At 64.8% G+C, this 229,831-nt stretch carries 203 protein-coding genes, 2 pseudogenes and 1 riboswitch (1 of these 206 cut by a window edge); of the genes and pseudogenes, 113 read left to right on the plus strand and 92 right to left on the minus strand.

Features of this window, described 5'->3' with window-relative positions:
* Positions 1–239: 239 nt before the first annotated feature.
* From GGD67_RS14875 to hpaH, 6 genes are all read right to left on the minus strand, one after another.
* Positions 240–1,868, minus strand: coding sequence for a thiamine pyrophosphate-dependent enzyme (locus GGD67_RS14875; protein WP_179733903.1), 1,629 nt, complete (start codon positions 1,866–1,868; stop codon positions 240–242).
* Positions 1,869–1,887: 19 nt separating this feature from the next.
* Positions 1,888–2,757 (minus strand): fumarylacetoacetate hydrolase family protein, encoded by an 870-nt coding sequence (locus GGD67_RS14880; RefSeq protein ID WP_179733905.1) that lies wholly within the window; start codon positions 2,755–2,757, stop codon positions 1,888–1,890.
* The gene (hpaD, locus tag GGD67_RS14885; RefSeq protein ID WP_179733907.1) at positions 2,757–3,740 is read right to left on the minus strand and encodes a 3,4-dihydroxyphenylacetate 2,3-dioxygenase; all 984 of its coding nucleotides are present in this window, start codon (positions 3,738–3,740) and stop codon (positions 2,757–2,759) included. The genes GGD67_RS14880 and hpaD overlap by 1 nt, the downstream gene beginning before the upstream one ends.
* Positions 3,741–3,863: 123 nt before the next feature.
* A complete protein-coding gene (gene hpaE, locus GGD67_RS14890; RefSeq protein WP_179733909.1) occupies positions 3,864–5,402 on the minus strand; it encodes a 5-carboxymethyl-2-hydroxymuconate semialdehyde dehydrogenase in 1,539 nt (512 codons plus the stop codon).
* Positions 5,395–5,793, minus strand: a complete 399-nt coding sequence (locus tag GGD67_RS14895; protein WP_018315664.1) for a 5-carboxymethyl-2-hydroxymuconate Delta-isomerase — start codon at positions 5,791–5,793, stop codon at positions 5,395–5,397. The genes hpaE and GGD67_RS14895 overlap by 8 nt, the downstream gene beginning before the upstream one ends.
* Positions 5,794–5,824: 31 nt before the next feature.
* Positions 5,825–6,631, minus strand: a complete 807-nt coding sequence (hpaH, locus tag GGD67_RS14900; protein ID WP_179733912.1) for a 2-oxo-hept-4-ene-1,7-dioate hydratase — start codon at positions 6,629–6,631, stop codon at positions 5,825–5,827.
* Between the two features lie 111 nt (positions 6,632–6,742).
* Between hpaH and hpaR the strand changes: the two genes are divergently transcribed.
* The 15 genes from hpaR to GGD67_RS14975 all read left to right on the plus strand — a co-directional run bounded on the left by hpaR (position 6,743) and on the right by GGD67_RS14975 (position 26,914).
* Complete coding sequence (hpaR, locus tag GGD67_RS14905; RefSeq protein ID WP_018315666.1) at positions 6,743–7,261, plus strand: homoprotocatechuate degradation operon regulator HpaR; 519 nt, start codon at positions 6,743–6,745, stop codon at positions 7,259–7,261.
* A gap of 387 nt (positions 7,262–7,648) precedes the next feature.
* Positions 7,649–8,425: an HpcH/HpaI aldolase family protein gene (locus GGD67_RS14910; RefSeq protein ID WP_008549964.1), complete on the plus strand. Its 777-nt coding sequence runs from the start codon at positions 7,649–7,651 to the stop codon at positions 8,423–8,425.
* A 95-nt stretch (positions 8,426–8,520) separates the two neighbouring features.
* Complete coding sequence (locus tag GGD67_RS14915) at positions 8,521–10,044, plus strand: UxaA family hydrolase (protein ID WP_179733914.1); 1,524 nt, start codon at positions 8,521–8,523, stop codon at positions 10,042–10,044.
* 230 nt (positions 10,045–10,274) lie between these two features.
* On the plus strand, positions 10,275–10,793 hold the full coding sequence (locus GGD67_RS14920) for a PAS domain-containing protein (protein ID WP_049814751.1): 519 nt from the start codon (positions 10,275–10,277) through the stop codon (positions 10,791–10,793).
* On the plus strand, positions 10,771–12,075 hold the full coding sequence (locus GGD67_RS14925; RefSeq protein ID WP_179733916.1) for a methyl-accepting chemotaxis protein: 1,305 nt from the start codon (positions 10,771–10,773) through the stop codon (positions 12,073–12,075). Before GGD67_RS14920 ends, GGD67_RS14925 begins: the two co-directional genes overlap by 23 nt.
* 351 nt (positions 12,076–12,426) lie before the next feature.
* Positions 12,427–15,696, plus strand: coding sequence for a DUF2126 domain-containing protein (locus GGD67_RS14930; protein ID WP_179733917.1), 3,270 nt, complete (start codon positions 12,427–12,429; stop codon positions 15,694–15,696).
* A gap of 27 nt (positions 15,697–15,723) precedes the next feature.
* Positions 15,724–18,246, plus strand: coding sequence for a circularly permuted type 2 ATP-grasp protein (locus GGD67_RS14935; protein ID WP_179733919.1), 2,523 nt, complete (start codon positions 15,724–15,726; stop codon positions 18,244–18,246).
* Positions 18,243–19,121 (plus strand): transglutaminase N-terminal domain-containing protein, encoded by an 879-nt coding sequence (locus tag GGD67_RS14940; protein WP_018315672.1) that lies wholly within the window; start codon positions 18,243–18,245, stop codon positions 19,119–19,121. The genes GGD67_RS14935 and GGD67_RS14940 overlap by 4 nt, the downstream gene beginning before the upstream one ends.
* 213 nt (positions 19,122–19,334) lie before the next feature.
* Positions 19,335–20,162 (plus strand): hypothetical protein, encoded by an 828-nt coding sequence (locus GGD67_RS14945; protein ID WP_018315673.1) that lies wholly within the window; start codon positions 19,335–19,337, stop codon positions 20,160–20,162.
* A 114-nt stretch (positions 20,163–20,276) separates the two neighbouring features.
* A complete protein-coding gene (locus tag GGD67_RS14950) occupies positions 20,277–21,167 on the plus strand; it encodes an alpha/beta fold hydrolase (protein WP_179733921.1) in 891 nt (296 codons plus the stop codon).
* 136 nt (positions 21,168–21,303) lie between these two features.
* Positions 21,304–21,930 (plus strand): GTP cyclohydrolase I FolE, encoded by a 627-nt coding sequence (gene folE / locus GGD67_RS14955; protein WP_018315675.1) that lies wholly within the window; start codon positions 21,304–21,306, stop codon positions 21,928–21,930.
* A 27-nt stretch (positions 21,931–21,957) separates the two neighbouring features.
* Complete coding sequence (locus GGD67_RS14960; protein ID WP_179733923.1) at positions 21,958–23,481, plus strand: FAD-dependent oxidoreductase; 1,524 nt, start codon at positions 21,958–21,960, stop codon at positions 23,479–23,481.
* Between the two features lie 128 nt (positions 23,482–23,609).
* Positions 23,610–24,185: an HdeD family acid-resistance protein gene (locus GGD67_RS14965; RefSeq protein ID WP_026201537.1), complete on the plus strand. Its 576-nt coding sequence runs from the start codon at positions 23,610–23,612 to the stop codon at positions 24,183–24,185.
* Positions 24,186–24,301: 116 nt separating this feature from the next.
* The gene (locus GGD67_RS14970; protein ID WP_179733925.1) at positions 24,302–25,513 is read left to right on the plus strand and encodes an ABC transporter substrate-binding protein; all 1,212 of its coding nucleotides are present in this window, start codon (positions 24,302–24,304) and stop codon (positions 25,511–25,513) included.
* 186 nt (positions 25,514–25,699) lie between these two features.
* Complete coding sequence (locus tag GGD67_RS14975; RefSeq protein WP_179733927.1) at positions 25,700–26,914, plus strand: acyl-CoA dehydrogenase family protein; 1,215 nt, start codon at positions 25,700–25,702, stop codon at positions 26,912–26,914.
* 65 nt (positions 26,915–26,979) lie between these two features.
* On the opposite strand, the gene GGD67_RS14980 is transcribed toward GGD67_RS14975, so the two are convergent.
* Positions 26,980–27,888: a LysR family transcriptional regulator gene (locus GGD67_RS14980; RefSeq protein WP_179733929.1), complete on the minus strand. Its 909-nt coding sequence runs from the start codon at positions 27,886–27,888 to the stop codon at positions 26,980–26,982.
* Between the two features lie 221 nt (positions 27,889–28,109).
* On the opposite strand from GGD67_RS14980, the gene GGD67_RS14985 reads away from it, so the two are divergent.
* Together GGD67_RS14985 and GGD67_RS14990 are read left to right on the plus strand one after the other, a co-directional pair.
* Entirely contained in the window at positions 28,110–29,126 is a 1,017-nt protein-coding gene (locus GGD67_RS14985) for a zinc-dependent alcohol dehydrogenase family protein (RefSeq protein WP_179733931.1), read from the plus strand.
* Between the two features lie 81 nt (positions 29,127–29,207).
* Positions 29,208–29,972 (plus strand): SDR family NAD(P)-dependent oxidoreductase, encoded by a 765-nt coding sequence (locus tag GGD67_RS14990; RefSeq protein ID WP_179733933.1) that lies wholly within the window; start codon positions 29,208–29,210, stop codon positions 29,970–29,972.
* Between the two features lie 25 nt (positions 29,973–29,997).
* On the opposite strand, the gene GGD67_RS14995 is transcribed toward GGD67_RS14990, so the two are convergent.
* Positions 29,998–31,338, minus strand: a complete 1,341-nt coding sequence (locus GGD67_RS14995) for an epoxide hydrolase family protein (protein WP_179733935.1) — start codon at positions 31,336–31,338, stop codon at positions 29,998–30,000.
* 531 nt (positions 31,339–31,869) lie between these two features.
* Here GGD67_RS14995 and GGD67_RS15000 point away from each other — a divergent pair.
* Positions 31,870–32,295 carry a hypothetical protein gene (locus GGD67_RS15000; protein WP_246784465.1) on the plus strand — a complete coding sequence of 142 codons (426 nt, stop codon included), beginning with the start codon at positions 31,870–31,872 and terminating at the stop codon, positions 32,293–32,295.
* A 242-nt stretch (positions 32,296–32,537) separates the two neighbouring features.
* Here GGD67_RS15000 and GGD67_RS15005 read toward each other — a convergent pair whose 3' ends face one another.
* Positions 32,538–34,277, minus strand: coding sequence for a methyl-accepting chemotaxis protein (locus GGD67_RS15005; protein ID WP_179733937.1), 1,740 nt, complete (start codon positions 34,275–34,277; stop codon positions 32,538–32,540).
* A gap of 222 nt (positions 34,278–34,499) precedes the next feature.
* Here GGD67_RS15005 and GGD67_RS15010 point away from each other — a divergent pair, with 222 nt between their 5' ends.
* The 7 genes from GGD67_RS15010 (at position 34,500) to GGD67_RS15040 (ending at position 43,298) form a co-directional block, all read left to right on the plus strand.
* Positions 34,500–35,882, plus strand: a complete 1,383-nt coding sequence (locus tag GGD67_RS15010) for an ethanolamine ammonia-lyase subunit EutB (RefSeq protein WP_179733939.1) — start codon at positions 34,500–34,502, stop codon at positions 35,880–35,882.
* Positions 35,883–36,030: 148 nt separating this feature from the next.
* Positions 36,031–37,617: a B12-binding domain-containing radical SAM protein gene (locus GGD67_RS15015; RefSeq protein ID WP_179733941.1), complete on the plus strand. Its 1,587-nt coding sequence runs from the start codon at positions 36,031–36,033 to the stop codon at positions 37,615–37,617.
* Positions 37,618–37,623: 6 nt separating this feature from the next.
* Positions 37,624–38,409: an ethanolamine ammonia-lyase subunit EutC gene (gene eutC / locus GGD67_RS15020; protein WP_179733944.1), complete on the plus strand. Its 786-nt coding sequence runs from the start codon at positions 37,624–37,626 to the stop codon at positions 38,407–38,409.
* Between the two features lie 208 nt (positions 38,410–38,617).
* Positions 38,618–40,984, plus strand: coding sequence for an RND family transporter (locus GGD67_RS15025; protein ID WP_179733946.1), 2,367 nt, complete (start codon positions 38,618–38,620; stop codon positions 40,982–40,984).
* 75 nt (positions 40,985–41,059) lie between these two features.
* A complete protein-coding gene (locus GGD67_RS15030; protein WP_283814128.1) occupies positions 41,060–41,842 on the plus strand; it encodes a class I SAM-dependent methyltransferase in 783 nt (260 codons plus the stop codon).
* 68 nt (positions 41,843–41,910) lie between these two features.
* Positions 41,911–42,072, plus strand: coding sequence for a hypothetical protein (locus GGD67_RS15035; RefSeq protein WP_157644186.1), 162 nt, complete (start codon positions 41,911–41,913; stop codon positions 42,070–42,072).
* An 11-nt stretch (positions 42,073–42,083) separates the two neighbouring features.
* Positions 42,084–43,298, plus strand: a complete 1,215-nt coding sequence (locus GGD67_RS15040; protein ID WP_179733950.1) for an MFS transporter — start codon at positions 42,084–42,086, stop codon at positions 43,296–43,298.
* On the opposite strand, the gene GGD67_RS15045 is transcribed toward GGD67_RS15040, so the two are convergent.
* Entirely contained in the window at positions 43,264–44,097 is an 834-nt protein-coding gene (locus tag GGD67_RS15045; RefSeq protein WP_018315691.1) for a hypothetical protein, read from the minus strand. The genes GGD67_RS15040 and GGD67_RS15045 overlap by 35 nt on opposite strands.
* A gap of 92 nt (positions 44,098–44,189) precedes the next feature.
* Positions 44,190–44,687 (minus strand): hypothetical protein, encoded by a 498-nt coding sequence (locus GGD67_RS15050; protein WP_018315692.1) that lies wholly within the window; start codon positions 44,685–44,687, stop codon positions 44,190–44,192.
* A 460-nt stretch (positions 44,688–45,147) separates the two neighbouring features.
* Here GGD67_RS15050 and GGD67_RS15055 point away from each other — a divergent pair, with 460 nt between their 5' ends.
* The 9 genes from GGD67_RS15055 to GGD67_RS15095 all read left to right on the plus strand — a co-directional run bounded on the left by GGD67_RS15055 (position 45,148) and on the right by GGD67_RS15095 (position 53,118).
* Positions 45,148–45,381 (plus strand): hypothetical protein, encoded by a 234-nt coding sequence (locus GGD67_RS15055; protein WP_018315694.1) that lies wholly within the window; start codon positions 45,148–45,150, stop codon positions 45,379–45,381.
* 193 nt (positions 45,382–45,574) lie between these two features.
* Positions 45,575–46,459, plus strand: a complete 885-nt coding sequence (gene hpnC / locus GGD67_RS15060) for a squalene synthase HpnC (protein ID WP_179733952.1) — start codon at positions 45,575–45,577, stop codon at positions 46,457–46,459.
* On the plus strand, positions 46,449–47,288 hold the full coding sequence (hpnD, locus tag GGD67_RS15065) for a presqualene diphosphate synthase HpnD (protein ID WP_179733954.1): 840 nt from the start codon (positions 46,449–46,451) through the stop codon (positions 47,286–47,288). The genes hpnC and hpnD overlap by 11 nt, the downstream gene beginning before the upstream one ends.
* The gene (gene hpnE, locus GGD67_RS15070) at positions 47,288–48,544 is read left to right on the plus strand and encodes a hydroxysqualene dehydroxylase HpnE (protein ID WP_179733956.1); all 1,257 of its coding nucleotides are present in this window, start codon (positions 47,288–47,290) and stop codon (positions 48,542–48,544) included. Before hpnD ends, hpnE begins: the two co-directional genes overlap by 1 nt.
* Before the next feature lie 64 nt (positions 48,545–48,608).
* Entirely contained in the window at positions 48,609–50,606 is a 1,998-nt protein-coding gene (gene shc, locus GGD67_RS15075) for a squalene--hopene cyclase (protein ID WP_179733958.1), read from the plus strand.
* Positions 50,603–51,352, plus strand: coding sequence for a phosphorylase (locus GGD67_RS15080; protein ID WP_179733960.1), 750 nt, complete (start codon positions 50,603–50,605; stop codon positions 51,350–51,352). Before shc ends, GGD67_RS15080 begins: the two co-directional genes overlap by 4 nt.
* Before the next feature lie 188 nt (positions 51,353–51,540).
* Positions 51,541–51,816, plus strand: a complete 276-nt coding sequence (locus tag GGD67_RS15085; protein WP_179733962.1) for an AbrB/MazE/SpoVT family DNA-binding domain-containing protein — start codon at positions 51,541–51,543, stop codon at positions 51,814–51,816.
* Entirely contained in the window at positions 51,803–52,195 is a 393-nt protein-coding gene (locus tag GGD67_RS15090; RefSeq protein WP_179733964.1) for a type II toxin-antitoxin system VapC family toxin, read from the plus strand. The genes GGD67_RS15085 and GGD67_RS15090 overlap by 14 nt, the downstream gene beginning before the upstream one ends.
* 74 nt (positions 52,196–52,269) lie before the next feature.
* A complete protein-coding gene (locus GGD67_RS15095; RefSeq protein WP_179733966.1) occupies positions 52,270–53,118 on the plus strand; it encodes a hypothetical protein in 849 nt (282 codons plus the stop codon).
* 144 nt (positions 53,119–53,262) lie between these two features.
* Here the strand turns inward: GGD67_RS15095 and GGD67_RS15100 are convergent.
* The 4 genes and pseudogenes from GGD67_RS15100 to ispH all read right to left on the minus strand — a co-directional run bounded on the left by GGD67_RS15100 (position 53,263) and on the right by ispH (position 58,443).
* Positions 53,263–53,797, minus strand: a pseudogene (locus GGD67_RS15100) (REP-associated tyrosine transposase).
* A gap of 65 nt (positions 53,798–53,862) precedes the next feature.
* Positions 53,863–54,528 (minus strand): hypothetical protein, encoded by a 666-nt coding sequence (locus tag GGD67_RS15105; RefSeq protein WP_179733968.1) that lies wholly within the window; start codon positions 54,526–54,528, stop codon positions 53,863–53,865.
* Positions 54,529–56,319: 1,791 nt separating this feature from the next.
* The gene (gene hpnH, locus GGD67_RS15110; protein ID WP_018315701.1) at positions 56,320–57,480 is read right to left on the minus strand and encodes an adenosyl-hopene transferase HpnH; all 1,161 of its coding nucleotides are present in this window, start codon (positions 57,478–57,480) and stop codon (positions 56,320–56,322) included.
* A gap of 36 nt (positions 57,481–57,516) precedes the next feature.
* Entirely contained in the window at positions 57,517–58,443 is a 927-nt protein-coding gene (ispH, locus tag GGD67_RS15115) for a 4-hydroxy-3-methylbut-2-enyl diphosphate reductase (RefSeq protein WP_018315702.1), read from the minus strand.
* 462 nt (positions 58,444–58,905) lie between these two features.
* On the opposite strand from ispH, the gene GGD67_RS15120 reads away from it, so the two are divergent.
* The gene (locus tag GGD67_RS15120; RefSeq protein ID WP_179733970.1) at positions 58,906–61,494 is read left to right on the plus strand and encodes an MMPL family transporter; all 2,589 of its coding nucleotides are present in this window, start codon (positions 58,906–58,908) and stop codon (positions 61,492–61,494) included.
* Here the strand turns inward: GGD67_RS15120 and GGD67_RS15125 are convergent.
* Positions 61,462–62,097: a DUF2147 domain-containing protein gene (locus GGD67_RS15125; RefSeq protein ID WP_179733972.1), complete on the minus strand. Its 636-nt coding sequence runs from the start codon at positions 62,095–62,097 to the stop codon at positions 61,462–61,464. The genes GGD67_RS15120 and GGD67_RS15125 overlap by 33 nt on opposite strands.
* Positions 62,098–62,238: 141 nt before the next feature.
* Between GGD67_RS15125 and hpnO the strand changes: the two genes are divergently transcribed.
* Entirely contained in the window at positions 62,239–63,630 is a 1,392-nt protein-coding gene (gene hpnO / locus GGD67_RS15130) for an aminobacteriohopanetriol synthase HpnO (RefSeq protein ID WP_179733974.1), read from the plus strand.
* 123 nt (positions 63,631–63,753) lie between these two features.
* On the opposite strand, the gene GGD67_RS15135 is transcribed toward hpnO, so the two are convergent.
* The 6 genes from GGD67_RS15135 to GGD67_RS15160 form a co-directional block, all read right to left on the minus strand.
* The gene (locus GGD67_RS15135; protein ID WP_179733976.1) at positions 63,754–64,521 is read right to left on the minus strand and encodes an anti-sigma factor; all 768 of its coding nucleotides are present in this window, start codon (positions 64,519–64,521) and stop codon (positions 63,754–63,756) included.
* Positions 64,518–65,069, minus strand: coding sequence for a sigma-70 family RNA polymerase sigma factor (locus GGD67_RS15140; RefSeq protein WP_179733978.1), 552 nt, complete (start codon positions 65,067–65,069; stop codon positions 64,518–64,520). Before GGD67_RS15140 ends, GGD67_RS15135 begins: the two co-directional genes overlap by 4 nt.
* Before the next feature lie 103 nt (positions 65,070–65,172).
* A complete protein-coding gene (locus GGD67_RS15145) occupies positions 65,173–65,508 on the minus strand; it encodes a cupredoxin family copper-binding protein (protein WP_018315708.1) in 336 nt (111 codons plus the stop codon).
* A gap of 14 nt (positions 65,509–65,522) precedes the next feature.
* The gene (locus tag GGD67_RS15150; protein ID WP_179733980.1) at positions 65,523–66,467 is read right to left on the minus strand and encodes a metallophosphoesterase; all 945 of its coding nucleotides are present in this window, start codon (positions 66,465–66,467) and stop codon (positions 65,523–65,525) included.
* A 240-nt stretch (positions 66,468–66,707) separates the two neighbouring features.
* Positions 66,708–67,589 carry an alpha/beta fold hydrolase gene (locus GGD67_RS15155; protein ID WP_179733982.1) on the minus strand — a complete coding sequence of 294 codons (882 nt, stop codon included), beginning with the start codon at positions 67,587–67,589 and terminating at the stop codon, positions 66,708–66,710.
* An 11-nt stretch (positions 67,590–67,600) separates the two neighbouring features.
* On the minus strand, positions 67,601–69,220 hold the full coding sequence (locus GGD67_RS15160; RefSeq protein ID WP_179733984.1) for a GMC family oxidoreductase: 1,620 nt from the start codon (positions 69,218–69,220) through the stop codon (positions 67,601–67,603).
* Positions 69,221–69,419: 199 nt separating this feature from the next.
* Here GGD67_RS15160 and GGD67_RS15165 point away from each other — a divergent pair, with 199 nt between their 5' ends.
* Positions 69,420–70,592: a M20 aminoacylase family protein gene (locus GGD67_RS15165; RefSeq protein WP_179733986.1), complete on the plus strand. Its 1,173-nt coding sequence runs from the start codon at positions 69,420–69,422 to the stop codon at positions 70,590–70,592.
* A 73-nt stretch (positions 70,593–70,665) separates the two neighbouring features.
* Here the strand turns inward: GGD67_RS15165 and GGD67_RS15170 are convergent, their stop codons facing one another.
* From GGD67_RS15170 to GGD67_RS15180, 3 genes are all read right to left on the minus strand, one after another.
* Positions 70,666–72,294, minus strand: coding sequence for an inorganic phosphate transporter (locus tag GGD67_RS15170; RefSeq protein ID WP_179733988.1), 1,629 nt, complete (start codon positions 72,292–72,294; stop codon positions 70,666–70,668).
* A gap of 98 nt (positions 72,295–72,392) precedes the next feature.
* Entirely contained in the window at positions 72,393–73,835 is a 1,443-nt protein-coding gene (locus GGD67_RS15175) for a UdgX family uracil-DNA binding protein (protein WP_179733990.1), read from the minus strand.
* Positions 73,835–75,070, minus strand: a complete 1,236-nt coding sequence (locus tag GGD67_RS15180; RefSeq protein ID WP_179733992.1) for a putative DNA modification/repair radical SAM protein — start codon at positions 75,068–75,070, stop codon at positions 73,835–73,837. The genes GGD67_RS15175 and GGD67_RS15180 overlap by 1 nt, the downstream gene beginning before the upstream one ends.
* A 163-nt stretch (positions 75,071–75,233) precedes the next feature.
* On the opposite strand from GGD67_RS15180, the gene GGD67_RS15185 reads away from it, so the two are divergent.
* The 3 genes from GGD67_RS15185 to GGD67_RS15195 are packed head-to-tail and all read left to right on the plus strand — an operon-like array spanning position 75,234 to position 80,885.
* Positions 75,234–76,022, plus strand: coding sequence for an ImuA family protein (locus GGD67_RS15185; protein WP_179733994.1), 789 nt, complete (start codon positions 75,234–75,236; stop codon positions 76,020–76,022).
* The gene (locus GGD67_RS15190; RefSeq protein WP_018315717.1) at positions 75,919–77,514 is read left to right on the plus strand and encodes a DNA polymerase Y family protein; all 1,596 of its coding nucleotides are present in this window, start codon (positions 75,919–75,921) and stop codon (positions 77,512–77,514) included. The genes GGD67_RS15185 and GGD67_RS15190 overlap by 104 nt, the downstream gene beginning before the upstream one ends.
* Complete coding sequence (locus GGD67_RS15195; protein ID WP_179733996.1) at positions 77,511–80,885, plus strand: error-prone DNA polymerase; 3,375 nt, start codon at positions 77,511–77,513, stop codon at positions 80,883–80,885. The genes GGD67_RS15190 and GGD67_RS15195 overlap by 4 nt, the downstream gene beginning before the upstream one ends.
* A gap of 329 nt (positions 80,886–81,214) precedes the next feature.
* On the opposite strand, the gene GGD67_RS15200 is transcribed toward GGD67_RS15195, so the two are convergent.
* Together GGD67_RS15200 and GGD67_RS15205 are read right to left on the minus strand one after the other, a co-directional pair.
* Positions 81,215–81,985 carry an SDR family NAD(P)-dependent oxidoreductase gene (locus GGD67_RS15200; protein ID WP_179733998.1) on the minus strand — a complete coding sequence of 257 codons (771 nt, stop codon included), beginning with the start codon at positions 81,983–81,985 and terminating at the stop codon, positions 81,215–81,217.
* Positions 81,986–82,227: 242 nt separating this feature from the next.
* Entirely contained in the window at positions 82,228–82,515 is a 288-nt protein-coding gene (locus GGD67_RS15205; RefSeq protein WP_028146977.1) for a hypothetical protein, read from the minus strand.
* Positions 82,516–82,568: 53 nt separating this feature from the next.
* On the opposite strand from GGD67_RS15205, the gene GGD67_RS15210 reads away from it, so the two are divergent.
* From GGD67_RS15210 to GGD67_RS15220, 3 genes are all read left to right on the plus strand, one after another.
* Positions 82,569–83,969, plus strand: a complete 1,401-nt coding sequence (locus GGD67_RS15210) for a CoA transferase (RefSeq protein ID WP_179734000.1) — start codon at positions 82,569–82,571, stop codon at positions 83,967–83,969.
* Between the two features lie 145 nt (positions 83,970–84,114).
* Positions 84,115–85,359: an efflux RND transporter periplasmic adaptor subunit gene (locus GGD67_RS15215; RefSeq protein WP_018315722.1), complete on the plus strand. Its 1,245-nt coding sequence runs from the start codon at positions 84,115–84,117 to the stop codon at positions 85,357–85,359.
* A gap of 38 nt (positions 85,360–85,397) precedes the next feature.
* Positions 85,398–88,514, plus strand: coding sequence for an efflux RND transporter permease subunit (locus tag GGD67_RS15220; protein WP_179734002.1), 3,117 nt, complete (start codon positions 85,398–85,400; stop codon positions 88,512–88,514).
* A 3-nt stretch (positions 88,515–88,517) separates the two neighbouring features.
* Here GGD67_RS15220 and GGD67_RS15225 read toward each other — a convergent pair whose 3' ends face one another.
* The 5 genes from GGD67_RS15225 to GGD67_RS15245 form a co-directional block, all read right to left on the minus strand.
* Entirely contained in the window at positions 88,518–89,480 is a 963-nt protein-coding gene (locus GGD67_RS15225; protein ID WP_179734004.1) for an amidohydrolase family protein, read from the minus strand.
* A 51-nt stretch (positions 89,481–89,531) separates the two neighbouring features.
* A complete protein-coding gene (locus GGD67_RS15230; protein WP_179734006.1) occupies positions 89,532–90,089 on the minus strand; it encodes an AAA family ATPase in 558 nt (185 codons plus the stop codon).
* A gap of 24 nt (positions 90,090–90,113) precedes the next feature.
* Positions 90,114–91,544 carry a TolC family outer membrane protein gene (locus GGD67_RS15235; RefSeq protein WP_179734008.1) on the minus strand — a complete coding sequence of 477 codons (1,431 nt, stop codon included), beginning with the start codon at positions 91,542–91,544 and terminating at the stop codon, positions 90,114–90,116.
* Between the two features lie 188 nt (positions 91,545–91,732).
* Complete coding sequence (locus GGD67_RS15240; RefSeq protein WP_018315727.1) at positions 91,733–92,512, minus strand: enoyl-CoA hydratase; 780 nt, start codon at positions 92,510–92,512, stop codon at positions 91,733–91,735.
* Positions 92,513–92,646: 134 nt separating this feature from the next.
* Positions 92,647–93,327: a hypothetical protein gene (locus tag GGD67_RS15245; protein WP_179734010.1), complete on the minus strand. Its 681-nt coding sequence runs from the start codon at positions 93,325–93,327 to the stop codon at positions 92,647–92,649.
* Between the two features lie 291 nt (positions 93,328–93,618).
* Between GGD67_RS15245 and GGD67_RS15250 the strand changes: the two genes are divergently transcribed.
* The gene (locus tag GGD67_RS15250) at positions 93,619–94,164 is read left to right on the plus strand and encodes a sigma-70 family RNA polymerase sigma factor (protein WP_092256690.1); all 546 of its coding nucleotides are present in this window, start codon (positions 93,619–93,621) and stop codon (positions 94,162–94,164) included.
* Positions 94,165–94,166: 2 nt separating this feature from the next.
* Positions 94,167–94,805 (plus strand): NrsF family protein, encoded by a 639-nt coding sequence (locus tag GGD67_RS15255; RefSeq protein WP_179734012.1) that lies wholly within the window; start codon positions 94,167–94,169, stop codon positions 94,803–94,805.
* Between the two features lie 10 nt (positions 94,806–94,815).
* Here GGD67_RS15255 and GGD67_RS15260 read toward each other — a convergent pair whose 3' ends face one another.
* Both GGD67_RS15260 and GGD67_RS15265 read right to left on the minus strand, forming a co-directional pair.
* Positions 94,816–95,919, minus strand: a complete 1,104-nt coding sequence (locus GGD67_RS15260) for a DUF2336 domain-containing protein (protein WP_179734014.1) — start codon at positions 95,917–95,919, stop codon at positions 94,816–94,818.
* Positions 95,920–95,982: 63 nt separating this feature from the next.
* Positions 95,983–97,140 carry a GGDEF domain-containing protein gene (locus GGD67_RS15265; protein WP_018315732.1) on the minus strand — a complete coding sequence of 386 codons (1,158 nt, stop codon included), beginning with the start codon at positions 97,138–97,140 and terminating at the stop codon, positions 95,983–95,985.
* A 440-nt stretch (positions 97,141–97,580) separates the two neighbouring features.
* Here GGD67_RS15265 and GGD67_RS15270 point away from each other — a divergent pair, with 440 nt between their 5' ends.
* The 4 genes from GGD67_RS15270 to GGD67_RS15285 all read left to right on the plus strand — a co-directional run bounded on the left by GGD67_RS15270 (position 97,581) and on the right by GGD67_RS15285 (position 101,858).
* Positions 97,581–98,150, plus strand: coding sequence for a sigma-70 family RNA polymerase sigma factor (locus tag GGD67_RS15270; RefSeq protein WP_018315733.1), 570 nt, complete (start codon positions 97,581–97,583; stop codon positions 98,148–98,150).
* Positions 98,147–98,842, plus strand: a complete 696-nt coding sequence (locus GGD67_RS15275; RefSeq protein ID WP_018315734.1) for a hypothetical protein — start codon at positions 98,147–98,149, stop codon at positions 98,840–98,842. Before GGD67_RS15270 ends, GGD67_RS15275 begins: the two co-directional genes overlap by 4 nt.
* Positions 98,843–98,858: 16 nt before the next feature.
* The gene (locus GGD67_RS15280; protein WP_179734016.1) at positions 98,859–100,574 is read left to right on the plus strand and encodes a S8 family serine peptidase; all 1,716 of its coding nucleotides are present in this window, start codon (positions 98,859–98,861) and stop codon (positions 100,572–100,574) included.
* Positions 100,575–101,111: 537 nt separating this feature from the next.
* Entirely contained in the window at positions 101,112–101,858 is a 747-nt protein-coding gene (locus GGD67_RS15285; RefSeq protein WP_179734438.1) for a TIGR03809 family protein, read from the plus strand.
* Between the two features lie 131 nt (positions 101,859–101,989).
* Here GGD67_RS15285 and GGD67_RS15290 read toward each other — a convergent pair.
* The 7 genes and pseudogenes from GGD67_RS15290 to GGD67_RS15320 form a co-directional block, all read right to left on the minus strand.
* A pseudogene (locus GGD67_RS15290) lies at positions 101,990–102,276 on the minus strand (GIY-YIG nuclease family protein).
* 212 nt (positions 102,277–102,488) lie between these two features.
* Positions 102,489–103,859, minus strand: coding sequence for a TIGR03808 family TAT-translocated repetitive protein (locus tag GGD67_RS15295; protein WP_179734017.1), 1,371 nt, complete (start codon positions 103,857–103,859; stop codon positions 102,489–102,491).
* Between the two features lie 201 nt (positions 103,860–104,060).
* Positions 104,061–104,717, minus strand: coding sequence for a pyroglutamyl-peptidase I (locus GGD67_RS15300; RefSeq protein ID WP_179734019.1), 657 nt, complete (start codon positions 104,715–104,717; stop codon positions 104,061–104,063).
* Complete coding sequence (meaB, locus tag GGD67_RS15305; RefSeq protein ID WP_018315740.1) at positions 104,714–105,703, minus strand: methylmalonyl Co-A mutase-associated GTPase MeaB; 990 nt, start codon at positions 105,701–105,703, stop codon at positions 104,714–104,716. The genes GGD67_RS15300 and meaB overlap by 4 nt, the downstream gene beginning before the upstream one ends.
* A gap of 52 nt (positions 105,704–105,755) precedes the next feature.
* On the minus strand, positions 105,756–107,267 hold the full coding sequence (locus tag GGD67_RS15310) for a tripartite tricarboxylate transporter permease (protein ID WP_018315741.1): 1,512 nt from the start codon (positions 107,265–107,267) through the stop codon (positions 105,756–105,758).
* A 4-nt stretch (positions 107,268–107,271) separates the two neighbouring features.
* Positions 107,272–107,763, minus strand: a complete 492-nt coding sequence (locus GGD67_RS15315) for a tripartite tricarboxylate transporter TctB family protein (RefSeq protein ID WP_018315742.1) — start codon at positions 107,761–107,763, stop codon at positions 107,272–107,274.
* Positions 107,764–107,991: 228 nt separating this feature from the next.
* Positions 107,992–108,984 carry a tripartite tricarboxylate transporter substrate binding protein gene (locus tag GGD67_RS15320; RefSeq protein ID WP_179734021.1) on the minus strand — a complete coding sequence of 331 codons (993 nt, stop codon included), beginning with the start codon at positions 108,982–108,984 and terminating at the stop codon, positions 107,992–107,994.
* A 104-nt stretch (positions 108,985–109,088) separates the two neighbouring features.
* On the opposite strand from GGD67_RS15320, the gene GGD67_RS15325 reads away from it, so the two are divergent.
* Positions 109,089–109,667, plus strand: coding sequence for an SRPBCC family protein (locus GGD67_RS15325; protein WP_246784466.1), 579 nt, complete (start codon positions 109,089–109,091; stop codon positions 109,665–109,667).
* Positions 109,668–109,674: 7 nt separating this feature from the next.
* On the opposite strand, the gene GGD67_RS15330 is transcribed toward GGD67_RS15325, so the two are convergent.
* The 9 genes from GGD67_RS15330 to GGD67_RS15370 form a co-directional block, all read right to left on the minus strand.
* Entirely contained in the window at positions 109,675–110,463 is a 789-nt protein-coding gene (locus tag GGD67_RS15330; protein ID WP_179734023.1) for an RsiV family protein, read from the minus strand.
* A 38-nt stretch (positions 110,464–110,501) separates the two neighbouring features.
* On the minus strand, positions 110,502–112,658 hold the full coding sequence (gene scpA, locus GGD67_RS15335; protein ID WP_179734025.1) for a methylmalonyl-CoA mutase: 2,157 nt from the start codon (positions 112,656–112,658) through the stop codon (positions 110,502–110,504).
* A gap of 16 nt (positions 112,659–112,674) precedes the next feature.
* Positions 112,675–113,139, minus strand: a complete 465-nt coding sequence (locus tag GGD67_RS15340) for a GFA family protein (protein WP_092256652.1) — start codon at positions 113,137–113,139, stop codon at positions 112,675–112,677.
* Positions 113,136–115,007 (minus strand): methylmalonyl-CoA mutase family protein, encoded by a 1,872-nt coding sequence (locus tag GGD67_RS15345; RefSeq protein WP_179734027.1) that lies wholly within the window; start codon positions 115,005–115,007, stop codon positions 113,136–113,138. The genes GGD67_RS15340 and GGD67_RS15345 overlap by 4 nt, the downstream gene beginning before the upstream one ends.
* An 81-nt stretch (positions 115,008–115,088) precedes the next feature.
* Positions 115,089–115,580, minus strand: a complete 492-nt coding sequence (gene folK / locus GGD67_RS15350; RefSeq protein WP_018315749.1) for a 2-amino-4-hydroxy-6-hydroxymethyldihydropteridine diphosphokinase — start codon at positions 115,578–115,580, stop codon at positions 115,089–115,091.
* Positions 115,580–115,948 (minus strand): dihydroneopterin aldolase, encoded by a 369-nt coding sequence (folB, locus tag GGD67_RS15355; RefSeq protein WP_179734029.1) that lies wholly within the window; start codon positions 115,946–115,948, stop codon positions 115,580–115,582. Before folB ends, folK begins: the two co-directional genes overlap by 1 nt.
* On the minus strand, positions 115,945–116,805 hold the full coding sequence (gene folP, locus GGD67_RS15360; protein ID WP_018315751.1) for a dihydropteroate synthase: 861 nt from the start codon (positions 116,803–116,805) through the stop codon (positions 115,945–115,947). Before folP ends, folB begins: the two co-directional genes overlap by 4 nt.
* A 230-nt stretch (positions 116,806–117,035) precedes the next feature.
* The gene (locus GGD67_RS15365; protein WP_018315752.1) at positions 117,036–117,443 is read right to left on the minus strand and encodes a DUF4332 domain-containing protein; all 408 of its coding nucleotides are present in this window, start codon (positions 117,441–117,443) and stop codon (positions 117,036–117,038) included.
* Positions 117,444–117,469: 26 nt separating this feature from the next.
* Positions 117,470–117,835 (minus strand): DUF2267 domain-containing protein, encoded by a 366-nt coding sequence (locus tag GGD67_RS15370; RefSeq protein ID WP_179734030.1) that lies wholly within the window; start codon positions 117,833–117,835, stop codon positions 117,470–117,472.
* A gap of 348 nt (positions 117,836–118,183) precedes the next feature.
* Here GGD67_RS15370 and GGD67_RS15375 point away from each other — a divergent pair, with 348 nt between their 5' ends.
* The 3 genes from GGD67_RS15375 to GGD67_RS15385 all read left to right on the plus strand — a co-directional run bounded on the left by GGD67_RS15375 (position 118,184) and on the right by GGD67_RS15385 (position 122,801).
* Positions 118,184–119,806 (plus strand): helicase HerA-like domain-containing protein, encoded by a 1,623-nt coding sequence (locus tag GGD67_RS15375; RefSeq protein ID WP_179734032.1) that lies wholly within the window; start codon positions 118,184–118,186, stop codon positions 119,804–119,806.
* 246 nt (positions 119,807–120,052) lie between these two features.
* Complete coding sequence (locus tag GGD67_RS15380; RefSeq protein WP_179734034.1) at positions 120,053–121,381, plus strand: glycosyltransferase family 87 protein; 1,329 nt, start codon at positions 120,053–120,055, stop codon at positions 121,379–121,381.
* A 25-nt stretch (positions 121,382–121,406) separates the two neighbouring features.
* Positions 121,407–122,801 carry a M20/M25/M40 family metallo-hydrolase gene (locus GGD67_RS15385; RefSeq protein ID WP_179734036.1) on the plus strand — a complete coding sequence of 465 codons (1,395 nt, stop codon included), beginning with the start codon at positions 121,407–121,409 and terminating at the stop codon, positions 122,799–122,801.
* Between the two features lie 221 nt (positions 122,802–123,022).
* Here the strand turns inward: GGD67_RS15385 and GGD67_RS15390 are convergent, their stop codons facing one another.
* On the minus strand, positions 123,023–123,802 hold the full coding sequence (locus tag GGD67_RS15390) for a class II aldolase/adducin family protein (RefSeq protein WP_092256635.1): 780 nt from the start codon (positions 123,800–123,802) through the stop codon (positions 123,023–123,025).
* Positions 123,803–123,983: 181 nt separating this feature from the next.
* Positions 123,984–125,633, minus strand: a complete 1,650-nt coding sequence (locus tag GGD67_RS15395) for a glycosyltransferase family 39 protein (RefSeq protein ID WP_179734038.1) — start codon at positions 125,631–125,633, stop codon at positions 123,984–123,986.
* Positions 125,634–125,945: 312 nt separating this feature from the next.
* Here GGD67_RS15395 and GGD67_RS15400 point away from each other — a divergent pair, with 312 nt between their 5' ends.
* Positions 125,946–126,848, plus strand: a complete 903-nt coding sequence (locus GGD67_RS15400; protein WP_179734040.1) for a DUF308 domain-containing protein — start codon at positions 125,946–125,948, stop codon at positions 126,846–126,848.
* A 133-nt stretch (positions 126,849–126,981) separates the two neighbouring features.
* Positions 126,982–127,401 carry a MucR family transcriptional regulator gene (locus GGD67_RS15405; RefSeq protein WP_018315761.1) on the plus strand — a complete coding sequence of 140 codons (420 nt, stop codon included), beginning with the start codon at positions 126,982–126,984 and terminating at the stop codon, positions 127,399–127,401.
* Between the two features lie 154 nt (positions 127,402–127,555).
* On the opposite strand, the gene GGD67_RS15410 is transcribed toward GGD67_RS15405, so the two are convergent.
* Both GGD67_RS15410 and GGD67_RS15415 read right to left on the minus strand, forming a co-directional pair.
* The gene (locus GGD67_RS15410; protein WP_092256626.1) at positions 127,556–127,984 is read right to left on the minus strand and encodes a SufE family protein; all 429 of its coding nucleotides are present in this window, start codon (positions 127,982–127,984) and stop codon (positions 127,556–127,558) included.
* Between the two features lie 67 nt (positions 127,985–128,051).
* Complete coding sequence (locus GGD67_RS15415; protein WP_179734042.1) at positions 128,052–128,495, minus strand: DUF5330 domain-containing protein; 444 nt, start codon at positions 128,493–128,495, stop codon at positions 128,052–128,054.
* Positions 128,496–128,905: 410 nt separating this feature from the next.
* Between GGD67_RS15415 and GGD67_RS15420 the strand changes: the two genes are divergently transcribed.
* The 4 genes from GGD67_RS15420 (at position 128,906) to GGD67_RS15435 (ending at position 132,236) form a co-directional block, all read left to right on the plus strand.
* On the plus strand, positions 128,906–130,771 hold the full coding sequence (locus GGD67_RS15420) for an ATP-binding protein (RefSeq protein ID WP_179734043.1): 1,866 nt from the start codon (positions 128,906–128,908) through the stop codon (positions 130,769–130,771).
* A complete protein-coding gene (locus GGD67_RS15425) occupies positions 130,764–131,474 on the plus strand; it encodes a peptidoglycan-binding domain-containing protein (protein ID WP_018315766.1) in 711 nt (236 codons plus the stop codon). Before GGD67_RS15420 ends, GGD67_RS15425 begins: the two co-directional genes overlap by 8 nt.
* A 154-nt stretch (positions 131,475–131,628) precedes the next feature.
* Positions 131,629–131,838 (plus strand): hypothetical protein, encoded by a 210-nt coding sequence (locus GGD67_RS15430; RefSeq protein WP_026201548.1) that lies wholly within the window; start codon positions 131,629–131,631, stop codon positions 131,836–131,838.
* 53 nt (positions 131,839–131,891) lie between these two features.
* Positions 131,892–132,236: a DUF1491 family protein gene (locus GGD67_RS15435; protein ID WP_018315768.1), complete on the plus strand. Its 345-nt coding sequence runs from the start codon at positions 131,892–131,894 to the stop codon at positions 132,234–132,236.
* Between the two features lie 142 nt (positions 132,237–132,378).
* Here the strand turns inward: GGD67_RS15435 and GGD67_RS15440 are convergent, their stop codons facing one another.
* A complete protein-coding gene (locus tag GGD67_RS15440; protein WP_179734045.1) occupies positions 132,379–133,353 on the minus strand; it encodes a DUF2336 domain-containing protein in 975 nt (324 codons plus the stop codon).
* 253 nt (positions 133,354–133,606) lie between these two features.
* Here GGD67_RS15440 and GGD67_RS15445 point away from each other — a divergent pair, with 253 nt between their 5' ends.
* On the plus strand, positions 133,607–133,795 hold the full coding sequence (locus GGD67_RS15445; RefSeq protein WP_179734048.1) for a hypothetical protein: 189 nt from the start codon (positions 133,607–133,609) through the stop codon (positions 133,793–133,795).
* 15 nt (positions 133,796–133,810) lie between these two features.
* Positions 133,811–134,572, plus strand: coding sequence for a hypothetical protein (locus GGD67_RS15450; RefSeq protein WP_179734049.1), 762 nt, complete (start codon positions 133,811–133,813; stop codon positions 134,570–134,572).
* Here the strand turns inward: GGD67_RS15450 and GGD67_RS15455 are convergent.
* Positions 134,556–135,428: a LysR family transcriptional regulator gene (locus GGD67_RS15455; protein ID WP_179734051.1), complete on the minus strand. Its 873-nt coding sequence runs from the start codon at positions 135,426–135,428 to the stop codon at positions 134,556–134,558. The genes GGD67_RS15450 and GGD67_RS15455 overlap by 17 nt on opposite strands.
* Before the next feature lie 97 nt (positions 135,429–135,525).
* Between GGD67_RS15455 and GGD67_RS15460 the strand changes: the two genes are divergently transcribed.
* Entirely contained in the window at positions 135,526–136,353 is an 828-nt protein-coding gene (locus tag GGD67_RS15460; RefSeq protein WP_179734053.1) for an MBL fold metallo-hydrolase, read from the plus strand.
* Positions 136,354–136,368: 15 nt separating this feature from the next.
* On the opposite strand, the gene GGD67_RS15465 is transcribed toward GGD67_RS15460, so the two are convergent.
* The 3 genes from GGD67_RS15465 to GGD67_RS15475 all read right to left on the minus strand — a co-directional run bounded on the left by GGD67_RS15465 (position 136,369) and on the right by GGD67_RS15475 (position 138,614).
* Complete coding sequence (locus GGD67_RS15465) at positions 136,369–136,947, minus strand: amino acid synthesis family protein (RefSeq protein ID WP_179734055.1); 579 nt, start codon at positions 136,945–136,947, stop codon at positions 136,369–136,371.
* An 8-nt stretch (positions 136,948–136,955) separates the two neighbouring features.
* Positions 136,956–137,819 carry a fumarylacetoacetate hydrolase family protein gene (locus GGD67_RS15470; RefSeq protein WP_179734056.1) on the minus strand — a complete coding sequence of 288 codons (864 nt, stop codon included), beginning with the start codon at positions 137,817–137,819 and terminating at the stop codon, positions 136,956–136,958.
* 93 nt (positions 137,820–137,912) lie between these two features.
* Positions 137,913–138,614: a GntR family transcriptional regulator gene (locus tag GGD67_RS15475; RefSeq protein ID WP_179734058.1), complete on the minus strand. Its 702-nt coding sequence runs from the start codon at positions 138,612–138,614 to the stop codon at positions 137,913–137,915.
* A 112-nt stretch (positions 138,615–138,726) separates the two neighbouring features.
* Here GGD67_RS15475 and GGD67_RS15480 point away from each other — a divergent pair, with 112 nt between their 5' ends.
* The 7 genes from GGD67_RS15480 (at position 138,727) to GGD67_RS15510 (ending at position 147,368) form a co-directional block, all read left to right on the plus strand.
* Positions 138,727–139,719 (plus strand): zinc-dependent alcohol dehydrogenase family protein, encoded by a 993-nt coding sequence (locus GGD67_RS15480; protein WP_179734061.1) that lies wholly within the window; start codon positions 138,727–138,729, stop codon positions 139,717–139,719.
* A 16-nt stretch (positions 139,720–139,735) separates the two neighbouring features.
* Positions 139,736–140,641: a VOC family protein gene (locus GGD67_RS15485; RefSeq protein WP_179734063.1), complete on the plus strand. Its 906-nt coding sequence runs from the start codon at positions 139,736–139,738 to the stop codon at positions 140,639–140,641.
* Positions 140,642–140,713: 72 nt separating this feature from the next.
* Positions 140,714–141,691, plus strand: coding sequence for a tripartite tricarboxylate transporter substrate binding protein (locus tag GGD67_RS15490; RefSeq protein WP_179734065.1), 978 nt, complete (start codon positions 140,714–140,716; stop codon positions 141,689–141,691).
* A gap of 131 nt (positions 141,692–141,822) precedes the next feature.
* A complete protein-coding gene (locus GGD67_RS15495; RefSeq protein WP_179734067.1) occupies positions 141,823–142,188 on the plus strand; it encodes a hypothetical protein in 366 nt (121 codons plus the stop codon).
* Between the two features lie 101 nt (positions 142,189–142,289).
* Entirely contained in the window at positions 142,290–142,682 is a 393-nt protein-coding gene (locus tag GGD67_RS15500; protein ID WP_179734069.1) for a FixH family protein, read from the plus strand.
* A 79-nt stretch (positions 142,683–142,761) separates the two neighbouring features.
* On the plus strand, positions 142,762–144,183 hold the full coding sequence (locus GGD67_RS15505) for an efflux RND transporter periplasmic adaptor subunit (RefSeq protein WP_179734071.1): 1,422 nt from the start codon (positions 142,762–142,764) through the stop codon (positions 144,181–144,183).
* Positions 144,180–147,368 carry an efflux RND transporter permease subunit gene (locus GGD67_RS15510; RefSeq protein WP_179734074.1) on the plus strand — a complete coding sequence of 1,063 codons (3,189 nt, stop codon included), beginning with the start codon at positions 144,180–144,182 and terminating at the stop codon, positions 147,366–147,368. Before GGD67_RS15505 ends, GGD67_RS15510 begins: the two co-directional genes overlap by 4 nt.
* Positions 147,369–147,404: 36 nt before the next feature.
* Here GGD67_RS15510 and GGD67_RS15515 read toward each other — a convergent pair whose 3' ends face one another.
* Positions 147,405–148,475 (minus strand): Cj0069 family protein, encoded by a 1,071-nt coding sequence (locus GGD67_RS15515; RefSeq protein WP_179734075.1) that lies wholly within the window; start codon positions 148,473–148,475, stop codon positions 147,405–147,407.
* A 419-nt stretch (positions 148,476–148,894) separates the two neighbouring features.
* Here GGD67_RS15515 and GGD67_RS15520 point away from each other — a divergent pair, with 419 nt between their 5' ends.
* On the plus strand, positions 148,895–149,128 hold the full coding sequence (locus tag GGD67_RS15520; RefSeq protein WP_179734077.1) for a hypothetical protein: 234 nt from the start codon (positions 148,895–148,897) through the stop codon (positions 149,126–149,128).
* A gap of 46 nt (positions 149,129–149,174) precedes the next feature.
* Entirely contained in the window at positions 149,175–150,062 is an 888-nt protein-coding gene (locus GGD67_RS15525; protein WP_179734079.1) for a DUF1259 domain-containing protein, read from the plus strand.
* A gap of 33 nt (positions 150,063–150,095) precedes the next feature.
* Here GGD67_RS15525 and GGD67_RS15530 read toward each other — a convergent pair whose 3' ends face one another.
* Positions 150,096–150,503, minus strand: coding sequence for a GFA family protein (locus tag GGD67_RS15530; RefSeq protein ID WP_179734081.1), 408 nt, complete (start codon positions 150,501–150,503; stop codon positions 150,096–150,098).
* A 276-nt stretch (positions 150,504–150,779) separates the two neighbouring features.
* Here GGD67_RS15530 and GGD67_RS15535 point away from each other — a divergent pair, with 276 nt between their 5' ends.
* The gene (locus tag GGD67_RS15535) at positions 150,780–151,205 is read left to right on the plus strand and encodes a hypothetical protein (protein ID WP_018315792.1); all 426 of its coding nucleotides are present in this window, start codon (positions 150,780–150,782) and stop codon (positions 151,203–151,205) included.
* Positions 151,206–151,350: 145 nt separating this feature from the next.
* On the opposite strand, the gene GGD67_RS15540 is transcribed toward GGD67_RS15535, so the two are convergent.
* Positions 151,351–151,980: a Crp/Fnr family transcriptional regulator gene (locus tag GGD67_RS15540; protein ID WP_246783424.1), complete on the minus strand. Its 630-nt coding sequence runs from the start codon at positions 151,978–151,980 to the stop codon at positions 151,351–151,353.
* A gap of 893 nt (positions 151,981–152,873) precedes the next feature.
* Between GGD67_RS15540 and GGD67_RS39365 the strand changes: the two genes are divergently transcribed.
* Positions 152,874–153,341: a phasin family protein gene (locus tag GGD67_RS39365; RefSeq protein WP_143109050.1), complete on the plus strand. Its 468-nt coding sequence runs from the start codon at positions 152,874–152,876 to the stop codon at positions 153,339–153,341.
* Positions 153,342–153,550: 209 nt separating this feature from the next.
* A complete protein-coding gene (locus GGD67_RS15550; RefSeq protein WP_092256539.1) occupies positions 153,551–153,766 on the plus strand; it encodes a hypothetical protein in 216 nt (71 codons plus the stop codon).
* Between the two features lie 207 nt (positions 153,767–153,973).
* Here the strand turns inward: GGD67_RS15550 and GGD67_RS15555 are convergent, their stop codons facing one another.
* The gene (locus GGD67_RS15555) at positions 153,974–155,152 is read right to left on the minus strand and encodes a LysR family transcriptional regulator (protein WP_312009981.1); all 1,179 of its coding nucleotides are present in this window, start codon (positions 155,150–155,152) and stop codon (positions 153,974–153,976) included.
* A 62-nt stretch (positions 155,153–155,214) separates the two neighbouring features.
* Here GGD67_RS15555 and purU point away from each other — a divergent pair, with 62 nt between their 5' ends.
* The 7 genes from purU to GGD67_RS15590 all read left to right on the plus strand — a co-directional run bounded on the left by purU (position 155,215) and on the right by GGD67_RS15590 (position 164,011).
* Positions 155,215–156,087, plus strand: coding sequence for a formyltetrahydrofolate deformylase (purU, locus tag GGD67_RS15560; RefSeq protein WP_179734084.1), 873 nt, complete (start codon positions 155,215–155,217; stop codon positions 156,085–156,087).
* 16 nt (positions 156,088–156,103) lie between these two features.
* Complete coding sequence (locus tag GGD67_RS15565; RefSeq protein WP_244550654.1) at positions 156,104–157,384, plus strand: aminomethyl transferase family protein; 1,281 nt, start codon at positions 156,104–156,106, stop codon at positions 157,382–157,384.
* A gap of 7 nt (positions 157,385–157,391) precedes the next feature.
* Complete coding sequence (locus tag GGD67_RS15570) at positions 157,392–158,300, plus strand: bifunctional 5,10-methylenetetrahydrofolate dehydrogenase/5,10-methenyltetrahydrofolate cyclohydrolase (RefSeq protein WP_092256533.1); 909 nt, start codon at positions 157,392–157,394, stop codon at positions 158,298–158,300.
* A 101-nt stretch (positions 158,301–158,401) separates the two neighbouring features.
* Positions 158,402–159,772, plus strand: a complete 1,371-nt coding sequence (locus GGD67_RS15575) for an MFS transporter (protein ID WP_179734086.1) — start codon at positions 158,402–158,404, stop codon at positions 159,770–159,772.
* Between the two features lie 487 nt (positions 159,773–160,259).
* A complete protein-coding gene (locus GGD67_RS15580) occupies positions 160,260–161,765 on the plus strand; it encodes a CHASE3 domain-containing protein (RefSeq protein ID WP_179734088.1) in 1,506 nt (501 codons plus the stop codon).
* Positions 161,766–162,380: 615 nt separating this feature from the next.
* Positions 162,381–162,893, plus strand: a complete 513-nt coding sequence (locus tag GGD67_RS15585) for a phasin family protein (RefSeq protein WP_092256526.1) — start codon at positions 162,381–162,383, stop codon at positions 162,891–162,893.
* A gap of 158 nt (positions 162,894–163,051) precedes the next feature.
* Positions 163,052–164,011, plus strand: a complete 960-nt coding sequence (locus GGD67_RS15590; RefSeq protein ID WP_179734089.1) for an alpha/beta fold hydrolase — start codon at positions 163,052–163,054, stop codon at positions 164,009–164,011.
* Positions 164,012–164,211: 200 nt separating this feature from the next.
* On the opposite strand, the gene GGD67_RS15595 is transcribed toward GGD67_RS15590, so the two are convergent.
* Genes GGD67_RS15595 through GGD67_RS15605 form a run of 3 tightly spaced genes read right to left on the minus strand, consistent with a single transcriptional unit; the run spans position 164,212 to position 167,669 of the window.
* Entirely contained in the window at positions 164,212–164,796 is a 585-nt protein-coding gene (locus tag GGD67_RS15595; protein WP_018315807.1) for a DUF1254 domain-containing protein, read from the minus strand.
* Entirely contained in the window at positions 164,793–165,371 is a 579-nt protein-coding gene (locus tag GGD67_RS15600) for a DUF1214 domain-containing protein (RefSeq protein ID WP_018315808.1), read from the minus strand. Before GGD67_RS15600 ends, GGD67_RS15595 begins: the two co-directional genes overlap by 4 nt.
* 9 nt (positions 165,372–165,380) lie before the next feature.
* Entirely contained in the window at positions 165,381–167,669 is a 2,289-nt protein-coding gene (locus GGD67_RS15605; RefSeq protein WP_018315809.1) for a transglycosylase domain-containing protein, read from the minus strand.
* Positions 167,670–167,962: 293 nt separating this feature from the next.
* On the opposite strand from GGD67_RS15605, the gene GGD67_RS15610 reads away from it, so the two are divergent.
* A complete protein-coding gene (locus GGD67_RS15610; protein WP_018315810.1) occupies positions 167,963–168,478 on the plus strand; it encodes a YcgN family cysteine cluster protein in 516 nt (171 codons plus the stop codon).
* 163 nt (positions 168,479–168,641) lie between these two features.
* Positions 168,642–170,225: an MDR family MFS transporter gene (locus GGD67_RS15615; protein WP_026201554.1), complete on the plus strand. Its 1,584-nt coding sequence runs from the start codon at positions 168,642–168,644 to the stop codon at positions 170,223–170,225.
* Between the two features lie 105 nt (positions 170,226–170,330).
* Here the strand turns inward: GGD67_RS15615 and GGD67_RS15620 are convergent, their stop codons facing one another.
* The 3 genes from GGD67_RS15620 to GGD67_RS15630 all read right to left on the minus strand — a co-directional run bounded on the left by GGD67_RS15620 (position 170,331) and on the right by GGD67_RS15630 (position 177,382).
* Complete coding sequence (locus tag GGD67_RS15620; RefSeq protein ID WP_179734091.1) at positions 170,331–172,031, minus strand: alpha/beta-hydrolase family protein; 1,701 nt, start codon at positions 172,029–172,031, stop codon at positions 170,331–170,333.
* A gap of 27 nt (positions 172,032–172,058) precedes the next feature.
* Positions 172,059–175,619, minus strand: a complete 3,561-nt coding sequence (locus GGD67_RS15625) for a GAF domain-containing protein (protein ID WP_179734093.1) — start codon at positions 175,617–175,619, stop codon at positions 172,059–172,061.
* An 86-nt stretch (positions 175,620–175,705) separates the two neighbouring features.
* Positions 175,706–177,382 carry a thiamine pyrophosphate-requiring protein gene (locus GGD67_RS15630; RefSeq protein WP_312009982.1) on the minus strand — a complete coding sequence of 559 codons (1,677 nt, stop codon included), beginning with the start codon at positions 177,380–177,382 and terminating at the stop codon, positions 175,706–175,708.
* 480 nt (positions 177,383–177,862) lie between these two features.
* On the opposite strand from GGD67_RS15630, the gene GGD67_RS15635 reads away from it, so the two are divergent.
* Positions 177,863–178,534 (plus strand): type 1 glutamine amidotransferase domain-containing protein, encoded by a 672-nt coding sequence (locus tag GGD67_RS15635; protein ID WP_179734097.1) that lies wholly within the window; start codon positions 177,863–177,865, stop codon positions 178,532–178,534.
* Between the two features lie 620 nt (positions 178,535–179,154).
* Here GGD67_RS15635 and GGD67_RS15640 read toward each other — a convergent pair.
* From GGD67_RS15640 to GGD67_RS15670, 7 genes are all read right to left on the minus strand, one after another.
* Positions 179,155–181,908, minus strand: coding sequence for a calcium-binding protein (locus tag GGD67_RS15640; protein WP_179734099.1), 2,754 nt, complete (start codon positions 181,906–181,908; stop codon positions 179,155–179,157).
* 1,114 nt (positions 181,909–183,022) lie between these two features.
* A complete protein-coding gene (locus tag GGD67_RS15645) occupies positions 183,023–184,618 on the minus strand; it encodes an MBL fold metallo-hydrolase (protein WP_179734101.1) in 1,596 nt (531 codons plus the stop codon).
* Positions 184,615–185,535, minus strand: coding sequence for a ribose-phosphate pyrophosphokinase (locus GGD67_RS15650; protein ID WP_179734102.1), 921 nt, complete (start codon positions 185,533–185,535; stop codon positions 184,615–184,617). Before GGD67_RS15650 ends, GGD67_RS15645 begins: the two co-directional genes overlap by 4 nt.
* Complete coding sequence (locus GGD67_RS15655) at positions 185,532–187,073, minus strand: thymidine phosphorylase family protein (RefSeq protein WP_179734104.1); 1,542 nt, start codon at positions 187,071–187,073, stop codon at positions 185,532–185,534. The genes GGD67_RS15650 and GGD67_RS15655 overlap by 4 nt, the downstream gene beginning before the upstream one ends.
* A gap of 215 nt (positions 187,074–187,288) precedes the next feature.
* Positions 187,289–187,453, minus strand: coding sequence for a Flp family type IVb pilin (locus GGD67_RS15660; RefSeq protein WP_018315817.1), 165 nt, complete (start codon positions 187,451–187,453; stop codon positions 187,289–187,291).
* Between the two features lie 289 nt (positions 187,454–187,742).
* Complete coding sequence (locus GGD67_RS15665; protein WP_018315818.1) at positions 187,743–187,979, minus strand: hypothetical protein; 237 nt, start codon at positions 187,977–187,979, stop codon at positions 187,743–187,745.
* A gap of 60 nt (positions 187,980–188,039) precedes the next feature.
* Positions 188,040–189,023: a Ku protein gene (locus tag GGD67_RS15670; RefSeq protein ID WP_179734106.1), complete on the minus strand. Its 984-nt coding sequence runs from the start codon at positions 189,021–189,023 to the stop codon at positions 188,040–188,042.
* Between the two features lie 236 nt (positions 189,024–189,259).
* Here GGD67_RS15670 and GGD67_RS15675 point away from each other — a divergent pair, with 236 nt between their 5' ends.
* The 12 genes from GGD67_RS15675 (at position 189,260) to GGD67_RS15730 (ending at position 202,180) form a co-directional block, all read left to right on the plus strand.
* Positions 189,260–189,415 carry a hypothetical protein gene (locus tag GGD67_RS15675; RefSeq protein WP_018315820.1) on the plus strand — a complete coding sequence of 52 codons (156 nt, stop codon included), beginning with the start codon at positions 189,260–189,262 and terminating at the stop codon, positions 189,413–189,415.
* Positions 189,416–189,638: 223 nt separating this feature from the next.
* On the plus strand, positions 189,639–190,304 hold the full coding sequence (locus tag GGD67_RS15680) for a response regulator transcription factor (protein WP_018315821.1): 666 nt from the start codon (positions 189,639–189,641) through the stop codon (positions 190,302–190,304).
* 94 nt (positions 190,305–190,398) lie between these two features.
* The gene (locus tag GGD67_RS15685; RefSeq protein WP_018315822.1) at positions 190,399–191,775 is read left to right on the plus strand and encodes a sensor histidine kinase; all 1,377 of its coding nucleotides are present in this window, start codon (positions 190,399–190,401) and stop codon (positions 191,773–191,775) included.
* Positions 191,776–191,935: 160 nt separating this feature from the next.
* Complete coding sequence (locus GGD67_RS15690) at positions 191,936–193,336, plus strand: hypothetical protein (RefSeq protein WP_179734108.1); 1,401 nt, start codon at positions 191,936–191,938, stop codon at positions 193,334–193,336.
* 100 nt (positions 193,337–193,436) lie between these two features.
* Positions 193,437–193,706, plus strand: a complete 270-nt coding sequence (locus GGD67_RS15695; RefSeq protein ID WP_028143006.1) for a hypothetical protein — start codon at positions 193,437–193,439, stop codon at positions 193,704–193,706.
* A gap of 131 nt (positions 193,707–193,837) precedes the next feature.
* Complete coding sequence (gene ccmI / locus GGD67_RS15700; RefSeq protein ID WP_179734109.1) at positions 193,838–194,947, plus strand: c-type cytochrome biogenesis protein CcmI; 1,110 nt, start codon at positions 193,838–193,840, stop codon at positions 194,945–194,947.
* A 37-nt stretch (positions 194,948–194,984) separates the two neighbouring features.
* Entirely contained in the window at positions 194,985–195,512 is a 528-nt protein-coding gene (gene ccmE, locus GGD67_RS15705; protein ID WP_179734444.1) for a cytochrome c maturation protein CcmE, read from the plus strand.
* On the plus strand, positions 195,509–197,491 hold the full coding sequence (locus GGD67_RS15710) for a heme lyase CcmF/NrfE family subunit (protein WP_179734111.1): 1,983 nt from the start codon (positions 195,509–195,511) through the stop codon (positions 197,489–197,491). Before ccmE ends, GGD67_RS15710 begins: the two co-directional genes overlap by 4 nt.
* Positions 197,492–197,495: 4 nt before the next feature.
* Positions 197,496–197,978, plus strand: a complete 483-nt coding sequence (locus GGD67_RS15715; protein WP_018315828.1) for a cytochrome c-type biogenesis protein — start codon at positions 197,496–197,498, stop codon at positions 197,976–197,978.
* A gap of 104 nt (positions 197,979–198,082) precedes the next feature.
* Complete coding sequence (locus GGD67_RS15720) at positions 198,083–199,426, plus strand: methyl-accepting chemotaxis protein (protein WP_179734113.1); 1,344 nt, start codon at positions 198,083–198,085, stop codon at positions 199,424–199,426.
* A 221-nt stretch (positions 199,427–199,647) separates the two neighbouring features.
* Positions 199,648–201,225 (plus strand): Do family serine endopeptidase, encoded by a 1,578-nt coding sequence (locus GGD67_RS15725; protein WP_092256476.1) that lies wholly within the window; start codon positions 199,648–199,650, stop codon positions 201,223–201,225.
* 274 nt (positions 201,226–201,499) lie between these two features.
* Entirely contained in the window at positions 201,500–202,180 is a 681-nt protein-coding gene (locus tag GGD67_RS15730) for a response regulator transcription factor (RefSeq protein WP_038947105.1), read from the plus strand.
* A 96-nt stretch (positions 202,181–202,276) separates the two neighbouring features.
* On the opposite strand, the gene GGD67_RS40165 is transcribed toward GGD67_RS15730, so the two are convergent.
* Entirely contained in the window at positions 202,277–202,513 is a 237-nt protein-coding gene (locus tag GGD67_RS40165) for a helix-turn-helix domain-containing protein (RefSeq protein ID WP_179734115.1), read from the minus strand.
* A gap of 893 nt (positions 202,514–203,406) precedes the next feature.
* Between GGD67_RS40165 and GGD67_RS15740 the strand changes: the two genes are divergently transcribed.
* Together GGD67_RS15740 and GGD67_RS15745 are read left to right on the plus strand one after the other, a co-directional pair.
* Positions 203,407–204,228 (plus strand): helix-turn-helix domain-containing protein, encoded by an 822-nt coding sequence (locus tag GGD67_RS15740; protein WP_018316648.1) that lies wholly within the window; start codon positions 203,407–203,409, stop codon positions 204,226–204,228.
* A gap of 40 nt (positions 204,229–204,268) precedes the next feature.
* Positions 204,269–205,093, plus strand: a complete 825-nt coding sequence (locus GGD67_RS15745) for a helix-turn-helix domain-containing protein (protein ID WP_179734116.1) — start codon at positions 204,269–204,271, stop codon at positions 205,091–205,093.
* Here the strand turns inward: GGD67_RS15745 and GGD67_RS15750 are convergent.
* A complete protein-coding gene (locus GGD67_RS15750) occupies positions 205,081–205,881 on the minus strand; it encodes a thioesterase family protein (protein WP_026201707.1) in 801 nt (266 codons plus the stop codon). The two genes, GGD67_RS15745 and GGD67_RS15750, sit on opposite strands and share 13 nt — an antisense overlap.
* 170 nt (positions 205,882–206,051) lie before the next feature.
* Between GGD67_RS15750 and GGD67_RS15755 the strand changes: the two genes are divergently transcribed.
* A complete protein-coding gene (locus tag GGD67_RS15755) occupies positions 206,052–206,717 on the plus strand; it encodes a DsbA family oxidoreductase (RefSeq protein WP_020508626.1) in 666 nt (221 codons plus the stop codon).
* Between the two features lie 7 nt (positions 206,718–206,724).
* Here the strand turns inward: GGD67_RS15755 and GGD67_RS15760 are convergent, their stop codons facing one another.
* The 3 genes from GGD67_RS15760 to GGD67_RS15770 all read right to left on the minus strand — a co-directional run bounded on the left by GGD67_RS15760 (position 206,725) and on the right by GGD67_RS15770 (position 209,816).
* On the minus strand, positions 206,725–207,888 hold the full coding sequence (locus GGD67_RS15760) for a GNAT family N-acetyltransferase (RefSeq protein WP_018316644.1): 1,164 nt from the start codon (positions 207,886–207,888) through the stop codon (positions 206,725–206,727).
* Positions 207,889–208,039: 151 nt separating this feature from the next.
* Positions 208,040–209,467: a cytochrome c oxidase accessory protein CcoG gene (gene ccoG, locus GGD67_RS15765; protein ID WP_179734118.1), complete on the minus strand. Its 1,428-nt coding sequence runs from the start codon at positions 209,465–209,467 to the stop codon at positions 208,040–208,042.
* 31 nt (positions 209,468–209,498) lie between these two features.
* Positions 209,499–209,816: a helix-turn-helix transcriptional regulator gene (locus GGD67_RS15770; RefSeq protein ID WP_018316642.1), complete on the minus strand. Its 318-nt coding sequence runs from the start codon at positions 209,814–209,816 to the stop codon at positions 209,499–209,501.
* 94 nt (positions 209,817–209,910) lie between these two features.
* Here GGD67_RS15770 and GGD67_RS15775 point away from each other — a divergent pair, with 94 nt between their 5' ends.
* From GGD67_RS15775 to GGD67_RS15785, 3 genes are read left to right on the plus strand one after another with little or no spacing between them, the layout of a single operon-like run.
* A complete protein-coding gene (locus tag GGD67_RS15775) occupies positions 209,911–210,339 on the plus strand; it encodes a YeeE/YedE family protein (protein ID WP_092258967.1) in 429 nt (142 codons plus the stop codon).
* 5 nt (positions 210,340–210,344) lie between these two features.
* Positions 210,345–210,812 (plus strand): DUF6691 family protein, encoded by a 468-nt coding sequence (locus tag GGD67_RS15780; RefSeq protein WP_092258970.1) that lies wholly within the window; start codon positions 210,345–210,347, stop codon positions 210,810–210,812.
* A 23-nt stretch (positions 210,813–210,835) separates the two neighbouring features.
* Entirely contained in the window at positions 210,836–211,192 is a 357-nt protein-coding gene (locus GGD67_RS15785) for a carboxymuconolactone decarboxylase family protein (RefSeq protein ID WP_092258973.1), read from the plus strand.
* A 76-nt stretch (positions 211,193–211,268) separates the two neighbouring features.
* Here GGD67_RS15785 and GGD67_RS15790 read toward each other — a convergent pair whose 3' ends face one another.
* The gene (locus tag GGD67_RS15790) at positions 211,269–211,595 is read right to left on the minus strand and encodes a hypothetical protein (protein WP_018316638.1); all 327 of its coding nucleotides are present in this window, start codon (positions 211,593–211,595) and stop codon (positions 211,269–211,271) included.
* A gap of 113 nt (positions 211,596–211,708) precedes the next feature.
* Positions 211,709–212,113 (minus strand): hypothetical protein, encoded by a 405-nt coding sequence (locus GGD67_RS15795; protein ID WP_179734120.1) that lies wholly within the window; start codon positions 212,111–212,113, stop codon positions 211,709–211,711.
* A gap of 164 nt (positions 212,114–212,277) precedes the next feature.
* Between GGD67_RS15795 and GGD67_RS15800 the strand changes: the two genes are divergently transcribed.
* Complete coding sequence (locus tag GGD67_RS15800; protein WP_018316637.1) at positions 212,278–212,502, plus strand: hypothetical protein; 225 nt, start codon at positions 212,278–212,280, stop codon at positions 212,500–212,502.
* 13 nt (positions 212,503–212,515) lie between these two features.
* Positions 212,516–214,552, plus strand: a complete 2,037-nt coding sequence (locus GGD67_RS15805) for a pyrroloquinoline quinone-dependent dehydrogenase (RefSeq protein WP_246784420.1) — start codon at positions 212,516–212,518, stop codon at positions 214,550–214,552.
* Between the two features lie 44 nt (positions 214,553–214,596).
* Here GGD67_RS15805 and GGD67_RS15810 read toward each other — a convergent pair whose 3' ends face one another.
* Positions 214,597–214,839 carry a PilZ domain-containing protein gene (locus GGD67_RS15810; RefSeq protein WP_177237215.1) on the minus strand — a complete coding sequence of 81 codons (243 nt, stop codon included), beginning with the start codon at positions 214,837–214,839 and terminating at the stop codon, positions 214,597–214,599.
* Positions 214,840–215,021: 182 nt separating this feature from the next.
* Here GGD67_RS15810 and GGD67_RS15815 point away from each other — a divergent pair, with 182 nt between their 5' ends.
* Positions 215,022–215,315, plus strand: coding sequence for an HdeA family protein (locus tag GGD67_RS15815; protein WP_026201704.1), 294 nt, complete (start codon positions 215,022–215,024; stop codon positions 215,313–215,315).
* A gap of 137 nt (positions 215,316–215,452) precedes the next feature.
* Here GGD67_RS15815 and GGD67_RS15820 read toward each other — a convergent pair whose 3' ends face one another.
* Complete coding sequence (locus tag GGD67_RS15820) at positions 215,453–215,917, minus strand: PaaI family thioesterase (RefSeq protein WP_018316633.1); 465 nt, start codon at positions 215,915–215,917, stop codon at positions 215,453–215,455.
* Between the two features lie 375 nt (positions 215,918–216,292).
* Here GGD67_RS15820 and GGD67_RS15825 point away from each other — a divergent pair, with 375 nt between their 5' ends.
* Positions 216,293–216,589, plus strand: a complete 297-nt coding sequence (locus tag GGD67_RS15825; protein WP_179734122.1) for a hypothetical protein — start codon at positions 216,293–216,295, stop codon at positions 216,587–216,589.
* A gap of 104 nt (positions 216,590–216,693) precedes the next feature.
* The gene (locus tag GGD67_RS15830; RefSeq protein ID WP_018316630.1) at positions 216,694–216,948 is read left to right on the plus strand and encodes a hypothetical protein; all 255 of its coding nucleotides are present in this window, start codon (positions 216,694–216,696) and stop codon (positions 216,946–216,948) included.
* A gap of 9 nt (positions 216,949–216,957) precedes the next feature.
* On the opposite strand, the gene GGD67_RS15835 is transcribed toward GGD67_RS15830, so the two are convergent.
* Positions 216,958–217,191, minus strand: a complete 234-nt coding sequence (locus tag GGD67_RS15835) for a DUF6894 family protein (RefSeq protein WP_018316629.1) — start codon at positions 217,189–217,191, stop codon at positions 216,958–216,960.
* Positions 217,192–217,344: 153 nt separating this feature from the next.
* A complete protein-coding gene (locus tag GGD67_RS15840; RefSeq protein ID WP_026201702.1) occupies positions 217,345–217,542 on the minus strand; it encodes a hypothetical protein in 198 nt (65 codons plus the stop codon).
* A gap of 357 nt (positions 217,543–217,899) precedes the next feature.
* Here GGD67_RS15840 and GGD67_RS15845 point away from each other — a divergent pair, with 357 nt between their 5' ends.
* Positions 217,900–218,157 (plus strand): DUF2798 domain-containing protein, encoded by a 258-nt coding sequence (locus GGD67_RS15845; RefSeq protein ID WP_179734448.1) that lies wholly within the window; start codon positions 217,900–217,902, stop codon positions 218,155–218,157.
* A 656-nt stretch (positions 218,158–218,813) separates the two neighbouring features.
* Here the strand turns inward: GGD67_RS15845 and GGD67_RS15850 are convergent.
* Together GGD67_RS15850 and GGD67_RS15855 are read right to left on the minus strand one after the other, a co-directional pair.
* Entirely contained in the window at positions 218,814–218,981 is a 168-nt protein-coding gene (locus tag GGD67_RS15850) for a hypothetical protein (protein ID WP_018316626.1), read from the minus strand.
* Positions 218,982–219,137: 156 nt separating this feature from the next.
* The gene (locus GGD67_RS15855; protein WP_179734123.1) at positions 219,138–219,338 is read right to left on the minus strand and encodes a hypothetical protein; all 201 of its coding nucleotides are present in this window, start codon (positions 219,336–219,338) and stop codon (positions 219,138–219,140) included.
* Positions 219,339–220,308: 970 nt separating this feature from the next.
* Here GGD67_RS15855 and recA point away from each other — a divergent pair.
* The 4 genes from recA to GGD67_RS15875 all read left to right on the plus strand — a co-directional run bounded on the left by recA (position 220,309) and on the right by GGD67_RS15875 (position 224,529).
* Entirely contained in the window at positions 220,309–221,397 is a 1,089-nt protein-coding gene (gene recA / locus GGD67_RS15860) for a recombinase RecA (protein ID WP_018316624.1), read from the plus strand.
* Between the two features lie 107 nt (positions 221,398–221,504).
* A complete protein-coding gene (locus GGD67_RS15865) occupies positions 221,505–222,491 on the plus strand; it encodes a hypothetical protein (RefSeq protein ID WP_179734124.1) in 987 nt (328 codons plus the stop codon).
* 9 nt (positions 222,492–222,500) lie between these two features.
* Positions 222,501–223,499: a hypothetical protein gene (locus tag GGD67_RS15870; protein ID WP_179734125.1), complete on the plus strand. Its 999-nt coding sequence runs from the start codon at positions 222,501–222,503 to the stop codon at positions 223,497–223,499.
* A gap of 55 nt (positions 223,500–223,554) precedes the next feature.
* Positions 223,555–224,529, plus strand: a complete 975-nt coding sequence (locus tag GGD67_RS15875) for a hypothetical protein (protein WP_312009972.1) — start codon at positions 223,555–223,557, stop codon at positions 224,527–224,529.
* Between the two features lie 136 nt (positions 224,530–224,665).
* On the opposite strand, the gene gcvP is transcribed toward GGD67_RS15875, so the two are convergent.
* The 3 genes from gcvP to gcvT are packed head-to-tail and all read right to left on the minus strand — an operon-like array spanning position 224,666 to position 229,078.
* Positions 224,666–227,533: an aminomethyl-transferring glycine dehydrogenase gene (gene gcvP, locus GGD67_RS15880; protein ID WP_179734126.1), complete on the minus strand. Its 2,868-nt coding sequence runs from the start codon at positions 227,531–227,533 to the stop codon at positions 224,666–224,668.
* Between the two features lie 17 nt (positions 227,534–227,550).
* A complete protein-coding gene (gcvH, locus tag GGD67_RS15885) occupies positions 227,551–227,919 on the minus strand; it encodes a glycine cleavage system protein GcvH (protein WP_018316619.1) in 369 nt (122 codons plus the stop codon).
* A 10-nt stretch (positions 227,920–227,929) separates the two neighbouring features.
* A complete protein-coding gene (gene gcvT, locus GGD67_RS15890) occupies positions 227,930–229,078 on the minus strand; it encodes a glycine cleavage system aminomethyltransferase GcvT (protein ID WP_179734127.1) in 1,149 nt (382 codons plus the stop codon).
* Positions 229,079–229,222: 144 nt separating this feature from the next.
* Positions 229,223–229,313, minus strand: a riboswitch (glycine riboswitch).
* A 233-nt stretch (positions 229,314–229,546) separates the two neighbouring features.
* Here gcvT and alaS point away from each other — a divergent pair.
* Positions 229,547–229,831, plus strand: the 5' end (the start) of a protein-coding gene (gene alaS, locus GGD67_RS15895) for an alanine--tRNA ligase (RefSeq protein WP_026201699.1). 2,397 nt of this gene lie beyond the right edge of the window; the window shows 285 of its 2,682 coding nt (coding positions 1–285); its start codon is at positions 229,547–229,549; the stop codon falls past the right edge of the window.

The following is a 229,831-nucleotide window of genomic DNA, read 5'->3' on the forward strand; positions in this document are numbered from 1 at the left end:
CTAGAGACCTCGCTGGCAATTGCCGTGACCGCGCCCCTCTCTCCTCATGTCCTCAGCCTCCAAGACCGATAACGCAACAGGCCCCTTGTGGGAGAAGGTGCCTTCCCGAAGGGAAGGCGGATGAGGGGTCTTTATCCGCCAAGACAGACCCCTCATCCGTCTCGCTGCCGCTTCGCGTCAGCGATCCACCTTCTCCCACAAGGGAAGAAGGGAAGAACCCTGGAACGACGATGCTCCGACTAAGGCTTCGGCGGGTGAATGAACGCCCAGGGGCTGACCTCCGAATCGCGCGTCACTTCCACCGAAATCAGATACGGCCCGCTATGCGCGAGCGCCTTTTCCAGCACGGCCTTGAACTGATCCGGCGCCGTGACACGCGCAGCCGCAACGCCAAAGGACTCCGCGAGCTTGACGAAATCCGGATTGACGAGGTCGGACGCCACTACGCGGCCGTCGAAACGTTCGCGCTGGTCGCGGCGGACGTTGCCATAGGCGTTGTTGTTGAACACCAGCGTCACCACGCCGATGTTGAACTGCACGGCGGTGGAAAGCTCCTGCACGCCGAACATGAAGCCGCCGTCGCCGGTGATCGCCACCACCGGCTTGTCGGGGTTGGCGACCTTGGCACCTAGCGCGGTCGGGAAGCCCGAGCCGAGCGTGCCCTGATAGCCTGACGTGATGAAGGTGCGCGGCTGGTAAATCGGAAAGCCGTACCAGGAGGCAAAGCCGACCTGCGACAGTTCATCGGTGACGATCGCGTTCGCCGGCAGCACCTCGCGCAGAATGTTGAGATACGCCATCTGCGGCTGGATGCGCTGGATCTCGGCTTGCGCGGCCGCGGTCGCCTCGCGGATGTCCTCCCGCCGGCCACGGGTCCGCGTAAAGCCGGCTTTCTTCACGGCCGCGACGAGATCCGCCGTTCCGGCCTTGGCATCGGCGACGATGGCGGCATCGACGACGACCCGGCGCATCTCGGTCGGGTCGATGTCGATCCGAACCGATTTCAGCCCCTTCGGCTGATAGGGCCAGCGGAAGCCGGATGCCGGCAGCTCTGCGCGGGTGCCGATTGCGATCATCACATCGGTTGTCGGCCACAGCTTGTAGGCCGCGGCCATTGTGAGGCCCAGCTCATGCGCATTGGAGACGATGCCGCGGCCGCTGCGGAAGGCGACCACAGGCGCATCGATCATCTCGGCGAGCTCGAGGATCTCCTCGCCTGCCTCGATCGCGCCGCTGCCGACAAAAATCATCGGTGCCTTGCTGGCCTTGATCAACGCGGCGGCCTGCTTGGCGAGATCCGGATCGGGCTGCGGTGCGGGCAGCGGCTCCAGCACCCGGGAAGCGGCGGTGTCCGCGCGCTGGGTGAAGACGTCCCAGGGCATCTCGACCGAGGCCGGGCCACGCCGTCCCGACATCATCTCCTGGAAGGCGCGCGCGACGACCGTCGGCGCATTGCCGGGATATTCGATCCGGTCGGCCCATTTCACATAGGTGCGCAAGGTCGCGAGCTGGTCCGGCATCTCGTGCAGATGGCCGCGGCCCTTGCCCAAAAACTGCGTCGGCACCTGGCCGGTGACGCACAGCACCGGCTCGTTGCAGCCGAACGCGGTGAGCAGCGCCGCACTGGCATTGAGCACGCCGGGGCCGGGCACCACGCTGAACACGCCGGGCTTGCCGCTGGAGCGCGCATAGCCGAACGCCATGTAGCCGCAGGCCTGCTCGTGCCGCGCGCCGATCACCTTGAGCTGGGCCTGATGGAAGGCGTCGAACAGGCCGTAGACCTGCGCGCCCGGCAGGCCGAACACGGTGTCGACGCCATGGGCGACCAGGCCGCTTACGATCGCTTCGCCGCCGGTGAGGGTGGTCATTGCATCATTCCAATCTTGTTCAGGCTTCGTCGACGACGCCATTTCGCAAGCTGCCGATGCCTTCGGCCGCGACTTCGATGACGTCGCCGGGCTTCAGGTACCGCGGGGGATCGAACCGGGCACCAGCGCCGGTCGGCGTGCCCGTGACGATGATATCGCCGGGGACGAGCGTTGCGAAGGTGGAGATATAGTTGATGAGATAGCGGAAGGAGAACATCAGCCGGCTGGTGCGATCGTCCTGCCTGAGCTCGCCGTTGACATGCGTGGTGAGCCTGACATCGGCGATCTGCGATTCCTGGACGTAGGGCACGAGCCATGGGCCGAGGCTGCCGCTGGAATCAAAGTTCTTGCCTTGGGTGACGTTGAACTTGGCGTGGCGCAGCCAGTCGCGCACCGAGCCTTCGTTGCACAGCGTCAGCGCGGCGATGTGATCGAGCGCGCTGCTTTCCGGGATATGGCGGCCTTGCTTGCCGATCACCAGCACGATCTCGCCCTCATAGTCGAGCTGTGCGGACGCACGCGGGCGCACCAACGGCGTGTCGTGGCCGACGAAGGAGCGGGGCGAGCGCATGAACATGCTCGGATATTTCGGCGCGTCCTGGCCGTCCTTGTATTCGGCGTTACGGTCGGGATAGTTGACGCCGATGCAGATGATCTTCTCCGGCGCGGGCACTGGCGGCAGCCAGGTGATATCGGCGATCGGTTGATCCGGCGTGCGGCCGGCGGCTTCCTCGGCAAGGCTCACGAGCTTGCCGGCCGCGATCACCTCGCGCAGCGTCGGATAGTGTTTTGCGTAGCGCGCGGAGAGGTCGACGATGCCGTCCTCGAGGACGGCACCGTAGCTGACATCACCCTTGACGGAATAGGTGGCGAGGCGAGGGAGTTTCATCAGTCCGCCACCAGCACGTCCGCGACAAACTTCGGCTCACGCACGGCCTGCCCGCTGAATGGCGAGCCCTGCTCGAACCAGGAGCGCGGCGCGGGTGCGCCCCACAGCGTCTGGCGGCGCGGATCGCGCAGCGACCAGCGCAGCGGCTCGTGGTCGTGATCCCCGGTGAAATAGTCGCTGGTGTAGAGCTCGAGCCGGTGTCCGTCGGGATCGCGCACATAGAGGAAGAATGCGTTGGAGATGCCGTGCCGTCCGGGGCCGCGCTCGATGTTCTTCACAAAGCCTTGGGACGCCATGACGTCGCAGAGATGGATGATGTTCATCGCCGTCGGCGTCCAGTAGGCGAAATGGTGCAGGCGAGGGCCCTTGCCGTTGGTGATGGCGAAGTCGTGGACATTGCCCTTGCGATGCATCCAGGCCGCGGCGATGCGGCCGTTCGGTCCATCCTCCTCGGCATATTCAGTGAGGCGGAAGCCGAGCCGGGCGTAGAACTCCACGGTGTCCTGCACCTCGGCGGCGAAGACGTTGAAATGGTCGAGCCGCTGCGGGTGGCAGCCCCGGTAGAGATCATAGCGGCGCAGCAGATGCGGCCGGCGATCCATCGACGCATAGAGCTCGATCTGGAAGCCGAAGGGATCGGTGAACTGCAGGGTCCGGCCCTGGAGCGGCTGGTCGACGAAAGCGTAGGCAAGCCCGTTCTCGGAAAGGAAAGCAGCGGCCTTGTCGAGATCCCCGTCGTTGCCGACCTTGAAACCGAGCCGCGCGCACGCCGGGACTGCAGCCTTCCGCAGCACTAAAGAGTGGTGCTGATGCTCTTCCGCGGCGCGCAAGTACACGACCTTGTCGTCGGCGTCCTCGACATGCAGGCCGACGATGGTCTCGTAGAACTCGCGGCTCAGCTTCAAATCGGTGACGTCAAGCACGACGTGGCTGGAGCGGATGATGTTGAACGGCGGCTCGAAGATATGTTGCGGTACGGGCATTTGCGTTTCCCCTCGGCTCGGTCGTCATTCCGGGCGGCTCGAAGAGCCGAACTATGGTGCGCAATTGCGCACCTGAGAATCTCGAGGTTCCGGATTCGCTTCGCGCTCCGGAACGACGAAGCGTTAAATTCCCAGTTTCTGAATCTTGTGCGTGCCCCGCGCCAGCGAGACATGCTTGGTTTCCATGTAGAAATCGAACGAGTAATCGCCGCCGTCGCGGCCGATGCCGGAGGCTTTCATGCCGCCGAACGGCGTCGGCAAATGGCGGACATTTTCCGAGTTGAGCCAGATCATGCCGGCCTCCAGCGCATCTGCCACGCGCAGAGCGCGGCCAACGTCGTTGGTCCAGACATAGCCGGTCAGGCCATAGCGGATGTCGTTGGCGATCTCGACGGCTTCGGCTTCGTCCTTGAAGGGCAGCACCGTGAGGAACGGGCCGAACACCTCCTCCTGCGCCACGCGCATCTTGCCGTGTGCGCCGGTGACCAAGGTAGGCTCGACATAATGTCCGCCGCCCGGGCCGTCATGGGCCTTGCCGCCGACGGCGATCACAGCGCCGTCCTGGCGCGCGACGTCGAAATAGGAGCACACTTTTGCCAGATGCCGTTCGTGGATCAGCGGGCCGATCTCGGTGGCGGGATCGAGGGGATGGCCGACCTTCAGCGCCTTCACGCGCGCGGTGAGCTTCTCCGTGAACTTGTCGGCAATGCCGGCCTGAACCAGGAGGCGGCTCGATGACGTGCAGCGTTCGCCGTTGAGCGAGTAGATCATGAACACGACGGCATCGAGCGCGCGGTCGAGATCGGCATCGTCGAACACGATCACGGGGTTCTTGCCGCCGAGCTCGAAATGCACGCGCTTCAGCGTCGGCGCGCCCTGCACCATGATCGCCGAGCCCGTCGCGCTCTCGCCGACGAAGCCGATCGCCTTGATCGCGGGATGCTCGGTCAGCGCCTTGCCGGCCTCCTCACCGAAGCCGTGGACTGTGTTGAGCACGCCGTCGGGAACGCCGGCCTGCTTGACGAGCTTGCTGAGCATGTCCGCAGTGACCGGCGACCATTCGGCCGGCTTGTGCACGACTGTGCAGCCGGCAGCGAGGGCAGGGGCGATCTTCCAGGTCGAGAGCATGAACGGCGTATTCCACGGCGTGATCACACCGACCGGGCCGATCGGCACGCGCGTCGAGATATTCCAGTGCTCGTCGCTCGGCGTGTTGAGGCCGTCGCGCGCCTCGGCGCATTTGTCGGCGAAGAAGCGGAAATTCTCGGCGGCGCGGATCGCGGCCTTGGCCATGAAGCGATAGGCCTGGCCGGTGTCGATGCATTCGAGCACCGCGATGTCGTCGGCGTTGTCCTCGATCGCGTCGGCCACGCGATGCAGCAGCTTCTTCCGCATCGCCGGGCCCATGTCGCGCCAGGACTTGAAGGCAAGCGAAGCGGCCGTTGCGGCGCGGTCGATGTCCTCGGCAGTCCCGCGCGCGACGCTTGCGAGCGTTGTGCCGTCGACCGGTGACTTCGTCTCGAACGTCTCGCCGGAAATCGAGGCAACGGTCTTGCCGTCGATCATGTGACCGATGCCGTCGGCACGCAGCTTCTTCAGCAGCGGTGCGACGCGGTCGCGGTTGGCCTGGAATACATCGGCTTTCGGGCTGGGCTTATCCATGGGCGGCTTCCACTTTCAGGGCGTCGTGGATGTTGTTGCGCTTCCAGCTGGTGTCCTTGTCGTTGATCTGCATGTCGAACGACAAAGCGAATTTGCTGGCAGCGAAGACCGGATCGAGATGGCGGGAGAGCGCCTGGAAGACGTGCTCACCGGCTTTCTGGCGCGTGGGAAGGTCGCGGCCTTCGCCGATGCGCAGCACCATGTCGAGAAAGCCATAGTCTTGCCTGTCATCGGCGATCGCATAGTGCTCGCACCTGATGGCGCGGACGCGGATGCCGCCGAGCGGGAAGATGCCGGTCTCGACCGCCGCTTTGCGCACGATCTCGCACACCGCCGCGATATCGAGGCGGCCATCGAGATTGGCCGAATATTCAATCGTGAAATGCGGCATCGCGGTTTCACTCCCTGTATTCTTATGCGCCTTAAGCGAAGTAGCAGCTGACCGATCCGTAGGCGCCATAATCGGCTTGAATTGTGTCGCCCTTGCGGGTCTCGATCGGGCGGATGAAGGAGCCGGCAAGCACGACCTGTCCAGGCTCCAGCGCAAGGCCGAGCGGCGCGATCTTGTTGGCGAGCCAGGCGACGGCGGTCGCCGGATGATTGAGCACGCCGGCGGCAAGGCCGGTCTCTTCGAGCTGGCCGTTTCGAAAGCACAGCGAGCCGATCCAGCGCAGGTCTGCGTCGAGCGGGCGGATCGGCCGTCCGCCGAGCACGATGCCGGCATTCGCCGCATTGTCGGCGACGGTGTCGAAAATCTTTCGCGTCGCTTTGGTCTGGGGATCGACGCGCTCGATCCGCGTATCCAGAATTTCCAGTGCCGGCACCACGAAATCGGTGGCGTTGAGGACGTCGAACAGCGTGCAGTCCGGCCCTGCGAGCCGCTTGCTCATGACGAAGGCGAGCTCGGCCTCGACGCGCGTCGCGATGAAGCGCTCGGTCGGAATGATCCCGCCATCGGCGAAGAACATGTCGTCGAGCAGCACGCCGGAATCGGGCTCATTGATATTAAGGGCGCTCTGCATCGCCTTCGAGGTCAGGCCGATCTTGTGGCCCTTGACGATGCGGCCCTCGGCGATCTTGACGTCGACCCAGGCCTTCTGAATCGCGTAGGCATCGGTGATGGTGATGCCGGGGAAATCCTGCGACAGCTGCCGGATCTGCACGCGGGTCTTCTCCGCCTGATGCAGACGCCGTGCGCAAGCTTGGATATCGTCGTTGGAAAGCGCCATTTGGGATCTTACAAACTGGGGTGCCGGGAGATACTTAACATGTTAAGTGAATGCGTCAAACACAATTTCGGCTTGCTGCACTGCAAACGTTTTGCGGTTTGAAAGGGCATCATGGTGAAGAGACCGGCTGATCCAGCCAACGGAAGCGCGCCTGCCGCACGGCAGGTGCCGATGCGCGATTTCTCCCGCTCTCTGCCGATGTCGCTGTTGCGGGCCCGCGAAGCGGTGATGCGGCAGTTTCGTCCCTCGCTACGCGAGCACGGCTTGACCGAGCAGCAATGGCGTATCCTGCGTGCACTGGCGGCGATCGAAACGGTCGAGGTCACGGAACTCGCGCGCACGGCGTTCCTGCTCGGTCCGAGCCTGTCGCGCATCCTGCGCGATCTCGAGGCGCGCAATCTGATCGAACGAAAGACGGCGAAGGCGGACCAGCGCCGCAGCATGGTCTCGATCTCGAAAGAGGGCGTGAAGCTGATGGCCTCGGTGGCGCCGACGTCGGAAGCGATCTATGCCGAGATCACGCGACGGTTCGGCGCACGCAAGCTCGCCGAATTGCAGGAGATGCTCGGCGCGCTCGAACAGAGTCTTGCAGAGCTTGGCGCAAGCGAGGAGGCAAGTGCCGAGGAGTGAGCACGTGATGGCCGGAACCTGGGCGTCGGCGATGGTTTGACGTCGATTCGAAGGTGGGCGACGCTGGCCGTGTCGATGCCAGGGGCTAAACTGCCCATGCACGCCGCCGAGCCGATGCGGGGGATCGGGGGGCGCCGATTCCGGGCGATCCGGGGCGGAAAATCGTGACAGAGCGGCCCGATCCCTTGCCGGATGACACCCCAGGCGGCAATAGTGGGCGCCGCCCGCGAGGTCAGTGTCAGCGAAGTCGGTATCCAGCGCGCGAGCGCATAGGCGTTGCGTCATTGCGAGCGTAGCGCGGCGCTCCGGTTCGCGCTAACAGCGGGTCGTGCTGTCGCGGCGCTCGTCATGGTGACGAAGGTTCAAACAACAAAGAAGGAAGGCAACGTGGCGAACAAGGTCAAGGAAATCTGGAAGTCGGGCAAGGCCGTGGTCAACGCGTGGCTCGCTATACCCTCAGGCTTCTCGGCCGAGATGATCGCGCAATGCGGCTTCGACAGCGTCACCGTCGACATGCAGCATGGCGTGCAGGACTATCTGTCGATGGTGCAGTGCTTCCAGGCCATGGACAAGCACCCCGTGACCCCGATGGTCCGCGTGCCCTGGAACGAGCCCGGCATCATCGGCAAGGTGCTCGACGGCGGCGCCTATGGCGTGATCTGCCCGATGGTCAACACGCCGCAGGAAGCCAGGAACCTCGTCTCCTATTCCAAATATCCGCCGCAGGGCGTGCGCTCCAACGGCCCGATCCGCGCCGGCATGTACGGCACCGCGGGCTCGTATCAGAAGACCGCGAATGCCGACACCATCCTGCTGCCGATGATGGAGACCAAGACCGCGGTCGAGAACATGGAAGCGATCCTCGACGTCGAAGGCATCGACGGCGTCTATATCGGACCGTCCGACCTCGGCTTCTCCTACGGCCTTGAGCCCAAGCTCGACCGCAGCGAGCCCGAGATCCTGGCGATCTACGAGAAGATCATCAAGGAATGCGGCAAGCGCGGCCTCAACCCGGGCATCCATTGCAGCGGCGCCGAAGGCGCAGCGCGCGCCATCAACATGGGCTTCAAGCTGGTGACGCTGTCGAACGAGGTCGGCCTGATGACGACCTACGCCAAGATGCAGGTCAATGCCACCCGCAAGGATTCGGGCGGGAAGGCCTGAGACCTCGCGAATGGCGAATGGGGGGTAGCGAATAGTGCTGCTCCCCTTTTTCCATTCGCCACTCGCTACTCACTATTCGCTCAAGGAGACCTGCCATGACCATCAGCCCCGTCATCCGCCTGCATCCCGATGATGGCGTGCTGATCGCGCGCGCCAGCCTGCCGCCCGGCACTGTTGTTGCTGACGGCGTGACCACGGTCGAGCGCATTCCCTCCGGCCACAAGGTCGCGATCAAGCCGATCGCTGTGGGCGAGCCTGTCATCCGCTACGGCCAGATCATCGGCTTTGCGACCATTCCGATCTCGCCGGGCCAGCACGTGCACGTGCAGAATATCGGCATGGGCGACTTCTCAAAAGACTATGCCTATTGCGCCGACGTCAAGCCAACGCCGAATTTCGACCTGCCGGCGACCTTCGAGGGCATCCGCCGTCCGGACGGCCGCGTCGCCACGCGCAACTATATCGGCATCCTCACCTCGGTGAATTGCAGTGCCCATGTCGCAAGCCTCGTCGCCGACGTCTTCAAGAAGAATCCCTTCACCGGCGACAATCCGCTGGCCGATTTCCCCAATGTCGACGGTGTGGTCGCGCTGACCCACAAGACCGGCTGCGGCATGACGCAGAACGAGCCCTTGGCGCTGCTCCGCCGCACGCTCGGCGGCTATGCGCGCCACGTCAATTTCTCCCACGTCATCGTGCTCGGCCTCGGTTGCGAGGTGAACCAGATTGGCGGCCTGATGGAGGAGCAGAAGCTCGCGGGACGCCTGCGCGCGATGGACATCCAGGAGGTCGGCGGCACCCGCAAGACCGTGGAGGCGGGCATCGCCTTCGTGCGCGAAGCGCTGGCTGACGCCAACAAGGTCAAGCGCGAGACGGTGCCGGCGAGCGAGCTCACCGTCGCCCTGCAATGCGGCGGCTCCGACGGCTATTCCGGCGTGTCGGCCAATCCCGCGCTCGGTGCGGCCAGCGATCTCATCGTGCGCCATGGCGGCACCGTGATCCTGTCGGAGACGCCGGAGACCTACGGCGCCGAGCATCTCTTGACGCGCCGCGCCGTCAGCCGCGAGGTCGGCGAGAAGCTGGTCGACCTGATGCGCTGGTGGGACGAGTACACCGAGCGCGAAGGCGCCGAGATGAACGCCAATCCGAGCCCCGGCAACAAGGCCGGCGGCCTCACCACCATTCTTGAAAAATCGCTCGGCGCGATGGCCAAGGCCGGCACCACCAACCTCGTCGAGGTGCTGCGTTACGCCGAGCCCATCACCAAGAAGGGTTTTGTCTTCATGGACACGCCCGGCTACGACCCTGTTGCGGCAACCGGGCAGGTCGCGGGCGGTGCCAATCTCGTCTGCTTCACCACGGGACGCGGCAGCGTGTTCGGCTGCAAGCCGGCGCCCTCGATCAAGCTCGCCACCAACACGCCCATGTACAAGCGCATGGAAGAGGACATGGACGTCAATTGCGGCACCATCCTCGAAGGCGAGGAGAGCGTGGAGCAATGCGGCCAGCGCATCTTCGAGCTCATTCTGAAGACCGCCTCCGGCCAGCCGACCAAGAGCGAGAGCTTCGATTTTGGCGGCGCCGAGTTCGCGCCCTGGGTGCTCGGCGCGACGATGTAATCGCGCGTCGCGCAGCATAGATGCAATTGCGTGTCATTGGGGGTAACGCGCGGGCGATGGGCAGCGCGTGTGGTCGCGCGAAATGCACCGATCGTTCGCTACGTAATGATACGGAGGCACGCTCCTCTCGCCGGGGATCTGCGGCTTACACCTGATTAACAATGTTGTCCTAGACAGGCGGATGATGCGTTCCACAGCGTGGTGGGGCCGGCCTTTTGAGGATCGAACCGATGCAAGCGATACGTCCTACTGGGGTGGAAAATCTCCTCGGTGAGGAGGAGCTGATTGTATCGAAGACCGATCTCAAAGGCCGCATCACCTACGCCAATGACGTCTTTCTCCGCATGGCGAAATACCCCTGGAAGCAGCTGATGGGCGCGCCCCACAGCCTGATCCGCCATCCCGATATGCCACGCTGCGTCTTCAAGCTGCTGTGGGATACGCTCCAGGCCAAGCAGGAAATCTTCGCCTACGTCGTCAATCTCGCGGGAGATGGCAGCCATTATTGGGTGTTCGCCCATGTCACCCCGACGCTCGACGATCACGGCAACATCATCGGCTATCACTCCAATCGACGCAGGCCCGATCCGGCGCCGGTCGAGCGCATCAAGCCGATCTACAAAGCGCTCTGCGCGGAAGAGGCGCGCCACGCCAATGCCAAGGACGGCATGCGTGCGAGCTTCGAAATGATGGTCGGTCTGCTCAAGCAAAACGGTGTCGGCTACGATGAATTTGTGCTCTCTCTCTAAGGCGCAGGGAGCGACCGCAGTCGCGTGCCTTCTCGCCAGCATCGCGTTCGTCGCCTCGCTGCTCGGCTGGACCGGAATCGTCAGCGCAGCGCCGCTCGGGGCGGCGATCCTGCTGCTCGGCTACGCCGTCTGGTGTCAGCACCGCACGGCGGTGGCAGTCGATGAGGTCGCCGATGTCTGCCGCAAGGCGGCGCGCGGCGATCTCGAAGCGCGGATCCTGAGCGAGCGGCAGGCCGGGCGGATCGGCGCCATCCAGAAGTCGGTCAACGACATGCTCGACATCACTGATGCCTTCGTGCGCGAGGCTTCGGCATCGATGGACTATGCCAGCCGCGGCAAGTATTTCCGCAAGATCCTCGCGCGCGGATTGCCCGGCTCGTTCCGCCGCTCGGCAACCGTCATCAATGCCGGCACCGACGGCCTCGGCCGCCGCGTGGTCGAGATCGCCGGCCTTGCAAAGCAGTTCGGCACGCATCTCGACGAAGTTGCGGGCAGCCTGATGAGCGCCGCGACCGACCTCGAAGCCGATGCCGGCCAGATGGCGGCAGCGGCGGAGACGACGAACCGCCAGACCTCCGGCATGCGCAGTGCGTCCGATCAGGCCTCGAGCAACGTTGCGACGGTGGCGAGCGCCGCGGAACAGCTCGCATCCTCGATCGCAGAGATCAGCCGCCAGGTGGCCGGCTCGACCACGAGCACCGGCCGCGCCGTCGACGAAGCCAATCGTGCCGGCAGCGAGATTCGTAGCCTCGCGGATGCGGCGCTGCGGATCGGCGATGTCGTCAAGCTGATCAGCGAAATTGCCGAGCAGACTAACCTGCTGGCGCTCAACGCCACGATCGAGGCGGCGCGAGCAGGCGAGGCCGGCCGCGGCTTCGCCGTCGTGGCCTCCGAGGTCAAGAGCCTCGCCAACCAGACCGCCAAGGCGACCGAGGAGATCAGCACCAAGGTCGGCGAGATGCAGCAATCGACCACCAATTCGGTCGCGGCCGTCGAGGCGATCGCGCAGACCATCGCGGAGATCGACGGCATCACCGCCAGCATCGCCGCCTCGATCGAGCAGCAGGGCTCCGCGACCCGCGAGATCGCCCGCAACGTCCAGGAAGCATCAGTCGGCACCTCGCAGGTGTCCTCCAACGTGTCAGGCATCAGCGAAGCCGCTGCCGACACCGGCCGCGTCGCGAGCCGCGTCAACAGCGCCTCCGAACGCGTCCACGGCGAAGTCGAGACGCTCAGGCGCGAAGTGACGCAGTTCCTGCAGCGGCTGACGTCGGCGGCGTGAGGTAGGGTGGGCAAAGGCGCACTTGCGCCGTGCCCACGCAACAGAAGCCGTGGGCACGGCGCGCAAGAGCGCCCCTTTGCCCACCCTACGATACTGTCTTACCCTCTCCCCTTGTGGGAGAGGGTGGCTTCGCTGAAAGCGAAGCCGGGTGAGGGGTCTCTATCCTCACGAGCGGTTTTGCGGGTTGAGAGAGACCCCTCATCCGGCGCTTCGCGCCACCTTCTCCCACAAGGGGAGAAGGAAGAAGCAACGGCCTCGCACCTTACCTAGGCACTCGCTGCCCGTTGTTAGTGCTTGATCGCGTCCACCTCAGGTGTTCTGCTCAAAAAAGCTGCTGGAGCATCGCACCCCGTGTCGATCTACGTCGCATTACACCACGTCACGCACTACAAATACGATCGCCCGATCGATGTCGGCCCGCAGACCATCCGCCTGCGGCCGGCGCCGCATACGCGCACGCCGATCATGAGCTATTCGCTCAAGGTCACGCCATCCAACCATTTCGTGAACTGGCAGCAGGATCCGCAGGGCAACTGGCTCGCCCGCTACGTCTTCCCGGAGAAGACGACCGAATTGAAGATCGAGGTCGACTTCACGGCGCAGATGACCGTGGTCAACCCGTTCGACTTCTTCGTCGAACCCTATGCCGACAGTTTTCCGTTCGACTATCCGAACGGCCTGAAGACCGAACTGGCGCCTTATCTGGAGACCATCAAGCCCGATCGCCTGTTTGCGAAATATCTCGATACGATCCCGCAGGACGCTCCGAACACCGTCAACTTCCTGGTTGAGCTCAATCGCGAGCTTCAGAAGAAGATCCGCTACATCATCCGCATGGAGCCCGGCGTGCAGACGCCGGAGGAGACGCTCGCCTCGGGTGCCGGGTCGTGCCGCGACTCCGCCTGGCTCCTGATCCAGACCTTCCGGCATCTCGGGCTCGCCGCGCGCTTCGTCTCCGGCTATCTCATCCAGATTCGCCCCGACGTCGATCCGATCGAGGGTCCGCCGGAAGTGGAGAACGACTTCACCGATCTGCACGCCTGGGCCGAGGTTTATCTGCCCGGCGCCGGCTGGATCGGTTTCGACGCGACCTCCGGCATGCTCGCGGGCGAGGGCCACATCCCGGTCGCCGCCACGCCGCATTATCGCTCGGCTGCGCCGATTTCCGGCAGCGCCGGCTTTGCCGAGGTCGAGTTCGCCTTCGATATGAGCGTCCGCCGCATCCGCGAGGCGCCGCGCATCACCAAGCCGTTCTCCGACGAATCCTGGGCGCGGCTCAACGATCTCGGCGAGCAGGTCGACGGCGATCTCGCCGCGCAGGATGTGCGGCTCACCATGGGCGGCGAGCCCACCTTCGTCTCGGTCGACGATCTCGCAGCTGCGGAGTGGAATACGGAGGCCGTCGGCCCGACCAAGCGCGCGCTGGGCGACGATTTGATCCGCCGCCTGCGCACGCGCTTCGCGTCCGGCGGCCTGCTGCATTATGGCCAGGGCAAATGGTATCCGGGCGAGAGCCTGCCGCGCTGGGCGTTTGGTCTGTACTGGCGCAAGGACGGGGTGCCGATCTGGAAGAATGCCGACCTCATCGCCAGGATCGGGAATCCGCGGCGCGCCGAGACGAAGGATGCCGAGGCCTTCATGGAGGGCACGGTGGCGCGGCTCGGGCTCGATCCCGGCTACATCATCCCGGCTTACGAGGACACCGCCTACTGGCTCCAGAAGGAAGCCGAGCTCCCCGTCAACGTCGATCCCTCCGACTCCAAATTGTCCGATCCGGAAGCGCGCGCGCGGATGGCGCGGGTGTTCGACGAGGGCCTCAACACGCCGCGCGGCTTCGTGCTGCCGGTGCAGCGCTGGAACGCGCCGCCGCGCTGGCGCAGCGAGCGTTGGGCTCTCCGGCGCAATCACCTGTTCCTGATGCCCGGCGATTCCCCGCTCGGCCTGCGCTTGCCGATCGGCTCGCTGGGCCACGTCCCGCCGAACCAATATCCGTACATCGTCGAGCAGGACCCGATGGAGCCGCGGGGCAAGCTCCCGGTGTTCACGCTTGCGGCGCGCTCGCAGTCGCCGCCGCGGATCGCGCCGGAGCAGCTCAACACGTCGGTCCCGGTCCGCACCGCGATGTCGGTCGAGATCCGCGATGGCGTTCTCTGCGCCTTCATGCCGCCGGTCGAGCGCATCGAAGACTATCTCGAGCTGATCGCGGCGCTCGAAGCCACGGCCGAGGAGATGCAGCTCCCCGTCCATGTCGAGGGCTATCCGCCGCCGTTCGATCCGCGCATCGAGGTCATCAAGGTGACGCCGGATCCCGGTGTCATCGAGATCAACATCCAGCCGGCGAAGAGCTGGCGCGAGGCGGTCGACATCACCGCCGGCCTCTATGAGGACGCCGGGAAAGTTCGCCTCGGCGCCAACCGCTTCCTGGTCGACGGCCGCCACACCGGCACCGGAGGCGGCAACCACGTCGTTGTCGGCGGCTCCTCGCCGCAGGACTCGCCGTTCCTGCGCCGGCCCGACCTGCTCAAGAGTCTGGTCTTGTACTGGCAGCGGCATCCGTCGCTGTCCTATTTCTTCTCCGGCCTGTTCATCGGCCCGACCAGCCAGGCGCCGCGCATCGACGAGGCCCGCCACGACAGCATCTACGAGCTCGAGATCGCGCTCTCGCACGTGCCGCCGCCGGGCTACCAGACGCCGCTGTGGCTGGTCGACCGGCTGTTCCGGCATCTGCTGGTCGACATCACCGGCAACACCCACCGCGCCGAGATCTGCATCGACAAGCTCTATTCCCCGGAGGGCTCGACCGGCCGGCTCGGCCTCGTCGAATTCCGCGCGCTCGAAATGCCGCCCGATCCGCGCATGTCGCTGGCGCAGCAGCTCTTGATCCGCGCGTTGATCGCAAAGTTCTGGCGCGAGCCGCAGGCCGGCAAGTTCGTGCGCTGGGGCACGGCGCTGCACGACCGCTTCATGCTGCCGCATTTCATCTGGGAGGATTTTCTCGACGTTCTCACTGAGCTGAAGCAATCAGGCTATCCGTTCGAGCCGGAATGGTATCTGGCCCAGCTCGAATTCCGCTTCCCCGCTTTCGGCCGCGTCCATCATGGCGGCGTGACGCTGGAGCTACGCCAGGCGCTGGAGCCCTGGCACGTGCTGGGCGAGGAGGGCTCGGCCGGCGGCACCGTGCGCTATGTCGATTCATCGGTCGAGCGGCTTCAGGTCAAGGCGGAGGGTTTTGTCGAGGGCCGCCACATCGTCACCTGCAACGGCCGCCGCCTGCCGATGACCGCGACCGGCCGCTCGGCCGAGGCCGTGGCCGGCGTCCGCTTCAAGGCCTGGCAGCCGGCCTCCGGCCTGCACCCGACCATCCCGGTCCATGCGCCCCTGACCTTTGATCTCATTGATACCTGGAATGGCCGCTCCCTCGGTGGCTGCGTCTACCACGTCGCCCATCCCGGCGGCCGCAGCTACGACACCAAGCCGGTCAACACCTATGAGGCCGAGGCGCGGCGGCTGGCGCGCTTCCAGGACCACGGCCATACGCCGGGGCCGGTCCAGCCACCCCCCGAGGAACGCACAAATGAGTTTCCGCTGACCCTCGACTTGCGGACCCCGCTCCTGCAATGAGTATGATGGTGGGGCAGGGAGAGGCGCATGAGCGAGGGCGCAGCCGAGCAGGACAAGGCGGGTAAGGCGCAAGGCCAGCGTGAAGGCCAGCGTCGCCTTGCCCAATGGGTCCGCGACTATCGCCGCCTGCCCGGGATTCCCGACGAGTTCCTGGGGCCCGACGGCGCCCCGCGCGCGGTCTGGAGCCGATTCTTCGATGCCTTCGGCGCGCTCGCGCCCGACGAGATCGAGCGTCGCTTCGGCATGGCCGACCGCCATCTGCGCGAGGCCGGCGTCACCTACCGTGCGCCCGGCGACAGCGCCGACCGGCCGTGGTCGATCAGCCATCTGCCGCTCCTGATCGACGAGGCCGACTGGCAGCAGCTTTGCGCCGGCATCACCCAGCGCGCCGAGCTGCTCGAGCTGGTGCTGCGCGACATCTATGGCGAAGGCCGCCTCGTTGCGGAAGGCGCGCTGCCGGCGGCCGCGATCGCCGGTAGTCCCGAATATCTGCGTCCCGTCTGCGGCGTGCCGCCGCCGGGCGGGCGCTACCTTTCGATCTATGCTGCCGATGTCGGCCGCGGCCCCGACGGCCGCTGGTGGGTGCTCGGCGACCGCACCCAGGCGCCGTCGGGCGCGGGCTACGCGCTGGAGAATCGCCTCGTGCTCTCGCGCGCCTTCTCCGACCTCTACAAGTCGATGAACGTGCCGCGCGTCGCGCCATTCTTCGAGGCGTTCCGCGACAGCCTGCGCGCGCGGGCCGATCGCGACGAGCCGCGTATCGGCGTGCTCACCCCCGGCAGCTTCAGCGAGACCTATTTCGAGCATGCGACGCTGGCGCGCTATCTCGGCTTCCTGCTGGTCGAGGGCGACGATCTCGCCGTCAGCGACAACCGCATCCACATCCGCACGGTGGCCGGGCTGAAGCGGCTCGACGTGCTGCTCCGCCGGGTCGATTCCAACTCGCTCGATCCGCTCGAGCTCGATGCCTCCTCGCATCTCGGTGTGCCCGGCCTGATCGACGTGCTGCGCAAGGACGGCGTCGTCGTCGCCAACATGCCGGGCTCGGGCGTGCTGGAGGCGCGGGCGCTGCTCGGCTTCCTGCCAGCGCTGAGCCGCCGCCTGCTCGGCGAAGAGCTGAAGATGCCGCACATCGCGACCTGGTGGTGCGGCCAGCGCAGCGCGCGCGAGGAGGTGCTGGCGCGGCTCGACGAGGTCGCGATCGAAGGTGCCTATCGGCGCGGCGTGCCCGGTTTCGACAGCGCGGGGCCGGTGCTCGCGAGCGAGCTGGATGCGAGCGACCGCCAGCGCCTGATCGACGCCATCGCCGCGCGCGGCATGGATTATGTCGGCCAGGAGGTGGTGCGGCTGTCGACCATGCCGGTGTGGGAGCAGGGCCAGATCACGCCGCGTCCCTTCGTGCTGCGCGTGTTCGCAGCCGCCACGCCCGACGGCTGGGCCATCATGCCCGGCGGTTTCTGCCGGATCGCCGAGCAGCCGGATGCGCGCGCGGTGTCGATGGGCGACGGTGCGCGCGCCGCCGACGTCTGGGTGGTCTCCGACAAGCAGGTCTCGACCGCGACGCTGCTGCCGGCGACCGACAAGGTCCGCATCCGCCGCATCGCCGGCGTGCTGCCGAGCCGCGCCGCCGACAATCTGTTCTGGCTCGGCCGCTATCTCGAACGCGCCGAGGCGACGCTGCGGCTGGTGCGCGCGCTTGGCTCGCCGAGCGGGCCCAACAAGGGCACCGCGGCCTCGCTGCAGTCGGGCGAACGCATCCAGCGCCTGCTGGTGGCCTGGGGCGCGATCTCGCAGACTTCGCGCGCTGCGCCCGGGCGGATCACCGCCGAAGCGTTGCAGAGCGCGGAACGTTTCGGCTCGGCGCTGTCGCTGGTGCGCGCGGCGCAGCGCACGGCGACCTCCTTGCGCGAGCGGCTGTCGCCCGATGCCTGGCAGGTCATCACCGAGATGGCCGAGCGCCTGGCCTACCAGGTCGAGGGCGACGACAGCGTGCTGAGCGCGGCCGAGCTAACCTTGCAGGAGCTCGCCAGCCTCGCAGGGTTGGCGCAGGAGAACATGAACCGCGCCGCCGGCTGGCGCTTTCTCGACATCGGCCGCCGCACCGAGCGTGCCATCAACACCACGCGCTTCACCCGCCAGTTCGCCTATGACGAGGCCGGCGACGAGGATCTCGACATCCTGCTGACGCTGGTGGATTGCCAGATCACCTATCGCTCGCGCTATCTGCTGGCGCCGATCCTGGCGCCGGTGCGCGACCTTGCCGTGCTCGACGGCTACAATCCGCGTTCGGTGGCGTTCCAGGTGACGACGCTGAACGAGCACATCGGCGCGCTGCCCAGCCTGAAGGAGCACGGCCTGATCGAGAAGCCGCAGCGCCTTGCGGTGGCGATGCAGGCGATGCTGGCGACCGCGGAGGCCGAGAAGCTCGAGGTCAAGACACTGTTCGCGCTGGAGCAGGACCTGCTCAGCCTCGCCGATGCGATCGGTCAGCACTACTTCCCGCACGGCCCCAATGCCGCCCGGCCGGAAAAGCTGACGGGGCTGGCGTGATCTACGACATCCGTCACGTCACCACCTACGAGTATGAGAATCCGGTCAGCTTCGCCCGCTGCACGCTGCGTCTGGAGCCGAGGAGCGGTGGCGGCCAGGAGCTGATCTCGCACAAGGTCGAGATCCGCCCGCGCCCCGCCGAGCGCAACGTCCGGCGCGACTTCTTTGGCACGCTGACCGAAAGCATCGTGATCGAAGCGGCGCATCGCAATTTGCGGATCGACTCGCGCTCGCGTGTCTCCGTGTCACGTAAGCCGCCGGCGCGCGATGCCGACAGTCCGAGCTGGGAGAGCATCCGCGACATCGCCTTCGAGGCGACCAGCCTCGGGCCATCCTCGCCGGTCGGTTATGTCTTCGCCAGCCCGCTGGTGCCGGTGCTGCGTCCGGTCAGCGCCTATGCGGGGATGAGCTTTGCGCCGGGCGCGGGCATCCTCGAGGGTGCGGTCGATCTCATGCATCGCATTCGCACCGAGTTTCGCTACGACCCCAAGGCGACGGTGATCTCGACGCCGCTGAACGAGGTCTTCGACAAGCGACACGGCGTCTGCCAGGATTTTGCCCATGTGATGATCGCAGGGCTGCGCGGGCTCGGTCTGCCGGCGGCCTATGTCAGCGGCTACTTGCGCACCATTCCGCCGCCGGGGCAGGCCCGCCTGCAAGGCGCCGATGCCACCCATGCCTGGGTGTCGCTGTGGTGCGGGGCGGAGCTTGGCTGGGTCGATTTCGACCCGACCAACGATCTCTTGATTGCCAACGACCATATCGTGCTTGCGGTCGGACGCGACTTTTCCGACGTCTCGCCGGTCGACGGCATCATCGTCGGCTCACCCAAGCAGAAGCTCGGCGTCGCCGTGGACGTGGTGATGGTGGAATAAACGCGCCTCGTCGGCCGGGCTCGCCACGCGGGCGTGCCGCGCCTTCACCGCAACCGCGATCTTGCATAGCACAACGGTAACATATTTCCGTAATCGCGTTCCCGGGGTTTGGTCACTCGGCCCAAGATGGTCTATGCTGGGTCGTTGCGTCGAGGACAAGAACGAGACTTCGGGAGCTGACATGGGACACCACCGGCACGCGGGGCTGCATCCATGATGACGTTGCCGAGACTGGCGGCTGAATCCCTGGAGAAGCTGCTGGGTACGTTTATGCGGCGTCGGTACGGCGAGACCGCTGCAAGCATGGTCGAGAGCGCAACCCGCACCGCGATGGAATGCATCGGTAACAGCGATGCACTTTACCACAATATCGAACATACGATGCTGGTGACGCTGGCGGGCCATTCGATCCTCAGTGGCCGAAATCTCCATACTCACCTGACGGCCGAGGACTACGTCCATGTCCTGATCGCCTGCCTCGCCCACGATATCGGCTATGTTCGCGGCCTGTTTGAGGAGGATGACATCGACGGCTTCGTCATCGATGCCGCCGACACCAAGATCTCGTTGCCGCGCGGTGCGTCGGACGCCAGCTTGATGATGTATCATGTCGACCGCTCGAAGCTCTATGTCTTGCGGCGGCTGCAGCACATTCCCGGTCTCGATCCTGAACGCATCGCCCGCGCTATCGAGGGAACGCGCTTTCCGGCCCAGGAAGGCCATGAGTATGACGTCGATGCCTCGATCCTGCGCGCCGCCGATTTCATCGGCCAGCTCGGCGATCCCAATTATCTGCGCAAGGCCAACGCGCTCTACTACGAATTCGAGGAGGTCGGCATCAATCGCCAGCTCGGCTACGATTCACCGGCCGACATCGTGAACCGCTATCCACAATTCTATTGGAACAGCGTCGCACCGCACATCCAGACCGAGATCGGTTACCTCAACAAGACCGAGATCGGCCGGCAATGGATCGCCAATCTCTACAGCAACGTCTTCCGCGCCGAGCGCGACATCTCGCTGTCCGGGCCGCAGCGGTAGACCTGTTGTAGCCCGGATGGAGCGCAGCGACATCCTGCATTCGCGCATGCTGGCGTTCCCGGATTGCGCTGCGCTCCATCCGGGCTACGAAATCCCCAACGCCGTGAAACAACCATGCAACAAAAAACGATCACCACGGACGTCCTCGACATCGCCTATCGCGAATACGGCGCACCTGACGGCTGGCCCTGCATCCTGGGCCACGGCTTTCCCTACGACGTGAACGCCTATGCCGAGACCGCGCCGATCATTGCCGAGGCCGGCGCGCGGGTGCTGGTGCCCTGGCTGCGCGGCTACGGGCCGACGCGGTTTCGCTCCCCGGACACGCCGCGCTCCGGCGAGCAGGCGGCGCTCGGTGCCGATCTTCTGGCCTTCATGAACGCGCTTCATATCGAGCGTGCCGTCGTCGGCGGCTATGACTGGGGCGGGCGCGCGGCCTGCGTGGTCTCGGCGCTCTATCCGGAGCGCGTGATCGCCCTTGTCTCCGGCAATTCCTACAACATCCAGAACATCGCCCGTTCCATGGAGCCGGCCTCGCCGCCGGAGGAAGCCGCGCTCTGGTATCAATATCTCTTTCACAACGAGCGCGGCCGCCGCGCCCTGGAGCGCAACCGGCGTGGCTTTGCCCGCCAGCTCTGGGCGATGTGGTCGCCGAAATGGGCGTTCGACGACACGACGTTCGAGCAGAGCGCGGTGTCGTTCGACAATCCTGACTTCGTCGACGTCGTGATCCACTCCTACCGCCACCGCTACGCGCTGGTCGCGGGCGATCCTGCTTATGCCGCGATCGAGGCGAAGCTCGCAGACCAGCCGCCGATCCGCGTCCCGACGATTGCGATCGACGGCGACAGCGACGGCGTCAATCCCGGCACCGCGCATCACGCCAGCAAGTTCGAGCGTCCATTCGAGCGGCGCGTCTTCACCGATGCCGGCCATAATCTGCCGCAGGAGCGGCCGGCCGAATGGGCGCAGGCGGTGGTCGAGGTCCGGAAAGCGGCCTCATAAAGCTCGTTTCTCGTCCGGCCGGCTGGCTTGTCTGCCGTCCCTCCGATTTTTCCTGATCCTGGGAACCTTTTGCGATTGCAGCCGTCCAAGCTGAGGAGCCGCTTCTATATGCGGCTCGTTGCAGGGGAGGATCTCGATGAAGTCACAAGTGCGCAAGCTGGAACGTGTCGCGGTGGCGCAGGCGCCGGTCGAACGGCCTGACAGGCTCGAGGTCGAGCAGGCGATCCGCACCATGATCCGCTGGGCCGGCGACGATCCCGCGCGCGATGGTCTGCGTGAGACGCCGGACCGGGTCGCACGTGCCTTTGAGGAGTATTTTTCCGGCTATGCGCAGGACCCGACGGAAATCCTGCAAAAGACCTTCGAGGAGATCGAAGGCTATGACGAGATGATCGTCCTGCGCGGCGTTCGCTTCGAGAGCCATTGCGAGCACCACATGGCGCCGATCGTCGGCCGCGCCTGGGTCGCCTATATCCCGCAGGGCCGTGTCGTCGGCATCAGCAAGCTTGCGCGCGTGGTGGACATCTACGCCAAGCGCCTCCAGATCCAGGAGAAGATGACCGCGCAGATCGCCAATACCATCAACGACGTGCTCAAGCCTGAAGGCGTCGGCGTCATCATCAAGGCGACGCATCACTGCATGACCACGCGCGGCGCGCACAAGCCCGGGACCGATCTCGTCACCAGCCGCATGCTGGGCGTGTTCCGCGACAATGCGCTGACGCGCCAGGAACTGTTGGGGCTCGCCAATTCGGACGATTGACCCGCGGCTGCTCAAGGAGACGGCGCCATGACCGAGAACAACAAGCCGAGCGGACCCGACCTGAGCAAGGGCGTGTCGCTGACCGCGTTCAGGGATGGCAAACTGCTCGGTCATGTCGGCGAGGAAGACATCCTGCTGGTGCAGGCCGGCAGCGAGATTTTTTCGATCGAGCCGGCCTGCAGCCATTACCACGGGCCGCTCGCCGAGGGCCTGGTGGTGGGCGACACCATCCGCTGTCCCTGGCATCATGCCTGCTTCTCCTTGCGCACCGGCGAAGCCACCCGCGCGCCGGCGCTGAACGCGCTGGCGGTGTGGGACGTCGCGCGCGATCGGGACAACGTCATCGTTCGGCGCAAGCGCGAGGCGCCGAAGCCGTCGATCGCTCATCGCAACGCGCCGACGCCCGAGAAATTCGTCATCGTCGGCGGCGGTGCAGCCGGCTTCGCGGCCGCCGAGACGCTCCGGCGCGAGGGCTTTGCCGGCGCCATCACCATGCTCAGCGATGACGACGCGATGCCGGTCGACCGGCCCAACCTCTCCAAGGATTATCTCGCGGGCAGCGCACCGGAGGATTGGCTGCCGCTGCGGGGCGAGGACTATTATCAGGACGCGGGCATCGATCTCAGGCTCAACACCGGCGTCTCCGCCATCGATGCGAAGACGCGCAACGTTACGCTCGGCAATGGCGACAAGCTGCCCTTCGACCGGCTGCTGCTCGCGACCGGCGCCGAGCCGGTCAAACTGCAGATCCCGGGCGCCGACCAGCCGCATGTCCACACCTTGCGCTCCGTCGCCGACAGCCGCGCCATCATCAAGGCAGCGGGGAGTGCCAGGCGCGCTCTGGTCATCGGCGCCAGTTTCATCGGCCTCGAAGTCGCGGCGTCCCTGCGGGCGCGCAAGATCGAGGTGCACGTCGTCGCGCCGGAAGAGCGGCCGATGCAGAAGGTGCTCGGCTCGGAGATGGGCGACTTCGTCCGGTCGCTCCATGAAGAGAACGGCGTGATCTTTCACCTCAAGGACACGGTCGAAAAGCTCGACGGCACCCGCGCCACGCTAAAGAGCGGAGCTGTCATCGAAGCCGACCTCGTCGTGGTCGGCATCGGCGTCAAGCCGCGCCTTGCGCTGGCCGAGCATGCCGGCCTTGCGGCGGATCGCGGTGTCAGCGTGAGCGAATATCTCGAAACCAGTGTCGCCGGCATTTTCGCGGCCGGCGACATCGCGCGCTGGCCCGATCCGCATTCCCGGCAAACCATCCGCGTCGAACATTGGGTCGTTGCCGAACGCCAGGGCCAGACCGCGGCGCGCAACATGCTCGGCAAGCGCGAGCGCTTCGACGCGGTGCCGTTCTTCTGGTCGCAACACTATGACGTGCCGATCAACTATGTCGGCCACGCCGAGAGCTTTGACGAGATCGCGATCGACGGCAGCATCGGAGGCAAGGACTGCCTGTTGACGTACCGCAAGGACGGCCGCGTGCTGGCCGTTGCGTCGATCTACCGCGATCTCGACAACCTCAAGGCCGAGCTCGAGATGGAGCGGTCCCGCGGCTGATGCGCCGCAGTCGATCTTGATTTGCGTCAATGTTACTGCCGGTACGGGTGCTCTGCTGGCTGTCGTCCCGGCACAGTGCGTGCTATTCTGGCGCGTGCCCCCGGGCTACGCAAGCAGGAGTGGCCGTCATGACCAGTGCTTCGGACACGTCACATCACCCAAGTCTCGGCTCCGGCATCGCGGCGCTGCATGCCAAATGGGGCTGGATCGTCGCGCTCGGCGTCGTCTATCTCATCGCCGGGTTCATTGCACTCGGCAGCATGGTGATGGCGACGGTGGCGAGCGTCATCGTGGTCGGCGCCATGATGATCGTCGCGGGCGTCACCGAGATCATCGGCGCGTTCCAGATGAAGAGCTGGGGCAAGTTCCTGATCTGGGCCTTGCTCGGCGTGCTCTACGTGATCGCGGGCTTCCTGACCTTCGAGAATCCGCTGTTCGCGGCGGTCCTGCTGACGTTGTTTCTCGGCGCCTCGCTGATCGCCTCGGGCGCCGTCAGGCTGTTTCTCGCCTTCAGCATGAAGCGCGAGAGCCCGTGGGTCTGGGTGGCGCTGTCGGCCGTCATCACGCTGCTGCTTGGCCTGCTGATCGTCGCACGCTGGCCGGTGAACAGCGTCTACATCCTCGGTCTGTTCCTCGGCATCGATCTGATCATGGCGGGAGCAGGCTGGATCAGCCTGGGCTTCAGCCTGAAGCGGCGCGGCTAAGCCATCAGCAACTCGACGCAAGACCATCTTGCGGAACTCCGCTGATCTGACGCGCTGGCAAAAAGCAGCACGCCGCGCGGCCGCCTCGCGCGGACGATGAGCACTGGGGAGAAACCATGAAAGCCGCCTTGGCCCTGGCCGCAGCGCTCGCTGCCGCCTGCCTGTCCACATCCGTCTCCGCGCAAAAATCCTACGGTCCCGGCGTCAGCGACACCGAGATCAAGATCGGCAACACCATGCCCTATAGCGGGCCGGCTTCGCCCCTCAGCATCACGGGCAGGGTCATCGCGGCCTATTTCGACGAGGTCAACGAGAAGGGCGGGGTTGCCGGCCGCAAGCTCAATTTGATCTCGCTGGACGACGCGTTCTCGCCGCCCAAGACCATGGAGGCGGCGCGGCGGCTGGTCGAAGGTGACGGCGTCGCCTTCATCTTCGCCACCATGGGCACGGCGCCAAGCTCGGCGATCGCAAAATATCTCAACAGCAACAAGGTACCGCAGCTGTTCCTGATCAGCTCGGCCTCGAAGTGGAACGATCCGGCCAACATGCCCTGGTCGATGGCGCTGCCCTGGGCGCCGAACTACACCAGCGAGGCTGCGATCGACGTCGCCTATGCCCGCGCCAAGAACCCGAATGCGCGCTTCGCCGTGCTCTATCAGAACGACGATGCCGGCAAGGAATACTTGCGCGGCGTCAAGGAGGCGCTCGGCGCTGACGCCGACAAGGCGATCGCGATGGCCTCGAGCTTCGAGGTCGCCGACCCCACCGTCCATTCCCAGGTGCTGACCCTGGCGAATACCAAGGCCGACGTCTTCATGATCTATTCGGTGACGCCGCGCGCCTGCGCGCAGGCGATCCGCAAGGCCCACGAGGTCGGCTGGCAGCCGACGCGCTTCCTCGCTAGCGGCTGCGCCAACAAGGCGACGGTGATGGTGCCGGCCGGACTCGAGGCCGGCAAAGGCGTGCTCTCGCTCGGCGCGCTCAAGCCGTTCGTCGAAGCGCCGAAGAACGACCCGGCGATGACGGCCTATATCGATTTCATGAAGAAGCGCCTGCCCAATGCCGACGTCAACAACGTCGCCGGCCTCTACGGCTACACCGTCGCCGAGGCGCTGGTGGTGCTGCTGAAGCAGTGCAAGGACAATCTGACGCGCGAGAACATCATGGCGCAGGCGGCGAACCTGAAGAGCGTGCCGCTGTCGCTGCTGATGCCCGGCATCACGCTGAACACCACCCCGCAGGATTTCCGCCCGATCAAGGATGGCTATATGCTGCAGTTCGACGGCAACGACTGGGTGGTCGCGAGCGAACTCTTGAAGGGGACGTGAGGGCAGGGCTCTCTCCGCGATCTCGGAATCGTAGGGTGGGCAAAGGCGCACTTGCGCCGTGCCCACGACCTGCTCAATACGGAAACAGGAACGTGGGCAGGCTTCCGCCTTCGCTCTTCGAGCTACGGCGGATGCTTTGCCCACCCTACGGGACCGACGCGAGCGTCGGCGAGCGGAGGATTGAAAATGAACTTCCAACACTCCACCCGTTCGCTGGAGCTGCAGGACCGCATCCGGCAGTTCATGCGGACACATGTCGAGCCGGTCGAGGAGCTCTATTACGAGCAGGTCAAGCCGGAGGCCGCGCGCTACAAGACGCCGGCCGTGCTGCAGGAGCTGAAGCGGCTGGCGCGGGAGCAGGGGCTCTGGAACCTGTTTCTCTCCGGCGAGCACGGCCCCGGCCTCTCCAATCTCGACTATGCTCCGGTGAAGGAGATCATGGGCCGCATCCTCTGGGCGCCCGAAATCTTCAACTGCTCGGCGCCCGATGTCGGCAACATGGAGGTGCTCGCGAATTACGGCACGCCTGCACAGCAGGAGCGCTGGCTGAAGCCGCTGCTGGAGGGGCGCATCCGCTCGGGCTTCTCGATGACCGAGCCGCAGGTCGCCTCCAGCGACGCCACCAACATCCAGTGCGCCATCAAGCGCGACGGGGATGACTACGTCATCAACGGCCGCAAATGGTTCACATCGGGTGCGATGAACGAGGATTGCGAGATCCTGATCGTGATGGGCAAGACCGCGCCCGACGATCCCGACCGCCACCGCCAGCAATCCATGATCCTGGTGCCCAGGAACACGCCGGGCGTGCGCATCGTCCGCGATATGCTCACCTATGGCTATGACGACGCCCCTAGCGGTCATCCCGAGATCGTCTACGAGAACGTCCGCGTGCCCGTGGAGAACATCCTGCTCGGCGAGGGCCGCGGCTTCGAGATCGCGCAGGGGCGGCTCGGCCCCGGCCGCATCCACCATTGCATGCGGCTGATCGGCTGCGCCCAGCGTGCGCTCGAATTGATGTGCCAGCGATCAGTCTCCCGCGTGGCCTTCGGCAGGCCGATCGCCGAGCAGGGCTCGGTGCGGGAGGACATCGCAAACTCGTTCTGCGAGATCGCGCAGGCGCGGCTCCTGACGCTGCAAGCTGCCGACAAGATGGACCGCGAAGGCAACAAGGCCGCGCGCGACCTGATCGCCGCGGCCAAGATCGTGGTGCCCAGCATGGCCGCCCGCGTCATCGACCGCGCCATCCAGATCCACGGCGCCGCCGGCGTCTCGCAGGATACGTTCCTGGCGCGTGCCTATGTCTACGCCCGCTTCATCCGCATCGGCGACGGCCCGGACCAGGTGCATCTGGCCGCTGTCGGCAAGGAGCTGATCAAGCGCGGCGGGGTGATGGGATAGAGCACCAGCGCTTGATTCGTTGATGTGCGGCTTAGCGCTATTTTCAAGTGCGGCGGCGCGGCAAACTAGCCGCGTCTTCCTCGCGCTTCGTGATGGCGAAGTGCGTCGACGATCACCTTGAATGCAGCCGAGTTCTGCCGCGAGGTCGGATAATAGATATAGTAGCCGTCGAATTTCGGCGACCAGTCGTCGAGCACGATGACGAGCTCACCGGAACGGACGTGCCGTGTCACCATGTCCTCGGGGACATAGGCGATGCCGAAACCTTTGATGGCGGCGTCGATCATCGCCCGGGAATCGTTGAAGGTCAGTTGTCCCTCGACGCGTACCCGCAGGTCGGGACCGTTCCTGGCGAACTCCCACACGTAATGGCCGCCGGCGGCCGCGCGCCGCTTGATGCAGACGTGCTTGAGGAGGTCTTGCGGATGTCTTGGTTTCGGATGCTCCTTCAGATAGGCAGGCGAGGCGACCGCGACGAGCCGCCAGTCCGGACCGATGCGTACTGCGATCATGTCCTTCTCGACGCTTTCGCCGAGGCGGATGCCCGCATCGAAACCGTCTTCGACGATGTTGCGGAAGGCGGTGTCGAGGCTGAACTCGACCTTGAGGTCGGGGTATTTTTCCAAGACGGGCGACAGCTTCGGCCAGACGACCGTGTCCAGCGCATGGTCCGAGAGCGTGATCCGGATCGTGCCCGACGGCTTGTCACGCAGCGACATCAGCGCGGCGATATCGCGCTCGATCTCTTCGATGCGCGGCGCAACTGATTTTTGAAGGCGCTCGCCCGCCTCGGTCAGGCCGACGCTTCGGGTCGTGCGCGTGAGCAGCCGCAGCCCCATCTGCGATTCCAGGCGCTTGATCGTATGGCTGAGCGTCGATTGCACCACGCCCAGTTTCGCGGCGGCCTTCGTGAAGCTGCGCTCGCGGGCGACGGCCACGAAAGCCAGCAAATCGTTGAAATCCTGGCTCGCCATGGCCGCCACTATTCATGGCCCGTATCGATTAATGCAAGCAAATTATATCGGCTAATCGGCCGCCGCCCGGGACCCTAGATGTTGTCGTAAACGCGCGGGCTGGGGCTTCGTACCCCGCAGCCGCGTGGATCGCGGTCTTCGCGCTGTTGCTTGGTGTCTCGACGCGATGCGCCGCTTGTGTGTCGGCGGAGTCCGGCTTTGTGACTCGAAGGAAGAAAGCAATGAAAGCGACAATCCTCTACGGACCCGGCGATGTCCGTTACGAAACCGTCGACGATCCCAAAATCGTCCACCCGACCGACGCCATCATCAAGCTGTCGGCGACGTGCATCTGCGGCTCCGATCTCTGGCCATATCGCGGCCTGCAGCCGAACGACGGCCCTGCGCATATGGGTCACGAATATTGCGGCGTGGTCGTCGAGATCGGCAGTGCGGTGCGGACCGTCAGGCCCGGCCAGTTCGTCGTCGGCTCGTTCTGCCTGTCGGACAATACTTGCCCGCATTGCAAGTTCGGCTTTCAATCGTCGTGCGAAAAGCGCGAGTTCATGTCGGGCGCGCAGGCGCCTTACGCCCGCGTCCCCCTTGCGGATGGCACGCTCGTCGCGACCAGGGAAGTGCCGGGCAGCGATCTCATCCCGCATCTGCTCGCGACCTCCGACGTGCTCGGAACCGGCTGGTACGCGGCCGACGCTGCGAATGTGAAGCAGGGCTCCGTGGTCGCGGTGGTCGGTGACGGCGCGGTCGGCCTCATGGGCGTGCTTGCGGCGAAAGAGATGGGCGCCTCGCGCATCATCGCCATGAGCCGCCACAAGACGCGGCAGGATCTGGCCAAAGCGTTCGGCGCGACCGATATCGTCGTCGAGCGCGGCGCAGAAGGCATCGCACGCGTCAAGGACCTGACCCGGGGCGTCGGCGCCGATTCGGTGCTCGAATGCGTTGGTACGCAGGAAGCGATGTCGCAAGCCCTCGAATGCGCGCGTCCCGGCGGCAGCATCGGCTATGTCGGTGTTCCCCATGGTGTGACTTTCGACGGCCAGGCCCTGTTCTTCGGCCAGCGGCGCATGATGGGCGGTCCTGCCCCGGTGCGGCGGTTCTTGCCCGATCTCATGGACCGCGTCCTCAATGGACGCATACAGCCGGGCAGGGTGTTCGATCTCACGCTGCCGATCGATCAGGTCGCCGAAGGCTACAAGGCGATGGACCAGCGCCGCGCGATCAAGACGCTGCTGACGGTGTGACCGCGGAGCAGGGTGCTGTCTGTCGGGAGCGGCTTTTGCAGGCTCCGATCGGCAGCCCGACGAGTCCAAAAGGAGATCGACATGAACATTTCATTCGAAGGCAAGGTCGCCTTGGTGACCGGCGCAGCTTCCGGTCTCGGCCTCGCGGCCGCGAAAGCTTTTGCGGAGTCGGGGGCGTCTGTCGCACTAGCCGACTGGAACGAGAATGCGGCGCGCGCTGCCGCCGACGAACTCAATGCTCGAGGTCACAAGGCGATCGGCATTCGTTGCAATGTGGCCGATGATGCCGAGGTCGAAGCCATGGTCTCAAGGACGGTCGAGACTTTCGGTCGGCTCGATACCGCCTACAACAACGCCGGCGTCCAGAATGTGCTCGCGGAGACAGCCGACACCACTCGCGAGGATTATGAACGTGTCATGGGGATCAATCTGCAGGGCGTATGGAGCTGCATGAAGTTCGAATTGCAGCAGATGCGCAAGCAGGGCAGCGGCGCCATCGTCAATTGCTCGTCTCTCGGCGGCCTTGTCGGTGGTGCGGAACGCGGGATCTATCACGCCGCCAAGCATGGTATCCTTGGGTTCACCAAGAGCGCGGCGCTCGAATATGGAACGCGTGGTATCCGCGTCAATGCCATTTGCCCGGGATTGATATGGACCCCGATGGTGGACCGGATGGTGGCCGACGGGCAAGGCGATGCGCTCAAGGCCATGGAAAAGAGCATTCCAATGGGGCGGGTCGGACGCCCCGAGGAAATCGCGAATGCGGTTCTGTGGCTATGCAGCGATGCTGCGAGCTATGTGACTGGCCAGTCCATCTCGGTGGACGGCGGCTTCGTCATGCGTTGATCCACATGTCGAGCCGCCGAGTGCGTCAGATTGCGGGCCGAAGCGGTTTGAACGCGGCGCGTAGCTCCGCGGAAAAAAGCTCGGGCTGCTCCCAGGCCGCAAAATGACCGCCTTTGTCGACCTCATGGAAGTAGGTGAGGTTGCGATAGGCGCGCCGGGCCCACGTCTCCGGGGCTTGATAGCTCTCGCCGGGAAAGACGGTGATGGCCACCGGGAGCGAGATCTCCGCGGTCTTCTCGGGGGCGGCGAGAGCGGGACTGCGCCCGCTGTACTCCCAGTAAAGTCGCGCCGATGAAACCGCGCTGTTTGTCAGCCAGTAGAGCGTGATGTCGTCCAGTACCTCGTCGCGGGACTTCTCGGGGTCGGTGCCATCGTAATTCCAATGCGAGAAGCCTGGATGACCGAGCATCCAGGCCGCCAGTCCCACGGGAGAATCCGTCAAGCCGTAGCCGATCGTCTGCGGCCTTGTTCCCATCATCACCGCATACGATCGGTTGCCCATCCTGGCCGCCGCGCTGAATGCGTCAAACGCCGTGCGTTCCTTCTCGGACAGTCCCGCCGGGGCAGACCCGCCGGCGGCGAGGATCGCGGCGATTTCGGGCGGCACGATCGCCGGCAAATTGATGTGAATGCCGAGCAGGCCTGCCGGCGCCAGCCGCGCCATCGCGCTGGAGACGGGCGAACCCCAGTCGCCGCCCTGGGCGACGTAATGGGTGTAACCAAGTCGCTTCATGAGTTCTGCCCAGATGCGCGCGGTGTGCTCAGGACCCCAGCCGGTATCGAGCGGCTTGCCTGAGAATCCGTAGCCAGGCATCGAGGGGATCACCACGTCGAACGCGTCTTCAGGCCGCCCGCCATGGGCCGTTGGATCCGTGAGCGGATTGATCACCTTGAGCTGCTCGAAAACCGATCCCGGCCAGCCGTGGGTGATGATGACAGGGAGCGCATTGGGGTGCCTGGAGCGCACGTGAATGAAATGAATGTCGATCCCGTCGATAGCGGTGATGAATTGCGGAAGCCCGTTCATCCTGGCTTCGATCTTCCGCCAGTCGTACGCCGTCCCCCAATAGTGCATCAGCGGCTGGAGCTTCGCCAAGGGGATCCCCTGCGACTGATCGGAAACCGTCTTGCGGTCAGGCCATCGTGTCGCCAGCACACGACGTCGAAGCTCGACGAGATCGGCCTCGGGGACATCGATCCGGAAGGGGCGAATTGCGCTCGCGCCGGCAGCCGATGCTTGGTGCGCGGGAAACACGCTCGCGGAAATCGCTGCTGCAATTCCAAGCACGGCGGTGCTCAGAAGCGCGCGCCGATCTCTGTTAATGATGATCCCGGAATCGGATGACGAATTGGATGATACCGGCATGGGATGGCCTCCTGGCTTCGGGCGATCGGTGCCTGCGGGGCAGGACAGTCCTTCGTCTGTCCCTGCAACATGGCCTGGAAGCTCGCCAATGGCTCGTTAGGCGTTGTTAAATGCTGTGAGCTGTCGCGAACGCTCGGCGTAGCGAAGCGAGACAAGTGCAGCATGGCTGTCCATGTCCGCTCACAAGGGCAGGGCGGACCGGGATAACGGCGGCACCCGGCGGTAGCGGCGCTGGGAACCATCCCAGTCGTATTACGTTTCTGTTAGTTGTGGAGGCCCCTCATGAGTAACGAGTGGAATAGCCACCGCACCTCAGTCGTCCTTTTCGCTGCTGCGGTGATCGTCGCAATACTCGCGGCGTTCGTCACGACGCTCGATCGGGTCGACACAAGGACGGCGAGCAACGAGACGCCGCCTGGTACGATGGGCCTCGCAAGGCCGCATCCGCCACTGGACCGAGCACCAGGCCAGCCGATACTCGGCAACAATGAATTGCCGCATAGCGCGCCTGCCCGATGATCGAATTGTCCCTTGGACGGGCAGCTCGCGCGGCGGAGACGCACCATGGACCGCTCGCTATTTCTCGCCAGGCTGATGGGGCCAACATTTGTCGCGATCGCGCTCGGCATACTGATCAACCTCGGCATGTACCAAAGCATGATCGTGGAGGCGCTCCACACGGGCATCCTGTTCTATCTGTCCGGCTTGCTGTCGTTGCTTGCGGGCCTCGCGATCATCAATCTGCACAATAGATGGCAGGCGGACTGGCGCTCGATCATCACGGTAATGGGCTGGCTGATGACCCTCGGCGGCATCATGCGTATCGTCTTGCCGCAGGTCGCGGTGGCGATCGGTTCGACCGTCTACAGCGGCCGGGCCGCTACCGTCGTGGTAGCGCTGATAACTGGCGCCATAGGTGCTTTCCTCAGCTTCAATGGTTACGTCCGGCGCGCCTGAGCGCGCGGCGAACGGGACGCCCCCGGGTGGGGCGACTAGGATCCCGAGCAGACCGCCATCGCCATGATGACATCATGCCGGTGTCTCGCCCGACGAGTCAAATTTATTTCGTAAAATCAGAATGATTTCGCGCAGGCAGCTAAGCCATTGATTCAGCTGCCCCCGGCTACTGTGCATGGGGTTGTTTTTCAGTTTTTTGTCGGAGCGGCCCCACCGAAGGCGCTGCAGCGGTGGACGCGCCGTTATCCCGCCTTGGCGATGCGGCCGTCCGCCGACCCCGCGCGCAGGTTCTGGAAGAACGTCTCAACCTCGCGCGACAGCGTCTCTGCGGTCTCGGTCAGGCTGCCCGCCGCCGTCAACACCGAGGATGCGGCGGTATCGGTCTCGCCGATGGCGTCTCGCAGCGAGGTGATGTTGGCGACCAGCGTCTCGTTGCCCTGCGCGGCGCTTTGCGCGTTGGACGAGATCTCGCGCGTGGCGGCGTCCTGCTGGCCGATGGCGCCGGCGATTGCGGAGGTGACCTCGTTGATCTCGCGTACCGCGCCGCCGATCTCGCGCACGGCGTCGACCGCGTTGCGGGTCGAGGCCTGGATCATCGCGACGTTCTCGCTGATCTCGGCGGTGGCCTTGGCGGTCTGGCCGGCGAGCGCTTTCACTTCATGAGCGACCACGGCAAAGCCGCGGCCGGCGTCGCCTGCGCGGGCGGCCTCGATGGTCGCGTTGAGCGCCAGCAGATTGGTCTGCTCGGCGATCGCCTGAATCAGATTGAGCACGCCGTCGATGCGCTGCGTGGCCGCGGCGAGGCTCTCGATCTCGGAGATCGACTTCTCGGTGCGCTGGCCGGTCTGCTCGACCGCGCCGGCGCTCTGCCGCACCTGGCGGCCGATCTCCACGACCGAGGCCGACAGCTCCTCGGCCGCGCCCGCCACCGCCGTGACGTTGTGCGAGGCCTGCTCGGTGGCGTTGGCCGCCGTGCCGGCGCGGCTAGAGGCATCCGCGGTGACGCGCGTGATGGTCTGCGCGGTCTCGCGCATGACCGAGGCGTTGTCGCTGAGGCCGCGCATGATGGCGCCGATGGCGCCGCGGAACTCCTCGACGGATTGTTCGATGTGGCGGGCGCGCTCCTCGCGCGCGGCAGCGCCCTGCGAGACCTGCGAGGCGAGGTTGCGGTTGCGGCCCATGGCCTCCTGGAAGACCTGGATCGCGCGCGCCAGCGCGCCGATCTCGTCGGCGCGGTCGGAGTGCGGCACCACGACGTCCTCAGTCCCGTCGGCGACCTGCTTAATGGTCGCGGTGATCGCGGCGAGCGGCCGGGCGACCGAGCGGGCGATGATGACGATGCCAATCACGACCAGGGCCAGCGCCACGCCGCCGAGGCAGGTCAGCACGAAGGACAATTCGCGATTGGTCTCGGTCTGCTGCGCGATCTGCTTGGCGCGCTCGGCATAGACCTTGGACAGCGCCTCGAGATCCTTGTTCAGCGCCGAACGCACGGTCCGGTTGGCGTCGTTGTCGCCCCATTCGCGGCCGGCCGCCGCATTGATCTCGACGCCGCGGCGCACCAGCTCCTTGCGAAACTCGACGAACTGCTCGATGCGCTTCTTGAAGGTGGCGAACTGCTCGGCATCGTCGGCTTTGACGATGGTCTCCCAGCGCTTCACGACATCGAGGATCTGGGCGTTGAACTTGAGCAGGCCCTCGCCATATTTCTTCACCACGGCGGGCTCGGTCGACATGTAGACGCCGCGCGATTCCATCACGACCGCATAGACCAGTGAGTTGACGCGCTCGACGTTCAGCGCGGCGGCGTTCGCCGTCTCGATCGCGCTGGTCAGGTCGGCGCCGCGGCGGCTGTTGTAGTCGGACAGCATCGCGATCGCCGCCGTCAGCAGCGCGAACAGCGCGAAGATCGCATAAAGCTTGTTGGCAAGCGTGAAACGGCCGGCCAGCTTGGCGGCATTCCCAGATTCGTCTGATGTCATGGTTTTCGGAGGCCCGGAATGGCCTGCAGCGGCCGGTGAACGGGATCGTGTAGAATTGATGCAAAACTATGCAGAACGAAAATGGATGCGGCGTTAACACGGCCGTTGGCTGCCTCCGTCCTTGGTCGTAGGAAAGGTAAGTTATTTCAGCGTCTTGATCCGAAGGTAGAGTTTCAGGATAGTCTCAGGTCGGCCACCGGCCGACGCACCCCGGAGCGACCCTTGGTCTACCGCCATACCATCGACGCCACGACCCACACCTTCGCGGACCTGCGCGACCTCCTTGCCAGGGCGACGCCGCCGCGCTCCGGCGACCGGCTGGCGGGGATCGCCGCCGATACCGCCGAGCAGATGATCGCGGCGCGGATGGCGCTCGCCGACGTTCCGCTCGGCCAATTCCTGCAGGAAGCCGTCATCCCCTACGAGGCCGACGAGGTCACCCGCCTCGTCATCGACAGCCATGACGCGAAGGCCTTCGCGCCGGTGGCGTCCCTGACGGTCGGCGGCTTCCGCGACTGGCTGCTGTCGGATGCGGCGACGCCGGATGTCCTGCGCAAGCTGGCGGGCGGCATCACGCCGGAGATGGCAGCTGCAGTGTCGAAGCTGATGCGCAATCAGGATCTGATTCTGGCGGCGCGGAAATGCGAGGTCACCACCGCCTTCCGCAACACCATCGGCCTGAAAGGGCGGATGAGCACGCGGCTGCAGCCCAACCATCCCTTTGACGATGCCAGGGGCATCACCGCCTCGATCCTCGACGGCATCCTGCTGGGCGCCGGGGATGCCTGCATCGGAATTAATCCCGCGAGCGACGATCCGGCCGTCATCGCGCAATTGCTGCGGCTGCTCGACGAGATCATCACGCGGCTGAAGATCCCGACGCAGGCTTGCGTGCTGACCCATGTCACGACGACGCTGGCGCTGATCGGGCAGGGCGTGCCGGTCGACCTCGTCTTCCAGTCGGTCGCCGGCACCGAGGCCGCCAACCGCAGTTTCGGCGTCGACCTTGCGCTTCTGAAGGAGGCGCAGCAGGCCGGGTTGTCGCAGGGGCGCGGCACGGTCGGGCAGAACGTGATGTATTTCGAGACCGGCCAGGGCTCGGCGCTGTCGGCGGGCGCCCATCACGGCGTCGACCAGCAGACCTGCGAGGCGCGCGCCTATGCGGTCGCCCGCGCCTTTGCGCCGCTGCTGGTCAACAGCGTGGTCGGCTTCATCGGCCCGGAATATCTCTATGACGGCAAGGAAATCATCCGGGCCGGACTGGAGGATCATTTCTGCGGCAAATTGCTCGGCCTGCCGCTCGGGATCGACATCTGCTACACCAACCATGCCGAGGCGGACCAGGACGACATGGACAATCTGCTGACGCTGCTCGCCGCCGCCGGCGTCACCTTCATCATGGGCGTGCCCGGCGCCGACGACGTCATGTTGAACTACCAGTCGACGTCTTTTCACGACGCGCTCTATGTCCGTGACCTCTTCGGTCTGCGCCGCGCGCCGGAATTCGACGACTGGCTGGCGCAGGCAGGGATTACGGGCGCCGATTTCCGTCTTGCCGGCGATGCAGGCCTGCTGCCCGATTTTGCCTCGCGGCTGATCGCCTGAGGCTGGAAGCTCCCTAAGGCCTTCAGGAAACCATTGGTCCCTCTCCGAATTATGCTTGTGCCACAATATTGAGAAATTCCGGCGGCAGCGTTACGCTATGTGTCTGGCTGGCAATTTCCGCACCATCAGTCGTGGCGGGGGAGCTTAGATGCGAGCTGAAAGTAACGGAACGTCCCGGCGGATTCTCTGTGTGTTTCCGCGCTACACCTCGTCGTTCGGGACATTCGAGCATTCCTATCCCCTGACCGATGGTGTCCGTGCCTTCATGCCGCCGCAGGGGTTGTTGCTGATCTCGGCCTATCTGCCGCAGGATTGGCAGGTCAAATTCGTCGACGAGAACCTGCGTCGCGCGAGCAGGGAAGAGTTCGAGTGGGCGGAAGCGGTCTTCGTCAGCGGCATGCACATCCAGCGCCAGCAGATGAACGACATCTGCCGCCGCGCTCATGAATTCAATCTGCCGGTCGCGCTCGGCGGTCCCTCCGTCAGCGCCTGTCCCGACTATTATCCGTCCTTCGACTATCTCCATGTCGGTGAGCTCGGCGATGCCACCAACCAGCTGATCGAGATCCTGTCGCGCGACGCCTCGCGTCCCGAGGCCCAGGTGGTGCTGACCACCAAAGACCGCGTGCCGATGACGGAGTTTCCGATCCCGGCCTACGAGCTTGCCGACGTGAAGAAATACTTCCTCGGCAGCATCCAGTATTCCAGCGGCTGTCCCTATCAGTGCGAGTTCTGCGATATCCCTGGTCTCTATGGCCGCAACCCGCGCCTCAAGTCGCCGGAGCAGATCATCGCCGAGCTCGACCGCCTGCGCGAATGCGGCATGACCGACACGGTCTATTTCGTCGACGACAATTTCATTGGCAATCGCAAGGCGGCGATGGACCTGCTGCCGCATCTGATCGAATGGCAGAAGCGGACCGGCTACGTGGTGCGGCTCGCCTGCGAGGCGACGCTCAACATCGCCAAGCGGCCCGAAATCCTCGAGAAGATGCGCGAGGCCTATTTCATCACCATCTTCTGCGGCATCGAGACGCCCGATCCCGACGCGCTGAAGGCGATGCAGAAGGACCACAACATGATGGTCCCGATTCTGGAGGGCGTGCGCACCATCAACTCCTACGGCATGGAGGTCGTCTCCGGCATCATCATGGGGCTCGACACCGACAAGCCGAATACGTCCGAGGCGCTGCTCGGCTTCGTCGAGGAGTCCCGGATTCCGCTGCTGACGATCAACCTGCTTCAGGCGCTGCCGAAGACGCCGCTGTGGGACCGGCTGGAGCGCGAGGGGCGCCTGATCGAGGACGACGGCCGCGATTCCAACGTCGACTTCCTGCTGCCCTATGATGACGTCGTCGCGTCCTGGAAGCACGCCATGGCGGTCGCATATGCGCCCGAGAAGGTCTACGCGCGCTTCCAGTATCAATGCGACCACGTTTATGTTCACCGCCTCAAGGTGCCGACCCCGGACGAGATGAAGACCTGGGCCAACATCAGGCGTGGCCTCGTCATGCTGCGCAACATCTTCTGGAAGGTCGGCGTGCTCGGCGACTACAAGCGCGTGTTCTGGAAGTTCGCGCTGGGGCGCATCAAGCGCGGCGACGTCGAGGGCCTGATCGGATGCACCCTGATCGCGCACCACCTCATCACCTTTGCGCGCGCGGCCTCCAGCGGCAGGCAGAACGCCTCGAACTATTCGATCCGGCTGCGCGAGGCCGCCGTTCCCGCCGAATGATGCGACATGTCTGATCCGGCCCTGCCGCGCCGTCCGACCCTCGATCTGCGGGCGTTCACGCCCGCGCGCGTGGCACTCGGCCGCAGCGGCGCGAGCGTGCCGACCAAGGCGCTGCTCGATTTCACGCTCGATCATGCCCGCGCCCGCGATGCCGTGCATGCCGCCTTCGATGCGCCGCGTCTGGCCGCCGATCTCGGCGCGCTGGGCCTTGCCGTCACGGAGGTGAAGAGCCAGGCGGTCGACCGCAAAGACTATCTGCGGAGGCCGGATCTGGGACGACGACTCGACCCCGGCTCGGCCGAGGTCTTGGCACGAGCGGCCTCGGCGCCGTGCCGGCTTGCGCTCGTGATCGGCGACGGCCTGTCCGCGGCGGCGGTCCACGCCCATGCGGTGGGGCTGGTGGGGCGCCTGCTGCCGCTGCTCGCGGAAGGGGACGACGTCGCGGTCGGCCATGTCGTCGTCGCCTCAGGCGCGCGCGTCGCGCTCGGCGACGAGATCGGCGCCATTCTCGGCGCGCGCATGGCCCTTATGCTGATCGGCGAGCGGCCGGGCCTGTCCGCGCCCGATAGCCTCGGCGCCTATCTGACCTTTGCGCCGAAGCCCGGCCGCACCGACGCCGAGCGAAATTGCGTGTCCAATATCCACCACGCTGGGTTGAGCTACGACGAGGCCGCCTTCAAGATCGCCTGGCTGGTTCGCGAGGGGCTGGCCCGGCAGGTCACCGGCGTGGCGCTGAAGGACGAGAGCGCCGACCGCGCGCCGCGTCGAATTGGCACATCTTCGCCGGGATGACCTGTGGTCAGGCCCCGAAATCGCCGCATCTTGATCGATTTGCCCACACTTCGCCTGCTTGCGAGAAGGGTGATTGACCTGCTAAACCCCGGGCGGCGATTTTCCGCGCATTTTCAAAGGGCAAGCCTCCCATTGCTATGGCGTTTTCAAGCCGTTCGCGGGGCGCAATAAGCTCTCAGACCGAGCCGATTTAGGAACTGGATAAGGCATGCTCGAAAAGCACAGCGAGAATGAGGTTCATGTCGACAAGGTCGAGCAGGGACCTACGTCCTCGATCGCCTTCGGGCTGGAGCGCATCGGGCTGATCGCCGTCCGGGCGCCGATCGTCTCCTGCATCGTCCTGCTCGTCCTGATCGTCGGCGCCGTGTTCGGCATCCACCGGATCAAGATCGACGATTCGCTGTCGCAGCTGTTTCGCTCCGACAGTCGCGAATTCCACCAATATGAAGAGGTGACCAAGAAGTTCCCGGCCGAGGAATTCGACGTCCTCGTCGTGGTCGAGGGCAAGAACCTGCTGGCCCGGAACAATCTGGAGAAGCTGCGCGACTTCATCACCGACCTGCAGCTGGTCGAAGGCACGCGCGGGCTGGTCTCGCTGTTCTCGGCACGCCAGGCGCCGGCGCCGGGCAAGCTGCCGGCGGCGCTGTTCCCGGCCGAGCTGCCCGAAGGCGCCGACTACGACAAGTTCATCGAGACCGTCAAAAACAACGAGATCATCCGCGGCAAGCTGTTGTCGGAAGACGGCACGCTGGCGCTCGTCGTGCTGTCGCTCGATCCGGAGGTGGTGGCGTCCAGCAAGCTGACCAAGACCGTCGGCGACATCCGCGCGCTGATGAAGGAGGATCTCAGCGATACCGGTCTCAACGTGCAGCTCTCCGGCGTGCCGGTGATGCAGCTCGAGATCCGCAACGCCGTCGAGCGCGACGGGCTGACCTACAACATCCTCGGCATCCTCGCCGGCTGCATCATCGCCATCATCTTCTTCCGCAAGATCTCGTTCATGGTCGCCGCGGCGTTCCCGCCGATGATCGCGATCCTCTTGGCGCTCGGCGCGCTCGGCTGGGCCAATTTCAATCTCAACATGTTCCTGAACGTGATGACGCCGCTCATCATGGTCATCAGCTTCTCGGACTCGATGCAGCTCACCTTCGCCGCGCGCGACCGGCTGATCGCGGGCCAGGACAAGTTCACCGCGTTCAAGAACGCGGTGCTGGTGGTGGGCCCGGCTTGCGTGCTGACGCACGGCACCGCCGGCATTTCCTTCATCGCGCTGCAGTTCTCCAACTCCGACCTGATCCGCAAGTTCGGCGAGGCGGGCCTCGCCGCCACCATCATCGCGCTGGTTGCGGTGCTTTCGCTGGTGCCGGTGTTCGGCGTGCTGCTCGTGCGCAACGAGAAGACGTTCGCGGTCAAATTCCAGAGCGCAGATGCCGGCGTCCAGGCGCTGCGCAATTTCTGCTACTGGATCGCGGTGCGGATGGTGGGCCGGCCCGGCCTGTTCAGCCTGATCGCAGTGCTGTTCGTCGGCGGCCTCGGCGTCATCTACGCCAATCTGGAGCCGCGTTACCGGCTTGCCGACCAGGTGCCCGACAAGCGTCAGGCGGTCGCTGCCAGCAACCGGCTCGATGCCAAGCTCACCGGCGCCAACCCGGTCAATGTGCTGATCCAGTTCCCCAAGGGTGAATCGCTCTATTCGCCGGAGACTCTGCAGACCATCGCGGACGTGCATGCGACCGTGGAGAAGGCGGCCGGTGTCGGCAATGTCTGGTCGGTCGAGACCCTGCGCCGCTGGCTTGCGGAAAAGGCCGGCAGCGCCGACGTCGCCACGCTGAAGGAATATGTCAGCGTCATTCCCGAGCATCTGGTGCGGCGCTTCATCGATGCCGAGCAGGACGCGGTGGTGGTCGCCGGCCGCGTGCCGGACAAGGATTCCAGCCAGCTTCTGCCGATCGTCGACAAGCTCGATGCCGAGCTCGACGCCGTCCGCAAGAAGCACCCGGGCTACGAGGTCGCGGTGACCGGCCTTGCCGCGATCGCCGCGCGCAACTCGGCCAGCATGATCGAGAAGCTGAACCGCGGGCTCACCGTCGAATTCGCGCTGGTCGCGATCTTCATCGGCCTCGCGTTCCGCTCCTGGGTGGTGATGTTCGCCTGCATCCTGCCGGGCATCTTCCCGGTGGTGATGTCGGGAACGGTGCTGTGGGCGATGGGCGAGGGCCTGCAATTCGCCAGCGTCGTCGCGCTTACGGTCTCGTTCGGTCTCGGCCTCAGCGCCACCATCCACTTCCTCAACCGCCTCCGGCTCGAGAGCAAGCCGGGTGTCGGCTCCGCGCTCGCGGTGGAGCGGGCGACCGTACTGGTCGGGCCGGCGCTGATCTTGACCACGGTGGTGCTGGCCTGCGGCCTCGTCGTCACCGTGTTCTCCGATCTGCCGTCGCTCCGGCTGTTCGGCTGGCTCAGCGCCTTCTCGATGGTGATGGCGCTGGTCGCCGACCTCTTCATCCTGCGGCCGACGGCGATGTGGCTGATCAATCTGCACGCCAGGCTGCAGGGGACCGACAAGCCGGCGATCTGAGCGGCTTCATCCATCGGACATGGAATCGGCGCAGCCTGGACAACTGCGCCGGTGTTCCGGCCGAGGATGCGGCCAATGCGGTACGACAGTTCAATCGTGCAGTTTCAGCAGAAGCGAGGCGGCGATTCCGCTGCGTTCTTCATCCCGTTCCTGACGCCGGACATGATCCTGCTCGACGCCGGTTGCGGGCCCGGGACCATCACGGCGGCGCTCGCGGGCTTTGTCGGAAAGGCGGTCGGAGTCGATATCGCGCCGAAGGCGATTGCGGCCGCCAACGAGCTCGCGGTCAAGGCGGGTTCGACCAATCTGGCCTTTGTCGAAGCCGACATGACTGCGCTTCCGTTCGAGGATGGATCGTTCGACGCCGTGTTCTTTCACGCGGTGCTCTACCATCAGAGCCGGTCGACACTGATGCGGACGCTGGCGGAAACGCGGCGGGTGCTGAAGCCGGGTGGCTTCGTCGCAACGCGCGATGCCGATGCCGGCGGCAACATTCTTCACCCCGAAATCGACGGCGTGCACCTCGCGCTGGACCTCTGGCAACGCTGGTACGAGCACGTTGAGCCGGGGGCGCTCTTCTTCGGCCGTCGGCAGAGTTCGATTCTTCGCGCCCACGGCTTCACGCCGGTCTGGGCCGGCGCCAGCTATGTCAACCACAGTGCCGATGCCGTCAGCCGCAGCGAAGCTGTTGCCGATGCGCGGCGGAGCCTGCTTAGCCTGGGGCCGCAACTCGTCCGCAAGGGGCTCGCGACGGATGACGAAATTCAGGCGGCGCTAGCCGGCTGGGACGCGTGGGGAGAGGACCCAGACTCGATCTATTTCAGGTGCCGATGCGAATGCGTCGCCAGGCCGATTTGATCCTGGACTGATCGCGTCGATCGCGGCCGGCAGAAGCTGACGTCCGGCCAGTGCAACCGCAAAGTCTGATGGAACACGCAGACTTTCCCAGTGCTGATGAACTTTTGCGGCTCCATCTTGTTCAACTGCAAGCTGCGGGGAGCTGGTCCGCATCGCTGCCGATGCAGCAGGTGGACGTGCGAACCAACAACGCGCTGAGGAACCATATCGATGGCGCGCTTCAGCTCTGAGGATGGGCGACATGCGCGCTGAGCCGGCCCATGAGGCTGTGTCTGGAGGTGGCGTCGACAGCGTCGATGCGCCGGATTGGGCGAAGGTCGCCCTCGTGACCGCAACGGTGGGCGTGTTCGCGGTCGCGGTCGGCCTGTCGTCGCCGCTGCTCGCTCTCGTTCTCAAGAGCGAGCAATTCAGCGGCCTTTTGATCGGCACCAATGCCGCGATGATGCCGATCGGGCTTTTGAGCTCCGCGCTTTGCGTGCCGCGTCTCGTGCAGGGAGCGGGTGCCTACAAGGCTGCCGTTGGGCTTGCCCTGATCGCGGCCGCAGCACTCGCTCTGATGATGGTCTTTCGCACGCTATGGATCTGGTTTCCGGCCCGGTTTGTGCTTGGTCTCGCCATCGGCGGCTTCTACATCGTCAACAAGGCGTGGTTGAACGAGATCGCCGTGCCGGTCTATCGCGGCCGCGTCATGGGACTCTATGCGGGCGTGCTGGCCGCCGGTTTCTCGCTTGGGCCCTTCGCGCTTGCGCTTACGGGCTCCTCGGGGTGGCGGCCATTCGCGGTCGGCATATTGGCCCTGCTCGCCGCTGCGCTGATCACGGCCATCTTCGCGACGCGGCTACCCAGCTTCTCCGTCAAGGAGCGCACGCCGATCACGAGCTTCATTCCGTGCGCGCCCGTGCTTCTCGCGGCGGTCGCGACTTTTGCCCTGTTCGATCATGCCACGCTGAGCTTTCTGCCGGCTTTCGGGATGAGGAACGGTTATTCCGAGCAGGCGATGGCGATTGGCCTCGCCGTGCTCAATGGCGGCAACGTGTTTCTGCAAATTCCGATCGGCTGGCTTGCGGACCGGTGTCCGCGACGGCTCGTGCTCCTGGGGTGTGCAGCCGCGACCGCAGCCGGCGCTGTCCTGCTCGCCATTGCCGTCCAGCAGGGACTGCTCATGCTGTTCATACTGCTGTTCGTCTGGGGCGCGTGCGCATACGGCGTCACCACCGTCGCGCTTGCCGAACTGGGCGATCGTTTCGGCGGGCCGACCCTGCTGGCGGGCAGCGCAGCCTTTACGCTCGCCAGCGGCATCGGCGGAATGTTGGGCGGCCCGCTCACCGGCGCTGCCGTCGACACTGCCGGCGACAGCGGCCTGATCCTGGTCCTGGCGGGCGCCTACGGACTGCTCGGGCTGCTGGTCGCTGTTGTCCCGCTCACGCGTCGATCCGAACGATCCCGTACGGATTGAACTTGAAATCGCTCTCGGCGTAGTCCTGCTCGTGCGACAGCATGAGCTTGCGATCGCGCAGCGTTGCATCGATCCCGCGCTCGGCCATGGCGTTGGCGATCTCCTCCATCAGCATCACCGCGGACCATTCGTTGCCGCGCGATTTCGCGACATAGACCTCCGGCAGGCCGACGAGGTGATAGCCGACGCTCTCAAAGTAGCGATCGCCGGCGAGCGGGCGCTTGGCGAAGGCGAGGCGACAGGCCTTGGCGACGGCGGGCGTCATGCGAAGGCCTTGGTCCGTCTTCGCGCCGTTGCGCGCCTGATCGGCGAGGCTGCGCCAGCGCGCGACGCCGTGTGCGACGCCGGCGCTTTCGCCCTTTGCGGCAACCGCGCCCGCGTCGAACATCTCGTCCACGATCTGCAGCGCTGCGGCCGAACCGGCAGCGGTCTTCTCCTGATCCATCCGCGGGCTCAGCACGTAGAGCACCGCCTTGTGATTGGCGACCGCCGCCTCGTCCGCCGCGGACCATGCCTTCGGAAAGACGCGGTCCCAGCACACCCCGAACGACCGCTCCATGTGCGGATCGGGTTTTGCCTGCGAATAGCTGCGGTCGATCTCGAAGCCGAAATCGGCGATGGTTTTGGCCACCGCCTTCGGCGGTCGCAGCAGGCTGTCGTTCCTGCCGAGGAAGCAGAGCACGTGACGCGGCTTCACGGACGAAGGCTGCATGTTCGCTCCCTGCTGATCATTGGCGAAGGCGCGAGAGGCCACGAAGAGCCCGGCGGCCTTGAGCAGATGCCTGCGTATCGGGTCCATCTCGGCAAGTCCGTTCCGGGTGAGTTCATGTCAGCAAAAAGCCCCCGGCTCGCGAGAACCGGGGGCCATGATTCCATTGAAGCCGGACGAAATCAGCTCCTCGTCATGGTGATGTTGACGCCGCGGATCTCGCCCTTGGAAGAGATCTGCACCGTCTGCTTGGTGCCGTTGGTGCGCAGTGACAGGTTGGCGGCGAAGCCGTTGGCCTCGACGAACACGTCGATCTGGCCGCCGCCGGCGGTGCCCTGGAGGTTGCCGAAGATGTTGCGGCTGGACTCGCTCCAATTTCCGGAGATGCGCTCGCCCTGGCTCGTCACGTCGCTGGTGAGGTCGAACTTGTAGCTGTCGGAGGCGCAGTGCAGAGCCTGCTTCAAATTGAGGCCGCTGCCGGCGACCTTGTAGTCGGCCTTGCAGCGAATGCGCTCGGTGGAGCCGTCGGACAGCGACACCGTGCCGGTGCCGGTCCACGCGCCGTCGAAACCGGCAAAGGGGCCGGACGACTGAGCGTGGCCTGCCGAAACCGAGAAGAGCAGCGCCGCTCCGATGCCGGCCGCCTTGATTGCCAGTCCAGATCGCCCAAAGAATTTCATTTCAAATATCCCGTTTTGGAACGACGCCCGCTTACGCGCGATAACGTCTCGCCACATCGAAAGTTTAGTGCTCCGAGCCAGTGTCAGGTTCAAAGCCCGGCCGCCAGAGATGGCGGTTCACGACGCCTCTCGCCAGTCCTGGACCGGTCGATTTGCCCTGTTTCTGCGTGTTTCCGGCGGGAAAGGCGGGGCGGACAGATGCAGCTCTGCAACAGGTATGCAGTAAAACGCAGTGCTTCCGAATTATGACGTAGTATCAATCTCTTACATCTGCCAATGAAGGCGCAGGGAAGACCTGATTTGGTGGGCGTGGCGCCAATTTGGCCGCATTTGCCAGTGCTTGTGCCTTCTCTGAGGCCGCACCTCCCGCGGCGACATGCCATCAGAACAATCCGTTCCGGTCGTCCGCCCTGTGCAGTCCGGGTCCGGTGCGATTCTGCCGTCAGAATGAAGGAATACAATGCGTAAGCTTCTCGTCGCTCTCACCCTGCTGTCGGCTTCTGTTTCGACGGCGGCGTTCGCCCAGCAGGGCCGTGGCACGGACGCCGAGCAGAAGGCCTGCACGCGCGACGTGCAGAAGTTCTGCCGTCCGGTCATCGACCAGGGCGATTTCACCATCCTGGCCTGCCTTAAGGAGAACCGGGCCAAGATCTCGCAGGCCTGCGACCAGGTCCTGAAGACCCACAACCAGTAAGCTCGGCCACTGGCCTACAAAAAGGCGGCCTCCGGGCCGCCTTTTCGGGCCCGATCCGCAAGGGGCAGCCATCGAGAGACAGGATTGGTTTTGCGGCCGTATTCCCCTATATGGGGGCCGCGGCGGATCGCCGGCATGAGCCCGCGCGAGCGAAGAAGCCCTTCCTGTCCAAACGATTGTAAACCAGCCCTCGATGACCTCTGCGAGCGAATTGCGATCCGGTAAGGGTGACCGCGACGAGAATTTTCCCGTCGCGTCCTGGATCATTCATCCGCGTCATCGCGCCCTGATCCTGGCGTATTACAATTTCGTCCGCACCGCCGACGACATCGCCGACCACGCGACCCTGCCGCCCGACCAGAAGCTCGCTTATCTCGACCTGCTCGAGGCGGAGCTGCTCGGCAAGGGCGAGACCCAGGCTGAGGCCGTCATCCTGCGCCGTGCCCTGGCCGAGCGCGGCATGGCGCCGCGCCATGCGCTCGACGTGCTCATCGCGTTCCGCATGGACGTGACCAAGCTGCGTTACGAGAATTGGGACGAGGTCATCCACTATTGCCGTTACTCGGCGATGCCGGTCGGCCGCTTCATGCTCGATGTCCACGGCGAGAGCACCTCGACCTGGGCCGCATCGGATGCGCTCTGCGCAGGCTTGCAGATCAACAATCACCTTCAGGATTGCGGCAAGGATTTCCGCGAGCTCAACCGCGTCTATCTGCCGCGCGATGCGCTGGCAGCACACGGTGCCTCCGTGGAGCAACTCGGGCTTTCGCAGTCGCCGCCGGCGATGCTGGCCTGCCTGCAGGCGCTTGCGTCGCGCAACGAAGCGCTGCTCGACGAGGGCAGGTCGCTGGCTGCGGAGATCCGGGATTTCCGCCTCGGCGTCGACGTCGCGGTGATCCAGGCCTATGCCGATCGCATCGTGCGCCTCTTGAAGGTGCGCGATCCCCTGCGCGAGCGGGTGCACCTGAACAAGTTCGAGCTGCTCATCTTCAGCCTTGCCGGAATGATCGGCGAGGCCGGCCGCCGCGCAATCGGACGCAAGGCCATTTCCAGACCGGGGACTGCACATGACGCTTGAGGCGACCTCGCCCGGCGCCAATTATGGCTCGACCGCATCCGGCAGCTCGTTCTACGCCGCGATGCGCATCCTGCCGCATGACCAGCGCGAAGCGATGTTCCAGATCTACAGCTTCTGCCGCCAGGTCGACGACATCGCCGATTCCGACGGTCCGCGCGCGGAGCGGCTCGCCGCGCTTCAGGAATGGCGCAACGACATCGACGCGCTCTATCAGGGCAATCCGCCGCCGCGGCTGAAGGACTATGTCGGCTCGGTGAAGACCTTCGGCCTCAAGCGCGAGGATTTCCTCGCCATCGTCGACGGCATGGAGATGGACGTGCCGCAGGACATCCGCGCGCCCGACATGGCGACGCTGGATCTGTATTGCGATCGCGTCGCCAGCGCGGTGGGACGGCTGTCGGTGCGGGTGTTCGGCCTGCCCGAGGAAGACGGCATCCAGCTCGCCTATCATCTGGGCCGCGCGCTCCAGCTCACCAATATCCTGCGCGACATCGACGAAGACGCTGACCTTGGCCGACTCTATCTGCCGCGCGAGGCGCTGCTGCATGCCGGCATCACCTCCGACGATCCGAACCGCGTGATCGCCGAGCGCGCGCTGCCGAAGGTCTGCCTGCCGCTGACGCAGCGTGCGAAGGCGCATTTCGAGAAGTCGGACGAGATCATGAACCGCAACAAGCGCCGCACGGTGCGCGCGCCGCGGATCATGTCGAAATACTATCATTCCATTCTGGATCTCCTGATTGCGCGCGGCTTCAACGCGCCGCGCCAGCCGGTGCGTGTGTCGAAGGTCACACGTATCCTGATCCTGCTCCGCTACGCTTTCATCTGATGCAAAAGACAGCACATATCATCGGCGCCGGGATTTCCGGCCTTTCCGCCGCCGTGCGGCTCGCCAATGCCGGCTTCAAGGTCGCCGTGCACGAGGCGACGCAGCAGGCCGGCGGCCGTTGCCGTTCCTATTTCGACGGCGCCACCAATCTCACCATCGACAACGGCAATCATCTGCTGCTGTCGGGCAATAGCCACGCGCGCGCCTATGCAAGTTCGATCGGCACCGAGGCGGGCCTCGTCGGTCCTGAAACCGCGCAGTTTCCCTTCGTCGACGTCAAGACCGGGCAGCGCTGGCAGATCGATCTCGGCAATGGTCGTCTGCCGACCTGGGTGCTCGACGAAGGCCGCCGCGTGCCCGACACGGGCCTCACCGATTATCTGAAGCTGGCGCCGCTGATCTGGGCGTCGGAAGACACGTTGGTCGGCAAATCCATTCCTTGTGAAGGCGTGCTCTATCAGCGTCTGGTGCAGCCGCTGCTGCTCGCGGCGCTCAACGTCGATCCGCCCGAGGGCTCGGCCGGGCTTGCCGGCGCCATCGTGCGCGAGACGCTGCTTGCCGGCGGACAGGCCTGCCGTCCCCTGATCGCTCGCGATGGTCTCAGCGCCGTGCTGATCGAGCCGGCCGTGAAGTTCCTGCAGGACCGTGGCCATACCGTGCAGCTGGGCCATGAGCTGCGGTCCTTCACCAGCACTGACGGCAAGGCCAGCGCGCTGAATTTCGGCGGCGAGGATGTCGTTCAGATCGAGGAGGGGGACGTCGTCGTGATGGCGGTGCCGCCGCGCGCTGCTGCGAGCCTGCTGCCGGGCGTGAAGACCCCGACCGAATTCCGCGCCATCGTGAACGCGCATTTCCGGATCACACCGCCGCCGGGTTCGGCGCCGATCCTGGGCGTGATCGGCGGCGTCGTGGAATGGCTGTTCGCGTTCCCGAACCGGCTGTCCGTCACCATCAGCAACGGTGACCGGCTGGTCGACATGCCGCGCGAGGAACTCGCGCAGGCGATCTGGAACGACGTGTGCAAGGCCGGCGGGGTATCCGGCGAATTGCCCCCCTGGCAGATCGTGCGCGAGCGTCGTGCCACATTTGCGGCGACGCCGGCGCAGAATGCCCTGCGTCCGGGGCCGGTCACTGCGCTGAAAAACCTGTTCCTCGCGGGGGATTGGACTGCTACGGGATTGCCTGCAACCATCGAGGGATCGGTTCGATCCGGTGATCGCGCCGCCGATCTGGTTCTCGCCGCCAAAGGATCCTGAAAGGCGGCCCTGACGGGCAGACGTCCCGGCCAATTTCAATCGACTATCGGAGCAATCGAGCGAGATGGATTCCGTGAACGCGACCAGCCGCGAAGCCCTTCAACCAGGGACCTTGCAACCAGGGATCTTGCAATCGGGCATCCTGGAATCGAGCATTGCATCGGCGACACAGGGCGTCCTCGACTTCCAGCAGGCGGACGGCCACTGGGTGTTCGAGCTCGAGGCCGACTGCACGATTCCGGCCGAATACGTCCTGTTGCGCCACTATCTGGCAGAGCCGGTCGATGCCGTGCTCGAAGCCAAGATCGCCAATTATCTGCGCCGCGTGCAGGGCGCCCATGGCGGCTGGCCGCTGGTGCATGACGGCGAGTTCGACATGAGCGCCAGCGTGAAGGCTTACTTCGCGCTGAAGATGATCGGCGATCCCGTCGACGCCCCGCACATGGTGCGCGCGCGCGAGGCCATTCACGCCCGCGGCGGCGCGATTCATAGCAACGTCTTCACCCGTTTCCTGCTGGCGATGTTCGGCGTCGTCACCTGGCGCGCGGTGCCGGTGCTGCCGATCGAGATCGTGCTGCTGCCATTCTGGTCGCCATTCCACCTCAACAAGATCTCATACTGGGCGCGCACCACGATGGTGCCGTTGATGGTGCTCGCAGCGCTGAAGCCGCTCGCCAAGAATCCGAAGGGCGTCGGCATCGACGAATTATTCCTGCAGGATCCGCGCTCGATCGGCATGACCGCGAAGGCGCCGCACCAAAGCATGGCCTGGTTCGTGCTGTTTCGCTCGCTCGACGCCGTCTTGCGCGTGATCGAGCCGATGTTTCCGAAGGCCTTGCGCAAGCGCGCCATCGATGCGGCGCTCGCCTTCACCGAGGAGCGGCTCAACGGCGAGGACGGCATGGGCGCGATCTACCCGCCCATGGCCAACATCGTCATGATGTACGACGCGCTCGGCAAGGACGAGAACTTCCCGCCGCGCGCGATCACACGCCGGGGCATCGACAAGCTGCTCGTGATCAAAGACGACGAAGCCTATTGCCAGCCCTGCGTTTCGCCGGTGTGGGACACGACGCTGACGGCGCATGCGCTGCTGGAAGCCGGCGGCGACAAGGCGGTGCCGGCAGCCAAGCAGGGCCTCGACTGGCTGATCCCGAAGCAGGAGCTAGAGCTGAAGGGCGACTGGGCCGTGAAGCGGCCCGACGTGCGTCCGGGCGGCTGGGCCTTTCAATACAACAACGCTCATTACCCCGATCTCGACGACACCGCCGTGGTGGTGATGTCGATGGACCGCATGCGCCGGGAGCACGGTGCGACCGGCTACGACGCCGCGATCGATCGCGGCCGGGAGTGGATCGAGGGCATGCAGAGCGACGATGGCGGCTGGGCCGCCTTCGACGTCAACAATCTCGAATACTATCTCAACAACATCCCGTTCTCGGACCATGGCGCGCTGCTCGACCCGCCGACCGAGGACGTCACGGCGCGCTGCATCTCGATGCTGGCCCAGCTCGGCGAGACCGAGAAGACCAGCAAGCACGTGGCCGACGGGGTCGCCTATTTGCGGAAGACCCAGCACCCTGAGGGCTCCTGGTACGGCCGCTGGGGCATGAATTTCATCTATGGAACCTGGTCGGTGCTCTGCGCCCTCAACATGGCCGGGGTCGACCACGGGGATCCCATGATTCGCAAGGCCGCGGATTGGCTGGCCTCGATCCAGAACAAGGACGGCGGCTGGGGCGAGGACGCCGTCAGCTACCGCCTCGACTACCGGGGATGGGAGGCCGCCCCCTCGACCGCCTCGCAAACGGCATGGGCCTTGCTTGCCCTGATGGCGGCAGGCGAGGTTGATCACCCGGCCGTCGCCCGCGGGGTGGAGTACCTGATTGCAACACAGAACAAAAAAGGACTGTGGGACGAGCAACGGTACACCGCCACAGGCTTTCCGCGTGTATTCTATCTGCGATATCATGGTTACCCGAAGTTCTTCCCGCTGTGGGCGTTGGCGCGGTATCGGAACTTGCGGAACACCAACAGCAGGGTGGTAGGGGTCGGAATGTGACTTTGGGGACGGGGGACTATCTTACCGCGGGTAATGCCATCGACCCGCGGCCGATACTGATCGTGACCGGACTGGTTCAGGAGGCCCGCATCGCAGCCGGGCCCGGAATGGCGGTTATTTGTTCGTCCAGCAGCCCGACCCAGTTGCGGGCGCTGCTGACGGTGGTGGATCCGGAGACGATTCGCGGCGTGATCTCGTTCGGCGTGGCCGGCGGGCTCGACCCGAGCTTGCGCTCCGGCGACGTCGTGCTGGCGACCGAGGTGCTCGACGGCGACACCCGTTGGGCCGCAGGGCTCTCGCTCGGCGACGAATTGATCGACCGCCTGACCTCGGGCCGTCGCCGCGTGGTGCGTGGCAGCCTCGCCGGTGCCGAGGAAGTGGTCACCAAGCGCGCCTGCAAGGCGGCGCTGCACTCGGAGACGGGCGCTTCGGCCGTCGACATGGAAAGCCACATCGCGGCCGCCTACGCCGCCGAGGCCGGGCTGCCCTTTGCCGCGGTCCGCGTCATCAGTGACCCCGCCCACCGCGCGCTGCCGGCGCTCGCCCGTGCCGCGATCAAGCCGAACGGCCAGATCGACCTCGCGGCCGTCCTGCGCGGCATCGTGCGCAATCCGGCAACGCTGCATGCGCTGGTCTCGACCGGCATCGACTTCAACCGCGCTTTGCGCTCGCTGCGCGGCTGCCGCGACTATCTGATCGGCACGGAGCTCATCGAGAGCGAGGTAATGGTGTCGAAGGCGGCCTGAGCAGTTTCTGCGAGCACGCAAGAGGATAAGGGCCCGGTCGTGTGACTGGGCCTTTCTTTTTGAATTGCGTGATCGTCGTCACGGGCGGCGGGATCCATCGACCTGGCCTCCGCACCACCATCTGACGGCTTGAATGTGAGCCCATCTGCGATTATCTTACATTTGTCTTACTTTGAAAAGGTCGGGCAATGGCCGTCACGGACAAGCTCACGACTATCGTTTCCACCAAGGGCCAGGTCATTCTGCCCAACTCCATTCGCCGACGGCGGGAGTGGAAGGCGGGAACGCGGCTCACCGTCGAGGAGACTTCGGAGGGCGTCCTGCTGAAGCCGGCGCCGGCCTTTGCGGCGACGCGGCCGGAAGAGGTGTTCGGGGTCCTGGCTTACCGCGACAAGCCGAAGACGCTCGAAGAGATGGACGAAAGCGTGCTTGCTGAAGCCAGGCGGCGGCATGATCGCGATTGATACCAACTTGATCGTCCGCTACCTGACCGGAGATCACGCCACCCAATCCGCACGTGCCCGCGCCTTGATCGACGGCGAGAGGGTCTTCGCCGCGGCTACGGTGCTACTCGAAGTCGAGTGGGTGCTGCGAAGCGCGTACGGCTTTCAGGCCGCGGACGTCGTGCATGCGCTTCGTGCCTTCGCAGGACTTCCGACCGTTACCGTCGAGGACGGCGCGACGGTTGCGACGGCACTCGACCTTGCCGAGAGAGGAATGGATTTCGCCGATGCGCTGCATCTGACGAGATCCGGGCATTGCGAGGCCTTCGTCACTTTCGATCGCAAGCTCGTCAAGGCGGCGAAACAGGTGGGTTATGAGGGGGTACGCGAAGCCGAGTAGTGTGGCCCGAAGCCGACGGAGGGTGGATAACGATGATTGAGTAAACTCGCGCCCCGCAATTCCCGAGGAATAAAATGACAGTTGGATTGGCGCGCCGCTTTGGCGATCGAATACTGATCATTGCCGACACGATGATTTCATCGAGGTCGGCCGCGAAGAAAGACATTATCCCGGGCCGGGTCAAGGCGGTGGTACTGGCGGAGCACGTTTCGGCAGCCTACGCGGGTTCAGTCGATCATGCATTGCCAGCGTTACAGCGGGTGGCTCAAATCGCGCGTAGCAATGCCCGGATCGAGGATATAATCGAGCCGTTGAGGTCAACGAACGCTGAGACTGCGCACGATGAAGAATTAGTAACGGAGTTCCTGATTGCATCGCATCGCGATGGAATTGCGATGATGAAGGTGTGGCGAGGCGGCGAGATCACGAGGAGCGATAGTCTCTTATGGATAGGAGAGCCGTCAGTCGCGGATGCTCTAGTGAGTCTTGAATCTGCTGCGCCTATCCCAGTAGGCTGGCCAGATGAGGTTCGGCTCAATTGGGTCGCGGCGCAATTCCTCGGTGATCCTACTCGGTTCGTTGACGAGCACGTCGGTGGATTTTTCGTCACTCTGTTGGCTTCGCCAGTCGGGCATACTTATCAGGACATGGCCGGAGCAACCTTGTGCAACGATCTCCGTCTCAGTGGCGCGACTGCTGATGATAGTGGGGGACTGAGCGTCTATCACTATCAGGTTCTGCATGGTTTCTGGCGAGGCGCTGCCGTGTTGGCGGTCTATTTGCCTCAGCCCAAGCTGGGCTTCTTGTATCGCCCTCTTAGCATGGATCGGCCCGCTGACGTCATTGGCAATACTTCTCCAGAAGAGCTCCTTGGTCTCATCAGGAATGAAGCAACAACCATGGGGGCAACGATACGAAATTAGGGCGTAGGATGGGTTGAGCCCTTGCGAAACCCATCTCTTCCCGATCGCCGCTCTCCGTAATCGCGGTCATCATCTGATTGATCGCCCGCCAAATCGGCTGGAGGTTTGATGGGGAGGGCGTAAGCTAAACCCATCGCTTTCCGATCACCGTTCTCCATAATCGCGGCCATCATCTGACTGATCGCCCGCCCAATCGGCTGGATAGGTGCCGAGCTCCACGTGACGATGAAACGAGGACGGCGCCCAGTCGCGGACCCGGTCGACGAGCCTGTGTTTGACCGGATTGATATGAACATAATCGACGTGCCGAACGAAATCGATTTCGTCGCGAGTGGTTATGCTCCCAATATCTGCGTTGCCAGATGCCCCGTTCGCCTTTGGTCGAACGGCTCTGGGATATCCTCTCGTTTCGCGGCAGACGGCGCGAAAACGCGGACTTGATCAATTGCCAGCGCATCGCAAAATCGGCGTCGCCTCCGGGCAACGTCCACACGGTTTGAAGGTGATCTGGCAACACCACGATGGCATCGATCGTAAAGGGATGGCGCCGATGCGTCTCACGAAACGCGGAGCGCAACAGTCCGACATGATCCGTCAGAAACGATAGCTTCCGTTCCGCCAGATTGACGGTGAAGAAGAAGCATCCCCCCGGAACGAAGTTGCGGCGGTACGCGGTCATGGCGCGACGTTACCACGAAACAAGTGCGATGGGTTTCGCGAAGAGCTCGACCCATCCTACGGGCTCTACCCATCCGGGCTGTGCGCGTCAGCCTTGGCCAGGCACAGATCGCGAAGTTTCGGGGCTTCTCGGGAAAGACTTTGGCGATCGCGAAGACCGCGATTTCGTCCCTCGTATAGAACGCAAACGCTAAGGAGCGTTGCAATACTGACGTTCGACGCACGAATGCCAAATGAATAATTCAACCCGCTGACCAGGCAATCATTGAATCTCTCGGATAAAAGAATCACCGTGAAGATGACATTGCCTTTGGCGTCCGTTCGAGTATGTGAGAGGCACCTTGCGTCATCAGTAATTCGCCCCTTGAGATCATCAATGACATGCTCCGGGATTCCCATAGTCGTGAAAGCGGCTCTGTCATTCTTCAAACGAAGAAACACGTTCGTGTCATGAAACACCGCGATTGAAGAGCTCGTCAGGCTCCGATCGACCTTCTTTCCAGCGGCGCGCGAGATGTCACCGAGAACCTGTTGAACGAGGTAGAGACTGTTCGGCGAAAGGTTGCCAACATCAAAGAAGTTGAAGGCTGGCTCGCCTGTCGACATCGCGACTTCCATCCCGTTGGATTCGTCTCTCTGCCAGATGAAATGTTGGAAGCTCTGGTCCTCCTGAGCCACGGAAGGCGATACACCGCACGCAAGCAATGAGAACGAGATCAGCGCGACGGCCATTGCTCGCACGGCGACATCCCGACCAGCTTGAGCTAGTCGTCCCCTTACCGAGCAAATCGGGATATGTCCTGTTCCCTGCACATGGACGACGGGAAGGGGGAGAGCATTCGATCGGGCGGTAACGACCGCTCCAATTGGCCCCGGCAAGATTGCGAAAAATGCTCTTGCTGCGCTTCGAAAACGCGACGCTGGCAAGCGCCTCTCAGCAAATTCATGGTTGGCTAACATCGGCAAACTCTTGGCTCGTAGGATGGGTAGAGCGAAGCGAAACCCATCGATTGCGGAGGGTGCAACGATGGGTTTCGCGAAGAGCTCATGGATCCCAAGCCCTAGCCGCCTGTTTCTCAGTTGTGAAGTCAGGGCTGAAGCCGCGTGCGAAGGCAGCTTGAAGCGATGCCCAAGTTCCGGTGGTCTCCCGCTGGGGGCGTAAAATGACGGCGTCACCGTGCCGCGCCACCTCGATCTCATCGCACGGCAAATGAAACTGCGTCGGCAATCGGACGAACTGAGAGCTGCCGAACTTGAAGATCCTGGTGATGTGGGGCAGGTCAGCCTCCTGTAGACGCTGACGCGAATATACAGCTTCAGGTCGAAGCACGCGAGATCGTTCATCGTGCATTCCTCCCTCCTTCCGTAGGATTGAAGGCGGGGACAATGAGACGACCGCTGTCTTCGACCGATGGGGAGCGATGCGGCAAGCTGCAAAACGACCCGTCGGGCAAAACACCCGTAATCCGTCAACCCCCTCCCGCAAAAATATTCCACTTTCCAGAATTTCGGATTTATGGCATAGAGCGCTTATCCCGGCCCTCCCAGAGGGGCGCTTCGCGATCGTCACGAGATGCGGGTCGGGGTGCGGTGGACGCGGCAGCGCCGGCGCGGAAGGCGGGGACAGGGACGGGCGACCGTTGAGTCATGCGCATCGCGGGACGAACGGCGCGGTCACAGCGGTTTTGGTCGTCGTCCGGGGGCGAGCACACGCTAGCTCTCGGCGATCAGGTCAAACCGTCCGCGGACGGAGAAGTCGTGTGGTCCTGACGCCCGCAGGCTGGCGTCAAGCCTAGCGGTGATGCGGCGGCCCGACCGGGCACGCGCATCGGTCATCCGCAAGGCGACGGGGGCAACAGTGCATCGCTCCCCGAGGAGAGCACGAAGGACACCGTTAAAACCATCCGCGCAGGGAAGGCCGGGCGACCGGCAACGCCTGTAGTCCACCCCGTGTGCGTTTTTCCATGCACGCGGACCGCGGGTGCCGCCGGCGCCCGGCCTTCCCTGCGCCCTCTGGTCTTTCACAGGGCGAAACGAACAGCAAAGCTCGGGCGAAAGAAGCCGCGAGAATGTTGACGCGTGTCTGCGAGCAAGAGCGCATGGCAAAAGCAAGCTGGTGCCGCCCTCTCCGTCATTGCGAGCGCAGCGACTTGTCCGCCGAAGCCTTTGGCGAAGGCGGAAGCAATCCAGAATCTTTCCGCGGAAGGATTCTGGATTGCTTCGTCGCAAGGGCTCCTCGCGATGACGGCGTGGAGAGAGCGGGCAACACATTCGCGACTCGTGCCCCGGACGCAGCGCAGCGTCCCCCCGGCGATGCGAAGCATCGTCCGGTTCGACGATGCGCTGCAGAGCCGGGGCCCATGCATCGACACGGCACGCCGCTGCTGGATCCCGGCTCTGCGCAGCAGCGCAAAGAGCGCTGCAGCGCGTCCGGGACACGGGCCGCTCGTCTGACGGCGCACAAGACAAAGGCCCGGTCGCGTTGGCGATCGGGCCTTTCTCGGTTGTAGATATGATTGGCGCTTACGCCGCCGTCGAAGCCTTCTGCGCGGCCTTTGCCTGCGCGGCCTCGGCCTCGTCCTTGCGGATCTCCGACAGGCGCTTCTGCACTTCCGCCGAGAAAATGTACTGCGCCGGGCGCTGCTTGCTCATGTCGATCTCCGGCGCCATGGGACCAGAGGTCCTGATGCCGCGCAGCGACACCCACATCGCCTTCAGCGGGTTGTTGAGGGCTGCGGTCGCCGCGGTCGGCTCGTAGCCGCAATGGGCCATACAGTCGGCGCACTTCTCGTACTTGCCGGTGCCGTAGGTCTCCCAGTCGGTGGTGTCCATCAGCTCCTTGAAGGTCTTGGCGTAGCCTTCACCGAGCAGGTAGCAGGGCTTCTGCCAGCCGAAGATATTGCGCGCGGGCATGCCCCAGGGGGTGCACTCGTATTCCTGGTTACCGGCGAGGAAGTCCAGGAACAGGCCGGAATGCATGAAATTCCACTTCTTGCCCTTGCCCATCGCAAAGACGTCGCGGAACAGCTTCTTGGTCTTGGTGCGGTTGAGGAAGTGCTCCTGGTCCGGCGCGCGCTCATAGGCGTAGCCGGGCGACATCGAGACGCCGACACCGAGCTCGACGGTGAGGTCGAGGAACTTCGCGATCTCCTCGGCCGGATGGCCGTCGAAGATGGTGGCGTTGACGTTGACGGTGAAGCCGCGCGCCTTGGCCGCCTTGATTGCGGAGACGGCGCGATCGAACACGCCCTTCTGCGACACCGCCTTGTCGTGATGGTCCTTCAGGCCGTCGAGATGCACGGAGAAGAACAGATACGGGGAGGGCTCGAACAGATCGAGCTTCTTCTCGAGCAGCAGCGCGTTGGTGCAGAGCGAGACGAACTTCTTGCGCTCAACGAGGCCGCGCACGATCTCGCCGATCTCCTTGTGGATCAGCGGCTCGCCGCCGGGAATGGCGACCATCGGCGCGCCGCACTCGTCGGCCGCGTCCCAGCACTCCTGCGCGGTCATGCGGCGGTTGAGGATCGCATCCGGATAATCGATCTTGCCGCAGCCGACGCAGGCGAGGTTGCAGCGAAACAGCGGCTCCAGCATCAGCACGAGCGGATAGCGCTTGCGGCCAAGCAGTTTCTGCTTGAGCAAATAGCCGCCGATACGCATTTCCTTGAAGAAGGGGATGGCCATTACAAGTTTCTTTCTGGGCTTTTCAATTCGGGTGGGTCAGCTCGCAGCCAGTTGGGCCGGAAGCCGGAATTCGATGTTTTCCTCGCGGCCCGGCAACACCTGGACCTTGACCGGTCCGATTCGCCGCATCGCTTCGATCACGTCATCCACGAGTACCTCGGGCGCCGAAGCGCCGGCCGTGATGCCGACGGTCCTGGCATTTTTCAACCACTCCGGATTGAGCTCGCTGCCGTCGGCAATCAAATAACTCGCAACGCCGGCTTCGGTGCCGATTTCGCGAAGCCGGTTCGAATTCGAGCTATTGGCAGCGCCCACCACCAAGATCACGTCGACCAGCTTGCTCAAGTCCCTTACCGCAGATTGGCGGTTCTGTGTCGCATAGCAGATATCCCGGATATCCGGACCTTGAATATCTGTAAAGCGGGTCTGAAGGGCCGCGATGATATCCTTGGTGTCGTCGACCGACAGGGTGGTCTGGGTGATATAGGCCACTGGCGTATCCGCCGGCAGCGTCAGGGCCGTAACCTCTTGAACGCTTTGGACAAGCAGCACGGGGGCGGGAACCTGGCCCATCGTGCCCTCGACCTCGGGGTGGCCGGCATGGCCGATCAGGATCAGCGTGCGGCCCTTGGTGATGTAGCGCTTCCCCTGATTGTGAACTTTCGTGACCAGCGGGCAGGTGGCATTGAGCACGGGAAGGTCGCGCGCGGCGGCCTCTTCCTCGACGCTGCGGGCGACGCCGTGAGCGCTGAAGACCGTCACCGCTTTCGGCGGCACCTCGGACAACTCCTCGACGAAGATGGCGCCTTTGTTTTTCAGGCTCTCGACGACGTATTTGTTGTGCACGATCTCATGGCGCACGTAGACGGGCGGGCCGTACTTCTCCAGCGCCCGTTCCACGATCTCGATCGCACGCACCACGCCCGCGCAGAAGCCGCGCGGTTGCGCCAGATAAACTTCCATTGGTCGCCCATCACGCAAATTGCACCAATCCGCTTCGTAAGTCCCGGCGGCACCTCGATACTGACCAATGCGTTGCAATATCCGCACCATTGGTCCGCGCACGCGGTAGCCACCCACCCCCGTCGGGGCTCCGGCGCATGGAGGCGCAATACTTTGTGTCAAAAAATCGGCGGTAAGGAAAGCTCGAATGGACCTGGGTTCCCTGCCGAGCCGATTTTACGGTATTATAGTAGAGACGTGGGTGTATGCAAGCCAGCGGCATCAGTGACCAGCCCTTCGTCACGTTCCCGCCTCAACTCCCCGGCTATACCGACCGCCCCGCATGATTTTGCCACGGTCTGCCGCCGTTTACCTCGAACCTTCTGGCGGCGAGAGCCTCTCAAAACAGCAATAGGTTTCGCCCGGGAACTCCGATAAACAGCGGGCGTTTCCGGCAAGCTGTTAACCGCAGAAAGAAAAGAAGTGCTGCAAAGCGTAGTCGTTGCCATCGTCAGGGCCTGCACCCGGTTTGCCTCCCTCGTCGTCGTTCTCGGGCTCCTGCTGTCGGTGGGAGCGGGCTATTACGCTGCGCGCCACTTCGCCATCAACACCGACATCAATTCGCTGATTTCCCAGAACCTCGACTGGCGCAAGCGTGACCAGCAGTTCGACAAGGCGTTCGATCAAAACGAAACGATCCTGGCTGTGATCGAGGCCCGGACCCCGGAGATGACGAGCGCCGCGGCGGACGCGCTCTATGCCAGGCTGAAGGACGACAAGACCAACTTCCAGTCCCTGCAGCAGCTCGGCAGCGGCGAGTTCTTCGAAAAGAACGGACTGTTGTTCCTGCCGACCGAAGAGGTCGGCAAGATCACCAGCCAATTCGAATCTGCAGCGCCCCTGATCGAGATCATGGCTGGCGATCCCTCGATCCGCGGCCTGACCGGCGCGCTGGAGACGGGACTCGCCGGCGTCAAGCGCGGGCAGGTCAAGCTCGATAACACCGAGCGTCCTTTCAACCTGATCGCGCAGACGGTCGAGACCGTGCTCAACAAGGGCAATGCGAGCTTCTCCTGGCGCGAGCTCGTCAGTGACGAGCCGCTGAAGGATTCGGACAAGCGCGCCTTCATCGAGTTCAAGCCGATCCTCGACTACAACGCGCTGGAGCCCGGCAAGGATGCCACCGACGCGATCCGCAAGGCCGCAGTGGATCTGGATTTTGCGACCAAATACCAGGCGCGGGTGCGGCTGACCGGTCCGGTCCCGATCGCCAACGAGGAATATGCGACCGTCCAGGAAGGCGCCGTCGTCAACGGCGTCGGCACGGTCCTCGTCGTGTTGCTGATCCTGTGGCTGGCGCTGCATTCGTCGAAGATCATCTTCGCGGTGTTCGTCAATCTCTTCGTCGGCCTCGCGCTGACGACCGCGGCCGGCCTGATGATGGTCGGATCGTTCAATCTGCTGTCGATCGCATTCGCGGTGCTTTTCGTCGGCCTCGGCGTCGATTTCGGCATCCAGTACAGCGTCCGCTACCGCTCCGAGCGCTACAAGCACAACGATCTCACGGGCGCGCTGGTGCTGGCGGCGAAGCGCTCGGCGGTGCCGCTGTCGCTCGCGGCGATGGCGACCGCGGCCGGCTTCCTTTGCTTCATGCCGACCGACTACAAGGGCATCGCGGAGCTGGGCCAGATCGCCGGCGTCGGCATGCTGGTGGCGTTCCTTTCCTCGATCACCGTTCTGCCGGCCATGCTGAAGCTGCTGAATCCACCCGGCGAGAAGGAGCCAGTCGGTTACGCCTTCCTGGCGCCGCTCGATCACTTTCTGGAGAAGCACCGCGTGCTGGTCGTGGGCGGCACGCTGATGCTGGCGCTCGCCGGCCTGCCGCTACTCTATTTCATGAAGTTCGACTTCAACCCGATGAACCTGCGCAACCCGAGGGCGGAATCGATCGCGACCTTCCTCGACCTGCGCAAGGATCCCAACACCGGCGCCAATGCCATCAACGTGATGACCACGTCCGAGGAGCAGGCAAAGCAGGTCGAGGCGAAGCTCGAAAAGGTGCCCGAGGTGCTGCGGGTGATGTCGCTCAACAGCTTCGTGCCGGAGGATCAGCCGCCGAAGCTGAAGCTGCTCGCGCAGGGCGCCAAGGTGCTGAACCCCGCACTCAACCCTGATCAGATCGATGCGGCGCCGACTGACAAGGAAAACGTCGAGGCGCTGAAATCCTCGATCGACAATCTGCGCCGGACCGCGGGCGATGCGAAGGGGCCGGGCTCGATCGCCTCGCGCCGTCTGGCAGACGCGCTCGAAAAGCTCGCCAACGGCGACGAGGCCACGCGCAACAGGGCGCAGGACGTGTTCGTCACGCCGATGAAGATCGTGTTCGACCAGCTCAGGAACGCGATGCAGGCCGGGCCCGTCACCCTGAGCTCACTGCCGCCCGATCTCGTCAGCGCCTGGAAGAGCAAGGACGGCATCATCCGCGTCGAAGCGCTGCCCAAGGGCGATCCCAACGACAACGACACGTTGCGCAGATTTGCGGCGGCGGTGCTCGTTGCCGAGCCGACCGCGATCGGCGGGCCGGTCTCGATCCTGAAATCCGGCGACACCGTGGTGCGGGCGTTCATCCACGCCGGCATTTACGCGCTGCTGGTGATCGGCCTCTTGCTGTGGATCACGTTGCGGCGGTTCGTCGACGTGCTGATGACGCTGGTGCCGCTGCTGGTTGCCGGCGCGGTGACGCTCGAGATCTGCGTGTTGATCGGCCTGCCGCTCAACTTCGCCAACATCGTCGCGTTCCCGCTGCTGCTCGGCGTCGGCGTCGCCTTCAAGATCTACTATGTCGTGGCCTGGCGCTCGGGCAGGACAAACCTGCTCCAGACCAGCCTGACGCGTGCGATCTTTTTCAGCGCGCTGACGACGGCGACCGCGTTCGGCAGCCTGTGGCTGTCGAGCCATCCCGGCACGTCCAGCATGGGCAAGCTGCTGGCACTCTCGCTGGTGACGACGCTCGCTGCCGTGCTGCTGTTCCAGCCGGCCCTAATGGGCAAACCCCGCAATCTCAGGGAGTAGGCAGATGTCGCCGACCGGGTCGGCGGCACCTTTCTGACCCGGCTTTGCGGGGGCGGTGGTGCTCTTTTGGGCCGCCGCCGGCGCAGGCGCCGCTGTCGCGCCCATCGTGCCCTGAGCCTTCGGCGCCGCGCCGGTGGACTTGGGCGCGCCCTTGGCCATGGCATTGGCGGTGCTCAAGGGGATCGGCGGGCCGACCCGGGTCCAGGTCTCGCCGCCGCAGAGGAAGCCCATCACGCAGCCCTTGATTTCGAGCTGGTCGGCGCCGGCCGGCGTGATGGTGGCGCTATAGAGCTGGCCGTCCTTGGCGTTGTAGACCTGCCCTTCCCATTGATCGGCGCCGGGCTTCTTCTTCATGTCGATCAGCGTTGCCATGCCCAGCGTCGGCCTGGTCTTTTTCGAGGCATCCGGATTGTTCTCGTCGCGGCCGCCGGGCTGCTTTTCCCAGGAAACCGCGCCCCACATGCTGCCATTGCATTGGGCGACGCGAATGTTGGCGACGCCGTCGGCAACCCGCCAGTCGCCGGTGGGATCCGCGGCGAGCGCCGGGGTCAGGCAGGTGTAACCGCCAACCAGTATTAGTCCGGTGTAAAGGGCTAAACGCATGATAGTTCCTTGGCAGTGCAACATGGGCTAAAGCTGTGCTTGCGAAGATGGTCCGAAAAAGGGCAAAAGGCCGCACAGACCGTTTTCAGTAACGGTCCCTTTTCAGTTGACGAGACGGCCCTCAACCGAAGTATGTAACGGATGCACAGCCCAAATCCAGACATGTCTGAGCTTTTCGCGGACCGTCAGGCCCAGCGCAGCACCCTGCATAATCGGTATCTGAACGAGCAGTTCGTTCGGGTTCTCAAGACCATCGGCTACGATGTCGGCTTCCAGAAGGGGCAGGGGCAGTATCTCTACGATCGCGACGGCGCGCGCTATCTCGACCTGCTGTCCGGCTTTGGCGTGTTTGCGATCGGGCGCAATCATCCGGTCATGCGCGACGCGCTTAAGAGCGTGCTCGATGCCGACCTGCCCAACCTCGTCCAGTTCGACGTCTCCGTGCTTGCCGGTGTGCTCGCCGAGCGGCTGCTGAAATATGTCCCCTATCTGGACAAGGCGTTCTTCGCCAATTCCGGCGCCGAATGCGTCGAAGCCGCGATCAAGTTCGCGCGCGGCGCCACCGGCCGCCCCGGCATCGTCTACTGCGCCCACGGCTATCATGGCCTGACCTATGGCGCGCTGTCGCTGACGGGTGATTCGAACTTCCGCACCGGCTTCGAGCCGCTGCTGCCGGGCTGCACCTCGATCCCGTTCAACGATCTGGCCGCGCTGGAAAAGGCGCTGGCCTCGCGCGAGGTCGCGGCGTTCGTGGTCGAGCCGATCCAGGGCAAGGGCGTCAACATGCCCACCGACGAGTTCCTGCCGGGCGCTGCCGCGCTCTGCATGAAGTACGGCACGCTGTTCGTCGCCGACGAAATCCAGACCGGCATGGGCCGCACCGGCCGCTTCCTCGCGGTCGAGCATTGGAACGTCGAGCCCGACATGGTGCTGCTGTCGAAGTCGCTATCTGGCGGCCACGTGCCGGTCGGCGCGGTGCTGACGCGCAAGGCCATCTTCGACAAGATCTTCAACCAGATGGACCGCGCTGTGGTGCACGGCTCCACCTTCTCCAAGAACGACCTCGCGATGGCCGCAGGCATCGCCACGCTGGACGTGATGGAGTCCGAGAAGCTGATCGAGTCCGCCGCCAAGCGCGGCGCCGAGCTGCGCCTCGCGCTGACGCGCATGGTGCCCGGCTACGAGCTGATGAAGGAAGTGCGCGGCAAGGGCCTGATGATCGGTGTCGAGTTCGGCCCGCCGAAATCGCTGCGGCTGCGCGCCTCCTGGAACGTGCTGGAGACAGCCAACAAGGGCCTGTTCTGCCAGCTCATCACCGTGCCGCTGTTCAAGGATCACAAGATCCTCACGCAAGTGGCCGGTCACGGCAGCCACACCATCAAGCTGCTGCCGCCGCTCACCATCACCGAGGAAGATTGCAGCTGGATCGAAAAGGCGTTCGACGACGTCATCGCCGGCAGCCATAAGGTCCCCGGCGCGATCTGGTCGCTCGGCAAGACGCTGGTGGACAACGCGGTGAGAAGGTCGGCCTGAATTCGGCCGAGCTATCCCGGCAATCGTCATTGCGAGCGAAGCGAAGCAATCCAAACTATCTCGGCGGAGACAGCCTGGATTGCTTCGTCGCTGCGCTCCTCGCAATGACGTTGTGCGTTAGTTCTACCCCGCCACATTCGCCTTCATTGCTGTCTCGAACTTGTCGACGAACTCGGCCAGCTCGTCGGCGCCGATATCGCTGACGGCCCAGAAATTCAGGCCGCGCTCGCCCCAGCGGCGGCAGTTGAAGCCCTGCGTGGTCTGGGTCTTCGGCGGCCGATGTTCGGTGCTCGCGGTCTGCGCCACGAACAAATTGATGACGTGCTGGCGACGCTTGTAGACGACGGCGCCGATGGCGCGTGCGTCGATATAGTCGAGCCGGCCGCCGACCAGGGTAAAACCCTGCGCGGTAAGATCGATCACGGGCGGGGCGACATCGAGCTTGCCGTTGAACCACGGCTTGACCGTGTGCTGGTCGGTCGAGATCACGTCGGTGAGGTGGCCAGCCTGCAGCGAGCGCAGATGCGCGGAGACGACCTCCGAGAGGATGCGCTGCTGGTCGTCCTGGCGCAGCACGATGGCGACGATTCCGGTTGCGGCGAGCGCGGAGACCGCCGAGCCCATCGCAAAGCCACGCAGCACGGAGCGGCGCGTTGGCTGCTGGCGCTGCGGTTGCGGCAGCGAGGCCTCGATCCGCGTGCGCAGGCTTGCCGGCGCGGTGTAGCGCAGACTGGTATTGGCGAGCTCGCGCTGCATCTCGCGCTGTGCGGCAAGCTCCGCCGCGCAGTCCGGGCAGCTGGCGATATGGGCTTCGACCTCGCGCGCGTGGCCGGCATCGAGCTCGTTGTCGAGCAGCGCGTGAAGCAGGATCCTTGCTTCGTCGCAGGTCATTTCGCTTGTTCCTCCTCCGCCGTCCAGGCCGCGCGCAGCAGGGTACGGGCGCGAGCGAGGCGGGACATCACAGTGCCGATGGGCGCGCCGATGGTCTCGGCGATTTCACGATAGGACAGGTTGTTGATCTCGCGCAGCACGAAGGCTTCCCTGAACGGTTCGGCGAGCGCGTCGATCAGCCTGCGGATGGCGCCAGCATCGCGGCTGCGCAGCACTTCGGTCTCGGGACTTGCCTCGCTCTCCTGCCATATCGGCGTCTGCTCGTTGGCGCCGGGCGTGTCCTCGATCGCGCTGGGCCGATGCGCGCGCCGCGCATATTCGGCGTTGCAGACATTGCGCAGGATCGCGAACAGCCATGGCTTCATCGCCGGCCCGCGATAGCTGTCGAAGTGCTTCAGCGCGCGCAGATAGCACTCCTGCACCGCATCTTCCGCGTCGGAGGCGTCGCGCAGCAGATAGCGCGCGAGCGTGTAGACGTCGTCGAGATAGGGCAGCGCCGCCTCGCGGAAGCGTTGCGCCTTGTCCAGATCGTCGCTTGTCGGTGGCATCGCCGCTCGCTTTGCCGTTTCGCCTGATGTCGCCGAAGACGCAGGAGCCCGGCCGGCGTGGGACCACCGGCCGGGCAAGACGTTGATGCCTTGGTTGGAGACGTTACTCAACCTTGATCATCCCCGTCATGTGCGGGTGGAGCGAACAAAAATACTTGTAATCGCCCGCGTTGGTGAAGGTGAAAGAGAACTTGTCGTCAGTGTCCAGGGTCTTGGACCTGAACTTGCCGGCCGACACCACGGTGTGGGGGATGTCGTCCCGGTTGGTCCAGGTCACGGTGGTGCCGGCCTTGATCTTGAGCTCGGCCGGCTGGAAGACGAAATTGTCGATATGGATCTCCATGTCGTCGGCACGAGCGCTTGTTGCGGGCAGCAGGATGGCCGCGGCCAGAGCGAGGCCGAGATCGACGCCGAAGGCGCGGCGGTTGAGGGTCTTCATTGTCAGCTTCCACCTTAGCCCTGGAGCGGCGTGTCGATGATCGCGAGCCGCTGCTCGTTCTGCTTGAAGTTGATGCTGGCAACGCCGAGCATGCCGCGGAGCCTGGCGTCCTCGACCTTCATCGGTCCGGGCGAGGCGGCGGCTCCCGGCGCCGGCTGCGGGAAGGCGGTGGAGCGCGCGGTGTGGAAGGTGACGTTACCCTCGACCTTCTGCATCACCTGGTGAATGTGTCCGTTCAGCACGGTGACCGAGCCAAAACCCTTCACCTGTTCCAGCGCGCGGCCGCCGTCCTCGGTGCCCCAGCCCCATTCCGGATAGACGGTCCAGAGGGGGATGTGGGCGAACAGCACGATCGGCGTCGATTTCGACTTGCCGCGCAGATCGTCCTGGAGCCAGGCAAGTTGCTCGGCGCCGAGATTGCCGAGGCCGCCGGCCTTGAGGTCGACGACGTTGACGAGGCCGATGAAGTGCACGCCGCCGGCATCGAAGGAATACCAGCCCTGGCCTTTGGTGCCGCGGCCATAGCGCTCGCGATACAACTTCACCTCCTCGTCGAGGAAGTCATGCTCGCCGGGCACGTAGTGCACGTCGAGCTTGGTCTGCGAGATGATGCGCTCGGCGTTGTCGAACTCGGCGGCTTTCGACAGATGGGTGATGTCGCCGGTGTGGATCATGAAAGACGGCTTGGCCGGCATCGCGTTGATCTTGTTGACGGCCTCCTCCAGCGTGCCGAGCGCGTTAGGATTGGCCGGCTTGTCGAAGCCGACATGGCTGTCGCTGATCTGGAGGAAGCTCATGCCAGGCGCGGCTTCGGTCGCAGCCTGTGCGGAATCGATGATGCCGAGCGAGCGCGGCACACCGCCGGTGACGGTCCAGAGCACCCCGGTGCCGGCCCAGGTCATGCATTCCAGCACCTTGCGGCGGCTGACGCCGTCGCCGCCGTGATCATGTCCGCTCATCGCATCTCTCCACGTCGCCCGGAATTGGGCTTTCAGAGGAGGTGATCGGGGGAGGGGGAGGCTTATTCGCGGGAGGTGATGACGATTTCGTGAGGGGAAGTCTCGTGTCCCGGGCGCAACGCAGCACCTCTTGGTGATGCGTTGCAGAGCCGGGACCCAGAAGGCGGCGCGGCACGCGGTGAGATGGGCCCCGGCTCGGCAGCGCATCACTGCGTGCTGCGCTGCGTCCGGGGCACGAGACTATTTTGCGAACTCTCTCACGGCCTCGGCCGCACGCTCCGGCACTTCTTGCGCCACGCAATGCCCGGCGTTCTCGAACACCAGCGTGCTGACGCGCGGAATCAGCGACACCGCGCGTCGCGCCATCTCCCAGTAGATCGGACCGGACTTCGCCGCGGTCGTGACGCGCACCGGGCAGTCGATTTCGGTGAGCGAGGCAAACGGATTACCGCGGGCATCGCCGACATAGACCTGCTCCATCGCCTCGTAGATCGGACGCAGGATTGCGGCCTCGATCTCCGGCGTGCAACAGAGCCGCACCCGGCCATCGTCGAGCGGCACGAAGCCGTGGCGCACATAGGCCCGCAGCGAGGTCTCGGTCCAATCCGCAAACGCCGGCGCGGTGCGATAGCGTTCGAAGACGGCCTCAGCACTGTCGAATTCGGCGCGCCGGCGCAGCGTGCCCTGGACTCGCGACAGGGATTCCTCGCCCAACCATCCGGCGCGCGCCGCGCGCGGGTCCATGATGGTCGGCTCCATCACGAACAGGCGTGTGAAGCGTCCGGGCAAGAGTTTTGCCGCCAGCAGAAGGTCGGTCGCGCCGGCGCTGTGGCCGATGCCGTAGACGTCGCGCAGCTCAAGTGCATCGATCACCCGGCAGACATCCTCGGCATAGTCCAGGAAGTGATAGGCGCCGGGCTTGTGGCTGGCGCCATGGCCGCGGCGGTCGAGCGCATAGACCGTATAGGTCGATGCTAGCTCGCGCGCGACTTCGTCCCAGACGTCGGCGACGAAACCGGTGCCATGCACGAGCAGAGCAGGCGGCTTGCCGCTTTCACCCCATTGCAGCATGGCGATCGCTGCGTCGGCGGGGCCGATTGAAAAGCGGTGAGGATTGATCATGCGACAGGATGCTACTTCGCATCCTCCAAAATCATCGTCGCGCCCTTCTCGGCGATCATCGCCGTCGGCGTATTCGTGTTGCCGGAGGTGATGGTCGGCATGATCGAAGCATCGACAATGCGCAGGCCTGCGAGCCCGTAGAATCGCAGGCGTTCGTCGACCACCGCCATGGGATCGCTCACCGCGCCCATCTTCGCAGTGCCGACGGGATGGAAGATGGTGGTGCCGATATCGCCGGCAGCCTTTGCGAGCGATGCATCGTCGTCGCCGACGGAGGGGCCGGGCAGATATTCGCTCGGGCGATATCGTGCCAGCGCTTTCTGCTGCATCAGGCGGCGCGTGGTGCGGATGGCGTCGGCGCCGACCTGGCGGTCGTCGTCGGTCGACAGATAATTCGGCGCGATGATCGGCTTCTCGTCAAGGCTCGCCGAACGCAGCCGCACGGTGCCGCGCGAGGTCGGCTGCAGATTGCAGGCACTGACCGTGATGGCGGGGAAACGGTGCAGGGGATCGCCGAACTTGTCGAGCGACAGCGGTTGCACGTGGAACTGGATGTTGGCGCGGGCGCGCGTCGCGTCGGAGCGCGTGAAGATGCCGAGTTGCGACGGCGCCATGGTCAGGGGACCGCGGCGGCGGAAGGCGTAGTCGAGGCCCATCAATCCGCGGCGAAACAGATTGTAATAGGTCTCGTTCAGCGTGCGCACGCCCTCGACCTTGTAGATCGCACGCTGCTGCAGGTGATCCTGCAGATTGCGGCCGACGCCGGGCTTGTCCATGACAATGTCGATGCCGAGCGGCGACAGCCAGTCGGCGGGGCCGATGCCGGAGCGATGCAGCACCTGCACCGAGCCGATCGAGCCGGCCGACAGGACCACCTCGCGTTTCGCTCGCGCTTCGATCAGCTCTCCGTTCTGGATGAAGCGCACGCCGACGGCGTGGCCCTGCTCGATGATCAGGCGGTCGACCAGCACGTGCTTCTCGAGCCGCAAATTGGGGCGCCTCAAGGCGGGCTTGAGGAAGCCGCGCGCCGAGGACCAGCGCCGGCCGCGCTTCTGGTTGACGTGGAAGTAGCTCGTGCCTTCGTTGTCGCCGGTGTTGAAATCCGGGATGCGCTTGATGCCCATCTCCTCGGCGGCATCGCCGACGGCATCGAGAACGTCCCAGGACAGCCGCGGCGCCTCGATGCGCCAGCCGCCGCCGGCGCCGTGATGCTCGCTGGCGCCGAGGAAGTGGTCTTCGAGCTTCTTGAACAGCGGCAGCACGTCGTCATAACCCCAGCCGGTCATGCCGAGCTGTCGCCAGTGGTCATAGTCCGCGGCCTGGCCGCGCATCGAGATCATGGCATTGATCGCCGAGCAGCCGCCGATGACCTTGCCGCGGGGATAGGCGAGCGAACGGCCGTTCAGGCCAGGCTCGGCCTCGGTCTTGAACATCCAGTCCGAGCGCGGATTGCCGATCGCGAAGAGATAGCCGACCGGGATGTGGAACCAGATCCAGTTGTCGTCGCCGCCGGCTTCGAGGACGAGGACGCGATTGCCGGGATCGGCCGACAGCCGGTTGGCGACGATGCAGCCCGCCGTACCGGCCCCGACGACAATGTAATCAAATTCACCCTCGAGCCGTCTCGGCATTCTGCTTCCACCCAACCGGCGTCATGGCCGGGCTTGTCCCGGCATCCACGCACTTTCTGTTCTAATAGTCAGACGTGGACGGCCGGGACAAGCCCGGCCATGACGAGAGGACAGGGTTACCCTCGGCCCGCGGCAGTTGGGTGGACTGGCGCTTGCATGGTAGACAATCCTGCATTTTCAACAAAGCTTGAGACCCTCCATGCCCATCGTGAACCGCGTCGCCGACCTTCAACCCGATATTCAGGCCTGGCGCCGGGACATCCACGAGCATCCCGAGCTGCTGTACGATGTTCATCGCACTGCAGCATTCGTCGCGGACCGGTTGCGCGAGTTCGGTTGCGACGAGGTCGTCACCGGGCTCGGCCAGACCGGCGTGGTCGGCGTGATCAAGGGCAACAAGCCGGCTGGCGAGGGGCTCAAGACCATCGGCCTGCGCGCCGACATGGATGCGCTGCCGGTCGAGGAGCAGACCAACCTGCCTTACGCCTCCAAGACCCCGGGCAAGATGCACGCCTGCGGCCATGACGGCCACACCGCGATGCTGCTCGGGGCCGCCCGCTACCTCGCCGAAACCCGCAATTTCGCCGGCGATGCGGTCGTGATCTTCCAGCCCGCCGAGGAGGGCGGCGCCGGTGGCGCGGCCATGGTCAAGGACGGCCTGATGGAGCGCTTCGGCATCGAGCAGGTCTACGGCATGCACAATTGCCCCGGTATTCCGATCGGCTCGTTCGCGATCCGGCCGGGCCCGATCATGGCGGCGACCGACGAGGTCGATATCATGATCGAGGGCCTCGGCGGTCATGCCGCGCGTCCGCACAAATGCATCGATTCCGTCCTGGTCGGCGCGCAGGTGATCACCGCGCTGCAGTCGATCGTCGCGCGCAGCGTCGATCCGCTGGAATCGGCGGTGATCTCGATCTGCGAATTCCACGCCGGCAACGCCCGCAACGTCATTCCGCAGACCGCGACGCTGAAGGGCACCATCCGCACGCTCTCGCCCGAGGTGCGCAAGCTGGTCGAGAAGCGCGTGCATGAGGTGGTGGCGGGCGTCGCGCAGATCACCGGCGCGAAGATCGACCTGCGCTACCAGCGCAACTATCCCGTCGTGAACAATCACGCCGCGGAGACCGAGGTGGCGCGGCGCATTGCAAAGCAGGTTGCCGGCGATGCCAACGTGCACGAGATGCCGCCGCTGATGGGCGGCGAGGATTTCGCCTATATGCTGGAAGCACGCCCCGGCGCCTTCATCTTCTGCGGCAACGGCGACAGCGCCGGCCTGCATCACCCCGCCTACAATTTCAACGACGAGGCGATCGTGTTCGGCACGTCCTACTGGGTCAAGCTGGTCGAGGAATCGCTCGCGGCGTCGTAACGCCGAGCTTCAAGCGCAAATGAAAAGGGCCCGTGCATCGCACGGGCCCTTTGTCTTTGAGGAGCGTGATTGCTCAGAAGATCCGCGAGAAGATCACGTAGAGCGTGGCCGACAGCATGATCGCGCAGGGCAGCGTCAACACCCAGGCCATCAGCAGATTGCGGATGGTCGCCATTTGCAGGCCCGAGCCGTTCGCGGCCATGGTGCCGGCGACGCCGGACGACAGCACGTGGGTGGTGGAGACCGGCAGGCCGAACACGTCGGCGGCGCCGATCGTAGCGGCGGCCACCAGCTCGGCCGAGGCGCCTTGCGCGTAGGTCAGATGGCTCTTGCCGATCTTCTCGCCGACCGTGATGACGATGCGCTTCCAGCCGATCATGGTGCCGAGGCCGAGAGCGATGGCGACGGCGACCTTCACCCAGGTCGGGATGAACTTCGTGGCGCTGTCGAGCCCGCCCTTGTAGGCGTTCAAGGTCGCGACCTCTTCCTTGTTGAGGTCGTTTTCCTTGTCCTTCATCAGGAAGCGGATCGCTTCCGAGGTCAGGTACATGTCGTTACGGGTGTTGCCGACCACTTCCGCCGGCACCTTGTTGAGCGAGCCGTATTTCGCGACCTGGTCGCCGACATCCTTCACCAGCACCGACAGCGAGGGGTAGGTGCCTTCGCTGATGTGGTGCGAGGTGATGTACTGCGTCACCGCAGGACGGGGATCGCCGATGATCGAGTGACCGGCACCCTTGGCCGCGATCACCTTGGAAGCAGCATCCGAGACCTTCTGGAACTGGGCGACCTGGGATTCCGGCAGCGCGCGGTTGAGCGCGTAGGCGGTCGGCACGGTGCCGATCAGGATCAGCATGATCAGGCCCATGCCCTTCTGACCGTCGTTCGAGCCGTGCGCGAAGCTGACGCCGGTGCAGGTCGCGATCAAGAGGCCGCGGATCCAGAGCGGCGGCGCCTTGTTGCCCTCGGGCGCGGCATACAGGGCCGGATTGCGCACGACGAACTTGAGCAGCAGCAGCAGCGTCGCGGCGCAGATGAAGCCGAACAGCGGCGACAGCAGCAGCGCGTAGCCGATCTCGGTCGCCTTGGTCCAGTCCACGCCCGAGGTGCCGTCGCGGCCGCGCATGACGGCGTTGGCGACGCCGACGCCGATGATCGAGCCGATCAGCGTGTGCGACGAGGAGGCGGGCAGGCCGAAGAACCAGGTGCCGAGATTCCACAGGATCGCGGCGATCAGCAACGCGAACACCATCGCGAAGCCGGCGCTGGAGCCGACCTGCAGGATCAGCTCGACCGGCAGCAGCGAGACGATGCCGAAGGCGACCGCGCCGGAGGACATGAGCACGCCGAGGAAGTTGAAGAAGCCCGACCACATCACCGCGACTTCGGCCGGCAGCGAATGGGTGTAGATCACGGTCGCCACCGCATTGGCGGTGTCGTGGAAGCCGTTGACGAATTCGAAGCCGAGCGCGATCAGCAGCGCGACGAACAACAGGATGTAGGGCAGGTAGCTCGTCACGCGCGCGCCGGTCGCGTTGACGTCGACATAGATGCTGTAGGCGACGAACAGCAGGCCCGCGGCGAGGATGCCGAAGAACAGGATCATCGTCAGCGGATTGAAGCCCTTGTCGAGATTTGGCCGCGAGGCCGGCTGGATCGGCGCGGGATCGGCTACCGCGCGGTCGAATGCTACATCGGTCATGTCTGGACGCCCCTTAACTTTGAAGTAAGGGTATTGTCCGCGATGGATTTGAAGGCTGGATGACAAGCGGCGGTTGAAAACCGTTTTCCTGCCAGTATTTAGGCGGCCCGCGCGGCTCTCTTCTGCAAGCCGGCAGCGATCTTCAAATCGTCGACAAAGCGCTGATATTCCCGCACCTTGGCTTCCGGATCGGGCAGCCGCAGCAGATAGGACGGGTGCACCGTCACCAGCGCTTTGCGTCCGTCGGGAAGGTCGATGAGCCGGCCGCGGGTCTTGCCGATGGGGGTGATCTTGCCGAACACGCTTTGCGCGGCGGTGGCACCCATCGCCACGATTAGATCAGGCTGAATTGCCAAGACTTCCCGCTCATACCATTGCCGGCAGGCCCGGATCTCCGGCGTATTCGGCTTCTGATGCAGGCGGATCTTTCCGCGCGGCACGAATTTGAAGTGCTTCACCGCATTGGTGACATAGACCTTCTTGCGATCGACACCGGCCTCCTCCAGCGCACGGTCGAGCATCTGGCCGGCCGGACCGACGAACGGATGGCCGGCGAGATCTTCCTTGTCGCCGGGCTGCTCGCCGACCAGCATGATGTTTGCCGACTTAGGGCCTTCGCCGAACACGGTCTGGGTCGCGTCCTTGTAGAGATGGCAGGCGCGGCAATGCGCGGCTTCCTCGCGGAGCGCTTCGAGATCGTTGGCAGCTGGCTTGCGTTTCATCGGAGCCTCCGGCCGCTTCTGAGGCTTGTGCGGCTCGGTTGCGGCATTGGCGATCATGGCGCCGGTCATGCGTTCGGCGTCCTCGATCAAGGGCTTAATGATCGAAGCCTCGGGCAGGTTCCTCCAATATTTCTTCGGCATCTCGGCCTGCATCGCCTTCACCTTGAGCCGGGCTGGATTGAAGATGCTGGCGTAATAGCGTCGCCAGGTTTCCTCCAGCCGGTCTTCGCCCGGCGCTTCGCTCTTGCTGACGCCCGGCGTGAACGCGAGCGCGTGGCCGTCCCAATGTGCGCAGAGGTCCGGCGTTAGGATCGACCAGGGCATGTCGGCAAAGCGTTTTGCGAAGAATGGGGCTGCAAGCTCGACGATGTGATGCTCCGGCTCGAACCAGGCGACGTAATGCGCTGCGCGCTCGCGTCCGACCTCGCGGAAGCGGACGAAGGCGTGCATCTTGTGCTCGTCGCGATGGACCGCTCGCGCCATCGCCGTGACTTGCGCGACGTCAGGGTCGGTCGCGACCTCGATGAGGTCGTGGTTGTCCTTCAGCCGAAACAGTAGGCGATAGAGGATCGCAAAGCGCTTGATATCGCGGTGCAGGATTGCAGCCTGGGCGAGTTCGACAAATTTTGCGGAGACATTGAAGGTGCCGTCGTTCACCTCGAGGATCGGAGACGGCGCTTGCGGCGCGAACAAATCGGCTTCGCCGCCCCGCACGGTCCAGGTGACATCGGTGGGCTGCACATGATGAAGCACGAGGCTGCGCGCGGCTTTGCGCCAGCCGTCGAAATCGGTTTCGTTGTCGAGGGTGATGTACTGCATCAGAAGCCAAATCCCAATTGAGTTGCTTTCGGCTTGAAGCGCTCGATCAGCCCGGCGGCATCGAGACGATGCGGCGAGGGGCGGTGATCGCTGAGGACGATGAATGGCAGGGCCTTGTGCTTGGGCACGTGCAGCCGCGCGAGATCGGAGAGACGGATCGTGGTGGTGCGCCGCGTCGTAATGATGCGCTCGACCGTTTTGGTGCCGAAGCCCGGCACGCGCAGCAGCTCCTCGCGGCTGGCGCGGTTGACGTCGAGCGGGAAGCGGTCGCGATGGCGCAGCGCCCAGGCGAGTTTTGGATCGATGTCGAGCGGCAGCATCGCGCTGTCGTCGACGATCTCCGCAACGTCGAAACCGTAGAACCGCATCAGCCAGTCGGCCTGGTAGAGCCGGTGCTCGCGCAGCAGCGGCGGCTGCACCAGAGGCAAGGCGCGGCTGGCGTCGGGGATCGGGCTGAAGGCGGAGTAGTAGACGCGCCGCAGGCGGTAGGCGCCGTAGAGATTGGCGCTGGTGTGGAGAATGGTGTGGTCGGAGGCAGCATCAGCGCCGACGATCATCTGCGTGCTTTGGCCCGCCGGCGCGAAGCGCTGCGGCTTCGCCCTGGTCTTCGCACTGCGGCCTTCCTCGGCCTCGTCGAGCTTCAGCCGCAGCCGGCCCATGGTACGGCGGATCGCGCGCACGTCCTTCTCCGGCGCGAATTGCTGCAGGCTCGTCTCCTCGGGCATCTCGATGTTGATGGAGAGACGATCGGCATATTTGCCGGCTTCCGCGATCAGCGCATCGTCGGCCTCGGGAATGGTCTTGAGATGAATATAGCCGCGGAAGTGATGCTCCTCGCGCAGCTTTCGCGCGACGCTCACCACCTGCTCCATAGTGTAGTCGGGGCTGCGGATGATGCCGGAGGAGAGAAACAGGCCCTCGATGTAGTTGCGACGGTAGAAGTCGAGCGTGAGCTTGACCAATTCGTCGACGGTGAAGCGGGCGCGCGGCACGTTCGAGGAGGCGCGGTTGACGCAATAGAGGCAATCGTAATTGCAGGCGTTGGTCAGCAGCACCTTGAGCAGCGAGATGCAGCGTCCATCCGGCGCGTAGGAATGGCAGATGCCCATGCCGGGCGCGGTCGAACCCATGCCCTTGCCGTCGCTGGAATCCCGCTTCTCGGTGCCGCTGGAGGCGCAGGACGCGTCGTATTTGGCGGCGTCAGCCAGGATTTCCAGCTTGCGTTGTACGTCCATCTTGGAATCCCTTTGATTCAGCTCATGAATCCGCTTGCGCGCCAATTCGATTGACTCTCTACGCGCCGTTAGCTTTATATTAGAACATATCATGAACAAATGAGCCAGCCGCTGGTTCTCTTTTTGAGAGCCATCGGCAATCACCTCTGAAGGAGCGGCGAGCATGAGCGGCGCACGTCAAAGCGCGCTTGCGACCTTGCGCGGCCAGATCGAGCGTATCGAGACGGCGACGGTCGTGCATCCGCACGATCGCATCGCACTCGGTCATAGCGAAGCCGACAACGCGCTGAAGGGCGGGCTCGCGCGCGCGGCGATCCACGAGGTGTTTTGTGAGGGACGGCAGGGGACGGCCGCGACCGGCTTCGTCATGGGGCTTGCCGGGCGCGTCTCGGCGCAGCGGCCGTTGCTGTGGGTACGGCAGGATTTCTTGGAGATAGAGGCAGGCGCGCTGTCGATGAGCGGGCTCGCCGAGCTCGGCCTCGATCCGCGCCGCGTGGTGATGGTGCGCGCCGCCGATGTCGAGAGCGCGCTGCGTACCTCGGCCGATGCGCTCGCTTGCGATGCGCTCGGCGCCGTCGTGCTCGAGTTCTGGGGCGAGACCAGGCAGTTCGATCTCGTGGCGAGCCGCAAGCTGACGCTGGCCGCGCAAGGCTCCGGCGTCACCGGCCTGATGCTGCGGATGGCGGCGCAGCCGCTGCCTTCGACCGCGGAGACACGGTGGATGCTGCGCGCGGCGCATTCGCCGCCGGGATCGGTGTGGGACGCATGGGGCGCGCCGCGCTTCGATGCCGAACTCTTGCGTAATCGTCATGGCCCCTGCGGCCGGTGGATCATGGAATGGAATTGTGATGAGTGCCAGTTCAGTGAACCGTCGACGTATTCTCAGCCTGTGGCTGCCGCGCCTGCCCATCGACCGGATCCAGCGTTTCTTCAACAGCGCCGGGCTGGGTAAAACCAATAATGAGCCGAGCATCGTCGTCATCAAGGACAACAATGCGCTGGTGATCCATGCGCTGGACGAGGCTGCCGAGCGCCTCGGCCTGTACATCGGTCAGCCGCTGGCCAATGCGCGGGCGATGTGCCCGGACCTGAAAGTGTTCGATGCCGATGTCGCGGCCGATGCGAAGACGCTTAGCGACATCGCCGATTGGTGCGACCGCTTCACGCCGCTGGTCGCGCTCGACCCGCCGCATGGGCTGTTCCTCGACATCACCGGCTGTGCGCATCTGTTCGGCGGCGAGGCTGCGTTGCTGCAAGCGCTGGTTCGGGCGCTCGGCCGACAAGGCTTTGCCGTCAGCGCGGCAATCGCCGGCACCTCGGTCTGCGCGCGCACGCTGACGCGGCAGGCCACGGGCACCATCGTTGCCGATGGCGAAGAGGCGAGGGCGATCAGCCGGTTTCCGGTGTCCGCGCTCGGTGCGGACGAAGCCATCACCACCGGTCTGCGCCGCGCCGGCCTCAAGACCATCGGTGATGTCGCCGCGCGCTCGCCGAGCGAGATTACGGCGCGGTTCGGGGCGCGGTTCTCCACGCTGCTCGCGCATGCGCTGGGGCAGGGCGATGCGCCGATCAACCCGCGCAAACCGCTGCCTGATTACATCGTGGAGAAGCGTTTCGCCGAGCCGATCGCGACCGACACCATGATCGCAATGACGCTGTCGCGGCTCGCCGATACGCTGATCGCGTCGATGGAGAAGCAGGGCAAGGGCGCGCGCCGGCTGGAAGCCGCGTTCTTCCGCACCGACGGCGTGGTGCGCGCGATCATGGTCGAGACCGGACGTCCGGTGACGCGAAGCGCGGTGATCGACCGGCTGTTTCGCGAGCGCCTCGACGCGCTCGCCGATCCGCTGGATCCCGGTTTCGGCTTCGACATGGTTCGGCTGTCGGCGAGCCGGACCGAGATCGTGGTGCAGGAGCAGCGCGATCTCGACGCCCATGTCCACGACAATGACGAGCTTGCCGCGCTGATCGACCGCATCGCCGCGCGCATCGGCGGAAAGCGCGTCGTCGTGCACCTGCCTGAGGATACCCATATCCCCGAATGCGCTGTGATGGCCGCGCCGGCGCAGCATCATCTCGCCGCCGCCATGCAGGCCGAATGGCCGGCACGGACCGAAAGCGAGCCGCCGCTGCGTCCCTTAAGGCTGTTCGACAAGCCGGAGCCGATCAAGGTGCCGTTCGCGGCCGTGCCGGATGGTCCGCCGCATCAGTTCACCTGGCGCCGCGCGCTGCATGCCGTGGTGCGGGTGGAAGGACCCGAGCGTATCGCGATGGAATGGTGGCGGCAGGACGGCAAGCAGCTGACGCGGGATTACTTTCGCATCGAGGACGCCGAGGGCCTGCGCTTCTGGATTTTTCGCGACGGACTTTACGAGGGGGAGGTGTTCGACGGCGACGGTGAGCCTGCTTCTCCCGGCTGGTATGTGCACGGTCTTTTCGCATGAATACGCCAGCCTATGCCGAGATCGGCATCACCACGAACTTCTCCTTTCTGCGCGGCGGCTCGGATCCGCGTGCCTATGTGCATCAGGCGAGCAAGCTCGGCATTCCCGCGATCGGAATCGCCGACCACAACACGCTCGCCGGCGTGGTGCGGGCCTGGAATGAGCTCGACAATGACAAGGTGTTGCACAAGCCGAAACTGCTGATCGGTGCGCGCATCGTCTTCATCGACGGCACGCCCGACATTTTTGTCTACCCGCGCGACCGCGCCGCCTATGGCCGGCTGTGCCAGCTCCTGACCAAAGGCAAGCGCGGCGACGACATCACGCGGATCGAGAAGGGCGAGTGCCGTCTCACCTTCGCCGATCTCCTGGAATTTTCGGAAGGCCAGCTCCTGGTCCTGACGTTGCCGTATCGCTTCGAGCCGGCGCAGGCGCTGGATGTGCTTGCAAAGCTAAAGGCGAGCCGCGCCGAAGGCGTGTGGCTGGCCGCGAGCTTGATCTATCGCGGCGACGACCGGCGCCGCCTGGCACGGCTCGATGACCTCGCCGCCGAAGCAAAAGTGCCGCTGCTCGCGACCAACGAGGTGCTTTATCACGATCCCGGTCGCCGTCCGCTTCAGGACGTGCTGACCTGCATCCGGGAAAAGACCACGATCGAGGCAGTCGGACGGAAGCTGGAAGCCAATGCCGAGCGGTTTCTGAAGACGCCCAGGGAGATGGCGCGGCTGTTCCGCGATATCCCCGAGGCGATCGCGGAGACCATGCGTTTTGCGGGGAAGATCGACTTCTCGCTCGACCAGCTCAAATACCAGTATCCGGACGAGCCGGTGCCGCCGGGCAAGACCGCGCAAGGGCATCTGGAGGATTTGACCTGGGCGGGCGTCGATAAATATTTTGGAGGTAAGATCGACGACAAGCTGCGCGCGACGTTGAACAAAGAGCTCGCGCTGATCGCCGAGCTGAAATACGCACATTATTTCCTCACCGTGCACGACATCGTGCACTACGCGCGCAGCCAGAACATTCTGTGCCAAGGTCGGGGATCGGCGGCGAATTCGGCGGTGTGCTACGTGCTTGGCATCACCTCGGTCGATCCGACCAAGGTCGATTTGCTGTTCGAGCGCTTCATCTCCAAGGAGCGGCTGGAGCCGCCCGACATCGACGTCGATTTCGAGCATTCGCGGCGCGAGGAGGTGATGCAATATGTCTATCGCCGCTACGGCCGCCATCGTGCCGCGATCATCGCAACGGTCATCCACTATCGCCCGCGCAGCGCCATCCGCGACGTCGGCAAGGCGCTGGGCCTGACCGAGGACGTCACTGCCGCGCTCGCCGACACCGTCTGGGGCAGCTGGGGCAAGGGTCTCAACGACATGCAGGTCAGGCAGGCCGGGCTCGATCCACAAAATCCCATGATCAACCTTGCTGTCGAGCTTGCGACCGAGCTGATCGAATTCCCCCGCCATCTGTCCCAGCACGTCGGCGGCTATGTGCTGACCCAGGACCGGCTCGACACCTATGTCCCGATCGGCAACGCGGCGATGGACGACCGCACCTTCATCGAATGGGACAAGGACGACGTCGACGCGCTCAACATGATGAAGGTCGACGTGCTCGCGCTGGGCATGCTGACCTGCATCCGGAAATGTTTTGATCTGATCGCAGACCACAAAGGCGAGCGTTTTGTGCTGGCGAGCGTTCCACAGGACGACCCCAAGGTTTACGACATGCTGTGTGACGGGGAATCGCTCGGCGTGTTCCAGGTCGAGAGCCGCGCCCAGATGAACATGCTGCCGCGCCTGAAGCCGCGGACCTTCTACGATCTCGTCATCGAAGTTGCCATCGTGCGCCCGGGTCCGATCCAGGGCGACATGGTACATCCGTATTTGCGGCGGCGGAACGGGCTTGAGAAAGTGACCTATCCCTCGCCATCGCCCGAGCATGGCCCCGCGGACGAGCTCTACAAGGTGCTGCACAAGACGAAGGGTGTGCCTCTGTTCCAGGAGCAGGCCATGCGCATCGCGATCGAGGCGGCAAAATTCACGTCCGAGGAAGCCAACGGCCTGCGCCGCTCGATGGCGACCTTCCGCAATGTCGGCACCATTGGCCAATACGAGGAGAAGCTGATCGGCAATATGGTCGCGCGCGGCTACGATGCCAACTTTGCCAGAAGCTGCTTTGACCAGATCAAGGGCTTTGGCTCCTACGGCTTCCCGGAGAGCCACGCCGCGAGCTTCGCCCAGCTGGTCTACATCTCGTCATGGCTGAAATATCATCACCCCGACGCCTTCTGCTGTGGCCTCCTGAACTCGCAGCCGATGGGCTTTTATGCGCCGGCACAGATCGTCAGCGATGCCCGCAAGAACGGCGTCGAGGTGCGCGATATCGACGTGTCCTATAGTTTTGCGCAGAACACGCTGGAGAATACTGACGGCAGGTATTGTGCCGTCCGCCTTGGCTTTCGCCAGATCGACGGCTTCCATTGGCTCGATCCCGATGAGGAGGTCCTCAAGAAGGAGCAGGCGAAGCGGCAAGGCAAAGTCTACGTCACTCAGGAGGACTGGGCCGACCGCATCATCGCCGCCCGCAACCGCCGCCCCTTCACCTCGCTGGAGGATTTCGCCCGCGACACCGGCCTACCCAAGCGCGCGCTGATCCTGCTGGCCGATGCCGACGCGTTTCGCTCGCTCGGGCTCGACCGTCGCGAGGCGCTGTGGCAGGTGCGGCGGCTGCCCGACGACGTGCCGCTGCCGCTGTTCGAGGCGGCGACCGCGCGCGAGCAGCCGGACGAGCACGCGCAACCGCTGCCGGTGATGCCGCGTTCCGAGCAGGTGGTCGCGGACTACCAGACCATCCGGCTATCGCTGAAGGGGCACCCGATGGAATTCTTGCGCGAGATGTTTTCGCGCGAGCGCGTCGTCGCCTGCAAGGATGTCAGCCACGAGAACGAGCGCCGGCGCGTCCGCTGCGCCGGCGTGGTGCTGGTGCGGCAACGGCCGGGCAGCGCCAGCGGCGTCGTGTTCATGACGCTGGAGGACGAAACCGGCATCGCCAATGTCGTGGTGTGGCCCAAGATCATGGAGCAGTACCGGAAAGAGGTGATGGGCGCGCGCCTCATCCTGGTCGAAGGCTATATCCAGAGCAGCCCCGAGAAGGTGACGCATCTCATCGCCCAGCGCATGATCGATCGCTCGCACGATCTGGTCGGCCTCGCCAACGACGCCCTGAGCCGCAAGCATCCGGTGCCGGCAGGTGCCACCGTGGTCGAGCCGCTTAACGAAGACTCTCGCGCCCTCGCGGACATGCCGGCGCAGAAAATCCGCCACCCCCGCAACGTCCGCATCCTGCCGCCATCGCGGGATTTTCATTGAGGGGTGGCGCGGAGTGCTGCCACGTACGGCTGCCGTAGGGTGGGCAAAGGCGCGCCTAAGCGCCGTGCCCACCTCCTTATTGCGGCTCGTCGCGAAGACGTGGGCACGCTTCCGCCTTCGCTCTTCGAGCTACGGCGGACAACTCGCTTTGCCCAGCCTACGAGTTTCACGCTCGCAATGACGAATCTGTTGAAGTAGCGTGCCCCACGCTCAGCCGTCATACCCCGCGAAAGCGGGGTATCCAGTACGCCGCGGCTTCTCGGCTCTAGCCGCGCCGTCTCAGGAATACTGGATCGCCCGATCAAGTCGGGCGATGACAGTGCGCCCTTCTAGAAATTCACCCGGTTCGAGATCGCGCCGTCCACGACGAGATTCGACCCCGTCGTGAACCCCGACACCGGGCTTGCCAGAAACACCGCGGCGCTCGCGATTTCCTGCGGCGTTGCCATCCGGCCGGTCGGATTGCGCTTCATCGCGTCGTTGTAACGCTCGGGCATGTTCTTCTCGACCACCTCCCAGACGCCGCCCTTGAAATAGACGGTGCCGGGCGACACCACATTCACGCGAATCTTCTTCTTCGCATATTGCCGCGCCAGTCCCTTGGCCATGTGGATCAGCGCCGCCTTGATCGGGCCGTAGGAGCTGGCCGTGTCCGCCTGCGCCGCCGAGATCGAGGAGATGATGACGAAGGCGGCGTCGCCGCTCTTCTCGCCGCTCGTTTCGAGGAACGGCCGCGCGGCATCGAAGGCATGCACGGCGCCGAGCAGGTCGAGCTGGAAATTCTGCTGCCAGGATGCTGCATCGTGGCCCTGCGCCATCGCGCCGGCATTGGAGAACAGCATGTCGATGCCGCCGAGCTCTTTTGCGGCACCTTCGATCCAGGATTTCAGCGCCGCGCCGTCGGTCACGTCGACCGGGCCGCCGGTGGCGTTGACGCCCTTCGCCTTCAGCTCGGCAACGGTGGTCGCGACCTGATCGGCATTGCGCGCGCACACCGCGACATTGGTGCCTTCCCCGGCGAGCGTCTCCGCAATCGCCCGCCCGATGCCGCGCGTGCCACCGAGCACGATGGCGTTCTTGCCTTTGAGACCGAGATCCATTGTTGGGTTTCCTTTTTGTTGGTCGTGGAGAGTGTAGTCGCGTGCGCGGCATCGCCGCAAATCCCATTGTTCGACCGTCACCCTGAGGTGCCGGAGCGTAGCGGAGGCCTCGAAGAGCGACAGCCCGGCTGCCACCTCGGCCGTGCATCCTTCGAGGCTCGACTTGCGACGCGATGCATCGCAAGCCTCGCACCTCAGGATGACGGGATTAGCATTGGAGGACATGCCACCACTTTACGTCCTCACTCCGGCGCAGCGCCGACCGGCGGGCCGCCGGGCGGGCGGTGCAGGAAGGTCAGCGAGGCGTAGGCGCCGGCCCAGGAGCCGATCGCCGCGAAAGCGACATAGAACGCGTTTTCGGTGTAGCTGATCACGGCGTAGGAGGAGAGCATGTACCAGACCGCGCTCCAGTTCGCAGCTGACATGCGCTTGCGCGCGATTACAGCCGAGGTGAACATCACATAGACCGCGTCTGTGGCCGCCGTTGCGATGAACACGGCACCTGCGGTGAGAGGATCGATGGCGGCCATTGCATGTCCTTATATGCTAATAGGATGTTGAAAGCTAAAGGGAGAGAAGGGTCATGCAAAGCCCCGCCGACATTCTCAGGGATATCTGGACCTCCGCCGGCGGCGATGCGTCCGCGCTCGAACGTGTGCGCTTGACCGGAGAGGAGCCGCAGATTCCATCCTCCTTTCGTGTTGCTGTTGCCGGCCAAACCACGATTGCTGCGGCGGGCCTTGCAGCGGCCGAGATATGGAGACAACGCAGCGGCGAAACCCAAAACGTCTCCGTCGACATGCGCCACGCCGTCGCCGAATGTCGCTCCGAGCGCTATCTGCGCCTCGACGACAAGCCGCCACCGCCGGCCTGGGACGCGATCGCCGGCGTCTACAGGACCGGCGATGGCCGCTTCGTCCGCTGCCACACCAATTTCCCGCATCACCGCGACGCCGTCTGCAAGGTGCTCGGCTGCGAGGCGGAGCGCGACAAGGTGCAGGCCGCGCTGATGCAATGGAAGGGCGAGGATTTCGAGACTGCGGCTTACGCCGCGGGCGGCGTGGTCGCTCTGATGCGGAGCTACGACGAATGGTCGGCTCTGCCGCAGGCGCGCGCGCTCGCCGGGTTGCCGCTGCTCTCGATCGAGAAGATCGGCGAGGCCCCGCCAAAGCCGTGGCCAAAAGGCGATCGTCCGCTTGCGGGCCTGCGCGTGCTCGATCTCTCCCGCGTCATCGCGGGGCCCGTCGCCGGCCGCACGCTCGCTGCGCATGGTGCGGACGTTCTGCTGGTGTCAGGGCCGGAGCTGCTCTCCATTCCCTGGCTCACCATCGACACCGGCCGCGGCAAGCTCACCACGTTCGTCGAGTTGAAGGGCGAGACGGGCAGGGCGCAAATGCGCGAACTGTTGCGGAACGCTGACATCTTCTCGCAGGGCTATCGCCCGCGCGCGCTCGCCGCCCTCGGCTTCGCTCCCGAGGATGCAGCGCAGATCAATCCCGGCATCGTCTATGTGACGCTGTCGGCCTATGGCCACGCCAGCCCCTGGGCCGAGCGGCGCGGCTTCGATTCCCTCGTGCAGACCACGACCGGATTCAATCATGCCGAGGGACGTGCTGCCGGTCTCGATGGTCCCAAGGAATTGCCGGCACAGATGCTCGATCACGCCACCGGCTATCTGATGGCGTTCGGTGCGATGATGGCCAAGGCGCGTCAGGCGCGCGAAGGCGGCAGCTGGCACGTGCGGGTGTCGCTGGCGCAGACCGGGCGCTGGCTTTGGGATCTCGGCCGGCTCGATGGCGGACTGAACACCCCGGATCTTACGGGCGAAGCCGTACATACTGCGTTCATCGAGAACATGCCATCTGGCTTCGGCATGTTGAAGGCGGTGCGCCATGCGGCGATGCTGTCGAAGACGCCGGCGCAATGGAGCCGCCCGGCAATGCCGCTCGGCAGTCATCCGGCACAGTGGCCGGCGCGAAGCTGACGTGAAGCTGACATGTCGCGAAATTTTAACGCAAACCGAAAGGCGCGCAGCGTTTTTTAGGTTGTTTGGAATTGCAATTCGGCACTATTAGCGCAACCGATAAGGCAGGCATCTGCCGAGATCGTCGCAGACACGACCGGGCTCCATGGTAGTTGAAAATACCAAGCGATTGCAGGTGTTTACAAAACAACGGGTGGTCACATCCGTAGTTTTACTAGCTCTTGCCGGCGTTGGGGCCTACGGCTTTCGCTACGTCGGCGCCAAAGAAAAGAAGCACTCCGAGATCTCCAGCCAGTCGCGCAAGAATGCGCAGAATTTCACGCCGACGCCGTCGGAATGGGCGACGCTGACGATCGAGCCGGTCAAGGCCAAGGCCTTCCGCGCCGAATATGTCACCGAAGGCAAGGTCGCCGTCGACGAGGACCGCTCGACACCGGTGTTCTCGCCCTATGCCGGCCGCGTCACCAAGCTGCTGGCCAAGCCGGGTGAGATGCTGAAGCAGGGCCAACCGCTGTTCACGATCGAGGCCGCCGACACCGTGCAGGCCCAGAACGATTTTATCGCGGCGATGACCTCGCAGAACAAGGCGAAGTCGGCGCTCGAGCTCTCCGACATCCAGTTCAAGCGCGCCAAGGACCTCTATGAGGGCCATGCCATTCCGCTGAAGGATTATCAGCAGGCCGAAGCGACCCAGGTTCAGGCGCGCAACGACATGCGCTCGTCGGAGACTGCGCTGGAAGCCGCGCGCAACAAGCTGCGCATCCTCGGCTTCACCGACGAGACCATCAAGGCGTTCCAGGACAAGGGCGTGATCAATCGGGAAGTCACGATCTATTCGCCGATCGCCGGCACGGTCGTGCAGCGCAAGATCGGCCCGGGCCAGTACGTCAATTCCGGCGCCAGCGATCCGGTCTTCGTGGTCGGCGATCTCTCCACGGTCTGGCTCACCGCCTTCGTGCGCGAGAGCGATGCGGCCGCGATCTGCATCGGGCAGGACATCACGGTCAACGTGATGGCGCTGCCGGGCCGCCCCCTGACCGCCAAGATCAATTACGTCGCTGCCGCGATCGACCCCAACACCCGCCGCCTGCAGGTTCGCGCCACCATCGACAACAAGGACGGGCTGCTCAAGCCCGAGATGTTCGCCAACGTCACGATCTATTCGGCCGGCGATCGCGCAGCGCCCGCGGTGCCGAAGCAGGCGTTGATCTACGAGGCCGACAAGGTCCGCATCTGGGTCGCGCGCGAGGACAAGTCGGTCGAGCTGCGCCAGATCAAGATCGGCCTCATCAACGGCAACCTCGTCGAGGTCACCAGCAACCTGAAACCTGGCGAGCAGATCGTCACCAAGGGCAGCCTGTTCATCGACCGCGCGGCGTCCGGCAGCTGATCGACGACCCAAAAAATTGCAGACAAACTGAAGCTTGAATGGATCGTCTCGTCGCCCTTGCCGTCAACCGGCGCTTCCTGATGGTCGGGATGTTCGTCGCCGTGCTGATCGGCGGCGTCATCGCCTTCAACCAGCTCAACATCGAGGCCTATCCCGATCCGACCCCGCCGATGGTCGACATCGTGACGCAGAGCCCGGGGCTGTCGGCGGAGGAGATCGAGCGCTATATCACGATCCCGATCGAGACCCAGGTCGCAGGCCTGAAGAACATCACGACCATCCGCACCATCTCGCTCTATGGTCTCTCCGACGTCAAAATCCAATTCTCCTTCGCCTATACTTACGAAGAGGCGTTGCAGCAGGTGCTGAACCGCCTGGCGCAGCTGGCGCCGCTGCCGGGCAACGTGCAGCCGCAGATCTCGCCGCTCAGCCCGATCGGCGAGATCTTCCGCTACCGTCTCGTGGGTCCGCCGAACTACAGCGTGCTCGATCTCAAGACCATCCAGGACTGGATCCTGCAGCGCCGCTTCCGCGCCGTGCCGGGGGTCATCGACGTCACGGGGTGGGGCGGCAAGAGCAAGACCTATGAGCTCCAGGTCGACTTCAACAAGCTGGTCGCCAACGGTCTGACGCTGCCGCAATTGCTCCAGGCGGTCGGCAATTCCAACGTCAATGTCGGCGGCAACACCGTGAATATCGGCCAGCAATCGGCCGTGGTGCGCGGCGTCGGCCTGATCCGCTCGATCGACGATCTCGCCAATACCATGGTGGCGCAGACCGGCGGCAATCCGGTGCTGGTCAAGGACGTCGCCACCGTCACCGTCGGTCAGAAGCCGCGCCTCGGCATTGCCGGACTCGACGAGTCCGACGACATCGTGCAGGGCATCGTCCTGATGCGCCGCGGCGAGCAGAGCTCGCCGACCATCAAGCGGGTCCATCAGCTCGTTCAGCAGATCAACAATTCCAGCATCCTGCCGCCCGGCGTGCGCATCGAGCGCATCTACGACCGCGGCGATCTGATCGAGCTCACCACCCACACCGTGCTGCACAATATGGTGGTCGGCATTCTCTTGATCGTGCTGCTGCAGTGGATGTTCCTCGGCGATCTGCGCAGCGCGCTGATCGTCGGCGCCACCATTCCGTTCGCGCTGTTCTTCGCCGTCATCATCCTGGTGCTGCGCGGGGAATCGGCCAATTTGCTCTCGGTCGGCGCGATCGATTTCGGCCTGATCGTCGATGCCACCGTCATCATGGTGGAGGCGATCTTCCGCCGTCTGACCCAGACGACGCCGATGTCCGAGACCGAGCATATGTCCCATGAGACGCTGTTCGGCATGAAGAGCCACGCCATCCTCAGCGCGGCCGCCGACGTCTCGCGCTCGATCTTCTTCGCCGCGGCGATCATCATCGCGGCCTTCCTGCCGCTGTTCACGCTGTCCGGTGTCGAGGGCAACATCTTCGGGCCGATGGCCCGCACCTACGCCTATGCGCTGGCCGGCGGGCTGCTTGCGACCTTCACCGTCACGCCGGCGCTGTCCGCGATCATCCTGCCCGCGCATGTCGAGGAAACCGAGACCAGGGTGATGCGGATCCTGCACCGGTTGTACTCGCCGTTGCTGCGATGGGCGGTCGCCAACCGCAACATCGTGCTCGGCGGTGCGGTCGGCCTCGTGCTGATGACGGTGGCGCTCAGCCGGCTGCTCGGCCTCGAATTCCTGCCGAAGCTGGAAGAGGGCAATCTCTGGATTCGCGCCACGCTGCCGCCGACCATCTCGCTGCAGGAAGGCAACAGCTACGTCAACGAGATGCGCAAGGTGATCCGCGCCCGGCCCGAGGTCGAGTCCGTCGTGTCGCAGCACGGCCGTCCCGACGACGGCACGGACGCCGCCGGCTTCTTCAATGCCGAGTTCTTCGCGCCGCTCAAGCCGATCAGCCAGTGGCCCGGCACCCGCGACAAGGAAGAGCTGACCGCGCAATTGCTCAAGCAGCTCGACGATCGCTTCCCGGGCGTCGAGTTCAACTTCTCGCAATATCTCCAGGACAACGTCTCCGAGGCCGTGTCCGGCGTGAAGGGCGAGAACTCGATCAAGCTGTTCGGCAGCGACCTTCAGGCGCTCACCGACACCGCCAACAAGATCAAGTCGGTGCTGGCCACGGTGCAGGGCGTCACCGACCTTGCGGTGTTCACCTCGCTCGGGCAGCCGACCGTCCAGATCGACATCGACCGCGCCAAGGCCGCGCGCTACGGCCTTGCGCCGGGCGACATCAACGCCACGATCAAGGTCGCGATCGGCGGCGACACGGCGGGCGATCTCTACGAGTCCGGCTCCGATCGTCACTTCCCGATCATCGTCCGCCTCGCGCCGGAATACCGCCGCAGTGCCGAGGCGATCCAGAATTTGCGGATCGGCGCACCCGGGCCGAACGGCACCGTCACGCAGATTCCCCTGAGCGAGGTCGCCACCATCAGCCTCGTCTCGGGCGCGGCCTACATCTATCGCGAGCAGCAGGAACGCTATCTGCCGATCAAGTTCTCGGTGCGCGAGCGCGACCTCGGCAGTGCGATCCGCGAGGCGCAGCAGAAGATTGCCGAGCAGGTGCAGCTGCCGCCGGGCTCGCACATGGATTGGGTCGGCGAGTTCGGCAATCTCCAGGACGCGATCCGGCGGTTGTCGATCGTGGTGCCGATCTCGCTGGCGCTGATCGGCGTGCTGCTCTGGTTCAATTTCGGCTCGATGACCGACACGCTGCTCGCGATGAGCGTGATCCCGATGGCGATCTTCGGCGGCGTGCTGGGCCTGTTGATTACCGGCACTGCGTTCAGCGTCTCCGCAGCGATCGGGTTCATCGCGCTGTTCGGCATCGCCGTGATGGACGGCATCATCATTCTGTCGCAGTTCAACCAGCTCATCGAAGAGGGCATGGACCGCGCGAGCGCGGTGGTGCGCACCGGTGAGTTGCAGCTCCGGCCGGTGCTGATGACCTGCGTCGTCGCCGGCGTCGGGCTGCTGCCGGCAGCGCTGTCCGAGGGCATCGGCTCGCAGGTGCAGAAGCCGCTCGCGGTCGTCGTCGTCACCGGCATGATGCTGGCGCCGGTCGTGATCCTCGTGACCTTGCCGGTCCTGATCTCGTTCTTCTCGCGCCGCGCGCGCTGACCGTCAAAATCCGTAGAGTCGTGCCGGGTTGTCGACCAGGATCTTCTTGCGCACGTCGGCATCCGGTGCCCACACCGGAAGCTGGTTGAGCAGGCGGCCGTCGTCGATCTGATAGAGCGGCGCGATGTCCGTGGCTTTGCGTCCCTCGACACGGCTCGAATCCGGATGCGGCCAGTCGGTGCCCCAGACGACGCGATCCGGGTTGGCCGCGATCAGCGCCTGCGCGAACGGCACCATGTCCTGATAATCCGGCGCGAGCTTGGACGAGCGATAGGCGCCGGAGATCTTCACATAGGCCTTGCCGGACTTCACCAGCGCAGCGAGATCGGAGAACCCCGGCTGCTCCAGGCCGAGCGAAGCTTCCAGCCCGCCGAAATGGTCGAACACGACAGGTGCCGGCGCCGTCTCGACGAGGTCCTTGATCGCCGAGATCATAGGAAGCGTGGTGTAGAGCTGCACGTGCCAGCCACGCGCCTTCATGCGCTCGATGGCGGTGGTGAAGCGTGACCTGCCGACATTGGGGTCGTTGACGCCGCCGGTTGCGAGATTGAGGCGCATGCCGCGGAAACCGTCCGCCTGCATCGCATCGAGCTGTGCCTCGGTCGTCTTGTCGTCGATCACGGCGACGCCGCGCGCATTGGCGCCACGTGCCTTCATGCCGAACAAGGTCGACGAATTGTCGGTGCCGTAGACGCTGGGGGTGACGATCACCACGCGCTCGATATGCAGCGCCTTGTGCAGTGCAGCCATTTCTTCAGGACTTGCCGGCTCGGGCGTGTAGACGCGCCCGGCGAAGAACGGAAACTTCTCGACGTCGCCATGAATATGAGTGTGGCAGTCGCAGGCACGCGCGGGGACGTCGAAATTGACCGGCGTCGCAGGCTGCGCCGCGCGGGCGTGGGCTCTGTTGGTCATGGCTACTCCGGCGGCGAGGGAGGCAAGCAGGACGCTGCGTCGATTGAGCACGGTTTCTCTCCCTGGTTGTTTTATTTGGCAGTGTGTCGGGACGGTACCACATCAGCCGGATCGAAGCTGCGCTTCGTTGCATAGCTGCTCGACAATGTCCGCAAGCAGACGTGAGCCGTCCACGCGCACGACCGAGCAGGGCAGGCCCGCGAGCCATGCTTCATGCTTGGTGAGACTGCGACCTTCGCGATCCCCCGCTTCGTAATGAGAGGCCCATTCGACGAAGTCTTCGGTCTCGTCATGGCGCCAGCCGCCCGGCGCGACGGCGTCAGCGCCGAAATGGGCGGCCTCGCGGGCGCGCAATCGCTTCATCCGGATCTCGCGCGGCGCGGTCACGAAGACGACGAGATCGAAGTACGAAGCGAGCTCCTCACCCCAGCCGGTGACGGATCCGCTCAGCACCCAATCGAGACGCGGCAGAAACATCTCGCGCATCAGGCGCAGGCGGTCGGCGACGGAGCGCGTCGTCTGATAGGGCGGCGCGGTCGGCAGCCAGAAATAGTCGTCGCTATCGTGATGCGGCAGCGCAAGCCGGCCGGCGAGCGCCCGGCCGAGCGTCGTCACGCCGGAGCCCGAAGCGCCCGTCAGATGGATGCGGCGGCTTTTCATGGGCACCGGCCCGATGGATTGAAACTACTGCCCCGACGGCGTGCGCAGCCCGTGCCAGGCGTCGCGGACCTGGTGGTAGTGAACCTCGGGCAGATAATCCGGCGTGTTCAGGCTGAGCGTCTTAACGTCGAGATGGCCGATAGCGCTGAGCAGCGTGTAGGAGGCGATGACGCGGTCGCGGTTGGCGCCGATCAGGCGGGCCTTGGCCTGGATCAGATCGGCCTGCGAGTTCAGCACGTCCACCGTGGTGCGCTGTCCGCCGGCGGCCTCGCGCTGCACGCCCTGGAGCGCGACGGTCGCGGCCTTCACTTCGGATTCCGAGGCCGACACGGTGATCTTGGCGCCTTCATTGGCGACCCATGCGCTCACCGCCGCCGTGCGTGCCTGGTTGCGGACCTGGTCGAGCACGAGCCGGCTCTGCGCCGTGATCTCCTTGGCCTGCCGGGTCTGCGCGGCGGCCTGGCCGCCGTCGTAGATCGGCGCGGTGACATTGGCGACGATCGAGGCCTGGTCCTCGGCGAAGGTGCCGAGGGTCGGGTCGTTGTTGCGGCTCTTGCTGGCGCTGCCCTGGATGGTGGCGCTCGGCAGCAATGAGCCTTCGGCGATGCGGATGTTGGTGGAGGCGACATCGACGTCGAAGCTGGCGGCCATCACCGCCGGGTGCTGGCGGATTGCCATCGTCATGGCGTCTTCGCGGCTCTTCGGCAGATAGCGATCGACGGCCTCGGCGGGGCGAAGCTGCGATGGTGCATTGCCGATCACTTGCGCATAGGTCGCCTGGCTGACGGCAAGCGCGACCTCGGCGGCGTTGAGATCGGCAAGGCCGCGGTTGAGGCGCGCTTCGGCCTGCGCGCTGTCGGTCGGCGTGACATCGCCGGCGTTGAGACGGCGCTGGGTGACCGAGAGCGTCTCGCGCAGGAAGGCGACGTTGGAACGCTGCGCTTCGACCAGCGACTGGTTGGCGAGCACATTGGTGTAGGCGGTGACCGCATCGAGCAGCACGCCCTGGCCGACATTGCGCAGCGCCTCGCGGCCCGACTGCACCTGGAGCTCGGCGGCCCGCACGTTGTTGGCGGTGCGGAAGCCGTTGAACAGGGTCTGCGTCACGGTGACGCCGATGATCCATGGCTTCAAATTGCCGGTCTGGATCGTGTTGTCGGGCAGCAGATTGCGCACCGATTGCAGGCCGGCGCTGAGGCTCGCCACGATCTGCGGCCGGTAACCGGCGAGGGCCTGCGGCACGTTCTCGTCCGTGGCGCGTTGTCGCGCACGTTCGGCATTGAGCTGCGGATTGGTCTGGTAGGCCTTGGCGAGCGCCTCCGGCAGGGCTTCGGCCCAGGCGACGGAGGGCAGGGCGCAACACAGCGCCAGCGTGGTCCATGTCGCAAGTACAGGACCCACGCCCGATCGATGCCGCGTCAACTCGCGACCAGCTCTGGCGGTACGCCCAATCATGTATTCCCGCTTAACCTCGGCTGTCCGCCCCCGCCGACGGTGGCCTCTTAACTGTTTAACCAGCCGAGGTCCCGCAGGCAAACTGCCGCGGGCGAAACCCCCATGAAATCCGTGCTTGTTGCAGCTTCGTCACAGGGTTTCACGGGAACGCGGCCGAGCCTTACACCAGCCTGACCCGTTCCCTGACGTTACCGGTTCTTGTTCACCGGCTTGCGCTTCTCGATGAACGCCGCCATGCCCTCGGAGCGGTCCTCCAGCGCGAAGGTCGAGTGGAACAGGTTGCGCTCGACGCTCATGCCCTCGGCGAGCGTGGTCTCGAAGGCGCGGTTCACGGCTTCCTTGGCCATCGCGGCCGCAGGGCGCGACATCGCGGCGATCTTCTCGGCCGCCGCCATCACTTCGTCCATCAGCTTGTCAGCGGGCACGATGCGGCTGACGAGCCCGCTTCGCTCGGCTTCCGCCGCATCCATCATGCGGCCGGTGAGGCAGAGGTCCATCGCCTTGGACTTGCCGATCGCGCGTGTCAGGCGCTGGGTCCCGCCGATGCCGGGAATGGTGCCGAGCGTGATCTCGGGCTGGCCGAACTTTGCGGTGTCGGCGGCGATGATGAAATCGCACATCATGGCGAGCTCGCAGCCGCCGCCGAGCGCATAACCGGCAACCGCGGCAATCGTCGGCTTGCGGCACCGCGCGATCCGGTCGCCGCCGATCGCGGCGAAATCCTCGGAGAACATGTCGATGAAGCCTTTCGGCTGCATCTCCTTGATGTCGGCGCCGGCGGCAAAGGCCTTCTCGCTGCCGGTCACGACGATGCAGCCGATGGCGTCATCGGCCTCGAGATCGTCGACGGCAGCTGCGATCTCGCGGAAGACGCCGAAGGAAAGCGCGTTGAGCAGCTTCGGCCGATTCAGCTTGATGATGCCGACCGCGCCTTTGCCTTCGACGATGATGTGTTCGAACGTGCTCATGCTCCACCCACGCTTTTGATTGGGCAGGCAATGTGCCCGCTGGCGCGGTGAGCTTCAAGGGGCTAACGGCCGCCGGAACACGCAGCGAGATGCGCGTTCCGGGGAGGTTTCTCAGGCCAGGATCGGGCCCGCAATCACGCCATGAACATGCGCGCGGCGGACGCCAGCGTCAGCAGCGTGCCGACGCCGATGAAGATCTTGCCGATCAGGGAGCTCTGGTCCCAGGCAGAGCTTTGCTGGGCGCTTGCCATCACCGGTGCCGGCCGGGGCTGGGCCTCGGTTGCGGCAATCACCGCCTTCTGCGCCGGCGGGTTGTCCTGTTGCGCAGCGCGGTCGATGTCGTTGAGCTGATCGGGCGCGACGACCTGGCTCTCGGCGCTCGCAGCATTGGTATTATCGGCCGCTGCCTGGACATTGGTGTTGGCGCGGTCCGTCATCGCCGAGGCCGCTGCCGCAGTCGGGGTGTCGGTGGTGGCGACCTGCGCATTGGCGTTGGCGACCGCCGGCGGCATCTGGCTCGAGGCCGGGACGCTACCATCGGCCGTGTTGTCGGCCGCCTTGTTGTCAGACTTGGCCTCGTCGGCCTGGGCCGGAGCGGCGGTCTTGTCGTCGGATTTCTGTGCTGTCTTGCCGCTGGTGGTGGTGCGGCGTGACTCATGGCGCCGGTGCTTGCTCGGCTTGGCCGCGTCGGCCTGCTTGCCCGCGCTGTCCGAATTGCTTGTGGTTGAGCTTGGGGCCGCCTGTGCAAGGCCTCCGAACAGCAACAATAGGCCGGCCAGAACGATCAGGGCCGCGCGCCCGCTGGCTTTCATCATGGTGATGATCTCCCCAATTCCGCCCGTCCCGGAAACGAACAGAGACCCCGGGGCGTGACGACAGCGGGGCAGAAAATGGGAATCTTCGGGCTACACCGGGCAAAACCGGGGCAGACCGGACCCCACGGAGCCAGCCGCCGGGTGCGGGACGGGCCGATCGGTGTTATGAGCCGTCGCAGACGTTTACGGCCGGATCGGTCGCGAGGTCGGGGGCATATCACGAATTCGTGATCTCGTCGGACCCGCGTAACAAATTGAACGGACGGCCGAATTGCATGGTGAGGGGCGCGCGTGCGCGGACGTGAGGACGAATGGACCGGCCTGATGCGGTCGGCCATGGCTGGCGATGATGCGGCCTATCATCGCCTGTTGAGGGCGGTCACGCCGGTGCTGCGTGCTGCCGCGAGGCGAGGCCTGGCACGGGCAGGCCAGCCTCCCGACCAGGCCGAGGATATCGTGCAGGAGATTCTGTTGGCGGTGCATCTGAAGCGGCACACTTGGGACAGCGAAGCCCCCTTCGCGCCCTGGCTGTTTGCCATCGGCCGCAACAAGCTGATCGACGCGCTGCGCCGGCGCGGCAGGCGCGTCTTCGTCAATATCGACGATTTCGCCGAAACCCTGCCGGGCGAGGCGCCCGAGGAAACGGCCTCCGCGGGCGAGGTCGCGGCCCAGCTCAACACCCTGCCGCAGCGCCAGCGCGACGTGCTGCAGTCGATCGCGGTCGAGAGCGCCTCGATCAAGGATACGGCGGCGAAGTTTTCGATGAGCGAGGGTGCCGTGCGGGTCGCGCTGCATCGCGGACTTGCGGCGCTGACGACCAAACTGCGGGATCAGTAGTCATGGACACCGATCAACTCATCCGTTCGCTCGCAGCCGACAACGCCCATCGGGCGCCGCGCGTCGGCACCGTGCTGACCACGGCCCTCCTGGTGGCCGCGCCCTTGTCGATCCTGATCTTCGCGACGTTCCTCGGCGTGCGTCACGACGTGATGAGCGCGATGCACAACCCGTTCTTCGACATGAAATTCGCGGTGACGCTGTCGCTCGCGATTCCCGCCATCATCGTCAGCCTGCATCTGTCGCGTCCGGAAGCCCTGCTGCGCGGCTGGGGCTGGCTGCTGCTGCTTCCCGTCGGACTGCTCGCGGTCGCGATCGGCAGTGAGGCGATGATGGCGCCGGCCATGCCGATGACGATGCGCTTGATGGGCAAGAACTCAAGGGTGTGCCTGGTCGCAATTCCGGCGATGTCGCTGCCGCTGCTTGCGGGGGCGCTGTTCGGCCTGCGCCATGGCGCGCCGTCGCGGCCGGCGCTTGCCGGAGCGCTCGCCGGCCTGGTGTCGGCCGGCCTTGCCGCGACCCTCTATGCCTCGCACTGCACTGACGATTCGCCGCTGTTCGTCGCGACCTGGTACACGCTCGCGACCGCGCTGGTGACCGCGGTCGGCGCGGCGGTCGGGGCGAGGGTTTTGCGTTACTAGCGCGCCGGCCTCACGCCGCCGGCGTCGTGCCCAGCTGCATGCGGTGGAAGCGCAGCACCTGCTGCGCGGTCGAGCTGCGCAGCGCCTCGTAAACGTCGCGCAGCGTCAGCATGTCGGTCTGCGAGCCGCCGGAGAGCTTCTCGCGCATGGCGATGATGGCCCGCACGCTTGGCCAGGACATGCCCGCGACCTTGGCGAGGATCATCACGCCCTCGGTGCGGCTTTCGATCATCATGGTCTCGGCGGTCTCGACCGCGACGCCCGCGAGCGCCGCGAGCCCCGCATTGGTTTCGTCGAACTTGCCCTGCTCGGCGAAACTGGTGATCTGGAATTCGTTGAGACGGCCGTCCTCGTGCAGCGACCTCACCAGCGCGCGCGCCATCTCGGTCTGCTTCGTCATGGCGGCGGCGCGGACCCTCTGGGCCACTTCCTGCACCACGCTCGACACCTCGTCCATGAGTTCCGGATGCGCGGCCTCGAGCTTCCTGCGCACGCTCAAGGACGCCTTCGCGACCAGCTTCAAATAGTGATGGCGCGGCAGGTCCGGTCGCAGCCCGATGCAAGTGGCGAGATCGTCGTCGCGCTCGGCGCGGGTGACGAGATCGGTGAGGCTTCCCTCGGAGAGCCGCGCGCCCGGATTGCCGACGGTCGACTGCACCACGTCCTCGTCGCCGCGCGTCACCAGCACGTCGGTCAGCGCTTCCGACAGCACCCGCCGCAGCGAGATCGCCTTGAGATGCGCCTGACCTCGCGTGCGCGCGATCTCGATCAGGGTCGTCTCGTCGAGCCGTTCCGATTTCGACAGCACGGGGCCGGAGACCTCGATGACCTCGTCGAGCGCGAGCGTGCGCATGATTTTCGGCGGCGCGGCCGCAATCGGTGCGAGGCGGTCGGCGAGCAGCGCCTTGGCCGAGGTCTCGATCTGCTCGATCAGGCACTGGAACACGTCGTCGAACACGCGGATGTGGTCGTCGGAATAATCCACCGCGTTGCCCACGAACAGATCGGTGACGCGGCGCAGCGTCTCGACCCGGCGCGCGACGGTGCCGTGCGAGAGTGCAGCCTGCAGTTCCTCGAGCAAATTCTCGGATGTTTTTGCGGATCTGGATCTCATGGCCCTGTCCTGGAGCGCTCGGTCCGGCGGCGGCTTCTGTCGCAGCGGGAAGAAATGGATTGGTCAGCTCGTTGCAATGCGATTGCGCCCTTGCGCCTTGGCGGAATAGAGCGCGCGATCGGCGCGCGCGAGAAACGTATCGGCAGTATCGACGTCGCGCAGCGTCACGACGCCCGCGGAAATGGTCACGCGCAAATTCAGGGAGAATGCGCTCCAGTCGAGATCGGCGACGATGCCGCGCAAGCGCTCGAGCGTGCGCTGTGCGGCCTCGCCCGTTGTGTCCGGCAGCAGCAGGAGGAATTCCTCGCCGCCGTAGCGGCCGAAGCAGTCGGCCGGCCGGATGTTGGCGAACATGGTGATCGCGAAAGTGCGCAGCACCTCGTCGCCGACGGGATGGCCGTGGGCGTCGTTGATGCGTTTGAACCAGTCGAGATCGATCAGCGCGATCGCGCAGGGCGTCGATGCCCGCCGCGACTTTTCGATCTCGGAGTCGAGAAGCCGCATGATGCAGCGGCGATTGTAGGAGCCGGTGAGTTCGTCGAGCTCGGCCAGCTCCTCGATGCGCTGATAGGCGGCCTTCAGCTCGATGCTGCGCCGGTACAGGATCTTGCGCAGGGTGGCGCCGAACAGGCCGAGGAAGGCGCACTGGCCGATCACCAGCACGAAACAGAGCATCGAGGCGGTTCGCTCCAGCCGGGTCGCAACCGGCAGCCCGATCGGCAGGTCCGAGCCCAGGAAGACCAAAGCGAGCCCGCATGTCGCAAGGCCCCAGGTGACCATCGCCTGGTGAGAGGTCATGCGCAGCGTGCCAAATGCGAAGATCAGGAACAGCACGGCGAGGAAAGCGACCCCGGCCGTCGGCACTGCGAGCAGGAACAGCAGCTGCAGCGCCATATGCGCCGAGATCTGGAAGACGGTGAGGTAATGATCCTCGAACCGGTCGCCGAAGCCGGCTTCCGACAGCACGGTGAACGTACCGATGATCAGGAGGCCGCCGAGCCAGAACAGCGACGGAACGGCCATGGAGACCGTGCCGCCATAGGCGTAGAGCAGCAGGACCGAGGCACCCAGCGAATAGCTCGCCACCTGGCCGATATACATCTGGCGGCGCTGCCGGGCTCGGCGCGCCAGCACTTCAGAAGCCGCCGCCTCGGGCGTGAGCACGAGATCCGCGACCTCAGCGGCATTCCTCTCGGGAAAGGACGTCGCGGCCGTGCTCATGGTCCCGCCAATGGTGATGTCAGCGTAAAAATCTACGTGGCAAGCCTTTAGGTTTGGTATCCTTTGAAACCGAATCCGAACCGTGCAGCGCGGAACAAGGTGCTAGGCTGCTGGCGGGGAAATTTTGCCGGCGATCAGGCATCCGTTTGCGATGCGATCGAGCCTAAGCCGGGCTTGGCGAGACATATGTCGTGCAGGGTTGCTATGGAACCGAACGAGGCCGGGCCGCCTGTGCCGGACAGGCATTCCGCAGGGAAGTATCGCAGTATTATGTTACCGATCTGGATGAAGACGGCCGATGGCCGGGGGTGGGACAAGAAAAATACGCGTATGTGGGGTAGGTCACATAGGCGACCGTACGACTGCGGTAGATTGAACAATTTTGCGCCCCCGGTCGAACCGTCCGCCGCGCCGACCCGACCAACTTTGCGAGACGGGCATTGAGCGTGACACAGGCGGCTTCGGACGAGGTCCTGATCGCCAGGATCGCCCAAGGTGACCGGCTCGCCATGCAGGTGCTGTACGGGCGGCACCATGTCAGGGTCTACAGGTTCGGGCTGAGGCTCGTGCGGGACGAGCAGGCGGCGGAAGACCTCATCAGCGAGGTATTTCTCGACGTCTGGCGTCAAGCCGGCAAGTTCGAGGGCCGATCCGCCGTTTCTACCTGGCTACTGGCAATCACCCGTTTCAAGGCCCTGTCTGCGCTCCGGCGCAGGAAGGATTTCGAACTGGACGAAGACGCCGCCAACGCGATCGAGGATACGTCCGACAATCCGGAAACGGTGGTGCAGAAAAAGGATACCAGTGAAGCGTTGCGGGAGTGTCTGACGGGCCTCTCGCCGGACCATCGGGAAATCGTCGATCTCGTCTACTACCACGAGAAGTCCGTGGAAGAGGTGGCCGAAATCGTCGGGATACCGGAGAACACTGTGAAGACGCGCTTGTTCTATGCGCGCAAGAAACTGGCCGAACTGCTGAAGGCAGCCGGCGTTGAGCGAGGCTGGCCATGATGGCTTTGAGCAAGAAGATGCTGGAGCAAGAGCCCAGTGAAATTGAGCTGCTGCTGCCGTGGCACGCGGCCGGCACGCTGAACGCGCGCGATGCGCGGCGGGTCGAGGATGCGCTGGCGCGCGATCCCGAGCTTGCCAGGCAATATGCCGCAATCCGCGGCGAGTATGAAGAGACCATTCATCTGAACGAGAGCTTGGGCGCTCCGTCGGCGCGCGCGCTGCAGAAGCTGTTCGCCGCGATCGACGCCGAGCCGGCGCGGGCGAGCGGCTCGCTGCCGCTGTCGGCGCGCATCTCGACCTTCTTCGCGAGCCTGTCGCCGCGCACGCTGGCCTGGTCGGCGAGCCTTGGCGCCATCGCGCTGATGCTGCAAGCCGGAATCATCGGCGCCGTGCTGATGAAGAACCAGCCCGCGACCTTCCAGACCGCTTCGCTCTCGACCAGCGGTCCGATCACTCGCGAACTCGGCACCACCGTTCCGCCGGCGCGCGCGCTGGTGCGCTTCACGCCCGAGGCCCGCGTCGCCGACATCACCGCGCTGCTCGACAGCTACCAGGCCTCGATCATCGGCGATGCCAAGGGCGGCATGTTCCGCCTCCAGTTCGACAAGGCGATGAGCCAGGACGAGCTCGCCTCGCTGCTCGGCAAGATGCAGCGCGAGAAGTTCGTCAACCTCGCCGTCGCGGCGCCTTAAGCGCGCCGCTGATCCGATGACAGGTAAGTCCGAGAGCAGGGTGCGCGCCGGGGCCTACGCTTCATCGGTCGGCGCCGCGCTTCTGATCGCCGCCTGCCTCGGCGTCGAGGTTGCGCAGGCGCAGGCGATCATGCGCACGCCGACGATCAGCGTGCCCACGCGAACGCCGACCATCTCTCCGAGCATCGCCCCGCGCATCGGTCCGACCATCTCGGCCAGGGCGGTGTCCGTCGACCGCGGCCCGCGGACGATGGCGACCATTCCCCACACCACGACGTCGCGCCTGCGGCCGACGACGACGGTGCTGCCCTATGCGCGCTACTCGCCGAACCTGTATCCGGCCTGTACCGCGCCCTATCGCGATGCCGACGGCGAATGCCTGGCGCAGCCGAATGCCGGCGGCGGTGGCTCGGGCAAATCCGCCAAGAAGAGCGCCGGCAAGGGCCGCGGCAACGCCACGCCGGCCGCCGCCAATCTTCGCAGCTTCGCCAACGAATTCGTGGCCGAGATCGACGGCACATTGTCGCCCGGTGATGCCGACGCGTTGGCCCGCCGGCACGGCTTGACGCGGATCTCGTCGGAGAGCTTCCCGCTGATCGGGGCTACGTTCGGACTGTTCCGCATCACGGATGGCCGGCCGTACGAGACGGTGCGGCGCGAATTCGCGGCCGACGGCAGCGTGCGCTCGGTCCAGGCGAACTTCCGCTATGTGCTGCAGGACCAGAAATCGCCGCCCCCCAGCGAAGGCGATCCTGCGCAATATGCACTGACAAAGCTCCGCCTGCCGCAGGCGCATATGCTGGCGCACGGCGCCAACGTCACGGTTGCCGTGATCGACTCCGGCATCGACACCAGGCATCCCGAGCTCGCCAATTCCGTCGCCGACAATTTCGATGCACTCGGCAGCGCGGAGGGGCCGCACGTCCACGGCACCGGCATCGCCGGCGCCATCGTGGCGCATGACCGGCTGATGGGCAGCGCGCCCCAGGCGCGCATCATCGCGATCCGTGCCTTCGGTGGCAGCAATGGCGGCGCCGAGAGCTCGTCCTACATCATCCTGCGGTCGCTGAATTACGCCGCCGAGCACGGCGCGCAGATCGTCAATATGAGCTTTGCCGGACCGAAGGACGCGGTAATCGAGCGAGCCATCGCGGCGACCGCCGCGCGCGGCCTCGTGCTGATCGCCGCCGCCGGCAATGCCGGCGCAAAATCGCCGCCGCTCTATCCGGCCGCCAATCCGAACGTGATCGCGGTCAGCGCGACCGACCAGCAGGACAGGCTGTTCACCGCGTCCAACCGCGGCAATTACATTGCCGTCGCGGCGCCCGGGGTCGACATCTTCCTGCCGGCGCCGGACGGCAAGTACCAGATGGCATCGGGAACCTCGTTCTCGGCCGCCTATGTGTCAGGCGTCGCGGCGTTGCTGCTCGAGCGCAATTACACCTTGAAGCCGGAAGCGCTGCGCGTGACGCTGGCGAAGACCGCGCGCGACCTCGGCTCCCCCGGGCGTGACGAGCTTTTCGGCGACGGCCAGACCGATGCGTTTGCCGCGGTCATGGCTGTTCCCGCCGACGGCGCGACGCCGGTTGCGGCTGCGTCCGGTACAACAAAACGTGAAGATGCCGGCAAGCGTCGCGACGAGCCTGGCACCCGCGCGATCGAACAACCTTCGTTGTCGAGTGCGGACGATAAATCCACGATTTCTCAGGCGGATAGGCCGGCGACGCGATAGCGGCTGCGACAAAGATGCGCGCGGGCCGAAGGTCAAAAAATCGAACCCCGCATTGAACGTTCAGCCAGCTGCCACGACCAAATTATGTGGGAGCGGTCATCCCTCCCCATCAGTCATATCAGGCGCGAGCGCCCATCCACCCCAAGCGCCCATATGGCTTGACCCGTCCGGTTGTCCCCCCGGACGGGTCTTTTCTTTTCGGCATCCGATTCTTCAAAGCGTCGCGTTCGTTCAGCTTGCGGTTGATGGGACGCCGCCATGTTCGAGTCGGCTGTTCGCCCGGCGCTTCGCACCTCCGCTATGCTTGTGCGAGGCTTGACTCGAAAACGCAGCAAATCTCCGCACGACTACGGTGATTGACGACGAATGCCGTGTCGTTGCTGGACAAGTCAAAACTTTTCCACAAAATATTCATGTCGCGTCTAAATTGATTCGTGTGCGTTGCGTCCTCCGCGTCCGTGTTTTCCCCTGACGGGCTGGTTCATGACACATCGCCAAGAGTCTAGCTGCACGTCCGATTGGGCGTCTGCGCGTGCTGTGGTTGCTGGCCGCGACGTCGCGGCGCGCTGGTGCGCTCTCGCCGAGCAGCGGCTGCAACATCTCTCCGAAATGTTCGAGACCGGCCGCTGGCGCCGTTATCACTCCGAGATCGCATTCCTCGAAAACATCCAGGAAGCCAAGCGCGCGGTCCAGACCTGGCGCGCGCTCGCGACCGGTGGGGACGTCGCCGAGGCGGCCGCGAGCGTGACGCCGGCATTCGGCTGGTCGCCGGCGACCATGCCCCGCGTGTTTCCGCGCGAGCAACAGGCGCAGATCGTGCAGCCCAAGACCCTACAGCCAAAGGCCGTCCACATCGCCCCCGAGACCGCCGTGCCGGTCAGGCTCGATGCGAAGCCGGACGTTCTCGCCGAGATCACCAAAGTCCCGGTCGCGCCGCTCGCCGCGCCCGCAGCCCCCGCTGCGATGGCGTCGTTTATCGCGCCTGCCGAGATGCCGCCGCTCAAGGCTCCCGCGGCCAGGGCGCCGCTGACCGCACCTGCCGTGAGGTCACCGCTCGCCGTGCCCGCCGCAATGGCGCCGCGCGCTGCGCCTGAAGTGAGGCCGCCGCTCGCGGTCCCTGCCGCGAAGCCGCAGACGGCTGCGCCTGCTGCAATGGCATCGCTCCTGCCGCAGTTCACCCCGCCGGCCGAGGAAATCGTCGCAGCCCCCGAGCGCGTCGTCGAATTCACCTTCAGCCTCGACGGCCTCGAAGCCAAGTACCCGCTGCTCAGGAATGCGTTCTAAGGCCGTGGGTGAGGCCCGAGCAGAGTCGGCCGCCTCTCTCGCCCCGTCATCCTGAGGTGCGAGGCATGGGACGCAAGGCGTCCCATGGGGAGCCTCGAAGGATGAGCGGCCCATCTGCCGCCATACTAAGCTTATGTCTTCGATCTAGGCGCTCCCGCCCGACGCCGCGCAAACTGGCTCACCGCCTTCCAACCCGAACGAATGAGCGCTTCCTTCTTGGCGCGGCTCCCTTGAGCTGACGTTCGGCGGCAATCCCGTCGATGATCCGATCGAAATACTCGGACCACACCAGGACGACGGGACGCCTCGAATAAGTATACCCGGGATAAGCGCCGGCATTATGCTCATCGACACGTTTGGACGTATCCTCACCGGTCGCGCTTCCAATGTAGAAAGAGCCGTCGGCGCATTGCAGCATGTAGATATAGATGCCTACAACATCATCCTTCGAGGCTCCCACGTGGCGCGCTGCGCCACGTGGGGAGCGCCTCAGGATGACGGCAGTGTTTGGGTTGTCAAGTTTGATGCGACAACCCAAAGGCTATCCCGTCATGCTGAGGTGCGAGTTTCGCGGTGCAGAGCACCGCGGAGCGAGCCTCGAAGGATGACCGGCCCGGCTGTCAGCCACGCCTACCTGCGCACCGCATTGCCGCCGAGCACCACCTGCGCGAACCGCTGCGCGCCGTCGGCTGACAGATCCGACGTCACCGCACGCGCATGGTCCAGCCCGACCACGGCACCGCGCGGGGTCTCGGAGATCATGTTGTTGTTGACCAGCGCGATGCCGGCGCCCGGCACGACGGAGACGCCGACGCCGGCGAGGGCCTTGCGGATCACGTTGCCCGTGATCGCGACGTCGCGCAGATATTTGCCCCAGCCGGCGACGATGCCGTAGGACGGTGCGTTCTCGATCACGTTTCCGGTCACCGAGGTATCCGCCTCGATGTAGATGCCGACGCCGGCATCGTCGTCCGGCGCGGTGCCGATCGGGCGCTTCGGAACGAGGTTGCGGATGATGTTGCCCTGGACCACCGCCATGCGGCCGCCTTCGTTGAAATTGCAGACGGAGACGCCGACCGCGGCGCCGTCGACCGTGTTGTTGGCGATCACCGCGGCCTCGAACGAAAACTCCGAATAGAGCGCGACCTCGCGCACGTCGCTGACGCTGTTGCCTGTGATGTGGATGTTGGAGGCGGAGTTGCCACGCACTGCGGAGTAATCGCAGTTCCTGATGCGGTTGCCGCGCACGATCACGTTGCCGGCGCGAAAGGCGTTGATGGCGTTGCCGTACTGGCCGGAGCCGCCGGGGCCGGCCTTGATGTTCTCGATGCGGTTGTCGGCAACCAGCGTTCCGTCGTCGCCGATCGCGCTGCGCAGGATCTCGATGCCATTGTCGTTGGTGCCGAGAATCGTGTTGCGGGAGACGCTGAGACCCCTGGCGTCGAACGAGACCACCGCGGTCACCGCGATGTCAGTGAAGATGTTGCCGGAGATGTCGCCGGAGACCTGCTCGAGCCAGATGCCGCTGCCGCCTGAGTTCGTGATCTCGCAATCAGTGATGCGCGTATCGCGCCCGCCGAGGACATGGATCAGCCCGCGCCGCGCCGGCAGCGGAATGCTGCCGCCGTCAAAAGTGATGCCGGTGAGGCCGATGGAGTCCGAACCGTCGCTCTGGATCGCCGAGGCGCCGCCGGTGAAGACGAGTTTCGTCGCCCCGCGCACACCGATCAATTGCGCGCCGTTGGGCAGCCGCAACAGCCCGGCGCGATAGACGCCGGGTGGTAGCGCCAGCGGCAGCTGTGCGCGTGCAGCTTCGTCGATCGCGCGCTGCAGCGCGCGGGTCTGATCTTCGCTGGTGCCGGGCCGCACGCCGTATTGTGTGGCATCGCGGCCGAGCAGGGATGTCAGTGGTGCCGCGCGCGCGGCGTCGGCCGGCATGGCGAGCGAGCCCGCGATGCCTGCGGTCGAAGCTCCGATCAGATGGCGGCGATTTAGGTCCATGACGCGTCCTCCGGCGGAGGCGGGAGGGCATCCGCGCCGACTAGGTAGCGCAGGGCAGGCGAGGGCGCGGGGATTGTTCGCGGTAGGGTTAAATGTTTACGCAGAGACGGTGCCGTAGGGTGGGCAAAGCGTAGCGTGCCCACGAATTGACGGGAGATGGAACGAGATGGTGGGCACGGCGCAGGGGCGCCTTTGCCCACCCTACGAAGCCGGCGTGTTCCGCCCCTTCCTGGCCAGCGCCACCATCTCCATCACCATCGCTTCCCCCGCATCCACCAGCTCTTCCAGCGTGATCCGCGGCGCACCCTTGCGCCGAACCGCGCCGCTGCGTGCGAGAAGGGGAATGTGGATGAACGCGGCGAGCTGCGGGCCGCCCGCCTTCACGTTCTCGATCGCGCGCCAGCTCAGGTAGTTGCAGAGATAGGCGCCGGCATCGCGCGAGGAGCGCGCATCGATGCCGGTGAGGCGCGCGGCGCGCAGCAGCCTTGCCGTGTGCGGACCGAAATTCATCGCGTCGGCATGGCCGGCGATGCCGCGCTTGCTCGATCGGGTGTTGGCGGCATCGGGCCAGAGCATGGTGACGGCGTTGCGCGCGCGGGTCTCGATCCGCAGGTAAGGCGTGCGCGCGGCGAGGCCGAACATCAACAGCGCATCCGGCTTCACCTTCGCGATCACCTCCGGCAATTGCCAGTCGACCGCGGCATAGGTGACCGGGAAGATGTGACTGGAGATCGCGACATCGTCGAGTGCCGGACGGCGCAGTTGCGCGAGCCGCGCGACCAGCGGCTGGGTCGGGTTATAGGGCGCGCCGGGAAACGGGCCGAAGCCGGTGAGGAGAATGCGGAGCTTTTCGCTCATTTCAGCAACTCCAAGATCTGCTCGGCGGCGAGGGCCGGCGTGAGATGGCCGTCGGCGACCTCGGTCTCGATCTTCCGGACCTTGGTGCGAACCGAGGCCTCGCTGCGCAGCCGCGCCAGCATGCGCTGCTCCAGCATCGACCACATCCATTTCACCTGCTGGTCGCGCCGCCGCGCGGCGAAATCGCCGGACGCGTTCATCGCCTTGCGATGGTCTAAAACCTTCTGCCAGAGGTCGGTGATGCCGGTGCCGGCCAGCGCCGAATAGGTGACGACGGGTGGATGCCAGTGCTCGGACCTGGGGCTGAGGATATGCAGCGCGCCGCGATAGTCGGCGGCGGTGATGTTGGCGCGCTTGAGGTTGTCGCCATCGGCCTTGTTGATCGCGATCATGTCGGCGAGCTCGACCAGGCCCTTCTTGATGCCCTGCAATTCGTCGCCGCCGCCCGGCAGCATCAGCGCGAGGAAGAAATCGGTCATGTCGCAGACCGCGGTCTCGGACTGTCCGATGCCGACGGTTTCCACCAGCACGACGCCGAAGCCGGCAGCCTCGCATAACAGCATCGCCTCACGCGTTTTCGCGGCGACGCCGCCGAGCGTGCCCGAGGACGGCGACGGGCGGATGAAGGCATCGTCCGAGGCCGACAGCCGCGCCATCCGCGTCTTGTCGCCGAGGATCGAGCCGCCGCTGCGAGCCGAGGACGGATCGACCGCGAGCACCGCGACCTTGTGGCCCTGCTCGATCAGATAGGTCCCGAGCACATCGATGGTGGTGGACTTGCCGACGCCGGGCGATCCCGTGATGCCAACGCGAAATGCCTTGCCGGTCTCCGGCAGAAGCCTCTGCACCAGCTCCCGCGCCAGCGCCTGATGGTCGGCGCGCCGGCTCTCCACCAGCGTGATGGCCCGCGCCAGCGCCGCGCGGCTGCCGCCGCGGAGCTCCTTGGCGAGGGTCTTGATGTCGAGCGAGGGCTTCTTTTCAGTCATGCCCCTGCTTTACAATGCCGAGGCGGGGCAGGCGAGGCCCGCCCGCCCGATATCACCGGCTCGTGGCTGCCGCGGCTTGCGGCTGTTTTACCTTGCGCCAGACCCACACCATCACCGGCCAGAGCAGGGCGCCGATCGCCATGGCGGCGAGGATCGCTGCGACCGGGCGCTCGAAGAACGGCAGGATACTGCCGTCCGACTTGATCAGCGAGGTCACGAAGGCCTGCTCGACCATGGTGCCCATGACGATGCCGAGCACCATCGCGGCGACGGGATAGCCGTTCGCCTCCATCACGTAGCCGATCACGCCGAAGGCGGCGACGGTGACGACGCCGAACATGTTGTTGCCGATCGCGAACGAGCCGACCGCACAGCACAGCATGATGATCGGCATTATGGTCGAGCGCGGCGCCAGCAGGATGTAGGCGGCAACCCGGATCATGGCGATGCCGAGCGGGATCATCAGGATGTTCGCGATGATGAACATCAGATAGATCGCGTACATGCTCGACGCCTTCTCGGTGAACAGCGTCGGGCCCGGATTGAGGCCCTTCATGTAGAGCACGCCGATCGCGATCGCGGCGATGGTGTCGCCGGGGATCCCGAACAGCAGCGAGGGCACCCAGCCCGAGGCGATGCTGGCATTGTTGCTGGCGCCGGCCTCGACCAGGCCCTCGACATGGCCGGTGCCGAATTTTTCCGGCTCCTTGGAGAAACGCTTCGACATCGCGTAGGAGACCCAGGCGGCCATGTCGGCACCGGCTCCGGGCAGCACGCCGATGATGATGCCGACGATGTTCCCGCGCGTCATCTGCCAGTGATATAGCTTTGTCAGCCTCCACTGTCCTGCCATGATGCTTCCGAATTTTCGTCGCGGCAGCGGCGGCGGCTCGGGGGTCAGCATCGCGCGCATCACCTGCGCCACCGCGAACACGCCGACCAGCGCCGGGATCGGCTCGATGCCGCCGAACAGATCGGTGAGGCCGAAGGTGAAGCGCGGCACGCCGCCGGGATTTTCGATGCCGATGCAGGAGACCAGCAGGCCGAGGAACATGCCGGCGATCGCCTTCACCGGGGAGGAGCGCGCCACCAAGGTGGCGCACATCAGGCCGAGCAGCGCCAGCCAGAAATATTCGAAGGTCGAGAACGACAGCGCGATCTCGGCAAGCGGCGGCGCCAGGATCATCAGCGACAGCACGCCGGCGATGCCGCCGACCGCGGAAAACCACACGCCGGCCCCGAGCGCGAGCTCGGCCTGGCCCTTGCGCGTCATGGCGTAAGCTTCGTCCGCGTAAGCCGCGGAGGCCGGCGTGCCGGGAATGCGCAGCAGTGCGCCGGGAATGTCGCCGGAGAAGATCGCCATCGAGGACGCCGCGACGATGGTCGCGATCGCCGCGATCGGCGAGAGGTAGAAGGTGACGGGGACGAGCAGGGCGGTTGCCATCGTCGCCGACAGGCCCGGCAGCGAGCCGATCACGAGCCCGTACACGGAGGCCGCGAACATCGAAATGATGACCTCCCAGGTGGAGATCAGCGCGAATGCGTCAAGCAAGGTCTTCAGCATGGGATTACCAGGGCGTCGGCAGCAGGCCGGCGGGCAGCGGCACGCGGAGCAGCTTGCCGAAGATGAGGTGGATGGCGAACGGCGACAGCGCGGCGAGCGGCAGCGCCAGCTTCCACTTCGCACCGAGCGCGGTCGAGGTCACGTAGACCATGATCGCCGCGGTGATGATGAAGCCGAGCCGGTCGGCCGCGGCGACGTAAAACAGCAGCAGCGCTGGCGGCAGCAAAGCGCGCAGGCCGTAGAGCTTGCCCTGCGGCGGAGGAGCGGCCGCCTGGCCGTCCTCCAGCGGGATCAGCTCTTCCTCCTCCTCGAAGGAGTGGCCGATCCCGAACACGATCGCGAGCCCGCACAGCGCAAGGCCGCTGCCGATCACGAGCGGAAACACGTTGGGGCCGACCGGCTGGCCCGGCACCGGCGGCAGGATATAGCCGCCATAGGCGGCAGCTGCGCCGAGCACGACGAGAAACGATCCCGTGACGGAGTCGGGAAGACGCATGGGGAGGAGTCCTACAGGAGGTGCGCTCCCTCTCCCCGCTTGCGGGGAGAGGGTTGGGGTGAGGGGGGCTCGCCGCGGGCGAGGTGAGAGTTGGAGGCGTGGAGAGTCCCCCTCACCCGAATTCGAGCAAAGCTCGAATTCGACCTCTCCTCGCACGCGGGGAGAGGTGATGCAGTGAGCGAACCAACCACGTCAGCCAAAGTCATCTCACGCGAGAGCTGTGAAAGGTCACGCCTTGCTCAAGCCGGCCGCCTTCATCGCCTCGCCCATCTGGGCGTCGCCCTTGTCCATGAAGCCTGCGAACTGGCCGGCATCGCCCCACACGGTGCCGAAGCCGCGATTGCTCATGAAGTCCTTGAACTCGGCGGAGTCGTAGACTTTCTTCAATGCTGCGGTGAGCTTGGTTGCGATCTCCGGTGGCAGGTTCTTCGGGGCGCCGATGCCGCGCCAGGCGCCGGTCGCATAGTCGATGCCCATCGCTTCCTTCAGCGTCGGCACGTCCTTGAAGATCGGGTTGCGCGCGGGGGCCATGATGGCGAGGCTCCTGGCCTTGCCGGCCTCGATGATGGCGCGCGCCTCCGGCACCGAGCAGGTGGTGAGGTCGAGGCCGCCGGCGGCGAGATCCTGCATCGCAGGGGCCGCGCCGTTCGATGGCACCCAGGCGACCTGGTTGGCGGGCAGGCCCATCGCCTGCATCCAGCCGACCAGCGCCAGATGCCAGATGCCGCCCTGGCCGGTGCCGGAGGCCTTGAACTTGCCGGGAGGCGCCGCCTTGATCGCGTCGGCGAGCTCCTTGACCGTCTTGTAGGGCGAGGAGGAGGAGACCTGGATGCCCGGGGGATCCTCGTTCATCAGCGCCAGCGGCGTGTAGCTCTTCGGCGTCAGCTCGGTGAGGCCCTGCCAGTGCATCATCGAGATTTCGACGGTCAGCATGCCGATGGTGTAGCCGTCGGGCTGTGCGGTCGCGATCGCGCTATGGCCGACCACGCCGGAGCCGCCGGTGCGGTTGACCACGTTGAAGGGCTGGCCGAGGTCCTTTTCCAGAAGCGCTGCGACAATGCGCGCGGTCGCGTCGGTTCCGCCGCCCGCGCCCCATGGCACGATCACGGTGACCGGCCGGGCCGGATAGGCTTGTGCGCGTGCGGGCTTGAAGCCGAAAGCGGCGGACGCGGCAACGGCGGCGGTCGAAGCCGCAAAGGTGCGACGCGAAATCTTGGACATTGAATCTCTCCCAGCGGCGCCCGTGAGGTCGGGTGCTCTTCTCAATGTGCCATTCTAGTCGCCTTTGCAGCACCGCCGCAAGGTAGCGCTACCAACGAGATGCCATGTTGTGTGAAACCATGATGCCCATCGGATGGGCAGTCGGAAATCGGGTGGGTTTTGCCCGCGCAATTCGCCAACCTCTGCGCGTAACGAAAGCCAAAGGCAAGCCACCGATGACCCAAGCCTATTACAGCGCCGTGCTGGACCGCCCGCTGAACGAAGTCTGGTCGCTGATCCGCGATTTCAACAACTATCCCGCTTACATCGACGGGGTGAGCGAGAGCGAGATCGAAGACGACAAGCGTGGCGATGAAGTCGGCGCCATCAGGCGCTTCTGCTATCTCGGAAACTGGATCCGCCAGCGCCTGGTCGATCACTCGGATCGGCAGCACACCCTGACCTACGCCGGTCTCGAAGCGCTGCCGTATCCGCAAGATGACGGAAGCCAGACGCCGGCGCCGACGCGCTATCAAGGCACCATGCACCTGCGCCCGATCATCGAGGGCAATCGCACCCTCATCGAATGGTCGGTCGCGCTTGATACCGAGCCGGCGGATGCCGATCGCTGGCAGGCGCTATTCGCGTCCTGGATTCCTGATTGGACGGACTCACTTGCGCGGACGCTGGCGCGGTCCAGTTAGCGACCGCTCACGGCTCCTCGGCGTCGCCCTTCGGCCGCGCGCCGCCGAAGATGCGGGTGCCTTCCGCGGTGAGGTAAGGCTTCAACGTCTCCCATGGCACGAAGGCGACATACTCGCCTTCGGCGTAGGGGCCGACGGCGTAGGGTGGATAGTGGAAGGTCAGCCCGGAGCTCTTGCCCGCTTCAGTCGAGGGCGCGAGCGTCACCGCGCCGACCTTGAGCAGGCTCGGTTTCAGTTCTTTGAACCACTCGTCGGTTGCGGTCTCGCTGGCGTCGCGCTTCGTTTTCTCGGTGCGGAGCGAGGCGATCACGGCCTTCACCATCGCCTTCATCGTCGCCCCGTTATCGGCAGTCTCGGTGAAGAGCGGGCGGATCGAGATGCGCTTGCCCTCGGCCTTGTCCCACAGGATCGTGTTCACGTCCGAGTTGGGATGCGCGCCGCGGGTGTTCATATAATCGTTGCGCAGGACGCTGACGTAGCGGTCGGCGATCACCGAGCGGATCTCGTATTTGCGCTCGAAGTCCCAGCCGCCTTCCCTAGAGAACTGCGGATCGGCTTTGCGCGCGGCGGCAGCTTCGGCGGCATTCTTGTTGAGCCATTTTTTGCCCTCCGCGACGCAATCCGCCGCCAGCGCCGTATCCGCCTTGATCCTGTCGTCGAGGAACATGCGCGCCTCGATGCTCTTGGTCTTGATGATGGCGTCAGGCTTGGGGGCAGCGGCGTGGGCGGGACCGAACAGCGCGCTGCAAACCGTGGCGACGCTGAGCGCGCGCATGAACATTGGCGCGAAAAACATCACGCAAATTCCTTCTTGTCGGGAAATAGACGGCGAAGCTACTCCGCCGCCTCGCTATGGCCGAGCCGCGCATTCAGCTTGCGGATCAGCTCTTCAGCCGCATCCGCGATCACCGTGCCCGGCGGGAAGATCGCTTCAGCGCCGGCGGCGTAGAGCGCGTCGTAATCCTGCGGCGGCACCACGCCGCCGACGATGATCATGATGTCGTCGCGGCCCTGCTTCTTGAGCGCCGCCTTCAGCTCCGGCACGGCGGTGAGGTGGGCCGCGGCGAGCGAGGAGACGCCGAGGATGTGCACGTCGTTCTCGACCGCCTGCCGCGCGGCCTCATCGGCGGTGGCAAACAGCGGCCCGATGTCGACGTCGAAGCCGATATCGGCAAACGCGGACGCGATCACCTTCTGGCCGCGGTCGTGGCCGTCCTGGCCGATCTTGGCGACGAGGATGCGCGGGCGGCGGCCCTCGGCCTCCTCGAAGGCGTCGATCAGCGCCTGAACCTTCTCGACCTGATTGCCCATGGTGGACGCCTCCCGCTTGTAGACGCCGGTGATGGACTTGATTTCAGCGCGGTGTCGGCCGAACACCTTCTCCATCGCGTCAGAGATTTCGCCGACGGTCGCCTTGGCGCGCGCCGCATCGATCGCGAGCGCGAGCAGATTGCCATTGCCCTCGCCGGCCGAGCGCGTCAGCGCGGCGAGCGCGGCATCGACGTCCTTCTGGTTGCGCTCGCTCTTCAGCCGCGTCAGCTTGTCGATCTGCAGGCGGCGGACATTGGTATTGTCGACCTTGAGGATGTCGATCGGCGCCTCGTCGGTCGGCTTGTACTTGTTGACGCCGATCACCGCCTGCTTGCCGGCGTCGATCCGCGCCTGCGTCTTGGCGGAGGCCTCCTCGATGCGCAGCTTCGGCAGGCCGGCCTCGATGGCCTTCGCCATGCCGCCGAGCTCCTCGACCTCCTGGATGTGGCCCCATGCTTTCGCCGCGAGGTCGCGCGTGAGACGCTCGACATAATACGAGCCGCCCCAGGGGTCGATGATGCGGGTGGTGCCGCTCTCCTGCTGCAGGAACAGCTGGGTGTTGCGGGCGATGCGCGCCGAGAAATCGGTCGGCAGCGCCAGCGCCTCGTCGAGCGCGTTGGTGTGCAGCGACTGGGTGTGGCCTTGCGTTGCCGCCATCGCCTCGACGGTGGTGCGCATCACGTTGTTGAAGACGTCCTGCGCCGTCAGTGACCAACCCGAGGTCTGGCTGTGCGTGCGCAGCGACAGCGAGCGTGGGTCTTTGGGGTTGAAGGGCTTGAGCAGCTTCGCCCAGAGCAGGCGCGCGGCGCGCAGCTTGGCGACTTCCATGAAGAAATTCATGCCGATCGCCCAGAAGAACGACAGGCGCGGTGCGAAGCGGTCGACGTCGAGGCCGGCGGCAAGGCCGGCGCGTAAGTATTCGACGCCGTCGGCGAGCGTATAGGCGAGCTCGAGGTCCTGCGTCGCGCCGGCCTCCTGCATGTGATAGCCGGAGATCGAGATCGAATTGTATTTCGGCATCTTTTGCGAGGTGTACGCAAAAATGTCCGAGATGATCCGCATCGAAGGCGCGGGCGGATAGATGTAGGTGTTGCGCACCATGAACTCTTTCAGAATGTCGTTCTGAATGGTGCCCGACAGCTTCTCCGGCGGCACGCCCTGTTCCTCGGCGGCGGCGACGTAGAGCGCGAGGATCGGCAGCACCGCGCCGTTCATGGTCATGGACACGCTCATCTGGTCGAGCGGAATCCCCGCAAACAGCGTGCGCATGTCGTAGATGGAATCGATGGCCACACCGGCCATGCCGACGTCGCCGCCGACACGCGGATGGTCCGAGTCATAGCCGCGATGGGTGGCGAGATCGAAGGCGACGGAAAGGCCTTTCTGGCCGGCCGCGAGGTTGCGGCGGTAGAACGCGTTGGAATCCTCCGCCGTGGAGAAGCCGGCATATTGCCTGATAGTCCAGGGCTGGTTGACATACATGGTCGGGTAGGGCCCGCGCAGGTAAGGCGCGATGCCGGGATAGGTCTCGAGGAAATCGAGGCCGGCCAGATCAGCCTCGCCATAGGCGGGCTGCACCAGAATGCCCTCGGGCGTCAGCCACGGCTCGGCGCTGCCTGACGGTGCGGCGGTCGTGGCACGCTCGAATGCGACGTCTGCGAAATTGGGAATGCGGCTCATGGTTTCAACCATATCCTCAATCATGATCCGGATGCTGATGGCTGACGATGGTCGCCATCTTCTCCGGTCCGTAATTCTGTTGCGTGGTCTGGCTCGGCAGATTGGCGATGCCCACCACCCAGCCGAGGCGGGATTCGGTGCCGAACTGTCGTGTCGGAATGATCTGGTCAGGACGGTCGAACGCGCCGGTCATGATCTCGATCCGGTCGCCGCCGATGCGGCCGAAGCTCAGCGGCGTGCCGCAGCCGGCGCAAAAGCCGCGTTCGGCGATGGTGGAGGAGCGGAAGAACGACGGCTGCCCCTTGGTCCAGGCAAAGTCCGTCTTGTTGATGTCGGCAAAGGAGGCGAACGGCGCGCCGGCTGCCTTCTGGCACATGCGGCAGTGGCAGATCGAAATCCTGGTTGGCGCCGTCGTGACGCCAAAGCGCACGGCCCCGCATTGGCAGCCGCCGGTGAGAACTGGTTTGCCTGGTTCGGTCATTTCTGTTCCATCCGTCGATAGGCGTCTTGCAGCGTGGCAAGCGCATCGCCTCCGGCGAAGACAAAACCCGTGACGCCGGCGGCCCGCAGCGCCGCCTCGGTCTCGCTCGGGCGGCCTGCCAGATAGATATGTCGACCGCCGGCCGTTTGCAGGGCCTTCGCTGCAGCTTCGGCGTGTTCCGCATAGACCTTGTCGTTGGAACAAAGACAGGCAAGCTCGGCGCCCGAGGCCTTGAACGCTGCAGCCACCTTGGCCGCATCGGCAAAGCCCTCGCTATCGAGGGCTTCGATGCCGCCGGCTTCGAAGAAGCTCTTGGCAAAGGTCGCGCGCGCCGTGAAATCGGCGGCCGTGCCGAGATTGGCCAGGAACACTTTCGGCCGGGAGCCCCGCGCCTTCAGCGCCGCGTCGGATTTGTCACGCAGCGCCTCGAACGGTTCCGCCAGCCGGATCGGCGGCAGCGGATCGAACTTGTATTTCTGCTCGCCATAAGGCGTGAGCGCGACTGGCGTTGCCTTCAGCACGATGGCTTCGCTCTCGTGCAGGTTCGGAAACTCGCTGGCACCGGTCAGCACGTCGCGACGCTTTGCGATGTTGGCGTCACGCGCTTTTCGCGCGGCCGCGACCTTGCCCTGAAACAGGCCTTGCTGAAGCGCGGCAAACGCACCGCCGGCTGTCTCGCTCTCCTGGAATAGGGTCCAGGCCGCCTCACAAAGCTGCGCGGTCAGCGTCTCGATGCCGCCTGCGCCGGCGGCGGGATCAGAGACCTTGGCGAGGTTGCTCTCTTCCAGCAGCAGGAGCTGCGTATTGCGCGCCACACGGCGCGCGAACGGATCGGGCAGGCCGAGGGCCAGCGTATGCGGCAGCACGGTGATCGCGTTGGCGCCGGCCAGCCCCGCCGCGAATGTCGCGATGGTCGCGCGCAGCATGTTCACGTAAGGGTCGCGCTGCGTCAGCATGCGCCAGGCCGTGTCGGCGGCGATGAACAATGGTTTGGGCGTAAGCCCGCACGCTGTTTCGATGCGCGCCCAGAGCAGCCGCAGCGCGCGGAATTTCGCCATGGTCAGGAACTGGTCGGCATCTGCGGCAAGCCGCGCATAGACCATGCCTTGCGCGGCTTCGAGCGGAATGCCGGCGCCTTCGATCGCGCGCAGATAAGCGACGCCGCAGGCGAGCACGAAGGCGAGCTCCTGCACCTCGGAGCCGCCGGCATCGTGGATCACGCGTCCGTCGGCGGACGCGAACGGTCCCTTGAAACCAAGCCCGGCGAGGCCCTTGATCGCGCCGGTGACGGCAGGGGCGATCTCCTCCCAGGAATAGGGACTGTGGCCCCACACCGCGCCCGCCGCGAGCGGATCGAGCCCGAAGCGGATGTTGCAGGCGGCGGGATCGAGGCCGCTGCTCTTCACATATTCCGCGACATGGATCGCGGCCATCCGCGATTGCGGACCGATCTGAAGCTCGAGGCCGATGCCGGCATCGAGATGGATGTCCTTCAAGACCCTTGCGATGGCTTCGGCCGAAGGTTCCAGACCGAACCCGTGAGCGCCGCTGCCGCCGGCGAACACCAGCGCGAGCCCGGTCGCGCCGTTCTCCAGATCCTGCAACGCCTGTGCATTCGCGAGCGCCGCGTCGGGATGGTCGATCCGCTGGATGATTTGCCAGGGTGCGGCGGCTGGTCGACCCACGACGGGCGCGACACCCTTGGCGCGCGGATAGAGCGGATCGATCTTGAGTCCGTCATAGGTCTTGCCGACCAGCTTCTCGAACGGCGCGCCCTTCAGAACGCCGTCGACCAGCTTGCGCCAATCCTCGACGGTCGTCTTGGGAAAATCGGCCGCCAGCGGCAGGTCGTCAGTCACGGAGGTCATGCGGCCAAGGGCTCCCAAACGTATCGTTATTCGCAGGCGAAATTGCCACGGCGGACCGCCCCTGCAAACGGTTGTTTTTGGTTAACCGGTATCCGGAAGCCGCTCAATGCCTTGCGTCGAGACGCTGGCGAGCCCGTCACGCACTGGAATGCCCGAGATCACGCGGTCGGGTGCAATCTCGGCCAGCGGCACCAGGACGAAAGCGCGCTCGAACAGGCGCGGATGCGGCAAGGTCAGGTCCGGCTTCTGCAAGCTGACATCGTCATAGGCGATCATGTCGAGATCGAGCGTGCGCGGGCCCCAGCGCCGCTCCTTGTTCCGCGTGCGGCCGAATTTCTGCTCGACCTTCTGCAGCACGAACAGCAGCGCGTGCGGATCGAGGTCGGTCTCGATCTCGATGCAGGCATTGATGAAGGGGTCCTGCTGTTCGTCGCCCCACGGCGGCGTGGCATAGTCCGAGGACCGCGCGATCAGGGCGCCTTGCGCCATGCCGCAGATGTGCGCGATCGCCTTGGCGAATGTCGCGCGGACATCGCCGACATTGCCGCCGAGTGCGATCAGCACGCTTGCCATCAGGGGTGCCGCGAGCGGGTCAGCATGATGCCAACATCGTCGAAGATCGCGGCGATCGGCGCATGCGGCTTGTGCACGGTGACCTTCACGGCGCGGATACGTAGGAAGTGCGACAGGATGGCGTCGGCCACCGCGCCGGCGGCGCGCTCCAGAAGCTTGTAATTGGTATTCTTGAACGCTGCCGTCGTCGTCGCCACGACGTCGGCATAGGACACGGTGTCGGCGAGCCGGTCGCTGCGCGAGGGCTCCGACAAGTCGGTATAGAGTTCGAGATCGATGACGAAGCGCTGGCCGACTTCGGTCTCGTGATCCATCACGCCGTGGCGGGCGTGGATCGACAGGCCGGTGACGAAGATCGTATCGGTCATTGCTTGCCCTCGATTGCGTTCGCTACCCGCAGCGCCTGCAAGGTCTCGGCGACGTCATGGGTCCGGATGATCTTTGCGCCGCGCTGTGCGGCGATCAGGTGCGCGGCGATCGAGCCGGCGAGCCGGTCCTTCGGCTCCGATGGCGACACCGAAGCGATGAAGCGTTTTCGCGAGGCACCGACGAGGATCGGCAGGCCGAACATCTCGAATTCGCGCAAGCGCGCCAGCGCGGTCATGCTCTGCTCCGCAGTCTTTCCGAAGCCGATGCCGGGATCGAGCACGATCTTGTCGCGCGCGATGCCGGCCTTTGCGGCGATATCCAGCGAGCGCAGGAAGAACGTCTTCATGTCCGTGATGATGTCGATGGCGGGATCGGCGTCGTCGCGGTTGTGCATGACGATGACGGGAACGCCTCTCGCGGCCACCAGCGGCGCCATGGCGGCGTCGCGTTGCAGGCCCCAGACGTCGTTGGCGATCGCCGCGCCCTGGTCGAGCGCGTAGGCCACCACCTCGGCCTTCATGCTATCGATCGACACCGGCACGCCGAGCGCGACCACGCCCGCCAGCACCGGCTTCAGCCGGGCGAGCTCGTCGTCCGCCGTGACGGCCTTCGCACCCTTGTAGGGCCGGGTGGACTCGGCCCCGATATCGATGATGTCGACGCCATCCGCGATCATCGCCCGCGCCCGTGCGAGCGCCTGCTCGGGCGCGATGAACTCGCCGCCATCGGAGAAGGAATCCGGGGTGATGTTGAGCACGCCCATCACCGCCGGGATCGGTCGTTCCAGCAGTTTCCGCAGCGCATCTGGCCCGGCCGAGCCGGCCGGCGGGACGGATGGGGAGGGCGAGGCATTCATGCCGCCCGCTTTGCGCGGTCGGGGAGGGGGAGTCAAGACGGAAGGGCGCAGCACAACCCCGGTCTGAGATCGTCACCCTGAGGCGCGCGTCTCTTCGGCGAGCCTCGAAGGGCGACGGCCCGGCTCTCTCCGTGCGGATGTGGCGGTGGCCGTGCATCCTTCGAGGCTCTCCACGGGGACGCTTTGCGTCCCGTGTTTCGCACCTCAGGATGACGGAGAGAGCAAGTGGACTAATACGTGATCTTCGGCTGCAGCTTCTTCGCCTTGGCGATGATGTCGCCGACCGACTTCTCGGAAGGCAGGATGCGGAGCAGCTTCTTCTTTTCGTTGGCGTCGCGCATGCTCTGGGCGAGCCTTGCCGGATTCCGATAGGCGAGCTCGCGCACGGTGGTGACGCCGGCGGCGCGGACCAGGCCGACCTTGGCCCGACCCATGCCGGGAATACGCATGTAGTCGGAGACGTTGGCCCATTCCAGCAGCAGCTGCTCGCTGATGCCGGTCTTGGCGGAAAGCGCCTTGCGGCCCTTCACCGTGCCGGCCGCCTCGAGCAGCCCGTCGGTGGTGCGGATGCCCTGCGCCTTCAACTTGTTGGCGGCAAAGACCGACAGGCCCTCAATCTCGGAGATCGGATATGTCATGATACTCGATATGAATTGCCAAAGCTTCAGGCGAACTGGCTGAGGCCCGGCGTCCCCGCAATGATCTTGCCCATCTGATCTGCTCCGATTTTGTCTCGGCCGAAGCGGAAAAGTTCACGGGCGACGTTTTGAATCTCCGACATGCCAAGTCCGAGGCCCATCAGGCGCGTGCCGACAGCCATCAAGCCGCCGCCCATCAGCCGCGACAGTCCGCCGCCGCTCCTGGATGCCTCGATCGCGGCTTCCGCTCCGGGGATCTGATCGATCAGGGCCTGCACGCTGTCGGAAGGACCCTCGTTGCGGAGGAAGCCCAGGATGATGCCGACGCTCTTTTCAGCGACAGCACTATCTATGCTGGCGTTTGTCGCCAGCCGCCCGATCAGCTCGTCCATAAGGCCCGCCCCTCAGCCGGTTTGCTTGCCGGAGTATTTCTTTCGAAAATGATCTTGAGCCGGTGTGATGTGAAATTCAAGCGATGAACGCACGCGTCGTCGCGATTCACCTTCGAACGCGCGAAAAGTGTTGCAGCGATGCAAGAGCGGAGTTGGAATCGGCGAAAAATTGCCGCGTTGCGAACGCCTCGTTCCTACTTTCGGCTGATGTCGTCCGTCCGTTTCCGACTATGTCGCATGTTCGGCCGTGTTGAACCGTTTTAATCGGCGCGCAACATGCGTTAAACTACGGAACTGGTGCATTTGAGTTTCAATACGCGAAACCCGGCAGAGAGATCAGAGAGAATAATGACCGCACAGGACAGCAAGCTCGGCGATACCGACGACAAGATCTTCGTCGGCAAGGGAGACGAGCAGGCATGGCTGACGCTGGCGCTCGCCAATCGCCACGGCCTCGTCACGGGCGCAACCGGAACCGGCAAGACCGTGACGCTGCAAGTGATGGCGGAAGGATTTGCACGCGCCGGTGTTCCGGTCTTCGCGGCGGACATCAAGGGCGACCTCTCCGGCATCTCCGAGGTTGGCGAGGCCAAAGACTTCATCCTCAAGCGCGCTTCCGAAATGGGGCTGAATTTCCAGCCCGACCAGTTCTCGACAGTGTTCTGGGACGTGTTCGGCGAGCAGGGCCACCCGGTGCGCGCGACCGTCACGGAAATGGGGCCGCTTCTGCTCGCGCGCATGCTCGACCTCAACGACGTGCAGGAAGGCGTGCTCAACGTCGCCTTCCGCGTCGCTGACGACAACGGGCTGACCCTCATCGACATGAAGGATCTGCGCGCACTGCTCGACGCCATCGTGCCCGATAGCGCGAAGAAGGGCGCGGACGCGGGGGAGGATCCGCTCGCCGCCATCCGCAGGGCCGCGCAGGGGTTCGGCAACGTCACCAAGGCCACCGTCGGCACCATCCAGCGCCAGCTGCTGGTGCTGGAGAACCAGGGCGGCACCAAATTCTTCGGCGAACCGGCGCTGACGCTGAAGGACTTCATGAAGACGGACCGCGACGGCCGCGGCATGGTCAACATCCTGGTCGCCGACAAGCTGCTGCAGAACCCCAGGCTTTACGCGACATTCCTGCTGTGGATGTTGTCGGAGCTGTTCGAGGAGCTGCCCGAGGCCGGCGATCTGCCCAAGCCAAAGCTCGTGTTCTTCTTCGACGAGGCGCATCTGCTGTTCAACGATGCGCCCAAGGCGCTGATGGACAAGATCGAGCAGGTGGTCCGCCTGATCCGCTCCAAGGGCGTCGGCGTCTACTTCGTGACGCAAAACCCGGTCGACGTCCCCGACCGCGTGCTCGGACAGCTCGGCAACCGGGTGCAGCACGCGCTACGCGCCTTCACCCCGCGGGACCAGAAGGCGGTCGCCGCTGCGGCCCAGACCTTCCGGCCCAACCCGAAGCTCGACACCGCCAAGGTGATCATGGAGCTCGGCAAGGGCGAAGCGCTGGTGTCCTTCCTCGAGGGCAACGGCACGCCGGCGATGGTGGAGCAGGTGCTGATCCGGCCGCCGTCGGCTCGCATCGGGCCGATCACGCCCGACGAGCGCAAGGCGATCATGGCTGCGAGCCCGGTGAAGGGAAAATACGACACCGCGGTCGATGAAGAGTCCGCTTACGAGATGATCCAGAAGCGCATCGCCGGCACAGCGGCCACAGCGGACGGCCCGGCTGGCGGAAATGGCGGCGGGCTCCTCGGCCAGATCGGCTCGATCGTCGGCACTATCTTCGGCACCAACGTCAAGCGCGGCCGCCTGTCGACCGGCCAGGTCATTGCGCGGGACGTGACGCGATCGGTCACCAACCAGGTGATCGGCGGGATGGCCGCCAATATCGGCAAGTCGGTCGGCGGCCAGCTTGGCGGCTCGATCGGCCGCACGCTGGTCCGCGGCGCGCTCGGCGGATTGCTGCGGCGGTAGGCGGGCCGCTTTGGGCAATTCCGCTTGCCCCAAAAGGTCGTGGACGCCCAGACCTTCGCCGCGCCGAAGCGGCTTCGGCCGCGCAGGCGGGACAAGCCCGGCCATGACGCTGTGAAAGCTCAAGTACTCTGCTAGTCACCTCATGTGCCGTTGCCCGAGGCCGCCAACGGTACAATTTCAGGTGAGGGGCTCTCCAAGCCTGCGCCGGTCTGCTACGTCCTGTTCGCCGCCGCACAGGACCACCCCGTGACCCCGCCCGCCCCGTTAGCCAAGCCTGACGCGCCCAGACGCCTGTCGCTGCGCGCGCCGCTGGACCTGCTGTTTCTGTTCTGCTGCGTCCTGCTCACCGCCGACGTGCTCGTTCCCGAGATCTTCGGCAGCGGCAAGACCAAGGATTACCCGCTGTGGTTGTGGGCCGGGCAACAGGTCCTGCAGGGTGAGCCACTCTATCCCGCCACGGCCGTCGAGTATTTCGAGTTCATCTATCCGCCGCTGCCGGCGATCCTGCTGGCGATCCCGAGCTGGTTCGGCAAGATCCCGCTCTATGTCGTCCTGTCGATCCTGAATGCCGTGGCGTGGTGGTACACCGGGACGTTCTCCCAGGTCATGGCCGGCTCGGGGCGCAGCCCCGGCCGCTGGCTGGAGGCGCTGCCTGCCGTCGTCACCGTGCCGTTCGTGTTCGACATGTTCGACCTCGGCCAGCCGAACCTCGTCCTGCTGGCCATGATGCTCTACGGTTTCTGGAGCTTGCGGCATCAACGTCCCTGGCTAGCGGGCTTCATGTTCGCGCTCGCCGCTGCCATCAAGGTGTTTCCGATCGCGGTCCTGCCGTATCTGGTCTGGCGGCGGAAATGGGCGGCGGCCGCCGCCACGGTCGCCTTCACCGGCATCCTGCTCTATGTCGTGCCAGCGCCGATCCGCGGCTTCGAGCGCAACGCGGCCGAGCTTGCGACCTGGTATCAGGGCATGGTCGGAACGAGCTCGGAAAAGGGCTTTGGCCAGCGTGACGAGCAGAACTGGTCGTGGGTCAACCAGTCCCTCATCGCCGTCACGCACCGCCTGGTCCGTCCGATCAACTTCAATCTGGAGGATCCCGGCAAGCCGCCGCGCACGATGAACATCATCGACGTCGATTACAGGACGGCGAACTGGATCGTGCTGGTGCTGTCGGCCTTGCTCGGGCTCGGCTTCGTCGCGATCATGCCGCAGCAAGCGCGGCGAACGGCGCGCTCGGATGCCGAGGAGCTCGCCATCCTGTTCTGCCTGATCACGGTGGCCTCGCCTTTGGCTCGGCAATACTACTTCATGTGGCTGTTCTTCCCGATGACGGTGCTGATGCATCGCGCCGCCTTCGACGAGCGGCCGAATGTGCGTCTCGGAACCTGGCTCGCCCTCGGCGCAGCCGGAATTCTCATGCTGCTGGCGCTGCCGTGGTTTCCAACTGTCCTCCAGGCTTGGGGCAACAATCTCCTCGCGACCGCCGTTCTTGCAGGTAGTCTTGCATGGCACATCCGGCATCCGCCCGTTGCGGCTGGCTCCGAGCCCGCGACGGCGCTAAAACCCGGTACCTCTTGAGACTCGAACGTCAGGACCAACGACCATGGCCAATGCGCAGCTTCAATCCGTGCTCGACCACATCGACAAGGATTTCGACAACAGCCTGGAGCGCCTGTTCGCGCTGCTCCGGATCAAGTCGATCTCCGCCGATCCGGCCTTCGCCGGGGATTGCAAGGCGGCGGCCGAGCATCTCGCCAAGGATATCGCGAGCCTCGGCGTCGCCACTGAAGTGAGGCCGACCGCGGGCCATCCCGCCATCGTCGGCAAGACCGGAGCCGGTGGGCGGCCGCATGTGATCTTTTACGGCCATTACGACGTGCAGCCGGTCGACCCGCTCGATCTCTGGCACCGTCCGCCGTTCGAGCCCGTCGTCACCGACCATGTCGACGGCCGCAAGATCATCGTCGCGCGCGGCGCCGAGGACGACAAGGGCCAGGTGATGACGTTCGTCGAAGCCTGCCGCGCCTGGAAGAAGGTGACGGGCTCGCTGCCGGTCGACATCACGTTCCTGATCGAAGGCGAGGAGGAGGTCGGCTCGAAGAACTTCGTGCCCTTCATCGAGGCCAACAAGGACGAATTCAAAGCCGACTACGTGCTGGTCTGCGACACCGGCATGTGGGACCGCAACACGCCGGCGATCACGACCTCACTGCGCGGCCTGCTCTACGAGGAGCTGAAGATCACCGCCGCCAATCGCGATCTGCATTCCGGCGTGTTCGGCGGCAGCGCGATGAACCCGATCCGGGTGCTGACGAAAATTCTGGGCGGCCTGTTCGACGACGACAACCGCATCACGATTCCCGGCTTCTATGACGGCGTGAAGGATCTGCCGCCTGATATCCTGGAGCAGTGGAAGCAGCTCAATCTGACGCCGGAGATGTTCCTCAAACCGATCGGCCTGTCGATCCCGGCCGGCGAGAAGGGGCGCCTCCTGATCGAGCAGGCCTCATCGCGCCCGACCTGCGACGTCAACGGCATCTGGGGCGGCTATATCGGCGAGGGCTCCAAGACGGTGATCCCGTCGCATGCTTCAGCCAAGGTCTCGTTCCGCCTGGTCGAAGGGCAGGACCCGCAAAAGATCCGCAAGGCCTTCCGCGACTACGTGACGGCGCGCATTCCCGGCGACTGCAAGGTCGAGTTCGGCGACCATTCCGCCGCGCCCGCCGTCGCGCTCGACTGGAACATGAAGCCGCTCGCCGCCGCCAGCAAGGCGCTGACGGAGGAATGGGGCAAGGAGACCGTGCTGATGGGCTCCGGCGCCTCGATCCCGATCGTCGCCGACTTCAAGCGCACGCTTGGCCTCGACTCGCTGCTGGTCGGCTTCGGATTGGACGACGACAACATCCATTCACCGAACGAGAAGTACGATTTGAGAAGCTTCCAGAAAGGCATCCGCTCCTGGGCCCGCATCCTCGCGGCGCTGGCGGAGGTGAAGTAGCGCGAGCTGCCGTAGGGTGGGCAAAGGCGCAAAGCGCCGTGCCCACCATCTCTCACCAAACGCGAAAGAACGTGGGCACGCTGCGCTTTGCCCACCCTACGGCTCTGCTGTCGTGGCGACCACCGCCCCAAAATAAAAACGCCGCCCGGAATTGGGCGGCGTTTCATTCCAAAAGGCGTAGAGGTTAGTTGGGAGCTACCCTACACCAAATCCCGAAAATCTCAAGACCGGTAGCCCGGAAGCTCGCGGTCGAGCTTGCGCAGCAGCGGCGGCCACACGAGGTTGGTGGCGCGCAGCTCGGCGCGGTCGCGGTTGGCGAGCAGCTCGGTGTTCTTGTCGATCGCGGTATCGTCGACCGGGTAGACCGGCGTGCCGAGCGCGCGCGTGCGCACCTGCATCGAGCAGGCGCGCTCGAGGTGGTACATGCGCTCGAAGGCGGAGGCGACCGAACGGCCGACGGTGAGCGTGCCGTGATTGCGCAGCAGCATGTGGTTGTGGTCGCCGAGATCCTTCTGCAGCCGCGGCCGCTCGTCGTGATCGAGCGCGATGCCTTCATAGTCGTGATAGGCGAGGTCGTGGGTGACGAGCTGGGCGGTCTGGTTCAGCGGCAGCAGGCCTTCAGCGCTGCTCGACACCGCGGTGCCGTCGAGCGTGTGGAGATGCAGCACGCAGATCGCGTCCTCGCGCACCTCGTGGATCGCCGAATGGATGGTGAAGCCCGCCGGGTTGATGCTGTATTCGCTCTCGGACAGCTGGTTGCCGTGCAAATCGACCTTGACGAGGCTCGAGGCCGTGATCTCGTCGAACATCAGCCCATAGGGATTGATGAGAAAATGATGGTCGGGGCCGGGCACGCGCGCGGAGATGTGGGTGTCGACCAGATCGTCCCAGCCGTACAGCGCGACAAGGCGGTAGCAGGCGGCGAGATTGACCCGTTGCTGCCACTCGGCCTCCGTCATATCAGACGGCACTTCCTTCAGGCGCGCTTCCGCTGGCGACATGGCTGATCTCTCCGAACATCGTTGTTGCGGGGAGGGAGCGTAGTACCGCTCGTGGCAAGCAGCAAGGCGCGACAAGCGCGCGGCAGTCAAGCGTAGCCCGCATGAGCGGAGCGACATGCGGGACCGCTCTGAGAGGGATCCCGGATGTCGCTTCGCTCATCCGGGCTACGCGAGAAGAATATTACGGCGCCGGGATCGATAGCAGGCTGGAAATGCTGCGGCCGCGGATGTCGTAGACGCGGGCGAACACCACGTCGTCGCGCTTGATCTCGACCATCACGGGCGCGGTGAGGCCCTTGCAGTAGAACTCGCCGAGCGTCATCGCGAAATCGGCCGCGTTGGAATCCCAGCCGATGGTGAAGTCGGGCCCGAGCGCGACCTGGGCGGGGCGCTGCGGACCGCAGACCGCGACCTTCCATTTGCGATTGGTCGGCGGCACTTCCTGGCGTTCGACGATCTGCTCGCGCAGCTCATCCGAGGCCTGCTTCAGCGCGAGGCCCCAATAGTCCAGCATGAAGCGGTCGTCGGCGCCGCGCACGGTGCCGGCGATGTGGTTGAAGTGGGTGTACTGATAGGGATGCAGCCGGATCATTTCGGCGAGCGAGAGCGCGAGGCCAAAGCAGAACGTGGCGAGCACGACGGGCTGCCAGGTGCGGTGATTGGCGCGCAGGCGCTCCATGGCCCAGGCGAAGGCGACGCCGCCGAGCACCGCCATCGGCGGGATCACGAACACGAAATGGCGGATGCCGTTGTACAGCGCCGGCCGCTTCACCATCGCGATCGCGAGCGGCAGGGTCGCTGCCAGCGTCAGCATCAGCATGATGGTCTTGCGCCGCGCCGGAACCTCGCGGCGCGGCAGCATGGCGAAGGTGCTGACCACGGCGCCGGCCATCAGCACCAGCATCACCTCGGGCAGCTGCAGCGCGAACAGCGTCGGCAGATAGGACCAGGGCATGTCCGGCACGGACACGATCGCGCCGTCGAACATCTCCTTCCACGGCTTCTCGAAGAAGTGCGAGAAGTAGGTCAGCGCCTCGAAGGGATTGCCGGGCTCCATGATCGACCACGGCCAGATCAGGCCCATCACGAGGTAGCCGAACGCGAGGCCAGGCAGCAGCACATAGACGACATGGGCGAAGCGGCGGACCGACTCGCGCAGGCCCTCGCTGCGCAGTTCCTGCAGGAACAGCGGGATGAAGCCGAGCACGGCGTACACCAGCGCAAGCCCGCCGAGAACGCGGCAGCCCAGCGAAAGGCCGGCACCCAGGCCGACGATCAGGATCGTGCGCGGCGACGGCTTGGGATATTCCTCGGCGAGCCGGACCAGGCCGAGCATCAGGATGATCATGGCCACCGCGAAGGGCGCATCCTTCGGATTCATGAACATGTGGCCGTAGAAGATCGGGCACAGCGCGAGCAGCAGCAGCGAGGCAAGACCGGCAAGGGGGCCGCCGATGCGGCGGCCGAGCCGCCACGTCACCGCAAGTCCGACCACGCCGACGATGGCGCCGACCAGTCGTCGCGTCTCGAACAGCTCGAGCGGAATGATCTTGTGCAGGAGGGCCGCGACCATGTCGAAGCCGCCGCCATACATGTAGAGATTGGCGAAGGAGAGCGCCGCGGTGTCCTTGAAGCCGGAACCGAACATGCGCAGCAGCAAATCGGCATATTCAGCGTGGGTGTAGTCGTCCCAGCCGAGGCCGTAGTCGCGGAACGTCAGGCCCGCAATGACCGCGACCGCGGCCAGCACCAGCATGGCGAGATCGTCGCAAGTCCGTTCGACCGAGCGCCGCAGAGGCGTGTCGATCGCCGAAGTCGTGATGGATGTCATGGCTATCGGTGCCCCGGAATCCCCTCTTGGCCCTGCTGGTGCGCGCGGGCCTCAACCCCGGACTCCCTATAGCGCAGTTCCATTACCAAGTAATTGGGCATTATGGCTAAATTCCTGATGCGACGCAGCAATTCCGGTTACTTGAGAGCAGTCTAAGCAGTAGCGAGCCGTAGCTGAAGGGAATGTGAATAAGTCCCTGATTTCCTTCCCTTTAGGAACGCTACCGACAATTCCTCGTTGGCGTGGAACACCGGATGACGGTATCGTGGCGTAGCGGTTGTCGCGTGTGGATGGCGACCGGGGGTGAGTTCGATGAATCTGGCATTGTTGATCGCGGGGATTTTCGCCGTCGTGGCGGGCTTCCTTTCGATCCTGTTTGGCTTCTCCGTCAGGGAGTTCAGCCTCGGCAGCCCCCTCATAATCTCGGGCACGATCGCCGTCTGCTCCGGATTGTTACTGGCCGGCCTCTATGTCGTGGTCACGGAACTGAAGGGCCTCGCGCGCCGGCTGGCCGGTGCGCCGTCCGAGGTTCGGGTCAGGCCCGTGCTGCCGGGCCTCGCCGCATCCGGGCCGGGCCTTGCCGTGCCAGGCGCTGCTGCGCCCGAGCCGATGCCCGCTGCGGCGGCAAGGGGCGAGGCAAGGATCGAGCCGCCACCGTCGCCGCCGCCCGCCGCAGGCCCGCCGCCGTGGCAGAGCGAAGCCGCCGCGCGCGAGCGTCCGCGTGTCGAGACGCCGCCGGTGCCGGAAGCTCCAACGCCGCCCGCGGCTCCGGAAGCGCCGCGCCGGCGCAACCTGTTGTTCGCCTCGACCTCGCGTAAGGAACGGGAGCGTGCGGAGGCGAAGGCCATCGAGGACGCGCCGCCGCAGCTCCCTGCGGAGCCCGGTGAGGCCCTGGATACTCCGCCTGCAAGCTTCGACGATGCCTGGCCGAAGCCGGACCGCATGCGTCCGCCGGAGCCGCCGGCCGCCTTGCGCCGGCCGCCGCCGCGCTCGCCATCGACCTTTGCGGAGGCCGCTCCGCCTGCGCCCGAGCCGCCGCCGCCTCCACCGCCACCTGTCGAGCAGCCGCCCGTCACCGTGCTCAAATCCGGAATCGTCGACGGCATGGCCTATTCGCTCTATTCCGACGGCTCGATCGAAGCGCAGATGCCGGAGGGCATGATGCGCTTTGCCTCGATCGACGAGCTGCGCGCCCATCTCGACCAGCGGTCCTGAGCTCTGCCGCGCAGAACTAGAGCGCCGTTGTCGCCACCGTGTCGGTCATCGTCTTGTTTCAGCCGAACGTCCTGTTGACACGGAATAGTTCGGCGTCGTCTATCCCGTGAGGCGCAAGTGGAGGGGCGGGCCGATGTCGGACGCTGGGGCAAAGAATTTCATCGAGCTGACGGCGAGCATCGTGTCGGCCTATCTCAGCAACAATCCGACGCCTGCGACGGAGATTCCGAATCTGATCAGCCAGGTGCATGGCGCCCTGGTGCGGGTGTCGTCAGGTCGCACCGAGACCGCGCCGCTCGAGCCGGCCAAGCCGGCGGTCTCGCTGAAGAAGTCGATCGCGCCCGACTATCTGGTCTGCCTGGAAGACGGCAAGCGCTTCAAGTCGCTGAAGCGCCATCTGCGCACGCAGTACAACATGACGCCGGAGCAATACCGCGAGAAATGGGGCCTGCCGGCCGACTACCCCATGGTCGCGCCCAACTATGCGGTGGCGCGCTCGCAATTGGCCAAGCAGATGGGCCTCGGACAGCAGCAGCGGAAGAAGGGAAAGTAGAGTTGCTCGCTCGGCCAGCTCTGGTAGGATGGGCAAAGGCGCGCGCTTGCGCGACGTGCCCACGAATTCTCACCAGTCACACGCAAATCGTGGGCACGCCTTCGCTCTTCGAGCTACGGCGGACAAGCCGCTTTGCCCACCCTACGAGAGCGTCTTACGACGCTTCCGCCAGCGCCTCTTTCGCATCGGTCTTGATGCGCTCGACCATCGAGCGCAGGCCGTTGGAGCGCTGCGGCGTCAGGTGATCGCGAAAGCCGAACTCGTTGAACACCGCGATCGCGTCGGTATCGAGGATCTGCTGCGGCGTGCGGCCCGAATAGAGCGAGAGCACGATCGCGACCAGCCCGCGCACGATATGCGCGTCGCTGTCGCCGCGATATTTCAGGATCGGCGCGCCATGGCCGCGGTCGACCAGCTTCTGCAGCCAGACCTGGCTGACGCAGCCGTTGACCTTGTTCTCGGCGGAGTGTTCCGCCTCGGGCATCGGTTCCAGGGTACGGCCGAGCTCGATGACGTACCGGTAGCGGTCGTCCCACTCATCCAGAAGCTCGAAATTGTCCCTGATTTCGTCGATCGTCGTCATGTTGGCCCGTGTTCCCGTTAGGGCCAATATAAGGATGCGAGGAGATGAAATCGATAGGGTTTGGGCGCTAATTCGCCGCCGCCGGGCCGCGCCATTCCAGCGCGAGGTCGTCCTGGCTCAGGGTATCGCGCGGCGCCTCGGTCGATGCGGCATCGCCTTCGCCGGCCATCGCGATCGAGCCTGTGTGGTCGGGCGCCTTCTTGTCGTTCTTGTCGGTCTTCTCGTTCTTGTCGTTGGAGATCTGCTCTTTCTTGTCGTTGATGATCTGGTAGATCTTGCGCGCCCCGTCCTGGGCGCGCTGGCCGATGATGGTCGCGGCCTGTCCGCCGACCTCACAGGCCGCCGGCTGGCGCTTGCAGAACTGGGTCATGTCGGAGACGGCCGCGGTCGCAGCCTGCACCGCATCGGCGGCACCGATCTGCGGCAGCTTGTCCGATTCGGGCGTCTTGTCCCTGGGCAGGAGCACCAGCACCAGCCCGAGCCAGAATGTGATGCGGAGCAGAAAGCGCATCTTAGCGACCTGTACGTTCGATCCCGTCCACGGCGAACTCCGCGGATGTCGGACCTAGCAACTCTCGATAAATCGCAAGTGATTGCCTTGAGCTTAATTCGCGGAAAATTTACGCAAAATTCTTCGAGATCGACGGTGTCGTAAATTTTCGATTGACGCCGGCGCCCGTGATTTCGCTGGCACGCATATCCACCAATTCGAAACCATGCCGGGAGGCGTGAAACCCTGTGTTCACCATCCTCGCCGAAGACGTCGCCAAATCGTCTAAAAAGCCCCGCGATGTCCCGGCGTCCGGCCGCACACCGAGCCGCCTTAGCACTCGTTTAAGGTCGCTCTGACACGGTGGCTCAACGACAAGGAGGCGTTGCGGCGCGTCTTCCAAAAGACGATTGAGCCGAAGCGCGAGACCCGTGACAGTTTTGAGTATCATCCGCGATTGTCTCGATGCACTGCTGCATCCCTCCGCGCGTTACGATGCGCTGATGCGGGCGCGTCATCGTGCCTTCATGGCGCCGCGGCTGCTCGGCAGCCTGGCCGCCTTTGCCGCATTCCCGGTCTATCTCGCCATGCGTGGCGCGCCGAGCGCGGTCGAGGTCGCCGCGTTCGCCTGGCTGATCGCGCCGATCCTGCTGTCCTGGTTCCTGTCGCGCACCGGCCGCTATGAAGGCGCCCATGTGCTGTCGTCGCTGGCGCTCGCCGGCCTGATCATGGCGGTCGCGGGCACCACGGGCGGCATCGAATCATTTGCCGCGGTCTGGCTGGTCGTGGTTCCCCTCGAAGCCGCGCTGTCGGCCTCGCGCCGCGTCGCGGCCTTCGCATCCTTGCTCGCGCTGTCCTGTGCAGGACTCCTGATCCTCGTCGGCCAGCTCGGCTGGCTGCCGGTTGCAGACACCAGCCCTGCTGAACGCGGCGTGCTGATGGCGTGCGGCGTCGTCTCGGCGACGCTCTATGCCGCCGGCCTTGCCTTCGGCGCCGAATCGCTGGCGCGCACCAGCGTGGCGCTGCTCTCGCGTGAGGAGGAGCGTTATCGCCTGCTCGCCCGCAACATGAGCGACGTCGTCTCGCGGCATCGGCGCAACGGTGCGGTGCAGTTCATCTCGCCCGCGGCGGAAGCGATGCTCGGCACGCCGGTGGCGCAACTGCTCGGGCATGGCCTGTTCGACCGCGTCCATGTCGCCGATCGCCCGGCCTATCTCACCGCGCTCTCCGATGCCGCGCGCGGCGATGTGCGCAGCATCGAGTTCCGGCTGCGGCGAGAGCCCGACGGTTCGGAGCGTGGTCAGGTCGATTTCCTCTGGGTCGAGATGCGCTGCCGCCCGCTCGACCGGGATATCGGCCAGAATCCTCATGGCGACGTCATGCGCGAGGCCGAAGTCGTCGCCGTGATGCGCGACGTCACCGACCACAAGCTGTCCGAGCAGGCGCTGGATCAGGCGCGCAGTGCCGCGGAAGCTGCCGATGCCGCCAAGACGCGCTTCCTCGCCACCATGAGCCACGAGCTGCGCACGCCGCTGAACGCCATCATCGGCTTCTCCGAGATGATCGCGCAGGAGCAGACCCTGATGCTGGGCTCGGCCCAGCGCCAGGAATATGCCCAGCTCATCAACGATTCCGGCCAGCATCTGCTGTCGGTCGTCAACGGCATCCTGGACATGTCCAAGATGGAGTCGGGCAATTTCGAGATCGCGTCCGAGCCGTTCGCGCCGCGCGCCTCGCTATTGCATTGCTGCAATCTCTTGGCGCTGAAGGCGCGGGAGAACGGCATCGACCTCATCACCGATGCGCCGCAGGATCTGCCTGTCATGACCGGCGATCCCAGGGCATTCAAGCAGATCGTGCTCAATCTCGTCGCCAACGCCATCAAGTTCACCGAGCGCGGCGGTCAGGTCTCGGTGACCGCTTCGGTGTCGGGCTCGCAGCTGACGCTGCGCATCAGCGACACCGGCGTTGGCATCGCGCCCGACGATCTCAAGCGCATCGGCGCGCCGTTCTTCCAGGCGGGCAAGACCTATCAGCGCCGTCACGAGGGAACCGGCCTCGGACTTTCGATCGTGAAGAGTCTCGTGGCGTTGCATCTCGGCGAATTGACGGTACAAAGCAGGTTGGGAGAGGGCACCGCCGTCACCGTCAGGCTGCCGCTCGTCTACACGCCGCCGCAAGTCAAGCCGGTCGAGAGCAAGGTCGCGACGCTGACGCCGGTGCTGCGCCAGGACCTTCAGGACCAAACTCACGACCAGTCTCAGGACCAACCCGCTCTGGTGAAGAAAAGTGCCTAAGAAGTCTGCCAAGGACGAAGCCGCTCCGCGCCGCCGTGGCGCGAAGGCCGCGGTCATCGATGTCGAGACCGAGCGCAACCTCGTGATGCGCGTGCTGCTGCACAGCCCGAAGGACACGCTGGCCGGTCTCGTCGCCGTCGCCGCGATCGGCGCGATCGTTGCCAATGCGCTGTTCCTGCAGACCGGCCGCCATCCGGCGCCGATGTTCGGCACCGTGATCAATCTTCCCGCGCCGTCCGCCGTGGCGCTGTCGAACCCAATGCCGCGTCCGCGCCCGGTCGGCGCCGATACCTCGCCGCTGGAGCCGCGCGCGACGGAGTTCCGCGCCGAGCCGAAACCTGCCGAGCGAGCCGCCGAGAAGCCGCCCGAAAAGCCCGTCGAGGCGACCGCATCGACGCCGCGTGCGGGCAGTGATCCCATGACCAATCTGGTCAAGGCGACGACCTCGACGCCGCCGTCCGCCATGCGTCCGCCCGCGCCGATTCCGGTGCCGCAGAGCCCCGCCGCACGGCGTATCGCCGGCGTGCAGCGCGCGCTGTCCGAATATGGCTACGGCAATTTGAAGATCACGGGCACGATGAGCGGTGAGACCCAGTCCGCGATCCAGAAGTTCGAGCGCGAGCACAAGATGCAGGTCACTGGCCAGCTGTCCGACCGGCTGCTGCGCGAGCTCGGCGCCGCGATCGGCCATCCCGTCGAATAACGCGCATCCCGCTGTCATTGACGCCGATCAATTCCGGCCATCGCGCGCCGCAGACCAAGCCGCGCCCGCGCGCGGGCGATTTGCTTGGGATCAATGACGGTCGACAGCGTTGGGGAACATGATCGCTCATCTTCAACGAAGAAGAGAGATTGTCATGTTCAAGGTCTCGGTTCTGGTCTGGATTATGCTGGGCACGACGCTGGCGGGCGTCAGCCTGATCGTCGTGCTGATGGTGCCGAGTTTCGCCGCCGACGCGATCAGGAACATCCCCTATGCAGTCGCCGTGGGATTCGCGCTTGCGATGCCGCTGTCATATCTCGTTGCGCGCCAGATCAACGGCGGGCAACGTGTAAGCAAGGCGTGACAATCGGACGCTGAGACTGGCGGCGCGCGTCACGCTGGCCTATCGTTCGACTCATGCGTTTGAAATCCAACATATGGGTCGCGGCTTACCTGCGCCGGTGCCAGACTGAAGGCGTGTTCGGCGCGGTGCGCCGTCGCGGGGCCGAGGAGGCGGGTGCGGTGTTCGTGAAGGTGTCGTTGCTCGACGGCCATGCGATGCTCTACGCGCCGGCGCCGCAGACCGTCTATGACGACGGCCGTCCCGTCGATCGCTTCTTCGTGCCGGTCGCGCAGCAACCCCTGCCCGAGCACACGATCGAGGAGCGTCTCGCCAAGGAAATCCGCTTCGATCCGGACGCCTGGATCGTCGAGACCGAGGATCGCGGCGGGCGGCATTTTCTGGAACTGGCGAAGACGTAACTGCTGCTCTTCCGTCGTTGCGAGCCCAACGCCTAGCCTTGTAGCCCGGATGGAGCGAAGCGTAATCCGGGACTTCCGCCACGAGTGACGGAGACCCGGATTACGCTGCGCTCCATCCGGGCTACGGGCTAAACCGTCTGCGCTACCGCTCCGATGACCCGTCGGTGCCGGTGCGGCGCGGCACCGCGCCGGGCTGCACGCCCAGCCGCGTTTGGCTTGCCCCCGCGCGGGCGCGCTGGCGTTCGCCATCGTGCAGTGACGGCTGGTACTTTGCGCGCGTAACGGCGAGCGTCGAGCCGCGCCAGGCTGCCAGCATCACCAGCGCCGAACGGTCACTGAGGCGGTCGTAGAGCCGCGACAGCCGGTACACCTCGTTCACGGACGTGCCGATCTCCGGCTTGAAGAACAGCAGGATGCGCTGGAAGTTCGGGCTCGGCATGTCGAGCGCGCGCGCGGCGACCGCGAGCGCCTCGCCGCCGGCATCGTCGACGATCTGGGCCGCGACGCGCGAGGGCAGGATCAGGCTGTCGCCGAGCTCGAGGGTAAAATTGTCGACGTCGCCCGCGATCGCCGCCATCTCCAGGATCTGAATCGCGCGCTTGGCGCGCACGGTCGGAATGCGGGGCGCGGCCTTCAGCGGGGTCTGCGCCAGGTTGTGCAGGATCAGCGCGCGCTCGGAGGCGCCGGCGCGGAAGAACATGTCGTGGATCTCGGCGGCGTCCGTCGGCTGCATCGCCATGTTGGCGGCCATGCGCAGCTCGGCATCGGTCGGCGTGCGGGCCGGCGAGGGGGCGGGTGCGGGCGTGGCGATCTCGCGGGCGAGCGGAACCCTGCGGCCTTCCTGCGCGGCGACCAGCCCGAGCTTTTGCAGGACCGGGACGGGCGTCGACGGATAGATTGCGAGCTTGGCCTTGATGGCTGCGCGGGTCGCATCGTCGACCTGGTCGATCAGCCGCGTTGCAAGCTCGGTGAACTGGCGCTGCTCGTCGTCGCTGTGGATGCGCGTCTGCACATAGAGGTCGGTCAGCACGCGCAGCAGCGTCGGCCGAACATCGACGCCTTGGCGACGGGAGAGGGACATCAGCCCGTCGAATCCGGGAAACAGCGACTTGGTCATGGAGAGATACGCGACCTGGAAGAGATACTGCTCGCCAGCCTATCGTAGGCTCCTTTAAAGGCTCGTTAAGGAAAACGAGGCGTGAAGCCGAACGCTCGATTTGTAGCGATCTCGTGCCGCAGCGGGACGTCGCGGCCGGCCCGTGCGGCTACGGTCCGACCGCGACGTTTACACCCCGTTAACCATGAACTGATCTTAATGAATGCATGTTGCATGAGCGCGCCTGGTCGCGCGGCAATTGAAGAGAGCTGACATGGGGACCATCATTGAATTTCCGGCCGGTCGCCGGGTGGGCTCGTCGGGGGATGTCGCTCCGCGCGCGGACATGGGAACGATCCTGATCCTTCCCGTCATCCGTATCGAGCGCGAGGTAGACGAAACCAGCGGCGATCACGGGCCGGAGCAGGGCACAGCGCCGGGGCGCCGTCGTCGCCGTCGCTGATTTCGGGCTTTTGCAATGCCGGACACCATCCGCCAGATCCGGTCTGTTCTATCGGCCGTCCTGCTCACGCTCCTGGCTGCGACGCTCGGGGCCTGTAGCGGCGGCGATTTCGGCCGCACCCGCGCTGACATGCGCAGCGACGATATGCATCGCTGGTTGGGGGCCGAAGCCACCGGCAGCGTCGGCCTGGGTCCCTCGCAATTCCAGCTCACCGACGAGGAGCGCCAGCTGCGCGACCTCGCCTATCCCATGATCGAGCCGCCGCTGTCACGCCCCGCATGGAAGAGCGTGTTCGGCGACTACAAGGCGATGCCTTCGCCCTGGCGGCAGAAGATCGTGTTCGACCGTACCATGTATGGTCGCACACTGATCGACGAGCCGCACCGCTCGCATTCCTCGCGCTATGCGCAGCTGATCGAGGACGTGCGCAACGACATCACCCGCTTCGAGCCGTTCTTCGCGTCCGCGATCCGCGTCATCGATCTCGACCGGAAGCGCGACGCCAGCATGGCGCGCGTCTCCGCGCTCTCGCCGAGGGAGAGGGACGACGCGGTGGCGCGCATGCAGGAGAACTCGCTGATCGTGCAGTGGGTGCAGCAATGCCTGGAGCAGCGGATCTCTTCCTACCGCTGGGCGTTGGAGCGCTTGGTGATCCATGCCCCCGACGGCATGGCCGCCGACGCCGACCGCCTGATCGGCGAGCTCGCCGCCCAGACCGCCAACCCGCCGGTCCAGGCGCAACCGCCCTATGGGCGTGCGGTCATCTCGAAGGGCTGAGCTTTTTGCGCGCGCCGACCCGGCGCTTGGTTCGATCCGGCCGCCGCTGCTTCTGCAGCTTCCCGACAAACTCCTTCAGCGCATCCGCCAGCGGCACCGAGGCGCGGTAGGCGAGGCCGACCTCGCGCTTCACCTTGACCTCGATCTCGCGCACCGCGACATCAAGATTGCCCTTCGCCACGCCTTCCGGGACGATGGCGATGCCGACGCCGGCGGCGACCAGCGCGATGGCCCAATCCTCCGATTGCGCGATCGCCGCGGTCTGGCGCCGCTGCGCATTGCGGCCGAAGAATGCGTTCTGTTCACAATGACAGCGGTCGATCAGCGGCACGCCGGCGAGGTCGGCAGCCCGGAGCTTGTCCTTCAGCGTCAGCGGGTGCGACGGCGGCAACGCGGCGACATAGCGCTCGCTCCACATCGCGACGAAATGCTCGTCATCGCGCACCATGGTCTTGGCGATGATCCGCGCGTCTGCGCGCTCTTCGCTGCCGACGAGGCGAAGCGCGATGTCGCTACGCGCCGTCAGCGGTTTCAAGAGCGCGATGGTCCGGGGCACGTCGAGCGTGCGCATCAGGCCCAGCGTCACCGTGGTCTTCGCGCTAGGCTTTTTGAACAGGCTGCGCGCGGCATCGGCCTCGTCGATAATGCGGCGCGCCAGCGTATGAAACTGCTCGGCCGAGGCGGTGGGCGCGACGCCCTTCTTGTGCCGAATGAACAGCGTGGTGCCGAGCTCCGCCTCCAGATTGGTGATCGCAGTCGAGATCGACGGCTGCGACACGAAGCAGGCCCGCGCCGCCGCGGTCAGATTGCGCTCGCGGTAGACGGCGGCGAAGTAGCGAAGCTCGCGGATATCCATAGGATTGGCCTAGAGATAGTATCAATATTCAATATTTTACCTATGGATCGAGCCATGACAAGAGCGTCCTGCTCACGAACACCGGCAGGGATACGCGATGAAGATCCACCATCTCAACACCGGCACGATGTGCCCGATCGGCCGCCGCCTGGTGAACGGTAGCGGCAGCTTGTTCCAGCGCGCCCGCCTGGTCTGCCACTGCCTGCTGATGGAGACGAATGACGGGCTGGCTTTGGTCGACACCGGGATCGGCCTCGATGACATCGCATCGCCTGAGCGGCTGGGGCGGCGCTGGGTGCGGCAGACCGCGCCAAAGCTGGATCCCGCGGAGACGGCGGCCGAGCAGGTGAGGGCGCTCGGCTATTCACCGAACGACGTGCGTCACGTGCTGCTGACGCATCTCGACCGCGATCATGCCGGCGGCGTGCCCGACTTTCCCGATGCCGCGATCCACGTCCACCGCGCCGAATACGACATGGCGGTGCTGCGCAAGCCCGCGCCTCCGGAAGGCCGCTATGTCACGGGGCAGTGGAGCCACGGTCCGCGCTGGCAATTCTACGGTGAAGCCGGCGAGGACTGGTTCGGCTTCAAGGGCGTGCGCGCGCTCGGCGACAAGGAGGCGGACATCCTGATGATCCCGCTTGCCGGCCACACGCTCGGCCATTGCGGCATCGCGGTGCGCTCGGGCGATGGCTGGTTGCTGCATGCCGGCGACAGCTACTTCCACCATGCCCAGCTCGACGCGTCGCCGCGCATGCCGTTGATGCTCGGCTACTTCCAACGCCGCGGCGACATGGACCGCGACATGCGGATCGCCAACCAGGAACGGCTGCGCGCGCTGAAGCGCGATCACGGCGATCGCGTGAGCATCATCAACAGCCACGATCCCGCCGATTACGAGCGCTGCCGCTGCGGCGCGCACTGAGTGCGCGCCGACACCTCACCGCTGCCCGTCATGCACGGAGATCTCCGACGCCTTGAGGCCGCCGATGCGCGCGTGCGGTCGGCTGCCGGTTGCCATCACGAGGCCGAAGGCGATCTCGTCGCGCCGTGGCGCATCCCACAGCGTCATCTCCGCGGTGCCGAAATGGCTGCGGACATAGGCGGCATGGATGTGGCCGAGCGGTACCATCAGGCGCGTGCCAGGACCGCCGATGGTCTTCGCGGCCGGCACGATCGCCTTCGGCTGGCCCAGTACCTCGCGCATGCCATGGCCGCCGGCTTCATGCCAGACGGCGCCTTGCTCGAGCTCGCCGTCCTCGCCGACGATGATGCCTTTGCCATAGGCTTCGATGCGCTCGGCGCCGCCGAGCTGTGCGATCAGCGCGCTCGCAAGCTCGCGCCCGAGCTGACGCAAGGACGCCTGGAACGGCATCAGGTCCGGCTCATAGCGGCCGGCGAAGGGATTGCGGATCACCGCGACGGCGGTTCCGACCAGCAGCGGCTTTTCCAGCCGGGGCCCGCGCTCATGCCAGATGGTCTCGACGCCGAGCGCGGTCTTGCGAATATCGTAGGACATCGGCGGCCCTACGCTTCGTTCACGACGGGATTGCTGAGCACGCCGATGTTCTCGATCTCGACCTCGACCACATCGCCGGCTTTAAGGAAGATCGGCGGCTTGCGGGTGAAGCCGACGCCGGCCGGCGTGCCGGTCGCGATGACGTCGCCGGGGACGAGATCGAAAATGGTCGAGCAATATTCGATCAGCCGCGGGATCGAGAAGATCAGCATCGAGGTGTCGGAGGACTGCACGGTCGCGCCGTTGACGCGCGTCTCGAGCTTCAGCTTGGTGGGATCGCCGATCTCGTCCGGCGTGACCAGCCACGGTCCGAACGGGCCGGTGCCGACGAAGTTCTTGCCCGAAGCGATTTGCTGCGCGTGGCGCTGCCAGTCGCGCACGCTGACGTCGTTGTAGATCGAATAGCCCGCCACATGATTCCATGCGTCGGCCTGGCTGATGTGACGGCCGCCCTTGCCGATGACGACGGCCAGCTCGCCCTCCCAGTCGAAATTGTCCGAGACCTTCGGCCGGATCACCGGCGCGTTGTGCGCAACTTGGGAACGCCACACCCGCAGGAAGATCGGTGGGAATTCCGTAATCTCGCGCTTCATGCCGAACGCCACGGCTTCGTTGTGGTGGTCGAGATAGTTGCGCACGGCGCAGACGATCTTCTCGGGCCGCGGAATCACCGGCAGGTATTTGACGTCGCTCAGCGCCAGCGTCGGCTTGTGCCCGGCGACGATCGCCTCGCGCTTGGCGTAGTCATCGCTGCCGAGAAAATCCGCAAGCGTCGGGTACTGAGGCAGGGCGCGGCCCAGATCCACCACGCGGTTTTCGACAACGGCGCCCCAGCTTTCCCGATTTCCATCCAAGAACGACAGCAGCTTCATGGTTTCGCCCCCAAGGGTTCCTATTTTCGATAGAGTGTATTATTTTCGAAAATGAGGCCGGGCGCAAGCCCGCCATGTGAAAATGCAGGTCGCCTATTCGGCGTCGAGCAGATGGCCGGCGTATTTGGCGACGTTGTCGGAGGTCGAGCGGATATGCGCTTCGATCAGCTGCACGGCGAGATCCGCGTTGCGCGAGATGGCGGCCTGCATGATGGCCTGGTGCTCGCCGGCCTTATCGCGCGGGCGCGGCCTGAAATTGGCGGAGAGATGCCGGTAGCGTTCGGCACGATCGAACAGCTCGGCGCGAATGGCGAGCAGCGTCGCCGAGCCGCAGGCGGAGACCAGCGCCTGATGGAACTGGCGATGCGCGATCTTCCACTCGGGATCACGCAAGGGATGCTCGGGATCGCGCTGCTCGATTCGCTTCAATCTGTGCAGGGTGGAGATCACCGCGATTTCCCAGTCGTCATCGCCCCGCTCGATCGAGCGGCGGATCAATTCCATCTCGATCAGCACCCGCGCATCGGTGACCTCCACCAGATCCTGGCGGCTGACCGGCGCGACGCGAAAGCCGCGCTGCTCCTGGGCGTCGACCATGCCTTCGGCGGCGAGCGCGGTCAGCGCCTCGCGCAGCGTCGTGAAACTCGCGCCGAACCGCTCGCGCAGCACGTCGAAGCGCAGCGGCTCGCCGGGCGGAAGCGCGCAGGCAATGATCTCCTCGCGCAGCCGATGCGTGATGTCGGCGGCGATGGTCTTGCCGAATTCCTTGCGGGGGCGGATGGCGCTCTCGGGCATGGGGATCTGTCGCTGAATCGATGCCTCAACATGCCGCGCTAACGAGCATCTTGCAATAATTTTCGTAAACGGTATGATTTTCGAAAATATGGTCTAGGGAGCACGTGAAGTCATGAGGGCGGTGCTGGTGCGTCAGCCGGGTGGGCCGGATGCACTCGAGGTGGTCGAGCTTCCGGTGCCTGTGCCCGGAGCCGGCCAGGTGCAAATCCGGGCCGAGGCGTTCGGGGTCGGTCAGCCCGACGTGCTGATCCGGCGCGGCGTCTACAAATGGATGCCGCCGTTGCCGGCCAATCCCGGCAACGATGTTGCGGGGCGCATTTCTGCGCTCGGGTCCGGCGTCGAGGGACTTGCCCTCGGCCAGAAGGTGCTGCTCAGCGCCCGCGATCTGTCCCAGCGCGGCGGCTGCTACGCCGATTACGTGGTCGCGCCCGCGGATGCCGTGCACGCGCTGCCCGACAATGTCGATCTGCAGGCGGCCGTGTGCCTGTCGAACTATCAGGTCGCTTACGCACTGCTGCACGAATGCCGTCATCCCCGCGCGCCCGCAAGCGCGCTCGTGATCGGCGCAGCCGGCGGCGTCGGCACGGCGCTGGTGCAACTGGCCAAGCTTGCCGGGATGACCGTCATCGGCACGGTCTCCACCGAAGAGAAGGCTGCATTCGCCAGGGGGAACGGCGCCGATCATGTCATCTTCTACCGAAGCGAGGATGTCGTGGCGCGCACCCGCGAACTGACTGATGGCGAGGGCGTCGGCCTCGTGCTCGATCACGTCTGCGGGCCCGAGTTCACCTCTTATCTCGGCGCGCTCGGCAAATGGGGCACGCTGCTGTCGTACAACGCCTTCGCCGGATTGCCGGAAGAGAATCTGATGGCGGCGATGCGCGATCATCTCGACATCTGTCCGGCGATACGCTGCTTCTCCTTCCACATCTACGACCACGATCGTGACGGACGTCGTGCCCTGATGCGCAGCGTGATCGAGGCCTTGAGCCGCAACGCGATCAAGCCGGCGATCTCGGCGGTACTGAAGCTCGACGAGGTCAGGAAGGCCCATACGCTGCTCGAGCAGGGCTCCGCGCTCGGCAAGATCATCATGATTCCATGAGGGGGTGACCCGCACGATGAGCACACAAGCACCCATTGCACGCTTCACGCGGCTGCGACACGCGACCTTCACCTCGCCCGATCCGGAGCGGCTGCTCGACTATTATCGCGGCGTGATTGGACTTGGCCTCGTGGCCCGCGATGGCAACCGCCTGTTCCTCGCCAGCGATTCCGAGCAGCTCTCGCTCGTGATCGAGCCCGGCGATGCCGCGCTGAGCAGCATCGCCTTTGAGATCTCCCCGGAGGTCCAGATCGAGGCGCTGGGCGCCGCGCTCAAGCAGGCGGACTTGCGGCCCGAGCTTCGGAGCGATCCCTCGCCTGGTGTGTCCCGGCTGCTGTCGTTTAGCGATCCCGAAGGCACACGTTTCGAGTTGATCCAGGGCTGGACGCCGACGCCCGCCCAGGAGCGGATCGGTGGGCTTGCTGTCGCCAAGCTCGGCCACGTCGCGCTCCGCACGCCCGATCCCAAAGCCGCTTCGGAGTTTTACGCGAACGTGATGGGGCTGCGGGTCTCCGACTGGATCGAGGACCGCTTCGTCTTCATGCGCAGCGGCTTCGAGCATCACACGCTCAACTTCGCGCTCGCGCCTGACCGCGGTCTGCATCACTTTGCTTTCGAGCTGCGCGGCCCCGAGCACATGCATCGGGCCTGCGACCATCTCGCGCGTCACAAGCTCCCGGTGCTCTGGGGACCGGTGCGTCACGGCCCGGGCCACAACACGGCGATCTATCACCGCAATCCCGATGGGCATCTGGTCGAGTTGTTTCATGACCTCGACCGGATGGTGGACGAAGAGCTCGGCTATTTCGAGCCGCGTCCCTGGCATCGCGATCGTCCGCAGCGGCCAAAAGTCTGGGTCGGGCTGCCGCGCGACGTCTGGGGCATGCCGCCATCGCCTGAATGCACGGAGTTCGCGCGCTAGCGGATTTGAGTTCTAACGGAAGATCGCCGCACGCGCGGCCAACGACATAACAATCAAAGGGAGGATGCATCCATGCGTCGGATGAAGCGGCTTGCTGCGGCCATTTTTCTGCTTGGTGGTTGTCTCGCGACCATCCCGGCATCGGCGGACAATTATCCGTCGCGCCCGATCCGCCTGCTGCATGGCTTTGCCGCCGGCGGCGCGGCCGACACGCTCTCGCGCATCATTGCCGACGGGCTGTCGAAGAAGCTCGGGCAGCCCATCATCGTCGAGGCCAAGCCGGGTGCCGGCGGCAACATCGCGGCGGATGCGGTCGCCAAGGCGGCGCCCGACGGTTATACGCTCGGCCTCGTCACCGGCGCGCACGCGATTTCCGCGGCGACCTACAAGAGCCTGGCCTATCAGCCGGCCGAAAGCTTCGAGATGATCTCGACGCTGGTCTACTACGCGCTCGTCATCGCCGTGCGCAACGATTACCCCGCAAAATCGCTGAGTGAGCTCATTGCCATGGCCAAGGCAAAGCCGGGTTCACTCAGCTTCGGATCGGTCGGTTTCGGCAGCACGCATCATCTTGCCGGCGAATTGCTCAACGCCACCGCCGGCATCGAGATCGTGCACGTGCCGTATCGCGGCGATTCCCAATCCGTCACCGCGCTGCTCGGTGGCGACGTTCCCGTCATCGTCGGCACGCCCGTGCTGCTGGCCCCGCAGATCCAGAGCGGCGCGATCCGTGGCTTGGCCGTGACTTCGCCGACGCGCACCGCGCTGTTGCCTGATGTTCCGACCGTGCAGGAAGCCGGCATCAAGGGCTACGACGTGCGCACCTGGGCCGGCCTGCTGGCGCCCAAGGGAACGCCGCCTGCCATCATCGCCGCGCTCAATGCCGCGACTCTGGAGGCGCTCGGGGATCCCGAGCTCAGGCAGCGTCTGGAGACGGCCGTCGGCGGCGAGGTCCGCGGCAGCTCGCCGGAGGAGATGAAGAAGCTGATCGGGACCGAGATCGCCAAATGGACCGGCGTGGTGGAGCGGGCGAAGATCCCGAAGATCTGAGCCGGGCCGGCGGCAGGGCCGGTACCGGCTGGCCCTGCTCACGAATGCTTGATCCGGATCAACAAGCGCCACCGTCACTGGGATATGCTACGAGGGATACGCTGCGACCTTGATAAGGTAACTCGATAAAGATGCGCCTCGTTCGTACCATCCTGGCATTCGCAATCGCCATATCCCTGGCGATGCTGCCCGTTGGCGCGTCCGCATCCGGCCTTGCCATGTCGTCGGACGACATGCCGGCGACCATGCAGATGGGCAACGACGCCGGGATGGCGGTGGACGATTGCTGCCCCGACATGAAGGGGGCGCCCTCGCAGACCGGCGGCTACAAATGCGGGATGGGCTTCTGCTGCGTCGGCGGCACCATCGCGCTCGATGCCATCAGGCCCGTCGTCTTCGGGCATTTCGCCGTAGCGGTGAGCACGATCGCCATCCCTGAGGATCAGGTCGTCTCCGTCCGCGGCAGCAGTCCTCCCTTCCGACCTCCTCGAATCTGATCTCGCAACAGCCGAACGCGCGCAGCACGTTTGCGCGCGACGACGACTGACGTGTGCGCGCCATGCGCCGCGGCGAAAGATCAGATCATGAGGACAGGACAATGCTTTCCAAATTCACCACCGCGGCGCTCGCCGCCACCCTTTCGCTTGCCGCTTCCGCTGCGATGGCGGGCGCCGGCGATTACGCTTTCGAGCCGGTCACTGCGCAAATGAAGAAGGGCGACGACGTTACGCTCTCGGTTCGCCTGACCAACAAGCAGACCGGCAAGCCAGTGGCGGACGCCGTCATCTTCAAGACCCGCGTCGACATGGCCCCGGACGGGATGGCCGAGATGGAATCGGCGGTGGCGCCGCTGCCGTCGAAGGAGCCGGGCGTCTACGCCTTCCGGACGGACCTGCCGATGGCCGGCCGCTACCAGGTCACGCTGTCGGCCAAGGTCCAGGGCGAGTCCGAGACCGTCACCGGCAAGGTGATCGTCACGGCGACCAAGTGAGCGTGCGGACGCCGCGAGTGGCGTCCGAACTTCTCTGTCCCATTCACATGGATGCGCGCACGCCGCGCGAAGGCACACCATGAAGACGCTGCGTCTCCTGACAACACTCGCGCTGGGCGGCGGCCTGGCTTTGGGTGCGTACTGGTTCTCGAACGACGGCCACTGGTCCGTTCATGCCGAGGCGACCCCGGCTCCGGCCCAGGCGGACCGGACCCCGCTCTACTACCGCGATCCCAGCGGCGCGCCGCTCTGGTCCGCTGGTCCGAAGCAGGACGACCGTGGCCGGGATTATCTGCCGGTCTATGAGGACGGTCAGGCGAATGCGGCGGCACCAAAGCCACCGCAGGCGGCTTCCTCGCGAAAAATCCTCTACTACCGCAATCCCATGGGCCTGCCCGACACCTCGCCGGTGCCGAAGAAGGACCCGATGGGGATGAACTACGTCCCCGTCTACGAAGGCGACGAGGTCGACGATGGCACGGTGAAGCTGTCGCCGGGCAAGATCCAGCGCAGCGGCGTCAAGTCCGAGCCCGTCCGGCGGCGCGCGATCCGCGTCGCGGTGAGGGCGCCCGGCACGATCCAGCTCGACGAGCGCCGCGTCTCTGTCATCGCGATGCGCGCCGAAAGCTTCGTGCAGAAAGTCGCAGACGTCACCACCGGCACGCGGGTGAAGGCGGGCCAGCCGCTGATGGAGATCTACAGTTCGGCGGTGGCGTCCGCGGCGGCGGAATATCTGGCAACGATCACCTCGAAGACGGTGGGCGGCGTCGAGCTGTACGGCCGCGGCTCGCGGCAACGGCTGGTCAATCTCGACGTGCCCGAGCAGGTCATCGCCGAGATGGAGCGGACGCGCGTTGCGCCCGTCACCGTGCATTGGTCGGCGCCGCGCGACGGCATCGTGCTCGAGCGCAACGCGATCGACGGCATGCGCGCCAATTCCGGCGAGGTGCTGTTCCGGATTGCGGACACCTCGGTCGTCTGGGCGTTGGCCGACGTCGCCGAGCGCGATCTCGGCAACATCGCGGTAGGGCAGTCCGTGGTGGTGCGCGCGCGCAGCTTTCCCGGCCGTATCTTCAGCGGCAAGATCGCCGTGGTCTATCCGCAGGTGAACCGCGACACCAGGACGGTTCGAGTCCGGATCGAGCTCGCCAATCCCGATGCGGTGCTGCTGCCGGACATGTATGTCGATGCCGAGATCGACACGGCCGATAGCGCGCCCGTGCTGGCGATCCAGGATAGTTCGGTGCTCGACACCGGCACGCGGCAGGCCGTCCTCGTCGACAAGGGCGAAGGGCGCTTCGAGCCGCGCGAGGTGAAGCTCGGCCGGCGCGGCGGCGGCTACATCGAGGTGCGCGACGGACTTGCCGATGGCGAGGCGGTGGTCACATCCGCCACCTTCCTGATCGATGCGGAAAGCAATCTGAAGGCCGCGCTCAAGGGGTTTGCGGAGGGAGCGCCTCAGCCGTCAGATGCGGGCCATGCGACGGGAGAGCACAAATGATCGCCCGCATCATCGCCTGGTCGGCGCGCAATTTGCTGCTGGTGCTGTTCGGCACCGGCTTTGCGGCCGCCGCCGGCCTCTATGCGCTGATCCACCTGCCGCTCGATGCAATCCCGGATCTCTCCGACACCCAGGTCATCGTCTACACCGAATATCCCGGTCAGGCGCCGCAGGTGATCGAGGACCAGGTCACCTATCCCCTGACCACGGCAATGCTGACCGTGCCGAAATCGAAAGTGGTGCGCGGCTTCTCCTTCTTCGGCGCCTCGTTCGTCTATGTGATCTTCGAGGACGGCACCGACATCTATTGGGCGCGCTCACGCGTGCTGGAATTCCTCAACGGCGCCTCGTCGCGACTGCCCGCCGGCGTCACCCCGACCATCGGCCCCGACGCCACCGGCGTCGGCTGGGTCTACCAGTATGCGGTCCTGTCGAAGGAATTGAACTTGGCAGACACCCGCACAATCCAGGACTGGAATCTGAAATTCGCGCTGGCCAAGGCCGAAGGCGTCGCCGAGGTCGCCAGCATCGGCGGCTTCGTCAAGCAGTACAATGTGGTGCTCGACCCGCAGCGGATGCGCGACCGCGGCATCAGCATGCAGAAAATTCGTGAGGCGATCCGCGCCAGCAACGCCGACGTCGGCGGACGCACCGTCGAGCTCGCCGAGTTCGAATATGTCATCCGTGGCAAGGGCTATATCAAGAGCATCAACGATCTCGGCAACATCGTGCTGAAGACCTCCGGCGGAACGCCGGTGCTGCTCCGCGACGTCGCCAATGTCGAGCTTGGGCCGGACGAGCGCCGGGGCATCACCGAGCTGAACGGCGAGGGCGAGGTCGCCAGCGGCATCGTGCTGCAGCGCTTCGGCGTCAATGCGCTCGACGTCATCGAGAACGTCAAGAAGCGCTTCAAGGAGATCGCGAGCAGCCTGCCGAAATCGGTCGAGATCGTGCCGGTCTACGATCGCTCCAACCTGATCTACGCGGCCATCGACACGCTCAAGCACACGCTGTTCGAGGAGAGCGTCGTCGTCGCGCTGGTCTGCATCGTGTTCCTGCTGCACGTCCGTAGCGCGCTGGTCGCGATCCTGATGCTGCCGGTCGGTGTGCTGATGGCGTTCGGTGCCATGAAGCTGCTCGGCCTCGGCTCCAACATCATGAGTCTCGGCGGCATCGCGATCGCGATCGGCGCCATGGTCGACGCCGCGATCGTCATGATCGAGAACGCCCACAAGCATCTCGAGCGCGCCGGGCCCGGCCAATCGCGCGTGCAGATCCTGATCGACGCCGCGTCCGAGGTCGGCCCCGCGCTGTTCTTCAGCCTGCTGATCATCACCGTGTCGTTCATGCCGATCTTCACGCTGGAATCGCAGGAGGGACGGCTGTTCAGCCCGCTCGCGTTCACCAAGACGTTCTCGATGGCGGCCGCGGCCCTCTTGTCGGTCACCCTGGTGCCGGCGCTGATGGTGATCTTCGTCCGCGGCCGGATCGTGCCGGAGAGCAAAAATGTCATCAATCGTTTCCTGATCTGGATCTACCGGCCCGTGATCAAGGGCGTGCTTCGCGCCAGGACGCTGGTGATCCTGGTCTCGGTCGCAGTCCTTGCCGTCACGATCTGGCCGGCCCGCCAGCTCGGCACCGAGTTCATGCCGGCGCTGAACGAGGGCACGCTGCTCTACATGCCGACGACGCTGCCCGGCATCTCCGTCACCAAGGCGGCCGAACTGATGCAGATTCAGGACCGCATCATCAAGTCGTTCCCCGAAGTCGTCTCCGTCTACGGCAAGGCCGGACGGGCGGCGACCGCGACCGATCCGGCGCCGACCGAAATGTTCGAGACGGTGGTCAATCTGAAGCCGAAGGAGCAGTGGCGGCCCGGCGTCACCGTCGACAGTCTGATTGCGGAGATGGACAAGGCGCTGCAGTTTCCCGGTGTCTCCAACGCCTGGACCATGCCGATCAAGGCGCGCATCGACATGCTCTCCACCGGCATCCGTACGCCTGTCGGCGTCAAGGTCATGGGCACCGACCTCGTCGAGATCGACCGGCTGGCGCGGCAGGTCGAGCGGGTGATCAAGACCGTCCCGGGGACCTCGTCGGCCTACGCCGAGCGTGGCATCGGCGGCTACTATCTCGAGATCGTTCCGGACCGCGAGGCGCTCGCCCGCTACGGCATTTTGATCCAGGACGTTCAGGACACCATCGCGGCCGCGCTCGGCGGGCAGACGGTGACGACGACCGTGGAGGGCCGGCAGCGGTTCACGGTGAACATGCGCTATCCGCGTGACCTGCGCGACAATCCCAAGGCGATCGCTGGCGATATCCTGGTTCCGATGCCGGCGGGCGGCGCCGTGCCGCTCGGCGAGGTGGCGAAGGTCGAGCCGGCGCGCGGGCCGACGTCGATCCGCACCGAGAACGGCCAGCTGGCGACCTACATCTATGTCGACATCCGCGACCGCGACATCGGCAGCTACGTCGCGGACGCGCAACGCGCGGTGACGGAGAGCATCCAGTTTCCCGCCGGCACCTATGTCGTCTGGAGCGGCCAGTACGAATATCTCCAGCGCGCCGCAGCGCGCCTGAAGATCGTCGTGCCCGTGACGCTGACGATCATCTTCCTGTTGCTGTACCTGAATTTCAGGGCACTCACCGAGACGCTGATCGTGATGCTGTCGCTGCCGTTCGCGCTGGTCGGCGGCATCTGGATGATGTGGTGGTTCGGCTTCAATCTGTCCGTCGCGGTCGCCGTCGGCTTCATCGCGCTCGCCGGCGTTGCCGCCGAGACCGGCGTCGTGATGCTGATCTACCTCGATCACGCGCTGGCCGAGATGAAGGCGAGGCGCGAGGCCGAGGGCGGGGTCTTCACTCGGCGCGATCTCCATGACGCCATCATGGTGGGCGCGGTCGAGCGCGTCCGGCCCAAGATGATGACGGTGGTCGCCATCATGGCGGGCCTGCTGCCGATCATGTGGAGCACCGGCGCCGGATCGGAGATCATGCAGCGCATCGCGCTGCCGATGATCGGCGGGATGATCTCCTCGACACTGCTGACGCTGATCGTGATCCCGGCGATTTTCGGGCTGGTGAAGGGGCGGGGGCTGCCTGATGGCGAGCAACCGGCGCTCGTCGACGAACATGCCGTTGAAATGGAGAACGGCATGCGCCCTCCGCAAGCGGCCGAATAGGATCGCGAGACGCCGTCCGGCTTCCCGGGCTTTGGCTCAGCCGGACGGTGTCTCCTGGCTCCGCAGCAGGCGGTGCGTCACCGTTCGTGCGATCGCCGCCGGCGCCTCCTCGGGGATCGCAAAGCAGGAGCTCGCGTTGATCTCGCACAGCACGTAGGTGTCGGCGCCCGCCGCATCGCGCGGCCCGTACAGGAAATCCGCATCCCAGATCACCGGCAGTGACGATTCATCGATGCCGAGCGTTTCCACCATCTGCGGCGTCCATTCATCCTCCATCGACCTTCGCAGCGCCCGGAACGGCGGGGCATCAGGGCCGTGCATGATCCGCGGTCCGGGCTGCGCCTCGGGCGCGTCGGGGCCTTCCGGCGGCGGTGGGATCAAGGCCTTGATCAATTGGTGCCCAAAGCCCGCGACCCTGGCGCCGCTCATGTAGCAGCGGATCATTCCGTCGGGCAGGCGAGGTTGAAACGCCTGGTCGATGATGCAGCCGCCCCAGCCGAAATACGGCGCGCAGCGCGCCACCAGATCGTCGAACCTGATGTCCTCGGGCCGGCTCCCGCGCTGGGCATGGAGCACACGAACCGTCTCCGTCGTGTTCGGAAGCGCTTCGACCTTCCATACCCCCTGGCCGCCATTGCCGCGATTTTGCTTGAGCACGCGGGGGCCGTCCGCCCGAAGGCGCGAGGGAAATTCGGCGCGGAACGCCGCGGCGGTGTCATAGCGATGGGTGTCGGTCCCCCAGCCCAGGTGGCGCGTTCGGTAAAGCACCTCCTTGACGCCCATCTTCAGGATCACGTCGGGATGGGCGCTCACCCAGGGACCTCGCGCCGCGACGTCGCGCAGCAGGATATCGAGCTCGGCGCGCGTCTTGCCCTGGTGGATCGGATCGACCCAGACCAGCACGCCGTCGGCCGCGAGCAGTTGATCGCGGACTGCGTCGGCAAAGCTCTCGTCGTAGATCACGGGGCGCGCGTCGATGCCGAACGCGGCGAGGGCTTCGAAGACACGGACGAAGCGGCTGTTGTGCGGCGTTGCGGCCGCTCGCGCGGCGGTGTCTCCGCGCGAGAGGATGGCGATAACATTGCGGGAAGAGAAGTCGGTGTCCATGCGCAAGCTCCACGAATGGCGTGCTGCGCAGAGCTTGGACCGGGGTCTCACGGGGAGTCTGCTTCGTCCCCACGTGACGAACCCTAATGAGATCGCCCGATCGTTTCAAGATGCCGGTTGGCGCGGTTCCGTTCCGAGTGAACTCTTCGTGACGCGCCTCGGCCTTGCGCCGGTTGACAGCTGGGCCACCCGGGTTTCTATTCGACGTGACGGGGATTTGCGATCTCCCCGCGAGGCGACATGCCCAAGCATCGCGTCCTGATCACCAAGGGCGCAGCATGTCATGGTTTCCCAATCTCATCAGACAAATCGTGATTTTTCATTCCTGCGCGGCGGCCGCGCCGAAGCGCGTTGGCGTCATCTCGTCGCGCCGCGCCGAAAACGACTTCACCTGGGGCAGGAGACGCCAGGAGAATGTCATGCGGAGAAGGGTCATCTTTCACACAATCCTCTTTCTGGCGATCGCCAGCGGGCTGTCGAGCGCACGCGCTCTGACACAAGAGGAGGTCGTCGCCAAAATCCAGGCGGCCGGCTACACGCAGGTCAGCGACATCAAATCGACCGCCGAGGGCACGACCGCAAAAGCCGTGAAGAACGGCAAGGAGGTGCGGCTTGTCATGGATAGCAGCGGCCAGATCAAGGAGCAGAAGTGAACCCCGGGGCACAGGAGCCTGAAATCCAAGCTTAGGGAGCAGTTCAATGCGAAAGACAATTTTGGCGCTGATCGGCGTCGGTGCCTGCTTCATCGCGGGCGCCCATGCGCAGGACCTCGACTGGAAGAAGGTCGATGAAACACTGGGCCGCAAGCCCGTCGTTGCCGACGATGTCCACCGCTACGGCTTTCCTCGCACCGATCTTTCCGTGACCTCGGACGGGGTGACGATCAAGCCGGCGCTGGCGCTCGGCGGCTGGCTCGCGTTCAAGCCCGCGCATGGCGGTGCCATGGTCATGGGCGATCTCGTGCTCCTCGAGACCGAGATCAATCCCGTGATGGCGAAGATGATCGCGAGCGGTATCGAGATCACCGCCGTGCACAATCATCTGCTGCGCGCGAGCCCGGCGACGTTTTACATGCACGTCGCCGGACACGGCGATCCCGTCAAGCTGGCCTCGGCGATCCACGATGCGTTGGCCGAAAGCAAGACTCCCTTGACGGTCGCGGCGCCGGCGGGGCCGCCGCCTGCCATCGACCTCGACACCGCCAAGCTCGATCAGGTCATCGGCGTCAAGGGGCAGGCCAACGGCGGCGTCTACCAGTTCAACGTCAAGCGGCGCGACCCGATCACGGAGGACGGCATGCTGCTGACCCCCGTCGGTGCGATGGGCGTTGCGATCGCCATCAACTTCCAGCCGACCGGAGCAGGCAAGGCTGCCATCACCGGCGATTTCGTGCTGACCAGCGACGAGGTGAACCCGGTCATCGTGGCGCTGCGTACGCACGGCATCGAGGTCACGGCGCTGCACAGCCACATGCTGGACGAGCAGCCGCGGCTGTTCTTCATGCACTTCTGGGCCAATGACGACGCGGTCAAGCTCGCGAACGGCATGCGCGCCGCGCTGGACAAGACTGCAAGCACGAAAGGCTGACGGCGGGGCCGAGCCGGCGATGATGTCTCGCGCTTACGGCTGCGGCGGAAAGCGCTCGAACGTCGGCAGTTCGTGCGCGTGCTCCATCCAGCGCAGGCGCTCGGCGACCTGGATGTGCATCGTCGGCGGCACGGCCTCGGGATCGTCATAGGTCGCGCTCTGGATATCGATGATCCCGGGCATCAGGCTGGCATTGTCGTAGAACAGGCCGGTGCCGCAATTGGCGCAAAAGTGCCGCCGGACATGTTCAGAGGAGCGGTACACCTTCGGCTCGCCCCTGGTCACCTTGAGAGCGCTCTCCGGATACATCGTCCAGCCGACCACCGGAGCGCCGGCGTGGAGCCGGCAATCGCGGCAGTGGCACAGCGCATGCACGATCGCCTCGCCCTCGACCTCGTAACGGATTGCGCCGCAGTGACAGCCGCCGGTGATGGTGCTCATGCATTCCTCCGATGGAAGGCGGGTTTGGTGGATCGATAACTCGCGAGACGCGCGGCTTCAACGGCGCAAGCGATTTGAAGTTGCGTCCTACTGTCGCCTGACAGCTGCTGCCATGCCAGGCCTTCGGTGCCACGCCAAGCCCTCGGCGCCGCGGCTTCGCCACGGGATCTTCAGCCTCGGTTTTCCACACCCACGACCCGCAGTATCGAATTGCGGATCCAACCTACTAGCGATCGATAATTTGCCAGCGCCGTCGGGCGCAGCTTTGATGACGGCATGAGCACCAAATCACGCGAGGTCATCTGGGGCGGCCGGATTCTGGGTGCGGAAATTTCGGCCAAGCACGCGCGCGAGGAGGCCAGGAAGGCGGTTCGCGAGGCCGATCGGGCCGAAGCCGAAGCCTGGTCGGTCCGCATGGAAGGTTACGGTGGTCCCTCGCAGCCCTCGCCGACGATCGGCCAATGCCTGAACGGCGGCATGGGCTGGCTCGAGGTCGAGTGCAACAGGTGCAAGGCGCGTGCGAGCCTGCCGCTCGACGCAATCCGCCGTCCCCGCGATACGCCGATCTGGAAGCTGGAAGCCTCGCTCAAGTGCCGGTCGTGCCGAAAGGGACGTTCCGCGCCGCCCGTCCACATGATCAAGCTGACGGCCACGCAAAGCATCACGCCCTACAAATGGGTGCATCCGACCGAGGAGCGGTAATCAGGCGCTGCGACGACAACAGCCCGCGCGCCTTGTCGACCTCTGGCCCTGGCGCCGGATGTCGTTCCTCGCTTTGGCGTCGGCTCTTCGGGCTAAACCGGTCATCGTCACGGTCAAATCTGCCTCGGCAGAACCAAACGCGAGTTCAGGCTGGATCGATAGAAAAGATATCGTCGACTTCGAGACGCATGGTGTCGCGGCATTCGCACGCCACCTCTGCGAGCCGCGATGGGTCGATCTCGATTTCGCCTCGCCGCTCAGATCTGATCGCTCCGGAAGCACGCAGATTGCGCATCAGGAGCGTCACCGTCGTCCGTCGCACACCCAGTATTTGCGAAAGCGTCTCCTGCGTGAGCGGGAGGACGTCGTGGTCGACGCGGTCGTGAAGATGGAGCAGCCAGCGTGCCATGCGGGCTTGGACCGGATGCAGCGCATTGCAGGCTCCACCGATTTGTAGCTGTATCAGCATTGCCTTGAAGTGAAGCTGGACAGCGTGGCGGATCGCGGGGCTACGGCTAAAAGCCGCGTGGAATCGCGATACGGGGATCCGCGAGGCGGTGCCGGCGGCACGAACGATGGCGGTAAGGGCCGCAGGGGACGGCCCCAGCACGGAAAGGGTGCCTACTGCTCCCTCGCGCCCTATCGCAGCGCTGGCGACCGTCTCCCCGTTCGCCATGTCGATCATCACCGAAATGGCCCCACTATGAGGGAAGAGGACGTGCTCGGTCTGGTCACCCGCCCGCGAGATGACCGCGTCCCGATCGAGCGCGACCATCTCCAGCTCGGGTGCTAGCAGACCGAGATCTGCCGCCGGTAGGGCGGCGAGAAGTCGGTTACCAATTCCGCTGGGATGCGTCACGGTAGCCCACCGCGAACCGCATTTCGAGCGGCATAGGACGGCAAACTCGAACTTTGTTTGAAACCGCGTACGCTTCGCGCTCCGAAATCCAATTCAGCTGCGGAAGCTCTCAATTTCAAAAATAAAATTCCGAACACACGCGACCGCGAGGCGCGTTTTGCCTTACGCCATCATTCAGGACTTAGATTCAAGCGCTATGTGGCACAATTGCAAAATGCGTATGGGTAACACCATAAGGGGTTCCAATTTCCGGAGCGCGGCAAACGCAGCGGTGAGAGAGTTGGGCGAACCATGCCTTTCACCGCGATCGGCGCGATCTACGCGATGATGAGCACAAGCTACTGAAAGGGCCGTTCAGGAACTCCGCCAGCACACTCCGCCGGTTTCGTTTGTCCGAAAGTGAGCGATAGGCAGGGTGAAGCAGAAGGGCAGGCGGCTTGAGGCTTGAAAGCTACCGTTGCAGGCACGTCGCGTGATGTCCGTTCTTGCGCAACGTAGCGCATCCCAACGCAGCCAGCGCGGGGCTCCTTTGCAAGGCTTGCGCTAAGGAAGGAACTTCCTGCCCCTCGCGATATCCCTGTTGTGCACAGTCATTCGCCCGACATACCTTCGTCTGTGTTGACAATCTCAAAAAAAGTTTGAGCGAGAGTCACAAACCGAACCGACTTCCCGCTTCTCGCAGCACAAAGTCGTGGCGGGTCGGGGCTAGATCAAGGCTCATCCAAAATCTGATCGAACACAGAGCGTGAGCTCTCGTGACGCAAGCGAGCGTTGCGAGGAGTGCTTTCGCTTGAGAAAGGAAATGTTGCGTGACTGAAAGCCAAACGAAACTGCCGCCGAACGGAACGAACGTTTTCGCGATGCCATGGTTGGATTTCTCGAAGGTCGTGTTGCCCGGCGTGGGGCGCGAGCTTGCCGAGCAGGGCCTCGCCCGCGCACGGGAAGGCTGCGAGAAGATCAAGGCCGCATCGGAAGAGATGACGCAGGCGCTGCGTGAGACCTATTCGAGCAATGCGAGATGCACGACCGACTACGGGCTCAAGGTGTTCGAAATCTCAAACGCCAATGCCGCTTCTGCGCTCGATTTCTTCGTCGATCTGTTCGGCAGCAAGTCCGCGACCGATGCCTATACATTGTCGGCGGCGCAAGCGCGCAAGGCGTTCGACACCGCCTCTGACCAGAACAGGGAATTGTGGGCGCTTGCCCAGAAGCTCGCGACGGAAACAGGTGAGCCGATCAGGAAGCATTTCACCAGGGTCCTCCACCCAGGCGGCTAAAAGCGCGTTCAATTTCACATTCGGATTCGTTTGAGGAGGAGATCCGGCTGGTTGGAGCACGCCCAACTGAGCGAGCACGCCCCACTGCCCCATGCTCGACCAACAAGGTGCGCGATGCCTCTCAGGCCTCGCACCGACGAGAGGCGCATTCCAACCGGCCGGTGCTTTTCTGCAAACCACAACAAAGACAAATCGCAAGGGAGGGCAACATGGGAATGGTCATGGTCAAATGTCCACAAACCGGACACGCGATTCCCACCGGCATCAAGACTGATCGCGAGAGCTTTGGACGCCGCGCGGTGTTTTTCTCCCGCACCCGGTGTCCGATCTGCCGCACCGATCACGCATGGTTCGCGCGGGAAGCCTGGGTCGACGAGCCGGCCACCCGCGCTGCGAGCTGGCGTCTGGCACCGGAATATGGATGAAATGGTCGCCGGCGCCCCTCATTGAAAGGCACCGCGTCAAAGACGACATGACGCATGAGTTGGTGCTGGCGGACCACAGCTCAGGGTCTTGATCTTTCCAGCAGCGTTAAATGCCAAGACCGCGTTCACTACATTTTTCTCGCTGATGTAGCCGGTACGCGCGGACTGGCGCGGTTTCCTCCAAATGGTGAACTCTTCGTGACGCGCTTACCGCCGCCGTGACGCGGTCGTTGCCGCAGACCGCCCGGCGATGGGTGCCGCCGCTTTGGCGCGCGACTTGGCATAATCGGCCGACATCGCCAGCGCGGGGTCGCGGTCCCGGAGCTCCTCGGCCACGATCGTTTGAAGCCATCGCACGGCGGGTTCGTTGTCCATCCGCCGGTGCCAGTGCTGCTTCAATTCGATGAGAGGTATCGAGACCGGCGGGGGCAGCAGCTTCAGCCCCGCGTTCGCGTACCAGGCCCCGAGCGAGAACGGCACGGTGGAGATCATGTCGCTCGTCGCAATCAATTGCGGCACGCTCATGAAATGCGGCAGGTGCAGCACGACGCGGCGTTGCAGCTTGAGCTCGCGAACGCGCCTTTCGAAGATCTCCTGACTGCGCCCCTGCTGGTTTACGACGATATGGTCCGCGGCGAGAAACTGTTCGAGCGAGAGGGTGTCACCGATCGTTGGATGGTCCTTGCGGACGATGCTGGTGAAGGGATGATCGAACAGATCCTCCGTCACGATGTTCGGACCGACGAGGTCCGGAAAATAGCCTATCGCCAGATCGATCTCGCCGCTTTCGAGCGCGTCTTCCAGGTCCTCGTGCGACGTCGGCAGGCACCGCAAGCTCGCTCCGGGAGCCATGCTGCGAATGCGTTGGAGGATCGGCGGGATGAAAATCAGCACGCCGATATCCGAGGTTGTGACCGTGAACACGCGGTCGCTGTCTTCCGGCACGAAACGCGGCTTGCGCAGTATCTGCTGATCGACGGTGGACAGCACTGTCCGCACGGCTTCGGCGATCGATTCCGCGAAGGGCGTTGGCCGCATGCCGCGCCCGGTCGAAAGAAATAGCGGATCGCCAAAGAAATCCCGCAGCTTGCGCAGACCGGTGCTGGCCATTGGCTGGCTCATTCCGAGCTCACGGGAGAGCGCCGACAGGTTCTGGGTGCGGAAGAGCCCGTCGAGCAGCAGAAGAAGGTTCAGGTCGAGCCGTCTGATATCCATCACATTGATAGCTTGTATTGAATAATACCGGATTTTCAATGACGGCTTTATGCGCGATGGTCTCCTGCAACGCCCGCAGGGCGACTTTGGGAGTGAAATCAAAGCCGTAGGTCGCCGGCCGCACAGGCTGGTCCGGTCCCCTTCCTCAGTCCGCCTCTCAACCTTTCCCACATCCGCTCACCCCGTCGGTGCGTCGGAGCACGACCGCGCGTGGCGCGAGGAATCGTCCGCAGATGCAGCCTGAACTTGCTGGAAGCTCTCAATACATCCTGACCCTGTCATGCCGCGATGTGCCCGGGATCGTGGCCGACGTTTCGCGCTGTCTGTTCGAGAACGGCGGCAACATCATCGAGGCGGCGCAGGTCGACGAGATCATGAGCGAACGCTTCTTCATGAGGGTCGGTGTCACACTGTCGGACGAGGGCGCGCAGAAGGCGCGAGCAGGCCTTGAGATCATCGCCCGAAGGTTCGGCATGGAGTGGAAGCTCCGATCCCAGGCCGAACGCAAGCGCGTGCTCCTGTTCGTCTCCAAATTCGATCACTGCCTGGGCGATCTCCTCTATCGCCACAGGCTCGGCGAGCTCCAGATGGACGTCGTCGGGATCGTTTCCAACCATCCGCGTTCGGCCCTTGCCGTGAGCCTCGTCGGCGACATCCCTTTCCATCACCTTCCGGTTACGAAGGAAACGAAGATGGAGCAGGAAGCGCAGATCAAGGCGCTTGTCGCGACGACGAATGCCGATCTCGTCGTTCTCGCGCGTTACATGCAGATCCTCTCGGACGATCTCTCGCGCCATCTCCATGGCCGTTGCATCAACATCCACCACAGCTTCCTTTCGGGGTTCAAGGGCGCAAAACCCTACCACCAGGCGCACGCGCGTGGCGTGAAGCTCATCGGAGCGACCGCGCACTTCGCAACGAGCGATCTGGACGAAGGTCCGATCATCGAACAGGACGTCGAGCGCGTCAGCCACCGCGATACGCCGGACGATCTGGTCCGGAAGGGGCGCGACATCGAACGGCGCGTCCTCTCGCGCGCGGTCCATCTCTTCCTCGAGGACCGCGTCATCATCAACGGCGATCGAACGATCGTCTTCTCCAATTGAGAAACGGAGCACGACAATGTTGACCCCCAAGGGTATGCGCAAGACCCCCGAAGGCTATTTCACCTCGCGTTGGGGCCTTCCCGAATACACCGACTGGATCGACGAGAGCATGTCGTGGAAGGAGACCTGCGCCATCGGCGACTGGTCGTTCCTCTGGGAGCGGCGCTTCAAGGGACCCGATGCCCTGAAGCTTTTCTCGGATACTTCCGTCAACAGCTTCCAGAAGTTCGACATCCGTCAGTCCAAGCACGTCGTCCATACGACAAAGCAGGGAAAAGTCATCGCCGAGGGCATCCTCACGCGGTTGTCCGAAGACGAGTTCATGTTGTTCGGGCGCGGCACATTCTGGGTCGACTACATCCGCCGGCACGGCGACTACAAGGTGACGTCCGCAGCCGATGACTGGTTCAATTTCCAGGTCCAGGGGCCGACATCGCTCGCGCTCCTTGAAAAGGTCGCGAAGCAATCGCTGCGAGACGTCAAGTTCATGCATTCGGGCGAGATCGAGATTGCCGGCTGCAAGATGCTCGCGCTGCGGCAGGGCATGTCCGGCGAGATCGGCTTCGAGCTTCAAGGGCCGATGGGGCAGGCGGCGGCCGTCTACGACGCCATCGTCGCTGCCGGCCAGGAGTTCGGCCTGCGCCGGATCGGCGGCCGCGCGATCTTCATCAACCATCTCGAGGCCTGCTTCCCGACCATCGTCACCGACTACATGCCCGCGATCTTCGACGAGGACATGAAGGAGTATCAGGATGAGTTCCGCGCAGCGATGCCGGGGTTCGCCTCGACCTTCAACATCGCAGGCAGCTTCCAATCGGACGACGTCCGCGACTGGTACCGGAGCCCGGTCGAGCTGGGCTGGGCCAAGAACATCAAGTTCGATCATGACTTCATCGGACGCGCGGCGCTCGAGGACGAAGTTGCCCATCCAAAGCGCGTGATCCGCACGCTCGTCTGGAACGGAGACGACGTGGCCGACGTGCACGCCTCCCTCTTTCAGAAGGAGCATGAGCCGTACCAGTACATGGAGATGCCTCGCGACCAGCGCGGCTTCATGTACGCCGACCGCGTGCTGAGTGGCGGAAAGGACGTCGGCGTGACGACGTCGCGGGGATATAGCTACTTCTTCCGCGAAATGTTGTCGCTCTGCACCATCGACGTCGATCATTCCGAGATTGGCAATGAGGTCGTCGTTGTCTGGGGCGAGCCCGGACGTCGGCAAAAGCAGATCCGCGCCAAGGTGGCGCCGGCGCCCTACAAGAAGGACAACCGGCGCGCTGATCTCTCCAAGGTCTGACCTGCCCATGTCCGCGCGCATCATCGATGGAAGGGCGCTCGCTGCCGAGGTCCGGAATGACGTGGCCAAAGGCGTCGCCGCCCTGGTTGCCGGCGGCGCGGCGGTCCCGGAGTTGGCCGTCGTGCTGATCGGCGACGACCCCGCCAGCCACGTCTATGTCTCGAACAAGGTGCGGCAGACCGAAGCTGTTGGCATGCGATCACGCCGGTTCGTGCTCGCTGCGGACACGCCGGAGCGACTGTTGCTCGACCTGATCGAGCAGTTGAACCGCGATCCCGCGGTGAGCGGGATATTGGTTCAGTTTCCGTTGCCCTCGCAGATCGATGCCGCACGCGTCGTGACGGCTATTCGGCCCGACAAGGATGTCGATGGATTCAATCCGTTGAACGTGGGGCGGACGGCCGCCGGAATGGAAGGTGCCCTGGTTCCGTGCACGCCTCTAGGCATCCTGCGTTTGATCAAATCGGTGCACGACGACATCGCCGGCTTCGGAGCACTGGTCGTCGGAGCATCGAACGTCGTGGGCCGGCCGATGGCGCGGTTGCTGTTGCAAGAGATGTGCACGGTCTCCATCGCGCACGTTCGGACCACCGATCTGGAACGGCGCTGCAGGGAAGCCGACATCCTCGTTGTCGCAACCGGCGTCCCGGGCCTGATCCGCGGTCATTTCATCAAGCCGGGCGCAACGGTCATCGACGTCGGCATCACTCGCATCAAGTCCGGTTCAGGAGCCGAGAAGCTTGTCGGCGATGTCGCTTTCGACGAGGCAATTGAGGTCGCCGGCGCGATCACGCCCGTCCCGGGTGGCGTCGGGCCGATGACCATCGCGTGTCTGCTCGCCAACACGCTGGGCGCGGCCCGAATGGAAGCCGCCCGGTCGAAGGCGAATGAGGCGGACGTGACGACGGCTGCCTGACTGCAACCGCGGACGAACGTGCCTGGCGAGAATCGGGCGGCCGAGTTGCGGCCGCCCGAGCAGAGATATTCGAAAGCGTTTACAAAAGGGGGAGAACGAACGTGACGACACAGGTCCTGGACGCACCGCAGCAGCGGGTTATCGACATCGGTTCGCTCGCAGAGGAGGGGACGTGGAACGCCTCGCGAAAGCAGGTGCTGCTCCTCTGCGCTCTCGCTATCGTCCTCGATGGTCTGGACAATCAAATTCTCGGCTTCGCCATACCATCGATGATCAAGGAGTGGAGCGTCACGCGCAGCGATTTCGCTCCGGCCCTCGCGTTGGGCTTCGTGGGCATGACGATCGGCACCCCGATCGGGGGCGTCGTCGGCGACTGGCTCGGACGCAAGGTTGCCCTCATCGCATCCGTCTTCCTGTTTGGTGCGGCGACCTTCGCGATTGCGGTCGCTCATGGTGTCGGCGAGGTCGGCCTGTATCGTTTCCTGGCGGGCCTTGGACTTGGCGGTGCCCTTCCGGCGGCGACCGCGTTGATCGCGGAATTCACGCCTAGGCGAAATCGCAGTCTTTCCGTGATGCTGGGCATTGTCTGCATCCCCATCGGAGGCATGATTGGCGGCCTGATCGCCGCTCAGCTGCAGCCCGAATATGGTTGGCGCATGCTCTTCGTGGTCAGCGGCGTGTTGCCGGTGATCGTCGCCGCGATCCTGACGTTCGCACTGCCGGAATCGCCGCAATATCTGTTGGCGCGTGGCGCCGACATGGAAAGGGTGGCGAAATCCGTTCGGATCCTGGACGAGCCCGCTGCCGCTTCCAAAGCCTTCATCGACCGGCGCGACGTCGGCGTCGAACGTGCTTCGCTCACCGCATTGTTCGCTGCCGGATTTCGTCGTACGACGACCGCGCTCTGGATCGCGTTCTTCTTCTGTTTGTTGCCGGTCTACGTCCTCTACGCGTGGGCTCCCACTCTTTTGACCGGCAAGGGTTTTGACGTGCAGACGGCGAGCTTCGGTCTGGCACTGTTCAACTTCGGGGGCGTCGGTGGCTGCATCGTCACCGGTTGGGCGATCGGCAGGTATGGGACGCGCGTTGCGATCCTGACTGTTGCCGGCGCAGCGATCATCGGCGCGATGATCCTGGCATCGATACCGCTATCGACCGAAACCCAGCCGTTGCTCATGGCTCTCTTGTGCATCGAAGGCTTCTGTCTGCTCGGCGCGCAGGGCTCTCTCTATGCGCTGGCGGCCCACATCTATCCGACCAACGTCCGGTCGACCGGTGTCGGTGCGGCAGCCGGCTTCGGCCGGGCGGGGGCCATTGTCAGCGCTTATGTCGGCACATTCGCACTCAACTACGGTGCGACCGTGTTCTTCGCCGTCATCGCTTTCTGCGTCGCGATTACGTTCATCGCGGTGGCGATCATCGATATGCATCAGGCGGCGATGAGAGCCGAAACGGCGAGTTCCGGCATCTGAGGGAGATGCCCCTGCTACTGTGCATGGGGTTGTTTTCTCGCTTTTGTTTTGCGAACGCCTAAACAGCCCCGCTCAGCGCCGGCCGTGCGGGGCCTCGGCCTTGACCCGCGTTGACGAAGTAATCGAATAGAAGAGGATTTGCCGCGATGCCGAGCCCGGAATTGGCCCGTGGCTGCCGTTACCCCCCAGAGCAACGAAGACGCCTGCTTCCGACAGGTGACCCGACCAAGCTCATGCTGGCCGGCTAGGCAGCGCCGCACGAAACTTCTCGATGAAGCCGTCGAATTCCTTCTGCAAGGCAGGAGAAGCGACGGCTTTCTTCGGCGCCTGGGCGACGCCCGACGAGACACACTGACTGCGCTCCACTCCGGAGGCTGCGCCGCTTTGCCCCGTCCCGGTCCCATACCAATTCTTGCGAATGCCATCGCTTGGGAGCAAGCTTGAGCTAGCTGTCTGGTCGGTCGCGGACTTCGGCCTTGAGGGTCAAGTGCCCCAGTTTTCGAGTTTACTGATTTTGCACAAATTGATGGCGGCATTTGCCGCCGTGGTAGCGGTCATATTCGTGAGCGGCGCAATAGTCTACGACAGACTTAGCCTGATCGAAGAGGCCAAAAACCGGCGGGTCCATACCACTGACGTGTTGGACACGTTAGAGGCGGCAGTAGCCGCAGCGCTGGATCAACAAACTAGTTTACGCGGCTATTTGATCAGCGGCGACGAGAAGTTCTTGGACCCGTACCGCAGAGGCGGCGCTGACTTCAGCGCGGCAATCCGAAAATTAAAAGAACAGACTTCGGATAACCCAGACCAGCAAGGTCGTCTAGATGAATTGAACAAGCTGGCGATGACTTGGCGCGTCGAGACCGCCGAGCGGGAGATCGCGCTGATGGCGCATCCCACGACTCGGGAGCAGGCGCGCACGTTGGAGGGGGCGACCGGAAAAGCTGCCATGGACGCAATCCGCGCCAAGGCGAGGGAAATCGAGCAGGTTGAGCGCGATCTGTTGGCAAGGCGTGACGCCGTCCAGAAGTTGGCATACGCTACTGCATATACGGCAACCGTGATGGGCGCCGCAGCCTCGCTCATGATCGCAGTGTTGATGGGCATACTACTCACACGCGCGATCGCGCGGCCGATCACAGGCATGACCGGGGCTATGGCGGCACTTGCCAAGGGAGACACGAGCATCGACGTGCCTGGAATTGATCGGCGTGACGAAATCGGCGCAATGGCGGCCGCGGTCAATGTTTTCAAGAAAGGCATTATCGAACGCCAGAAGACACAGGTCGAGCTCGCTCATGTCAGTCGCGTAGCCACAATGGGGCAGCTGACGGCCTCGATTGCCCATGAGATCAATCAGCCGATCTCGGCTGCGCTTACTAACGCCGACGCCGCCTTGAACTGGCTCGCCGCGGACCCACCAAATCTGGACAAGGGGCGCGAGTCCCTCCACCACATTGTCACAGATTGCCAACGAGCCGGCGACATCGTCCACCGGATCCGCGCTATGGTCAGGAAAGCGCCGTTGCCCAAAAGTCGGCTCGACGTCAACGCAGCCGTTCTGGACGTCATCGCCATGGTCCGGAGCGAGGCGGTGAGGCATGGAATCTCGGTACAGATACAACTCGCTGAGGACCTGCCGCAAATCGAAGGTGAGCGCATTCAGCTGCAGCAGGTGCTCCTCAATCTGATCCTCAACGCCGTGGAAGCCATGAACAGCCTTCAGGATGGCAAGCGGGAGTTGCAGATCAGTACCGAAAGGGATGTTGCAGGCGGCGTGCTCGTCGCTGTACGGGATTCGGGCCCGGGGCTCGAGCCGACGAATGCGGAACGTGTTTTCGACGCGTTTTACACGACCAAGCCCAACGGCCTAGGCATGGGGCTTGCCATCTGTCGGTCGATCATTGCGGCTCATGGCGGACGATTGTGGGTCACCCTGAATACACCGCGGGGCGCCGTCTTCCAGTTTACCCTCACTCCCCTTCATGACTAGGCCACTTGGCCTATTGCAAGGGCGCTCAGGTTGTCCTCGAGCACGTCGCCGAGCTTCCGGATCAGCTTGCCGCCTCTATCCGCCAGCGCGGCGCGCCATGTGCCTGCGGGATGAAGTCACCTTTCAGGCTTTCAACTCGATAGGGGCCGCAGATTTTTCGAGAGATCTAGAACCTTTGAGCGCCCATGCTCGATTGGTCAAGGCGACGCCTCCGCCCGATCCGAAGCTACCGGAACCAACAATGTCCTCCGGACGATCTCGCAAAGCCAGCGATGCGGCCCATCAACAGCCGCAACCGATGCTGCTCTCCGAAGGTTCGATACGACGAGGCCTCGCGATCAAGGCATGAATGTTTGCGTAGTCGCCGCAAAGCACAACGAGCGGAGAGCTAATTGTTCTCAGGCCGACGCCCATTGAGCATAGTCTGGAAGATCGCCAGCTAGACGTTTGTTGGTTGGAGTTGCTACCTGAAATCAACGCCCACGTCGCAGAACCTGCGTGTCTCAGTTCATGCGGAACTCCAACAATTCGCGGGTTTGGAACGCCACATCACAAAGCCTGTTGTCCGTTCAGAAATGACTGTGTGGTCGCCCCCCATATTCTTTGGAGCGTCAGATGAGCAAACGCAAACCGCCACCAGCGTCAAAGCGCGCCCCCAATCCGAAAACGGCCGCGCGGGCCCAACGGAACAAGCAGGCCATTGTTAAAAGCTCGAAAGAGAATGGACCTCGCTCTGTTGCGGCAACCTCGATTGAACCACCTCTTAAGCTTCATAACGATCCTAGACCCGAGGTTCCTGTCATTGAGTCTCGGGTGGATGCCCTGCCAGATGACCTCAGTCGGAGAATGATTAATAGCGATCCAATGAAAGGCTTTGCCTTAGCCACGGCAAACATGCAGGCGTACCAAGCAAAGCTTCTCGAGATAGCTCAGGCCAACGTGCAATTTGCTTTCGATTTCGGCCTGAGACTTGCGACGATCAGGTCACCAACTGAATTTTTCCCCGTCATTATGGAGTTTACAACCAGACGGGTCGATATGTTCGGGCAGCATTCGAAAGAATTGGCGGCATATCCGTTCTGGCGCATCGAGCCGCTCCGAGAGCTCACGGCTCTGCCGGGACGATAACTGCAAGCCGTGCCCGCTGCGGCAAAGGATGGACGCAACGCGGATCACGCACGGGGCGATCACGGTTCTTTTGGCTAGAAGGGAGCGAATCAGCAGCCCTTGGAGGGCGCGATGCCGCCAATCCGAGGGACCCGCGATCGGGAATGGAGGTTGACACCATGTCGACAACTGAAGCCGTTCTGCTGATCGTTTTGGCAGGACTTGTCGTTCTGATCCTCTGCAACATCACGTTTCAGGTGACAGCGGAGCGAAGGAATCCGCCTATCGGCGTCTTCACCGTGTGCGACGGAGTGCGCCTTCACTATATCGAACGGGGCGATGCCGCCGCGCCTTGCGTGGTCCTGCTCCACGGAAATGGCACCATGGTTCAGGATCTCGTCCTGAGCGGGTTGGTCGACCGCCTGGCCCGCAACTATCGCGTGGTTTGCTTCGACCGGCCAGGGTTTGGCTACAGCGACCGTCCGCGCACGCGCATCTGGACGCCCACAACGCAAGCTTCCTTGTTCGCGAAGGCCCTTGATCAGCTCGGAGTGCGCAATCCCGTGGTGCTCGGCCACTCCTGGGGAACGCTGGTGGCAATCGCGCTGGCGCTGAGAAGCGGTTATGCCGTGAGCGGGCTGGTGCTTGTGTCCGGCTACTATTTTCCAACCTCTCGGATGGACTTTTGGCTCATGTCAGGTCCGGCACTGCCGCTGCTGGGCGATCTTATGCGCTACACGATCTCGCCGATCATATCGTGGGCTATCGCGCCGAAGCTGATGCGCACGCTGTTCGCGCCGCGTGCCATTCCGCCGGAATTCAAGAATGAATTTCCGATCTCGTTGGCTCTCCGGCCCAAGCAGTTGAGGGCGGCAGCCGAGGAGAGCGCGTTCCTTATTCCCGCTGCTGCGCAATTGCAGCTTCAGTATCAGGGTATCCGGTGTCCCGTCAGGATCGTGCATGGGAAGAGTGACCGGCTCATCGAGGCCGACCAGTCGCGCCGCCTGCACGAGGCGTTGCCCCGCTCCATGCTACACTTGGTGGAGGATGCCGGTCACATGGTTACCTATGCAGATTCGCCGGGAATAGCGGATGCCGTGGCGGCGCTGGCGCTCACCGCGCCGCTGAAGACCGCATAGGGTTTCCTGTTGCAATGCGGGCGTCCCGGAAGTGGCAGTTCAGTCGCGGCCACTTTCGCGCCGCTGTTGGACACTGAGCCGACATTTGGGCGCCGGGCGCGCTTAGGAGCCCACGCACAAGCCCGATGATCTCAACGTCCCTACTGTGCATGGGGTTGTTTTTCAGATTTTTGTTTTGAGGGCCGCCGAACCAGCCGCGCTCAGCGCCGGCCGCGCGGGGCCTCGGCCTTGGCGGGCTGTTCGGTCTGCGGGCCGCAGCTCGCGGCTGCAAGCGTTGCCTGCGCCTGCTGCATCAGGCCGGGCTCGGGGGCGAGCGCCTTCATCACGATCAGGCCGGTGGTGCTGGGGGAGTCGATGATCAGGCGGTCGGCCGCAGTGACCTCTTCGTCCTCGGGCAGCTCGTTGTGCTGCGCTTCCGTCATCAGGTCGAGTTCAATCACCTTGCGGCCCGCCGAGCGGTCGTTGATGGCGTAATAGGCGATCTCGTTGCGGGTGTAGAACGACACCGAGGTGTAGGCCTGGCTCACCGGCACCGTCAGCTTGATCGGTCCGCTTGTGAGGTCATAGCGGCAGATCGCCAGCGCAAAGGCCGGGTCCATGAACGGCATGGGTGAAGTGTTGGGATCGGCGAGGGGAAGCTGGCTGACGCCATTGAGCTTGGTCATCGGCGTGAGTCGCGAATAGGCGTCCTGGGTCGCGATCCGCGGCAGCGCCAGCACGCTGACGAGGTGGACCACGAGGCCCAGCACCACGCCGGCAACGACGGTGAACAAGAGGCGGATCATGAGCAGCCCACCGTCGAAATCGTCGGCATCGGCGCATCGCGCTGGGTGCGCGTCGCAACGCCGACCGGGGTGTCGTAGAGGCGCAGCATCAGCGCGTAGCGTTCGATGCCGCCGGTCGGCAGCCAGTTGCCGGCGCGCGAGCGCGAGGCGATGCGGATCTCGAACGAGCCGTCGGACTGGCGCACGATCTCCTGGCTGGTGAAGCCGTAGCGGGCCAGCGAATTGGCGACGAGGTGGCCCTTGCGGTCGTACAGCGTCAGCGTCCAGAACCGCGCCGGCGGCGTCACGCCCGAGACGATCACGTCGCAGCGGCCGTCGAGCGCCTTCTTCTTGTCGTCGGTGGTCGCGGTGAAGGCGACGCCGTCGCCGGTGCCGATCGGCAGCTCGCCGTTGCGCACGATGGTGGCGCGCGAATAGGGATCGACGTCGGCGGTGCCGGTGCGCGGCCGCGCGGTCCAGGCGCCGATGGTCAGCGCGCCGATCTCGGTGCCGCGCGTCGTCGTCATCCAGGTTGCGCCGAGGCCCACCACCGTCGCGAGCAGAAGGGCCGTCAATGTGATCAGGATCAGCCGCACTTGTTTCGATCAGTTCTTGCGCGGGGCGGAGGCGTTGGCATTCTCTTCCGCATAGTTCTGCGGGAAGGCGAGCGCGCTCGTCGCCGAGGGCGGCCTGGCCGCCTTGGTGTCGGCATCCGCCGATTTCTTTGCCGTCTTGGCGGCGTCATCCAGCAGCTTCTCGACGCGCACCAAAATATCGGCGCCGCGCTTGGTCAGCACCGGCGGAGGACCCGGCTTGGTCTCCAGCACCTTCGGCGCCGCATTGGCCTGCGCGTTGCTCACATGCTGCGGCGGCAGCTTCTGGCCCATGCCGATGCCGGGGATCTCCCGGACCTCGACGCCCTGATGCGCCGCGAGCATGATGTCGTGCCAGGTCTGCGCCGGCAGCGAGCCGCCGGTCATGCGGTTGGTCGGCGAGTAGTCGTCGTTGCCGTACCAGACCGCGCAAGTGAAATTGCCGGTGTAGCCGACGAACCAGGCGTCGCGATACGCATTGGTCGTGCCGGTCTTGCCCGCGGTCGGAATGCCGTCGAGCGCGGCGCGGCGCGCGGTGCCTTCGCTGACGACGTGGCTCATCATGCCGGCCATGTCGGCGGCGACGGAGGCGGGGATCGCCTGCCGCGGCTTCGGGCCGTCGCGGTCCCAGCGCCAGACGAGGTCGCCGGCACCGGTGCGCACTTCGAGCACCGAATGCGGCGTCACCGCCTTGCCACGGTTGGGGAAGGTCGCGTAGGCGACGGCGTGCTCGAGCACGGTGACTTCGTCCGAGCCGATCGGCAGCGACGGCGTGTCGGGCAGCGGCGCCTTGAGGCCGAAGCGGCGCGCGACTTCGACGATCTTGGCGCGGCCGATCTTGGCCGGGTTGGGTGCCTTCGGCTGCTCCTTCTGGCCGATCGCGATCGACAGCTTCACCGGCACCACGTTGATCGAGCGCGTGATCGCCTGCGTCAGGGTCACCGAGCCGGAATAGGAATGGCCATAGTTCTGCGGGCACCAATTGCCGATGCAGACCGGGCCGTCGACCACGATCGAGTTCGGCGTAAAACCGTTCAGCAGCGCGGTGGTGTAGACGTAGGGCTTGAACGAGGAGCCCGGCTGGCGATAGGCGTCGGTGGCGCGGTTGAACTGACTGGCGCCGTAGTCGCGGCCGCCGACCATGGCGCGGATGCCGCCGTCGAGATCGGACACCACGGTCGCGGCCTGCGTCGCGTGATAATCGCGGCCGAACTGGCGCAGCTGGTTCTCGACCGCGTCTTCCGCGGCCTTCTGCACGTTGGTGTCGATCGCGAGGCGCACCACGAAGACGCGCTCGGTGTAGGACTTCGGGAAAGTGTCGACCAGCTTGCGCATCTCGTCGAAGGCGTAGTCGAGATAGTAGTTCGGCGAAGCCTCGTCGCGGCGGTCGACCGCGAAGGCCGGGTTGCGGCGGGCGCCGAACACCTGGCCCTCGGTCATGAAGCCGGCATCGACGAGGTTGTCGAGCACGACGTTGGCGCGGGCGCGGGCGGCGGGCAGGTTGATGTGCGGTGCGTATTTCGTCGGGGCCTTGAACAGGCCGGCGAGCATCGCGGCTTCCGCCAAGGTCACGTCGCGCGCGGATTTGTTGAAGTAGAAATGCGCCGCGCCGTCGACGCCGAAGGTGCCGCCGCCCATATAGGCGCGATCGAGATAGAGCTTGAGGATCTCGTTCTTGGTCAGGCGCCATTCCAGCCAGACCGCGAGGAAGGCCTCGTTGACCTTGCGCTCGATGGTGCGCTCGTTGCTGAGGAACAGATTCTTGGCGAGCTGCTGGGTGATCGAGGAGCCGCCCTGGCGAACGCCGCCGGCTTGCGCGTTGGTGACGAGCGCGCGCGCGGTGCCGGCGATGTCGATGCCGAAATGCTCGTAGAAGCGGCGGTCCTCGGTCGCCAGCGTCGCCTTGATCAGCACGTCCGGAAAATCTTCCAGCGGGATCGAGTCGTTGTGCTTGATGCCGCGGCTGCCGATCGGGTTGCCGTAGCGGTCGAGGAAGCTCACGGCGAGATCGGATTTCTTCAGCCAGTCCTCGTCCGCGGTCTCGCGGAAGGCGGGGATGGCGAGGGTGAGCATCACGACCAGGCCGCCGAGGCCGAGGGTGGCGGCCTCCGACAGCGGCTCGATGAACACCCAGCGCTTCCAGCGTCCGACATAGAAGCGGTCCATGAAGGTCGAGTAGCGCTCGTAGAGCTCGCGGATGCCCTTGGCCGAGGAGAACAGCGAGGAGTCGATGCGCGCATCGAGGTCCAGGAAGAAATTCCGGACCTTCTGCTTCCAATGCGGTGGTATGATCTGGCGCACCTAGAACCCTTGAGGCTTGGTTCGAAAGCGTTCAAGCACCCGGCCGGGGGCGGCATCGAGACGTCTTGGGGGAATGTTGCGGCAAACCCAAGGCGCCCGGCCAGCATCCGAGGACTTGCTGTTCCTTCTAGCCGAGCGGGGCCCATAAACCAATGGTCAGGCTCGCGATTTTGAACAACAGGCCTAATTGACCCCGGGTCATTACGGGCCTCAAAGGCGCCTTGCTTGCACCACCCCGGCCGCACGCCCTAGATGGCTTGAGCCGTAGCTCTTTCGAACCTTTGTTGAGGCGCATGACCGCAGTTCCCAAACGACCTTCAGGCCAGGAGGGATTCTTCTGGAAAACCAAGACGTTGGAAGAGATGTCGGCGGGCGAATGGGAGAGCCTGTGCGACGGTTGCGGGCGCTGTTGCCTGAACAAGCTCGAGGACGAGGACACCGGGCAGATCTATTTCACCCATATCGGCTGCAAGCTGCTCGATGGGATGAGCTGTGCCTGCAAGGACTATCCGAATCGCTCCGACAAGGTTCCTGACTGCGTCCGCCTGACCCCGGCCAATGTCCGCACCCTGAACTGGCTGCCGCCGAGCTGCGGCTACAAGCTCGTCGCCGAAGGGCGCGATCTCTATTGGTGGCATCCGCTGGTCTCCGGTGATCCCAACACCGTGCATGACGCCGGCGTCTCCGTGCGCGGCCGGGTCGAAGGCAGCGAGGACGAGATCCCGGACGAGGAGCTCGAGGACCACATCGTGCAATGGCCGGCCCTGCTGCCGAAACGGGCCCGCCTGAAGCGACGTCCGAAGGACTGAACCGTCGTCAGGTCTTGCGCGGTGATCACGTCTTCGGGATGGCCCGGGGGCGGGATGCACCCATGCGCCGCGGCGTCTGCCTGGGACAAACTTTGCTGTCTACATTGGGCTGCATAGAACGAATCCTTTGCGGCGTTGCGCCGCCCCACGACGTCCGAGCGAGATGAACAAGTTCGACCGGCAGAGCAGTTCTGCCGACATCCAGACTTTGCCTGACGATATCGCCGAGGAGCTGTCCCGGCTTCCGAGCGAAGTCATCAGCGTCGATGATGCGCCCTCCATCGCGCCGCCGGTGCCGCTGTCGCAGGACGAGGTCCGCACCATCGTCATCAGCCTGATGCTGACGATGTTCCTGGCGGCCCTCGACCAGACCATCGTGGCGACCGCGCTGCCGACCATCGGGCGCCAGTTCCAGGACGTCTCCAATCTCTCCTGGGTCATCACCGCCTATCTGCTCGCCTCGACCGCAGTCGCGCCGGTGTTCGGCACGCTCAGCGACATCTACGGCCGCCGCGTCATGATCATCATCTCGCTCAGCCTGTTCGTGGCGGGCTCGGTGCTGTGCGCAGTCGCGCCGAACATGCCGATGCTGATCCTGGCGCGCGGCCTTCAGGGGCTTGGCGGCGGCGGCATCATGCCGGTCGTGCAGACCGTGATCTCGGACGTCGTCTCCCCGCGCGAGCGCGGCCAGTACCAGGCCTATTTCTCCAGCGTCTGGATGGTCGGCGGCATTTTGGGCCCGGTCATCGGCGGCGTGTTCGCCGAGCATCTGCACTGGTCGATGATCTTCTGGATCAACCTGCCGCTCGCGGCTGCGGCGATCGTGATGCTGCTGCCGAAGATGAAGAAGATCCCGGTGTTCCACCGCAAGCGCAAGGTCGACTGGCTCGGCGGCGTGCTGCTGATGGCCTCCGCCGTCGTCTTCATGCTGGTGCTGACCTGGGGCGGTTCGCGCTACCCCTGGCTGTCGCCGACCGTGCTGGCGATGGTGGGAGGCGCCGTCGCGCTCGCGGTCAGCTTCGTGTGGCACGCCCGGCGGGCCGACGAGCCGTTCCTGCCGCTGAAGCTGCTGACCGGATCGGTCGCGCCGTTCGCGCTGACCGCCGGCGGCTGCGGACTCGGGGCGATCACCGGCCTCACCGTGCAGCTGCCGCTGTATTACGAGTCGGTCTACCATTTGAGCGCAAGCGAGGCGGGTCTCGCGCTGATTCCGCTCGCGGCGGTCTCGACCGTCGGCGCGGCCGTCGCCGGCCGCACCATGGCCCGTGCCAAGCACTACAAGCGCGTCGCGATCATCGGCACCTCCTGGGCCGCGCTGTGCGGCCTCGGCCTCACGCTCACCACTTTGCCGCTGTGGGGCTTGCTGACGCTGATGGCGGCGTTCGCGCTCGGGCTCGGCACCACCTTCCCGGTGTGCGTCGTCTCGCTGCAGAACTCGGTCGCGCGCCCGCAGGTCGGCACCATCACCGGCGCGATGAACTTCTTCCGCTCGCTGATGTCCTCGTTCACGGTCGCCGCGTTCGCCGCGATCCTGCTGATCGCGCTCGGCATCGACGTGCCGCTCGCCGGCGAGCACCACGCCGCAGGCGCCGTCGCTATCCCCGCTGACGACATGCGCCACGCCTTCCGCTACGTGTTCGGCGCCGCCACGGCGTTGATGACCATCGCCGCGCTGTGCCTGATCGCGATGGAGGAGCGGCCGCTGGCCGGTCCCGCCACGGCGCCGCCGGTGGAGATGGCGGAGTAGGCGCCTAAAGCGCGATGCGATGAGGATGAATCGTCATCGCGCTTTAGGTTGTTGTTTAAGCATGATCTCTTCGGAAAACCGCTGCGCACTTTTCCGGATCATGCTCTAGCCGCCGCGATCGGGATCGTCGTCGGCATTGCCTGCGCCTGTCTTCCGCGCGTTCGCCGCGAGCTGCTCTTTGAGCTGCGCCAGCGCGCCGGCAGACCAGTCATGGACATCGGTCACTGCGATCCAGGCATCGACATAATGCTCGGGCGCATAGACATGGCCAAAGCCCATCGGCGTGTTGGTCGCAACCGCCATGTCGAGGGCGAGCTGGAGCATCGTCACGATCGGATACCATCGCAGCTCCGGTGACACGTCCGGCCCGCGCGGCGCGCTCATCCAGGCCGGGGCCCGGTAGGCATCGCGATAAGCGAAGAATGTGATCGCGTCGCTGGCATATTGCAGGTAGACGACGCGCATCGGACCCCACGGCGCGTCTGCCGGGACCGTCGGTCCGTTCTGGTTCATGAAGCGCACGAAGCGGTTGTCGCGGAATTCCGGCAGCCACGCCGGCGATCCCGGATTGCGGTTCGCCGTGATCGAGCGCCAGAAGCGGCTCTCGAACGGCGCCCCGCTCCATAGCGCGCCGGCGATGGGATCGCCGATCATCTCGAACAGCTCCGCGGATTTCTCCGAGTTCATGGCGCCGAGGCTGAGCCCGTGCAGATACAGCTTCGGCCGCCCGTCCTTCGGCAGCGTCGTCCAGTAGCCGTAGATCTCCGCGAACAGCGCGCGCGCCGTCTCCGCGCCGTATTCGGGCTGAAACAACAGCGACATCGGGCTGTTGAGATAGGAGTACTGCATCGCGACGCTGGCGACGTCGCCATGGTGGAGATATTCGACGGTGTCCATCGCAGCAGGGTCGATCCAGCCGGTGCCGGTCGGCGTGACGACGATCAGGATCTTGCGATCAAAACCGTGCTGGCGCTTGAGCTCCTCGAGCGCAAGCCTGGCGCGCGCCTGCGCGGTGGCGCCGCCGGCGAGGCCCACATAGACCCGGATCGGGTCCTGCGCCGGCCTTCCGCTGACGGCGCTGATCTCGGTTGCGGTCGGACCCGAGGCAATGAAGCGGCGCCCCATGCGCCCGAGCTCTTGCCACTTCACCAGTGATGCCGGGCTTCCGGTCCGACCGGGATCAGTCGGCTGCGGCCGCTCGGGCTCGAGCAGGACGTCGAGTTCGCGGAAGGAGGAGTCGAGCGCGTTGAACGCCGTGCGGATCAGGACATTGCTGGCGATCGACCAGAACAGCAGGCCTGCGGCGAGCACGCCGATGACGTTGGCGAGCTTCCGCGGAATGACGCGCCTCGTATGCTCGGCGAGGAAGCGGGCGAGGAGCGTGAACAGCCGCCCCAGCACCAGCAGCACGACGAAGGTTATCAGGGCGATGATGCAGACCTTGAGCGGATGCGCGGTCTCGACCGGCGCCATCTTCATCACGGCGCGGATCGAGTTCTGCCATTCGGCTGCTCGCCACAGAAAGACGATCACGACGAGCAGGCAGGCGGCTGCCGCCAGCGCATTCGCAATCGATCTGGCGCGCGCCGAGGGCTCGGGCAGTTCGAGATAGTGCCACAGCCGCCGCCACAGCACGCCGGCGAAATAGCCGATCGCAAAGCAGCCGCCGGCCAGGACGCCTTGGGTGAGATAGCTCCTGGGGATCAGCGTCGGCGTCAGTGCAGCCGCGAAGAACAGCGCGCCAAGCATGAGGCCGACGCCGGATAGCGAGAGGAGTTGCCGCCGAATGAACCGCGCCAGATTCATCAAAACGCCTCCCGGGCGAACTTGTCCTCAGGGCTTATCTGAAAAGCTGCTCTTGCGCGGCAGCACGATCGTGAATTCGGTGAACTCGCCGGGCGCGGTCGCGACGTCGATCGTGCCGCCATGCTGCTTCACCACGATGTCGTGGCTCATCGACAGCCCGAGGCCGGTGCCTTCGCCGGCCGGCTTGGTGGTGAAGAACGGATTGAACATCTTCTCCTTCACCTCGTCCGGGATGCCGGTGCCGTTGTCGCGGATGCGGATCTCGACGTGATCGCCTCGGTCGCGGGTCGCGGCGGTCACGACCGGCTCGTAACCGGCCGCCTCGGTCTCCGCCTTGCGCTTGGCGACCGCATGGAATCCGTTTCCGATCAGGTTCAGCAGCACCCTCGTGATCTCCTGCGGGAACACGTCGGCCGAGCCTGCCGCCGGATCGAGCTCGCGTTTGAGCGTCACGTCGAACTGCGGCTTCTCGGCCCGTGCGCCGTGATAGGCGAGGTTGAGGCTCTCCTCGACCACGGCGTTGACGTCGCTCAACCGATGCTCGCCGCCGCCCTCGCGCGAATGAAGCAGCATGTTCTTGACGATGGAGTCGGCGCGCCGTCCGTGCTGGACGATTTTCCCGAGATTGTCCTTGAGAAGCCCGGTGAGCTCGTCGACTTCGCCGCGGATATCGTCCGCGAGCGTCACGGGCGCGAGCACCTCGTTCAGCTCGTCGGTCAATTCGGCGGACAGCGAGGCAAAATTGTTGACGAAGTTGAGCGGGTTCTTGATCTCATGCGCGATGCCGGCGGTGAGCTGGCCGAGGGAAGCGAGCTTCTCGGTCTGGATCAGGCGATCCTGCGCCGCGCGCAAATCGTCGAGCGACTTCGCAAGCTCCCGGGTGCGGTCCTGCACTTCGTCGAAGAGGCGCACATTCTCGATCGCGATGACGGCTTGGTCGGCGAAACTGGTAACGAGTTCGATTTGCTTTTCGCTAAACGGCCGGATCGCGCGACGTGCGAGAACAATAGCGCCAACGGTGCTGCCTTCGCGCAGTAGGGGCACACCCAGGAAGCTACGCGGATTGCCGCTCAATTCCTGGCCTTCAAAGGAGTAATCGGGGTCCTCGAGCACATCGGTGACATGAACAACCTTGTCGCCGAGCAGAGTCCTGCCCGTGATGGTGCGCCTATCCGGCCGGACCGGAAGGTCTCTTACATATTCGACGAATTTGGCTGGAAAGCCGTAGGAGCCCGCCCGGAAATAGGAGCTGCCGGATTTGCGGGTAATCGCCGCCATATCGGCTTCGCATAGTCGCGCCGCCGATTCGACCAGCGTATCGAGCACGGCTTGCAAGTCGAACGCCGAGCGGCTGATAACCTTGAGCACGTCGGCAGTCGCCGTCTGTTGTTGCAGCGACTCGGTCAAATTCTCGGTGCGCTGACGCAATTCACTGAGCAGCCGCGCGTTCTCGATGGCGATCACGGCTTGCGCCGCGAACTGGTTCAGCAGGGTGATCTGCTTCTCCGAGAACGGTCGGCTCTCCTGCCTGAAGATCATGACGTTGCCGACCACGCGCTCATCCTGAAGCAACGGCACCGCGAGCATGCAGCGGGCGCCGCCGAGATCGACCAGCGCCCGACCATTCGGCTCGCCGCTGCGATAGACGTCTGACTCCAGCAGGTCGACAATTTCGACGAACGGTTCGCCCTTCAAAAGCCGCGCGGGCGCGGTGGCTGGACCATAGTTGAGGGGCGCCTTGCGCCGGTATTCATCGTAAGCGGGGGGCAGTCCGTAAGTGGCGGCTGTGCGGAACTGCGTGCCGTCGTAGGTATTGAGCACGCCGAAGCTGGCGCCGCAGAGCTGCATTGCCTTGCTGAGCATCGCCTCGAATACCGGCGCGAGATCCCCGGCCGATCGGCTGATGACGCTGAGCACCTCCGATGTTGCAGTCTGCTGCTCCAGTGACTCTGCGAGTTCGTGCGTCCGCGCCTGCACCTCGTTGAACAGGCGCGTGTTCTCGATCGCGATCACGGCCTGGTCGGCAAAGGTCTTGAGCAGGTTGATGGCCTTGTCCGGGAAATGGCCGGCTTGCGGCCGCGTCACGGCGATGGTGCCGATTGCGACGCCGTCGCGCAGCATCGGCACCGCGAGGATGCTGCGATAGCCCCGCGTCCGCGCCAGCTCCTTCATGGCGTCGGTGAGATCAGGCTCGTTCTGCATGTCGCTGCGGAAGGCATATTCTCCGCTTCGAGCCACCCGGCTGTGAATGCCTGGCGACGACAGCGGTGCGGGGAACGAGGTGAGCAGATCGGCATTGCCGGCTGCATTATCCGTGGTGAAGGCGGCCAGATGCAGCTTGTCGTCGACCACGCGGGTGACGGTGGACGAATGTCCGCCGATCAGCGTCTTGGCGCTGTCGGAGATGGCCTGGAACACCGGCGTGACGTCGGCAGGCGAAGCCGCGATCACCTTGAGGATGTCGGCGGTCGCGGTCTGACGCTCCAGCGCCTCCCGCGTCGCATTGAACAGGCTGACATTCTTGATGGCGATCACAGCCTGGTCGGCGAAGGTCTGCAGCAGCCGCACATGATGCTCAGTGAAGGCGCCGGTCGCACGGCGCGTCGCGATGATGATGCCGATCGCTTCGCCCTCGCTCATCAGCGGCGCGAACAGCATGCTGCGATAGCCGCGGGCGCGGGCGATGTCGCGGGCGGCCGGCTCGAGCTCGGTGTCGGGCAGTTGCGCCGCCGCACCCTTGGCCACGAGCTGGTAGGGCGGGAACTGCGCGAACGGCACCGGGAACGAGGCCTGCAGCACGTGATCGCCGGCCGGATCGGTCGGCGTGAACGCGGCAAGGTGCGCAGCGCCGTCGACATAGCGCAGCACCGCCGTGGAGAAGCCGCCGATCAGCCGGTTGGCGTTGGCCGCAATGGCCTCGAACACCGGCTGCTCGTCCGACGGCGAGGCCGCCATCACCTTCAAAATGTCCGCCGTGGCGGTCTGGCGCTCCAGTGCCTCGCGCGTTGCGTTGAACAACCGTGCATTCTCGATCGCGATAACGGCCTGGTCGGCCAGGGTCTGGAGCAACTGCACGAGGTCGGGCGCGAACGCGCCAGGCTCGGCGCGGGTGACGCTGATCATGCCGACCGGCGTGCCCCGGTTCATCAGCGGCATGAACAGCACGCTGCGGAAGCCGCGCAGCCGCGCCAGATCGCGGTTCAGCTGCGGCACGTCGGCGGCTTCGCTGTCGGGAAACTGGATCGTCTCGCCGCCGCGTACCAGCGCAAAGGTCGGAAACTCCGTGATCTTGCGCGGGAACGACGCCTTGAGCCCTTCGTCCGCTTCCGGACTGGTCGGCGTGAACGCCACGAGATGCAGCTCGTCGCCGATGAATTGAAGCACGGTGGCGGAGAAGCCGTCGAGCAGGCGCTTGGAACTCGACGCGATCGCCTCGAACACCGGCCGGGCATCGGAGGGCGAGGCCGCGATGGTGCGCAGGATCTCCGCGCTGGCGCTTTGGCGATCCCGCGCAGTTGCCAGCGCGTTGCGCAGCTGCGCATTCTCGGCTGCGAGCTCATCGGCGATGTCATGGGAAAGGTTGGTCATTTGCAATCCGGCTTGATGCCGCGACAGGCGCGGCACCGAGGCGGATTATCACATTCCCTGCGGCCGGAGCCAGCGTCTGGCTTGCCTCACGTGCCCGGCCGCGACACCTCCGTCTCCTTGCTGGTGATGAACTCCAGCAGCACCGGGATGCCTTCCTTCGTCTTCTCGATGCCGCGTTTGATCGCGGGGATGATGTCCTCCGGCCTCGTCACCCGCTCGCCATAGCCGCCGAAGGCGCGCGCCATTGCGGCGTAGTCGCCGGAAATGTCGGTCGAGCGATATTTTTCGGTCGAGACCGGCATCACCTTCAATTCGATCGCCATGGAGAAATTGTTGAGCAGGATCGACATGATCGGGATGCGCTCGCGCACCGCGGTCTCGAAATCCATGCCGGTGAAGCCGATCGCCGCATCGCCCCAGACGTTGATGCAGAGCTTGTCGGGCTTTGCCAGTTTCGCCCCCATCGCCAGGCCGAGGCCGTAGCCGAGCTGCGTCGTCTTTCCCCAGCCGAGATAGGTGAGGGGTTTTACCGATTTCCAGAACGGCGAGAGCTGGTCGCGCGGACTGCCGGCATCATGCGTGATGATGGTGTTCTCGATGTCGACGGTGTGCTGGAGATCCCACAGCACGCGATACGGGCTGAGCGGCGCGTCGTTGCTGGTGAGCTTCGGCATCCATTTCGCCAGCCACTCCTTGTGCGAGGCCGCGATCTCGGCCGCGACCGCTGACGCATCGCGATCGGCAGTGACGGTCTTGCCGATCTCCTCCAGCAGCGCGTCGAGCACGAGCCCGGCGTCGCCGACCAGGCCGATCTTCGCCTCTACATCCTTGTTGAGATGGTTGGGATCGAGCGTGGAATGGATGATGGTCTTGCCCTTCGGCATCGCGATGCCGAAGTTCGTTTCCGTGAAGGAGCAGCCGATGCCGAAGATGATGTCGGCCTCGGCGAGGAATTTTGGCACCGCGCGCGGCACCGCAAGTCCGCCGGAGCCGAGCGAGAGCGGATGCGTTTCCGGAAACGAGGATTTGCCGCCTAAGCTGGTGGTGACGGGGATCGCCAGCCGCTCCGCGAGCCGCTGCAACTGCGGCCAGGCCCGCGCGTAATGCACGCCCTGGCCGGCATAGATCACCGCACGCTTGGCGTTGACGAGCAGGGCTGCCGCCTCCTTCACATGCACGGGGTCGGCGCCGTAGCGGGTGCGCAGCACCGGCGTGTAGTCGAGCGGCTCCGGCACCTCCTCGTTCCACATGTCCGAGGGGATTTCGACGATCACGGGACCGCCGCGGCCGTTCTTCAGCTTGGTGAAGGCGCGGCGGAAGATGTTGGCGACCTCGGCGGCCAGAATGATCGGCTCCGACGATTTCGCGAACGGCTTCATCGCCTCGCTGGAATTGAAGTTCGGCTCGACATGCGCAAGCCTGCGCTGATAACCCATCGGCAGCACCAGCACGGGCACGGATTCGCCAAAGCACTGTGCGACGCCGCCCATCGCATTCTCCGCACCGGGCCCATGCTGCATGCAGAACGCGCCGATGCTGTGCCCCGAGGTCACGCGCGAGATCGCATCCGCCATGTGGATGCCGACGCGCTCCTGCCGCACCATCACCGGACGGATCTCGGCCTTGGCCGCATGCTCGATCAGATGGTTGACCGGATAGCCGCAGAGGATCTCGATTCCCTCGCGCCTCATGATTTCCGCAATGGCGGTGCCGAGCTTCATGGCGTCTCTCTCCCTTGAGGCTTGACCGGTTGATCCGGCGATTACGGGGAGAGGATCAGGAAATTCAGGAGGCGTAAAGCGCGGTGGATCACACCGGCGGGGAGGTCAGCCATGCAGAACGCGCGCGCAGGACGGGGCGCCATCGTGACGTTGAGATTCGCCGCGCCGTCTCACCATTGATCAGAATGTCGCGACGAGACGTACTCATGCGCTGCGCTGCTGTCGCAATAGGGAACTCACCGCATCCGGCTTGCTTCCGAATTGGCATCTGTAATCGTTGCCGTGCGAATTTGAAACCGCGCACCGATGCAAAGGGGATTCGGTTTGACAGTCACGGATGCTCGAAGCACGCTGGCGTCGACATTGCGAAGGGGCATATCGACATGATCGAGCTCAGGGTGAACGGGATCAACCGCAGCGTCGACGTTGTTCCCGAGATAGCCGGGCAGCCCTGTCCGAACTGATGCGTTCCCCGCGTCGCACCAGCGCGACCCCACACGGCGTCATCGAAAGGAAGAAAACGTGACCCAGCATGTCCTCTTCATCGTCACCAACGCAGCCGTGATCGGTCCGCATAGCCGCAAGACCGGATTCTTTTTCGCCGAAATCGCCCATCCTTTCGAAGTGCTTGACAAGGCCGGGGTCGCGGTCGAGTTCGCATCCCCGGCCGGGGGATGGACGCCCTACGATGCGTATGACGAGAAAGATCCCGCCCAGAGAGATTTTCTCGCGAGCAAGGCCTTTCGTCGCCTGAATCACAGTCGCAGACTGTCCGAGGTGGACGCTGCCGACTACGACGCCATCCTGGTGCCCGGCGGTCTTGGGCCCATGGTGGACATCCAGCGCAATGCAACGGTCCAGAGTGCCGTCGTGCGCGCCTGGACCACCGGCAAGCTCGTCGCCGCTGTTTGTCACGGGCCGTGCGCGCTGCTCGGCGTCAACCTCGGTGATGGCATCCCGTTCGTGCGCGGCAAGAAGCTCACGTCCTTCTCGAGGAAGGAAGAATACGACTACGCCCGCGATGATGTGCCTTACGAGCTCGAGGACGCGTTGAGGGCCGAGGGCGCCGAGTACTCGTCGGCCGCCAATTGGCAACCTCACGTCGTCGTCGATGGCCGGCTCATCACGGGGCAGAACCCCGCTTCGGCCGGACCGTTGGGAAAAGAGTTGCTGTCCGCCCTTAAGGATCGGTGACGTCCTATCTGCAGCCCTGGCAGATCATCAGCTTTCGCTTTAACGCCCCATCTTCCTGATCGGGGCCATCCGCATCCGCATGGGACCCGGTGTTCTTTGCGGCGCGTGACCTCATTGGCGGCGTCGCCTGGTGCGGGGCGTCATTGTCATCGACGGTGCCGATGCTGAAGCCGTCGTAGTCGACGGCCGGATTCGGTATCGCTTGAGGCCGGCCTATCGTGGGTGTCGAAGTCTCTCTGCCGGACGCCGCCGGCGGAGCCCTGTTTGTCGTCACGCGTGCCGGCTTGGTGGCACCCGGACGCGGCGACGCATCGGGCGCAGCAAGCGAAACCGGCGGGGCGACCGAAGTCTGGCTTCTCGCGTTCTGGTGCGGCCATGCGACGACAAACATGAGGCCGAGAGCCAGGAGCGTCACGCGTCTCATCCGCATCCTTTCGGCAGCTCAGGTTCAACGATCGATGGCATGGCCCGCCGAACCACGACGCGGACAGAGTATCAGGACCAGCCTTGCCGTCAAAGCGTCATGGCCCGGACAGCGCGCTGCGCCATCCGGGCGGTATTCGGCTGCATGGCCCGACAGGCAAGACCTGCCGGCGCCGGGCGAAGCGCGCCTCGTCGGCTCAGATCAGCGTGCCCGCATGGAAGCTTGCTTGGGCGAGCAGCGATTGAATCACGACATTGTCGCCGGGACCGCCATCCAGCACGTCGAGGCCGCCGCCGCCGATCAGCACATCGTCGCCGACCCCGCCGAGCAGCGTGTCGTTGCCGGCGCTGCCGATGAGCACGTCGTCGCCGCCACCGCCGTCGAAGACCAGATGCGGCCCGCCGGGGCCGACGCCCGACGCCTCGATCACGTCGTCGCCGCTGAGGCCGTTGATGGTGATGGTGTCGTTGAAGTCGAAATTCTCGATCACCATTTGGCTTGCCAGGCCGTCGATCACCAGCGCGCCGTTGCTGTTGAGCGACAGCGTGATGACGTCGTCGCCGGTGGTGCCGTTGATCACGATGTTGTCGGCCGCGCCGTCGCCGCCGGGAGTGCCGGGGACGCCGCCAAGGTCGATCTTCACCTGCGTCACGTCGGTGCCGCTCATGTCGCCGACAATGATCTTGTCGGCGCCGCCGCGGGCATTGAACGCGATCGTCTCGACGCCGCCCGTGTCCATCGTGATTGAGGCGACGTCGCGCGTCAGCTCGGCGCGGGAGCCGCTCGCGAAGATGTTGATGGTTTCCGCGATGTTGGCGCCGTTGAACAGCAGGGTGTCGCTGCCGGCCTGGCCCTCGATCGTGTCGTTGTCGTCGCCCGGATTCCAGACGAAGGTGTCATTGCCCGCGCCCATCAGCGCGACATCGTTGCCGTCGCCGCCGTTGATCAGGTCGTCGCCCTGGCTGCCAATGATGGTGTCGTTACCGATGCCGCCGTTGATCGTCAGCTGCAGCACGCCGGCGGCGAGCCCGCCGGCGTCGATGGTGTCGTCGCCGGCAAGGCCATTGAGCGTCAGCTGATCGGTTGCGTCCATTGCGGTCAGGTGGCTGGCCGCGTGCAGGCCGAACACCGTGACGCCGGCGGCATTGCCGCTGACGCCGAACGTATCGGCCCCCTGGGTCGCATCGACCGCGACGGTATCGACGGCGCCGTCGGGCGTTCCGGCCGAACCGCCGAGGTCGATGTTCACCCGCGTCACGTCGGTGCCGATCAGATCACCGACCGTGACATGATCGCTCCCGCCCAGCGCGTGGATATCAACCTGCTCGACCCCGTGCAGGTCCATCGTGATGTTTGCGACATCGCGCGTCAGCAGCGCGCGATCGCCGTTGGCGGCAATGGCGATGTTCTCGGCAATGTTGGCGCCGAAGAACCGCAGCGCGTCGACGCCGGTGCCGCCCTCGACGGTGTCGCTGCCGTCGCCCGGATTCCACTGGACGATATCGTTGCCGGCGCCCAGCAGGGCGACGTCGTTACCCTGGTTGCCGTCGATGAAATCATTGCCGTCGCCGCCGATCAGCGTGTCGTTGCCGGCGCTGCCGAGGATCGTATCGTTGCCGGCGCCGCCATCGATCGTCAGGTGCACGATCCCTGCGACCAATGCCGCCGCCGAGATCGTGTCGTTGCCGCCGAGGCCTTGGATGAGAAGCGCATCGTTCGCGCCTTCCGCACTGGTGATGGCGACATCGGCCGGCAATCCCGTGATCGCAACCGAATTGCCGGAGCCGGACACCTCGATGGTATCGGCGCTGCGGGCGCCTTCGAGCGTCACGGTATCGGCCGCCCCGTCTCCGGTGCCGCCTGATCCGAGATCGATATTGACCTGCCTGACGTCGGTTCTCGTCAGGTCGCTGACGACGATGTTGTCGCTGCCGCCCTGCGCGTTGATGGTGACGGTTTCGATGCCGTCGAGGTCCATCGTGATGTTGCCGACATTGCGGGTCAGCAGCGTGCGTCCGTCATGGGCAGCGGACAGGGTGATCTCCTCACCGATGTTCGAGCCGTTGAACAACAGGGTGTCGGTGCCTGCCTGTCCTTCGACCTTGTCGCTGCCGTCGCCGGGATCCCACTGGAAGGTATCGTTGCCGGCGCCGAGCAGGGCGGTGTCGTTGCCTTGATTGCCGTCGATGAAGTCGTTGCCATCGCCGCCCAGCAGGCGGTCCGCGCCGTTGCCGCCGAGGATCGTGTCGTTGCCGGCCCCGCCGTCGATCGTCAGATTGATCAGTGCGGCGAGATTGCCAGTTGCGGTGACGACGTCGTCGCCGCCGCCGGCCTTGAGCACGAGGTTCTCGGTGGTGCCGATGTCCAGCGAGAACGGGGCCACATCGACCCGGTCGAAGCGCACGCGTGTGCCGTTGGCCGTGATGGCGAAGGTCTCGCCGCCGTTGCCGCCGTTCACCTCGGCGGTGTCGGTGCCTTCGCCGCCTTCCATCAGGTCGCTGTCGTCGCCGGGGTTCCAGATCATGCGGTCGTTGCCCGCTTCGCCGAACATCTGGTCGTTACCGTCGCCGCCGATCAGCACGTCATTGCCGGAGCCGCCGAACAGCAAATCGTTGCCGCCCTTGCCGAACAGCGTGTCGTGACCGGACTGGCCGAACAGCATGTCGCCAGCGGATCCGCCGGTCAGCGTATCGTTGCCCGCGCCGCCGAACAGGTTCGCCGCAGGCATCGCGTCGTTGCTCTCGTCTATCGTGATGATGTCGTTGCCGTCGAGGCCGAAGGCCTGGATCAATTTGGTGTTGGCGACCGTCGCGGGGCCACCCTTGATTGCGACCGTGCCATGGTTGACAACGATCGTCCCGGCTGCGTTGCGGCCCAACAAGACCGTGTTGTTGTGGCCGTTGCCAACGACGCTGAGGATTCCGGCAGAAAAATTTGCTGTGACAGCCATGTGCACTCGCTTTGCGTGATCGAAATGGGCCGTGCGGCGGTATTGCCGAGGCGAACGGCAGACGATCTCATCTGTAGGCCGGGATGCCGGTTCCGGCTTGACGAAGCTCTTCCGAGGGCCTCCTGTTTTTCTTGAGAACAGCTTGATTTTCGGAAGGAGCGCGGGTTTCGGGGCGCTCGACCACCCCAACCACCATTCGTTGTGTTGCCCGACGGGCAAAACACACCAGCGGTGGGTCCACCCCCTCGCGTCAAAATATTCGTATTTACAGAAATTCCGTTTTCCCGTACAAGCCGAAACATTCCGCCCGCCACAAGGGGCGTTTCGCGATCGTCACGGGACGCGGGCCGGGATGCGGTGGCCGCGACGGCGTCGGCGCGTCATGTTGGTTGCAGGGCGGGGAAACCCGTGAGCGGCGACAGGCGCGATACGACACGGCGCTGACAGCGTCTCTGTCCAGTCTCGATGGCGAGCGCACGCCAGCCGTGGAGAACCCAGCGAAGATGTGCGCGGACGGAGAAGTCGTGTGGTCCTGACGCCCGGGGTCTGTGCGTCAAGTCCTGCGGAGATGTCGCGCCAACCGGCGCGCATCGATCATTCCCGCAAGGCGACGGGGGCAATAGTGCATCGCTCCCCGGGGAGAGCACGAAGGACACCGTGAAAACCATCCGCGCAGGGAAGGCCGGGATGTCCCGGCGTCACCTGTCGTCCACCCCGTGCGCGCTTCTTTAGCACACGCGGGACTTCGGGTGCCAGCCGGCGCCCGGCCTTCCCTGCGCCCTTGCTTTTGACGGGGGCGGAAGAAGACAGCAAAGCTCGGGCGAAACCAGCCGCGAGGATGAGCAGCCATGTCTATCGTCTATCGCAAAAAAATCGGTCTCGTGCCCCGGACGCAGCGCAACGCGCCGCGTCTTTGCGGCGTGGTGCGCTGCAGAGCCGGGGCCCATGCACCAGCGGAACGTGTAGCTTCTGGGTCCCGGCTCTGCGCGGCAGCGTAAGAACGCTGCAGCGCGTCCGGGACACGAGACAGACGCACTATGGCCGCACGCTCGCTTCCGCACTCCGCAACGACGAGTCTGCGACGCTTTGCGGTCAAACGTCATTCAGCCTCCCGCTACGCCTTCTCCTCCAGCGCGCGGCGCAGCCTTCGGATGATGACGCCGCGGGCGCGGTCGTCGGCGGCTGCCCCAACCCTGTCGTTGATGTCGAGCATGAGCTCCGACATCTCGTTGTGCCAGTCGAGACGGGTCACGGCCTCCGGTGCGAGCCGCCGGCGGTGATCGACGTCGAGCACGCGCGGTTCGGCAGCGGCGAGCTCGTAGATATCGTCGAGCATCGGCTGGTAGACCCTGGCCGCCGGAACGATGCGCTCGGCGACGCGTTCGGCGAGGCCCGCGATCGCGCCTTCCTCGCCATGGACCAGGAACAGCCCGCGGGCGATGGGCCGGCGCGCCGCGATCCAGCTGGCGATGCCGGCGCCGTCGGCATGGCCCGAATATTCGTCGATCATGCGGATGCGGGCCGCGACCTTGATCTCCTCGCCCTGGATCCGCACGGCCTTGGCTCCGTTCTGGAGAAAGCGGCCGAGCGTGCCGTTGGCCTGGAAGCCGGCGAGCAGCACGGTCGCGCGCTCGTTCCACAGCCAGCGCTTCAGATGATGGCGAATGCGGCCGGCGTCGCACATGCCGCTCGCGGCGATGATGATATGGAATCCGGACAGGCGCATGATCGCCTTGCTCTCGTCCGCGGTCTCGGTGAATTTGAGATGCGGCGAGTTGAGCAGGCGCGCAGCGTCGACGGATGGGTCGAGGCTCTCGGCATGGCGGCGGAACACTTCGGTGGCGCGGATCGCAAGCGGAGAGTCGAGGAAGATCGGTGCGGTCGGAATCTCGCCGTGCTCCATCAGGTCGACGAGGTCGACGATCAGCTCCTGGGTGCGCTCGACCGCGAAGGCAGGCATCAACAGCGCGCCGCCGGCCGTCGCGGCATCGCGCACCTCGGCCGCGAGGTGCTTGCGGCGGAGATCAGGTGTGGTGGGCTCGCGCAGCCGGTCGCCGTAGGTTGCTTCCGAAATGACGTAGTCGAAATCGGCCGGCGCTTCGGGATCGGGCTGCAGCAGCTTGGCCTCCGGCCCGACATCGCCGGACAGCAGCACGCGCAGCGGACGTGGCGCGCCCCGTTCGGCGATTTCGAGCTCGATCGAGGCCGAGCCGAGCAGATGGCCGGCGTTCCAGTAGCGCGCACGGACGCCAGGGATCACGTCGGTCCAGCGTTCATAGTCGACGGCGCGAAACGATTGCAGCGATGCGATGGCGTCGGCCTGCGTGTAGATCGGCTGAACCTCCTTGCGCCCGCGCGAGGCATTGCGACGGTTGAGCTGCGTGACTTCCGATTCCTGGATGCTGCCGGCGTCTGGCAACATGTAGGAGCAGAGGTCGATCGTGCCGCGCGTTGCCAGGATCGGTCCGTCGAATCCTGCGCGCACGAGCTTCGGCAACAGGCCGCTATGGTCGATATGGGCGTGCGTGAGCAGCACGGCATCGATATCGGCGGGGCGGAACGGAAAGGCGCCGTAGTTGAGCTCCTTCAGCGTCTTCTGGCCCTGGAACAGGCCGCAATCGACCAGGAAGCGGCCGGTCGCGGTCTGGAACAGATAGCTCGAACCGGTCACGGTGCGGGCGGCGCCGCAAAATCGAACGGTGATGCTCATGGCGTCGTCTCCGGAAGATGTATCGCGGTCAGCTCGGACCGCAAGGCGGCCGCGAGACTCTCGTCGAGCGCAATCGCGTTGGTCGGATGCGGCACGCTGTCGGTCGAGCGGATCGAGCGGATGCCGGCTTCGGTGAATGCACCGATCATCGCAGGCGGAAACAGCGCGTGCGTGATGACCGCATCGACGGAGGTGGCGCCCATCGCCGTCAGAGCCTTCGCCGCGGCCATCAGCGTGGTCCCGGACGAGACGATGTCGTCCACCAGGAGCGCCGGCCGTTCCGAGAGCAGGCCGGGATCGGCAAAGCTGATGGCCACGGAACGATCGCCGTGCCGCGTCTTTTGCGCCACCGTGTGCTGCAGTCGCAGCCGGCTCGCGATGTCGCTCACCCAGGGCTCGGACTCCATGTCGGGCCCGATCACGATAGTCGCGGGGTCGATGCCGCTTGTGGCCAGCGCGTTCGCGATCGCTGGCATGGCGGATAGGTTCTCCGCTTCGATGCCTGGAAAGACGGACCTGATGTCGGGGGTGCGGTGCAGGTGCGCATCCACGGTGACGATGCGATCCACGGTCGTTGCAAGCAGACTGCCCATGGCACGCTGGCTGATGGCCTCGCCCGCATGAAATGCAGCATCCTGCCGCATGTAGCAGAGATAGGGCGCGACCAGGACCAGCCGCTTCGCACCGTTGCGTCGCAGCGCCTCCGCGGCGAAGAGCAGGGCGATCAGCTTGTCGTTGGGTTGGTCTAGCGGGGCATGGAGGATTGTGGTGTCGGTCGCCGGCGCGACGGCAACGCGCAGCTCGCCGTCCGGAAAACGATGCACGGCGATCTCGCCGCAGGAAAGCCCAAGCCGCGCCGCGAGGTGCTTCGCCGCATCGCTGCCGCCGGGCAGTGTCTGGAGCGCGATCGTGCTCACGACGCTGACTTGCCTTGCGGGGTCTCATGACCATTGACGACGAACCCGGTCTCCTCAGTGGCGGCATCGGCGGCCAGATCGTGCTCAGGGCCGTCGAACGTGTAGACGCGATAGAGTGGCTCGCCCTGCTCGACGCGATCGCCGATCTTCTTGAACAGGCGGATGCCGGCGCCCTTGTCGAGCGGCGCGCCGGCGGTGCGGGCGAGGCGGTTCAGACGCAGGCAGTCGATCGCGGACACGGTGCCGTCATGCGCCGCCTTGACGTCGAAGCTGAGCGATCCGAGCTCGCTGCTGCATGTCGACGGACCCTGGGCGTCGATGATCTTCTGCATCTGCTTCAGCGCCGCGCCGCTGTCGAGCAGTTCGCGCGCCCTCGCATAGCCGGCGCCGCCGCGCAGCTTCGGATCGTATTCCAGCAGATGGGCGGCGAGCCGGAGCGATTTCTCGCGCAGGTCGCGCGGCGCGTCCTTGTCGTTGCCGAGCGCGGCCATGACGTCATTGGCCTCGAGCACCGGCCCGATGCCGTTGCCGATCGGCTGGCTCCCGTCGGTCGTGATCACCTCGACCGTGCGGCCGAAACGGTCGCCGACGAATTCGAACAGCTTGCGCAGCCTCATCGCCTCGACGCCATTGGTGACCTTCGCGGTCGGGCCGACCGGAATGTCGATCAACAGATGCGTCGAGCCTGCCGCGATCTTCTTGGACATGATGGAGGCGACCATCTGCTCGCGGGTATCGAGGCACAGCGGACGCTCGACCGAGATCAGGACGTCGTCGGCCGGCGACAGGTTCACGTGCCCGCCCCAGATCAGGCAGCCGTTGCAGGCCGAGACGATCGCCTTCATCTCCTCGACGCCGACATTCACCCGCGCCAGGACCTCCATGGTGTCGGCGGTGCCGGCAGGCGAAGTGATGGCGCGCGACGAAGTCTTCGGGATCGGCAGGCCATGGGCGGCGACGATCGGCACCACGACCATCGAGGTGCGATTGCCGGGAATGCCGCCGATGCAATGCTTGTCGACGACGACAGGCGTCGGCCACACCAACTGCGTGCCGGCCTGCGCCATCTCCCCGGTGAGGGCGAGCAGCTCGTCGCTGGTGATGAAGCTCGCCGAACCGATCAGGAAGGCGGCGATCTCCATGTCCGAGTAGCGATAATGCGCGAGGTCGTTGATGATCGCGCCGATTTCGGCCTGGCTCAGGGTTCGCCCGCGGATCTTCGCGCGCACCGCTTCCAGGCTCTCCGGCGGCGCGGCGGGCCTGACCGTGACCAGCGTGCCGGCGCCTTGCGCGAAGCGCCGCAACGCGGGTTCAGAGAGTCCGATCTCGTCCGGGGCCACCAGCGTATCGTCGTCCGTGATCAGCAACGTCGCGAGCAAGACCTTGCTGCCCTGACGCAGCTCGACGCGGCTGAAGCCGCGGAAGATCTCGGCGCGCAGCGCCTTCGACTGCCTGGAGACGACGACCACGTTCTCGCGGCCGGTATCGAGCCGGACGCGGCGGATCTTCAGTTGGGAGTGCGGAAGGTCTGGATGCATGAACAGGCCGGCAGGGAGGAAACACGGCCTCCATGCTTAGACATCGCCGTTCTGATGCTGTTGACCCAGATCATGGCCCGCGCGAGGGACATGGGTGGGCTGTTGCGGGCCGTCACGCAGGCGCGCTGCTGCAGGCGCGTCGGTCTGGAAATGACAGGGGAAGCCGAATGCCGTGGCGATATCGCCGATGTTGGCCGGCCAAATCGTGGATCGGGCTACTTTATCCCCGTGCTGATCGCGACAAACTTGTTGTTGAGGAGGGCGCCGCCCATGGTGTTCACGGCCGTTATGATCGCGAGCGCGATGCCTGCGGCAATGAGGCCGTACTCGATCGCGGTTGCACCATTCTCATCGGCAAGGAAGGACCTAAGCAAACGCATTGCCAACTCCCGTTCATCCGATCCAACGTATGGTCGCGTCGTTATCGGACTTGCAAAAGGATCGAATAAGTATTTATGCGCGCCAAAAGAATTAAGCCCCGGCGAACGCGTTCCTGCTCATACGACGGCATTCATTAAATTAAGGTTCTATCGATCCGTCCAAATGGATTCATACCGGCAGGGCTCCGCCGGGCTGCGCGGGCGCAGCGCCCGTCAGGGCGCGATCGTGCGGCCGCTTAACCGATTGTTGAGCCTGTTCGTCAACGGGCCGGCAAGGACACCATGGCGCTCATCCGCGCCGGTCGTCCGCATTCAACGCCCGCAACATGGCGATGCGGGCGAACATCACCCAGCCGCCGCCCGTCTCGGCCGCATTGATCAAGGTCTCGATGGCGGTCTGCCAGCGCGGCTCGTGCTGGACGTCCTCGGGCAGCCGCATGATGTAGTCGGCCGCTTCCTGAAGCGTCAGCAGCTGGCGCTTGTTGCTCACGCGAACGGGATCGTCGAACGCCGTCGACCAGGGCATGTCAGGCCGCCTGATCGGCGAGGGGTGGCATCACGGCGCAATCGCGGGGGGGGGATGCGGCTAGCTGGCCTTCTTCGCCCGAGCAGGCGCGCGCACCGGCTTGTCGGCCTTCTTGGAAGTTTCCCTGGTCACCGTCTTCGCAGCAGCGTCCTTGCCGCCCTTGCCGGCGATCGGCAGCAGCATCTCGCGCTGGCCCGCGACGCGCTTCTTGGGCTTCTTGGCTTTGGCTGCTTCCTTGGCGACCTTCGCCGCAGGCGCGGCGTCCTTCTCGTTCGCGATGCTCTTCTTCAGCGCGTCCATCAGGTTGATGATGTTGCCGCCGCTCTTCGGCGCGGCCTTGACGGTGATCGGGGCGCCGCTGCGCTTCTTGTTGATGAGATCGATCAGCGCGGTCTCGTAATGGTCCTCGAACAGCTCAGGCTCGAACGCGCCGGATTTCTTCTCGACGATGTGCTTGGCGAGGTCGAGCATGTCCCTGGTCAGCTTCACGTCCTGGATGTCGTCGAAATATTCGGTCTCGCTGCGGACCTCGTAGGGATAGCGCAGCAGCGTGCCCATCAGCCCGCTCTCGAGCGGCTCGAGTGCGATGATGTGCTCGCGGTTGGTCAGCACCACGCGGCCGATCGCGACCTTGTCCATGCTTCGGATGGTCTCGCGGATCACCGCATAGGCGTCATGGCCGACCTTGCCGTCGGGCACGAGATAATAGGGGCGGATCAGATAGCGGTTGTCGATGTCGGCCTTCGGCACGAACTCGTCGATATCGATCGTGTGGGTCGAATCGAGCGCGATGTCGTCGAGCTCGTCCTTGGTGACCTCGATATAGGTGTCGGTGTCGACCTTGTAGCCCTTGACGATGTCCTCGGAGGTCACCTCGTCGCCGGTCTCGGCGTCGACCTTGAGGTACTTGATGCGGTGGCCGGTCTTGCGGTTGATCTGGTTGAAGGAGACCTTCTCAGTATCCGAAGTGGCCGGATAGAGCGCGACCGGACAGGTCACGAGCGACAAACGCAGAAAACCCTTCCAATTGGCGCGGGGGGCCATGGGCTACTCCAAACGCAACAAGGACAGACTTACGAGGATACCATCGGGCAACAGCGAATCATAGCAAGGTCGGGCGTTGATCTTGCAACTGCGTTAACCGGCCGTAGGGCGTTGGGTTGCTGTCCCGATCGGGTGGCAAAAGCCGGAACATCACATCGGATCGGGCGTTGGCTCCGCATACACGGCTGCGAGGAGGTCGCGGTCATCGGAGGCGACACGCAGAGATTGAGGGCATCATGGCAACCACGCGAGAGCAGCGTCAGATCGTCGAAACACCAACCGAGGCGCGTCAGGGCGAACCTGGGCCGTCAGTTGCCGCATTGCTCGCCATCTCGACCGGGCTTGCGATCCTGATCCTCGCCGTCATCTGGTTCGTGTTCTTCCGGACCTGACGGCCGAATTCACGGGAAGGGCGGACCTTCCGACCTGCCGCGGCACACTGCGCCCGCCATGTTGCCGGCTCGTCCGGTCGCATGGCGGGCGCAGTCGCATCGGCTGCTGACCTATCGTATATGACCAAAAAGTAACGCGCCCGGTTCCCCGCGTTCATATTCAGTTCACGCCGGAATTGCTCATCTGGTGTGGTGTTGATGCGGCCTATGTCTGGAGAGAAGCGTGCGCCTGCTCGTTGTTGAGGACGACCCCGATCTCAATCGCCAGCTCACCAAGGCGTTGACCGACGCCGGCTATGTCGTCGATCGCGCCTTCGACGGAGAGGAGGGGCACTATCTCGGCGACAACGAGCCGTATGATGCCGTCGTGCTCGACATCGGCCTGCCGAAGAAGGACGGCATCTCGGTGCTGGAGGCCTGGCGCCGCAACGGCCGCACCATGCCGGTCCTGATCCTCACCGCACGCGACCGCTGGAGCGACAAGGTGCAGGGCTTCGATGCCGGCGCCGACGACTATGTCGCAAAGCCGTTCCATCTGGAGGAGGTGCTGGCGCGCATCCGCGCGCTGCTGCGCCGCTCGACCGGCCATGCGCAGAGCGAGCTGAGCTGCGGTCCCGTCACGCTAGACACCAGGACCGGCCGCGTCAGCGTGTCAGGCAACCCGGTCAAGATGACCTCGCACGAATATCGGCTTCTGGCCTACCTGATGCACCATTCCGGGCGCGTGGTCTCGCGCACCGAGCTGGTCGAGCACCTCTACGATCAGGATTTCGACCGCGACTCCAATACGATCGAGGTGTTCGTCGGCCGCATCCGCAAGAAGCTCGACGTCGACATCATCCAGACCGTCCGCGGCCTCGGCTATCTCCTGACCCCGCCGGCCGCCTGACGCGTTCCGGGGCTTGACGGGCAGCCCGGCAGGGGCCTTGGTCCGGTCATGAGCTCTGACGCCCCGCCATCCTGCGCCTCCCGGGATCCTTCCGATGGCCGCTAGTTCGCTTGCGACCCGCCTGTTCCTGTCGGCGACCGCCTGGCTCGTGGTGATCCTGGCCATCACCGGCGTGGTGCTGTCGTCGGTCTACAAGAACGCCACCGAGCGCGCCTTCGACCGCCGGCTCAATCTCTATCTCCGCACCCTCATCGCCGAGGTCGCAACTCCCGACGAGCCGCCCGACCGCCAGTTCCAGTCGCTGGGCGAGCCGCTGTTCGAGCTGCCGCTGTCCGGCTGGTACTGGCAGATCACGCGGACCGACACCGAGAAACCGGAGGTGCGCTCCTCGCGCTCGCTCTGGGACAAGAAGCTGCCGAAGCTGGAAGAGCAGGGCGCCGAGCTCACCGCCGCCGGCATCCGGCTGGCCTATGTCGACGGGCCCGAGGGGCAGAATCTGCGCATGGTCGAGCGTCCCGTCGATCTCGGCGCCGACGGCAAGTTTCTGGTCAGCGTCGCCGGCGACGACACCGAGATTTTCGACGAGACGCGCAGCTTCGACTATTATCTCGGCGGCACCTTCACCGCGCTCGGCATCGTGCTGCTGCTGACGACCGTGTTCCAGGTCCGCTTCGGCCTCGCACCGCTCAAGCGCATCTCGGAATCGATCGCCGACATCCGTTCCGGGCGGGCGGAGCGGCTCGAGGGCGAATTCCCGGTCGAGATCGCGCCGCTGGCGCGCGAGACCAACGCGCTGATCGATGCCAATCGGGAGATCGTCGAGCGCGCGCGCACCCATGTCGGCAATCTCGCCCACGCGATCAAGACGCCGCTCTCGGTCATCGTCAACGAGGCCGGCGCCCACATCACCGATCCCTTCGCGGCCAAGGTGATGGAGCAGGCCGATGTGATGCGCGACCAGGTCGCTCATCACCTGGAGCGTGCGCGCATCGCCGCGCGGGTCTCGGTGGTCGCGACCGTGACGGAAGTGGCGCCGGCCATCGAGGCATTGCGGCGGACCATGGAGAAGATCCATCGCGACCGCGGCATCGTGGTCGAAGCCAAGGCCGATCCGTCGGCAAAATTTCGCGGCGAGCGGCAGGATCTGGAGGAGATGGTCGGCAATCTCGTCGACAATGCCTGCAAATGGGCGGCCTTGCGCGTCTTCATCGAGGTCCTCGTGGAGCCGCCGCACCAGGCGGGGGTGGGCCCGCGGCTGCGGATCATCGTCGATGACGACGGCCGCGGCCTGTCGGAAGCCGAGCGTGCGCAGGTCTCCCGGCGCGGCCAGCGGCTCGACGAGTCCAAGCCCGGCTCGGGTCTGGGGCTGTCGATCGTGACCGACCTCGCCGCGCTCTATGGCGGCAGCCTCTCGCTCGGTGGTGCGCCGACCGGCGGCCTGCGCGCCGAACTGGTCCTTCCCGGCATGTAATCCATTGTTCCGACGAGGTTATTCGTCCTCGTCGATGCCCGGCCGCAGCAAACTGGCGGGATTCGGTCCGACGTCCTAAACGGCTTCTTAAGTGGGGGCCTCCTATGATCGCGCCGGACCCATCCCATGTCCGCCATTTTACCGTGCATTACCCGGGCGCATGAGCCAGACATCGATCGAGCGGCTGAGGGAATATCTCGCGCAGCTCCCGCCGCAGGCGCAGGCGCTGCTGATGCGGGAGTTCGAGCGCGCGCTGGAGCGCGGCCAGGACACGGCTGTCGCGACCCTGGTGCTCGAGCAGTTGCGCAAGATCGTCCGCAAGTCCGAAGCCGATGAAGCTCCGCCGCCGCGCACGGACGATCTGTCGCGGCTGCTGTTCCAGGCGTTGGAACCGTTCCTGATCGAGGCTGGCGTCCCGCTGCGAGTCGGCCAGATCCGCCGCACCTCGCTCCAGCCGATCTGGCAATGGCTCGGCCGCGACGGCGCACCGGGCAAGGTGAACGAATTCGAGGCAGCGCTGGCGCGGATGCCCCCCGATAGTGCGGGGCAGGTCGAGGCCCTCGCGCAGAAGCTCCAGGGGGTGGCTGCGGATGCCATTTTCGAGCTGACCGGTCCCGGCGGCGGCGACAAGTCGCGCGCGCTGGCCCGGGTCGGCGCGCCCAACGTGATCGAGGACCTCTATTCGATCGGAGCGGTGCTTCAGGTCCGGGAGGCCATCGCCGGCCTGAACGAGAAGCTGCCGCGCACCTTGCGCGCTTTCGGCGATCCCCAGATCGCCTCGGTGACGTCGGCGCTCAACATTCCGGTGCTGCAGACCCCGCAGATGCTGCCCTTCGCGCTGTCGATCGTGGTGCAGCGGATGACTGCGCCGTGGCAGATCATCCGCCTCGCCATCAAGATTGCCGCGTCCGACGACGAGATCCGCGTCGCGGCGACGCCTTACGGCGTTGCCGTCACGATCGCGCTGCACGACCTGTCCTGTGTTGCCGCCACCCTGCGCATGGACATCAAGCGCGGCCATTTCGACAATGTTGCCGGCAACCTCAAGGCGTTGCACGATGGCGTGCGCGGCCTGCGCACCGAGCTCGACCTGCGCAACGATTCCGCCTGGGGCAAGCAACTGACCTCGATCCGGGCCGACATCTCCAATGCGCTGCAATCCGAGATCGACAGCGTTCCCGGCCGCGTTCGCCGCATCCTGCGCCAGCGCCCCGAGAAAGACATTCCGCCGGGTGCGCGGATCGACAGCACCGAGGTGGAGGAAACGGCGGCGCTGATCGATTTCGTCGCGACCTGCCGCAATTATGCGAGCGAGCTTGCGATCAACGAGGTGACGCTGCGCACCTATTCCGACCTCCAGCAATATGTCGAACGTTCGACCGAGCAGCTGGTGCAGTCGCTGCGCGCCGCCGATCACAAGGTGCGCACCTATCGGCAGCAGCAGGTGCAGGCCGCGATTCGCTTCTGCCAGGTGCTGTTTGGCGATGATTACGCCTCGTTGATGAGCCGGGCCGCGGAGAACGCAGCGACCGGCGAGCGCAAATCGTCGCGCGCGAGCTAACCTAAGCGCATATTTTCGTGATCACAATTTGTGGTTGACGGTGCCAGTGGTGCGCCGTACGGTCCCCGTGCAAGTCCGGGGAACTTCTATTTGTGGGCGCATGAAACCCGTTATCAGCTCCATCGAAATCGAGAACCGCATCATTGTTGCCAAGTATCAGAGACTGATGGTCGGTGCCAAAGTGGTGCTGGTCGAGAAGGCAAGCGGTCGGCAACTCTCCGAGACAATCACGAGGGTTGCATCCCCGGTTCCGGTCGGAGCGCTGCGCATCAGATTGCCGGACGCAGTCAAGCCGGGAACATACTTCCTGAGGGCCTTCAACGGCCACGGTGAGGACGCCGCGCAAAGTACGGACTTCGAGATCGGCTAAGCCGTTGGATTTTCACCGTTTCGAGACCGCGCGCGGTCGCGCCAAATTGACAATTGTCAATTGCCGCATCGTCCGGCCGTGGTGTAAAGCCACCTATGGGCGCGGTTCGTGCGCTGCCGGAAGCTTGCCAGATGACGCTATGGTTCGTGTTCGCGCTGATGACGGTCGCGGCGATTTTCGCCGTGCTCTGGCCGCTTGGCCGCAATGGACGCGCGCAAGACCAGGGCAGCGAGGTCGCGGTTTACAAGGACCAATTGGCCGAGATCGAGCGTGATCTCGCCGCAGACTTGATTCCCGCGGCGGACGCCGAGGCTGCGCGCGTCGAGATCAGCCGCAGGCTGCTCGCTGTGGCCGCCAGCGAGCCAGCCATGGCGCCGAAATCGAATCTCAAATGGCGCCGCGCGGCGGCCGTGCTGGCGCTCGCGGGCCTGCCGCTCGTTGCGATCGGCATTTATATGCCACTCGGCTCGCCCCGGCTTCAGGACTTTCCCCTGGCGCAGCGCGAGCGCGGATCCGGGTCCGGCGTGGCGCAGTCGCTCGAGAATCTCGTCGTGCAGGTCCAGCAGCATCTGGAGAAGAATCCGACCGACGGGCGCGGCTGGAATGTGCTCGCGCCGGTGCTCGAGCGGCTCGGCCGTTTCGACGATGCGGTGCGTGCCTATCGCAACTCGCTCACCTATAATGGCGAGAGCGCGGAGCGCCGGTCCGATCTCGGCGAAGCGATCTCGGCTGCCGCCGGCGGTGTGGTGACCGTCGAGGCCAAGGCGGAGTTCGAGCGTGCGCAGGCCCTGAACGCGGACGATCCCAAGGCGAACTACTTCCTGGGCCTTGCTGCCGAGCAGGATGGTCGCAAGGGCGATGCAGCCACGATCTGGCGCGCGCTGCTCGTGAAAGCGCCCGCGGATGCGCCATGGCGTGCCCTGGTGCAGTCCTCGCTGGCGCGGGTCGGTGGCGGGACGATGCCGGCTCTGTCGGACGAGACGATTGCTGCGTCCAAGGATATGGCCGAAGGCGATCGCAACGCGATGGTGCGCGGCATGGTCGATCGTCTGGCCACCCGGTTGAAGCAGAACGGCGACGACGTCGATGGATGGTTGCGCCTGGTGCGCGCCTATCTCGTGATGGGCGAGCGGGACAAGGCCATGGGGGCATCGGCCGATGCCCGGCAGGCGGTTGCCAGCGACGCCGAGCGGCTGCGCCAGCTCAACGAAGGCCTCAGGACTCTCGGGCTCGGTGGATGACGATGTCGGAACGAGCGAAGCGGAGAACGGATACGCCATGACGCGCAAGCAGCGACGTATGACCATCATCGGCGGCTCGCTCGCCGTGCTCGCGCTCGCGGCCGCGCTGGTGCTCAATGCACTTCGCGACTCCATCGTGTTCTTCTCGACGCCGACCATGGTCGCCGAGAAGCACGTCGAGCCAGGCAAGCGGTTTCGCCTCGGTGGACTGGTGCAGCCCGGCTCGCTCCAGCGCGGCGACAATCTCACGGTGACCTTCGAGGTTGCCGACGGCAATGCCAAGCTGCCGGTGGCCTACAAGGGCATCCTGCCCGACCTGTTCCGCGAGGGGCAGGGCGTCGTCGCTGAAGGCGCGCTCGACGCCCATGGCGTGTTCAAGGCCGATACGGTGCTTGCCAAGCACGACGAGACCTACATGCCCAAGGACGTCGCCGACGCCCTGAAGAAGCAGGGGCACTGGAAGGACGATTACGGCGGCAAGCCGTCTGACAGCGGCAAGACGTCTGACGCGGGCAAGCCCGCGGCGACGACCGCGCAGGGCAATCCGCAGGGAGCAATGCGGTGATCGCAGAATCCGGACATTACGCGCTGGTGCTGGCACTTGGGCTCGCACTGATCCAGTCGATCGTGCCCCTGATCGGCGCGCGCCTGAACGATGCCGCGCTGATGAATGTGGCGCGCTCCACGGCGCTGGCGCAGCTGCTGTTCGTCGGTGCCTCGTTCGTTGCTCTCGTGATGCTGCACGTGAACTCGGACTTCTCCGTCGCGAACGTCTACGAGAACTCCCACTCGATGAAGCCGCTGCTCTACAAGATCACCGGCGTCTGGGGAAACCATGAAGGCTCGATGCTGTTGTGGGTGTCGATCCTCGCGCTGTTCGGCGGGCTGGTCGCAGCGTTCGGCAACAATCTGCCGCTGTCGCTGCGCGCGCACGTGCTCGCCGTGCAGGCGTGGGTCGCCAGCGCCTTCTACCTCTTCATCCTCGTGACATCGAACCCGTTCCTGCGCATCGCCACCCCGCCGGTCGAGGGCCGCGATCTCAATCCGGTGCTCCAGGACATTGGGCTCGCCGTGCATCCGCCGATGCTCTATCTCGGTTATGTCGGCTTTTCGATCTCGTTCTCCTTCGCGATCGCGGCGCTGATGGAGGGCCGGATCGATGCGGCCTGGGCGCGCTGGGTGCGTCCGTGGACGCTGGTCGCCTGGATATTTCTGACGCTTGGCATCGCCATGGGCTCGTACTGGGCCTATTACGAGCTCGGCTGGGGCGGCTGGTGGTTCTGGGATCCGGTCGAGAATGCCTCGTTGATGCCGTGGCTCTCCGGTACCGCGCTGCTGCATTCGGCCCTGGTGATGGAGAAGCGCAACGCGCTGAAGGTCTGGACCATCCTGCTCTCGATCCTGACCTTCTCGCTGTCACTGCTCGGCACCTTCCTGGTGCGCTCAGGCGTCATCACCTCGGTGCACGCCTTCGCCACCGATCCCACCCGTGGCGTGTTCATCCTGCTGATCCTCTGCCTGTTCATCGGCGGCAGCCTGGCCCTGTTCGCGGGCCGCGCCACGTCGTTGAAGCAGGGCGGCCTGTTCGCGCCGATCTCGCGCGAGGGTGCGCTGGTGCTGAACAATTTGCTGCTCACGGTCGCCTGCGCGGTCGTGCTGTTCGGCACGCTCTATCCACTCGCGATGGAAATGCTCGCCGACTTCAAGATGTCGGTCGGTGCGCCCTTCTACAATCTCACCTTCGCGCCGCTGTTTACCCTCTTGCTGCTTGCCGTGCCGTTCGGGCCGATGCTGGCGTGGAAGCGCGGCGATCTGCTCGGCGTGACGCAGCGCCTGTTAGCTGCGGGCGTTGCCGGGCTCGTCGCCGTCGCCATCGCCTGGGGCTGGGCCAGCGGGGGCAGCACGCTGGCGCCGCTCGCGATCGGGCTTGGCATCTTCGTCATCGGCGGCGCGGTCACCGACATCGTCGAACGGACCGGCTTCGTGCGGCTGCCGTTCGCAACGGTGCTGCACCGGGCGCGCGGCATGCCGCGCTCGGCCTGGGGCACGGCGTTCGCGCATGCCGGCCTCGGCGTCGCACTGATCGGGATCGTGTGCGAAACCACCTGGAATAGCGAATATATCGCGACCATGAAGCAGAACGACGTCGCCCACATCGCCGGCTTCGACGTGAAGCTCGACGGATTGCTGCAGCGTCAGGGCCCGAATTACCGCGAGATGATCGCCGAGTTCAACGTCAGCCTCGATGGCAAGCCGCTCAGCGTCATGACGCCCTCCAAGCGCAGCTTCACCACCCGCGGCTCCTCGACCACCGAGGCCGCGCTACTGACGCGCGGCGCGAGCCAGCTCTACATTTCGCTCGGCGAGGCCAATGCCGAGGGCGCCATCGCCGTGCGGATCTATCACAAGCCGCTGGTGCTGCTGATCTGGTGGGGGCCGGTGCTGATGGCGTTCGGTGGCGTGCTGTCGCTGTCCGACCGGCGCCTGCGGGTCGGCGCGCCGAAGCCGGCGCGGGCCAAGCAGCGCCTCCAGCCGGCGGAGTGATCCGATGCGCCGGATGATGGCCGCGTTCGTCCTGCTGATGCTGCTGGCCTTGCCGGCGGCCCACGCCGTGCAGCCCGACGAGATCATGCCGGATCCCGCCAAGGAAGCCCGCGCGCGGGAGCTGTCGCGCGAGCTGCGCTGCATGGTCTGCCAGAACCAGTCGATCGATGATTCCGATGCGCCGCTGGCGCGCGACCTGCGGCTCCTGGTGCGCGAGCGCATCGGCGCCGGCGACAGCAACTCGCAGGTGCTCGACTTCCTGGTCGCGCGCTATGGCGAGTTCGTGCTGCTGAAACCACGCTTCGAACGTCAGACCCTGCTGCTGTGGCTGCTCGGGCCGCTGCTGCTGATCGGCGGCGGCGTGGCGCTTTGGCTGCAAATCCGGCGTCGTGCGCGCAGTGGTGCAGACGTACCTGCTCCGCCGCTGACTGCGGACGAACAGGCGCGGCTCGCCGCGTTGATGTCCGATGATGCGAAGTCGTCCTAGGCTACGTAATGATACTTAAGCCGCTTGGCGCAGCTTGTTTCATGCTCTGTTGACCTTTGTCTGGAAGCTTGTCGCAAGATTCGATTCCAGCCTTTGGGTCCCCCATGTTCGCGAACAGCAATCTGACGATCCGCTTCCTGGTCGGCGCCGTCGTCGCTGCATTATTGTTTCTGCTGGGCATCGGCGGCGGCACCGGCTTCATCGCGGTGCTCTATCTCAACAACGAGATCACCAGCCTGTCGGCGGACTTCGCCACGCTGAGCGGCCCCGCGCGCGACCACGCCATGCAGATCTACCAGCAGGCGCAGACTGCGTTCTCCTATTTCCTGATGGCCTGCGGCGTGATCGCCGTCGTCGCCGTCGCGATCTGCTTCACCACCTGGTTCGCCGTGCGCAACGGCATCCTCAGTCCACTGGCCGCGATCGTGCACGCCATGCGCGAGGTCGCCGACCAGAAATTCCAGACATCGGTTCCGGGGCTTGGCCGCACCAACGAGATCGGCTTGCTCGCCGGTGCGCTGGAGGTCTTCAAGACCAACGGGCTCGAGCGGCGCCATCTCACCGAGCAGCAGCTGCGCGAAGCCCAGCACCAGGCCGAGCGATCGAAATTCCTGGACGACCGGATCAAGCGCTTCAACGATCTCGTCGCCAGCGTCGTCGACAGCGTGGCCTCATCGGCCGTGCATCTGAAGAGCAACGCCGAGACGCTGTCGCGGACCGCCAACGACACCAGCACCAAGGCCAATGCAGTCGCGAGCGCGGCGAGCCAGGCCAGCGCCAGCGTGCAGACGGTCGCAGGTTCTGCCGAGGAGATGACGAACTCGATCGGCACGATCAGCCGCCGCGTCACCGACGCGACCCAGCGCGCCGAGGGCGCAGCGTCCCAGGCGGAGAAGAGCCGCGACACCATCCACACGCTGTCGGATGCCGCCGACAAGATCGGCGAGGTCGTGCAGCTCGTGCAGGCGATCGCATCGCAGACTAATCTGCTGGCGCTGAACGCCACCATCGAGGCGGCGCGGGCAGGGGAGGCCGGCAAGGGGTTTGCGGTGGTCGCCTCCGAGGTGAAGAATCTGGCGCACCAGACCAGCAAGGCGACGGAGGAGATCACCTCTCATGTCGCCAGCATTCAGGGCATCACCGCGGAGACGCGCGGCGCGATCGACGGCATTTCCAAGACGCTGTCGGAGATCTCGTCCATCATGTCCGGCATCGAGGTCGATACCGCCCAGCAGCGCAACGCCACGCAGGAGATCACGCGCAGCGCCCAGAACGCCGCGCACGGAACCCTCGACGTCTCCAACCATATCGTTCAGATCACCTCGACCTCCGCACAGACCGGCCGCATGGCCGCCGAGGCGCGGGATTCCGCGCTCGACCTGTCGCAGCAGGCCGCGACCCTGAAGCGCGAGGTCGACGAGTTCATCGTCAGCGTCAGGGCAAGCTGAGCGCGCCAAAACGCGCTTGCGACGCCATCACGGGAACTCGGTTAAGTTCCTGTGAGGCCACAATTTTCGGTCTGCGCTGAACTGCCGCATCGGACCTGGCCCTTCATTACAAAAGTTTAACCCCGCCGCCAGCGCACGGTAAGGCGGGAGCCCCCATCTTCAGGACCGTAAGGTGCCGCCATCGGGCACCAAATGGATTTCAAGGCCCTGGAGATCTCCGCATGACCGACCGTCCCGACCTCTCGAACCTTCCGTCCTACCGGCAGCCGCGCCGGTCGGTGTTTTCCGCGCGCAAGTTCGCGCTGATGGCCTCGGTCGTCGCCGGTCTCGGCGCGGCCGTCTATGGCTTCAGCCCCTCGACCTCGCCGGCCGACCTGTTCTCGACCCCGGCGCATGCGCAGGTCAACAACGAGGTCCGCAAGGTCGAACGCCCGGTCGGTTTCGCCGACATCGTCGAGCGTGTGAAGCCGTCGGTGATCTCGGTGAAGGTCAACATCAAGGAGAAGACCGCGAGCAACGACGACGGCGATGATTCCTCCTCGCCGTTCCAGCCGGGCTCGCCGATGGAGCGCTTCTTCCGCCGCTTCGGCGGTCCGGATGGTTTCCCGGGCCTGAAGGGCGGCCGTGGCCGCGTCGTGCAGGGTCAGGGCTCGGGCTTCTTCATCTCGGCTGACGGCTTTGCCGTGACCAACAACCACGTGGTCGACGGCGCCGACAAGGTCGAGGTCACCACCGATGACGGCAAGACCTACACCGCCAAGGTGATCGGCACCGACCAGCGCACCGACCTCGCTTTGATCAAGGTCGAGGGCAGCTCGAACTTCCCGTTCGCCAAGCTCGCCGACGCCAAGCCGCGGATCGGCGACTGGGTGCTCGCGGTCGGCAATCCGTTCGGCCTCGGCGGCACCGTGACCGCGGGCATCGTCTCGGCGAGCGGCCGCGACATCGGCAACGGTCCGTACGACGATTTCATCCAGATCGACGCGCCCGTGAACAAGGGCAATTCCGGCGGTCCCGCTTTCGACACCAACGGCGAAGTGATGGGCGTCAACACCGCCATCTACTCGCCCTCGGGCGGCAGCGTCGGCATCGCGTTCTCGATTCCCGCGAGCACCGTGAAGAGCGTGGTCGCCCAGCTCAAGGACAAGGGCTCGGTCAGCCGCGGCTGGATCGGCGTGCAGATTCAGCCTGTCACCTCCGACATCGCCGAGAGCCTCGGCATGAAGAAGGCCGAAGGCGCGCTGGTGGCGGAGCCGCAAGCGAACGGTCCGGCCGCGAAGGCCGGCATCGAGTCCGGCGACGTGATCACGGCGGTCAATGGCGAGTCGGTCAAGGACGCCCGCGAGCTTGCCCGCACCATCGGCGGCATGGCACCCGGTGCGACCGTGAAGCTCAACGTGCTGCACAAGGGCCAGGACAAGGTCGTGAACATGACGCTCGGCCAATTGCCGAACACGGTCGAGGCCAAGGCCGATAACGACAATGACAGCGGCAAGGGTGCGAGCAAGGGCACCGACGTGCCCAAGCTCGGCATGACCGTTGCGCCCGCCAATTCGGTGGCCGGCGCCGGCAAGGAAGGCGTCGTGGTCACCGAAGTCGATCCGAAGAGCGCCGCGGCCGAGCGCGGCTTCAAGGAAGGCGACGTGATTCTCGAAGTCGGCGGCAAGAGCGTGGCCACCGCCGGCGAAGTTCGCGATGCCATCAACATGGCGCGGACCGACAACAAGAACAGCGTCCTGATGCGCGTGAAGAGCGGCGGCCAGTCGCGCTTCGTCGCGGTGCCCCTCGCCAAGGGCTGAGGCTTCAGGAGGCCTACGAGATGAAGGGTGTCGCCGGCATCAGTCGCCCCCGCCGACGGCGCCCTTCTGGGAAGCAGCGCAACGTTCGCTTCCCCTGTCTACCTTCCGGTGGAATTACGCCCCCCTCCGTCGGAAGGCCTAGGGCGGTGAAGTCCCCCCAGCTTCACCGCCCGCCTTTTTCTCGATGCCAGAGTCTCCCCCTCGGCTTGCATGCGATTGCCGCTCGCGCCATGTTTAGAGAAGGTTGACCTCCTTGACCGCCGCCGAACGCACGATGCGCCTCCTCATCATTGAAGACGACCGCGAATCCGCCGATTACCTCGTGAAGGCGTTTCGCGAAGTCGGACACATTGCCGACCACGCCGCCGACGGCGAGGAAGGCCTCGCCATGGCTGAGAACGGCGATTACGACGTGCTGGTGGTCGACCGCATGCTGCCCAAGCGCGACGGCCTGTCGCTGATCGGTGCGCTGCGCGACCAGGACAACACGACGCCGGTGCTGATTCTCTCCGCGCTCGGACAGGTCGACGACCGCATCAAGGGCCTGCGCGCCGGCGGCGACGACTATCTGCCAAAACCCTATTCCTTCGCCGAGCTGCTGGCCCGGGTCGAGGTGCTGTCGCGCCGCCGCGGGGGACCTGCCGAGGACACGCTCTACCGCGTCGGCGATCTCGAGCTCGACCGGCTCTCTCATCGCGTCGCCCGCGGCAAGGACGAGCTGACGCTGCAGCCGCGCGAATTCCGCCTGCTCGAATATCTGATGAAGCATGCCGGCCAGGTGGTGACGCGCACCATGCTGCTCGAGAACGTCTGGGACTATCATTTCGATCCGCAGACCAACGTGATCGACGTGCACATTTCGCGGCTGCGCTCCAAGATCGACAAGGGCTTCGAGCGGCCGCTGCTGCACACGATCCGCGGCGCCGGGTACATGATCCGTGACGGAATAAGATAAGATGCGGTACCTACTGCAGTTCTTCAGTGGGCTTGGTTCTTGATTGCCAATTTCTTACCGAATCCTTTTGCCGTTGGCTCAAAATAGAAGCCCCGCCTAAGCGGGGCTTTCTACAATCGGCTTCCGGGCGTCGGGCAGTGTTCCCAGCCACACTCTCAAATCTTCGGGCAAGATGATCGTGCGCCTCCCGTGCTTCTTAGCCCTAAGTTTGCCGGCGCTGATCGCTTCGCGAATGGAAGTCAATCCGATCCCGGTGAGGGCGCTTGCCTCCTCAGGTGACACCGCGAATCGTTCCGAGAGCGGTACCTCACCCTTCTGTCCGAATTCGTTCATCTCAAAGCTCGATCTTTTGCGGAGTCACGACAGTGTGGCGGATCCAATCGGCTTACGCTTCGACCTATGTTGCCAACGCTGGTGCCTGCTTGGTTCGCCTACAGTGCGGTTGACGGCCATGAAGCACTGCAAACATTATTTCTGTTGGTGGCTCAACACCAAGGAAAGCAAACTTGCTGCACCGTGCGCCTAGATCGCGATGGATACGTCATCCTGATACGGCTCGCCGCTACTACGTCGAACGGATCATATTCGTGTTATCATCGCATCTGTCGAGCTAAATCATCGTCAGCGTGGCAGCCCATTGTGCGGAGGTGCATTGCGAACTTCGCGGCACCACGTCAGATTCCCCTGTAAGGAACACCAGCACACACTTCGAGCGCGTCTGAAAACGTTGAACGAAGCAAAATATGCGCCGGCCTTGGCTATGCCGGACACGCACCACTAGCTTTCTTCTTCACCGAAGGTGGTGGACGACCTTTCCGGTAATTGGCTGCAATCGAACATCGATTGCTGGAGTCAGCTCGAACTCTCCAATGATGGACTGGACTGATCCGCGCTAGCTCACGTTGCCTGGTACTGGATGAAGTCGACCTGCGGCCGACCTTACGGAGTAAACGTGCTCCAGGTCGCGTGTTCGCTCGTAAGTCTAGCAATGGCGAGAGGCACCCTTCCTAGTGGGGCGATCAGTGATTGGTTCTTATTCCCGCTACCAATCGGCTCGGCCTAAATATTTATTCGTGTGAGAAGTTGTTCTTGGGGTTGTTGGTATTTCTGTTGGTATGGGCCAGACCCGTCGCAAACAAACGCAACGATTTCAGTTAGCTAGGTGCCAATATCCGTTACCTCGTGGGTAATGGAAGGGCCGAAATCGGCATGATAGGTTTCTGGTCATGAACGCACATGCATCCACGGCACAAGCCGACCGCAGCCAGCCGGTTCACATCGGCGACCATTTGCGCGAATGGCGGCAGCGCCGCCGCATGAGCCAGCTCGATCTCGCGGGCGAGGCCGAAATTTCGGCGCGTCACCTAAGCTTCGTCGAGACCGGCCGCGCCGCGCCCTCGCGCGACATGGTGCTGCGGCTTGCCGAGCGTCTCGACGTGCCCTTGCGCGAACGCAACGTGCTGCTGGTCGCCGCCGGCTATGCGCCCGCGTTTCAGCAGCGCCCGCTGGAGGACCCGGCCTTGAAATCAGCCCGCCAGGCGATCGACCTCGTGCTCAGGGCGCATGAGCCCAATCCCGCGCTCGCGGTGGACCGGCACTGGAACCTGGTATCGGCGAACCGCATGGTGGCGCCGCTGCTCGACGGCATTCCGCAGCGGCTGCTCGGCCAGCCCTTCAACGTGCTGCGGCTCGCCTTTCATCCCGAGGCGCTGGCGCCGCGCACGGTCAATCTCGCGGAGTGGTGCGGCCATCTTTTGGAGCGTCTGCACCGCCAATGCGAGGTGACGGCCGATCCTGAGCTGATCAAGCTCTACAACGACCTCAAGAGCTATCCGATCCCGGCGCGGACGGGGCCGCTGTCGAGCGACAACGTCGCGATCCCGTTCAAGCTGCGTCACGGCGGTGAAATCCTGAGCTTCTTCTCCACCACCATGGTGTTCGGCACGCCCGTCGACATCACCCTGTCGGAGCTGGCGCTGGAGACCTTCTTCCCGGCGGACGAGCGCACCGCCGAACGGCTGAAGCAGATGGCGGCCGGGCTGCCATAGCGCCGTTTACAGGCAGCAGCGATCCCCGCATAATCCGTCGATGGACACACGCTCGTTTCGGCGATTGCGCCCGGCCAATCCCGTCGGCGATCTCTTGCGCGCCTGGCGCATGCGCCGGGCGTTGAGCCAGGCGGAATTGGCATTCGAGGCCGGCATTTCGGTCAAGCATCTGAGCTATGTCGAGACCGGCAAGGCGGCGGCAAGCCGGGACATTCTGCTGCAACTCGCATCCGCTCTCGATTTGTCGCTTCGCGACCGCAACGCGCTGCTCGAGGCCGGCGGCTTCGCCCGGCAATATGGCGAGCGCGATCTTACCGCGCCCGAGCTTGCCGATGCGCGCCGGGCCATCGATCTTCTGCTGCGGCGGCACGAGCCGTTTCCCGCGATCGTCACCGACCGGCGTTGGAACGTGATGCAGGCCAACCGTGCCGCATCGCGCCTGATGACGATGCTGCTCGGACCTGAGCGCATGCAGCGGCCGCTCAATCACATGCGCATGTTCCTGGCGCCGAACGAGCTCAAGCCGTTCGTCGAGAACTGGACCATGGTGGCCGCGGCTCTGCTGTCGCGCGCGCGCCATGAGGCAATGGCCGCGCCGCTCGACGAAGCCTTGCAATCGACCTGGCGCGAATTGATGCGGCTGCCGGAGCTTCCCGCGCTTGGGATCGAGGACAACGCCGCGCCGGGGCCGCTCTGCGAGGTGCGCCTGCGCAAGGGCGACGCCGGCGTCTCACTGATCGGCGCGGTTTTGACTTTAGGCACGCCGCAGGACGTGACGCTGCAGGAGCTTCGCGTCGAGATGTTCATGCCCGTTGATGCCGCCTCCGAGGCGACCCTGGTCGCGCTTGCGGCTCAAGATGCCTGAGCTTGCGCGGCCTCACGCCGCTCGAAGCTCATGGCCTGCATCACCTCGGCAAACGGACCCTTGAGATCGCTCAAGGTCGCCGTGGTGAGGCCGGCGCCGTTGGCGCCAACGCGCGTGGCGGCGCGGATCAGGATCCATTCGCTCTCGGGCGGACGGAAGAAGTAAAGGCTGATCTCGGGATTGATGAAGGTCCAGTCGCGCATGTCGACGATCTGCGCGACCCCGCTGGCGAAATCCGCGGCCTGCACCGCCTGGAGCAGCGGCGTGTTCGGCTCGCCCTCGACCAGCGCCGCGTCAAGCCGCATCCAGGCCGCCGCCGGGCCCGGCTTCTCCAGCGCGCCCTCGATCAGCCGCACCGACACGTTCTGGAAATAGCGGCTCCATTTCTGCGCGAAGGCCGGCGGCGGGCTGCCCGCCTCGGGCGCCTTGTCGAGCGCCATGGGGCTCGCAAAGGGATCGGTGGGGGATTCCCCGCTCGGCGCCGTCAGCAGCGCCGTGCAGCGGCCGATCTCGGTCTCGCCGTCCATCAGCCGCACCTGCAAGGTCTTGGCCTTGCGGCCGTCGCGCAGCAATTCGCTGACGGGCCTGAAGGCGCGCAGGCCCGCCGGTCGCCACAGATCGAAGGTCAGGCGTCGCACAACAAAGCCGGATTCGACGGCAAGACGCTCGACCTCGCGGGTCATCAGGGCAGTGGTGGCGCTTCCCTGCAGCATGTCCGGAGACCAGGGACCGCCGGCATGCTCCGTAGCCCGGAACTGTTGGCCTTCCGGCCTGAAAATGGCGCTCATCGCGGTCTCCTCTCGGACTTGATTGTGGCCGCGAGTATCGGGGCGGGGTGCAGCGGTCACAATAACCGCAGAGGTGAAGTCGTGAGCCATGCAGGACCGGCGGCTTGCGCCGCCCCCGGTTCGGCTTATCTTCCGGCGAACCCGTGACCCGCCCGAAGGAGGCGCCTGACATGAGCACGCTGAAACCGCTCCAGATCGATGTCGTCTCCGACGTGGTGTGCCCCTGGTGCTATATCGGCAAGCACCGGATCGAGAGTGCGCTGGCGCTGGTGCCGGACGTTCCGGTCAAGCTCAATTTCCGCCCGTTCTTCCTCAATCCCTGGGTGCCGCGCGAGGGCATCAGCCGCGAGGCCTATCTCACCCAGAAGTTCGGTTCGGTCGAGGCCTATAAGGGCATTGCCGGACGCGTCGTTGCGGCCGCGAGCGAGGAGGGCCTTCTCTACAAGCCCGAGCTGGTGGCGCGGCAGCCCAACACCACCGACTGCCATCGCCTCATCCTGTGGGCGGAAGCGATCGGCAAGGCGCCCGAGATGAAGCAGCGCCTGATGGAGCTGTATTTCCGCGACGGCGGCGATCTCACCGATGTGAACGTGCTGGTGCAGGCGGCCGCCGATGTCGGCCTCGACGCCGAGGACGTGCGCCGGCGCCTTGCCACCGACGAAGACGTTGCGCGCGTCTCGGCCGATGCGCAGGAGGCGGCCGAGAAGGGAATTTCCGGCGTACCGACCTATGTGTTCGCGCAGAAATATGCCGTCTCCGGTGCTCAGGACCCGAACCTGCTCGCGCGCGCCATCCGCCAGGTCTCGGAGGAGATCAACGCCCAGGCGGCGGAGTAGCTTTCGCTTATTTGCGGAGCCGGCGGACCACGTGTCGCGCGCCCTCGTGCGCGGCATTGAGTCCGGCTAGTGCTGCGTGAATCAGCGCCACGACCGGATCGTGCCGCCGCAGCGGGATCAGAACGTCGCCGACCGCGAAGCGCCCGCGCCAGATCGGGTTGATCATGGGGTGATCGGCGCTCGCGGTGGAATCCGCGCTGGTGATGGCGGGATCGGCGCAGAGGTGGCGAGTGAGATCGAGCGTCAGCTGCACGCCCGGCGAATATCTTGCAAAGCGCTCGTCGATGCCGAGCTTGAAGAAGAAGGCGCGATCCTGGTGGCGCAGCACGATGCCCGCGGCCACCGGTGTCGTCCCGGCGCGAAGCGTGACGATCTCGCACTGCGCGGTCTCCGCCAGCGCCGGCACCGCGCGGCGAATGAAGGTCGCATCGCCGGCATGCTGAACCAGCGCGGTGCCGCGCTTGCCCTTCCAGCCGCTGGCTTCGAGCTGCAGGAATGTTTCGAGCGCGGGCCCGATCTCGTCAGGCCGGCGTGCGACGTCGAATGTAACAGGGCCGTGCTCTTCGAGGCGGTGGCGTTGTCGGCGCAGCTCCTTGAGCTTCTTGGTGCCCAGTGCGTCGCGCAGCAGCGTCTCGGCATCCTGCGTCGCATCGAGGCTGGCGCGGATGTAGGAGGAAAGGACGCGCGGCCTCAGGCCGTCGCGGATCAGGACCTGCTCGAGCGCAGTCATCGCGGCGCCGTCGAGCGCGACGTCGTTCAGCACGAGCGCATGCGCGCCGGCCTCGCGTGCCCGCTGCAACAGCTGCGTGGCCGCCTCGATCGGGGCGTCGCGGTCGATCAGCGGGCTGCACAGCGTGCCGTAGGGATGCGCGCTCACCAGCGCGGGCAGGGGAATCTTCAGGGCGTGCCACAGCGGGACCACCGGCATCAGCCCGATCAGCCGCGTCGACGTGCCGTCGAATGCGGGCAGGGCCGAGGCGTTCGTGCGGCCGCGCGCGGTGGCGCTGACGGCGAGCTCCCAGGCGGGCAGGTAATATCCGTTCGGCTCGATCGCCCGCTGCGCGAGCGCGCGCCATTGGCCAGGATCGATCGCCGCGAGCGGGACGCGCGCCGCCGTGGCATCCTCTGCCGATGCCGCATGGATCGCTGCCTGCTGCGCGATATCGACCACGTCCCCTCGTCCCGTTCACGCGGGCAAATGCCGCGTCACGTGGTCATGCTTAGCGCAAAGATTGGAAAATACCGTTGGGAAGCGGCTCCAATTCGAACGGTAATGTTAACGTTTCGTTGAGCATCCTGCGCCGGATTGCTCAACGCAGACCTTACTTGTCGCCGGGCAGGAAGTGATCACGGGCGCTTGCCCGTCCACCGCCGGCGGTATCGGTTATCGTGACCTCGACATCGCGCGAGGTCTTCGGCAGATCGGCAGGCCCGACCTGCACCGACAGTCTGACCTCGCGGGTCTGGTCCTGTCCGACCTCGACGACGGGAGCGGCTTCGATGCCCGCAATCCGAATGTTCGCGCCGGGCAGCCCGGAGACCTCGATCGCAAACGATCGCTGTGCGCCCTTGTTGAGGATGCGCACGGTGTAATCGTTACGCACGCCGCCGTCCGAGAGCTGAACGAACAGAGGATTGCGCTCGTGCAGCACGTTGACGTCCATGGTCGCGCGCGTGGCGAGGGTGTAGACCATGATGGTGCCGACGATGCCAATGGCTGCGGTATAGATCAGCGTGCGCGCGCGAACGATGCGATAGATCGGCGGCTTGCCTTCGCGCCGGCGCTGCATGTTGATGTCGGTGTCGTAGCCGATCAGGCCCTTGGGCCGGCCGATCTCGCGCATGACGTTGTCGCAGGCATCGATGCAGAGGCCGCACTGGATGCAGCCGAGCTGGATGCCGTGGCGGATGTCGACGCCGGTCGGGCAGACGTTGATGCATTGGTGGCAGTCGACGCAATCGCCGGCGAAATCACCGTGGGCGCGGGCGGCTTCCGCCTTCTTCACCGACATGCGCGGCTCGCCGCGGTCGCGGCGATAGGTGACGTTGAGGGCCCATTCGTCGGTCAGGGCCGCCTGGATGCGCGGCCACGGGCACATGTAGATGCACATCTGCTCGCGGGCGTGGCCGGCAAAGACATAGGTCGTTGCGGTCAGAATACCGATCCAGAGATAGGCGATGAGCGGCGCCTGGAAGGTAGCGAGCTCCTTCACCAGCGTCGGAGCGTCGTCGAAATACAGCACCCAGGCGCCACCGGTCCACCAGGCGATCATGATCCAGAGGAAGTGCTTGAGCGCGACCTTTCGGATGTGGTCGAACGTCCAGTAGCGCTTGTCGCCCTGCATGCGCTCGCGCCGGTCACCTTCGACCCAGCGCTCCACGGCATAGAACAAATCGGTCCACACCGTCTGCGGGCACAAATAGCCGCACCACAGCCGCCCCGCGACTGCGTTCATCAGGAACAATGCCATCGCCGCGATGATGAGCAGGCCGGTGAAGTAATACACTTCCTGCGGCCACAGCTCGATGAAGAAGAAATAGAAGCGGCGATGCGGCAAGTCGATCAGCACGGCCTGGTCGGGCAGGCCTGGTCCGCGATTCCAGCGCACGAACGGCAGGAGATAATAGATCCCGAGCGTGACGCAGAGGATCGCCCATTTGATGCGGCGGAACGGCCCGTGGACCGATTGCGGATAGACCTTCCTGCGCTTCTCGTAGAGAGGTCCTTCGATGAAGGTGTCGTCGGTCATGCCGCGCTCCCGCATTTGCGCCGGCGAAGTTTTAGGGTGCGCAGAAGAGGCGGTACAGCGTCTCCAGCACCACGCGGACTTCCCGGCTCGCGATGCTGTAGTATATCGTCTGGCCGTCCCGCCTGGGTTTGACCAGGCTCAATGCGCGCATCTTGCCGAGATGCTGCGATAGCGCCGCCGAGGACAGGCCCGCGATCTCGGCGAGTTCGCCGACGGACTTTTCGCCCTCCAGCATGTTGCAGAGAACAAGCAGGCGCTTGGGATTGCCCATGGCGGTGAGGAGGCGGGAGGCCTCTTCGGCCTTCTCCTCCAGAGCGATCAATTCCTGATTGCGGGGCTTGCGATTCATGGTCGGCCTATATATTAGTGTATTCGAAAATAAGAAACAACTGAAATAAAGGTATTCGCCGCCCGTGAAGGGCGCTCTCGGTCCGGAGGGTCGAATGGTTGCAACGTCTTTCACGCCAATGGCTTCGCTTGTGGGCGGCGTGCTGATCGGCCTGTCCGCCGTTCTGCTGATGTGGGCGAAGGGACGGGTCGCCGGCGTCAGCGGCATCGCGGCACGGTTGTTTCCGCCCTATGAGGACGGCGAGTTCGCCGGTCGGCTCGCCTTCGTCGCCGGCCTTGTCGCCGCGCCCGTGCTGGTGCGGCTCGCCACGGGAAGCCTGCCGTCGCAGACGATCGAGGCGGGAACGGCAATCCTGATTGTCGGCGGCCTGCTCACCGGCTTTGGCTCGGTGTGGGGCAGCGGCTGCACCTCCGGCCACGGCGTCTGCGGCCTGTCGCGGCTCTCCACGCGTTCGCTGGTCGCGACCGTGACCTTCATGGCAGCCGGCATGGCGACCGTCTTCCTGACGCGGCATTGGAGCTGACGCCGATGGCCATTCTCGTTCAATTCGTGATCGGCCTGATCTTCGGTCTCGGCCTCATCGTCTCCGGCATGTCCGACCCGGCGAAGGTTCTGAACTTCCTCGACGTCGGCGGCATCCCGGCGGGGACATGGGATGCGAGCCTTGCCTTCGTGATGGCCGGCGCGGTGGCGGTGACCTTCATCGGCTTCAATCGCGTCCTGCGGCGCGCCCGTCCGTTCTTTGCCGAACGATTTTTCCTCCCGACGCGAAACGATATCGATCCCAGAATCGTCGCAGGTCCGGCGATCTTCGGTATCGGCTGGGGATTGGCCGGCTTCTGTCCGGGGCCGGCGCTGACCGCGCTCGGGTTCGGGTCTTCTTCGGCCTTCATCTTCGTCGCGGCGATGTGTGCCGGTATGGTGCTCGCACGCTTTGTCGCCCACCTGCCGTCGCTGACGCGCTTCGTCGCGCCGGCCGATCCGCTCGAAACCTGAAGTCACTGCAGAGAGTAAAGATCATGGACAAGAACTACCCCGACATCGTCAGGCAAATCTCCGCCAACATGCGCAAGCTGCGGAGCGACATTCCCGAGACCATGAAGGGATTTTCCGCACTCGCCCAGGCTGCCACGCACGAGGGTGCACTGGACAAGAAGACGAAGGAGCTGATCGCGCTGGCGCTCGGTGTCGCCGCGCGTTGCGACGGCTGCATCGGCTTTCACACCGAAGCCCTCGTCAAGCTCGGCGCGACGCGTCAGGAGGTCGAGGAGACGCTCGGCATGGCCGTCTACATGGGCGGCGGACCGTCGCTGATGTACGCCGCCGATGCGATCGCGGCCTTTGAGCAGTTTCAGCAGCAATCGGTCGCCGCCTGACTTGGCGATCTGATGAATCACGCGACGGGACCGGGCGAGTTGTCTCGTCCGGTCCCGTCCGTGCTCGATCTATCAACTACCAGCGGTCGCCGACACCGACGCCCACGCTGACGCCGGGTGTCCGGATGCCGACGCCGGCACGCGGACCATCGTCCCAGTCGCGATAGGTGCGTCGCTCATAATAGCGATCGCGCGGCATGGTCGCGTAGGAGTCGCGCACGATCACGCGCGAGCCGCCGCGGGTGCGGTAGCAATTGCCGGCGTCGTCGCAGACAAGCCGGACTTCCTGAATGAGATCGGGGTTCGTGTATTCGCTGGTCGAATAGATGTCCGCCGCCTTGGCACCGGTTGCCGCGGCCAGCGCGCCGACACCCGCCAACAGCGCAATCGTAAATGTCTTCATCGTGTCCTCCACCGAAACTGCCCTCGGCGGTAACAAGAAGGGGAGGCGGCGATCGTTCCCGGTTGCGATGCTGGTTTTTCCCGGAACCGGAGCTTTGTTACGCAGATTCGCTGCTAGATCGGCTCGTAGGTTTCCGTTCCGCAGATGTCCTCGGCTTCTGCCCGGCGGCGGTCGACCACTTTTCCGCCTGATATCGTCACGATGTAGCTCTGGGCGCCGAGCGAGGTGCCGGTCGCAGAGGTGAGCTGGGCCCGGACGCAGGCGGTCCAGCCCGGCCCGCGCACCTCGCGGTGGGGCGCAGCGACGTGCACCTCGCGCGGATAGGAGGTGGCAAGGAAGACGACGTCGATCTGCTCGCGCACCACGCGCTTGACGTCGGGGGCGGGTTCAGGCGGCGGCTGCTCGGTTTCCTTCAGGCGCATGAATTCCGGCACCGGCGCGCGGCTGTCGGCAAAGCCGCAGGCGCCGAGCGCGAGCGCGCCGGCGAGCAGCGCCGCATGAGCAATGATCCGTAACATCCGTGAAGGTCCCCTGCGGGCCAACAGATAGGCAGGAATGCGATCCGGCGAAGTCCCCGGCGATCAAGATTTGCTGAAGTCTCCAGGAGGTCTTGGAACTCGCGGCATTTCATATTCCGGAATTGCAGGCTAAGTTTGTACCCCAGACGAGGGGGGTTGCATCAATGAGGATTTTGGTCATCGCGGCTGCGGTCATGGCGCTGACGGTTGCATCGGCGCAGGCGCAGGGCCGGCGGCCACCCAATGAGGCAGCTAAACCGGCGGACAACAAGCCCAAGGTCGACGAGAAAGCCTACAAGGCCGCGCTTGAGCGCATTCCCGAGCCCAAGGACAAGTACGACCCGTGGGGCGGGGCCCGCCCGAGTGAACCCGCCAAGAAGCCGAAATAGGGCGAGGCGAGCGTTGCGGACCGGCCTGCGATTTCCGATCGGGCTCGTTGCGCTGCTGCTGATTGTCGTGCGGCCAAGCGCGGCCTGGGAGAGTTGGGGCGGCGACGCCGGCGGCTCGCGCTTCTCGCCACTGCAACAGATCACGCCCGACAATGTCGGCAATCTGGTTCGGGCCTTCGAATTCCGCACCGGCGATCTCGCGGTGCGCCCGCCGGAGGTGATGCGGCGAACCAAATTCCAGGCAACGCCGCTGTTCGTCGAGGACAGTCTGATCTTCTGCTCGCCCTTCAACGAGGTGATTGCGCTCGATCCCGGCTCGGGCGCGCAGAAATGGCGTTATGATCCGAAGATCGCGACCAATCAGCGTCCCGCCAATCGCTACGTCTGCCGCGGCGTCACCCATTGGACCGACGATGAGGCGCCCGCGAATGCCGCCTGTCGGTCGCGCATTTTCATGGGCACGAACGACGTCCGCCTGATCGCGCTCGATGCGAAGACGGGAATTCCCTGTGCCGGTTTCGGCAATAGTGGCGAGGTGAAGCTCGATATCGGTATTGCCCTGGAATGGCCCGGCGAGTTCCAGATCACCTCGCCGCCCGCCGTTGGCCGGGGTGTCGTCGTGGTCGGCTCCTCGATCTCCGACAACCGACGCGTCGATGCGCCGAGCGGCGTCGTACGGGCGTTCGATGCGCGCACCGGCCGGGCGCGCTGGAGCTTCGAGCCGCTCAAGCGTGACGGCATCGAAGCCGGGCACGGCAATGTCTGGGCGCCGATGTCGGTCGACACGGCGCGCGGCCTGGTGTTCCTGCCGACGTCCTCGCCGTCGCCGGATTTCTGGGGCGGCAAGCGGCCGGGCAACAACGAGCATGCCAATTCTGTGGTCGCATTGCGCATCGAGACCGGTGAGCTCGCATGGGCATTCCAGACGGTGCATCACGACGTCTGGGATTACGATCTGGCGGCGCAGCCGACGCTTGCGCGCCTCGATGCGGGAGACGGCCAGCGCGACGTCGTGATCCAGCCGACCAAGCAAGGTTTTGTCTTCGTGCTCGACCGCGACAGCGGCAAGCCGGTCTGGCCGGTGGAAGAACGCGCGGTGCCGCAGGGCGGCGCGGAAGGGGAAACGTTGTCGCCGACGCAGCCATTTCCGACGCATGTGCCGGCGCTGACATCACAGGCGATCTCGACCGACGACGCGCTCTCGCTGTTGCCGGAACTGCGCCCCTCGTCCTGCGAGCGCCTGTTCACGGAGGCGCGCAACGAGGGTCTGTTCACGCCGCCTTCCGTGCGGGGCACGCTGGAATTTCCCTTCACCGGCGGCGGCGTGAACTGGGGCAGCGCGGCCTTCGATCCGGTCCACCAGATTCTCTACGCCAACACCGGGCGCGCCGTTCATCTCATCAGGCTGATCCCGCGCACGGAGGCTGCCGGATTCAATCCGCCGCCGGGGCATGATTTCGGCCAGCAGCGCGGCGCGCCGTTTGCGATGTCGCGCGCGGTGGCGATGTCGCCGCTCGGTCTGCTCTGCAACAAGCCGCCCTGGGGCGAGATGGTTGCGGTCGATCTGAAGGCCGGCAAGATCCTCTGGCGTTCGACCGTCGGCACCACCGAAGATCTGGCGCCGCTCGGCGCGCCGCTGCCCTGGGGCGCGCCTCTCGTCAACGGAGTGGCGGTCACGGCAGGCGGCCTCGTCTTCACCGGCGCGATGGATGCTTATCTGCGCGCCTTCGATGCGCGAAGCGGCAAGGAACTGTGGCAGGGACGGCTGCCGGTGCCCGGCGTCGCCAATCCCATGACCTATCTGTGGAAGGGCGAGCAATATGTCGCGATCGGCGCCGGCGGCCACTCCGAAGTCGGCACCTCGATCGGCGACAGCGTGGTCGCGTTCCGCCTGGCGCGGCCGGGCGAGGCGCCGACATTGTGGTCGCGCACCATCGATCGTCCCGGTGGACGATTTTTCGGAGCATCCGCGGCGATCGGAATCGCAATCGCCGCGCTCGTGATCGCAAGCCTGCGCTGGCGTCGCCGTCGTCGTATCACGCAATCATAATCGTGTTGTGGATGCGATGCGAACGTTCGTTCACATCGCGCGCGCTATTGCACGAAGGCGAGGCCGACGCGCTTGTCACTGCGCCAAACTGTGCGACAATTCCGCACGAAATCGTCGCGCGCGATCGATAGCGTGAACGATTGCGGCAATGTGACGGGGGTGTCGAGGTCGATCGCCGCGCCGCCCGCCGACATGTTTCGCACGGTGCAGGGGATGCCGCTGCTTTCGAAGGTGATCGTTCCACCCTTGAAAACACGGTGCCGCTGCGCTGCACGCTTCTCGATCATCCGCGTTGGTCCAACATGATGATTGTGAAGTAATGCATAGAAATTACGTTGAACTAAACTCAATACTGGCGCTACTTGCACAGCGCTTCAGACTTCGTTTACGACGTTGACGCGGAGAATCTCTCCGCCGACTTTCCCCACACGCACTTCTTTTATGGCGCTACGCGCCGATGGAGATACTGATGAAGACCACGCTTTCGATTTTGCTCGCCGCCGCGTTCTCGCTGTCGTCGATGCCCGCCCACGCCGTCAAGTGGGACCTTTCGACCATGAGCTGCAAGCAGTTCCTCGAGAGCGGCGAAGACAACATCCAGGTCGTGCTGACCTGGATGGACGGCTGGTACAAGGGCGACGAGGACAACGCGATCATCGACACTGACGTGTTCATCGAGAACGCCAAGAAGTTTGGTGCCTATTGCGGAAAGAATCCGACCGCCAGCATCGTCACCGCAGCCGACGAAGTGCTCGGCAAGTAATCTTTGAAGCCACCTTTGAAGCTTGCCGACTGAAGCGCGGACGCAATCGTGCTTTCCGTCTCTCGCTTTGATGAAAACGTCATCGAGAGCCGCGGTGCGCTTTGCGCCCACGCGGCTCTCTTCTTTTGAGATGCTGCTCAGCCCGGCAGCATCGCGAACGCGCTCGATACCATCGCGATCGGTTTGTTGTCGGTCGCCGAGAGCAGCGTGACGCGGCCAAAGCTCATGGTGCGCCCGAGCCGCACCACGCGCGCGTCCGCCAGCACGTCCGACGAGGAGGCCGCGCGCATGAAATGCGTGGTCTGGTCGACCGTGGTCATGGGGCGGTAGCCGCGATTGGCCGCGAGGTTCGCGATCACCATCGCGGTGTCGGCGAGCGCCATCAGGGCCTGGCCGCAGACCATGCCGCCGTTCCGGCACAAGCGCTCCGAAAACGGCATGCGCAGGAGTGCGCCGGGCTGCCAGTCCGGCGCATCCGCCGGCTGCACGTGCTCGAGGCGCTCGACCGCGAGATTGAGATCCTGGACCCAGGGCGCAATAATCTCGCCGAGGATGCGTCTGGCGTCGGAGAGGCCGAATTCGGTGTCTGGCTGCATTTGCATTGCTGGCGCGCTCTCCTGTATTGCCGGATGTTTCGGCCCATTGTGCGCGCATCGGCGCGGCAAAGTCACCCGGTCTGGGGCCGGTCCCATCGGCTTGAAAATGCCTGACTTGGCCCGATATGATGGCTTGCTCGGGGTATGGGTGGATGATGTTGCGTCGGTGTGTCCTCCTCTTTTGTATGGCCGCGCTCGGCCTCGCGCTGAGCGGGTGCACCAAATGCGGTCCGATCTGGGACGACTGGCTGCATGCGCCGAAATCGTGCAGATCGGATCGGCTCTAGGGGGCCCCGGACGGTCTCGGCGGTCGCGACCGGCCGCGACAAGGATGACCAGGCGCGGCGAACCGTGCCTCCATGGATGATCAAGGAGTAGACGATGAAGCTTTTCCGTTTGGCCGCGGTGCTGGCCGTGCTGGCGGGACCTGCCTATGCGCAAATGCCCAATCTGAATTTGCTGCAGGACGCCCCGAGCAAGACCCCCGAGGAAAAGGCCGCGGAAGCCGAGCGTGACAAGGCCTATAAGGAAACGCTGAAGAAGATCCCGGATTCCAAGACGTCCAACGATCCCTGGGGCGGCATGCGCGCCGATCCGCCGAAGCAGCCGGCGGTGCCGAAGGCCTCGGCTGCAACCAGCGCGCCGAAGAAGTCCAAGAGCGGCACCGCCGCCAACTGACCGCAGCTCCGTATGGGGGCAGCACAACGCCTTCGGGACGGGACTCCTCTTCGTCCGGCCCACGCCCTACATTGGGCTGAGCGTAGCGCGTAGAGGAGGAGGACATGGCCGATCGTCCGCGGGATCTCGCCGAGCGGATGGCGGGCCGGCGCAAGATCGCCGGCAAGCCGGGCCAAACGGTCGGCGACGGCTATCTGCGCGAGACCTTCACGCTGCCGCGCGCGGCGGCACGGGAAAGGGCGCAGGCCTTCTTCGCCCGCTACCCCAAGGCCGGCTATATGAGCGCGGTCGAGACCTGGCGCGAGCTGCCCGGCGGCGACATCGAATTTACCATGCGGCGGCTGCCCAGCGCGGATTGAAGCTGCTTGCTAGTCGAGGGTTTCGGCAACGATGCGGATCCGGAACACGGGCTCCTTGGCCTCGTCCAGCAGCTCCATGTGCCATTCGGAATTTTCCTGGAGCTTGCGGGCAATGCCGGCGGTCATGTCGGCGCAGACATTGGTCATCTCTTTCCAGGCCGAATCGCGATCGGCGAATTCCGTCGCCTGGTCCGCGCAGCCCGAATAACGGCCATTCCGGATTCGAAAGAAATACAATGGCATGGCTGGCACCGATCGCGCGCGTGATGGCCTTGCCCCCAGGGCCATGAGCGCGCGCAGTCCAATCCCAAACCACTGTCAGATCAATTCCGGGCGGCTACGGATGATGTTCCGCCGCCAGCCGCGGCGGCACAAGGCGCCATCCGACGCCGACCTTCATCCGGCCGGTTCAGTCGGCCCGGCCGATCGCTTCAGCTCCCGATCGATGCGCAGCTGCACGCGCCGGATCGCCAACAGATCGATTTTCGTCTCGGTCTTGCCGGTCTTGACCTGCTCGCCGATGCGGAACTGCCATTGCCAGATTCCGGGAATCGCCGTCTTGGCGACAGTGAATTCGATGCCCCTGTGATTCATGGCGACCTCCCCACGTTCACTCTCCATGTCTGCAAACATGTTGGGCGTCCCAATATTCCGGAGACAAGCAAATTCTGTCGGTAAGCCCCGGATAGTTCGGGGATATCTCGAAAGCGCGCGTGCGCCGAAACAAGCGGAGCCGGCTTTCGAAAGACGCCGGGCCGTGAGACAGTAAGGCTGTCGCATACCCGTGGTTCTCCGACCATGAACAAAGTTCCTGGGCTGCACCCGGCTGCGCCGGTACGCCGATCGGACGGGGCCGCGGGGGGCCCCGCCGAGGATCACTGATTTCCCTGCAAGCGGCGGCATATGCCTTGCTTGGTCTGAACGACGGCAAGAAACAACATGGGCCCGGTCATGCTCGGCATTCCCCGCCGCTACAGTCATTTCGTCTTCGGAATCATCCAGTCCGGACTGACCTCGCTGATCGCGGCGGGGATCGCCAGCTTGCCCGCCGGCAGCGCGATGAGCTTCGTCGGGCACTGGATGGTGTCGTGGCTGATCGCCTGGGCCGCGATGCTGCCGATCGTTCTGCTGGCTGCGCCCGCGATCCGCACTTTCTCGCTGCTCCTGACCCAGGAGGAGAGAGATCCGCGAACCGCCCGGCAGGGATGAAAAAGCCCCGCCTGGGGAGAGCCAGACGGGGCAAAAAGTTATTGGAGGCTGAGGTGCTGGGCTGCAACACCATAGCCACATCATCCTAGCCGGCTGCGCTTACGGCAGCCTGACAGGCGGCGGATTTCCGGGCCGAGCGTCGAGGCCGCAGACTGGCCCCGCACCGGTCCCAATTTCGACATCCGTTCGCACAACTGCGGACACACCGGTCGGCAAGATTCCACATCGTTCGGCGCAGCCATGGGGGAAACGTGGCACGCCGACCACGGGGTGGCATCATGGATAACGTAGAGCGGTCATTCGCCGCCGCGACAGCGGTTGGCTTCGTGGTGCTGGTGATCGGCCTCGTGCTGCTGGCGCTGCTTTAAAACAGGCGCGCGAGCGGCAGCCTTTCCCCGGATGACGGGTTACGGGGCGTGCCGCATTCTCAAAAACTGGAAAACAACCCCATGCACAGTAGGCGGCATGCAAATTCGGTTGTTCATTCAGCGACTTATGAGTAGTGTTTAGATACCGTCATTGCGCGCGATGCGCCCCGTGGAGCCGCTCAAATCGACTCGAGCTGCGCTTCCGACACCTTGCGACTGCTTCCCGCCGCCGCCAGCCACATCGCCAGCGCGCCCTTGTCAGCTTCCGAAGCCGGCCCCGCGCCGTGTTTAGTGGATCTTGATTTCGTTCAGGGGAAGGTGGAGCTCGGCGGCGCGCTCTTGGCGGTCCTTCTTGCGGAACTCGTTTTCCGCGCGCTCGAACTTCATCAGCTCCTCCTGCGCCGCCTCCAGCAGGGGATTGCGCCTGATCGTGTCGCGGTTCGTGTTGTCCGTCATGACTGAGGTCCCCAAAGTTGCGGTCCCATCCTGGAGAAGGCCCAAGACCGCGAAAAAAGTTCGGTGCCGCAGGATTACGGAATTCTGACGGCGGCCGGGCCATGCGTCTTTGATGCGCGTCAGCTTCGGCCGGGGAATGACGTTGCGGCAGCCCTGTTATTTCGGCGGTTGCAGCCCGGGGGATATGACCCAGTCGTGCAGATGATTGGCGACATCGGCCTGGCGGGCCTTCTTGAACAGGGCGTCCCGCTCGGGCCCGGGCGGAAGCCTGGAGGCCTGCTCCTCGATCTGCTTCACCCAGGCGGAGAGTCGATCTTGAAGCGTCAGCTGCTGCTTGAAACGTCGCCGCTTGAGCATGGCGCGCTCCTTTCCGTGCGAGGAAGGCGGGAGCGCAATCGGGCGTTCTCATCACCGATAGTGGCCACGGTTCGTGCGGTGATGGCCCATTAAGACCCGTTCACGGGGCCGGGTCTGTTCAGTTGTGTGCACAGCGGCGAATGGGGAGAGCAGGGGCTTGGGGATTTGAACTTGGAGGAGCGCGGCTTTAGTTGGGCGCGAGCAATGCGAAGCCACAAGGGCGACCAGCGCATTGTTGCGCGTCTAAAGATTATGAGGAGGCTGTTTGCGACCCGAAGCGTGTATCGAGGTTGGCTTTCCACGCGGGATGTTAAAATGAAAGAGGCCGCCAACTGAGGCGGCCTCGGGTGTTCACGTGCTGCGGTAGACTAGTTACAGCTAGCATTTCCGTAGTTTCGTATCGATGTGAAGGACTGCCCATTCGGACACTGCGACTGCTCATAGATCACCTTAGGCTGCTCACCTGCGTTCACCGAAAATGGCACTTGGATATTGCAGTAGCCATTTTGCGTATTCATTGCCGCTTGGAAGCCGCAACTTACGGGCCACGGAGGTCCGCCCTGAGGTGAGCAAGTTACTCGCAGAGTGCCGTTTTGCTGGAAATAAGATTGGCAATTAGCCGCGCCGGCGAAAGCCGAGTCTGCCACAGGCATCATCGACACGAATGCGAACGGAATCGCGAGAGCCCTTAAATGCATTGCAACACTCCATGGTTGTTAAATGTCAAGCAACGGCCGATGGTAGCAAATCGCCATTAGGTTGAGTGATGTGGCAATGCGTCACTAAGCGCGAATTAGGACGCTCCCAAAATCAAGTTAGGACACTCCGGGTCACATACGAGACAGCACCAAAATCCGCAAAAGAACATATTGCGAACCTAGAACAAATGGGGTACGCTACTTTTATCGACGAGCCGCCTCGCCAATCGTTTGTCCCTCACGCGAATCCTCGCCATAAGGAGCACGACCCAATGTCCGCCACTGCCCTGCGTATCGTCGAAGGATCTTCCATGGACAAGAGTAAAGCTCTGGCCGCCGCGCTCTCTCAGATCGAGCGCCAGTTCGGCAAGGGCTCGGTGATGAAGCTCGGCAAGAACGACCGGTCGATGGACATCGAGGCGGTGTCGTCAGGCTCGCTCGGGCTCGATATCGCGCTCGGCATCGGCGGTCTGCCCAAGGGACGCATCGTCGAGATCTACGGGCCGGAATCGTCGGGCAAGACCACGCTGGCGCTGCACACGGTGGCGGAAGCGCAGAAGAAGGGCGGCATCTGCGCCTTCATCGACGCGGAGCATGCGCTCGATCCGGTCTATGCCCGCAAGCTCGGCGTCAACATCGACGAGCTTCTGATCTCGCAGCCCGACACCGGCGAGCAGGCGCTGGAAATCTGCGACACGCTGGTGCGCTCGGGCGCGGTGGACGTGCTGGTGGTTGATTCGGTCGCCGCGCTGGTGCCGAAGGCCGAGCTCGAAGGCGAGATGGGTGATGCGCTTCCGGGTCTGCAGGCGCGCCTGATGAGCCAGGCGCTGCGCAAGCTGACGGCCTCGATCAACAAGTCCAACACCATGGTGATCTTCATCAACCAGATCCGCATGAAGATCGGTGTGATGTACGGCTCGCCCGAGACCACCACCGGCGGCAACGCGCTGAAGTTCTATGCCTCCGTCCGGCTCGACATCCGCCGCATCGGCGCGATCAAGGAGCGCGACGAAGTGGTCGGCAACACCACGCGCGTCAAGGTGGTCAAGAACAAGCTGGCACCGCCCTTCAAGCAGGTCGAGTTCGACATCATGTACGGCGAGGGCGTCTCCAAGATGGGCGAGATCCTCGATCTCGGCGTCAAGGCCGGCATCGTCGAGAAATCCGGCGCCTGGTTCTCCTATGACAGCCAGCGTCTCGGCCAGGGTCGCGAGAACTCGAAAGCCTTCCTGAAGGCCAACCCCGACATCACCGCCAAGATCGAGACCTCGATCCGCCAGAACTCCGGTCTGATCTCCGAGCAGATTCTGGCCGGTACGCCCGAGAGCGACGCCGACGGCGAGGAGCCGGCAGACGAGTAAGACGAACCGCGAAAGCTTTTCGCGAGGAGCGGGCGCTGAAGACGTTGAGTTGCCGACGTCGTCAGCGCCCGTTTCGTTTTGCGTTGTCGGGATCTGGTGGTGGTGTGATGAAGCGTCTGATCCTGACCAGTGCGGCCGGCGCCAATCTCGCCAAATCGAAGCTGGCCGAGATCGTCGTTCTGTTCTTTCTTCGCTTCACGTGGGGGCCGTTGCCTTCGTCCGACTATTTCGCAGCCTATTTCGGGGCGCAGTCAGGGACGCTCAGGCCGGGCGATCATTGGTCGGATTGGGGTACAAAATGGCCCTCCAAGTTCAAGGAACTCAGGAAGCTACCCTTTGCCGATTTTTGCGAGCGCTATGACGAGATCGAACTTTGGTTCGATCCGAGCCCAGACGATCAACTGCAGCTGATCTGGCTGCTCGACTATCTTGCCTCATACCCTGAGCTGCTGAAAAAACTCAGGTTGCGTCTGCTTGCATCCGATCTCTTCGATCTGAGAGACCGAGTTTCCGAAGCGTCCGCGTCGCATATTCCTATGGTGGATGTTCAGGCCCGTGAACTTAGCACTGCCAGAATGGCCTGGCAGGCCTATCGCACGCCGACGCCCGAGGCCTGCGCCAACCTACTTTGGAGCGATCTGAGCGCCTTGTTGATGTTGCGACCGGCATTGCAAGAGCTGTTGGCAGAGCTACCGTCATCCTCGACGGGTCTTGGTGCGACCGAGATGCGATTCCTGGAGCTGCTTTCCAGAGGATTTGCAAATACGAACGCCCTGTTTCATCTGCGCTCGCAGCGGCGCACGTACGTGTTCAGCGAATTTGATTTGGGTTCGCTGTTGGAGGGGCTCGCGCTTGGCCCCAGGCCCGCCGTAGCCGGTTTGGGCGATGAACTGCGTACAATCGACCACGGCAATCTAAGGGCTCGGCATGAGGTCTATCTCCGCAGCCGATTGTCGTTGACCGAGTTCGGGAAGGCTGTCCTGGCCCATCAGGAGGATTTCAGCCGATACAATCCGATCGACCGCTGGTGGGGCGGCACGCATCTGACCAATGATAAGCTATGGCGCTACGGCGCAGTCCTGACGAAACCCTGAGGATCCCGCATGACGCGGCTCATCGTGACGACCGATTCGTCCGCCGCCGGCGCGATGCAAGGCGCCGGCCTTGGCGATCTCGTCCTTGCGATCGAGCGCCGGCTCGTCTTGGGGCCGCTGCCGTCTGATGCGGAACACCGGGCATTCTTCTCCCCGCGAACGACCCAAGCGCTCGGCCTGCACTGGCTGGACCACACCCCGGCCTGGCGTCTGGAAGGGTCTGGGGTGAGGGGGCGCGGACTGGTCGACCTGTTGTCCGAATGCGACACGGCCGAACTGTGGATGGGATCAGAGCCAAATGCACAGTTAATTCTGCTTTGGTTGCTCGATCATTGCAGCACCGAGAAAGCGGCAGTTTCCAAGCTCTCGATACGTCACCTGGACTTTGCCGTGGGTGATGTCGCGCGGGAGCAACTTGTGAAGCTGAATCCGCCAATAGGAAAACTTGCGGAAGATCACCTTGAACTGGCCGGTCGCGCATGGTGCGCTTATTGCGGCCCCACGCCGCAGGCCTGGTTCAACCTGCTTGAAGCGGACTTGAGTCCGCTTCCGCAGCTCGAGCATTGCGTTGTTGACCTGCTCGAAGAGCTTCCAAACGTGACCAGCGGCCTCGGGACCACGGAGACACGGATGCTGCAACTCATCGCGCCGGGCGAAGTGCAGCCCTTTCACGTCTTCCCGGGACATCAGAAACCCAACGACCGGCGAGTGTACGATTACTGGGAGGTCGGCGCGCTGCTCGATGGACTCGCGCGATGTCCAGTGCCGGCCGTAGCCGGGCTAGAGGAGGGGCCATTCACGCTCGACATGCATGACGATGCTCGCCGTTTCGCGCAATACAAGCAGTCCCTAATGTCGCTCACCGATTTCGGGATGGCGGTGCTGACGGGAGAAGAGGACTTTCGGCGCCATAATCCGTTTCGCCGCTGGTGGGGTGGCACACTTCTCACCAGCGAACGGCTTTGGCGATGGGACGCCGAGCACCGCGCGTTGATCGCACCTGACTAAGGGCGCGCATGGCTCTCAGCGTTCCTGTACGCGAATCAATTTTTAAGAGGCGACCGTGTCTCATTTGATCTTATCCACGAACCACCTTGACGAAGACGTGCTTGCCCAGTCGCGCCTCGCGAATGTCGTGGTTGGATTCAATCTACGCTTTGTGTGGAGGAAATTGCCTCCCGAGGAACAACTATTGCTTGGGCTGGAGCGCCGATCGGCGAAGCACGGCAATCCTGGCGATCATTGGCTCGATGAGGCTTGTCGCGGCTCGCTGGAGGGGTTCGGAACGCGTGATATCGGTTTCTTCGAGCTGTGTGCGAAGTTCGACTCAATTGAAATCTGGGTCGACCCTCGACCAAACGATCAGCTTGTGCTGATCTGGCTGCTGGACCTGCTTCGCCCCTACAAGGAGATTACGACGAAGCTCAGTCTGGTGCACACAGATGATCATGTTGCGGACTATGCTCCGGAATCTGTCGCAAAATGGAAGCTGCCGGCCGTCAAGGTGACCGAAAACCATTTGGCCTTGGCACGCCGCGCCTGGCAAGCCTATCGGGCTGAAACGCCAAAGCCCTGCTTCGATCTTCTCATGACGGATCTGACGGCCCTGCCGAGACTTCGGCCGGCGCTCATCGCGTTGCTCGAAGAGCTTCCGGACAGTGTGACGGGCCTGGGTGCCAGCGAAATGGATATTCTGGAGTTTGTGAACGATGGGCACACCGACCCGAGGATCGTCGAGGGAGCGAGGTGGCTTCGCAATGTGTTTGACGAAAACGACGCGTTTGATGCCTTGCTCGAACTGGGGGCGCACCCGGCCCCGCCGATCCTGCTGGGCGATCCGGCATTCGACAATGAGGATCGCTATTTCGGCAGGAGCGAGTGGAAGGTCACGCTCACTGAACTCGGGCGTTCAATTTTTGTGCGCGAGGATGATATGTGGCGCCACAACCGGATTTATCGCTGGTGGGGCGGGACCGAACTCACCAACGAACGGCTCTGGCGCTGGGATCGTGAAAGCCGGTTGTTGATTGCGCCATAGCGGCGCATCCGGTGCCGTAGGGTGGAAAAAGGCGCGCAAGCGCCGTGCCCACCATTTTCAACAAGCAAGAGGTGGTGGGCACGCTGACGCTTTGCCCACCCTACGAGAGCTCCGCCGACGAGACCTCCGTCGTGGCTTACTCCGCAGCTTGCGCGTAATCGCTCACGGGCGGGCAGGAGCATACGAGGTTGCGGTCGCCGTAAACGTTGTCGACCCGGCCGACGGGGCTCCAATATTTGTCGGTGCGAGAGGTGCCCGCGGGGAAGCAGCCTTCGGCGCGGGTGTAGGCGCGCTTCCAATCGTCGTCCGCGATGTCGTGCACGGTGTGCGGGGCGTGGCGCAGCGGCGAGGCTTCGATCTTGAAGCGGCCGGCCTCGACCTCGGCGATCTCTTTCCGGATCGCGATCATGGCATCGCAGAACCGATCCAGCTCGGCCTTGGATTCCGACTCGGTCGGCTCGATCATCAGCGTGCCTGGCACCGGGAAGCTCATGGTCGGGGCGTGGAAGCCGTAATCGATCAGGCGTTTTGCAATGTCGTCGACGGTGACGCCGGACGTCGTCTTCAGCGGACGGGGGTCGACGATGCACTCATGCGCGACGCGGCCCTTGGCGTTCTTGTAGAGCACCGGGAAGTGCGGATCGAGGCGCGCTGCGATGTAATTGGCGTTGAGGATCGCGATCTCGGTGGCGCGCTTCAGGCCTTCGCCGCCCATCATCAAAATGTAGATGTAGGAGATGGTGAGGATCGAGGCCGAGCCGAACGGCGCCGCCGAGACCGGGCCGACCGAAGCATCGCCTTGGGTCGCGGGGTGACCGGGCAGGAACGGGGCGAGGTGCGCCTTGACCCCGATCGGGCCCATGCCGGGGCCGCCGCCACCGTGCGGGATGCAGAAGGTCTTGTGCAGATTGAGATGGCTGACATCGGCGCCGTAATCGCCGGGCCTGCTAAGGCCGACCTGCGCGTTGAGGTTGGCGCCGTCGAGATACACCTGGCCGCCATGGCCATGCACGATGTCGCAGATCTCGCGGATGTGCTCCTCGAACACGCCGTGCGTCGAGGGATAGGTGATCATGACAGCGGCGAGGTCGCTCGAATGCTTCTCCGCCTTGGCGCGGAGATCATTGACGTCGACGTCGCCGTTTGTCTCGCAGGCGACCACCACCACGTCCATGCCGACCATCGCGGCCGAGGCCGGATTGGTGCCGTGGGCGGAGGAGGGGATCAGGCAGATCTTGCGATGGCTCTCGCCGCGCGCGGCGTGATAGCCGCGGATGGCAAGAAGTCCGGCATATTCGCCCTGCGCGCCGGAATTCGGCTGCAGCGAGATCGCGTCATAGCCGGTGATGTCGCACAGCCATTTTTCTAGCCGCGCGAACAGCGCGTGATAGCCTGCCGCCTGCTCACGCGGCACGAATGGATGCAGCGAGCCGAACTCCGGCCAGGTCAGGGGCATCATCTCGGTGGTCGCATTCAGCTTCATGGTGCAGGATCCCAGCGGGATCATGGCGCGATCGAGCGCGAGGTCGCGGTCACTGAGCTTGCGCATGTAGCGCAGCATCTCGGTCTCCGAACGATGCGCGTGGAAGACGGGATGGGTGAGGAAGGAGGTCGCGCGCTTCAGTGCCTCCGGCAGCGCCTCGCGCGTGGTCGCCTCTAACTCGGCATAGGCGAGCTTGCCGCCGAAGGCGCGCCAGACCGCTTCGACCGTCGCGGGCGTTGTGGTCTCGTCGAGCGCGATGCGCAAGCTGGTGTCGCCGACGCCGAGATTGATCTTCTCGGCCGCCGCGCGCGCGACGATCTCGGCGCGCCTGGCGCCGGCATCGACGCTGAGCGTGTCGAAGAAATTCTCGCTGTCAGGCGCAAAGCCGAGCTTGCGCAGGCCGCTCGCGAGCACGGCGGCGCGGCGATGCACGTTGCGCGCGATCTGTGAGAGGCCCTCGGGCCCGTGATAGACCGCATACATCGAGGCGATCACGGCGAGCAGCACCTGGGCGGTGCAGATGTTGGATGTCGCCTTCTCGCGGCGGATGTGCTGCTCGCGGGTCTGCAGCGCGAGGCGGTAGGCCGGTGCCCCGCGCGAATCCACGGAGAGGCCGACGATGCGGCCGGGCAGCGAGCGCTTCAGCGCATCGCGCACTGCCATGTAGGCCGCGTGCGGTCCGCCATAGCCCATCGGCACGCCAAAGCGCTGGGCCGAGCCGATCGCGATGTCGGCCCCTAACTCGCCCGGCGAGGCGAGCAGCGTCAGCGCCAAAAGGTCGGCGGCGACAATCGCGAGTGCGCCCTTGGCCTTCAGCGTGGCGATTGCGGGCCGGAGGTCGCGCACCGCGCCGGAAGACCCCGGATATTGCAGCAGCGCGCCGAGCACGTCGGCCTTGTCGAGATCGGTGAGGGGATCGCCGACGATCAGGGTCCAGCCCAGCGGCTCGGCGCGGGTGCGCATCACAGCCAGCGTTTGCGGATGCACGTCCTTGTCGACGAAGAACGCTTGCGCTTTCACCTGCGAGTGACGCTCGGCGAGCGCCATGGCTTCGGCGGCCGCGGTGGCTTCATCGAGCAGCGAGGCGTTGGCGACGTCGAGCCCGGTGAGGTCGCAGATCATGGTCTGGAAGTTGAGCAGCGCTTCCAGCCGGCCCTGGCTGATCTCGGGCTGGTAGGGCGTGTAGGCCGTGTACCAGGCCGGGTTCTCCAGGATGTTGCGCTGGATCACCGCGGGCAGGATCGTGCCGGAATAGCCTTGGCCGATCAGCGAGGTGAAGACCTGGTTCTGCCGTGCGAGCTCGCCCATATGCGCGATCGCCTCGGTCTCGCTGAGCGGCTTGCCGAGGTCGAGCGGGGCGGCCTGCCGGATCGAGGCCGGCAGCGTCTCCGCCATCAGCGCGTCCACACTCTTGGCGCTGACGGTTTCGAGCATGGCGGTGACATCGCGCGCCGATGGGCCGATGTGGCGGCGAACGAAACTGGCGGCGGTGTCGCCGTTGGTCTTGCGGTGCGCGGTCATCGCTTGCTCCATCGTCCTTAAGCCGTGTGCGCCTTGTAGGCGGCTTCATCCATGAGGCCGCCGAGTTCGCTTCTGTCGGCCATCTTGATCTTGAAGAACCACGCCTTGCCTTGCGCGTCCGAGTTCACCAGCGCCGGCTCGGCCGCGAGCTCGGCGTTGGTCTCGAGCACTTCGCCTGTCACGGGCGCGTAGACGTCGGAGGCCGCCTTGACGGACTCGACCACGGCGGCGGCTTCCGCCTTCTTCAGCGTGCGGCCGACCTTGGGCAGTTCGACGAACACGACGTCACCGAGCTGCTGCTGGGCGTAGTCGGTGATGCCGACGGTGGCGACGTCGCCCTCGATGGCGAGCCATTCATGGTCGGAGGTGTACAGCGTCGTGGTCATTCTCGAATCCTCAGCGTTTATAGGTGTTCTTGACGAAGGGCGTGGCCGCGACAGCGACCGGCAGACGCTGGCCGCGCACCTCGGCGAAGAGTTGTGTGCCGAGCGCGCTCGATGCGGTGGGCACATAGCCCATCGCGACCGGCGCATTCAGGCTTGGGCCGAAACCGCCCGATGTGACTTGTCCGATCGGCTCGCCGCCCGCGTCATTCGCAAACAGCAGCGCGCCCTCGCGCACCGGCGCGCGTCCCTGGGCGAGCAGGCCGACGCGGCGGCGGGCCGCGCCGTTGTCGAAATGGGCGAGGATTTTTTCGGCACCGGGAAAGCCGCCGGCGCGCGCGCCCCCGCTGCGGCGGCTCTTCTGCACCGACCATTCCAGCGCGGCCTCGACCGGCGTGGTCATGGTGTCGATGTCGTGGCCGTAGAGGCAGAGCCCGGCTTCCAGCCGCAGGCTGTCGCGGGCGCCCAGGCCGATCGGCAGCACGTCGGGATTTTCGAGCAGCGTTTTGGCGAGACGTTCCGCATCGGCCGCGGGAACCGAAATTTCAAAACCGTCCTCGCCGGTGTAGCCGGAGCGCGAGACGAAGCAGTCGAGGCCGGCCACCTTGCGCGGGCCGGAATCCATGAACTTCATGGCGGGCGCCTCTGCACACAATTTCGCCAGCGCCCCCTCGGCCTTCGGCCCCTGCAGCGCGATCAGCGCGCGATCTGCGAGGGAAGCGATGATGCAGTCGTCAGAGAGATTCGCGCGCAGATGCGCCTCGTCGGCGTCCTTGCAGGCGGCGTTGACAACCAGGAAGAGGTGATCGCCGAAATTGGCGACCATCAGGTCGTCCAGAATGCCGCCGTCGGCGTTGGTGAACTGGGCGTAGCGCTGCCGTCCCGGCGCGATCGCCACGATATCCTGCGGCACCAGCCGTTCCAGCGCGCGGGCGGCGTCCTCGACCCTGCCGGATTTCGGCCGGAGCGCGATTTGGCCCATATGGGAGACGTCGAACAGGCCGGCGGAGGCTCGGGTGTGGAGGTGCTCCTTCAGCACGCCCGCAGGGTATTGCACGGGCATGTCGTAGCCCGCGAACGGCACCATCTTGCCGCCGAGGGAGACATGAAGCCCATGAAGGGGCGTACGTTTCAGGGAATCTTGGTCGTCGCGCGCTAGCATCACAGGGGCCCTCGGCGGTTCCCCCGGGACGATTCCCTGAGGACACCAGTCGAAGCCCCATCTGTCGCTGTGCCTGAGAGTATTATCCCGTCGGCGGGAGCCATCCGGGTCTAAACCCGTCGGCGCCTCTTTCCAGATGCTGTCAAAGCCACGCGGTCCTTTTGCCTGAGAGTTTCCGGGGCGGTTGCTCCTTCGGCGCCGGCTGCCTAAAGCCGGTCTCTCCCGACGTGGCCGTACGATACAGATGGGTACAGACCACAGCGGGGCCAAGCCTGTCAACGCGTCCGCTTGCCCTATCAACGGGATTGCAGCGGGGATTGAGCGGCTGCGGCAACCCTCTGATCTCCTTGCACAGTTTCTGGACAGCGAAGCTGGCCTTGTCTAAAAGCGCTGTGGCCCGCAGATATCAGCCTAAATGTCAGGTTTGGATGGCCTATAGCGGGTCCAAGCACACCCGATTGGATGAACATGAGCGGCGTCAACGAGATCAGGTCGACCTTTCTGAACTTCTTTGCCGAGAACGGCCACGAGATCGTGTCGTCCTCGCCATTGGTGCCGCGCAACGATCCGACGTTGATGTTCACCAATGCCGGCATGGTGCAGTTCAAGAACGTCTTCACCGGCGTCGAGAAGCGGCCCTATCAGCGCGCCACCACGTCGCAGAAATGCGTGCGCGCCGGCGGCAAGCACAACGACCTCGACAATGTCGGCTACACCGCGCGCCATCTCACCTTCTTCGAGATGCTCGGCAAC

It is taken from the genome of Bradyrhizobium sp. IAR9, assembly GCF_013408065.1.
Taxonomy (GTDB): Bacteria; Pseudomonadota; Alphaproteobacteria; order Rhizobiales; family Xanthobacteraceae; genus Bradyrhizobium.

Bases quoted from the DNA above. Each gene is read 5' to 3' on its own strand.
- hpnD (WP_179733954.1), top strand. From the start codon at position 46,449: ATGACGCTTGAGGCGACCTCGCCCGGCGCCAATTATGGCTCGACCGCA.
- GGD67_RS15460 (WP_179734053.1), top strand. From the start codon at position 135,526: ATGAAGATCCACCATCTCAACACCGGCACGATGTGCCCGATCGGCCGC.
- GGD67_RS15160 (WP_179733984.1), bottom strand. From the start codon at position 69,220: ATGCCGAGACGGCTCGAGGGTGAATTTGATTACATTGTCGTCGGGGCC.
- ccoG (WP_179734118.1), bottom strand. From the start codon at position 209,467: ATGACCGACGACACCTTCATCGAAGGACCTCTCTACGAGAAGCGCAGG.
- GGD67_RS15240 (WP_018315727.1), bottom strand. From the start codon at position 92,512: ATGAGCACGTTCGAACACATCATCGTCGAAGGCAAAGGCGCGGTCGGC.
- GGD67_RS15470 (WP_179734056.1), bottom strand. From the start codon at position 137,819: ATGAAGCTGCTGTCGTTCTTGGATGGAAATCGGGAAAGCTGGGGCGCC.
- GGD67_RS15015 (WP_179733941.1), top strand. From the start codon at position 36,031: ATGCGAGCTGAAAGTAACGGAACGTCCCGGCGGATTCTCTGTGTGTTT.
- hpaE (WP_179733909.1), bottom strand. From the start codon at position 5,402: ATGGATAAGCCCAGCCCGAAAGCCGATGTATTCCAGGCCAACCGCGAC.
- GGD67_RS15205 (WP_028146977.1), bottom strand. From the start codon at position 82,515: ATGGCCGCCATCGATCCTCTCACCGCAGGTGCCGTGTTCATCGCAACG.
- GGD67_RS14875 (WP_179733903.1), bottom strand. From the start codon at position 1,868: ATGACCACCCTCACCGGCGGCGAAGCGATCGTAAGCGGCCTGGTCGCC.
- GGD67_RS15810 (WP_177237215.1), bottom strand. From the start codon at position 214,839: ATGATCGAGAAGCGTGCAGCGCAGCGGCACCGTGTTTTCAAGGGTGGA.
- GGD67_RS15450 (WP_179734049.1), top strand. From the start codon at position 133,811: ATGCCGGACACCATCCGCCAGATCCGGTCTGTTCTATCGGCCGTCCTG.
- GGD67_RS15515 (WP_179734075.1), bottom strand. From the start codon at position 148,475: ATGGACACCGACTTCTCTTCCCGCAATGTTATCGCCATCCTCTCGCGC.
- GGD67_RS14925 (WP_179733916.1), top strand. From the start codon at position 10,771: ATGAATTTGTGCTCTCTCTCTAAGGCGCAGGGAGCGACCGCAGTCGCG.
- GGD67_RS14895 (WP_018315664.1), bottom strand. From the start codon at position 5,793: ATGCCGCATTTCACGATTGAATATTCGGCCAATCTCGATGGCCGCCTC.
- GGD67_RS15785 (WP_092258973.1), top strand. From the start codon at position 210,836: ATGGACAAGAACTACCCCGACATCGTCAGGCAAATCTCCGCCAACATG.
- recA (WP_018316624.1), top strand. From the start codon at position 220,309: ATGTCCGCCACTGCCCTGCGTATCGTCGAAGGATCTTCCATGGACAAG.
- GGD67_RS15505 (WP_179734071.1), top strand. From the start codon at position 142,762: ATGAAGACGCTGCGTCTCCTGACAACACTCGCGCTGGGCGGCGGCCTG.
- GGD67_RS15145 (WP_018315708.1), bottom strand. From the start codon at position 65,508: ATGAAGACCCTCAACCGCCGCGCCTTCGGCGTCGATCTCGGCCTCGCT.
- GGD67_RS15790 (WP_018316638.1), bottom strand. From the start codon at position 211,595: ATGAAGACATTTACGATTGCGCTGTTGGCGGGTGTCGGCGCGCTGGCC.
- GGD67_RS15035 (WP_157644186.1), top strand. From the start codon at position 41,911: ATGGAACACGCAGACTTTCCCAGTGCTGATGAACTTTTGCGGCTCCAT.
- GGD67_RS15625 (WP_179734093.1), bottom strand. From the start codon at position 175,619: ATGACCAACCTTTCCCATGACATCGCCGATGAGCTCGCAGCCGAGAAT.
- GGD67_RS15490 (WP_179734065.1), top strand. From the start codon at position 140,714: ATGCGTCGGATGAAGCGGCTTGCTGCGGCCATTTTTCTGCTTGGTGGT.
- GGD67_RS15720 (WP_179734113.1), top strand. From the start codon at position 198,083: ATGTTCGCGAACAGCAATCTGACGATCCGCTTCCTGGTCGGCGCCGTC.
- eutC (WP_179733944.1), top strand. From the start codon at position 37,624: ATGTCTGATCCGGCCCTGCCGCGCCGTCCGACCCTCGATCTGCGGGCG.
- GGD67_RS15190 (WP_018315717.1), top strand. From the start codon at position 75,919: ATGAGTGCCAGTTCAGTGAACCGTCGACGTATTCTCAGCCTGTGGCTG.
- GGD67_RS14915 (WP_179733914.1), top strand. From the start codon at position 8,521: ATGACCATCAGCCCCGTCATCCGCCTGCATCCCGATGATGGCGTGCTG.
- GGD67_RS15210 (WP_179734000.1), top strand. From the start codon at position 82,569: ATGCAAAGCCCCGCCGACATTCTCAGGGATATCTGGACCTCCGCCGGC.
- GGD67_RS15840 (WP_026201702.1), bottom strand. From the start codon at position 217,542: ATGAATCACAGGGGCATCGAATTCACTGTCGCCAAGACGGCGATTCCC.
- GGD67_RS15180 (WP_179733992.1), bottom strand. From the start codon at position 75,070: ATGGACGTACAACGCAAGCTGGAAATCCTGGCTGACGCCGCCAAATAC.
- GGD67_RS15310 (WP_018315741.1), bottom strand. From the start codon at position 107,267: ATGCTGAAGACCTTGCTTGACGCATTCGCGCTGATCTCCACCTGGGAG.
- GGD67_RS15830 (WP_018316630.1), top strand. From the start codon at position 216,694: ATGGCCGATCGTCCGCGGGATCTCGCCGAGCGGATGGCGGGCCGGCGC.
- GGD67_RS15260 (WP_179734014.1), bottom strand. From the start codon at position 95,919: ATGAGATCCAGATCCGCAAAAACATCCGAGAATTTGCTCGAGGAACTG.
- GGD67_RS15375 (WP_179734032.1), top strand. From the start codon at position 118,184: ATGACCGCACAGGACAGCAAGCTCGGCGATACCGACGACAAGATCTTC.
- GGD67_RS15095 (WP_179733966.1), top strand. From the start codon at position 52,270: ATGACAGTTGGATTGGCGCGCCGCTTTGGCGATCGAATACTGATCATT.
- GGD67_RS15485 (WP_179734063.1), top strand. From the start codon at position 139,736: ATGAGCACACAAGCACCCATTGCACGCTTCACGCGGCTGCGACACGCG.
- GGD67_RS14935 (WP_179733919.1), top strand. From the start codon at position 15,724: ATGAGCGAGGGCGCAGCCGAGCAGGACAAGGCGGGTAAGGCGCAAGGC.
- GGD67_RS15685 (WP_018315822.1), top strand. From the start codon at position 190,399: ATGGCCGCTAGTTCGCTTGCGACCCGCCTGTTCCTGTCGGCGACCGCC.
- GGD67_RS15775 (WP_092258967.1), top strand. From the start codon at position 209,911: ATGGTTGCAACGTCTTTCACGCCAATGGCTTCGCTTGTGGGCGGCGTG.
- GGD67_RS15280 (WP_179734016.1), top strand. From the start codon at position 98,859: ATGACAGGTAAGTCCGAGAGCAGGGTGCGCGCCGGGGCCTACGCTTCA.
- GGD67_RS15865 (WP_179734124.1), top strand. From the start codon at position 221,505: ATGAAGCGTCTGATCCTGACCAGTGCGGCCGGCGCCAATCTCGCCAAA.
- GGD67_RS15670 (WP_179734106.1), bottom strand. From the start codon at position 189,023: ATGGCCCCCCGCGCCAATTGGAAGGGTTTTCTGCGTTTGTCGCTCGTG.
- GGD67_RS15445 (WP_179734048.1), top strand. From the start codon at position 133,607: ATGGGGACCATCATTGAATTTCCGGCCGGTCGCCGGGTGGGCTCGTCG.
- GGD67_RS15540 (WP_246783424.1), bottom strand. From the start codon at position 151,980: ATGGTCGCGCTCGATCGGGACGCGGTCATCTCGCGGGCGGGTGACCAG.
- GGD67_RS15570 (WP_092256533.1), top strand. From the start codon at position 157,392: ATGTCCGCGCGCATCATCGATGGAAGGGCGCTCGCTGCCGAGGTCCGG.
- GGD67_RS15125 (WP_179733972.1), bottom strand. From the start codon at position 62,097: ATGCGTTTAGCCCTTTACACCGGACTAATACTGGTTGGCGGTTACACC.
- GGD67_RS15165 (WP_179733986.1), top strand. From the start codon at position 69,420: ATGCCCATCGTGAACCGCGTCGCCGACCTTCAACCCGATATTCAGGCC.
- GGD67_RS15200 (WP_179733998.1), bottom strand. From the start codon at position 81,985: ATGGATCTCGGTCTCAAAGGCAAGAACGCCATCGTGCTCGGTGGCACG.
- GGD67_RS15695 (WP_028143006.1), top strand. From the start codon at position 193,437: ATGAAACCCGTTATCAGCTCCATCGAAATCGAGAACCGCATCATTGTT.
- ccmI (WP_179734109.1), top strand. From the start codon at position 193,838: ATGACGCTATGGTTCGTGTTCGCGCTGATGACGGTCGCGGCGATTTTC.
- GGD67_RS15140 (WP_179733978.1), bottom strand. From the start codon at position 65,069: ATGCCACCGACAAGCGACGATCTGGACAAGGCGCAACGCTTCCGCGAG.
- GGD67_RS14920 (WP_049814751.1), top strand. From the start codon at position 10,275: ATGCAAGCGATACGTCCTACTGGGGTGGAAAATCTCCTCGGTGAGGAG.
- GGD67_RS15530 (WP_179734081.1), bottom strand. From the start codon at position 150,503: ATGAGCACCATCACCGGCGGCTGTCACTGCGGCGCAATCCGTTACGAG.
- shc (WP_179733958.1), top strand. From the start codon at position 48,609: ATGGATTCCGTGAACGCGACCAGCCGCGAAGCCCTTCAACCAGGGACC.
- GGD67_RS15745 (WP_179734116.1), top strand. From the start codon at position 204,269: ATGGACACACGCTCGTTTCGGCGATTGCGCCCGGCCAATCCCGTCGGC.
- GGD67_RS15870 (WP_179734125.1), top strand. From the start codon at position 222,501: ATGACGCGGCTCATCGTGACGACCGATTCGTCCGCCGCCGGCGCGATG.
- hpnE (WP_179733956.1), top strand. From the start codon at position 47,288: ATGCAAAAGACAGCACATATCATCGGCGCCGGGATTTCCGGCCTTTCC.
- GGD67_RS15740 (WP_018316648.1), top strand. From the start codon at position 203,407: ATGAACGCACATGCATCCACGGCACAAGCCGACCGCAGCCAGCCGGTT.
- GGD67_RS15045 (WP_018315691.1), bottom strand. From the start codon at position 44,097: ATGGACCCGATACGCAGGCATCTGCTCAAGGCCGCCGGGCTCTTCGTG.
- GGD67_RS15405 (WP_018315761.1), top strand. From the start codon at position 126,982: ATGTCGGACGCTGGGGCAAAGAATTTCATCGAGCTGACGGCGAGCATC.
- GGD67_RS15835 (WP_018316629.1), bottom strand. From the start codon at position 217,191: ATGCCATTGTATTTCTTTCGAATCCGGAATGGCCGTTATTCGGGCTGC.
- GGD67_RS14980 (WP_179733929.1), bottom strand. From the start codon at position 27,888: ATGGCGAGCCAGGATTTCAACGATTTGCTGGCTTTCGTGGCCGTCGCC.
- GGD67_RS15185 (WP_179733994.1), top strand. From the start codon at position 75,234: ATGAGCGGCGCACGTCAAAGCGCGCTTGCGACCTTGCGCGGCCAGATC.
- GGD67_RS15385 (WP_179734036.1), top strand. From the start codon at position 121,407: ATGGCCAATGCGCAGCTTCAATCCGTGCTCGACCACATCGACAAGGAT.
- GGD67_RS15370 (WP_179734030.1), bottom strand. From the start codon at position 117,835: ATGGACGAGCTGATCGGGCGGCTGGCGACAAACGCCAGCATAGATAGT.
- folK (WP_018315749.1), bottom strand. From the start codon at position 115,580: ATGGCAAGCGTGCTGATCGCACTCGGCGGCAATGTCGGCGATGTCCGC.
- GGD67_RS15665 (WP_018315818.1), bottom strand. From the start codon at position 187,979: ATGCCCTGGTCGACGGCGTTCGACGATCCCGTTCGCGTGAGCAACAAG.
- GGD67_RS15455 (WP_179734051.1), bottom strand. From the start codon at position 135,428: ATGGATATCCGCGAGCTTCGCTACTTCGCCGCCGTCTACCGCGAGCGC.
- GGD67_RS15050 (WP_018315692.1), bottom strand. From the start codon at position 44,687: ATGAAATTCTTTGGGCGATCTGGACTGGCAATCAAGGCGGCCGGCATC.
- GGD67_RS15590 (WP_179734089.1), top strand. From the start codon at position 163,052: ATGTCGACAACTGAAGCCGTTCTGCTGATCGTTTTGGCAGGACTTGTC.
- GGD67_RS15170 (WP_179733988.1), bottom strand. From the start codon at position 72,294: ATGACCGATGTAGCATTCGACCGCGCGGTAGCCGATCCCGCGCCGATC.
- gcvP (WP_179734126.1), bottom strand. From the start codon at position 227,533: ATGACCGCGCACCGCAAGACCAACGGCGACACCGCCGCCAGTTTCGTT.
- folE (WP_018315675.1), top strand. From the start codon at position 21,304: ATGAAGTCACAAGTGCGCAAGCTGGAACGTGTCGCGGTGGCGCAGGCG.
- GGD67_RS15410 (WP_092256626.1), bottom strand. From the start codon at position 127,984: ATGACGACGATCGACGAAATCAGGGACAATTTCGAGCTTCTGGATGAG.
- ccmE (WP_179734444.1), top strand. From the start codon at position 194,985: ATGACGCGCAAGCAGCGACGTATGACCATCATCGGCGGCTCGCTCGCC.
- GGD67_RS15845 (WP_179734448.1), top strand. From the start codon at position 217,900: ATGCTCGGCATTCCCCGCCGCTACAGTCATTTCGTCTTCGGAATCATC.
- GGD67_RS15660 (WP_018315817.1), bottom strand. From the start codon at position 187,453: ATGCGTTTGCTTAGGTCCTTCCTTGCCGATGAGAATGGTGCAACCGCG.
- GGD67_RS15800 (WP_018316637.1), top strand. From the start codon at position 212,278: ATGAGGATTTTGGTCATCGCGGCTGCGGTCATGGCGCTGACGGTTGCA.
- GGD67_RS15645 (WP_179734101.1), bottom strand. From the start codon at position 184,618: ATGAGCATCACCGTTCGATTTTGCGGCGCCGCCCGCACCGTGACCGGT.
- GGD67_RS15320 (WP_179734021.1), bottom strand. From the start codon at position 108,984: ATGTCCAAGATTTCGCGTCGCACCTTTGCGGCTTCGACCGCCGCCGTT.
- GGD67_RS15820 (WP_018316633.1), bottom strand. From the start codon at position 215,917: ATGCAAATGCAGCCAGACACCGAATTCGGCCTCTCCGACGCCAGACGC.
- GGD67_RS15850 (WP_018316626.1), bottom strand. From the start codon at position 218,981: ATGACGGACAACACGAACCGCGACACGATCAGGCGCAATCCCCTGCTG.
- GGD67_RS15615 (WP_026201554.1), top strand. From the start codon at position 168,642: ATGAACAAGTTCGACCGGCAGAGCAGTTCTGCCGACATCCAGACTTTG.
- GGD67_RS15315 (WP_018315742.1), bottom strand. From the start codon at position 107,763: ATGCGTCTTCCCGACTCCGTCACGGGATCGTTTCTCGTCGTGCTCGGC.
- GGD67_RS15215 (WP_018315722.1), top strand. From the start codon at position 84,115: ATGGTAGTTGAAAATACCAAGCGATTGCAGGTGTTTACAAAACAACGG.
- GGD67_RS14950 (WP_179733921.1), top strand. From the start codon at position 20,277: ATGCAACAAAAAACGATCACCACGGACGTCCTCGACATCGCCTATCGC.
- GGD67_RS15025 (WP_179733946.1), top strand. From the start codon at position 38,618: ATGCTCGAAAAGCACAGCGAGAATGAGGTTCATGTCGACAAGGTCGAG.
- GGD67_RS15675 (WP_018315820.1), top strand. From the start codon at position 189,260: ATGGCAACCACGCGAGAGCAGCGTCAGATCGTCGAAACACCAACCGAG.
- GGD67_RS15030 (WP_283814128.1), top strand. From the start codon at position 41,060: ATGCGGTACGACAGTTCAATCGTGCAGTTTCAGCAGAAGCGAGGCGGC.
- GGD67_RS14945 (WP_018315673.1), top strand. From the start codon at position 19,335: ATGATGACGTTGCCGAGACTGGCGGCTGAATCCCTGGAGAAGCTGCTG.
- GGD67_RS15620 (WP_179734091.1), bottom strand. From the start codon at position 172,031: ATGAATCTGGCGCGGTTCATTCGGCGGCAACTCCTCTCGCTATCCGGC.
- GGD67_RS15090 (WP_179733964.1), top strand. From the start codon at position 51,803: ATGATCGCGATTGATACCAACTTGATCGTCCGCTACCTGACCGGAGAT.
- folP (WP_018315751.1), bottom strand. From the start codon at position 116,805: ATGAATGCCTCGCCCTCCCCATCCGTCCCGCCGGCCGGCTCGGCCGGG.
- purU (WP_179734084.1), top strand. From the start codon at position 155,215: ATGCAGCCTGAACTTGCTGGAAGCTCTCAATACATCCTGACCCTGTCA.
- GGD67_RS15175 (WP_179733990.1), bottom strand. From the start codon at position 73,835: ATGCAGTACATCACCCTCGACAACGAAACCGATTTCGACGGCTGGCGC.
- GGD67_RS15430 (WP_026201548.1), top strand. From the start codon at position 131,629: ATGTTCAAGGTCTCGGTTCTGGTCTGGATTATGCTGGGCACGACGCTG.
- GGD67_RS15330 (WP_179734023.1), bottom strand. From the start codon at position 110,463: ATGTTTTTCGCGCCAATGTTCATGCGCGCGCTCAGCGTCGCCACGGTT.
- GGD67_RS15595 (WP_018315807.1), bottom strand. From the start codon at position 164,796: ATGATCCGCCTCTTGTTCACCGTCGTTGCCGGCGTGGTGCTGGGCCTC.
- GGD67_RS15055 (WP_018315694.1), top strand. From the start codon at position 45,148: ATGCGTAAGCTTCTCGTCGCTCTCACCCTGCTGTCGGCTTCTGTTTCG.
- hpaH (WP_179733912.1), bottom strand. From the start codon at position 6,631: ATGGCGCTTTCCAACGACGATATCCAAGCTTGCGCACGGCGTCTGCAT.
- GGD67_RS14970 (WP_179733925.1), top strand. From the start codon at position 24,302: ATGAAAGCCGCCTTGGCCCTGGCCGCAGCGCTCGCTGCCGCCTGCCTG.
- GGD67_RS15390 (WP_092256635.1), bottom strand. From the start codon at position 123,802: ATGTCGCCAGCGGAAGCGCGCCTGAAGGAAGTGCCGTCTGATATGACG.
- GGD67_RS15300 (WP_179734019.1), bottom strand. From the start codon at position 104,717: ATGAGCGAAAAGCTCCGCATTCTCCTCACCGGCTTCGGCCCGTTTCCC.
- GGD67_RS15230 (WP_179734006.1), bottom strand. From the start codon at position 90,089: ATGAAAAGCCGCCGCATCCATCTGACGGGCGCTTCGGGCTCCGGCGTG.
- hpnH (WP_018315701.1), bottom strand. From the start codon at position 57,480: ATGGCCATCCCCTTCTTCAAGGAAATGCGTATCGGCGGCTATTTGCTC.
- GGD67_RS15135 (WP_179733976.1), bottom strand. From the start codon at position 64,521: ATGACCTGCGACGAAGCAAGGATCCTGCTTCACGCGCTGCTCGACAAC.
- GGD67_RS15150 (WP_179733980.1), bottom strand. From the start codon at position 66,467: ATGAGCGGACATGATCACGGCGGCGACGGCGTCAGCCGCCGCAAGGTG.
- hpnO (WP_179733974.1), top strand. From the start codon at position 62,239: ATGCACAGCCCAAATCCAGACATGTCTGAGCTTTTCGCGGACCGTCAG.
- GGD67_RS15465 (WP_179734055.1), bottom strand. From the start codon at position 136,947: ATGTCCTACGATATTCGCAAGACCGCGCTCGGCGTCGAGACCATCTGG.
- GGD67_RS15525 (WP_179734079.1), top strand. From the start codon at position 149,175: ATGCGAAAGACAATTTTGGCGCTGATCGGCGTCGGTGCCTGCTTCATC.
- GGD67_RS15535 (WP_018315792.1), top strand. From the start codon at position 150,780: ATGAGCACCAAATCACGCGAGGTCATCTGGGGCGGCCGGATTCTGGGT.
- GGD67_RS15725 (WP_092256476.1), top strand. From the start codon at position 199,648: ATGACCGACCGTCCCGACCTCTCGAACCTTCCGTCCTACCGGCAGCCG.
- folB (WP_179734029.1), bottom strand. From the start codon at position 115,948: ATGACCGATACGATCTTCGTCACCGGCCTGTCGATCCACGCCCGCCAC.
- gcvH (WP_018316619.1), bottom strand. From the start codon at position 227,919: ATGACCACGACGCTGTACACCTCCGACCATGAATGGCTCGCCATCGAG.
- GGD67_RS15440 (WP_179734045.1), bottom strand. From the start codon at position 133,353: ATGACCAAGTCGCTGTTTCCCGGATTCGACGGGCTGATGTCCCTCTCC.
- GGD67_RS15520 (WP_179734077.1), top strand. From the start codon at position 148,895: ATGCGGAGAAGGGTCATCTTTCACACAATCCTCTTTCTGGCGATCGCC.
- GGD67_RS14985 (WP_179733931.1), top strand. From the start codon at position 28,110: ATGAAAGCGACAATCCTCTACGGACCCGGCGATGTCCGTTACGAAACC.
- hpaR (WP_018315666.1), top strand. From the start codon at position 6,743: ATGGTGAAGAGACCGGCTGATCCAGCCAACGGAAGCGCGCCTGCCGCA.
- GGD67_RS15235 (WP_179734008.1), bottom strand. From the start codon at position 91,544: ATGATTGGGCGTACCGCCAGAGCTGGTCGCGAGTTGACGCGGCATCGA.
- GGD67_RS15005 (WP_179733937.1), bottom strand. From the start codon at position 34,277: ATGACATCAGACGAATCTGGGAATGCCGCCAAGCTGGCCGGCCGTTTC.
- GGD67_RS15780 (WP_092258970.1), top strand. From the start codon at position 210,345: ATGGCCATTCTCGTTCAATTCGTGATCGGCCTGATCTTCGGTCTCGGC.
- GGD67_RS15755 (WP_020508626.1), top strand. From the start codon at position 206,052: ATGAGCACGCTGAAACCGCTCCAGATCGATGTCGTCTCCGACGTGGTG.
- GGD67_RS15825 (WP_179734122.1), top strand. From the start codon at position 216,293: ATGAAGCTTTTCCGTTTGGCCGCGGTGCTGGCCGTGCTGGCGGGACCT.
- GGD67_RS15085 (WP_179733962.1), top strand. From the start codon at position 51,541: ATGGCCGTCACGGACAAGCTCACGACTATCGTTTCCACCAAGGGCCAG.
- GGD67_RS15275 (WP_018315734.1), top strand. From the start codon at position 98,147: ATGATGGCTTTGAGCAAGAAGATGCTGGAGCAAGAGCCCAGTGAAATT.
- GGD67_RS15265 (WP_018315732.1), bottom strand. From the start codon at position 97,140: ATGAGCACGGCCGCGACGTCCTTTCCCGAGAGGAATGCCGCTGAGGTC.
- GGD67_RS14965 (WP_026201537.1), top strand. From the start codon at position 23,610: ATGACCAGTGCTTCGGACACGTCACATCACCCAAGTCTCGGCTCCGGC.
- GGD67_RS15195 (WP_179733996.1), top strand. From the start codon at position 77,511: ATGAATACGCCAGCCTATGCCGAGATCGGCATCACCACGAACTTCTCC.
- GGD67_RS15365 (WP_018315752.1), bottom strand. From the start codon at position 117,443: ATGACATATCCGATCTCCGAGATTGAGGGCCTGTCGGTCTTTGCCGCC.
- GGD67_RS15040 (WP_179733950.1), top strand. From the start codon at position 42,084: ATGCGCGCTGAGCCGGCCCATGAGGCTGTGTCTGGAGGTGGCGTCGAC.
- GGD67_RS15585 (WP_092256526.1), top strand. From the start codon at position 162,381: ATGAGCAAACGCAAACCGCCACCAGCGTCAAAGCGCGCCCCCAATCCG.
- GGD67_RS15220 (WP_179734002.1), top strand. From the start codon at position 85,398: ATGGATCGTCTCGTCGCCCTTGCCGTCAACCGGCGCTTCCTGATGGTC.
- gcvT (WP_179734127.1), bottom strand. From the start codon at position 229,078: ATGCTAGCGCGCGACGACCAAGATTCCCTGAAACGTACGCCCCTTCAT.
- GGD67_RS15325 (WP_246784466.1), top strand. From the start codon at position 109,089: ATGTTGTGTGAAACCATGATGCCCATCGGATGGGCAGTCGGAAATCGG.
- hpnC (WP_179733952.1), top strand. From the start codon at position 45,575: ATGACCTCTGCGAGCGAATTGCGATCCGGTAAGGGTGACCGCGACGAG.
- GGD67_RS14990 (WP_179733933.1), top strand. From the start codon at position 29,208: ATGAACATTTCATTCGAAGGCAAGGTCGCCTTGGTGACCGGCGCAGCT.
- GGD67_RS15500 (WP_179734069.1), top strand. From the start codon at position 142,290: ATGCTTTCCAAATTCACCACCGCGGCGCTCGCCGCCACCCTTTCGCTT.
- GGD67_RS15640 (WP_179734099.1), bottom strand. From the start codon at position 181,908: ATGGCTGTCACAGCAAATTTTTCTGCCGGAATCCTCAGCGTCGTTGGC.
- GGD67_RS15345 (WP_179734027.1), bottom strand. From the start codon at position 115,007: ATGACCTCCGTGACTGACGACCTGCCGCTGGCGGCCGATTTTCCCAAG.
- ispH (WP_018315702.1), bottom strand. From the start codon at position 58,443: ATGGAAGTTTATCTGGCGCAACCGCGCGGCTTCTGCGCGGGCGTGGTG.
- GGD67_RS14960 (WP_179733923.1), top strand. From the start codon at position 21,958: ATGACCGAGAACAACAAGCCGAGCGGACCCGACCTGAGCAAGGGCGTG.
- GGD67_RS15415 (WP_179734042.1), bottom strand. From the start codon at position 128,495: ATGCGCTTTCTGCTCCGCATCACATTCTGGCTCGGGCTGGTGCTGGTG.
- GGD67_RS15495 (WP_179734067.1), top strand. From the start codon at position 141,823: ATGCGCCTCGTTCGTACCATCCTGGCATTCGCAATCGCCATATCCCTG.
- GGD67_RS15855 (WP_179734123.1), bottom strand. From the start codon at position 219,338: ATGCTCAAGCGGCGACGTTTCAAGCAGCAGCTGACGCTTCAAGATCGA.
- GGD67_RS14975 (WP_179733927.1), top strand. From the start codon at position 25,700: ATGAACTTCCAACACTCCACCCGTTCGCTGGAGCTGCAGGACCGCATC.
- GGD67_RS15550 (WP_092256539.1), top strand. From the start codon at position 153,551: ATGGGAATGGTCATGGTCAAATGTCCACAAACCGGACACGCGATTCCC.
- GGD67_RS15340 (WP_092256652.1), bottom strand. From the start codon at position 113,139: ATGACCGAACCAGGCAAACCAGTTCTCACCGGCGGCTGCCAATGCGGG.
- GGD67_RS15750 (WP_026201707.1), bottom strand. From the start codon at position 205,881: ATGAGCGCCATTTTCAGGCCGGAAGGCCAACAGTTCCGGGCTACGGAG.
- GGD67_RS14995 (WP_179733935.1), bottom strand. From the start codon at position 31,338: ATGCCGGTATCATCCAATTCGTCATCCGATTCCGGGATCATCATTAAC.
- GGD67_RS15655 (WP_179734104.1), bottom strand. From the start codon at position 187,073: ATGCATCCAGACCTTCCGCACTCCCAACTGAAGATCCGCCGCGTCCGG.
- GGD67_RS15690 (WP_179734108.1), top strand. From the start codon at position 191,936: ATGAGCCAGACATCGATCGAGCGGCTGAGGGAATATCTCGCGCAGCTC.
- GGD67_RS15435 (WP_018315768.1), top strand. From the start codon at position 131,892: ATGCGTTTGAAATCCAACATATGGGTCGCGGCTTACCTGCGCCGGTGC.
- GGD67_RS15105 (WP_179733968.1), bottom strand. From the start codon at position 54,528: ATGGCCGTCGCGCTGATCTCGTTCTCATTGCTTGCGTGCGGTGTATCG.
- GGD67_RS40165 (WP_179734115.1), bottom strand. From the start codon at position 202,513: ATGAACGAATTCGGACAGAAGGGTGAGGTACCGCTCTCGGAACGATTC.
- GGD67_RS15155 (WP_179733982.1), bottom strand. From the start codon at position 67,589: ATGATCAATCCTCACCGCTTTTCAATCGGCCCCGCCGACGCAGCGATC.
- GGD67_RS15475 (WP_179734058.1), bottom strand. From the start codon at position 138,614: ATGCCCGAGAGCGCCATCCGCCCCCGCAAGGAATTCGGCAAGACCATC.
- GGD67_RS15480 (WP_179734061.1), top strand. From the start codon at position 138,727: ATGAGGGCGGTGCTGGTGCGTCAGCCGGGTGGGCCGGATGCACTCGAG.
- GGD67_RS15770 (WP_018316642.1), bottom strand. From the start codon at position 209,816: ATGAATCGCAAGCCCCGCAATCAGGAATTGATCGCTCTGGAGGAGAAG.
- hpaD (WP_179733907.1), bottom strand. From the start codon at position 3,740: ATGCCCGTACCGCAACATATCTTCGAGCCGCCGTTCAACATCATCCGC.
- GGD67_RS15730 (WP_038947105.1), top strand. From the start codon at position 201,500: ATGCGCCTCCTCATCATTGAAGACGACCGCGAATCCGCCGATTACCTC.
- GGD67_RS15245 (WP_179734010.1), bottom strand. From the start codon at position 93,327: ATGATGAAAGCCAGCGGGCGCGCGGCCCTGATCGTTCTGGCCGGCCTA.
- GGD67_RS15295 (WP_179734017.1), bottom strand. From the start codon at position 103,859: ATGGACCTAAATCGCCGCCATCTGATCGGAGCTTCGACCGCAGGCATC.
- GGD67_RS15815 (WP_026201704.1), top strand. From the start codon at position 215,022: ATGAAGACCACGCTTTCGATTTTGCTCGCCGCCGCGTTCTCGCTGTCG.
- GGD67_RS15610 (WP_018315810.1), top strand. From the start codon at position 167,963: ATGACCGCAGTTCCCAAACGACCTTCAGGCCAGGAGGGATTCTTCTGG.
- meaB (WP_018315740.1), bottom strand. From the start codon at position 105,703: ATGACTGAAAAGAAGCCCTCGCTCGACATCAAGACCCTCGCCAAGGAG.
- GGD67_RS15395 (WP_179734038.1), bottom strand. From the start codon at position 125,633: ATGACATCCATCACGACTTCGGCGATCGACACGCCTCTGCGGCGCTCG.
- GGD67_RS15565 (WP_244550654.1), top strand. From the start codon at position 156,104: ATGTTGACCCCCAAGGGTATGCGCAAGACCCCCGAAGGCTATTTCACC.
- scpA (WP_179734025.1), bottom strand. From the start codon at position 112,658: ATGAGCCGCATTCCCAATTTCGCAGACGTCGCATTCGAGCGTGCCACG.
- GGD67_RS14880 (WP_179733905.1), bottom strand. From the start codon at position 2,757: ATGAAACTCCCTCGCCTCGCCACCTATTCCGTCAAGGGTGATGTCAGC.
- GGD67_RS15400 (WP_179734040.1), top strand. From the start codon at position 125,946: ATGAATCTGGCATTGTTGATCGCGGGGATTTTCGCCGTCGTGGCGGGC.
- GGD67_RS15255 (WP_179734012.1), top strand. From the start codon at position 94,167: ATGGACACCGATCAACTCATCCGTTCGCTCGCAGCCGACAACGCCCAT.
- GGD67_RS15795 (WP_179734120.1), bottom strand. From the start codon at position 212,113: ATGTTACGGATCATTGCTCATGCGGCGCTGCTCGCCGGCGCGCTCGCG.
- GGD67_RS15510 (WP_179734074.1), top strand. From the start codon at position 144,180: ATGATCGCCCGCATCATCGCCTGGTCGGCGCGCAATTTGCTGCTGGTG.
- GGD67_RS15715 (WP_018315828.1), top strand. From the start codon at position 197,496: ATGCGCCGGATGATGGCCGCGTTCGTCCTGCTGATGCTGCTGGCCTTG.